The organism is Paraburkholderia bonniea, assembly GCF_009455625.1.
In the GTDB taxonomy this organism is placed as follows: Bacteria; Pseudomonadota; Gammaproteobacteria; order Burkholderiales; family Burkholderiaceae; genus Paraburkholderia; species Paraburkholderia bonniea.
In genome coordinates this window covers 1498375-1729060 of record NZ_QPEQ01000001.1, presented here as the reverse complement: position 1 = coordinate 1729060, position 230686 = coordinate 1498375, and the positions used below count along the sequence as shown (strand labels likewise).

Genomic DNA, 230686 nt, shown 5'->3' with positions numbered 1-230686 from the left:
CTGGGCACCGCGACGCTCGGTTACGAATGGGCCACACAAACGCCCGATCTCGATGCGGTGATCGTGCCAGTGGGTGGTGGTGGTCTGGCTGCGGGTATCGCCACAGCCTTGAAGCTTGCCAATCCGCGCGTGCAGATCTATGGCGTCGAGCCGGAAGAATCAAATGCAATGGGTAAAAGTTTTGCGGCTAATCACACGGTGAAAATGGGTGCGATGCATTCCATTGCTGATTCATTAATGGCACCGCACACCGAGGAATATAGCTACGAGTTATGCCGACGGCATATTGATGGTCTTGTCACCGTAACCGACGATCAATTGCGCGCCAGCATGCTGATGCTGTTCGATCAGCTCAAACTCGCGCTTGAACCAGCTTGCGCGGCTGCCACTGCCGCGCTACTTGGGCCTTTACGTGAAACGTTGCAAGGCAAACGAGTTGGCGTGCTGCTATGCGGCTCCCACACGGATCCGGCCAGCTTTGCCGCACAGACAGCCAATATAACGGGCTCTAATTAACAAAACCCTTTCATTAACAAAAAACTACCCGTTGCAACGTGTGTTGGCTATCATTGCGCCACTCACTTTAATAAGGAATCTCATATGAGCATGATTAAGGAATTCAAGGAGTTTGCCCTTAAAGGCAATGTGATGGATCTGGCCGTGGGTGTCATTATTGGCGGCGCATTTTCCACCATTGTTAATTCGATTGTGAAAGACCTGATTATGCCGGTGGTCGGCATTGCAACCGGCGGCCTCGATTTTTCCAACAAATTTATTTTGCTCGGCCATATTCCTGAGGGCTTCAAGGGCAATCCTGAGTCATACAAGGATTTACAGACAGCTGGTGTAGCCGTCTTTGGTTATGGCTCGTTCATTACTGTCGCCATCAATTTCGTCATTCTTGCCTTCATCATTTTCCTGATGGTGAAATTTATTAATAACCTGCGCAAACCGGCTGTGGCCGAAGTAGCGGAACCCGCTGAAGATGTTCTGCTGTTGCGTGAAATCCGTGATTCACTGAAAAACACGCCGAGGTAGGCCGCGAAGTAAACCGCAAAGCAACAAGTCATTCAATAAAAAATCCTGCCAGCAATATTGCTGGCAGGATTTTTTATTTCATCACGGCATTTATTCTTCAGGCCCTCGTGCTAGCTGCCCCGGTAATCAACCGCATTTGCGGGAGGCTGGATATTGCGTGCGGCAGGCTTGCTAGCGGCCGCATCGGGAACCGGTTTTAACGGTAGCGGCGCGCGGGATTTCTGCTTTTGTCCTGGCGGCGGCGCGCCAGGTTTAGTCCGCATCTCCGACATCAGCGCAGCACAAGGCAGCGGTTGGTTATTGCTCGGCGCGATCAATGGAATCAGCGCGGCAAACGGGTTGATTAACCCAAGACCAATCATCGCCCCGCCACGCAACATCAATGCCCCCGCATCGACACCGACATGTGGGTCTTTGAAGGTGCCCTTCACATAAAGCGGTGAGCGCAATGAGAACACCCGGAAACCCTTCGTATGCGGATGAATGCCCAGATCCATCGATTCATCGCGCAAATTGACATGGCCGTCGATATTGATTACCGCATCGGCCGTATCCAGAGCGAACACTCGTGAATCAAGCACACCATTCGTGGCAACAAAATCCGCTGCTGCACAGTTGATCTTGACGTCGCGGGCATCAAAGAGCTTTTCGTACACCACATTGGCGACGTTTAAACCCGCTGCTTCCATAATCAAGCGGCTAACCGTCCCATCTATCACTACCGCTTTGATTTCGCCGTTAGCGGTGGCCGCCAGCGCCGCAGGAGAATTGCCTGTCGCGGAGAGCGCCGCGTCTCCATTGATTTCCCCCAGCGCCGTTTGCATGGTCTTGACGTCAGGCAAAAGCTGCTTGAGCTTCAAATGACGGGCCGACGTCGAGAAACGTCCTTTCAGCGGCGTCGCGCTGCCATCCAGGTGAATCGTCGAAGTCAGCGTGCCGCCTGCCACGCCGAAACTGAGCGGCTCAAACGAAAGCACGCCGTTATTCATCACCACATGGGTGTAAAGATTGGTAATTGGCAAGCTGGGGTCTTTAATCAGACGACGTCCGGTAAATTTCACATCCGCATCAATCGCCTTCCAGCGCTCGGTGCGAAATGCTTCAACCGGCAGCACCCGGCCGGTGGGCTGGCGTGTGGTATCGCCACGCTTTGCCTTACTGGCGTTGCTATCAGCACCGATCAGCGGTGCCAGGTCGGAGAACTGCAAGACGTTCGATACCAGCTCACCCTGCAACGACGGACGCGGCTTACGAGCGGTATAGGTCAGCGTGCCATTCAGATCGCTGCCACCTACCCGGCCAGTAAAGTTTTCATAACGAAACACACTGCCACCGCGTTTGAACTGGCCGATCAAGCGGCCATCGGTTGCATAAGGTGGCGTGTCTGGCAAGGTCACGCCCGTCAACGCATACAGATGCGCCATGCTGACACCCTGCAGCCACAAACGCAGATCAATCGCCCCGAGATTGACGGGATCTGTCAGCGTGCCAACCAGAGCGACATGCAGATCCCCCGCTTTCACATCGGCCTGAAGTGGAAAAGGCCGTTTCGCATCCTGCAAGGCCAGTACGCCCCCCACCGCTCCCTTACCGGACACGGCCTGATGATTATAGGAACCCTTAACGGTCCAGCCGATTGCATAGGTTGGCACAGTTTTTTCTGGGCGGCCGGGTTTGGTCACAGCATGGGTGCCAGAAACGGATGCAGTCGATACTGCCAAAGCGGCTGAAGCATCTGCTGGCGCAGAAGCGGTGGATGCGGCTGACGCCGCAGCCACAGAAGCCGTCTCGACCTGAGCCGCGAGACGCTTGGCAGCCTGTTTGCCCACCACTTGGGCCGACTCTTTGCGCGACGCAGTCTCCTGCGCTTTCATCACCTCGCCCAATGGCACAGGCTGGCCCAGTGTATCGACCACGACCTCCACGTCAGTTTTACTCTTCTGGTCGGAATATTTGACATGGCCCTTGGCAAAAGCAATGTCGTGCAACTGAAGCGTCCAGCTTGATGGCTCTGATGAGGAAGCCAGCTTGAAAGTCCAGTTATTGCGCCCGTCAGCCAGCCGCTCAAGATCGACAGAAGGATTAACCAGATTGATGGCGGGAATGACGATATCGCGGGCCAACAAGGGCAATGCCTTCACATCGAAATAAATCTGTTCGAGGGTAGCGAAATGTTTGTCCCGAGCCCAGTCCGGGTTAGCCACCGTGATGGTCTCGGCTGAAAAACGAGGCCATGGCACCCAAGCCTGCCAACCACTCTCGCCCGCTGGATGATGCCAGCCTATTTTTAGATCGCCCTCAATCGCAAAGGGTCGGCCGATGGCCTGGCTCACCTTGTCGTTAATCCACGGACGCGCATGATTCCAGTTGAAGGTCAGAACAAAGACGGTCAATGTTGCAAGCAGAACGGCCAGCACCACCGCGAACCATCCGATTATTTTTCCAGCTTTCTTTACGCATGCGCGCGACACCGCCATGAGGGCTCCGCAGTTTGTTTCGTTATCGATAGACAAGCACAGGTCGTGCCCGGTTCAGGCAGATGTGTGTTCAAGCCAGTCGCTTAATCCGGGTTCAGGCAACGCCAATCGACGTCTGGAAAGGACCCGCTCGAACTGATGCCATCCCGTTTCAAGCGCCGCATTTTAATAGGCGGGTGGGCGCAGATACAACATGCCGCTTGCAATGCATCGTGGTGCGATGCATTGCAAGCGGCATATTTGCTGGCCAGATCGAAAGGTTTAACGCCGGGCGGTGAGCGTAATTTGAGTTCCGTCATTCAACGTAAGCGTTTTGCTACTGCCATCAGTCGGCATCGAAAAGCGGACTATCTGGCTTAGTTTCACGCTATCCGCGCATTTCAATTTTTTAGCTGATTTCGTCACAACTTTTGTGCCGCGCGGTGTTTGCGCCAGAAAGCTCAACTGAATAGTTGCCGTCCCATCAGCGCTGACCACCGGTGCGACACGCAACTGAACCTGACGAAGCATCGCGCCGTTGGCATCCAGCGCCATCGATTCATAACCGGGACACTGACTAGAGACTGGCACAGCACCACCTGGCGGCACGGTTTTCCAGGTGTAATCGTCAGACTGGCCCGAGCGGATTGAACGTGTTTCTTGAGTATTTCCGAACTGCGCCGATGTCACTTTGACGCTATAGCGAATCGGTCCATCAAGCGCGGCCTGCGATGTGATGGTGATAGGCGGTGCAGCCAGCGCTGCGGAACTTAACGCGACGCTCATGCCGATCAGGCAGGCAGACGCAGAAAAAACAGATACTGCTGATAAGGCAAAGCACGCTCTCATATCGTCACCTCGCTGTAGTGTGCCGCATGGCCGGGACCATTCACGGTCATACGACTATGCTGGCCTGATTCCATGGCAGTCTAACGCCTCACACGACAGCACGCGAATTTTCTAGAGGTGATTTCATCGCTGGTAATCAAGCCCCTCCGGAAGGATTGAATCACTTGAATGATTCAAATGTGAACCCCGAGGCCACCAGAGGCCCACACTAATCCCTCACCAACGGACCTGCCATATCGGCATACGCAGAAACCAGCGTTTTATATCTTCAGTGCCGTATTCACCCAGACTGCGCCACTAGCATGCCCACCTGCTGCAATACTTTTGATCGGACGGGCATAGCTGATACTGACATTCGCACGATTACCCGCGGTGTAATTCAGCCCTGCGCCATAGCCGCTGAGATTGACGCTGGGCGACACGCCACGTGCGCCAAATTTCTGCGGCTTACCGTGGGCCATTTCATAAAAAATCTGGGCACGCAAGCCCTTTACTTTCGGCACACCCGTGCTCAGCACCACCGACCCAATCCAGCCAGAATCAACACTCGCCGCATCGGTCGTGTAGGCACGTACAGCACCTGGGCCACCTAATGCCATTTTTTCCACAGAGTCGAGCGTTCGGCTAGCCTGCTGGCCATTCCAGGCCATTTCAAGCAGCACGTCTGAGACGAGCGACTGAGTGACGCGCACGTTTTGTGTAGCCTTGTAGAACCTTCCATCCGTGCTTACGCCCCAGAACGGATCGGGATTATCAATCCGGCCAGCACCGATACCGGCCTCATATTGAATTGCATTTGGCCGACCGGCTAACGTGCTGCCGTAGTTACCTGATACTTGAAGGCCAGCGACAAGATCGGAGCGTTTGTTGTCACTGCTGACAATCGTGTCGCGCATGGATTTGTAGTCGAGACTGGCGCTCAACGACAGATCATTGTTATGTTTGCGGATTAATGACTTATTGGCATAGAGCGTAACGATATTCGCATTGCCATCGCCGATGCCTTTATAAAGCCCGCCCAACGCGTAATTCACCCGGGCAAAAGCCAAGCCTGCGCGCATACCCGCTGCGCCGATCGGTAAATCGTAAGAAGCACGCCCAAGCAATGTGTAACCACTATTGCTGTTACTGGTGAACTGAAAAATATCGGGGGCGGCATACCCCATGAACTGGAAACGGTCTCCTATTTTTAACGGGCTATTTGCCGTGAACTGAAAACCGATGCGATTTCTTCCAGTGGTTTCCGAGCCATTATTGTCGGCCACTAGCACTGCTTCAACGGCGGGCTCCGCCGCAATACCCAGCGTCAAGATCGAGCCGCCAGGCTGTGTGCCAGCTGCCAGTACGGGAGAAATACCGCCAATGCCAGGCAAATCAGCCAGGCGCGAAATTTCAGCTTGAGCACGAACGATATTGGTCGACTCGTTCTGGATGCGTTGCATATACCGCTCAAGTACGGTATCGGAGACTCGTGACTTGTTTTTTCCTAATACAACGGATTCCAGATGGCCACTAATGACCGCCATACGAATCACACCACCCTCGACCTTCTGCGGAGGAATCATCGCGTAACTCAGCGCCTCTCCAGCCGAAACAAGGGCCTCAGAGATCTCTGCCGCAATGTCACGGAGCTCGCCAAAAGTCAGATTGCGATCCTGATAGGCAGCAACAATTGAATTGACGCGTGACTGTAATGCCGGCGGCACATCGTCCACCTCAATGCGCACGACGTGAATCACCTCACCTTTCGTACTCTCTGACGGTGCGGCTTTGTGTATTTCTACCGGTTCAACCGGAGTATTCGATCGAGGCGCATCGGGAACCAGCAAGTCAGGTGTGCTTTGAAGCAACGAGCCGGTTGATGGCAACATGCCAGGCACAAAACGGATTGCTGTACCCGGAGCACTTTGCGCGTGAGCCGCAGATAGTCCGGAGACCCCGGACACAATAATCCAGGAGGCAAGAAATTTAGATGAGATTTTCATGTACAAGACACGCCCTTCAGACACCAGGACCGCAGGGCGTGAGAGATCTAGCTAATTTGAACGCTCATGGTTCACAGAAAAAATACTACTGCGCACCATGAGCGACTTGGGAAGTCGTGCCTTACCAGCCTTGTAGGGCCGAAGGAGCCCTTTGACTGCCAGACGTTTCAGCACGATAACTATTTTGAGCGCGGGACAAATCGCTCCAGGCCTGATTACGGGCGCGGTTTGCAGCGTTGAGTGATTCGCGCGCTGCCTGCATGCTCATCCCATACCTGGATCTAGCCTGATAGGCAGCAAAACGATCAGCACCCGCATCCATCAAATCGGCTCGCAATTTTTTATGCAGCGTCAGGGTCATCTGATTGTAGGAAGCTTGAGACTTCTTAAAATCGCGATTCGCCATGATTGCCCTCTGGAATGCCGAATAAACCTCGGTCGCCAGTCGTGGTGCCGGTGTTGATTCCGGGCCAGAAACTGGTGCCGGTGCCGGTGCCGGTGCCGGTGATCCCGGTCCAGGTCCCGCTGCCGAATCTGGATTTGGCCTTGGAACCGGAGCTGGTGCCGGTGCCGGCGATCCAGGTCCAGCTATCGAATCTGGATTTGGCTTTGGAACCGGAGCTGGTGCCGGTGCCGGTGCTGGCGACCCCGGTCCAGGTCCCGCTGCCGAATCTGGATTTGGCGTTGGAGCCGGAGCTGGTGCCGGTGCAGGCGATCCCGTTGCCACTGACGGATCTTGGACCGGCGGCGGTGGCGGCGGCAATGGCGTCACCGGCGGCGGCGGCGGTGGCAATGGCGTCACCGGCGGCGGTGGCGGCGGCAATGGCGTCACCGGCGGCGGCGGCGGTGGCAAAGGCGTCACCGGCGGCGGTGGCGGTGGCAATGGCGTCACCGGCGGCGGCGGCGGTGGCAATGGCGTCACCGGCGGAGGCGGCGGCAATGGCGTCACCAGCGGCGGCGGCGGCGGCGGTGGCAATGGCGTCACCGGCGGCGGTGGCGGCGGCAATGGCGTCACCGGCGGCGGCGGCGGTGGCAATGGCGTCACCGGCGGCGGTGGCGGTGGCAATGGCGTCACCGGCGGCGGCGGCGGTGGCAATGGCGTCACCGGCGGAGGCGGCGGTGGCAATGGCGTCACCGGCGGCGGCGGCGGTGGCAATGGCGTCACCGGCGGCGGCGGTGGCGGCAATGGCGTCACCGGCGGAGGCGGCGGTGGCAATGGCGTCACTGGCGGCGGTGGTGCAAACGGATTAGCCGGCCCCCCCTCCGTACGGTTCTCGATGATCTTGCCAGCGGTAATTTGCACAGGCATCTCACCGGCGGGGCGGATCTTGCTCGAGTTTGCCAGGTTGTATGTCAGATCACCATCAACGGTAATGGCATCCCGCTCTAGCGCACGTGCTTGCGTCACATCACCTGATGTATTGAGCGTCAAGTTTTGCTTGACCCGCGCACCCGTCAGGCCAATACCTTCCTTGCCTGCCGAGATCGTCGCATTAGTGGCCTCAAGATTCTTCAGCCATGTGCCATTCGCACTGGTCACCGACGCAGTTCCTGCCTCCAGACTATCGGCAGATATCGCCCCATCCCGGGCTGCCAGCGTCACGTTATTCGCCTTGATGCTGCCAAGCGAAATACTTTTCGCCGCGTCAATTGCCAGCTTGCCGGACGCATTGATGACGCTGTATTGATCGGTACCCGGCTCTTTATCCAGGCTCCGCACATTAACGCCATTCAGCGTGATATCCCCACCAGCCTTCAGCACGCCCGCTGAAATAATGTCTTTATCCGACTTGATTGCAATGTTTCCGCCCGCTTCTACCTGGGCGATGCTCACGCTGCCAAGACTTTTTGCGTTCAGATTGCCCCTGGTTCCAATTCCTCCCAGCGTCGTATCGCCTGTCATCGTCATGTCGAGCGAATCAACACCACCACGAACAATCCCTGCTGTATTGCGTCCCTTGGTCAGATTGAAACCACCCCCTGCCAGATCGAGCGTTCCGGTTGTGATCGACGAATCAGCGCTTTGCGTCGCACCGTCCTTCGCTCGCAGCGAAACATTACCTACCGCATTGGTTTCACCGTTGAGCGTCAACTGGTCCGCGCCATAGTGCACACTTGCGGCCTTGGTCTGTGTGCCTTTTTGCTGGGTAAAAGCTGCTTTGGCAGTCAGCCCAATCGACTCGCCTGCGCTGATATTCGCTGTCTGCACCAGATCGGATAACGACGTCACGTTGAGTGAGCGCGTCATGTTGATATCCGCACCAGCGGCCTGCGTCAGCTTCCCGGCAACAACCGTGAGCGACGCCCCATTAATCTTCGAATTCAGTTCAACAGAACCTAAGCGGCTGGCGAGTGCCAGATCACCATAATTCAGCGCGCTGTTGTCCAGCTTGACTGTCCCGGTGCCCGTTGCGATATTCAGGCGCGACTTTTGATCCGCCGCCGCCTTGACGAAACTCGCATCAATCACACCATTACCTGCAGTTGGCTTCGCACTTCCGCCAACATTCAGGTTCTGCTCCTCCGTCTGCAGCTTGACCGAGATGTTCATGTTCTCGGAGCGAGTGGTAGAAGACAGCTTCGGCACCTGAAGCCCTTCTCCGGTGAGCACGTTATCGGCAGTGAGCAACAGTTGTTCTGCTGCCAGCGTGCTCCTGTCAAACTTCACAGCACGGTCCTTGCCTTGTGCTGCCAGTTCAATTTGCCCCCCGCGTACCTCGTATTGGCCGAAACGGCCTTCGCCAGCCTGTCCGGCGGTAAGTTGCGCGCCATCAAGAATGTTGACGGAGTCGCCGCTGACCTTGATCAGGCTTCGTTGCTGCCCCAGCGGTTTATCGTGCATCGCTTCCAGCTTGCCACCGATATCCACCGAGCCATTACCGAGGCTTTCCAGCACAATCGAATTGTCTGCGCCAATCGTGGCACCCTTCGCCTCGATCGAGCCGGAGTTGTTAATCACACTACGGGTCATCGCATCAATGGCTCTCGCCGTCAGCTTGATATTGCCGTCGTTCGTCGCAATCAGGCCGCCGTTATTGATCAGCGCCTTCATGCTGCCCTGATCCAGCGTGATGGCAAAGCTGTTGTCGGAGTCCCCGAAGCTCAGGGTGACGTCACCACCAGCAGCCATGGCAACGCCTTTTGAGCCGACAATCTGGCCTCCTGCGTCGTTACGGACCTCGCCGCTGCCGATCAATGCAACCAGTTCCTTCGCCGTGATATCGCCAGCATTACTGACCTTGCCGGTGCCGTTGCCAGTAAAGCGGAACTTGTCCGCCTTGAAATCTGCGTCACTCATGTCAAGCGACGAGGCAACGAAACTCCCCACGTTAATATTTGCGCCCTTGCCAATCAGCACGCCATTCGGATTAACGACAAACACCCGGCCATTAGCGGTGAGTGAGCCGAGAATCGACGTAGGATTGGCGGAGTTAATGCGGTTCAGTACCGCGGATGTCTCCAGTGGTTGTGCAAACTTCAATGACTCTTTGGCTGCAACATCCATGTTGTCCCAGTTGACGATCATCTTGTCGCTAGTTTGCGTCACCGTTGTCGTCGCGCCATTTTTTGCAATCCCGCCGGTGCCAAACGCAATCGTACCCGTGCCGACTGCGTGAGCTTCACTGGCCGCCGCTAACGCAATTGCGAAAGCAAGCGGCCTCAAGGTCAGTGCATTTTTCATACTTTTAGTTTTCCAAAAAACGATCCAAGATTGGACCGCCGAGGAGTATCCGAATCGCATCAAATAATTGAATATAGGACTAATCCGAAAGTATTCCGAAAGTATTCCGAAAGAAATTTGACTGACACAGCACGGGGGAATTCCTTCGTTTTAAGTGCAACTTACCGACAAAAACCATTGAAGATATTTGCGGAAATTTCTGCAAATAAAAGATTTAGCTTTTCCTATTTCTTCTCTTCCTGAATCTTGAAATTTGGTTGAGCCTGAAAACCGGCACTCTGCTAACAGCACTGCCCGACGCCGGATAGATCATCGGCAGCACCTCGCACATGACTGCCTGGCATGCGCCGCCTAACCGTTACAATGGCCCGCTCTTTTTCCTGCTTTTTCTCTTGCGCCGCCATGCATCTCATCATTCAAAGCCTCACGCCCATCGACGCGCCGCACTACGCCGCGCTAGCTACGCTCGCACGGAGCCAACATATCGTCGCGCTCGACTCACATGCACTGCGGATCGAAGACGCCGACCCCGCGCCTGGGCCATGGCAAACAGAACTCTCGGCGTACTGCGCTGCGCAGGCGCTGGATTACGCATGGATCGAGCCGGAGCGGAAACTGGCAGACTTCGGCCTCGTCGCCATGGATATGGATTCGACGTTGATTACGATCGAATGCATCGACGAAATCGCCGACTACGGCGGTTTCAAAGCCGAAGTGGCAGCGATCACCGAAGCGTCGATGCGTGGCGAGATCAAGGATTTCAACGAAAGCCTCACACGCCGCGTGGCGTTGCTCAAAGGGCTAGATGCCGGAGTGCTGGAACGCGTGTATGACGAGCGGCTGGCGCTGTCGCCGGGCGCAGAGCGCATGCTGGCTGGGGTGCGTGCTGCAGGCCTGAAAACGCTGCTCGTTTCAGGCGGTTTCACCTTTTTTACCGAAAAACTGCGCGAGCGCCTAGGTCTCGACTTTACCCGTGCCAATACGCTTGAGATCGTTGCAGGAAAGCTCACCGGCCGGGTCAGCGGCGAGATCGTCAACGCCGAAGTCAAAGCCCGGACACTGCGTGAAACCTGCGCGCAATTAGGTCTCGCACCCAGCCGCGCGATTGCGCTGGGCGACGGCTCGAATGATCTGCAGATGATGGCCGCAGCAGGCCTGTCAGTCGCGTTCCGCGCCAAGCCAGTCGTTCGTGCCGCCGCGAGTGTGGCGTTCAACTATGTAGGGCTGGACGGTTTGCTACGGCTTTTTTGAATGCAGATTTTTGCCTGGTGCGCCGCCCGAACCGTTGCTGCAAATCGCGTGTAGACAACTTGCAGCAAGCAGGTGCCGCGCTTATACCCGCTTACTCCCGGTTACCCCAGCGCGGCCAGACTCTGTTCAATATCGGCGCGCAAGTCGGCCTCATCTTCCAGGCCAATATAAAACCGCACCAAAGTGCCACGATGCGGCCACTGCCCCGCAGTCCGCATCCCGGCTATGTCATACGGCATGGCCAGACTGTCCGCGCCGCCCCAGCTCCAGCCCAGTGCGAAAAGCGCCAGCGACTCGCAGAATCTGTCAATTTGCGCCGCGCTGTAACGGCCCTCAAACACCACCGAGAACAACCCGCCCGCCCCCGTGAAGTCGCGCTTGAAAAACGCGTGCCCGGGACAGTCAGGTAATGCTGGATGCAGCACGGCGGCAATTTCCGGGCGCGTTTTGAGCCACTTGGCGATAGCCAGCGCGCTGCGGTCATGCTGCTCAAAACGCAGCTTCATACTCGGCAAGCTGCGCAGAACCAGCGAGCAATCGTCCGACGAGACGCCCAGCCCCATGTGCATACGTGCCATCTTGAGCTTGAGATGCAGTGCGTGATCGGCCGTGATGGTCGCACCCATCAACACGTCGCTGCCACCCGACTGATACTTCGTCAGCGCCTGCACCGAAATGTCCACACCGTGTTCGAACGGGCGAAAAGCAAGCCCAGCGGACCAGGTGTTGTCGATTGCCGTGATGATGTTATGCGCCCGTGCAACAGCCGTGATCGCCTCCACGTCGGGCACTTCCATCGTCACCGAACCCGGTGCTTCGAGCCAGATCAGACGTGTATTGGGCTGAATCAGTCCGGCGATATCCGCCCCAATCATTGGGTCGTAGTAGCGCACCGAAAGACCAAAGTCCTGCGCCAGCCAGTCGCCATGGTCGCGGTTCGGCGAATACACGTTATCGGGAATGAGCACGTCATCGCCCGCCTTGACCAGGCCGAAATACACATTCGAAATCGACGCCAGCCCGGACGGTTGCAGTAACGCATGCTGACCACCTTCGAGCGCGGCCAGACGCTGTGCCAGCAGCAGCGAAGTCGGCGTCGCATGCAAGCCATAGCGCCATTGCGCGTCATTGCGCCAATCGAGTGCGCGCATCGTGGCCAGATCAGGAAACACGACGGTGGATGCGCGCGTGACAGGAACAGAAAATGACTCGAAACCCGGCGTGAGCTGGTCCTCAGGGTGGACGATGCGAGTTTGCAGATGGCGTTTCGAAGGAGGCTGGGTCATGTGATCGGTCAGGTGTGAGGCGGCGCAATGCCGCTAAAGACTTGAAGGGAGGAAAACCAGGCACGGACCCTGCACGAAGCAGAAAGACCGGCCATCGCCAATGGTCTCAATGGTCTCAAACGGCTTATTCGCCGGTGCTCAGATTGCTCACGCCGCCAACCGCGCGCACATTCGAGCTTGGCCCGGCGCTGGAAGCTGGCGGCGGCGAAACTGCTTGAACCGTTTGTTGCCCTGTTGCAGGACGCAACGCAAACGGCTGTGGGTCGGAATCGTCGACATTCATCCGCGTGCCAGCCAGCGATCCATCTGCGGCAAATTTGCCAACCCAGTTGCCGGTGATCTGTGTCCCGTCGTCTGATTCCTCGACTTCCAGCGTATCGCCATCACGGTCACCCGCAATCAGGATCGTCGCGCCCGAATCCACGAACTGGTATTCGCCATGCACACCGGAGGGTTCGTCGGTTTTGGCACCGAGTCGCAGCACGATCGGGCGGTTGCCCAGCGTGCCGGTATAACGAGGCAGCTTGGCAAATGCTGGATCGGGCCGCAATGCCGGAGCAGCCGCCTGATTTGCCGAAGTTGCCGAAGTTGCCGAAGTTGCCGAAGCGCTGATCTGGGCGAAAGACTGCGGTGCGATCAGTGCAGCCGTAAGCGCCAGTAGCACAACCGTCGCAGGCCGCCATTGCGTGAATGCTGCGGATGCTGCTGATGAAAATGTGCGATGCATGGAGGTGTTCCTTTAAGCCACGCGCTGCCTGACGGCCAACCGTTGCCACGCCAGCACCGCGTTACATTGGGTCGAACGAAGACTGCAGCAGTAATGCTAAATGCCGCCACTAACAAGGCATTACTGGCGTAAAGCGGCCAGTTGACGATGCCGCTCATTCAAGGCGAAACGGACATGCTCGCCTATTGCACCGGTCAGATAACCAGACGAGAAGCCCAAACAGCCGGATTCATCTAGCCAGATCAAGCCCTCGCGCCCTGCATGCTTGTCTATCCGGGTGCGGCGAAATTCCTTCTGATGCGCGAGCACCATCCGTTGCACGCCACCCGCCTAGATAGTCACGGCGAGCAACCGCGCCCCTAGGCCCTACGCATGGGACGCCAGTACTTGCTCGACGTCCGCTTTACGAGGAATCGGTGCGACCGCGCCAAAGCCTTGCGTCGATAACGCCGCAGCCACATTGGCGTAACGCGCAGCCACAAAGGGGTCATCACCCGCCACCAGCCGCGCGACAAACGCGCCGCCAAAGCAATCGCCCGCGCCTGTTGCGTCAACTGCATTAACCGCATATCCCGCCACTATCCGGCGCTCGTCTGGCGTCGCCACATAAGCCCCTTGCGCGCCAAGTTTGAGTGCCACCACCCCGGGTCCGCACGAGAGCAGAAAATCGACAATCTCATCGCGCCCAGTCAAACCGGTTAATTCAGTTACATCGTCCCAACTAGGCAGGCAGATATCGGTTTGCCGCAACGCTTCCAGCATCACCGCTCGCGCCCGTGCCAGCGGCCATAGCTTGAGACGCAAGTTGGTATCGAAACTCACTCGCACGCCATTAGCCGTTGCATGCTCCATCGCGGCAAACATGGCATCGCAGGCACTGACGCTGATCGCCAGGCTCACGCCCGACAGGTGCACCACTTGCGCTGCGGCAATGGCTTCGAGCGGCACATCCCGCACCATGTAGCGGCTGGCGGCTGAGCCCGCGCGCAAATAGTCGAACTGATGCCCTTGTTCGTTATGCGAGACAAAGTACACCCCGGTCGGCGCAGTCTCGTCGGTGCGCACCCATGTGGTGTCGACTTGCTCACGCAACCACTGTTCGCGCAACAGGCGGCCGAAATGATCGTCGCCTACGGCTGAAACAAAACCCGTCGCCGCACCCTGGCGCGCGGCGGCAATGCAGAAATTCGAGGTATCCCCACCGAAGCCTTGCAGATAGTTCGGTGTGTTCGGTGCCGACTGGTTGAATTCGACCATGGCCTCGCCGAGCGCGAGGATCGCCGCAGGTAAGAGACACGTCATGCGTTACACCTCACCCCACAGATCATGGCCGTCGGCACCGGTGATTTTCACCGGGACAAAATCACCGACCTTGTAGCGTTTCGATGCTTTTGTTGCCGGAGCGATGTACACCACGCCGTCGATCTCGGGCGCATCCGCTGCAGTACGGCCAATACCGCCGTCTTTGCTGGTTTCGTCAACCAGCACCTTGAGCGTCTGGCCCACCTTGCGCGCGATGCGCGTGGCCGAGACCTCTTCAGCGACTTCCATGAAACGGGCGCGGCGTTCCTCACGCACGCTATCCGGCAACGCGCCATCGAGATCATTGGCCGTCGCGCCTTCAACCGGCGAATACGCAAAACAACCGACCCGATCGAGCTCCGCTTCGCGGATGAAATCGAGCAGTGTTTCGAACTGGGCTTCGGTTTCGCCAGGGAATCCGGCAATGAAGGTGCTGCGCACGGTGAGGTCTGGGCAGATTTCACGCCACGCGCGCACACGCTCCAGCACTTTTTCGGCGTTAGCGGGACGTTTCATCCGTTTAAGCACCTCGGGGTGAGCATGCTGGAACGGCACATCGAGATACGGCAGCACATGGCCTTTGAGCGGACCGTGCGCCATCATGGGAATCACCTCATCGACGCTCGGATACGGATAAACATAATGCAGACGCACCCATGCACCGTATTGCGCAGCCAGTTCGCCAAGCGCGCCGACTAATTCGGTCATCCGGGTTTTGAGCGGCTTGCCATTCCAGAAGCCCGTGCGGTATTTCACGTCGACGCCATAAGCGCTGGTATCCTGGGAAATGACGAGCAGCTCCTTGACGCCGGATTTGAACAGGTTTTCCGCTTCGAGCATTACTTGCGCGATAGGCCGTGACACCAGATCGCCGCGCATCGACGGAATAATGCAGAACGTACAACGATGGTTGCAGCCTTCCGAGATTTTCAGATAGGCATAGTGACGTGGCGTAAGTTTGATGCCCGCAGCGGGCACGAGATCAACAAAGGGATCGTGTGGCCTGGGCAGATGACTATGGACAGCCTGCATCACTTCGGCCAGTGCATGAGGGCCCGTGACCGCCAGCACCTTCGGATGAACTTCTTCGATCAAGCCTGACCCGCTCGCGCTTTTTTTCGCGCCAAGGCAGCCGGTGACAATCACCTTGCCGTTTTCAGCCAGGGCTTCACCGATTGCATCGAGGCTTTCCTGCACGGCTTCGTCGATGAAGCCGCAGGTGTTGACGACCACGAGATCAGCACCATCGTAGGTGCCAGAAATCGCATAGCCTTCGGCCCGCAACTGGGTAATGATCTGCTCGGAATCGACCAGGGCTTTGGGGCAGCCTAATGAAACGAAGCCAACAGTAGGCGCGGCAATCGGGGGGGTGACAGACATGGGGGCCGCTCGAAGACGTTAAACCTTGAATTGTAGCGGTTCGCCACAGCTACAGCGTGCCGGCCCCTGAATTTCAGCCCCTGAATTACACCTTCCCGTTCCCTTCATTTCTTTTTACTGCCCGTATTCCCCGTTACCCCTGCCAGACAGCCGCGACGTCTGTCTGGTCGAAGCGGCAAAAGGAGGGGGTAGTGGGCATCGAAGTAAGCATGGAACATGGCGGCGTCACGTCAAGATCAAATCCCGCAGCACGCTCAAACACCGCCAGAATGTCGTGCGAATCCTGCAGCCGGCGGATCGCGGCATGCAACCCGGCCGCCTGCGGCCAGGTCCGCTGCAGGTAGCTGAGCCACTTTTTGACGCGTCCGTGCTCATGGCGGGAGGCCGTCTGGGCTTGCAAGGTTCTTAGATAACCGGCGAGGTAACGGAGCACATCCTGCCATTCCCCGTCAGATGGCGAACGCTCCATCAGTCCGCGGATTCTTGATGCCAGGAAAGGGTCCGATACAGCACCCCGTCCAAGCATCACGTCAGCACTCCCGCTGACTGCCCGGCAACGCTCCCAGTCAGCCACGGTCCAGACCTCTCCATTGGCGATGACCGGCACGTCGACAGCATCGGCGATACGTGCGATCCACTCCCAGTGCGCGGGTGGACGATAGCCGTGATCGCGCGTTCTGGCATGCACCACCAGCGAGGCCGCGCCCCCCTCCGCCAGCGCGGTGGCGCAATCGACCGCCCGTGAGGTATCCGACACGCCAAGGCGCATTTTTGCGCTCACCGCGATACCGGCAGGCACTGCGGCGCGAACCGAGGACATGATCCGGTTCAGTTGTTCAGGATCAGCCAGCAGCATGGCACCGCCGCCGTGCTGATTGACAACCTTGGCGGGGCAACCAAAGTTCAGGTCGATGCCATGCGGCGACAAACGGGCGGCATGAGCAGCATTCAGCGCCATCCACACAGGATCGCTACCGAGCAGTTGAATCACCATCGGCGTGCCACTCCGCGTGTGACCCCCTTCAAGCACTTCGGGGGCTTCCCGCTCGTAGACCCGGTTGGGAAGCACTGAACCCGTCACGCGAATGAACTCCGACACACAGCCGTCGAATCCACCAATGCCCGTGAGCACGTCACGCAGCACGTAGTCCGCCAGCCCTTCCATCGGGGCGAGATACAGGCGGGTCATAGGTGGTTCATAGGTGACTCATGCGGAAACAAGCGCTGGCACGTAACGCATTGCGTCATGCCAGGCAGGAGATGGATGAAGCATGGATTAGGTCGATCTCTATCGGGTTGGCTCGGGGGGTGATACGGTTCGGCTCGTTCGGCTCAGGGCTCAGGGCTCAGCTCAGCCTGGCCACTGCCGTAGCGTGAATCAGGTTTTCGCAGCGCATATCCGCCGCAATCATCAGCGCCTCATCCGGCCGGCTCATCTCGTGCGAGCTTTTTGACTGTTTGAATTATTGGAACTGTTTGAGCTGCGGCCCAGTGCGGGCGGTTACTTCTTGCCTGGCTCGGAACTGGATGGCGTGCCCGGTGGAAACGGAAAGCCACCGAACATCGACTTGGTCTGGCTTTGCATTTGCTCTTGCATCTGTACGAACATATTTTTCGACTGTTCGATGTAGCTCGTCATCATGCCCTGCATCATCGGTGCCTGCATGTTCATGAATTGCGACCAGGCTTCAGGATTCATCGGCCGGCCTTCGTTCAACCCCTTGGACTGGTCCGCCAGCTTGCTCTGGATATCAATGAACGCCTGGATATTCTTCTCCAGGTAAGTGCCCATCATGCCCTGCATCGCATGACCATAAAAACGGATGATCTGCGCGAGCATGGGCGACGAGAACATCGGCAAGCCCCCGCTCTCTTCTTCGAGAATGATCTGGAGCAAGATGCTGCGCGTCAGATCCTCATTGCTTTTGGCGTCTATAACCTTGAATACTTCCTGGTCAAGCACGAGTTGTTTGACGTCCGAGAGCGTGATGTAGGTGCTGGTTTCCGTGTCGTACAAGCGCCGGTTGGGATATTTCTTGATGAGCCGTTCGGCTGTCTTTCTGGTCGCAGTCATGTCATACGCCTTGATGTGCCGGTAAGAGTGCAAAAGCGGCGCTCCAGCGCCTCAGGCATTTAAGGTACCTAAGAAGCGCTGGAGTGCCGCCAGAAATCAACTTGCAATACATGGGAAGCTGGGAAACAGGGAAAGCGCTGGCGTCCAGCCAGAATTAGCCAGGATCATCCAGGCCTGTATATGCCGCTAGACACAGCGGCATAGCAGGTTCAACCCATATGCAAGCCGCCGTTCAGCGAAAAGTCCGCACCCGTGGCAAAGCCTGATTCATCCGATGCCAGCCACGCGACAATCGAGCCGATCTCGTCGGGTTGCCCCAGACGGCGAACCGGAATGGTCGCCACGATTTTCTCCAGCACGTCAGGGCGAATCGACTTCACCATATCCGTGCCGATATAGCCAGGCGAAACCGTATTCACCGTGACGCCTTTAGTTGCAACCTCCTGCGCCAGCGACATCGTAAAGCCATGGATACCCGCCTTCGCGGTCGAATAATTGGTTTGTCCGAACTGGCCTTTTTGCCCATTCACCGACGAAATGCTGATTACCCGGCCCCAGCCCCGCTCAACCATGCCTTCGATCACCTGCTTCGTCACATTGAACAGACTGGTCAGATTGGTGTCGATCACCGAGGTCCAGTCTTCGTGCGTCATCTTGCGGAACACGATGTCGCGTGTGATGCCAGCGTTATTCACCAGCACGTCGATTTCACCGACTTCGGCCTTGACCTTGTCGAAAGCATCCCGGGTCGAATTCCAGTCGCCTACATTGCCTTCCGAGGCAATGAAATCAAAACCCAGTGCCTGTTGCTCTTCCAGCCATTTAACGCGGCGCGGCGAATTCGGCCCACATCCGGCAACAACCTTGAAACCATCCTTATAAAGCCGCTGGCAAATACTGGTGCCAATCCCGCCCATTCCACCTGTGACATACGCAATTCGCTGTGACATAAACCACTCCGTTATCGTTTATACGGGGCACCGACTGGCACCCGGTCTCTCATCTATATGGCTTTTATATCTGTCTCATGACTGGCGCGCTAAACGCCATGTCGGGTTTGAACGCTAAGTCTGGAGTGCGGCTGTTCAAGCCTGCTTCAGGCCCGCTCAACTCCGCTCCAGCGCCAGCGCCACCCCCATCCCGCCACCAATACACAGTGAGGCAAGGCCGCGCTTCGCATCGCGCTTTTGCATTTCATGCAGCAATGTCACCAGAATCCGGCAACCAGAAGCACCAATTGGGTGGCCAATCGCAATCGCCCCGCCGTTCACGTTGACTTTCGAGGTGTCCCAGCCCATTTGCTGATGCACCGCCAACGCCTGAGCGGCAAACGCTTCATTAATTTCCATCAGGTCGAGATCTGCCACGCTCCAGCCCGCGCGTTCAAGACAACGGCGTGACGCAGGCACCGGCCCCATGCCCATCACCTTTGGATCAACTCCTGCGCTGGCATAAGCCTTGATGCGGGCCATCGGTGTGAGGCCCAGCGCCTCAGCTTTCTTCGCCGACATCACAAGCACAGCCGCAGCGCCATCGTTCAGGCCTGAAGCATTGGCTGCGGTCACCGTGCCTTCTTTAGCGAAAGCGGGCTTCAAACCCGCGAGTGATTCAGCCGTGACGCCATGCCGGATGAACTCGTCTGTAGCGAAACGCAATGGCTCGCCTTTACGCTGGACGATTTCAACCGGCACGATTTCATCGGCAAAACGGTTCGCTTTTTGCGCGGCTTCCGCCTTGTTTTGCGACAACGCGGCAAATGCATCTTGCTGCGCACGCGTGATGCCGTATTCAACTGCCACGTTCTCTGCCGTGACGCCCATGTGGTACTGGTTGTACACGTCCCACAAGCCATCGACGATCATGCTGTCAACCAGCTTGGCGTCCCCCATGCGAAAGCCGTCACGCGAGCCTGGCAGCACATGAGGTGAAGCGCTCATGTTCTCCTGGCCACCGGCGATCACAACATCTGCGTCACCCGCAATGATCGCATTGGCGGCCAGCATCACGGCCTTCAGGCCCGAACCGCACACCTTGTTAATCGTCAGGCCCGGGACCGCCTGCGGCAAACCTGCCTTGATCAGCGCCTGACGCGCCGGGTTCTGGCCCGATCCCGCCGTCAGCACTTGCCCCATGATGACTTCGCTCACCTGCTCAGGCTTGAGCCCAGCGCGCTCAAGCACTGCACGAACCACAATGGCACCCAGATCCGGCGCCGCTACTTTGGCCAGTGAACCGCCAAACTTGCCGACTGCCGTGCGGGCAGCCGATACGATTACTACATCAGTCATTGCCATTTCCTTGGGGCCTCGCAGCCAGCCGCTCTGCCGCCCATTACGTTAAAAACCAGTGTGCGTCTCTGGCTCAGCGCCATGCTATAGCCAGGCTCTCACACCACACTTCAGTCACGCTGCTGAACATAGCGCCCAGGTGCAGGTTCGATGACCGGATACTGTGCCGATCCCGCCGCTTTGGGCTTCACTTTTTTCCCACCGTATTGCTCCAGCCAGTTGGTCCACTCAGGCCACCAGCTTCCGGGCACGGACACCGCCTGTTCAAGCCAGGCCTCGGCCGTATCAGGCAAGTGCCGTGGCGTACCTTCGAGCGTCCAGTAATTACGTTTATTCTTCGCGGGCGGATTAATCACCCCGGCGATATGCCCGGACGCACCCAGCACGAACTTGAGCGGCCCGCTCAGCAAAGGCGCTGAAGCATACGCGGTATGCCATGGAACGATATGGTCGTCACGTGACCCGTAGATGAAAGTCGGGACATCAATGCGCGACAAATCAACCTGTTCGCCGCATACAGTCAGTGCCCCCGGTTCACGCAAACGGTTTTCGAGGTAGGTATTGCGCAGGTACCAGACGAACATTGGCCCTGGCAGGCTGGTGGAATCGCTGTTCCAGTACAGCAGGTCAAACGGAGCGGGTGCCCGGCCCTTCAGATAGTTGTCGACAACGTAATTCCATACCAGGTCGTTGGGCCGCAAGAACGAAAACGTATTGGCAAACTCGATGCCTCGCATCAAGCCAGGCTGCCCCCCCTCTTTACCGCCAATGCTGCGCTCACGCATTTGCACGTGTGCTTCGTTGACGAATACATCGAGCACACCCGTATCGGAAAAATCGAGCATCGCGGTGAGCAAGGTCATGGATGCGGCCGGATGTTCACCACGTGCTGCGGCAACGGCGAGCGCAGTCGCCAGCAGCGTGCCGCCAACACAAAACCCCAGTGTATTGACCTGCTCGCGCCCGCTGATCTGCCGCACGGTATCTAGCGCTGTCAGTACGCCTTCGCCGACATAGTCATCCCAGTTTTTATGGGCAATCGAGGCGTCCGCGTTACGCCACGAGATCAGATACACCTGGTGTCCGGCATCAAGCGCATGCGCGACCAGCGAGTTTTCCGGCTGCAAATCAAGGATGTAGAACTTGTTGATACAGGGCGGCACAATCAGCAACGGCCGCTCACGCACGGTCGCGGTGCGCGGCGTGTACTGGATCAACTGGATCAGGTCGTTTTCAAACACTACTGAGCCGGACGTATTGGCAAGATTTTTCCCGACGACAAAACTGGTTTCGTCAGTTTGTGAAATCTTGCCGCGCTTCAAATCAGCTAGCAGATTCATCATGCCCTGACGCAGGCTTTCACCCTGGCTGTCGAGCAAGGCCTTCTGCGCCTCGGGATTAAACGCAAAGAAGTTGCTTGGAGCAGTCGCAGCATTCCATTGCTGTACCGCGAAACGAATACGCTCGCGCACTTTAGGCTCGAGCTCAAGCGCATCGGCCAGCTCCTGCATATAACGCGTGTTCAGCAAATACCATGCAGCGGAAAACGCATGTGCCGGAGCAGCGCTCCATGCTTGTGCGCTAAACCGCCGGTCTTTTAACTCGGGAATCACGGGGGTTTTTTCTGCGGCCTGCTGCAGCAGTTGCTGCACTTCGCGTGAATAGTCCGCCTGCAGTTGTTGCAAACGCGCGGCTGGAATAGCCGCGGTGCCCGGTTGCTGCGGCACAAATGCTTGTCCGGGCACTTGCGCCAGCAACGTGGCGAGCGGCCCCATCGCGGCGGCCATCTGGGCGAGACCGGGCATCAACGGCACGGTGGACTGTGCGCTGGATGCGCTCTCAGACACCGTCGGCGACGCCATGGCGCGCCAGCAAGCCTGGCATGCCTCAAGCCACAACTGCATTGGCGAGGCCGCTCCAGTTTGCTGCTGGGAGGAAGTCGTCGATGAATGATCAGTGCTGGAAGAAGCGGGAGAACGAGATGATGCGACCATGCCTGCTGGTGACCGGTGAGTCCTTGCGGACGATTTGAGGGCAGGTATTCTGCGCACGAGAATGAGAGCTTGCCGCCTCTTTTTCCGCCTCGTGACGCCCTGTTCGAAATCGAGGGAACGCTCATTTTTGCGCTCCGTCATAAGGCGTGTCAATGCTTGCTGCGGATTTTGCCGCAGTGCGATATTTTTTTAACTATCGTTTTCCCCCATGTCTTTCAAACGCAGATTGAACATGAGGCTAAAAATGAGCGCACGCAGGGTGCAAATGGTCTAAAACGCTTGATGCACAAGGCATCAGAAGTCGTCAGCGCAGCAGCAAACGGCTTGCGTCAGCTTTCAGATTTCTGCCGGTTTGCATCCGCCCTTAGCTTGACCGAATGCTTAATGTAATTACTTGCGCCGCTTAGGTATTACTTGAGTCGATGTCGCTCAAGTGCCGCTTAAACTCTGCTGAAGTGCTGTTTAGTCAGCAAGCCAGATTAGCGCAGCCATCCGGCCCGTCACCTGATCACGTCGATACGAGTAGAAACGCTCCTGCTCCGTTACCGTACAGTGCTCGCCGCCAGCGATCTGCGTCACACCCGCGCGCACCAGGCGCAGACGTGCTAGTGCAGGCAGGCTGGCGAAGTACTTGCCCGGTGTTTCCGGATGCGCGACAAAAGCCCGTGCAGTCGCCGCGCGCTGCGCCTCACCGGCACGGTCCAGGAACACCTCGCGCACCTCTGCCCCCACCTCAAATACGCTCGGGCCAATCGATGGCCCGAGATACGCATGCAGCGTCTCCATCGGCGTCCCCGCTAATGCCGCCACCCGCTGCGCGGTCTGCTCGACAATTCCTGCTGCCAAACCGCGCCAGCCAGCATGGGCAGCACCTACGGCGCGCCCAGCCGCATCGCACAGCAGCACTGGCATGCAGTCGGCCACCAGCACAGCGCACACGAGGCCTCGCTGAGCGGTCACACTCGCATCGGCTTGCAACAGCGCACCGCCCTGGTCAAGCGGCTCCAGTGCATCTTCAGCGCGCACGATCTGCGCGCCATGCACCTGATCCAGCCACGCCACCTTGTGCCCGCCGAGCGACGCCTGAAGCCGTGCGCGATTGGTTGCGACATGAGCTGGGTCATCACCTGAACGCAAACCCAGATTCAACCCGCCTGGCAACGCCATACCGTCCTGCCAGCGGCCATACGGCGGCAGACTGACGCCACCTGAGCGCGTCGTCACCAGCGCATGCACATGTGGTACGACCAGCCACGACGGCTCAAGCCAATCCGCTGACGTGAGCTCAAGTTCGTTCATACCTCGTCATCCTCAGCGTCGAACGCCTCATCAAAAGCAACTTCGTCGTTCTCGCCCGTATCGTCGAACGCCATGTCGAACTCGTCAGAATCATCCCGGCCCAACCCCAATGCAGCAGCAAGCGTGGCCATATCGTCTGGCACTTCGGCACGCCAGTGCAGCGCGCGTCCCGTGCGCGGATGAATCAGCCCAAGCCGCCATGCATGCAACGCCTGACGGGCAAAGCCGTCCGGCAGTGGCATCACGGAACGCCGGCCACGGGCATGGCCATATACCGGATCGCCCAGCAGCGGATGACCGATATGCGCACAATGCACCCGAATCTGATGCGTGCGCCCAGTGTCCAGATCGCAATGAATCGCCGACACCGGCTGGCGCTCCCAGATCGCTGAGTCAATCCGTTGAAAATGCGTACGGGCCGCTTTGCCAGCCGCACTCGTCACGACAGCCATGCGGGTACGCTCACGCGGATCACGGCCGATCGGGGCATCAACCGTGCCACTCAGCGGCATGTTGCCCCAGACCAGCGCAAGATAGCGACGCTTCACCGTGCGCGCCTGCAACTGACGCACGAGATCAGTCTGTGCGGCGAGCGTGCGCGCCACCACCATTAACCCCGAAGTCTCCTTGTCAAGCCGGTGCACAATGCCAGCGCGCGGCAAACCCGCAGCGGCAGCACCATAGCGATGCAGCAAGCCATTGAGCACCGTGCCGCTCCAGTTACCCGCCGCCGGATGCACGACCAGCCCGGCAGGCTTGTTGATCACCAGCAGCGTGTCGTCTTCGTAAATCACGGAAAGCTCAACGGGTTCCGGTGTGAAGGCAAGTTGTTCAGGCAGCAGATCAGCGTTGAGTTCGAGCGTGGCACCCAGCGGCACTGGCTGGCGAATCTTCGCCGGCACACCATCAAGCAGCACACGCTGAGCTTCAATCCAGCTTTGCAAGCGGTTGCGGGAAAATTCAGGAAAGACTTTGGCGAGCACCTTGTCGAGCCGCTCACCAGCGAGCTCTGGCGGGACCACGACAATCCGTGGTGGATCGTCACCAACTGGCTGGGACGTCGCGTTGAGCGATGTAGCCATCGCGGTGACGGAGGGATCAGTGGTTTGCGAGCTGGCGGAGCCAGCGCTTGGGCTATAATCTTTGGAGCTATTCCGGGTACCGGCAACGGTAACCGGATTTTTTGAGCGGGTCATTGAGTCTGGGTCACCTGGACATACAGCCGAACTGGAAAATGCGAGCCTTGAACATCATTACGAATACTGCCCGGACGACGGCTAAAAACGTGGCCAGATATATTGCATATGCCATCGCCGTTGCTGCTGTGGCCGCCTGTCACGGCCTGCCAGAAAAAACCGACGAAACGGCCACCTGGAACAACAACAAATTATATACGGAGGCGCAAGACGCGCTCTCCGGCAATGATTACGGCAAATGTGCGAAGTACTTCGAAATGCTCGAAGGACGCGACCCGTTCGGCCATTTCGCACAGCAGGCGCAAATCAACGTCGCGTACTGTAACTGGAAAGACAACGAACCAGCGGCCGCCGATCAAGCCGTCGACCGCTTCATCCAGTTGCACCCGGATCACCCAGATATCGCTTATGCGTATTACCTCAAAGGGATGATTCACTTCAACGACGATCTGGGTTTGTTCGGCCGCTTCTCGGGTCAGGACATGAGCGAACGTGATCCCAAGTCGCTGCGCGAGTCTTACGATGCGTTCAAGGTTGTCGTCGACCATTATCCGAACAGCAAATATGCCGCCGACGCTGCTCAGCGCATGCGTTATATCGTCAATGCACTGGCATCGCATGAAGTCCACGCTGCTGATTATTACTACCGGCGCGGTGCTTATGTCGCAGCGGTCAACCGCGCGCAACTGGCCATTAGCCAATACAAAAACACCCCAGCAATCGAAGATGCACTGCATATCATGATGCTGTCGTACCAGAAGCTGAATCAGCCAGAGCTGGCCAACGACACCCAGCGAGTGCTAGCCGGTACGTTCCCGGACAGCCCTTACGTGACAGGCAAGCCACGGCCCGGCAAAGCCAAGGCATGGTGGCAGTTCTAATTGAATTACCCGGGACGCTCCGGTAACGGAGCTTTCCATCCCCACAGAGCAAAAACGCCACGGCATCCCGTGGCATTTTTGTTTCTAGCAGCTAATCAAATTTACTCATCATCACCACTCGCTGGCTCTCGCTCATCCCGCTCAAACAGCGCAATGGATTCGACATGCGAAGTATGCGGAAACATGTTCACCATTCCAGCGCCTTTCAACCGATAGCCTGCCTCATGCACTAGCACCCCGGCATCGCGGGCAAGCGTTGCCGGATTGCACGAAACATAGACAATGCGTGCAGGCAATGTCCCCACACCACTGGATGCGATCTCTGACAACGCTTTGACTACGGCAAATGCCCCTTCGCGTGGCGGATCAATCAGGAATTTGTCGAACGCACCTAATGCACGCAGATCATCCGCGCTGATCTCAAAGAGATTGCGACAGGCAAATGTGGTGTGATCCGCGACATCGTTGAGCCGCGCATTTTCAAGCGCCCTCGCCGCTAATGCCTCACTCCCCTCGATTCCCATCACCTCGTGCGCCAAACGCGCCAGCGGCAACGTGAAGTTGCCAATCCCGCAAAAAAGATCGAGCACCCGATCGGTACGCTGCGGGGCAAGCAGACGCAACGCACGTCCGACCAGAACACGGTTGATCGCGTGATTTACCTGAGTGAAATCGGTCGGCTTGAACGGCATGCGGATATTAAATTCCGGCAGCGTGTAATCAAGCCGCGCAGCAACGGGATAAAACGGGGCAACGGATTCCGGTTCGCCCGGCTGAAGCCAGAACTGCACTGCATGCTGGTCGGCAAAAGCCCGCAAAATTTGTTCGTCGGCCGCCTTCAACGGCTTAAGAATGCGCAACACCAACGCCGTCACCGATGCGCCAACCGCCACTTCAATTTGCGGCACCTGGTCGTGAATCGACAACTGACCAACCAGCGCACGCAACGGCAGCAGCAGCGCTGAGACATGGGGCGGCAACACCGCGCAGCTTGTCATGTCCACGACGTAATTGCTTTTGCGCTCACGAAACCCCACCAGCACCCCACCCCGGCTAGCGACATGACGCACCGATAATCGCGCCCGGTAACGGTAGCCCCAGGAAGGGCCATGAATCGGCCGGAAGAGCGTATCAGCACGCAAATGTGAGAGGTGAGCCAGACTGTCTTCGAGCACGCGTTGCTTGACAGCGACTTGCGCGCGCACCTCCAGATGCTGCATCGAACACCCGCCACACTTGCCGAAAAACGGACAGCCCGGCTGAGTGCGCATCACACTTGCACGCATGACAGCGGCCACTTCGGCCTGCTCGAATGCAGCTTTCCGGCGATAGCTGGAATAACTCACGCGTTCGCCCGGCAACGCACCCTCAACGAAGATCACCTTGCCTGGCGTGCCATCCTCGTTGCGCGTCCGGCCGACACCACGCGCCTCCATATCAAGCGAATCAATTTGAATAATGGGTGCAATCTGGTCGACGGGAGGCGCTTGCCTGGTAGCGGCTTGTTTTTTTCTGGTTAAACGATAGCGGTACGGAGAAGAACGAGACACCTGCGGTTTCCTGGCAAACGGTTAAAACAAGAAGTAAAAACAAGAAAAATGATTGTTAAACGCGAAGACAAAAGGCTAACGCCAAGGCTAACCCCGCTGATCAATGGCTATGCAACGCCATCAGACTGCTCAAACGCCGCCAGATACTCCACCCAATGGGCCCCCGGCTCCTGCGCCAGCGCATTTTTGACAAGCATGATTTCATCAGCATATTCAGCGGCGGAAAAACCACCACGCATGAGTTGAAAACGGCAGTACAACAGATAGGTATTGACGACATCGGTCTCGCAATAATCTCGGATCTGCTCGATCTGCCCTTCCTGAAAGGCCTGCCACACTTGCCCACCATCCATTCCCAGCTTGCCGGGAAAACCACATAGACGGGCTAGCGCATCAAGCGGAGCATTCGCACGCGCCTGGTACATTGCCAGCACATCCATCAGATCGGTATGGCGCGAGTGATAGCGGCTGAGGTAATTGTTCCACTTGAATTCTCGATCATCTTCGCCAGCATCCCAATAACGGCTGGCGGCAATACCGTGGACTAGCGCACGATAGTTCAGCACGGGCAAATCGAACCCCCCGCCATTCCACGACACCAGTTGCGGCGTGTATTTTTCGATCACGCGATAAAACGACTGGACTAATGCCGCCTCACCATCAACGGCAGTCCCCAGTGAGCGGACACGAAACCCGCTGTTATCACGAAACACGCATGAAATAGCCGCGATTCGTTGCAGGTAATGAGGCAGAAAATCGCTGCCGGTTTTTTCGCGGCGCGCAGCAAATGCCTGCTCGGCAACCTCGGCATCCGATAGCGTAGTGGGAAGATCATGCAGGCGGCGAAGGCCAGCGACATCGGGAATGGTCTCGATATCGAAAACAAGAATCGGGGTCATGAGCTTATAAGACGGCGTCCTTGCGCACACCGTTAGAGGCGAAAAAGCGCTTCAGTCGCAGCAGCGCTTCTTGCTGGATTTGTCTCACCCGCTCGCGGGTGAGACCCATTTCATCGGCTAGCTCTTCAAGCGTAGCCGGCTCGATGTGATTCAGGCCGAAACGACGTTCGATCACGTGACGATGTTTGTCCGACAACCGCGCCAGCCAGGCTCTAGTCAGCACCTCGAGTTCGCGGTGCTGGACTTCGGCGTCGGGAGACTGGCTCTGGTCATCGGAAAGCAGATCGAGCAAGCTGCTGGCAGGATCAAGATCGAGTGGCGCATCCAGCGACGCGGTATGTTCGTTTAACGCGAGGATATCGGTGACTTCGTCATGGGTTTTGCCCGTCAGATATGCAATGTCATCAATACTGGCGTCACGCCGCTCGGCGGCTTCGCCCGAATTCATCGAGTTTTTTTCCAAGTGACGCTTGGCCCGCAACACCTGGTTTAACTCTCGAATCACATGAACCGGCAGACGAACCGTGCGCGCCTGATTCATGATGGCGCGCTCGATACTCTGGCGAATCCACCAGGTCGCATAAGTCGAAAAACGAAACCCCCGCGTGGGATCAAATTTTTCAATCGCATGCATCAGGCCAAGATTGCCTTCCTCGATCAGGTCAAGAAGCGGCACACCGCGATTTAAATAGCCCTTGGCGATACTCACGACCAGCCGCAGATTACGCTCGATCATGACTTGCCGGGCTTCGAATTCACCGGCCTTGGCCAGCCGTGAATAACGCTGTTCTTCCTCTACCGTCAGCAAAGGTTTGGCACTAATGCGATTGAGATAATGCTGAATCGTGTCAGCCGTTAATTCGGCTTGCAGCAGCGCACGGAAATCATCTGCATCGGGCGCTGGCACAGCACGCTCCCGAACTTCAGCTACGGCACCAGGACGGAGAGCGCGCTCATCAGCATCATGCGCATCATCATCGAAGTCGCCGCCTCTGGCATCGGCAGCTTCCGCCACGTCATCGTCATCCACCTTGCCTGACGTGGTTCGACGAATCGTATCGGTGTCGGCTTGCTGCGGGCGGCGCTTCGATTTCGGCATGGTCGTTTCGCTATTGCGGCGGCAGATACTTCATCGGATCGACAGGTTTGCCCTGCCGGCGGACTTCGAAGTGCAACATCACGCGGTCGGAATCGCTATTGCCCATCTCGGCAATTTTCTGCCCACGGGTCACCGCATCCCCCTCTTTTACCATCAAAGCACGGTTGTGTGCGTATGCGGTGAGATAAGTCGCATCGTGTTTGATGATAATCAGGTTGCCATAGCCACGTAGCCCGTTTCCGGCGTACACCACGCGTCCATCCGCCGACGCCTTGACGGGATCTCCCGCCGCCCCGCCAATATTCACACCCTTGTTTTTCGATTCGTCGAATGTGCCAAGAATGGGGCCACGGACTGGCCAGGAGAAAGCCGGCACGCCAGCCGCTGCGGCATCGCTCGTCACGCCGCTGGCCGGCACGCCAGATGTGGCCACGGCACCGGCACCATAAACTGGCGGCACCGTGGCAATGCCTGGCGTAGTGCTAGCAGCCGGGCTCGTGCCGCCTATCGGCGCGGTCACCACACCAGGCGTCATGGTTGCGACATTCGTGCCGCCTGGCGCAACACGCAATAATTGATCGACCTCGATCTGGTTCGGATTAACCAGATTGTTCCAGGTCGCAATGTCACGGTAGTTTTGTCCGTTTTCGAGGGCTATGCGGTAAAGCGTGTCACCTGGCTTCACCCGGTAATACCCTGGCGGCGGCGGGCCCAGTGGCACGGCCGGCTGGGCCATCTGCGTACCAAGGCTGCCAGAGCGATCAACCACGGGTGCCTGGCCATTGCGCGGTGTCGCACAAGCCGCCAGCAGCAAAGAAAGCGCGACCATGCATGCGCTCTGCCGCAAGGCATTCAAACGAACATTTGGGAGGGAATTTTGCATCGCGCTCAACATACTCATCAGTGTCAAATCACTCCGGATTTTAAGGGTACAAAGAAAACGCGATCAAGCCGCGATTCACGCCACTGCGCGGGGCCTGTACGCTCAACCAGCGTCAGCACCTGTGCCGCCCCTTCCTGTGCGCCCACTGGCGCAATGAGCCGCCCACCAATAGCGAGTTGCTCAAGCAAGGCTGATGGCACATCAAGACCCGCTGCGGCAATCACGATCGCATCAAACGGTGCCGCGGATGGCAGACCAATCCGGCCATCGCCATAATGCAGCCGCAGGTTTGGAATACGTAGCGGCCGCAAGTTAGTTTTGGCGCGCTCGTAAAGCGGTTTGATCCGTTCAATCGAATACACATCAGACGCCACCTGGCTCAGCACCGCTGCCTGGTAGCCACAGCCCGTGCCAATTTCCAGCACGGTTTTCAGATGCTGGCCCGCCAGCGCCAGTTCAATCATCCGCGCCACAACCGACGGCTTCGAAATGGTCTGGTGATGCCCGATCGGCAATGCCGCATCTTCATAAGCCTGGGCTGCCAGCCCTGGGTCGACGAACATATGGCGCGGCACGCTTGCCATCGCATTCAGCACCGACTGGTTCGTCACGCCATTGGCGCGCAACCGCTCCACCATACGCTCACGCACTCGCTCAGAGGTCAGCGCGAGACTGCTGCTCAACGCCACATTCGGTACGGCACCGCGTTCAGTATTTTTGGGCGGTTGACTCACGACAGCCGGACGACGCGCTGAAGCTCCTGCTGGCAGCGTGGCACGTTCACCCTTGCGCCCTTCAGCTTTGCGCGGCTCGCGGACCAGATCCTCCAGCCCCAATGGGAAGCGTCTGGCGCGCCCGCTGGTCATGAAGCGGCCCGCATGCCGAGCCAGTCGCCGGTCGCCGTCAACATCTGGGTATGCGTCAGATCAAGCTGAAGCGGCGTAATTGAAACATGCCCGTTGGCAACTGCGTGAAAATCTGTGCCTTCGCTGGCATCGCGGGCACTGCCTGCAGGACCAATCCAGTAAATTGGCTCGCCGCGCGGACTGGTCTGGCGAATCACAGGCTGGGATGGATGACGTTTGCCGAGGCGCGTAACACGCCATTCACCGAGCTGGTGATAAGGCAAATTGGGAATATTGACGTTCAGCAGTGGATGGCCAGGCAGCGGATGCTCAAGATAATGCGCAACGATTTGCGCCGCGACGCGAGTCGCATCTTCGAGATGCCCCCAGTTTGAATCGGCCAGCGAAAAGGCGATGGCGGGAATGCCAAACATGATGCCTTCGGTCGCGGCGGCCACCGTGCCCGAATACAGGGTGTCTTCGCCCATGTTCTGGCCATTGTTGATGCCCGAAACGACCAGATCGGGCCGGGTTTCGAGCATGCCTGTCAGCGCGATATGGACTGAATCGGTAGGCGTGCCATTCACGTAATAAAACCCGTTTGAAGCACGTAATACCGATAGCGGCCGCGACAGCGTCAGCGAGTTCGACGCGCCGCTGCAGTTTTGTTCGGGCGCCATGACGGTGATGTCGGCAAGCGGAGTCAATGCCTCATACAGCGCGGCAAGGCCCGGAGCCAGATAACCATCATCATTGCTGAGTAAGATTCGCATTCCGCGATTGTAACTGAGGAACGAAGACACGCGAATGACACACGGGGTGCCATTCACCTCACAATTTTGCCTGGTCGCTGGACTTCGGCTGCCACTTCATCAAATGCCGCTCAAGGGCTCCAACCATGCCATCGAGAATCAGCGCAAACACCGTCAACACCAGGATTCCTGCCAGCACCGTGTTGATATCAAAGCTGCCTTCCGCCTGCAGGATCAGGTAGCCCACGCCACGCGCCGAACCCAGGTACTCACCCACAACCGAACCGACAAAAGCCAGCCCCACCGCCGTATGCAGGCTGGAAAAAACCCAGCTCATCGCGCTCGGCAAATAGACATGGCGCAGCAATTGCTGGCGCCTGGCGCCCAGCATGCGGACGTTTGCCAATACCACCGGGCTGACCTCTTTCACGCCCTGGTAGACATTAAAAAACACGATAAAAAAGACCAGCGTCACGCCCAAGGCCACCTTCGAGCCAATCCCAAGCCCAAACCAGACGCCGAAAATCGGCGCGAGGATCACGCGCGGCATCGAGTTCGCAGCCTTGATGTACGGATCGAGCAAGGCGCTCGTCAATGGCGCGAGTGCCAGCCATAACCCGGCGAGCAGACCAAGCCCGGTGCCAATCGCAAAGGCCAGCAAGGTCTCGACCAGCGTGATCCACAAATGCAGATAGATTTCGCCAGACACAAACCAATCCCAGATGCGCAGTAAAACTTTTTGCGGTTCACCGAAAAAAAATGCGGCCTGATTAGGATCGTCAAAATAAAACGCTGGCAGCAAGGTTGGGCTCGTCAGCCCATACCAGAGCCCAAAGCCCAGCACGAGTAACAGCCCTTGCCATAGCACCAGATTGGCCCGGTTCGGGCGAATTGCTTTCCACATCGCGGATGCCTACCTTCTCGATGAAGTGCGGCCAGCCTGGCCGCTCGCGGTTAACAACAGCAACAACAGCGTACTGCCTGCCGCTGGTTGCTCATTTAGCACGTCCTGCGCCCTGATCCACCCCCGCTGTTAGCTGCCGCTGATAGCCCTTAAGCACCTCTTCGCGCAGCACGTTCCAGATTTGCGCGTGCAGCTCGATAAAACGGGGATGCGAGCGAATTTCCGCAACGTCACGTGGCCGCGGCAAGTCAATCGTGAATTCACCAAGCGGATGCGTCCCTGGACCAGCGGCCAGAACAATCACCCGGTCGGATAACGCGATCGCTTCATCCAGGTCGTGTGTGATGAACAGCACTGCCTTGCGTTTCGCGCTCCATAACGCCAGCAGTTCGTTTTCCATCAACTGCCGGGTTTGAATGTCGAGTGCCGAAAACGGTTCGTCCATCAAGATCAGGTCCGGATCGAGAATCAGCGTTTGCGCCATGGCCACACGCTTTCGCATGCCCCCCGACAACTGGTGCGGATAACGTTCGCCAAAGCCGCCAAGCCCCACTCGCCTCAGCCATTCCTCAGCCTGAAGGCGGGCCTCACTGCGTGACACCCCGCGAAACAGCAGTCCAGCCATCACGTTTTCCAGCGCACTGCGCCATGGCATCAGCGCGTCGCTCTGGAACATATAGCCAGCGTGACGGTTCAGCCCGTTGAGCGGCTCGCCCATCACACTCACGCTGCCCGAGGTCGGCGTGAGCAGCCCCGCGCCAAGATTCAGCAACGTGGATTTGCCACAGCCAGTCGGGCCAACCACCGCGACAAACTCACCCGCCCCCACCCGCAACGTCGTGTCCCGAACGGCCGTGTAGCCTGGCGTGCGGGTATCGGGGGCGGCAAAGGTGAGCGTAATGTGCTCCAGCGCCAATGCAGCGGCTAGCGTCATGCTTCATCTCGCTTCAATGAATGAATGCTTCAGGGCGTTTCAGTAAGCACAGCAGTGTTCATAGCACCGCTGCGCCAAAGCCCCAGGTATCAGGTATCAGGCGTGGACGTTTGCCAGCGCCTTTTTGACAAAATCGTTAGTCCAGCATTGCGCCAGATCAATGGTTTTACCTTGCATCACGGGATCAAAGGCCTGAAGCGTTTTAAGCGCGGTCGCGGGACCGTCTGCGGGCATCAGCCCATCAGGCGACATCGCTTCCTTGACATGCTGCCAGGCATCGAGATAAAGCGCCCGGTCACCCAGCAGATAAGCTGCCGGAACGGTATTCGCAAGTGCTTCGCCTGACGCGCTTTGCAGCCACTTCAGCGCCCGCACGATCGCGTTGGTGAGTGCCTGGGTGGTATTCGGGTAAGCCGTGATAAAGCGTTGCGACGCATAGAGGCATCCTGCTGGCATATCACCGCCGAACACCGTGCGTGTATCAGCCAGCGTGCGTGTATCCGACACGACCCGCACCACTCCTGCGCGCTCCAGCCGGGTTGCCACCGGATCAACGCAGGCCAGCGCGTCAATCTGGCCAGACTGCATCGCGGCAATCGCTCCGGCACCCGCTCCTACGCCGATAAACGCGACGTCTTTCGCGCTCAGGCCCGCCTTGGCCAGCACAAAGGTCGCCATGATGGCGGTCGACGAACCAGGCGCGGTAACACCAATCTTTTTACCCTTGAGGTCAGCAATCGTGCGGTAGCCTGGCAACGTTTTTTTGGAAACCGTCAGCACAATTTGCGGTGCACGCCCTTGCAGCACGAATTCACGAAAGGCCAGATGCTTTGCCTGAAGCAGCAGCGTATGTTCAAACGCGCCAGACACCACATCTGCACTACCCCCGACCGCAGCTTGCAACGCCCGGGAGCCACCCGCAAAATCCGAGATTTCAACGCTCAGACCTTCTTGCTTAAAGTAATTGCGTTGCTCCGCAATGGTGAGCGGCAAGTAATAAAACAGGTTTTTACCGCCCACCGCGATGGCGACCTTTTGTTTTTCGAGTTTGTTCGCACCCCATGCGGCCGGAAGACTGGCAAGTGTCGCGCCGCTTAGCGCCGCGGCGCCAGCAAGAAACGTTCTGCGTTGCATATGACGGATTCTCCTGTGGTGAGTAAACCGGTTGGGAGGTGGGCCGTTGAGCATAACGGTGCCAGCACCTTCACATGGGCTCAGCGCGTTCAGACAATCTGCTGTTCATGTAATCGGGCAATATCGGCGGGCTCATAACCCAGCGAGCGCAATACTTCATCCGTATGCTCCCCCAGCTCTGGGCCAAGCCAGCGCGTCTCGCCAGGCGTTTGTGAAAATTTTGGCGTGACGGCGGGCAAGCTGATTTCTCGCCCGTCTTGCCACTTGAAGCGCTCAATCATCTGCCGTGCCAGGTACTGCGGATCGGTGAACATATCGGCCGCACTAAAAATGCGTCCGGCAGGCACGTCGGCAGCATGCAGCGCGGCGAGCGCCTGATCGAGCGTGCGCGGCGCGAGCCAGGCCGCAATCGCCTCATCAATCTCCTGTGTGCGCGGCACGCGCCCATCGTTATGCGCCAGCGCTGGATCATCCGCCAAATCGGGACGTTCGATCACCAGCATCAGGCGTTTGAAAATCGGATCGCTATTGCCACCGATCACGATGCTACCGTCCGAGCAAGCATAGGTATTCGACGGCACGATGCCTGGCAGCGAAGCGCCAGTGCGCTCGCGCACCATGCCATAGACCCCGTACTCCGGCACGACGCTCTCCATCATGTTGAAGACGGCTTCATACAGTGCCACGTCGACCACCTGGCCAGAGCCGCCGTTCACCTGACGGTGATGCAGCGCCATCAGCGCACCGATCACCCCATGCAGTGCCGCAATCGAATCGCCAATCGAAATGCCAATCCGCGGCGGCGGCAAATCAGGGTAGCCCGTGATGTGGCGCAAGCCACCCATCGACTCCGCAATCGCGCCAAAGCCTGGGCGATCCCGATACGGCCCGGTTTGCCCGTAACCCGAGAGCCGCACCATCACCAGCCCGGGATTATTGGCCGACAGCACGTCATACCCTAGCCCGAGTTTCTCCAGCAGGCCTGGGCGAAAATTTTCGATCACGATATCGGCTTGCTGCGCGAGTTGCTGAACGATGCGTTTGCCTTCTTCGGATTTCAGATTGACAGTGACTGATTTTTTGTTGCGCGCCTGCACGGCCCACCACAACGACGTGCCGCCGCTCGGCGGATACAGCGCACGCCATTTACGCAGCGGATCTCCGCCCCGGGGGTCTTCAATCTTGATGACTTCGGCACCGAATTCGCCAAGAAGACGTGCCGCAAACGGGCCCGCGATCAGTGTGCCTAGTTCGAGCACCTTGACGCCCGCTAACGGGCCACCTGAAAAAGTCGTTTCACTCATGAGTGTCCTGTTCCTGTTCAGTTTGGGCGAGGTGGCAGCCAGCCACGGCGGGCACGTGTTACATCGAGCGCCGGTCGAGCATGGCGCGGGCAATCGTGCCTGCATCGACATATTCAAGCTCGCCGCCGACCGGGACACCACGTGCCAGACGCGTGACGCTCAGGCCGCGCGCCTTGAGCGTCTGTCCGAGGTAATGAGCGGTTGCCTCACCTTCATTGGTAAAGTTGGTGGCCAGTACAACCTCTCTGACAACACCATCCAATGCCCGTTTGAGCAGCCGGTCAAAATGAATTTCTTTGGGACCGATGCCGTCGAGCGGACTGAGCCGCCCCATTAGCACAAAGTACAGCCCGCGATACGTCATGGTCTGCTCCAGCATGATCTGGTCAGCGGGGGTTTCGACCACACACAGCAACGCAGGATCACGTTGCTCATCGCCACAGACATCGCAAATTTGCGCTTCGGTGAAGGTATTGCATTTCTCGCAATGCTGTAGATGTTCCGTAGCAAACAGCAGCGAGCGACCCAGTTTCCCAGCGCCCGCGCGGTCATGCTGCATCAGGTGATAGGCCATGCGCTGTGCAGACTTGGGGCCAACACCGGGCAGCACACGCAGCGCTTCGACAAGTGCCGATAAGGCGGAAGGTTGTTTCATGCAGCACCGGCGCGTCGAAAGGATAAAGTTCAACCGGGCTGAGCGCGCAAGCGGCCAGCCCGGAAAATCATGCACAGAGGTGACAGTGGCACGCCCCGAGAGGCGTCGCCACGAATTCAGAATGGCAGTTTGAAACCCGGTGGCATCGACACGCCTTCCGTCATACCGCTCATTTTTTGCTGGGTCGCTGTTTCAACTTTGCGCGTTGCATCGTTGAACGCTGCGGCGACGAGATCTTCCAGCATGTCTTTGTCATCAGCCAGCAGGCTCGGATCAACCGTAACCCGACGGACTTCGTGCTTACACGACATGACCACTTTGACCAGGCCCGCGCCGGACTGTCCTTCGACGTCGAGCAATGCAAGTTCTTCTTGCATTTTTTTCATGTTTTCCTGCATCTGCTGGGCTTGTTTCATCAAGCCGGCGAGTTGGTTTTTCATCATGGACATGCTCCTTTTTAATCTTAAATATGGGAAAAACGAAAACGGCGCGCAGGCACCTCGCGCTTGATTCAGCAATCTTGTTCGACGTGTTGTGAGCCGCTAGTGCTGCTCAGGTGCGGGTGCGGGAAATACCGCCACTCGTGTCACCACCAGCACCGCCGCTCAAAATCGCCCCGGCTGCCAGCGGGCGAATGGAGTCTTGGACCACGCTCGCGCCGAACTCGCGGATCAACGACTGGATAAACGGATCGTCGTGAATCTCGCGCTCGGCTTCCTGCTGGCGCTGCGCCTTCAAAGCGCCATCAATGACGGCCGCCGTGCGACGCGCTGGCCCGACTTCAACCTGAACCTCAACTGCCCGGCCAAGCTGGTCCGCGAGCGCAGCCTTGAGTTTGGCGACCTGAATCGTGTCTGCGTACTGCGGCACTGCCACATTCAGCTTGAGCGTTGTGCCGTCCAGCGCTGTCAGTTCACTATTGAAAGCAAGTTGATGAGCGATGCCTTTAAGCGGCAAACTCGCCGCGAGCGACGGCCAATCGCCCGAAAACCCGATGGCATCCAGCACAATGGCAACCGGCAAAGACTGAAGATCAACCGTGGGTGGCGCGGCGGAATCAGTGAGCGTTTTTTTAGTGTTACCAGCCGGGCCCAGACTCTGGCTGAACGACGCAGCGTAGTCGTCATCGGGTGGGGAAAGAAAAGCCTCGCTGGGTGATACCGGCTGATAGTCATCAAACGGCGCATCATCCCAAGGTGGCGTGGCGGCAGTGCCTTGTTCCAGCACATTCGGCGCACCAGCGGGTGCCGTGGGGCGCGCAGCACCCGGCACCGGAACATTGACTCGCGGTGGCGCAGCTTTGGGCTTCGTCATCGCGGGAGCGGAACTACTCTGGGCTGCCGCCCCTGGGCGCACGCCAGATGAAACTTTCATGCCCGCACTGCGCAATACATCCAGCGCAGCGCTCGCGCCACCGGCTCGTCGCGGCGGTGGCGGTGCCGCCGAAGCCACCGCTGTAGCATCGGCCATCGACGCTTCTATTGCGGGCATTACCGGCGTAGCAGCAGGCGGAGGCGCTGCGATGCCTGCGGTTAAATCTATTGCGCGCTCTGTGCTTGCGTCAGAAAACCGGATCATAGGTTTATCTGCGAAAGGCTCGACTGTCTGCGAGGCAAGGCTTGCATCACTGGCTGATTGTGCTGAGTCCGCTAATTGCGTTGCTGGAACAACTTCAGCTTCGGTCGCGGCACCAATGGATTCAGCAGACTGTCCGGCTGAATCAGCTAATGCAGCAGACGGCGCAGCTTCGGCATCATCATCCGGTTGATCGCTGACTGGCGTAACAAGTACACCGGTGAGCGCCTCTTTTTGCCTGGTCTGATGCTCCGTCGGCATAGCGGTAGCCGTAGCAGTGTCCGCCACCTCGCCTGTGATCTGGGATACAGGATGCGCAGCAAGCGCATCAATCTTGTCGTGACGAGGCACAGTCACAACGACCTCGGGCACTGTCATCCGGGGCATTGCAGGCGCCGGAGCTGGCTTTGCTGTAGCCAGTGACGGCATGCGCTCATGACTCGTACCGCTCAAGCGCCGTTCCAGCTTGAGCGGGCTGGTTCCATTTGCCGAAGCAGGTTCAAACGCCAGCATGCGCAACAGCGTCATCGTAAAACCTGCGTACTCGTCCGGTGCCAAACCCAGTTCGCTGCGGCCAATCGTGGCAATTTGGTAGAACAGTTGTACGTGCTCTGCAGTGAGCGCGTCAGCAAAGCGCCGCACATCACTCGCCTCAGGCCATTCATCCAGCACCGATGAAGGCGCAAATTGTGCCCACGCCACACGATGCAGCAAACTCGCCAAATCCTGTAGCGCAGTTGAAAAAGACAGGCTACGCAACGCCATTTCATCCGCGACCGCCAGCACAGCTGCGCCGTCGTTTGCCGTCAGCGCATCCAGCAAACGCACCAGATAACTTTGATCGAGCGCGCCCAGCATTCCACACACGGCTTCTTCAGTCACCTGGTTCGCGGAATAAGCAATGGCCTGGTCGGTCAAGGACAGCGCATCGCGCATCGAACCATCTGCGGCACGCGCGAGCAGACGCAAAGCCTGAACGTCAAATGACACTTGTTCTTGCGCGAGAATCTGTTCCAGATGCGTCACGATATGGCCGGCCGGCATCTGCTTCAAATTGAATTGCAGACAGCGCGACAGCACCGTGACGGGAATTTTCTGAGGATCGGTTGTGGCGAGGATGAACTTGACGTGCGCGGGGGGCTCTTCCAGCGTTTTCAACATGGCGTTAAACGCGTGATTGGTGAGCATATGCACCTCATCAATCATGTAGACCTTGAAGCGCGCATCGACTGGTGCATAAACCGCCCTTTCGAGCAATGCAGCCATTTCATCGACGCCACGATTGCTGGCCGCATCCATTTCGACGTAATCGACAAAACGGCCTTCGTCGATCTCCCGGCATGCACGACAGATGCCGCATGGCGTCGAGGTCACACCGGTTTCACAGTTCAGCGCTTTGGCGAAAATACGCGAAAGCGTGGTCTTGCCAACGCCACGCGTGCCAGTAAACAAATAAGCGTGATGCAAACGCCCACCGTCAAGCGCGTGCGTGAGCGCACGCACCACGTGCTCCTGTCCAACGAGCGAGGCAAAATCTTTTGGACGCCACTTGCGTGCGAGAACTTGATAGGTCATCCGGAAATTGTATCAGCAACGACGGTGCGCTTAACCGATTTGAATATGCCCGATTGCGCGCGACAACACACTCACGAGTGAATGAATTTCACTGGCGAAGCAGTACCGGTAAATAAGAGAGTCGCAGCAGAAAAAACAGCAGGGGGAAGCTGGAAAGAGAACAACAAGGAGCGAGGAGCAGCAAACGGCAGCGGGCAGTTACAAACTAAAAAAACCCGTGGACAGCAGAAGATCATGAAAAAACTGGGAAGGTGACGAGCCTGACCCTCGGCACTGGCGGAAAACAGCTGTGGCTGCTTCGTTCCCGACCTGACCAGATTCACCGCCCCTCCATGCGAGGAGGCCCGTCACGCAGCATTCTATCATCAGCAATCATTCAACGCGATGGCTTTGCACCGCCTGACCTGAAAAATTCATTCGAGGGGCGCGCTGAATACGAGAGTACAGGCGCGCAAACGGCTCAAGGTGCACCACTTAGCGGACTTGTATTTGCTGCGGCGACCGCCAGATATCGAGGGCAGCACTCGCCTTGATGGCCATAGCCCGTCGCCACCCAGGCAAGCACTATCGCTACAGGCAACGCATAGCAATTTAAGCTAAACTGGCACCCGGATGACCCACAGACCCGAACCTTCAGCACACTCGCGCAGCCTTTCTCACCGGGCTGAGCCGAGGTTCAATCCAGGCTCACCTTGCGGCAACGCGAACGGCAACTTTCCAGTCATATTCCGAGTATCGTGGCGAGCAGTTCAGGCGGGCCTCGAACCGACAGAGGTATTCATACTATGAGCGAACAAATCAAGCATATTAGCGACGCATCGTTCGAACAGGACGTCGTCAAATCAGACAAACCCGTGCTGCTCGATTTCTGGGCTGACTGGTGTGGCCCGTGCAAAATGATCGCGCCGATCCTCGATGAAGTGGCCAAGGATTACGCTGACCGCCTGCAGATCGCAAAGATCAACGTAGACGAGCATCAGTCGATACCCGCTAAATTCGGCGTGCGTGGCATTCCAACGTTAATTCTTTTCAAAAACGGCGCAGTTGCCGCGCAAAAGGTCGGCGCACTGTCGAAGTCGCAACTTACCGCGTTTCTCGACGGCAACCTTTAAACCGTCACCAGCCGTTACTACCTGATAACGCACTTAACGATTTTGCGCTTTCAGTGAGGTTCCGCTGCCTGTTGCCCAGTGGCAACAGGCAGCGTTTAAATATGTCCATTCGCCGCGCGTGCGAAAATGGCCCCGTGCTATGCTAGTATCCGCACGACGTTGAAAAACGTGTAAGTCCCTGAGCGGTTCCGCTCACTCTCCTCCCAGATTCCATTCCAGGTCGCATCCTCTCTCCTGCGGGTTCTCCGTATGCATTTATCTGAGCTTAAAACGCTACACGTATCCGAATTGATCGAAATGGCTAATGGCCTCGAGATCGAAAGTGCGAACCGCCTGCGCAAGCAGGAACTGATGTTCGCTATTTTAAAAAAGCGCGCCAAAACAGGCGACACGATCTTCGGCGACGGCACGCTCGAGGTATTGCCAGACGGATTTGGTTTTCTACGTTCACCAGAAACCTCTTATCTCGCCAGCACGGACGACATTTACATCAGCCCGTCGCAAATTCGACGCTTTAATCTGCATACGGGCGACACCATCGAAGGTGAGGTTCGCACCCCAAAGGATGGCGAACGCTATTTCGCACTGGTCAAGGTCGACAAGGTAAACGGGCAGCCGCCTGAAGCCTCGAAACACAAGATCATGTTCGAAAATCTCACGCCGCTGCACCCGAACAAGGTGATGCTGCTTGAGCGTGAGATGCGCGGTGAGGAAAATGTCACCGGCCGGATCATCGACATGATCGCGCCAATCGGCAAAGGCCAGCGCGGCTTGCTGGTGGCTTCGCCGAAGTCCGGCAAAACGGTGATGCTTCAGCATATTGCTCACGCAATCAAACAAAATCATCCCGACATCATGCTGTTCGTGCTGCTTATCGACGAACGGCCGGAAGAAGTTACTGAAATGCAGCGCTCGGTCGCAGGCGAAGTGATCGCCTCCACCTTCGATGAGCCAGCGGCACGCCACGTGCAAGTGGCTGAAATGGTGATCGAAAAAGCCAAGCGCCTCGTTGAAATGAAAAACGACGTCGTGATTCTGCTTGATTCAATCACCCGCTTGGCGCGTGCTTACAACACGGTAGTACCAGCCTCCGGCAAGGTGCTGACAGGTGGTGTCGATGCCAATGCACTGCAACGGCCAAAACGCTTTTTCGGCGCGGCACGCAACATCGAAGAAGGCGGCTCGCTCACCATTATCGGCACGGCCCTGATCGAAACTGGCAGCCGCATGGACGACGTGATTTACGAAGAATTCAAGGGCACCGGCAATATGGAAGTGCACCTTGAACGCCGTCTTGCAGAAAAACGCGTCTATCCGTCGCTTAACCTGAACAAATCGGGCACGCGTCGTGAAGAGTTGCTTATCAAGCCCGATATCCTGCAGAAAATCTGGGTCCTACGTAAATTCATCCACGATATGGACGAAGTCGAAGCAATGGAATTCCTGCTCGACAAGGTTCGGCAGACCAAAAACAATGCGGAATTCTTCGACATGATGCGCCGCAGCGGCTAATTCGCCGAGTCTGGGTTCAGCTTAAGCCCAGCACACGCAAGCACTTCACCGCCCGCCTTTCGCGGGCGTTTTTTTGCCTGATTACCTCCCCACAGCACCAGCACAACCTGTACGCAAACGTACAGGTTGTCCTATACTGCGCGCACTTCATACCCTGCTAAATGCTGTCATGCCTCAAGGCACTGCCCTGCTTACCGTGCGCGATGCTGCCAAAACCTTAGGTGTCACGCCCCGGACCCTGAAGTATTACGAAGAACGCGGTTTGATTTCCCCCTCTCGCAGCGAAGGCCGTTACCGCCTGTACGACGCGGATGATCTCGAACGTTTTGCCCGTATTTTGCGGCTTCGCTCGCTGGGCTTTTCGTTGTACGGCATCACTGAAATGCTCAAGCGTCCAATGGAGTCTGGCGAAAACGGCCGTAACCGCTTTTCGGCCGAATCGCTGCACGCGATCCATCAGGCGCTGACCCATCAGGTCAATACGCTTGATGCCCGCATTCATGCCGTGCAACGTGAGCTAAAAGATGCCCGAAAACTCAAGGCTGAACTCAGCCACGATCTCGATTACGTGAGTCGCCGTCTAGCGGGTGAAAACGCCGATGCGCTGCTTGAACAACGACAACAACGACAACGCCAGGCAAGCCCCCCCGCCACCGGCAAACGCAAAATCTCATGAGTTCCGCATCATCTCGCCTGCCGCTATTGAGCGGCACAAAACTGCGTGGCGATTTTTTCCCATGGGTGCTCGCAATCGTCACCGGCCTCGATTATTTCGATAACGCGATCTTCTCGTTTTTCGCCAGCTACATTGCAGGCGGCGTCAATGCCTCGCCCGATGAACTAGTCTGGTCCTCCAGCGCCTATGCACTAGCCGCGGTACTCGGCATCCTGCAGCAACAATGGTGGGTCGAAAGGGTCGGCTACCGGCGTTATATCGCGGGCTGCATGCTGCTTTATTCCATCGCTGCAGTCGCCACCGCGCTATGCGAAACCTCATTTCAATTAATGTTTGCACGCGGTCTGCAAGGCTATTTCATCGGCCCGATGATGGGCGTGTGCCGGATTCTGATCCAGAGCAGCTTCACGCCGCAAAAGCGTGCTGGCGCGCTGCGGTCATTTCTACTTTTGATTGTTACCTGTAGCGCGCTGGCTCCGTTAGTGGGTGGCGTGCTCGTAGCGCATTTCACATGGCGCGCGTTATTTGCCTGCACCGCCCCTCTCGGTTTTCTGTTCGCCCTCCTCGCATTACTGACTATTCCCGATTCGGGCAACCGTCCGCCCGCCGAACGGGGCGCAACGCATTTCTGGCCTTATCTGTTATTCGCATTCGCCCAGGGTGCGCTGCAAATCGTGATGCAACAGGTCCGTTTTCAGACATTTAGCACCTCGCCCAGCCTGATCCTGCTCACAATGATCGCTATCACTGCGCTGGCATGGTTCGTCTGGCATCAATGGCATCATCCAGCGCCGCTGATGCGGCTGCATGCGCTGCGCGAAAAAACCTTTCAAGTCGGGCTCGTGCTTTACATGTTTTATTACTTTGAATCGACCGTTTTCAGCTATCTAATTTCGCGTTTTCTCGAAGGCGGGCTGGGCTTTCCGGTGGAAAACACTGGACGGCTCGTCGGCCTCACCTCACTAGCCTCGGCCAGCGCTCTTTTTATTTACCTGCGTTACGCCAAGTTGCTTTCGCACAAAAAGCGGATCATCGTGCCGGGCTTCGCGCTCGCCGCCTTTGCCGCAGCGTGGATGACGCGCATGTCGCCAGCTGTGGGGCAAGAAGCGCTGCTCGTACCGCTTCTGTTACGCGGACTCTTGCTGTTGTTCATCGTGCTGCCCGTCGCCAATCTAACTTTCAGCATTTTCGCAATTGAAGAATTCAGCCACGGCTACCGGCTCAAAAACATCGTGCGGCAGCTAACCATTTCATTTGCAACAGCATCGGTGATTATTGTCGAGCAGCATCGCCTGGCGCTGCATCAGACCCGGCTCGTCGAATTTATCAATCCGTTTAACCCGGCATTCCAGAGTACCCTCGCCACGCTGACCAGCAGTCTTACGGCGGCGGGCCATGCTGGCAGTGAGGCGCATACCCTGGCGCTGATACAGATCAGCCGGATGGTGGCGCAGCAAGCCAGCTTTCTCGCGTCGCTGGACGGTTTTTATTTCCTGATTGGCATCGCTCTGTGCGGTGGCCTATTTGCCTGGTGGCAAAAACAGATCAACTGAGCCTTTGAGCCTATGCTTTCGACCCTCACTCGCTGGCTCAATGCCTACCGCCGTGCACACCCTTTGCACCGGCGGCCGCTTGACGAGGTGCTCTGGTGTACCGCGCTCGAACGCTTGCCGTTCATCGCCCACCTGAGCGCGGCTGATCTAGTCCGGCTGCGGGAGCTGACACAGCTATTTCTGGCGCAAAAACGCTTCTCCGTCGCTGAGGGACTGGATCTAACGCCAGAGATGGAAGTGGCCATTGCCGTCCAGGCTTGTTTGCCAATCCTGAATCTGGGCCTTGAGCTCTATCAAGGCTGGGTCGGCATCATCATTTATCCCGGCGAATTCATGGTACGCAAAACGCTCGAAGATGAAACGGGCGTGGTTCATGAAATCGAACACGATGCCAGCGGCGAAGCGTGGGAAGGTGGGCCGGTGGTGCTGTCGTGGGAGGACGTGCAGATGACGGACAGCGGCCGCGCCTATAACGTTGTGATTCACGAGTTCGCGCACAAGATCGACATGCTCAACGGTGAAGCTGACGGCCATCCGCCGCTCTTTCGCCGCTGGCATGCGCCGCTCGACACAACCGCGTGGGCTGAGGTTTTCGATCCGGCCTATGTCCAGTTCTGCGCTCAGGTCGATGCCGTTGCGCCGCATCGCTGGAATCAGTTCGAAGAAGCGTCGCTAATTGATCCCTATGCAGCCGATCATCCCGCTGAATTTTTCGCGGTGTGCAGCGAGGTGCTGTTTGTCCAGCCCGATGCGTTTCACGCGCAATATCCCGCGCTGTACCAGTTGCTGGCTGATTACTACCGCCAGGACCCGGCCCGGGCCCAGATATAAATGCCACGGCTATCTACGAAAAAACCTTGTTACGCAACGTCAATGGGCTAATTTTCTGGCATAATCGCCGTTTTTCGACTTTAGGCAAGTGGCTCGCGCCAAAATGCCGTTCGCACATCCCGTGCGGCGACACGCGGGTTGGCTACCGCCAGACCAAAGGACAGATCATGAAAGAAGGCATTCACCCGGATTACCGCGAAGTTTTGTTTGTCGATATGTCAATCGACTTCCGCTTTATTACACGCTCGACCATCCAGACGCGTGAAACCGGAGAATTCGAAGGCAAGACTTACCCGCTCGCCAAAATTGAAGTCTCGTCAGAATCGCATCCGTTCTACACCGGCCAGCAAAAGGTCATGGACACGGCAGGCCGTATCGAGAAGTTCAACAAGAAGTTCGGTGCCCGCGCATCAGGCAAGGCAACCAAGGCCAGCTAAGCAGTGGCCAGTAGTTTCTCCCAGCTCCCCCGTTACAGCCCAGGCTGAACCGGAGTCTTAAAGAGATCGTAAAAAAGGCAGCGCTAGCTGCCTTTTTTATCTTCTGTAGCTATCTTTCACGCCACCTGCCGGTTCACACGTAGCGTCGTGACCGCAATGCGACCACCAGCCGCCTGCCCTGCCTGCTCTCTGGCATCCGGCGTGATGTTTTTCACGGCTTTCCCGCTATACCTCAGCGCGCCACTGCACCACACTGGCTGCCGCTGGCTGCATTCCTTAGCTACATTCGTCTTTCCCGGCCGTGACGTACCCCGTATCGCCCGTCTACAATGCGAAGCCGCTTGCCCACTGGCTGCCATCCGCATCGCAGCCGCCCAAACCGCTTCTCCAATACCTGTCAATCTGCATGAGATCTGTCGTTCGCCTCACGGCTTCCGCGACCAGTGCGCTACCGCGCTGGCTGCTGCTGACCATCTGCATCGTCTACGCGTCATTTGGACTATTTGGCCGCGATCCCTGGAAAAACGAAGACGCAGCCGGCTTTGGCGTGATGTGGACCATGGCCAACGGCAACGCCCACGACTGGCTGCTACCCAATCTGGTCGGCAAATACATCACCAGCGATGGCCCGCTAGGCTACTGGCTTGGTGCCAGTGCGATCCGGATGCTGGCACCGTGGGTCGATCCCAGCAATGCGTCACGTGTCTTTACCGGTCTGCTGTTTTGCGTTGCCTGCGCATTTGTCTGGTACAGCGCCTATCTGCTCGGCCGGCGCGCCGAAGTTCAACCTTTCAAATATGCGTTCGGTGGCGAACCTGAGCCGCGCGACTACGGCCGCACGCTGGCCGATGGTGCGCTACTGATCTTGCTCGCGTGCTTTGGCCTCGCAGAACGGGGCCACGAAGCCACGCCACTTCTCGCCCAGTTTGCGTGCATCTCAATGCTGGCTTACGGGCTGGTGCGAATGATGGACCGCCCGCTGCAAGGCGCGCTGTTATGGGGTCTGGCGCTTGGGCTCATGATGCTGGCCAGCGCGCCAGTGCTGGTGGGTGCGCTACTCGCCGGAACGCTTGCCCTGCAGCTTTTCGTGCGCGAAATGCGTTCGCGCTGGCTCCTGCTGGCAGGCCTGCCTGTCGCGCTCGCGGTAGCGCTGGTCTGGCCACTGGCGGCGCTGGCGGCTTTCCCGGACGATGCCGTCTGGTTTCTCAACCAGTGGATGCACGATAGCGTGGATGCCTTTTCTGGCCCACCGGGTTCCGTACTCCGTTACGCGCTGAAAAATCTGCCGTTATTTACCTGGCCCGCCTGGCCGCTAGCCATTTGGGCCTGGTTTAGCTGGGCCGGACTGCGCCGCGCGCCGCATATCGCGGTGCCGCTCTCCGTGATCGCCCCGCTGCTGCTGCTGATTGCACTGCAAAGCCACCAGGCGAACCGGCTCTATATGCTGCTGCTGCCGCCGCTGGCCGTGCTCGCCACCTTCGCGTTGCCCACACTCAAGCGAGGCACGATCAACGCCATCGACTGGTTCGCGCTCTTGAGTTTCACCATTCTTGGCAGCTTTGTCTGGCTAGTCTGGCTGGCAGGCATGACGGGCTTTCCGCAACCACTGGCACGCAACCTTGCGCGCCTGGCACCGGGCTTCACGCCAGAATTCAAAATCCTGTCTTTTGTCTGCGCGGTGGCCGTCACCGTTTGCTGGTTCTTCCTCGTGCGGTGGCGTCTGGCGCGCCATCCGAAGGTGCTCTGGCGCAGTGTCGTTCTGTCCAGCGCGGGAACCACGTTGATGTGGGTGCTGCTAATGACGCTCTGGCTGCCCGTTGTCAACTACAGCCGAACTTACAAGGACGTTGCTGAACAGGTGGCCAGCCATCTGCCAGCGGACTACACCTGCATTTCGCCAGTGCGTCTGGGGAACGCGCAAATTGCCACGTTTGCCTATTTCGGCAAGATGCACTTCGCCTTCAATGAAGATTGCGATGTGATCTTGCGCCAGGATACGCAGGACTTTGGCGAACCGAGTTCGATGTCGGATTTTGTCTGGAAGCTGGTCTGGGAAGGCCGTCGCGTAGCAGACCGTGATGAGCGGTTTCGCCTCTATGTGCGGATCGACCGGCCTCAGCCACCACTCAAACGGCGTGCGTGGCGGGCGAAACATAACCAGGCAGCCGCAAGGCAGCAATCAGCTGGCAACCTGCCGTCAACTAGCTAAAAACCAGGCGCATCCAGACACAACGAGGCATAACCAGGCACACCCAGGCACACCCAGGCACACCCAGGCACACCCCCAGCATGTTCAGCGATATCCGCAAAATCATCGCCATGGCCTGGCCGGTCCTGATCGGCCAGTTAGCCATCATCGCCTTCACCGTGATCGACACCGCAATGGTGGGCCGGTTTTCCGCGCTGGATCTGGCGGCACTAGGCCTTGGCTCGTCGATTTACGTCTCGGTCTATATCGGCCTGACTGGCATCCTGACCGCGCTGCAGCCCATTACGGCCCAGCTGTACGGCGCGCGCCGCTATCAGGAAATCGGCGAGGAGGTCCGGCAGTCGTTCTGGCTGGTACTCGGACTGATGACGCTAGGCTGCGTCATTCTTTACTTTCCGGGCCCACTGCTGGATATCGCGCGTGCGCCTGACGCGCTGCGCGAGCGCACAGAAGCTTATCTGCGGATCTTGTCGTTTGGCTTGCCCGCGAGCCTCGTATTTCGGGTCTATAGCTCGATCACCAACGCGATCGGCAGACCGCGCCTGGTCATGATTTTGCAAATCGCCGCATTGCTCATCAAGTTTCCGCTCAACACTTTGCTGATCTTTGGCGGCCTCGGGATTCCCGCGCTTGGTGGGCCTGGCTGCGCGCTCGCCACGATTGCGATTAACTGGGTGCTGGCGCTGGTGGGCCTCACGCTGCTAACCCGGCTGACAGTATTTCAGCCTTTCGCCATTTTTTCGCACTTTTGCTGGCCGGTCTGGCAGCGCCAGGCTGCGCAATTGAAGCTTGGTATTCCGCTAGGCCTGTCGTATCTGATCGAGGTCACCTCCTACACTTTCATGGCGCTGTTTATTGCGCGCTTTGGCACCACGACGCTTGCCGGGCATCAAATCACGGGCAATATCGGCGCTGTGCTGTATATGACCCCGCTGTCGATCGGCGTGGCGGTTTCGACCCTCGTCGCTCAGGCGCTTGGCGCACAACGCTATGACACTGCCCACACGCTGGCACGCCACGGGATCATGCTGGCCTGCGGGTTGGCGAGCTTCTATGGCGTGATTGTGCTGGTGCTGCGGCCATGGATCATCGCTGCCTACACGCCTAATGCCCAGGTGGTCGCCGCCGCTATGCCGCTGGTCGCGCTGGTGGTGTTCTATCACGTGTTCGACGCGTTACAGGTCAGCACCGCTTTCGTGCTGCGAGCCTACAAGGTCGCCGTGGTCCCTACCGTGATCTATGCTGTCGCGCTATGGGGCGTTGGGCTGGGCGGTGGCTACGTGCTCGGCTTCAATCTCACGGGGCTGACGCCCGCATGGCTTGCCGGTGCGCCTGGCTTCTGGGTCGCTAACCTGCTTAGCCTGGCCATTGCAGGCATAGGCTTGCTGCTGTACTGGCGTTCGGTCAGCGCGCGGTATCAGCAGGATCAGCAAAGCATGTCCGCACCGGCCTGATCCCGTCTGAGCCCGCTTGAGCCCTTCAGGCATGGCTGAAAGTAGGCAAACCGCATAAACCTTACATATTAACTACCGTCAATTCGCTTATTAAACAGGCTAATTAGTTAAATTCTGGACACAATGATTTACTTGATGAGAATTGAGCGGTATAAATCGACCGTTTTCGTTAATCGAGTCCGGAATTTATCCTGTGTTTAAGCGCAATGCCTGATGGATAAGTCAAGCGGCTCGTTTTCAATGCTTTACCCTCAATGGAGTCTTTGCCATGCTGAAGAAGCTTTTGCTGTTATGCGCCGCGCTGGTTCTGTCAATGTCCGCCGGTTTAGCCACTGCCATCGAAGTCAACTCCGCCGATCAAGCCGCTCTCGAATCCATTAAAGGTATCGGTCCGGTTCACGCTAAAGCAATTATTGATGAGCGTAATCAGCATGGTCCATTTAAGGATGCTGATGATCTGGCCAATCGCGTCAAGGGTATTGGCTCGAAATCGGTGACCCATCTCGAAGCAGCCGGTTTGACGGTGAATGGTTCGTCAGCGCCCCCAAGTGGTGTTAAGGCAGCACCCGCACCAGCCAAAGCAGCACGCAAGCCAGCCGCGAGCGCCGCAGCCACAACCGCAGCAGAAAGCGCCGCACCAGCTGCCAGCACACCGGCTGAAACGGCCAAATCAAAGAAGAAAACTAAAAAGAGCTCAACAGCCGCCTCAGATGCTGCAACAACGGCAACAACCAGCGCCGCCGCATCAGACAGCAGCGCGAAAGAGCCTAAAAAAGCAAAAAAAGCCAAGAAGAGCAAAGCCGCATCGGCCGCCGCAGCATCAGGCGTCTGACCCGCGGGTTTGATCCGCTCAATTTTCAGAAACAACGGGTGGCGGTGTGACTGACATGTGTTTGAACCCCGGATTGAATCCCATAGCGCACCAGAAGCCGTTTGCCGTTGTCCATTCGCCGCCGTGCCAAGGCACGGCATTTTCACTTTGCTGGCGCTCTATCACGCGCCAGCGCTCCAGAGAGACCACCATGAGCCTACTCGACACCCTCGGTTCCCTGCTTGGCAAATCGCCTGAAAGCGGCAGCAAACAAGCCCTGATTGCTACCGCTCTTGAATTCGTAAATAACCAGCCGGGCGGCCTGAACGGCCTGATTCAGCAGTTTCAGGAAAAAGGCGCCGGCGACATCATCAAATCCTGGATCGGTAATGGTGCCAATTTGCCAATCGCCGCTAGCGTGCTGCAAAACGTACTCGGCCAGGACACCGTCAGTGGCCTCGCCGCCAAGGCAGGGATGCAGCCGGAACAAGTCACTGGCCTGCTCTCGCAAGTGCTGCCGCACGTGGTGAATGCGGCCACGCCGAATGGCGAAGTACCGAGTGAAGGCAAGCTCAATCCAAGCGCGATTCTCGGTGCGCTGGGCGGCCTGGGTGGTCTGGCTTCATTGTTCGGTGGCAAAAGCGACGCTGAGAAAAAAGCGTGAGCTCCGCGTTGCGCGAACGCTCATAGATTGATGACTGGATAATTGCCGCTCCGGCGGCAAAACGGGCCTGGGCACAATGTGCCAGGCCCGTTTTTTTTGCTGATATGGCGTGGAGGCAAGCTGGAAAGCCACTCCAGCATCGCCGTTCGCCAAGGTTTTTCAGAAGCACCCGACCTGAGCCTGGTAAGGCAAAAGATTCATGAGCGCCGTATCCCTGCCGTGGCCAGCAAGCTCATTGCAGCGCCATTGACGCTTTGCTCGAAGCGTTTCGCGCTCTCCAGCACCGCATCAAATCGAGGAACGTCGCCGAAAACCATCCCAGCCATTGCGTCATAGTCCCGTTCAAGGGCATCTCGCATCCCTTGACTGGGAGCCAGCGTGAACGTACCGGGCGCGGCAAGATCGAGCCTCAAATCCGCACTGCCGAAAAACATGCTCGCGTGATCGGCACAGTCGATTGCCAGCCTGTAATCGGTCAGCCATGTGGCCGCCGACGCTGCCTGCAACAATTGATGCACATCATAGTAATGACGTGAGACGCGTTGCCCGCCGTGCCTTAGCTCACCGCGACAGTCATGCCACTGGCGTAAGCCGTGCAAGATCATGATCTTGTCCCAGAAGGTGCGTTCGGGCTTCACCGTCATGACATTCGTCACGTTTAAATCCAGCTCGGGGAGGTCCTGTGTGACATACGGTGCGACGAAGGCCGCGGTATGCGGATCGAGCGCCGATTTGGCACCCGCCTCAATCTTGATAGCGGAGCGAATGTAATCGCCAGTGGTGGCCGTAACCGAGGGATACCAGAACAACAGGCTCTGAGCGTCCTTGTCGGAAGGATCGAGCTCCAGGCGAAAGCGATCCTCAGGAATCACCGAAGCAGCGAGGCGAGTGAACTGCGCGCTCAAAGGTCCGGCGATATAGGTCTGGCAAGCATCTCGAATTGCTTCGAGACGGGCGCGGCGTTTCTTTCCGCTCAGTGCACGCAACTCAGCAACCTCGACTTCCTGTCCCAAATCAGTACGAAACACCGTGATGTCAATATCTTCTGAAAAACGGGAAATCAAGCCAAAAGCTTTGGAAAGCGACGTCCCGCCTTTGAACAACAGGCGGGGTCCCCCCGCCGCCAGCCCGTTGAACAAGGCATCGAGCGTCCAGCAGACCCAGAAATCTTTTTCGACATTCTGTACTGCGGTACCAAGGCGAGTTGCGGCCCCGAGGAACAAGTCTCGCCGTTCGGCATCGGTGGCGGTAATGACAGCTTGAAATGCAGGATTCAACGGACCTCCTGCAGCGAAGTGACGGCAGCCACTGCTTGACCTGCCGTGCTCAACGCAGCTTGCAGATCGCATCCGGGGATCTCACGCAACAGGCTTTGCATCCACGCCGGCAGCATGTGGAAACCCTCACGCAAATCCTGGCAGAGCGCCACGCCGTGGACCGGATCAGCCAGCAAGCTGGCCAGTTTGCCCAGCGTAGAAAAACGCTCCGAAGCCAATGTGTCTTTGAGCCAGTGCAGCGCCTGGACGACGCGCATGGCTGGACGCCCCGCCCAGTAAAGGCGACTGGGGGCGGTCTGCTTGAACTCGATGGTGAGCTTGTCCAGTTGGACGGCACGACGGCGGGTGTCGGTATGAATAACAACACGAGCAGGGACGGCATCGCTCAAACCAAGATCATTCGCCGCAGTCATGCCATCGACTAGCAGGCGCAGGTGATCCCGGCGCGCGATGGCTTCCGTCACCGCACGATAATCCGGCGTCGTGAGGCGCTGGGTCAACGGGTTGAGCCGGGGCCTGTCATATAGCCCTCTGGCGATGCGCCGCAATGCTCCCGCCTGCACCATGCGCTGCAGGATTTTGTCGATGGCATCACGGTTGCCCAAGTGGGCAAAGTCAGTTGGCACCCAGACGTGGGCGGAGTCAGCCGCGCCCATCGCGTCAGTAATATGAGACTTGAGTTCAGACATGAGTCCTCCATGTCCGATATTTATATATTTTTTTCGGACATTATGCAATCTTGTCCGAAAAATGTAGTTTTATTTCAGACGAAAAAACCATAAAAAAAAGCAGCGGAAGATACAGTCCGCTGCCCTTTATTACCCAACCATGACCAAATCACTACCCAACCGCAACCGCACGACCTGCACCGCTGCGGCTGGGTGTCTGGTGGCCTTGGTTGACAAGCCCGATGAGCTTAGTGAACCACTCGCTCAAACACCAACTGACCATCTTTCAGATCGACCGGAATCACATCTTTCGGGCCAAACCTGCCAGACAAAATCAGCTTGGCGATCGGGTTTTCGATCTCTTGCTGAATCGCACGCTTCAGCGGCCGTGCGCCGAACAACGGGTCGTAACCCACCTTGCCGATATGTTCCAGGGCCTCATCGGACACGACAAACTGCATATCGAGCTTCGACAGACGCTCTTGCAACCGCTGTAGCTGGATCTTCGCAATCGACTGGATATTCGAGCGATCAAGCGCGTGAAATACCACCACGTCATCAATCCGGTTCAGGAACTCAGGCCGGAAATGGAGTTTCACTTCTTCCCAGACAGCATCCTTCACCGCTTCCTGTGATTCGCCCACCATCGACTGGATCACGTGCGAACCAAGGTTGGATGTCATCACGATTACCGTGTTCTTGAAGTCGACGGTCCGCCCCTGGCCATCAGTCATGCGTCCATCATCGAGCACCTGAAGCAATACGTTGAACACGTCCGGATGCGCCTTCTCGACCTCATCCAGCAAGATCACGCTATACGGCTTGCGGCGCACCGCTTCGGTCAGGTATCCCCCTTCCTCGTAGCCGACATAGCCCGGCGGCGCACCAATCAGGCGAGCGACGCTGTGCTTTTCCATGAACTCGCTCATGTCGATACGGATCAGATGATCTTCCGAATCAAACAGGAACGATGCCAAGGCTTTGCACAGTTCGGTTTTACCCACACCGGTTGGACCCAGGAAGAGAAACGAACCATACGGCCGGTTCGGATCAGCCAGCCCAGCGCGCGAGCGCCGGATCGCATCGGCCACGGCGGTAATCGCTTCGTCCTGGCCAATCACGCGCTCGTGCAGTTTCTCTTCGATTTGCAGCAGCTTTTCACGCTCGCCTTGCATCATCCGTGACACGGGGATGCCAGTCGAACGTGACACCACTTCCGCAATTTCTTCCGCGCCCACCTGGGTGCGCAGCAATCGCGGACGTGCCGGATTGTTCTGCTCGCTGGCTTCGGCCTGCGTGACGTGCTTAAGCTGTGCCTCAAGCTGTGGCAGCTTGCCATATTGCAGCTCGGCAACTTTCTCCAGCTTGCCTTCACGCTGCAGCCGGGTGATTTCAGCCCGCGTTTTCTCGATCTCTTCCTTCAGTTGGGCACTGCCCTGCACCGCTGCTTTTTCAGCGGTCCAGATTTCTTCGAGATCCGAATATTCGCGGTTCAGTCGTTCGATTTCTTCTTCGATCAGTTGCAAGCGCTTTTGCGATGCTTCGTCTTTTTCTTTCTTGACGGCTTCGCGCTCGATCTTCAACTGGATCAGGCGACGGTCCAGACGGTCCATCACTTCCGGCTTCGAATCAATTTCCATCTTGATCTTCGAAGCGGCTTCGTCGATCAGGTCAATCGCCTTGTCCGGCAAAAAGCGGTCCGTGATGTAGCGATGCGAAAGCTCAGCCGCCGCGACGATCGCCGGGTCGGTGATATCAACGCCATGGTGCAGCTCATAGCGCTCCTGCAAACCGCGCAGGATGGCAATCGTGGCCTCGACCGTGGGCTCGTCTACCAGCACTTTCTGGAAACGGCGCTCGAGCGCGGCGTCTTTTTCGATGTACTTGCGGTATTCATCGAGTGTGGTTGCGCCCACGCAATGCAGCTCGCCACGCGACAGCGCTGGCTTGAGCATATTGCCCGCATCCATCGCACCTTCAGCCTTGCCCGCGCCAACCATCGTATGAATTTCGTCGATGAACACGATGGTCTGGCCTTCGTCCTTGGCGATATCGCTTAGCACCGCCTTCAGGCGCTCTTCGAACTCACCACGATATTTCGCGCCTGCGAGCAGCGCGGCCATGTCAAGCGACAGCACTCGTTTGCCCTTCAGCGACTCTGGCACTTCGCCATTCACGATGCGTTGCGCGAGGCCTTCAACAATCGCCGTTTTACCCACGCCCGGTTCGCCGATCAGCACCGGATTGTTCTTGGTTCGGCGTTGCAGGATCTGGATTGAGCGGCGGATTTCATCGTCGCGGCCGATGACCGGGTCCAGCTTGCCCGACCGGGCGCGCTCGGTCAGATCGACGGTGTATTTTTTGAGCGCTTCACGCTGACTCTCTGCATCCTGACTGTGCACTTGCGAGCCGCCTCGCACCGCAGCGATCGCCGCTTCAAGCGACTTGCGGGTCAACCCATGCTGGCGTGCCAGCCGGGCGGCCTCGCCTTTGTCATCGGCGAGCGCGAGCAAAAACATCTCGCTAGCGATGTAGGTGTCGTTGAGTTTTTGTGCTTCCTTGTCTGCCTGATTAAGCAGCCCAGTGAGCTCGCGGCTCACTTGCACATTGCCATCGGTGCCCTGCACCTGAGGCACGCGGGTAATCGCGTCGTTCAACGCGCTTTGCAACGCGGCAACCTGAGTGCCCGCATGAGCCAGCAGCGAGCGCGCCGAGCCATCTTGCTGAGCCAGCAACGCGGCGAGCAGATGAACCGGTTCGATGTATTGATTATCGTGACCCACTGCGAGACTTTGAGCGTCTGCGAGGGCCTCCTGAAACTTGGTCGTGAGCTTGTCGATTCTCATATGGCGCAATCTCCCTTAACGAATGTCAACAAAATGAGGCGTATCGTGCACGTTTCAAGCAGTTTTTTTACGCTTTCCCCACAACGCATGGCAGCATTGTGCGCTCTCCCCTGGCCGTCTCTTCTTTTCATGAGCCCTTTCTTGCCTGCTACTGCTACTGCTACTACTCCCGCCACGCGGCATGCCATTCCGACCGAAGCGAATCTTCGTGCGCTGGTTTATGCGTTTTACGACAAGGTCCGCGCGGATTCGCTGCTCGGCCCAGTGTTCGAAGAAACGCTCCATGGCAACTGGGACGCGCATTTGCCGAAGATGTGCGCGTTCTGGTCCAGTCTTGTGCTCGGAACAAAGGAATATCGGGGCAACGTACAACAGGTGCACCAGCCGTTGCCAGGCCTCGAACCCAAGCATTTCAGCCACTGGCTATTTTTATTTCTGACTACTGTTGAAACGCACTATGAACCAGCCGCTGCGGTGCAGTTCATGGAGCCCGCGCTGCGCATTGCACACAGTCTGCAGTTGAGCCGCTTTGGCTGGGATTACGTGCTCCCGGCTGAACAAAAAGCACTGCTGGAGCGTATCGCGCCGCCGCGCCGGCGTGTGCGTGTTATAGGCGAACCCCGGGGCGAACCTCGGAATGAGCCGGGAAATGAACCCCGGGAGACCTCAGCATCAACTGCCGCGCCTTCCCCAGCCGGCACAAACGGAACCCGCGAGACATAAACCGCCCAGCCCGGCTCAGCCAGCCCGGTCCGGCCAGCAAGCGCATCAGTCTTTGGCCTGGCCCGGTCCCGTTGCCGAACCGCCTGCCAGCATCTCCCCCCAGCGCTCGCGTGCGGTGTCATCGCTAAGCCTGGCATCGACCCAGCGCTCCCCCTCATCAGTCGCTTCCTTTTTCCAGAATGGCGCTTGCGTCTTCAGAAAATCCATCACGAATTCGCATGAGGCAAACGCTTCGCCACGGTGCGCGGCAGTCGTCGCCACCAGCACGATCTGGTCGCATGGCAAAAGCTTGCCGACCCGGTGCACGATCAGCACGTCAATGCCTGGCCAGCGTGCTCGCGCAGCATCGGCAATGTTTGCCAGCGCCCGTTCAGTCATTCCCGGGTAATGCTCCAGTGCCATCGACTGCACCACGCTGCCGTCATTCAGGTCTCGCACCACGCCAACAAAACACGCCACTGCACCCGCCTGCGGATTAGCGGCCCGCAACGCGCTGACCTCAGCGCTGAGATCAAAGTCATCGGTCTGAATCCGGATTGTCATCGTGGCACCTCAACCGCCCGTGACCGGTGGAAAAAAAGCCACCTCACAGCCCTCGGTAATACGGCGGCTGGCATCGGTCATCACGTGGTTACAGGCCATCCGCAACGGCCGCCCTTCGGCCAGTGTGACGGCCCAGATGCCGCCGCGCAGACGCAGCCACGCCTGCACCTGGCCCACGGTAGCGATGCCGTCCGGCAGGCTCACGGCCTCATCAGAACAATTGAGCGCTTCACGCACGCTGGCGAAATATTTCAGATGAATGTTCATCGGCGGGTATCCGTGTCGGGTGCTGGGTGCGGGTATTAGTTCAGCAGTTCGGCAAAAGGAATAAAGCGCACCGTCTCTCCGGTGCTAATCAGGTGATTCGGCGGATTGTCGATCAGGCCATCGGCCCAGACCGCCGAAGTCAGTACGGCGGAACGCTGGTCAGGAAAGAGGTCAAGACCGCCTGAGCGGTTGATTCGGGCACGTAAAAATTCGTTGCGGCGGTCCGCCTTGTGCTGGGTGAAATCGGCCCTTAGTGACAGCGCCTGTGGCATCACGTTGTGCGCGCCCGCGAGGCGCAGTAAAAATGGCCGCACGAAAAGCAAAAAAGTCACGAGGCTCGATACCGGATTGCCCGGCAAGCCGATAAAGAACGCTTCATCTGGTGTTTCATCTGGCGTGGCGGTGATGCTCGTGCCGCTGGCTAGCGCGGCACCCCGCCGCACGGCACCAAATGCGAGCGGCTTGCCCGGCTTCATGGCGATTTGCCACAGCATCAGATGGCCCTGCGCTTCTACTGCGGGTTTCACGTGGTCTTCATCACCGACGGATACGCCCCCGCAGGTCAGGATCAGATCGTGCGCCTGGGCCGCTTCGTGCAACGTCGCGCGCGTGGCCTCGAACTGGTCCGGCACGATGCCGTAATCGGTCACGACACAGCCAAGGTTTTCCAGCAGCGCCCGCAGCGTAAAGCGGTTTGAGTTATAGATTGCCCCGGGCGCGAGAGGCTCACCGGGCATCGTCAATTCATCACCGGTAAAAAAAACCGCGACGCGCACCCGCCGCGACACATTGAGTGCCGCACAGCCTACCGATGCGGCAAGGCCTAGCGCTTGCGGTGTCAGACGCGTGCCAGCAGGCAGAATTACCGCGCCGCGCTGGATATCGGCTCCTTGGGCTGTGATCCATTCGCCCGTCTGGGGCGTGTGCAGAAAAGCCACTTCGTGAGTCACGGGATCGACTTCGGTTTGCTCCTGCATCACGATGGCGTCCGCTCCGGGCGGCACCGTAGCACCGGTAAAAATCCGTGCGGCGGTGCCTGGCGCAAGCGGCTGGGCGGGATGCCCAGCCGCGATGCGCTGCGACACGGCCAGGCGGCGCTCGCCGTGCAGCAAATCGGCTTGGCGCACCGCATAGCCATCCATCGCGCTAACGGCCATTGGCGGCACATCGAGCGGCGAAATCACGTCATCGGCTAACACCCGGTTACAGGCTTCAAGCGTAGGGGTGCATTCCGTGCCGCCAGGCGGCCGGGCCGCCGCGAGTAACAACGCCAGTGCATCAGCGGTGGAATGCAGTTGGGTTCGGGCGGGTTGAGCGGGTTGAGCGGGTTGAGCGGGTTGAGCGGGTTGAGCGGGTTGAGCGGGTTGAGCGGGTTGAGCCGGTTGAGCCGGTTGAGCCGAAGAAGCCGAGGTGGGAGAGGTTGGCATACGAAAAACAGGCTGGAGCAAAGCAGGCATTGTAGCGGCCAGCTTGCCAGCAAGCCGGGATGACGTGAACCCAGCTTGCTGGTCAAGCGCACTGGCGCAGCGGCTCCATACCAAGCGGCCATGCGGCCTATCAAACGAAACGGCCATGATGGCCGCGCCATCATGGCCGTTTGCAGGTTGTTTGCAGGTTTTATCCGCGGCGGGTTGCGCCCAGAAAGCGGAGCTGGCCAGTGTACGGGTGACTTCGGCTAGCCCAGGCGTGCGCTCTCAAACATCCGTATGAGCCGCGATGAACTGCTTGATTTGCTCCACATCGGCGGGCAAGACCTCGAAGCGCTGCGGCAACGCTTCCAGCCCGGCAAATGCCGGTGGCCGCTCAGGCTCACGCTGCAAGGCCTCACGGATGGTTTCGCCGAACTTAACCGGTTGCGCGGTCTCCAGCACGATCATCGGCACCCCTGGCTGCAGATGCTCACGCGCCACGGTCACGCCGTCAGCCGTGTGGGTATCAATCATCGTGTGATAACGCTCGAATACATCGCGGATCGCCGCAACACGGTCAGCATGGCTGCTGCGCCCAGAGACAAAACCAAACGCTTTCACACGGGCAAAATCGCCGCTGGCAGCGAGATCAAAACCGCCCTTTTCTTCGACATCGCGGAACAACTGAAGTACCCGGGCAGGATCACGGCCAAGCAGGTCAAAGACAAAACGCTCGAAATTCGACGCCTTCGAGATATCCATGCTCGGACTGCTGGTGTGATACGTCTCGGCCGCCTTGCGCACGCGGTAAATGCCGGTGCGGAAAAACTCATCGAGCACGTCGTTTTCGTTGGTGGCTACCACCAGCTTTTCGATCGGCAGCCCCATCATCCGCGCGATATGACCCGCGCAAACATTGCCGAAATTGCCAGAGGGCACCGTGAACGACACGCGCTCGTCATTCGACTGCGTAGCGGCGAAATAGCCCTTGAAGTAATAGATAACCTGCGCCACCACGCGGGCCCAGTTGATCGAGTTGACCGTGCCGATACGGTATTTCGCCTTGAATGCGTGATCGTTAGAAACCGCCTTGACGATATCCTGGCAATCGTCAAACACCCCTTGCACTGCCAGATTGAAGATGTTCGGGTCTTGCAGGCTATACATCTGCGCGGTCTGAAACGCGCTCATTTTCTGGTGCGGCGACAGCATGAACACGCGCACACCACGTTTGCCACGCATCGCATATTCAGCAGCGCTCCCCGTGTCGCCGGATGTAGCACCGAGAATATTCAGCGTCTCGTTGTGCTGGCCCAGCGCGTATTCGAACAGGTTGCCGATCAACTGCATCGCCATGTCCTTGAATGCGAGCGTCGGCCCGTTGGAGAGTTCAAGCAGCGACAGCGGCGCGCCGTTTTCAATACCGAGCGTTTTGAGCGGCGTGATCTGCGTGGCCTGCTCGTCGTGACGCACGTTGCAATAAATGTCCGGGGTATAGGTGCGGCGTGTCAGCGCCCGCAGATCGTCAGGCGGAATGTCGTCGCTGAACTTCGACAAAATCTCGAACGCCAGATCGGCATATGACAGCGTGCGCCAGCGCGTCAGTTCATCGGCCGACACCCGGGGATAGGACGCTGGCAAATACAGCCCGCCATCGCGTGCCAGGCCGCCCAGCAAAATATCGGAAAAAGTATGGCGCTCACCGGCACCAGCGCCGCGCGTGGAAAGATAGTTCATATGTGATGGGTGACCTAGTTCAGTGCTTCCATGCGCAAACGCGTCACTTTTGAGACCACCGTGGTCAGTGACTCAATCTCACGAATCGCCGCGTTGACGTACTTTTCGACGGTTTCATGCGTGAGCAGAATAATGTCGGTTTCGCCCTTGCCGTGATCGTCAACCTGCTCCGACTCTTTTTGCAGCAACGCATCAATCGAAATTCCGGCATCCGCAAGAATGCGGGTAATGCCCGCGAGCACGCCTGTCACATCCGCCACCCGCAAACGCAGGTAGTAGCTGCTGACGATTTCTTCGATAGGCAGGATGGGCGTGCTCGATAGACGGTCAGGCTGGAACGCAAGGTGTGGCACGCGGTGTTCCGGGTCAGCGGTATGCAGCCGGGTAACGTCGACCAGATCGGCTACCACCGCAGACGCCGTAGGCTCCGCGCCCGCGCCCTTGCCGTAATACAGCGTCGTGCCCACCGCATCGCCATGCACCACGACCGCATTCATCGCGCCTTCGACATTGGCTAGCAGGCGTTTTTCAGGGATCAGCGTGGGGTGGACCCGCAGTTCAATGCCTGCTTCCGTGCGACGGGCAATGCCCAGCAGCTTGATGCGATACCCCAGCTCTTCGGCATAACGAATGTCGATCGCAGCCAGTTGGCTGATCCCTTCGACATACGCGCGCTCGAATTGAACCGGCACCCCAAACGCAATCGCGCTCATGATGGTCGCCTTGTGCGCGGCATCCACCCCTTCGATATCGAAGGTCGGATCGGCTTCGGCGTAGCCCAGCTCCTGAGCGGCCTTGAGCGCGGTGGCGAAATCCAGCCCGCGGTCGCGCATCTCCGAGAGGATGTAATTGGTGGTGCCGTTGATAATGCCCGCGATGTACTGAATGCGGTTAGCTGTCAGGCCTTCGCGCAGCGCCTTGATGATCGGAATGCCACCCGCCACCGCCGCTTCAAATGCAACTATCACGCCATTGGCACGCGCTGCTTCGAAAATCTCCGTGCCATGCACGGCGAGCAATGCCTTGTTGGCGGTCACGACATGCTTGCGATTGGCCAGCGCACGCAACACCAGCTCGCGGGCAAGCCCGGTGCCGCCGATCATCTCTGCGACGATATCCAGCGAGGGATCGTCGACCACGGCGTTGAAATCGTCCGTTACCTCCACGCTGCTGGCCGCGTCACCCAGTGCGGCAAGCGCTTTGGCGGGCTGGCGCACGGCGATGCGGGCGATTTCGATGCCACGTCCCGCACGTCGTTTAATTTCTTCCTGATTGCGGCGCAGTACCGTGAAGGTGCCGCTGCCCACTGTGCCAAAGCCCAGCAATCCCACTTTGATTGGTTCCATGCCGCGTGTCGTGTTGAGTAAAAAGTTAAGGTAAGGGCAACAGCCTCAGGCCGCATGACGTTTGCGGTAGCCATCGAGAAAGCGTGCGATCCGGTTGATCGAATCGGTCAGATCATCGACATTCGGCAAAAACACGACGCGGAAATGATCCGGCGTTTTCCAGTTAAAGCCGCTGCCTTGCACCAGCAACACACGCTCGGCCAGCAGCAAATCAAGAATGAATTGCTGGTCGTTTTCAATCGGATACATCTTCGGATCAAGCCGCGGAAACATATACAGCGCGGCATCGGGTTTGACGCAGGTCACACCGGGAATCGAGGTCAGCAGATCGTAGGCGACCTGGCGCTGACGATACAGCCGGCCGCCAGGAAGAATCAGGTCCTGGATGCTCTGATAGCCGCCGAGCGCGGTTTGAATCGCGTACTGGCCGGGCACGTTGGGACACAAGCGCATCGACGCCAGAATGCCCAACCCTTCAAAGTAATCTTTAGCGCGCCGCCGGTTGGCTCCGGTCAGCCCGGAAATATACATCCAGCCGGCCCGATAGCCGCATGAGCGGTAGCTTTTGGAAAGACTGTTGAACGTGACGGTCAGCACGTCATCAGACAGCGCGCCGAGCGCCGTATGCTGCTTGCCGTCGTAGATGATCTTGTCGTAGACCTCATCGGCAAAAATAATCAGGCCGTGTTCGCGGGCAATGCCGATCAGTTCCAGCAGCAACGCATCCGAATACAGCGCGCCGGTTGGATTATTCGGATTAATTACGACCAGCGCGCGAGTGTTCGGTGTGATCTTGCGGCGGATATCGTCTGGGTCGGGCATCCACTGATTGGCTTCATCGCAGATGTAGTGCACCGGCGTGCCGCCCGACAAGCTGACTCCGGCGGTCCAGAGCGGATAATCCGGCGCTGGCAGCAAGACCTCATCACCATCGTTGAGCAACGCCTGAAGCGCCATCACGATCAGTTCGGACGCGCCGTTGCCAATATAGATATCGTCCAGTTCAACGCCTTGCACACCCTTTTGCTGGGCGTAATGCATGATCGCCTTGCGCGCCGCGAACACCCCTTTGGAATCGGAATACCCCGACGAGCCGGGCAAATTCAGGATCATGTCCTGGATGATTTCATCGGGAGCGTCGAAGCCAAACGCGGCCAGATTGCCAATGTTCAGCTTGATAATCCGGTGACCTTCTTCTTCCAGCCGTTTGGCGTGTTCGAGGACGGGCCCGCGGATGTCGTAGCAGACATTCAGTAGCTTGTTGGATTTGAGAATCGGTTTCACGGCAGGCACTTCATCCTGGAGTTAAGTCAACCTAAGTCAACCGGGCAAGCCCGAAAGGCGTGGAAATGAGGTGGGACAGACTGGAACCATGGCAACCGGAACCAGTTCTGCAACGTTGTCGAGGGCGCGGCAGTCCGGCACTGAGTGTCCTGCAAGCTCCTGCGGGCATTAACCAGGCACCTGAGCGAGTATCTGACCAGGTATCAGCTCAAGTACCCGCTCAAGTACCCGCCGAAACACCGCCAGACGTAAAAAAAGCCGCAGCGCACTATCACGCACTGTCAGGCTGGGCCGCGCAAAAAGCTATAATTTAGCGGATTTTAGCCGAGTTCCGCAATGCATCAGCCATCGCGGCAACGGTTTGTACACAAGGCGTGCGCCTCCTCCAGCGGGTCGCCCGGCAAGCCCGATCTCTCACGAACCCCCGGAAAACCAGTTTGAAACTACACCAGGACTCCAGCGGCGCGCTCAACACCGTTACCGGCTATGGCCCCGGCTACGTCGAAATCAACCTTGAGCGCCATACCGGCAGCATTGTGCTGTTGCCTGACACACCGGTCATCGCATGGCCGGTGTCATCTTTTGAGACCCTCAGCGCGGCCGACTTCGACCTCCTGCTTGCCCCTGCGCCCGAAGTCCTGATCTTCGGCAGTGGCGAGCGCCTGCGTTTCCCCCATCCCAGACTGACAGCCGCTCTTGCGGCCCATCGCATTGGTGTTGAAACCATGGACTTCAAAGCCGCCTGCCGCACCTACAACATCTTGATGGCGGAAGGCCGCAAAGTCGCTGCCGCCTTGCTGATCGAAGCCTAAGCCCACATGGTTTTATGCCAGCGGCCAGCGCGGTTCGCGTAAACTGCGCGGCGATACGTGGTACGTGGCCGGGCAAATAGGGGCACATAGCGGGCATCAACCCGCCACCAACGCCCTACTCAACCTGCTGCGCACACGGCCAACCAACACACTTGATTAATCGACAGGCTGAAACCCATGAACGATACGCCTTACCGGCTAACGCTCCAGCGCAGCACCATCGTGCTGCTGGTGCTGGCGCTCGCTGTTGTTTGGTTTGTCCCGCTCGGCTGGCGCTACCTGCTGCCTAGCGATGAAGGCCGTTACGCTGAAATGGCGCGTGAAATGTTCGTCACCGGCGACTGGATTACTCCGCGCTATAACGGCTACAAATATTTCGAAAAACCTCCCCTGCAAACCTGGGCCAATGCGCTGACCTTCGCCTGGTTCGGCATTGGCGACTGGCAGGCGCGGCTCTATACCGCACTCACCGGCTTTGCGGGTGTGCTGCTAGTCGGCTACACCGGAGCCCGGGTGTTTAACCCTGCCGCTGGACTCTTTGCCGCAGTCGTCCTCGCTACTTCGCCCTACTGGAACCTGATGGGCCACTTCAATGCCCTCGATATGGGGCTGTCGTTCTGGATGGCGTTGACGTTGTGCGCACTACTGCTGGCCCAGCGCCCGAACCTGCCCAGCAACCAGGTGCGCCTCTGGATGTGGGCGTGCTGGGCCTCGATGGCTCTGGCGGTGCTCTCCAAAGGACTGATCGGCGTAATCCTGCCAGGCGCGGTGCTTGTGCTTTACACCCTTGCCGCACGCGACTGGGCAATCTGGAAGCGTCTCTATCTGGTAAGCGGCCTGATGCTCTTTTTTGCGCTCTCGGTGCCGTGGTTTGTACTGGTGCAGCAGCGCAACCCCGAGTTCCTGAATTTCTTTTTCATCGTCCAGCAATTCCAGCGCTACCTCACGCCGGAACAAAACCGGCCCGGCCCGGTGTATTACTTCGTCGCCGTGATTCTGGTGGGGTTTTTGCCGTGGCTCTCGCTCAGCGTTCAGAGCATCCGTCACGCTCTACGCCTGCCACGCCAGCCCAACGGCTTTGCGCCCGTGATCCTGCTGCTGGTATGGGCCAGTTTCATCTTTGTCTTTTTCAGCGCCTCGCATTCAAAGCTCGTCTCCTACGTCTTGCCTATTGCCCCCGCGCTGGCACTGCTGATCGGCATGTACTTGCCGCTCGTGACACGTGACCAATGGCGTCGTCATCTGGTGGGCTACGCGGTTTTTCTGCTCGTAGCAGCTTTCGGTGCGATTTTCCTCGGCCATGCGGGTGATTCGCGCAATCCCAATGAGCTGTACGTGGCATATCGCACCTGGGTCTTCGCCGCACTCGGCGTGGCCTTTGTGCTGACGCTAGCGGCGTTATGGCTGAACCGCCGCTGCAAAACCGGCATCACGGCTGCCGTGATCGCCTTCGGTGCTGGCTGGCTGCTGCTCGGCACGATTGCGGGCACGGGCCACAACCTTTTCGGCCGCCTCAGTTCGGGGGCACCGCTCGCGCCCGCCATCAAGGCTGCGCTGGCGCAACTGCCACCCGATACGCCGTTTTATTCCGTTGGCGTGCTGGATCACACCCTGCCGTTCTATGTCGGGCACACCACCATCATGGTTCAGCACGCTGATGAGCTAGCGTTTGGCGTGTCAGTCGAGCCAGAAAAATGGGTGCCCACCATCGACGAATGGCGCGCGCGCTGGGAAGCTGAACGCTACGCGCTGGCGCTGCTGCCCACCAGCCGCTACGAAGAACTCAAGGCGCAGCAGGTGCCGATGCAGGTGATTGCCCGTGATTCACGCCGCGTCATCGTAGAAAAACCACAACCGTGATTCGACTCTCTAACAAGCACACGCCATGAATCCCGTTTCACTCATCTGCATTCTCAGCGGGGTCGCATTGAATGCCTGCGCCCAATTGCTGCTCAAAGCCGGGACAAATGCCGTTGGACACTTCGAATTCACCCGTGCGAACATCCTGCCCATCGGTTTCAGGCTGGCCACCCAATGGCCCGTGATCGGTGGCCTTGCATGCTATGTGATCAGCGTCGTCGTGTGGATTCTCGGGCTATCGCGGGTTGATGTTTCCATTGCGTATCCGATGCTGTCACTCGGCTACGTCGTGAATGCGTTCGCCGCCTGGTATCTGTTTGGCGAGGTGCTATCGCTACAACGCCTGATCGGCATCGGCATTATTTTGCTTGGCGTGGCCGTGCTGGCACGTAGCTAACCCAAGCCGCCGGGTTAGGTCGAGCCCAACCGTGCGCCGGCCAGATACGCTTCACACCAGCCCGCTGCTCATCCAGCGGACGGCTTTTCGTCTCTCTGTTCTGGCAGCGCCCTGTCTTTTTTCTGCCCTTTTTATCGAGCCGAGCTTTTCATGACCCAGTCATCCGTTCCGTTTTTGCCGTTTGTTCGTCCGGAAATCGATGAAGCAACCATCGCGGGCGTAGCCGAAGTGCTCCGTTCAGGCTGGATCACCACCGGCCCGCAGAACCAGCAGTTCGAAGCAGAACTCTCCGCCTGGTGCGGCGGGCGTCCAGTGCGCACCTTCAATTCCGGCACGGCCACCCTTGAAATCGGTTTGTTGATCGCTGGCGTGGGCCCGGGTGACGAAGTCATCACCACTCCGGCTTCGTGGGTCTCCACCAGCAACGTCATCATCGAAACCGGCGCTACGCCGGTATTTGTCGACATCGACCCGCGCACCCGCAATCTCGACCTGACACGGGTCGAACAAGCCATCACACCGCGCACCAAGGCGATTATTCCGGTGTATCTGTCGGGCTTGCCCGTTGATATGGACCATCTGTACCGGATCGCCCGCGAGCACAAGCTGCGCGTGATCGAAGATGCCGCGCAGGCCTTCGGCTCAAGCTGGAACGGCAAGCGTATCGGCCAGTCCGGCGACCTTGTCTCATTCAGCTTTCATGCCAACAAAAACCTGACCACCATCGAAGGCGGCGCGCTGGTACTCAATAACGAAGACGAAGCGCTGCTGGCACAAAAATACCGGCTGCAAGGCATCACCCGCACAGGCTTCGACGGCATGGACTGCGACGTGCTGGGCGGCAAGTACAACCTGACCGATGTTGCAGCCCGGGTAGGGCTCGGGCAATTGCCGCACATCGAACGTTTTACGGCGCAGCGCCGCAAGCTGGCGCAGGCTTATTTCGCCGGATTTGCGTCAGGCGCTGCGCTCAAGCTGGGAGTGGGCCTGCCGGTCGCGGATTTCACCAACAGCAACTGGCATATGTTCCAGATCACCCTGCCGCTTGCCAACCTGAACCTTGAGCGCGCGGGCTTCATGGACGCGCTCAAACAGCGCGGCATTGGCTCGGGCGTGCATTACCCGGCAATCCATCTGTTTTCGCTCTACCGCGCACGAGGCTTCCACGAAGGCATGTTCCCGCATGCGGAGCGCTTCGGTGCCAGCACCGTCACCCTGCCGCTGTTTACGCAGATGACCGAAGCCGACGTCGTGCGGGTGTGCCAGGCAGTCAACGAAATTTGCGAACAACACGGAAAGTAAGCGGACATGAGCCACCTGGAAACAGAAGCAGAAACCACAACCGAGCCGTCGCACGCCGCGCCGGAAATCTCAATCGTCGTTCCGGTCTACAACGAGGAAGCCGGGCTAGCGGCGCTTTACGCCCGGCTATATCCCGCGCTGGATGCACTCGGAACCAGCTATGAGGTGATCTTCGTCAACGATGGCAGCCGCGACCAGTCTGCCGCGCTACTGGCGCAACAGTTTCGCGCCCGGCCGGACACCACACGGGTCATTTTGCTCAACGGCAACTATGGCCAGCACATGGCGATCCTGGCGGGCTTCGAGCAATCACGCGGCGAAATCGTCATCACGCTCGACGCCGATCTGCAAAATCCACCCGAAGAAATCAGCCGGCTCGCGGCCAAGATGCGCGAAGGCTACGACTACGTCGGCACGATCCGTCTGCAACGCCAGGACAGCCTGTGGCGGCGCAAGGCCTCACAAATCATGAACCGCCTGCGCGAGCGCATCACGCGGATCAAGATGACCGACCAGGGCTGCATGCTGCGCGCCTACAGCCGCCATATCATCGATACGATCAACTGTTGCGGTGAAATCAACACGTTTATTCCCGCGCTCGCTTATACCTTTGCGCAAAATCCAGTCGAAATTGAAGTCGCACACGAAGAGCGTTTTGCGGGCGAATCCAAATATTCTCTCTACAGCCTGATCCGGCTCAACTTTGATCTGGTGACCGGGTTTTCGGTGGTGCCGCTGCAATGGCTGTCTTTCATCGGCGTGATCCTGTCGCTGGGCTCGGCTGCACTGTTCGTGCTGTTGCTGATCCGCCGCTTCATCCTTGGTGCCGAAGTGCAAGGCGTGTTCACCCTGTTTGCGATTACGTTCTTTCTGCTGGGGGTGATTATTTTCGCGCTCGGCCTGCTTGGCGAATACATCGGCCGGATTTATCAGCAAGTGCGGGCACGGCCGCGCTATCTGGTGCAAACCATCCTTGAACAGCGCAATGGCACAGCCGTCGCGCTCACACCGCGCCCGGCGCTCGCGCAAAGTGTGCAGGGCACACAACAAAGCACACAAGGCACCACTACCAGCAGCAAGGGCCCGCTGTGAAGCCGCGCGCGGTTGTTTTTGCCTATCACAACGTCGGCGTGCGCTGCCTGCAAGTACTGCTCGCGCGCGGCGTCGACGTCGCGCTGGTCGTCACGCACGATGACAACCCGAACGAGCGCATCTGGTTTGACAGCGTGGCCGCCGTGGCCGCCGAGCATGGCATCGCCACGCTCACCGAGGCTGACGCGCAAAGCGGCGCATTGCACGCCGCTGTCAGCGCAACACGGCCTGATTTTATTTTTTCGTTTTATTACCGGCAGATGCTGCCTGTCGCGCTGCTGGCGCTAGCCACACGGGGCGCATACAACATGCACGGCTCACTGCTGCCGAAGTATCGCGGCCGCGTGCCTACCAACTGGGCTGTGCTCAACGGCGAAAGCGAAACCGGCGCGACGCTGCACGAGATGGCCGCCAAGCCCGACGCAGGGGCCATCATCGACCAGACCTCCGTGCCCATCCTGCCTGACGATACCGCCGCCCAGGTCTTTGACAAAGTCACGGTAGCCGCCGAGCAAACGCTCTGGCGCGTGCTGCCCGCGCTGCTGGCCGGCACCGCACCGCGCCTGCCCAACGACCTGGCCCGCGGCAGCTACTTCGGCGGCCGCCAGCCCGAAGATGGCCGTATCGACTGGCAACAACCCGCGCAGCAGGTCTACAACCTGATCCGCGCCGTCGCTCCGCCCTATCCTGGAGCCTTCACCGAGATCAACGGCACACGCCTGATCGTCGCCCGGGCACGGCTGACGGCCCCAGGTACGCTGCCGCCAGATTTGCCCGCGGGGCTCCACGTAAGCGATAATGCGATCTTTGCCCAATGCGGCGATGGCCGCGCCATCAGGATCCACGCGCTACAGCGTCTATCTGCGCCGGGCAGCCAGCACCCATACGAAGACGGGGCCGAGAACAACGTCTCCCCCGCCGAACTCACCCAGCTTCTTCACTCTTCCCTCCATTCATGAAAAAAGTCCTGATTCTGGGCGTCAATGGCTTCATTGGCCATCACCTGTCCAAACGCATTCTCGAAACAACCGATTGGGAAGTGTTTGGCATGGACATGCAAACCGACCGGCTGGGCGATCTGCTCCAGCACGAACGGATGCATTTCTTTGAAGGCGACATCACGATCAATAAAGAATGGGTCGAATATCACGTGAAGAAATGCGACGTGATCTTGCCCCTGGTCGCTATCGCTACCCCAGCCACTTACGTGCAGCAGCCACTGCGCGTGTTCGAACTGGACTTCGAGGCCAACCTGCCCATCGTTCGTTCGGCCGTCAAATACGGCAAGCATCTGGTGTTTCCGTCGACCTCCGAGGTCTACGGCATGTGCCGCGACGAAGCCTTTGATCCCGACGCCTCCGAGCTGACCTACGGCCCAATCAACAAGCCCCGCTGGATCTATGCCTGTTCCAAGCAACTGATGGACCGGGTGATCTGGGGCTACGGCATGCAGGACGGTTTGAACTTCACCCTGTTCCGGCCATTTAACTGGATTGGCCCAGGGCTCGATTCGATCTACACCCCGAAAGAAGGCAGCTCGCGCGTGGTCACGCAGTTTCTCGGCCATATCGTGCGTGGTGAGAACATCAGCCTCGTCGACGGTGGCGCGCAAAAGCGGGCCTTTACCGATATCGATGACGGCATCAGCGCACTGATGAAGATCATCGACAACGCCAACGGCATCGCCTCGGGCAAGATCTACAACATCGGCAATCCGGCGAACAACTTCTCGGTGCGTGAGCTCGCGCACAAGATGCTCGCGCTCGCCGCCGAACTCCCTGAGTACGCCAGCGAAGCCAAAAAAGTCCAACTGGTTGAAACCTCATCGGGTGCGTACTACGGTTCGGGCTATCAAGACGTGCAAAACCGCGTGCCGAAAATCGACAACACGATGCAAGAACTCGACTGGGCACCAACGTCCACCTTCGATGAAGCGCTGCGCAAGATTTTCGAAGCGTATCGCAACCATGTCGGCGAAGCGCGCGCGCTCGTCGAACAACAATAAGAGCGCGCCCTTGCCCCGCATCGTTCTTAAGGTTGACGTCGATACACTGCGCGGCACGCGCGAAGGCGCACCCTGCCTGGCACGGCTTTTCGAGCGTTACCAGGCACAGGCCACCTTTCTGTTCAGCCTCGGGCCGGATCACACCGGCTGGGCCATGCGCCGGGTGTTCCGGCCGGGTTTTCTGCAAAAAGTGTCGCGTACCTCGGTGGTTGAGCATTACGGCATCCGGCAACTGATGTACGGCGTGCTGCTGCCGGGTCCGGACATTGGCCGGCGCGCGGCAGCCGACATGCAGGCCATCCAGCAGGCTGGATTCGAATGCGGCATTCATACATGGGACCACGTCTACTGGCAGGACAACGTGCGTACCCGGTCGCACGAGTGGACCCTGGCGCAGATGCAGCGCAGTCACGAGCGTTTTAGCGAAATTTTTGGTACAGCGCCGCTCACACACGGTGCCGCAGGCTGGCAGATGAACGAGCACGCGTTCAGGCAGATTGACGCATGGGGGATGCAGTACGCATCAGATGGCCGGGGGCATACGCCCTACTTTCCGGTTGTCGATGGCGTCACGCTGACACATGTGCAAATCCCCACCACACTGCCCACGCTCGACGAAGTGCTCGGCACCGATGGCCTTGACACCAGCAACGTCGCCGCATGGCTGCTCAAACGCACCGAGCATGCCACGCAAGACCAGGTCTTCACGCTGCACGCCGAACTGGAAGGACAAAAGCTCGCGCCAGTCTTCGAACAACTGCTGGCTGGCTGGCAGGCGCAAGGCCATACATTCGCCACAATGGGCCAGTACCATGCCGCGCTGGATCGTCATGCGCTGCCGTCGTATCCCATTACATGGGGTGAAATTCCTGGGCGATCCGGCGAACTGATCGTCCAGCCTGCCTGAACGTTTTGTCCGTCACGTCATTGCAGCACCGGGTCTAGCGCACGGCCGGGTGCTGCCGGCCAGTCCATTACTCTTGGAGCCTTCCGTGTCTATCGCAGTTGACCAGCCCGTTCCCGATTTCACCGCGTCAGCAACCGGCGCAGACATCACGCTGTCCAGCCTCCGGGGTAAAAAAGTCGTGCTGTATTTCTATCCCAAAGACAATACGCCCGGCTGCACCACCGAAAGCCTGCAGTTCCGCGACCTCTACCCCGAATTTCAGGCGGCTGGCGCAGAAATCATCGGCATTTCACGTGACAGCCTCCGTTCGCATGACAACTTCAAAGCCAAGCTCGAGCTGCCATTCCCGCTGATCTCCGATCCGCAGGAAACGCTCTGCACGCTGTTTGGTGTGATGAAGCTGAAAAAAATGTACGGCAAGGAAGTCCGCGGCATTGAGCGCTCAACCTTCGTGCTTGATGCGGCTGGCGTGCTGCGCCACGAGTGGCGCGGCGTCAAGGTTCCAGGACATGTCGACGAAACCCTGCAAGCTGTACAAGCGCTCTGAGCCGCGCTATATTCAGCCGCAATGAGTGCCCACCCCATACTGTTCATCGCTGCGCCAGATTGCACGCTTTCGCGTCTGAACGCGTGCAACGCCTTGCGATGATCTCAGCCAAGCCGCTTGCCCATTGTGTCTGGGCAGCGGCTTTTTTCATGGTGCCTGGACGTCCATTTGTCCGTTCTCGCACGTTTGTCAAGGAGCCGATCGAAAAACAGGCGAACTGGCATTTCTAGACCGAAGCGCGCCTCCGGGCGCAGCCTGCGTGCCAGCTTTCAGCACAGCAGGATGCGACAGGCGGCGCACGATATGTGACCCGATTATTTCGAGGGAAACCATGCCTTTGCCTACCCCCCCCAGCAAACTCGGCAACCTCTTGCCCGCCGACGAATACAAGACGAATGCCCAGCCTGCAAAACCGGGCAAAAAAACCGCCGCCACACGCGCGGCAACCGAGCCCGATAACGACCAAACCAGCGTTGCTGCACCCAGCACACCAGCGGCAAACGTGAGCTCAACGCGGTCAGCCGCGCCAATGGACAACACCGTCCCCACTCGCAGCCGCAAGTCGCGGCAAACCGCTGCGTTGTTGCAGGCGGCACCCGCATCCGCCACGCCCAGCCCGGCCCAGGAAGCGCGGCACGAGCAACACGAAGCAGTGGCACCCGTAGCTGTTCGCGCGAGCAAGGCACCGGTCAACGGCACTATCGCACCCATAGCCACCGCACCCGTGGCTTCCACCTCCAGCCGCAAGCGCAATAACAAGCGCGGTGAGACCGAAACCCGCAAGCTGTTCGTGCTCGACACCAACGTGCTGATGCACGATCCAAGCTGCTTGTTCCGTTTCGAAGAACACGACGTCTATCTGCCGATGATGACGCTCGAAGAACTCGACAATCACAAAAAGGGAATGTCGGAAGTCGCGCGCAACGCCCGCCAGGTTAGCCGCACGCTCGATGGTCTGGTCGCCAATACCGGTGAAATGTCAGAAGGCATTCCGCTATCGCGCCTCGGTAGCCGCGAAGCACTGGGATGCCTGTATTTCCAGACCCGGCTCACGCACATCGAGCCGGTGGAGGGCTTGCCTCAGGGCAAGGCTGATAACCAGATTCTGGGTGTCGTGCGAGCCTTGCAGCGCGACCGCGAAGACCGTCAGGTCGTGCTGGTGTCGAAAGACATCAATATGCGCATCAAGGCGCACGCGCTTGGCCTGCCTGCAGAAGATTATTTCAACGATCAGGTGCTGGAAGACAAGGACCTGCTGTATTCCGGCATCCGCGCGCTGCCCCAGGATTTCTGGATCAAGCACGCCAAGGGCATGGAAAGCTGGCAGGACACCAAAAACGGCACCACGTATTACCGCGTGACGGGGCCGTTATGCGCGTCGATGCTGGTGAACGAATTCGTCTATCTCGAGCCGCAAAATGGCGAGCCATCGTTCCACGCCCTGGTGCGCGAACTCAATGGCAAAACAGCGCTGCTGCAAACGCTGCGCGACTACGGCCACAACAAGAACAACGTGTGGGGCATCACGGCACGCAACCGCGAACAGAATTTCGCGCTGAACCTGCTGATGAATCCCGAGATTGATTTCGTCACGTTGCTGGGCCAGGCCGGAACCGGCAAGACCCTGATGGCGCTAGCGGCCGGGCTGGCACAAGTGCTCGATGACAAGCGCTACAACGAGATCATCGTGACTCGCGCCACCGTGCCGGTTGGTGAGGATATTGGTTTTCTTCCCGGTACCGAGGAAGAAAAAATGCAGCCGTGGATGGGGGCATTCGACGATAACCTCGAAGTCCTGCAGAAAACCGATGACTCCGCCGGTGAATGGGGCCGTGCCGCGACGCAGGAGCTGATCCGCTCACGCCTGAAGGTCAAGAGCATGAACTTCATGCGCGGGCGCACCTTCGTCGACAAATACCTGATTATTGACGAGGCGCAAAATCTGACGCCCAAGCAAATGAAAACCCTCGTCACTCGCGCAGGTCCTGGGACGAAGATCATCTGCCTCGGCAATATCGCGCAAATTGATACGCCGTATCTGACCGAAGGAAGTTCAGGCCTCACCTATGTCGTAGACCGGTTCAAAGGCTGGGCTCACAGCGGACATGTCACGCTGGCACGGGGTGAACGCTCGCGGCTGGCCGATTACGCTTCGGAAATCCTCTAGGTTTCAGCGCTTAACATCACGTTTCATGCTGCATTCCAGCCGTATCAGGGCACCACCCTGATACGGCTTTTTTACGCCACAAACGCCAAGCGAAGCGAAACAGGCCCCAACCCGCAAGTCGCGTTACAGCGCAACATCTCCTACATAAACTTAAGGTGAATTGTCAAGAGTTCTTGCCTGAGCCATGCTGGGCGGGCTAACATTCGCCCATCTGTTATCTATAGGCGGGCTCGCGGCCCGCTTCTGGTTTTCATGCGCCGACTCGGATTTTCGCTGCTGATTGCCTTGCTGCTCGCCGCCTGCGCGAGCCCTCCGCAAAAAACTGCACGCAGCTCAACCTCGACCAAAGCCACTGGCAGCACCTTCCGCACGCCACCAGGATTTCCCAATTTCGTCGATCGCAGTGTCGGGCGTGAAGAGATTTCGATCCAGGCAATGAGCCTGGTCGGTGTGCCATACCGCTGGGGCGGCAATACGCCAGAAAGCGGTTTCGATTGCAGTGGGCTGGTGGGCTATGTCGTATCGCGTGCCGCGTCCGTGACCCTGCCGCGCACCACGCTCGACATCAGCAGCCGTGGCCAATCAATTGAACCCGACGGCATCGCACCCGGCGACCTGATCTTCTTCAACACCACCGGCCGGGCCCATTCTCACGTCGGGATTTATGTCGGCAAGCTGCGCTTCGTCAATGCACCAGCCACCGGCGGCACCGTCCGGCTCGACTATTTGACCAATCCTTACTGGGCCAAGCGCTTCGACGGCATTCGCCGTGTCGCAGCACCCAAGGCCACCCCGGTTCCGGCTCCATTCGACGCACCCACCTGGATGGCATCGGCTCCACCCGCTCCAGCAGCCAGCCCTCGCTCAGCACCCGTCGACGCGACGCTAGCGGCACCGCTTCCCCATCACGCAACGACTAATCCGCCGCCTGAACTGGCGGCTGTCGTCACGCGCACGCCCCCGGCCGCAGTCGTATCTTCGCCGCGAGCAAGTAACGCAGATCTCATCGAACCACCCCCGTCCAGCCTGAGTGCCGCGCAAGCTCAAGCACGAGCGCTGGCTGGCAGCGCAGTGACCATAGTCAACCCCGCCACCCCGGCGTTACGCCCGGACAACGCCGTGCCAGTTAGCCCGCTGCTCACCACACAAGCACCGGCCAGCCCGGGGGCTGATGCATTTGAACCACCGCCGCCCGCAGCAGTGGCCACCCGCCAGGCCTTGCGAGCGCAAGCGGCTGAGCCATCAACGGCTAACGTCCAGGTCATACGCGCCTCATCCATCCCCCCTCGCGCCGTTTCGCCTCCTCCTGCGGCCTCAACCGATGACCCCATCGCCCGTTTCGCCAATGGCAATTTGTGAGATTGCCGCGAGGTTGCCACGTCTGGCACCTGACCCGGCCAGTCGTCGCCACACCTCAAGCGAGACCTGACCGACCTGCACCACCTGCGCCATACCCGCCCCAAAGCATGGCGGCTCTGCTATCGTTTCTCGTCTTTTCTCACAACAGCAGGTAGCAGTAATGAATCTTGAACTCGAGCAGAAGGTTGTCTTGATCACGGGTGGCAGCAAAGGCATCGGCCTTGCCTGCGCCCGTGCCTTTGCGCGCGAAGGTGCGCGCGTGGCGATTGTGTCGCGCAATGCGGCAAATCTTGCCCGTGCCCGGGAGCAACTCGCGGAGGAAGGCTTGCAGGTCCATCTGGCACGCGCGGACTTGCATGAGGCGCAAAGCGCCGCCGATGTCGTCGAAGAAGCCAGCGCTGCGCTTGGCCCGATTGACATCCTGATCAACAGCGCAGGAGCCGCGCGCCGCTACGACCCCGAGACACTCGACGCCGCCGCTTTTCGCGCGACGATGGAAGCCAAATATTTCCCCTATATCAATCCGCAGCAGGAAGTCCTGCGGCGCATGGCGCTCCGCTGCAAAACCAGCCCAGAGGCCGCGCCCGGCACCATCGTCAACATCATCGGGATGGGCGGAAAAGTAGCAAGCGACATCCATATCGCAGGCGGTGCTGCGAATGCCGCACTAATGCTGGCGACAGTGGGATTGGCACACTATTACGCCCGTTATGGCATTCGGATCAATGCGATCAATCCGGGCGCGACGTTAACTGAACGGGTTGAGGAAGCACTGGCACTGGAAGCGGGCCGGCAAGGCGTGGGGCGCGATGAAATACTCACACGCGATCAGGCTCAAGTGCCGTTGGGACGTTATGCAACGCCAGAAGAAGTGGCAAACGTCGCGCTGTTTCTGGCCAGCAAACGGGCCAGCTACGTGACAGGCGCGATTATTCCGATGGATGGAGCGAGCACACCGGTGATCTAGCTAGCGAATAACTAACTAGATAGAGCGGGCGAAAGGTTCAAACTCAGGATTCAGATCCAGGCAGCAGAAACCAGAAGCCAAAAACGATTCAGCCAGGCTATCCGCCTGGCTGAACCATTTGAAACAAACCACTCTTAAAACAAATGACGCCCGACCCACCAGCCTGCGGCCGAAAGCACTGCAGAAGCAGGAATCGTCAAGATCCAGGCCCAAACGATATTGCCCGCCACGCCCCAGCGCACAGCGCTTAGTTTGCGCGTCGCGCCCACGCCAACGATGGCACCCGTAATGGTGTGAGTCGTTGAAACCGGGATACCCAGCCACGAGGCAATAAACAACGTAATCGCACCACCCGATTCAGCACAAAACCCGCCTACCGGTTTGAGCTTGGTGATTTTCTGCCCCATCGTGCGCACGATGCGCCAGCCGCCGAACAACGTCCCCAGCCCCATTGACAGATAGCACCCAGCGATCACCCAGACCGGAGGAGCGTCAGCCGTCGCTGACGCATATCCGGCGGCAATCAGCAGCATCCAGATAATGCCGATGGTTTTCTGCGCATCGTTGCCGCCGTGTCCAAGACTGTAAAGCCCAGCCGATACCAGTTGCATATGCCGGAAACGCCGGTCCACCTTACTAGGTGGCGTGCGAAAGTAAATCCACGAAACCGCGAGCATGAAACACGAGCCCAGCACAAAGCCGAGTAGCGGCGAGATAAAAATAAAGGCAACGGTTTTGAGCAGGCCATCCATATTCAGCGAGCCCCACCCCGATTTGGCAAGCGCAGCACCCACCAGGCCGCCGATCAGCGCATGCGATGAACTCGATGGAATACCGTAATACCAGGTGACGATATTCCAGCCAATTGCACCAACCAGCGCACCGAAAATCACGTAGTGATCGACGATATCGGGGTCGATCGTGCCTTTGCCGACCGTTTGCGCCACCTTCAGATGGAACACAAAATAAGCGATGACGTTGAACGCAGCTGCGAACGCAACCGCTTGCTGCGGCTTGAGCACGCCCGTCGAAACGACCGTGGCAATGGAGTTCGCCGCGTCATGAAAACCATTCATGAAGTCGAAGATCAGCGCGACGGCAACAAGAGTGGCAACCACCCACACAGCTATTTGTATCGAATGCATCGTCCCGTCCGCTTAAGCGTTTTCCAGCACAATGCCTTCGATGATGTTCGCTACATCCTCGCATTTGTCAGTGATCGACTCCAGCAGCTCATAAATGGCCTTGAGCTTGATCAACGTTTTAACGTTGTCTTCTTCGCGGAACAGTTTGGAGATCGCTGAGCGCAGCACCCGGTCTGCTTCTGATTCGAGCCGGTCGATTTCTTCGCAGGCCTTCAGGATCTGGCTGGCCTGCTTCATGTCGGACAACATTCCGACTGCCGCCTGGACATGCTCTGCGGTTTCGGTGCAGATATGCGCAAGCTGACTCGCTTCTGAGGTCACCGCCTGAACGTCATACAACGAAATGGCTGTAGCGACATCCTCCATCAAGTCAAGGATGTCATCCATCGTCGTAATCAACTTGTGGATTTCATCCCGGTCGAGCGGCGTAATGAAGGTCTTGTGCAGCAAGTCGATCGTTTCGTGCGTGAGCTTGTCTGCAGCTTTTTCCGCTGCCTGCACGTTTTGTTTATGGACTTCCGCATCCGCCAGATTGTCGATCAGCAGTTCAAGCTCATGACTGGCTGAAACAATGCATTTAGCATGCGCGTTGAATATTTCAAAGAACTTGCCCTCGGTGGGCATGAATCGACCGAACATTGGGATCCCGGGAAATGGTCACGTAAAGACTGGCAAAAAAACCTGCGGTATTGTACCGGCGTTACCCGCCATGACAGCTAAAAAGGGGCATGACCGTGGCGTTCATGTCACTGCGGACGCGGCACGCTAGTCACTACGAAAACTTTGTGAGCCCGCAAAATTATCAAACTTGGTGTATTGCCCATGAAATGTCAGGCGAATCGGGCCAATTGGGCCATTCCGCTGCTTGCCGATAATAATTTCGGCAGTGCCCTTATCCGGGCTGTCCGGATTGTAGACTTCGTCACGATAGATGAACAGGATCACGTCAGCATCCTGCTCAATAGCGCCTGATTCACGCAAATCCGACATCACCGGCCGCTTGTTCGGGCGTTGCTCCAGCCCACGGTTAAGCTGCGACAGCGCAATGACTGGCACGTCGAGCTCCTTGGCCAGACTCTTTAACGAGCGCGAGATTTCCGAAATTTCAGTGGCCCGATTTTCGCCCGTGGATGAGCCGCTCATCAGTTGCAGATAGTCGATGATGATCAGCCCGAGCTTGCCGCATTGACGCGACAGACGCCGTGCTCGCGAGCGCAATTCCATCGGATTCAGGCCGCCTGTTTCATCAATGAAAATCTGCGCCTCACTCATTTTCTGCACTGCGTGCGTCAGCTTCGGCCAGTCTTCGTCGGTCAAGCGCCCCGTTCGCATCCGGTGCTGATCGAGCCGTCCGACCGAACCCAGCATCCGCATGGTCAGTTGGGTTCCTGGCATTTCCATCGAGAACACGGCAACCGGCAAGCCATATTCGACTGCAACGTACTCGCCCACATTCATCGAAAACGCCGTTTTACCCATCGACGGCCGCCCGGCAACGATGATCAGTTCGCCACCATGCATGCCGGACGTCATCCGGTCGAGGTCGATAAAACCAGTTGGCGTGCCCGTTACATCGGTTGGATTAGCCGTGTGATAAAGCGTGTCGATCCGCTCAACCACCTGGGTCAGCAGCGGACCGATCTCAAGAAAGCCCTGAGTGCCGCGCGCGCCATCCTCAGCAATCGAAAACACCTTCGATTCAGCCTCATCCAGAAGCTGGCGAACTTCTTTGCCCTGTGGATTAAATGCATCGGCAGAAATCTCGTCAGCCACCGTGACGAGGCGGCGCAACACAGCGCGGTCACGCACGATTTCAGCATAGCGACGGATATTGGCGGCACTTGGCGTGTTTTGCGCCAGGGCGTTCAGATACGCCAGACCACCTACTTCATCTGCTTTACCTGAGGTGCCCAGCGCCTCGTAAACCGTGACGACGTCGGCTGGGCGAGTGGCCGCGATCAGCTTGCCGATGTGCTGGAAAATTAACCGGTGGTCATAGCGGTAAAAATCGCTTTGCGACAAAAAATCGGCAATGCGGTCCCAGGCACCGTTATCGAGCAGCAAGCCACCCAAGACCGATTGCTCGGCTTCGATCGAATGCGGCGGGACCTTCAGCGATTCGAGTTGGGGATCTTTCGGCGGGGCGTTCATGGGGAGCAATTATCAGGCAAATAGGCGCGCCAGGAACACGCTATCAAATAAAAAAGGCAGGGACCCGTTACCCGGTCCCTGCCCCTTGCCAGGCGGACAATGCCTGGCAAATATCACGCGATGCTTAAACGTGTTCGCCCAATACTGAAACGACCACATCAACCAGCACGTCCGTGTGCAACGAAACCTGCACAGGATGATCGCCAACCATCTTCAGCGGGCCATCGGCCAGACGCACTTGCGCCTTTTCGACCGTGAAGCCTTGAGTGGCCAGTGCAGCTGCGATGTCAGCGTTGGTGACCGAACCGAACAAACGGCCATCAACACCGGCTTTCTGACCAATCTGAAGCGTCAGGCCACCCAGCTTTTCGCCTTGAGCCTGAGCTGCTTTCAGCTTTTCAGCTGCGATTTTTTCGAGTTCAGCGCGACGCACTTCGAATTCAGCGATCGCGTCTTTCGTGGCGCGGCGTGCAAACTTGTTGGGGATCAGGAAGTTACGTGCGTAACCGTCCTTCACTTTTACGATGTCGCCAAGATTGCCCAGGTTAACGACTTTTTCCAGAAGAATGATTTGCATTCGGATGCTCCTTTAGCGTCGTCGGGTTAGGCCTTGTGCTGGTCGGTGTACGGCACCAGCGCGAGAAAACGTGCGCGCTTGATAGCCGTATCCAGCTGGCGTTGATAGTGCGACTTCGTACCCGTCAGACGTGCTGGCGTGATCTTGCCGTTTTCGCCAATGAAGTCTTTTAGTGTTTCGATGTCTTTGTAGTCGATCTGGTCGACACCAGCAGCTGTGAAGCGGCAAAATTTCTTGCGCTTGAACAGTGGGTTTTGTTGCTGACGACGCTTGTCGAATTTCTTACCTGTCGGGCGGGGCATGTTCAGTCCTTTCCAAGATCCTGCAATTCTGTGATGTGAAACACCAGGGTTCTCGCATTGCGATGTTTTTTCGCCAGAAAGCCGGTAAAGAGCATCGGGATGCCCATCGCACAACCTTCCATCTTACCGCTCACCTCGCCTGCCGCAACCGCTGGCAGGGTCAGCTCGACTTGCCGGGGAATGCCGGCTTCGACAACTTCCGTGTGGTGCTGCAACGTGCAGCTTGCGACCGGAACGCCTGCGGGCGTATATCTCACCGCTTCGCGCTCAACGATACTGGCCGTTAGTTGCAACCTGTTCACGGGAGCGGCGCTTGCTTACTCGAACCTGGTGGCTTTAAAAAGTCTTAAGCCTGCGCTTCAGACGGTTGCGTAGCAGCCGCCTTCTTGGCTTCTTCGCGCTGTACGTCCTTCATCATCGGCGATGCGGCGGTTTCAGCCTTTTTCATCTTGACGGTCAGGTGGCGCAAAACAGCGTCGTTGAACTTGAATGCATGCTCGAGTTCTTCGAGCGTGGTCTGGTCGCATTCGATGTTCATGCAGACGTAATGAGCCTTGGCAAGTTTCTCGATCATGTAGGCCAGTTGACGGCGGCCCCAGTCTTCGATGCGGTGGATCTGGCCACCATGCGAGGTAATCGTGGCCTTGTAGCGCTCGATCATGGCAGGAACCTGCTCGCTCTGATCGGGATGCACGATGAAGACGATTTCGTAATGACGCATACACACTCCTTGTGCTGACTTATGGATAGAAGCCGCCCGGGCGTCGGAACCGGTGCGGCAAGTGAGAAGCCCGAGAGTGTATCCGGGAAATCTTGCCCGGACAAGTCATATAGACGATTTTCTTGCCGATTCCATCGTATTTTCAAAGGTTTACTGGTGTCGATGAGCCATATCAACGAGCGCTGCCCGCGAACGCCCAACGGCACAACCAGACTCATACGCGGAACTCATGCGCCCCATTCCAGTAGTCGTCTTGCGCATAGCAAGCCTTCAAATAATCAATGAAATAGCGCACTTTAGCCGGGACATAACGCTGCTGCGGGTAGACCGCCAGGATGTCGTAGTCCGGCAGCGCGAATTCATCCAGAACGGTCTCCAGCTCACCCCGCGCCAGTTGCGCCTGCACTTCCCAGGTGGAGCGCCAGCCGAGCCCCAGGCCTTCGGAGACCCAGCGGTGCAGCAACTCGCCATCGTTGCAGTCAAGCGTGCCGCCAACTCGCACGGTCACCAGCCGGCCATGGCGGTTGAAATACCAGCCACGATTCTGGCCACCCTGCAGGTTAAACGCGAGGCAGTTGTGCTGGCGCAAATCGTCCAGCGTCTGCGGCCGGCCATATTGCTCAAAATAGGCGGGTGTGCCGCACACCACCCGGCGGTTGGACGCCAGCTTCACGGCGACAAAATTAGGGTCCACGCTTCCGCCAATCCGGATCGACAAGTCGTAGCCCTCGCGCACCAGATCAGCCACCCGGTCGCTCAGGTTGAATGACACCTGCAACTCCGGCTTGTCTGCCAGAAATTGGCTGGCCAGCGGTGCCACGTGCTTGCGTCCGAAAGCAGCCGGTGCCGATACCACCAGATGTCCGCTCACCGCGCGACGCCCTTCGGTCAACTCGTTTTCTGCCTGATTCCATTCGCGCAGCAAGCCGCGGCAACGCTCCAGGAATGCGGCTCCCTCCTCGCTAATCACCAGCCGCCGGGTCGAGCGGTACATCAGCTTGACCCCTAAGCGCCGCTCAAGCGCGTCTATACGGCGCCCGAGAATCACGGGAGAGACGCCTTCCTCAAGCGCCGCGGCCGCCAGACTGCCTGCATCGGCCACGCGCACAAAGGTTTCGATCTGTCTGAAACGGTCCATTCCTGTCTCCTGCCCAGCGTTCTTGACTGCACTTTGGTCCACTGCATACGCAACACGGCATGCCCAACATGGAACAGATGCCGTGAATCAAGCCAGCCAATTCAATACTTTTTGTTTTGAAATAAGCGACCAAAGCGGATCTTATCAAACCTTAAATGCAGCATTAGAGTGCATCTCATTCGCCACGCAGTGGCACCCCCACTATATTCAGGAGACATCCATGGCCAAGATGAGAGCCGTTGACGCCGCAGTACTGGTGCTCGAAAAAGAAGGTATCGACACCGCTTTCGGTGTTCCCGGTGCCGCAATCAATCCGTTTTACTCCGCGATGCGCAAGGCTGGGAATATCAGCCATGTGCTGGCGCGCCACGTCGAAGGCGCTTCGCATATGGCCGAAGGCTATACCCGCGCAGCGCCTGGCAATATCGGGGTCTGCATCGGCACCTCAGGCCCAGCGGGCACTGACATGATTACCGGGCTGTATTCAGCTTCAGCCGATTCCATTCCCATTCTCGCCATTACCGGCCAGGCACCGCGCTCGCGGTTGTACAAGGAAGATTTCCAGGCAGTCGACATCGAATCCATCGCCAAGCCGGTCACCAAATGGGCCGTTACGGTCCGTGAACCGGCACTGGTGCCACGTGTGTTCCAGCAGGCATTCCATCTGATGCGCTCAGGCCGCCCCGGCCCGGTGCTGATCGACTTGCCGATCGACGTGCAACTGGCCGAGATCGAGTTCGATATCGATACCTACGAACGGCTCCCGGTCTACAAGCCCGCCGCCACACGCAAGCAGATCGAAGCCGCACTCAACCTGCTCAACAGCTCCGCCAAGCCGCTGATCGTCTCTGGTGGCGGGGTACTCAATGCCGTCGCTGAAGATCTGCTGGTGCAATTCGCAGAAACCATCGGCGTGCCCGTCATTCCGACGCTGATGTCCTGGGGCGCGATTCCCGACGATCATCCGCTCATGGCAGGCATGGTCGGCCTGCAAACTTCACATCGCTACGGCAATGCCACCCTGCTCGCCTCTGACTTCGTACTGGGCATCGGCAACCGCTGGGCCAACCGCCACACTGGCAGCGTCGAGGTCTACACCAAGGGACGCAAATTCGTCCACGTGGATATCGAGCCAACCCAGATCGGTCGTGTGTTCGGCCCAGATCTCGGCATCGTCTCGGACGCCAAAGCCGCGCTGGAACTGTTCGTCGAAGTTGCGCGCGAATGGAAAGCTGCGGGCAAGCTGAAAGACCGCAGCGCCTGGGTGGCCGAGTGCCAGCAGCGCAAACGCACGTTGCAGCGCAAGACGCACTTCGACAACGTGCCGATCAAGCCACAACGCGTCTACGAAGAAATGAACCAGGTGTTTGGCCGCGACACCTGCTACATCAGCACCATCGGCCTGTCGCAAATCGCGGGCGCGCAGTTTTTGCATGTCTACAAGGCGCGCAACTGGATCAACTGCGGTCAGGCGGGTCCGCTGGGCTGGACGATTCCGGCAGCGCTCGGTGTGCGGGCGGCTGATCCACAACGCCAGATCGTCGCGCTGTCAGGCGACTACGACTTCCAGTTCATGATCGAAGAGCTGGCGGCAGGGGCCCAGTTCAAGCTGCCTTACGTGCACGTGGTGGTGAACAACTCCTATCTCGGCCTGATCCGCCAGGCGCAGCGCGCCTTCGACATGGATTACTGCGTCCAGCTCGCGTTCGACAACATCAATTCGCCGGAGGTCAACGGCTACGGCGTGGACCACGTGGCGGTGGCTGAGGGCTTGGGCTGCAAGGCACTGCGCGTCTTCCGGCCAGAAGAAGTCAAGCCCGCGCTGCTGAAAGCCCAGGCGATGCTGTCCGAATTCAACGTCCCAGTCATCGTCGAAGTCATTCTTGAGCGCGTGACCAATATTTCAATGGGAGCGGAAATCGACGCCATCAACGAATTCGAAGATCTGGCCGACAAGGCCGAACATGCGCCGAGCGCCATTAGCCTGCTCGACTGAGTGCTCGACTAAGTCAGCACAACGACCTTTTGAGTAATCGTCAGAACGACCTGAGAGAGCAAAGCAACATGCCAAAATTTGCAGCCAATCTAACCATGCTATTCAACGAACTGCCGTTTCTTGAGCGTTTTGCGGCGGCGGCGCAGGCGGGGTTCGACGCAGTGGAGTTTCTGTTTCCCTATCCGTATGCCATCTCGGAGTTGCAGCAGCAACTGCAGCAAAACCAGTTGAAGCTGGTGCTGCACAACCTGCCCGCAGGCAACTGGGAAGCGGGTGAACGCGGTATCGCGTGTTTGCCCGACCGAATCGATGAGTTCCGCGAAGGTGTCAGCCGTGCGATCAATTACGCCAAGGCGCTGAAGGTGTCACAGCTCAATTGCCTCGCGGGCATCGTGCCCGTCAGCGTCGATGCGCAAACTGCCCGCACCACCCTCGTCGACAACCTGCGCTTCGCCGCCGAGGCCCTGAAGCAGGAAGGCATCCGGCTACTGGTCGAACCCTGCAATTCATACGACATCCCCGGCTTTGCGCTCAACCATTCCGCACAAGGGCTGGACGTGATCCGCGCGGTGGGGTCGGACAACCTGTTTTTGCAGTACGACATCTATCACATGCAACGCATGGAAGGCGAACTCGCCGCCACGATCCAGAAGAACCTGGCTTTGATTGGGCACATCCAGCTTGCGGACAACCCCGGGCGCAACGAACCAGGCACTGGCGAAATTCACTACCCATACTTGTTCTCGCTGCTCGATTCGCTCGGTTACAACGGCTATATCGGCTGCGAATACAAGCCGCGCACAACCACTCAGGCAGGGCTAGGCTGGTTGCAGAAAGTTGCCGGGCAAGCTCATGTGCCAGCCGCCGCGCTAGTCTGAGCCGCTCACTATGCTCACCATCGCTCACCCTGCGTTGAAAAAACATTGATTAAAACTGGGGGCTCGGCATGCGTCACGCTGCCGCGTCCCACAGCCGAATACTCTGAATGGAGAAGCAACATGGCAAAAATTGGCTTTATTGGCCTTGGCATCATGGGCGCGCATATGGCCCGCAATCTCATCAAAGGCGGCCATACGCTGTTCGTCAATGGCGCGTACCGCGTGCCAGATGATTTACGCACCGCCAGCACGGTAGTCGAGCATTCAAAAGCCGTGGCCGAAGCCGCCGACGTCATCATCATCATGGTGCCGGATACGCCAGATGTAGCTTCGGTGCTGTTCGATGAAAGCGGCGTAGCAAATGGCCTGTCGCGGGGCAAGCTGGTCATCGACATGAGTTCGATTGCACCACTCGAAACCCAGGAATTCGCCAAAAAAATCAACGGGCTGAACTGCGATTATCTGGATGCGCCAGTGTCTGGCGGCGAAATTGGCGCACGCGAAGCCACGTTGACCATCATGGTTGGCGGCCCGCAAAAAGCATTTGATCTGGCCAAGCCGCTGTTTGAACTGATGGGCAAAAATATCTCGCTGATCGGGGATAACGGCGCGGGGCAAACCTGCAAGGTCGCTAACCAGATCATCGTGGCGCTGAACATTGAGGCCGTGGCCGAAGCGCTGCTGTTTGCGGCACGCTCGGGCGCTGACCCGGAGCGGGTACGGCGCGCGCTGATGGGTGGATTCGCGGCATCGCGCATTCTCGAGGTGCACGGCGAGCGCATGACCAAACGCACGTTCGATCCAGGCTTTCGCATCGAGCTGCATCAGAAGGATCTGAATCTCGCACTCGATGGTGCCCGCAAGCTTGGGCTTGCCCTGCCCCACACGGCCAGCGCGCAGCAACTTTTCAGCGTCTGCGCGGCAAATGGTGGCAAGGCATGGGATCACTCCGCGATGATTCGGGCGCTTGAAATCATGGCGAATTTCGACATTGCACAAGCGCCGAATAAAGAAGCGAAAGCGGCATAAAACGCGCTTGCGGCCAAAATTGAAATCGGTCTGAACCAGTCAAATATCAGCCTGCAACAGTGAACTGGTTCAGAACCTTATTTGCCCGCTGCAATGTGTAATACCCGATGCGCTATTAATCATGTGCCATTCACTATGGCCAACGAGTTTCAAGCGTTATTGCAAGTTATTGCGGCATCAAGCCAGTAATCGTCTGATCCGTCAGGGGTGCTGTTTCTGTATCTGCACCGCATCCAACCGGATCAGACAAACCAGACTGCCCAGTTTCGTGGGTGGCAAGCAGGGGTCCGCAGCGACACCCGGCGGTGCCGGGGAAGCCTTGGTCGGTCAGACGTCATCGTCGGGTGTTCAGCTGTCGGATTTATCGCGCCAGATTATTCAATCAAACTAGTCAATGCCTTGTGGTATTTAGGTTTGAGCATTATTCCGTCACGTTTTTTTAATTTATTCCTACGTGTAAATGGAATTATCTGATTGAATTCAAGTCAGACTCGCTTAGACTTCAACGGCTTTTCCACCACGTAAGGAGTTTGACTGATGGGTATTCTCAGCTTCATCAAAGACGCCGGCGAAAAACTGTTCGGCGCAGCCTCCACCTCGGCGCAAGCCGCAGCCGCTCCAGTTGACGTCGCAGCACTCAATAAAACCGCTAGCGATGCCATTGCCACCTATATCCGCGCGCAAGGCCTCAATGCCACTAACCTGCAAGTGGCTTATGACGGCAGCAGCCATGTCGTGACGGTTTCTGGTGAAGCCGCCGATCAAGCCACCAAGGAAAAAATCCTGGTCGCGGCGGGCAATGTGCAAAACGTCGACAAAGTGGACGACAAACTGAGCGTCACCAACCCAGCCCCTGAGGCACAGTTCCATACCGTCGTCTCTGGCGACAATCTATGGAAAATCGCCGAAAAGTATTACGGCAATGGTTCAAAGAACGACCTGATTTTCAAGGCCAATACGCCAATGCTAAAAAGCCCGGACAAAATTTATCCGGGCCAGGTTCTAGTGATTCCTGCGGTTCAGTAACAAGGCAAAGCTGGCTGGTTCACTGATTGATTTGATGCATTTAATGCTTCTGGCCAGCCAGCAAAACCGCAGCGCTGGTTTGCGCTGGTTTGATATAAAGCGACCACGCGGGCAAAAGAAAACCCAGGGGCACCGTCCAGCCCAACACAACGCGGCGGTATTGGCTTCAAGCTGATACCGCCGCGTTGCTTTGTCATCGTCACTTCATCGTCACGATGCCGCAGCCTGGCTGCGCCCCTTCATCACCCAATCAGTCATCAATACTGGTCAAACACCCGCTGCAACATCACCGGGCCCGTTCCACCTGCCGCCAGCGCCAGCATCAACAGCACCCGCGCCTTGTACGGATTCAAGCTCCCGGCGCTAACAAAGCCCAATGCATCGTCTAGCGCTGCGCCGTTGCGCATCACGTGCCCTGAGCCAACCCGCGACGAGCGCACTACCGCCACGCCCTGCTTCAGCGCATCCACCAGCGCCTGTTGCAGCGACGCATGAATCGAGCCGTTGCCGGTGCCCGCCACGACGATTCCACGCACGCCCGCCGCGACCAGCCCGTCAACCAGCGCACGTGAAACCCCGGCATAACTCGTCACGATTTCGACATGCGGCCAGGCCGCGCCAATCACGAACTCCGTAGCCGTGGTGTGCGCTCGCACGACACTGCGGCCAAACTCGACCCGGCCGTCCTGCACCCAGCCCAGGATGCCGAACTCAGGCGACTGAAACGCATCGACCGCATAGGTGCTGGTTTTCGCCGCCTCGCGGGCGCTATGAATCTGGTTATTCAGCGCGACCAGCACGCCTTGTCCAACGGCTGCCGGGTTCGCGGCCAGCGTCACCGCGTTAAGCAGATTCAGCGGGCCATCGGCCGATAGCGCCGAGGCCGGCCGCATCGCCGCAGTCAGCACCACCGGCTTGCGGCTTTTAACCGTCAGATGCAGCAGATAAGCGGTTTCTTCGAGCGTGTCGGTGCCATGTGTAATCACCACGCCATCTATCGCGTCGTCGGCCAGCAACTCATTCACGCGTTGCGCAAGAATCGTCCAGAACGCGGGCGACATGTCCTTGCTATCCAGACTGGCCACTTGTTGCGCTTCGATCCGGGCCACCTCGTCCAGCGCGGGAACCGCCGTCAGCAACGTATCAATGCCCAGCGCGCCAGCCTGGTAAGCCGAGGTCTCAGTGGGAGTGGCAGCCGAACCGGCAATCGTGCCGCCGGTGGCCAGAACAACAATCCGTGCCCGTTCCGGCGCGGCCACTGCAGAAAAAGAGGTCAAGGTATTCATGGCCGCGATTGTAAGCGAAGCCCTGTTAATGAGATGGGTTAAATGGCGCGTCAGCCATGTGTTCAGGCGGTTTCACGCAACTGGCTGGCAATCGCCGCCTGGTCGAGATGCGGCGCGAACATTTCGATCAGACGGTACGCGTAGGCTCGCAAAAATGCGCCCTTGCGCAAGCCGATGCGCGTCGTGCTGGCTTCAAACAAATGCTGTGTGTCCAGCGCGACCAGCCCGGTGTCGCGTTTCGGGTCATGGGCCATCGCAGCCACAATGCCCACGCCCATGCCCAGTTCGACGTAGGTCTTGATTACATCGGCGTCAATCGCAGTCAGCACCACGTCGGGTACCGCACCCGCTTTAGCGAACGCCTGGTCGATATGCGAGCGCCCCGTGAAATCCTGGTCGTAGGTAATCACCGGATAGTCGGCGATCTCGTCGAGCGTCAGGTCCGGCCGCCCCACCAGCGGATGGTTTTGCGGCACCACCACCACATGACGCCATGAGTAGCACGGGAACGTGATGATGTCGGGATAACGGTCGAGCGCCTCCGTCGAGATTCCGATATCGGCCTCGCCGTTGATGATCATCTGCGCTATCTGCTGCGGGCTGCCCTGGCGCAGCGCCAGATGAACTTTCGGAAACACCTCGGTGAACTGGTGAATCACCTTGGGCAACGCATAACGTGCCTGGGTGTGGGTGGTCGCCACCACCAGGTGGCCGTTGTCCTGATCGGCGTACTGGCGCGCCACGCGCCGCAGGTTTTCCGCATCCAGCAGCATCCGCTCGATGATCTGGTGCACCGCCTTGCCCGGCTCCGTAAGCCCGGTCAGCCGCTTGCCCCGGCGAATGAAAATATCGACCCCAAGCTCATCTTCGAGATCCTTGATCTGTTTCGAGACGCCCGATTGCGACGTAAAGAGCACATTGGCCGCCTCGGTAAGGTTCATGTTCTGGCGCACAGCCTCGCGCACAAAACGCAACTGCTGGAAATTCATGGCCGGCTTCCGGTTGAAGTCATAGGAAAAAAACAGCGCGAGCGCGCATGGCGGGTCTTAGGGCTTAGCTCGCCGGAAACACCTGCAGCGCACGTGGCACGGCTGTCACCCCATCACCTGGCGCGAGCTGCAAAGCGCGCCAGGTCTCGCGGTCGAGTTCCGCTTCGAGCACGCTCCCCTCCTGCCCCGCAAGCTCAACCCTGACCAAACCGCCCAGCGTCACGACCCGCCGCACGCCCACCAGGATGCCATCACGCTGCCCCGCACTTTGCGGATACAGCACCAGATCGTGCGGCCGGACATAGGCCCAGGCAGGGCCGGCAAAGCTGGCCTCTACCGCAATTGGCCTCGCCGCCCCAGCGACCACGAAGCCATGACGATCAACATGACCTTGCAGCCGGTTCGCCGCCCCGAGGAACTCGTAGACGAACGAAGTGCGGGGATGGTCATACACCGCCTGCGGGCTGCCCACCTGTTCGACGTGGCCATGATTCATCACGACGATGCGGTCAGCCACTTCGAGCGCCTCTTCCTGGTCGTGCGTGACAAACAACGTCGAAATATGCAGATCGTCATGCAAGCGCCGCAACCAGCTACGCAACTCCTTGCGCACCTTCGCATCAAGCGCACCAAAAGGTTCGTCGAGCAGCAGCACTTTGGGCTCTACCGCCAGCGCGCGCGCCAGCGCGATGCGCTGGCGCTGGCCGCCAGAAAGCTCAGAGGGATAGCGCTGCGCGAGCCAGTCTAGTTGCACCAGCTTGAGCAGCTCGTGCACCTTCTCGCGGATCACCGCTTCACTCGGGCGCTCCCGGCGCGGCTTGACGCGCAGCCCGAAAGCCACGTTTTCAAACACGGTCATATGGCGAAACAGCGCGTAGTGCTGAAACACAAAGCCCACTTCGCGCTCGCGCGCGCCCACAGCCGCGACATCCTGGCCTTGCAGCACCACCTGGCCCGCATCGGCGTAATCCAGCCCCGCGATCACGCGCAGCAAGGTGGTCTTGCCACAGCCGGATGGCCCGAGCAGCGCGACCAGTTCGCCCGCAGGGAAATCGAGCGAGACGTTATCAAGCGCGACGAAATCGCCAAAGCGCTTGTGCAAGTTACGAACGGTGATACCCATTGCTCTGACTCCTTACTGAACCGGATGCTGGGACGTGGCCGTGGGTGCCCCCTTGGACGCCCCCAGCGACACCCCAGGCTGGCCCGCATAGGCGGGGACAAGGTGACCGGGTTGACCCGATTGACCCGATTGGCCCGGCTCCCGCCCAGTTGACAGATGACGCTCCGCCAGCAGCTTCAAACCGAGCGTGACGAGCGCCAGCAACGCCAGCACTGAGGCCACCGCGAACGCGGCGGAAAAGTTGTACTCGTTATAGAGAATTTCGACGTGCAGCGGCATCGTGTCGGTCTGCCCGCGAATGCGGCCTGACACCACCGACACCGCGCCAAACTCCCCCATCGCCCGCGCATTGCAGAGAATCACGCCATACAGCAATCCCCATTTGATGTTGGGCAAGGTCACCCGGCGAAAAATCTGCCAGCCGGAAGCGCCCAGCACATGGGCGGCTTCTTCCTCGTCGTTGCCTTGGGCCTGCATCAACGGAATCAGCTCGCGCGCGACAAACGGGAACGTGACGAAAATCGTCGCCAGCACGATGCCTGGCACCGCGAAAATAATCTGCACGTCATGCGCTTGCAGCCACGGGCCAAACCATCCCTGGGCACCAAACATCAGCACATAGATCAGCCCGGAAATCACAGGTGAAACCGAAAACGGCAAGTCGATCAGCGTCGTCAGCAGCGCCTTGCCGCGAAACTCGAATCTGGCGATACACCACGATGCCGCGAGACCAAACACGAGGTTCAGCGGCACGGCGATCGCCGCCACCAGCAGCGTGAGCTTGATGGCAGAGATCGCATCCGGATCAGCCAGAGCCGTGAAATAAAACCCCAAACCCTTGCTCAGCGCCTGATAAAACACGGCCACCAGCGGCACGACGAGAAACAGTCCGAGAAATACCAACGCCACGCCAGTCAGCACCCAGCGCACTAATGCGGGCTCTGTCACGGGATTGGAATGAGGCCCGCGCCCGGCGGCAGGCGCAACTGGTGCAATCATGGCGCGGCTCATGACGCATCTCCTGTCTTGCTCGCTACACCCGCAGCACCCGCAGACACCGCTGGTGCAGCGGTGCTGCGGCCGGTTCTGCCGGTTCTGCGCTGCAAATACCACTGCAACGTATTGATGAGCAGCAGCATCACGAACGACACGCTCAGCATCACCACCGCGAGCGCCGTCGCCCCGGCGTAGTCGTACTGCTCCAGCTTGGTGATGATGAGCAGCGAGGTGATTTCAGATTTCATCGGCACGTTGCCCGCGATGAAAATCACCGAGCCGTACTCCCCTAGCGCCCGGGCAAACGCCAGCGCGAAACCCGTCAGCAGCGCGGGAAAGACCGCGGGCAGCACGATCCGGCGAAACGTCAGCCAGCGTGACGCGCCAAGGCACGCGGCGGCCTCTTCCTGCTCGCGCTCGAATTCTTCCAGCACGGGCTGCACGGTGCGCACGACAAACGGCAAACCGATAAAAGTCAGCGCGACCAGCACGCCTAACGGAGTAAACGCAACTTTCACGCCCAGCGGGACCAGAAACTGTCCAATCCAGCCATTGCTGGCATACACCGCCGCCAGCGAAATCCCCGCGACCGACGTCGGCAGCGCGAACGGTAAATCGACAATCGCATCAACCAGACGGTGCAGCGGGAAGCGATAGCGCACCAGCACCCACGCGACGAGAAAGCCAAACACCGCGTTGATGAGCGCTCCCCCAAGCGCGGCGAAAAAAGTCAGGCGGTACGACGCCAGCACCCGGGGCGACGTCACCGCGCGGACAAACTGCGGCCAATCGAGCGTCGCGGTTTTCAGAAAAGTGGCGGCCAGCGGAATGAGCACGATAAGGCTCAGATAAGCCACCGTGATACCGAGAGTCAGGCCAAAACCCGGCAATGCGCCGGGTCTGCGAAAAGTCAGCGTTGTCATGCGTTGCCCGTGATGAACTGGAAGGCGCCCGTTCCTGATTGAGTACAACCGAAAAACGCGTCCCGAGGGACGCGTCTGGCGGCGGCTTAGTCCCGCTTATTGAGGTTGCTTATTGAGGTTGCTTATTGAGGTTGCTTATTGAGGTTGATAAATCGAATCAAACACGCCACCGTCAGCGAAATGCGTTTTTTGCGCCTGGGTCCAGCCTCCGAACGAATCATCCACCGTGTACAGCTTCAGCTTTGAAAACTTCGCGGTAAGGGCTGTGGGCACCGAGGCCGATCGTGGGCGGTAGAAATTGCGCGCCGCGATCTGCTGGCCTTCATCGCTATAGAGGAAGTTCAGATAAGCCTCTGCGAGCTTGCGTGTGCCGCGCTTGTCGACCACTTTGTCGACCACCGCGACAGGTGGTTCGGCCAGGATGCTGACCGACGGCACAACAATTTCAAACTTGTCCGGGCCGAATTCTTTCAACGAGAGGAAAGCCTCGTTTTCCCATGCGATCAGCACATCGCCAATATCACGCTGCACAAAGCTGGTCGTGGCCCCGCGTGCGCCTGAATCGAGCACGCCTGCGTTTTTGTAGAGCTGGGTCACGAATGCTTTGGCTTTTTGTGCATTGCCACCAGGCTGGTGCTCGGCATAAGCCCATGCCGCGAGATAGTTCCAGCGCGCACCGCCTGAGGTTTTCGGATTCGGTGTGACGATCGACACCCCTGGCTTCACCAGATCGTCCCAGTCACGGATATGTTTGGGATTGCCCTTGCGCACCAGGAACACGATGGTCGAGGTATAGGGCGAGGCGTTGTCTGGCAAACGCTTTTGCCAGTTTTTATCGAGCAGGCCCTTGCTGGCGAGCGCGTCGATGTCATAGGCCAGCGCCAGCGTCACGACGTCGGCCTGAAGGCCATCGAGCACCGAACGCGCCTGCGCCCCCGAGCCACCATGCGATTGCTTGAAAGTAATGGATTCGCCGGTTTTGGCCTTCCAGACCTTGCCAAACGCCTGGTTGAAATCCTGGTACAGCTCGCGGGTCGGGTCGTAAGAAACATTCAGAAAAGTCGTATCAGCCGCGTTCGCTGGCGCGCTGAGCACGACGCTCGCAGTCGTGGCCACGGTTGCCATCACGCCTAGCGTCAGCGCCCCAAAAAGCTGGCGCAGCCTGCCTGCCAAGCCTGTGTTTCGATAGACCATCGTGGTTCTCCGAGTCGTATGTCGTATGCCGTATTGGGGAGCGCCGGGAACCGCACGGTTTCGACGCCAGGCCAGTCTATCCATGCAATCTCATAATTAAAAAGAATGTTTTTTCATTCTTTAATACGCAAAAGTGGTTATGGGGGCGGGAGTGGGTGACGGGTTCTGGCATCCGTGCCAGTCTGGAACCGGCCCGGATGCGGCGCAGATAGTGCTCAGGCCATGCCCAGCGGGCTATTGGACGGTTGGACCTTGCGTTGCCGCACACGAACTTAAAGTAAAGCTTGAATTGCGCCGAATACTGTATAAAAATACAGCCACCTGTCTATCCATACAGTACTTCTATGATCAAACTCACCGCACGTCAGCAGCAGGTCTTTGAACTCGTTCGCCGGGCTATCGAGCGCACAGGTTTCCCTCCCACACGGGCCGAAATCGCAGCTGAACTGGGTTTCAGCTCAGCCAATTCGGCTGAAGAACACCTCCGGGCGCTGGCGCGCAAGGGCGTGATCGAACTGGCCGCTGGTGCCTCGCGCGGCATCCGGCTGCTGCAAGGTCCCAACCCGCACGACACGCCACACCAGTTCACGCTGCCCCATGCCAGCCTGATGCAGCTCTCACTGCCGCTTATCGGCCGGGTCGCGGCGGGCAGCCCGCTTCTTGCACAGGAACACATCTCGCAACACTACGCATGCGACCCAGCGCTCTTTTCCAGCCAGCCTGATTACCTGCTGAAAGTGCGCGGACTGTCGATGCGTGACGCCGGCATTCTGGATGGCGACTTGCTGGCGGTACAAAAAAAGAGTGAGGCCAAAGACGGCCAGATCATCGTCGCGCGGCTCGGCGACGACGTCACAGTCAAACGTCTCAAGCGCCGGCCCAATGGCATCGAGCTGATCGCTGAGAACCCCGATTACGACAATATTTTTGTTCAGGCTGATAGCGCGGAATTTGCGCTCGAAGGCATCGCCGTCGGGCTAATCCGGCCCACAGAATTCTGACCGCCGCTCTGGAGACCCTCATGGAACGTCTTGCCCGCTTGTTGCCTCGTGCGCTGTCTGAGTCGCTGTTTCGTTCACGGCCTTTTTCGCTGGTTTTTTCGCCGCTTCTTTCACAGTCTCGTTCACTGGCTGCCGAACGATTTGACCGGTTCCGTCGCTTTGCTCGCTTGAATCGTCCTGGCCATCGTCCTGGCCTCCGTTCTGGCCGCCGCCCTGGTCTCTTTAGTCATCTGCATGCATTGCGCAAGCTAGTGCCATGTCTGCCACCCAAGCTGACCCATGAAGCCACTGCCCGGCTGCCGCGGCTCGAACCAGCATTACCGGCTGACGCACGGCCGCTGCAATCAACGGCTCCCGCGTTCATGAGGGTGTCGCTCAATACCGGAATCAACCAGGAAGCGGCCAAACGCGCGCCGGTCCGGGTGTATCACAGCGCATCGAGACTCATCATGGTGGGCACATTCGATGCCGTCTGCCGGATGATCGACCATTGCATCGAAGAAGAACGGGTGGCCATGCAACATGCGGCAGCGCTCAAGTAATCAAGTCAATCTGGCGCGATATCACCGCGAAATAAACAACATCCAATGCAAAGCAGTCCGGCAATGCGGGCTGCGGCTGAAACCTGTACTTCCCTGTACTTCCCTGTACTTCCCTGTACTTCGCCTCTCTGATGGTTGATCTGCATCCGATATTCGAGGGCCATTCAGGTGTGGCTGTTTTCACGCCACGCCTGAATCCTCCCAACTAGCACTCAACCCGCGACTTGTTCCTCTACCGGCTCCTGGGTTGCGTCCAGTTCGGCCTTTGACGCACACGCGACCAGAATGCTGCACGACACACGGTCAAGTAACGGTGTATTGCCCGCTCCCATCCACCAGCGCGCCAGCCCTGTTCGGCAACGATGTCCGACCACCACCAGATCGACCTCCAGTTCATTGGCCAGGCGAGCAATTTCATCGACCGGATGACCAAAAGCGAAATGCCCTTGCACCTTCACGCCACGTTCACTCAGCCAGTCAACACCTTCCTGGAGGATCTCCCTCGCGCTTTTTTCAAAGCTGTTGCAGACCACATCGGTCAGCATTCCGGCGCTTTGCGCGATGCTTGAGCGCATATCGACCACTGACAGCAGATGCGCTTGTGCTTTCAAGTCCAGCACCAGATCAGCGCCACAACGCAGCGCCTTGCGACCTTCGCGTGTGCCGTCGTAACACAGCAATATTTTTTTATAACTTGTCATGCTTTCCTCCCATCCACGCCCATCGCGGACCTCGTCGCCATCATGGTGGAGCCCCATGTCATGTGCAAGCCATGAAAACACTGACTGAGTCAGGCCCCTGGACCCGTCGCGGCGGCCTGGTCTGACGCGAACCTGGGCCAAGTTTGAACCCAGCCTAGCCCGGACAGGATCTAGCGCAATTCAGCCAATGCGCCGTCTGGCCGATAGCCTAGAATAGACCGCCGCTCACCAGCCCCATTTGCCGGAAAACCGCACCACGCCATGTCTATGTCTAATGCCTCGATTGATTTCCAGCAGGTCCACAAGCATTTCGGCGAAAAAGCCGTCGTGAACAACCTGTCGTTCCATGTCCGGCCAGGAGAATGTTTTGGCCTGCTGGGCCCTAACGGGGCGGGCAAGACCACGACGCTCAAGATGCTGCTCGGGCTTACCGCGCCGGATGCCGGAACCATTCGTCTGTGCGGCGAGCCCATTCCGGAGCGCGCCCGCTTTGCCCGCATCCGGGTTGGCGTTGTGCCTCAATTTGACAATCTCGATCCTGATTTCACCGTACGGGAAAACCTCGTGGTTTTTGGCCGCTACTTTGACATTGGCACGAGTGCCATGCAGGCACTTGTGCCCACCCTGCTCGAATTTGCCCGGCTTGAAAGCAAGGCCGATGCACGTGTCGGTGAGCTTTCAGGGGGCATGAAGCGGCGGCTCACGCTCGCGCGGGCCCTGGTGAATGACCCCGACGTCCTGATCCTGGACGAGCCCACCACCGGGCTTGATCCACAAGCGCGCCACTTGATCTGGGAGCGGCTACGCTCATTGCTGACACGCGGCAAAACCATCTTGCTAACCACCCATTTCATGGAAGAAGCCGAACGGCTATGCCATCGCCTGTGCGTGATTGAAGAAGGCAAAAAAATTGCTGAAGGCGCACCGAACGAGCTCATCGCATCTGAAATCGGCTGTGATGTGATCGAAATCTATGGCCCTGATCCGGTTACGTTGCGCGCCGAACTCGCACCATTGGCGGAGCGCACCGAAGTCAGCGGCGAAACACTGTTTTGCTACGTGAAGGATGCCCAGCCAATCCAGAGCCGCCTCGCGCAACGAACCGACTTACGCTATCTGCATCGTCCGGCCAATCTGGAAGACGTTTTCCTGCGCCTCACCGGCCGTGAAATGCAGGACTAGTGCAGGACTAACACCTGGGATCAAAGCGCAGAATCAAAACCTGATTCCTGACTCCTGATCCCACCCGCGACACCGCCAGCCAGCCCTTCTGGCGTCAACCCACGGACCACCCGCACGATGAACACCTCTTCCGAAATGGCTCCCAGCAAAAACCCTTCGTTTAATCAGATTCTTGCAGCGCTACCGGTCAGTCCGACCCGATGGATCTCCGTCTGGCGGCGCAATTATCTGGTGTGGCGCAAGCTGGCTATCGCGTCGATGTTCGGCCACCTGGCGGACCCGATGATCTATCTATTCGGGCTAGGGCTGGGGCTCGGGCTAATGGTTGGCCAGGTAGACGGCGTGTCGTATATCGCCTTTCTCGCAGCAGGCACGGTCGCCTCAAGCGTCATGACATCGGCCAGTTTCGAGTCGATGTATTCGGGGTTTTCACGCATGCACGTGCAACGCACCTGGGAGGCGATCATGCATACGCCGCTCACGCTCGGTGACATCGTGCTGGGCGAAGTCGTCTGGGCTGCCAGCAAAGCGGGGCTGTCAGGGGCGGCGATTATGCTGGTGGCTGGCGTGCTCGGCTACGCGAGCTTCCCGTCCATGCTGCTGACGCTGCCAGTCATCATCTTGACCGGGCTGGCATTTGCCAGCGTGGCGATGATCGTGACCGCACTCGCGCGTTCTTACGATTTCTTCATGTTTTATCAAACGCTGGTGCTCACACCGATGCTGCTGCTCTCGGGGGTGTTTTTCCCAGCCGCCCAGTTGCCAGCGGCGTTGCAACAGATCATGCAGTTTTTCCCTCTGACTCACGCCATCGCGCTCATCCGGCCTGCCATGCTTGGCCGGCCGCTCGAACACGCAGCGCTGCATCTCGCCGTGCTCGCCGCCTATGCAATCGTTGCGTTTTGTATTGCAGCTGTGCTGTTTAGACGCCGCATGATGCGCTAAACGCCGCGCAAGGCGGCGTTTAGCGTTGGGTACTGAAGTGCTGCAAGTGCTGCGCTGATGATGAACACAACACGGCGTTCAGTCTTCGTCATCAGTCCACGGAATATCCACATCCGAAATAAACGCCACTGTCGCAAACGGGCCGCCTTCCTGGCGGCCAATTTTCCCGTCGGCACGCTGCCATTCCACCCGGAACACCGTACCCGGATCCGTCGCCAGCAAGCGGATCGTGCGGACTTCATCTGGATCAGATTCTTCCACCGGGCCATCGAGCGAGATCAGCAGCTTTTGCGGCCACAGGCCATCTGCCGGATCGTAAATGCGGTCGCCATCAGGCACCAGCGTGAACGCGTCGACGCCAATTGTCGCGGAGGCTTCCGTAATCATTTTGCCCAGCGCGCGGAGCAAAGCCGTCGCCCGTGCTGAGTTCGCCTGACGGATCGCCAGATCGCCACGCGTGAGCGCCTGTTCCAGCTTCGGATTGGTTTTTTGTTGCGCCATTCGATATCCCGAGTTCAATCGTTCGATGGTGAGCGGCCCGCCGTCTTCAGGGCACGCCAGCCTGTGTCAGTCTGAGGGCGGAATCGTACCACTGGTGTGTGTCATTGCCCCAGCGCTCATCCACCCCGCCCCTGCCGTGCCGCCATATAAATCGCAGCGTGATTTCCGTGACCGTGCCTTCCTGCTTCCTGCTTCCTGCTTCCTGCTTCCTGCTTCCTGCTTCCTGCTAATAGAAATAGATCCAGGCAACTACAAACAAATGCAGACGCCAGGACCGTGACGGCTTCACGCCTCGTCTCTGGCTGCACCACTTAAAATCCCAGCACGATTGCCAGCCCCGCCGCGATCAGCCCAAAGCCCACCACCGCACTTGCCACCAGCAGCAAAAGACCCGGCGCAAACGAGCGTGCAAGCATCACCAGCGAGGGCACGCTAACGGGCGGCAAGGTCAGCAGCAACGCAGCGGCAGGCCCTACGCTCATTCCAAGCGAAAGCATCGCCTGAACAATCGGCACCTCGCCCGCAGTCGGAATCACAAACAGCATGCCCGCCACCGCCAGACCGAGAATCCAGCCCAAGTGGTTAGTGACCTCTGGGCCGAAATGCGGAAAAAGCCAGGCGCGGGATGCGCCAAGCAACAAAATCAGCACGAGATACTCCGGCACCAGACGCCATGTCATCCGCGCGCAGAGGCCCATCCAGCGGACAAACACATGGCCAGCCAGACCAGCGGCATGCGCCTCGATCTGGGCTATCTGTCCGGCCAGAGGTGCGGCCAAAGGTGCGGCCAATGCGCCGTCCAGCACAGCTGGTCTGGACAAACGGCTCAGCCGGTTCGCCAGCGCACCAAGCCCAAACACCATCAACGCACCCAGCACCAGCCGCAGCACCGCCCAGTGCCAGCCCAGCACGAAAGCCATAAAAACCAGCGTCGCCGGATTCAGCATCGTGTTACCGAGCCAAAATGCGAGCGCGCCGCCAGGCGACGCTTTTTGCTCGCGCAAGCCAGCCACAACGGGGGCAGCGCAGCACGTGCACATCATGCCGGGAATGGCCAGCAAGCCGCCCGCCGCCACACTGCCAAAACCCGTGTGACCGAGCACCCGCACAATCCAGCGGGCAGGCAGCAACACCTGCACCGCCGAGCCGAGCAGCAAGCCCAGCACCATCGCTTGCCAGATCGCCCGGCCATAGCGCCACGCATAATCAAGCGCGGCAGCCAGCGATGGCTCAGGTGAGCGCGCCTCCGCCCCCAGCAAAATCGACTGGCCAATCGAGTGCGTCGCGGCCGCATTCAATGCCCGCTGGTAATACGGAAACCATTTCACATAAAAAAGCCCGCACACGGCCAGCAATAAAAAAATCATCCAGTTGCGAATAACAAAGGATTGCCGGATGGCATTCATGAAAAACTCTCGTCAAAGCGGAACGGACACTACGCCGAAGCCGCAAATTGTGAACGATTTTTCACTTTTGAAATTTAAATTAATTCGCTTAATCCATTCAGCCGAGGCGAAATGCATTTGCCACACCGATATAATGGCGCACGCTTTCTCCCCCTTATCTGGCGCATTGCACCAGCAGAACAGCAGCATGGTGCAGCGCATGCCTTTCGCACTATCCGATATGCAAAAAATCATCCTGCCACTCGTGTCTGGCTTCCTCGCCGCACTGTTTTTTCACGATGCCACGCTTGCGCTTTTACATACCGCCAGGCTGATTGATCCAGGTGGATTTTCAACCGAGCCTTTCGCGCCATTCGAATTACCCACCTTTATTGCCAATGCCATCTGGAGTGCGTTATGGGCCATTCCCATGACATGGCTGTTACGCATTGCACCCGAACGGCCCGCCCCCTGGATACCCGCATTTGTATTCGGCGGTGTGGTGCTCACCGCCGCCAGCGTGTTCATCATCGATCCATTACGCGGCATCTGGCCCAGTGGCAATATGCTCCCCAAGCTGTTCGTCGGCTTCGCCGCCAACGCGATGTGGGGCTGGGGCATGCTGGTTTTCATGCGCGCCTTCACCGCCGTTGAGCACGATGAGGACTGAAACTGAAACGGCTGCAACGGCTGAAGCAGCCCGGCTATTCACCGTCCCGCGACAGTTCAACCAGTTCAACCGGTTCGGCCGGTTCAGCCGGTTCAGCCGGTTCAGTCAGATAAATCACGCAGCGGATGATCGGCGGCCAGCCACGGGCTCTCGAACATCTGCGCCACCACCTGCTGCGGCACCGCCTCGATGCTGGCGAAACGCCAGTGCGGCCGCTGATCCTTGTCGATAATCCGCGCCCGGATGCCTTCGATCACGTCCCCTTGAGCGAACGTCGAACGGGTCAAATCAAGATCACGCCGCAGGCACTGCGCCATGGAACTGCTCCGGGCGCGTGTCACCGCCTCAAGCGACACCGCCATCGACAACGGCGAGCGTTCACGCATCGCGGCGGCCGTTTGCTGCGCCCATTCGGCCCAAGCGGCCCAGGCAGGTTCACCGGGCGCGGCGAGCGACGTGAAAATCTGCGCGACATCCGGCTGACCGAAATGATGCTCCAGAGCCGGCCGAATCACGGCCAGTGACGCTGTTGCAGCGGCTGAACCCGCAGCAGCCGCTGCCGTGCCAGCCACACGCCGCACATACCGCACCACATCCTGAGCCCGCTCGAACGGTTCACGTGTCAGGCCCTCAAGCAATCCAGGCAGACCAGCATCATCAAGCCAGAGATCTGCCAGCCCGGCAGTTATTGCGCTTGCACCATCAATGGTCTCGCCTGTCACCGCCAGATACCGGCCAATCGCACCCGGGGTGCGTGCCAGAAACCAGCTCGCGCCAACGTCAGGGAAAAGACCGATACGCGTCTCCGGCATCGCCATACGAGTCGAGGACGTCACCACGCGCACACCACCCGTCTGCGCCGCGCCCAGCGCAATCCCCATGCCGCCGCCCATCACGACACCCTGCATCAGCGCCAGATACGGCTTGGGATAGGTAAAAATCGCATGATTCAAACGATATTCGGCGATGAAAAACTGCTCGATCGCATCCACGTCGCCACGCTGATGCGCCTCGTACATCAAACGAATATCGCCCCCGGCGCAAAATGCCCGGGCGTGCTGGCTGCGCACCACTAGCGCCAGCACCTCAGGATCACTGCGCCACTGCTCAAGCGCCGCATGCATCGTGCGAATCATCGCGGGTGTGAGCGCATTCAGCGCGCCGGGACGATTCAGCTCGATAAAACCAATCCGGTTCGCCACATAAACCGAGACTTCGCCGCCCATTCCCGCGTGAACCGTATGTTCAGTAACAGACATGTTTCAGCCGTGAAAAAGAGAGAAAACGTACCAGCCAGGGTGGTGGTCTGGCGCTGACTGACTTCAGTTTCAGTATTCGTTCAATGCGCTTTCATCGTGGAATACAGGTTCAGCACGACCACGCCCGCAATAATCAGCCCGAGCCCAATCAGCGCAGGCAAGTCGGGGATCTGGCGATACAGCACGGCCGCAACCAGCGTAATCAGCACAATGCCTACCCCCGACCAGATCGCATAGACGATGCCGACCGGAAGGCTTTTGAGCGTCAGCGACAGGCAGTAAAACGAAATGCCATAACCCACGGTGACAACCAGCGTCGGTAACAGCCGTGAAAAACCGTCAGAGGCACGTAACGCAGAGGTGGCAATCACTTCGGCCACGATGGCGCAAGCCAGCAATAGATAAGGCGGCAGGTTCATCGCTCAGCGCCTAGACGTTGGCCAGCGCGAGCTGAGCGTAATCCAGGCCGAGATGGGTACACAGCCCTTCAACCACGAATTCATGATCGGCCCGCTGCGGCAGCCCAGAAACCGTCGCCGAGCCAATCACCCCAGCGCCTGCCACCGTCAATGGCAAGGCACCGCCATGCGCCGCGTATTCGTTGGAGCTCAGGCCATGCTTGCTGGCCAGCGTGGTGCCAGCCTGCTGCAAGCGCAGGCCCACCGCATACGAGCTACGGCGAAAATGCGCCACGACATTGCCCTTGCGGCGCGCCCAGTCAACGTTATCGGGCACCGCATCTAGCGCGCAAAAAAACAAGGGCAAACCGAACGTGCGAATGTCGATCACGATTGCATGACCCCGTGCCACGGCGAGCTCGCGTAACAGCGTCCCGAGCCGCCAGGCGACGCTGGCATCGAAATGAGGCAGCACCAGCGCTTGTTCCTGAACGTGAATTGACTGCAAATCCTGAACGATATCCATAGAAACTCAGCAAAAAACCCGCGATGAAAAGACCGTCCTCATAGACAGCGTCGTTTGAGGCGCGACGTGATGAGGCTGGGCGTGGAAGGTGTTATGGAGGTGTAGTTAAGGCAGCGAAGAGCTCGATTCTAACGCGACGCTTTTGGTGCCAGCGGGCCAGTTGCACGAGCGTTGGCATGCGGCCCGCGTGCTGCGCCACTTAGGCCATGCTGCTTGCCCGCGCAGCCGTCCCAAACGGCTTCCAAGCTATTCCAAGCGGCTTTATCTCACGCCACGGCAGCATTCCTTAAAAAGACATTGCGATGGTGGGCGTGATGTCCTATACTTCGCTCTTCGACGGACGCGGGGTGGAGCAGTCTGGCAGCTCGTCGGGCTCATAACCCGAAGGTCGTAGGTTCAAATCCTACCCCCGCAACCAAAGCTCAATAGCGCTTTACTCGATTCAGGTGTTTTTGCCCAAGCCAGTATTTTTTGGATTCTGGTTTATTTTGGCTTACCCAGTTAAGCAAAACGCAAAACCCTTCGAAATCCAGTGAGTTCGTCGCAAACCAAAGCCCGCTAATGCGGGCTTTTTGTTTTTCTGGCTTTCAGCACAGCCTCGCTGGTGCTCCAGAACAAACCTCACCGCTCTTCCCGTAAACGCCGGTCATAGCATCAGCCGCCGCACCAAACTCGGCAAGCGCGGAAAATCTTGTGCATTCCTGCGCACGCCCTTCACTCCTGCACCTTATAGCTGCGTCATCTCGAAGCGTTACTCTCTGCGCCCTGCTACTCACCGCAACAAAAAACCACCCTCTCAACCACCAGCAGCAGCCAGCGCCACCCCCGCCCTATTCACACCCCACCAACCCGCCAGGGTATTCCATTTCCCTCACCCAGCCTCAGAGAGCCAATCCCGATGCTAAACTCCCCGGCATCGCTTTTCACCCGCCCCCTCATCGCCTCCCCATGAACTTCTGCCCCGCCTGCGGCCACGCGGTTCGCCTGAGCATTCCGCCGGGCGACAACCGCGAGCGCTTTGTCTGCACCCATTGCAACACGGTGCATTACCAAAATCCACGCAATGTGGTCGGCACGATCCCAGTTTGGCAAGACACGGTGCTGCTCTGCCGTCGCGCCATCGAACCACGCCTTGGCTACTGGACGCTGCCTGCGGGTTTCATGGAAATGGGAGAAACCACTGCGCAAGCCGCAGCCCGCGAAACGCTTGAGGAAGCCGGGGCGCGGGTCGAAATCCAGTCCCTGTTCTCGCTGCTCAACGTGCCGCACGTGCATCAGGTGCATCTGTTCTATCTCGCGCGCCTGCTCGATAACGACGTTGCAGCGGGTGAAGAAAGCCTCGAAACCGGCTTCTTCAATGAACACAATCTGCCTTGGGACGAACTCGCCTTTCCCACCGTGAGCCAGACGCTGCGCCATTTCTTCAGCGACCGCGCGGCAGGCCACTACGCGTTGCACACGGGAGATATTTTCCGCACGTTGCGCGAAGGCTGAGTTCGCCCAGATGATTACCTGGCTCCGCCCCAACGATCCCTTTCCGCCAGTCAAGCGCGCGCTGGGTGCCTCAAGCGGTGCACCTGGCCTGCTTGCCGCCAGCACCGAGCTCTTGCCCGCGCGGCTGCTCGACGCTTATCGGCACGGCATTTTTCCGTGGTATTCAGATGGCCAGCCGGTGCTCTGGTGGAGCCCGGACCCGCGCATGATCCTGCGCCCCAGCGCATTCAAAGTATCGCCCTCGCTGCGCAAAACACTGCGCCGCGTGGCGCGCGACCCAGCATGGGAAATCCGCGTTGACCACGATTTCGCTGCCGTAATGCGCGCCTGCGCCCAAGCTCCACGTCAAGGCCAGGATGGCACATGGATCACCACGGCGGTCATTGATGCTTATTCCGCGTTGCATCGCGCAGGCTATGCGCATAGCGTCGAAACCTGGTACAACGGCGTGCCCGTCGGCGGTCTGTATGGCGTGTCGCTAGGCCGGATGTTCTTTGGCGAATCCATGTTCGCGGCCATGACCGATGCTTCGAAAATCGCCCTCGCCGCATTGGTTGGACACTTGCGCCAGCACAAAGTGGAGGTGATAGACTGCCAGCAAAATACGGCCCACCTGGCCTCATTAGGTGCCCATGAAATCACCCGCACCACCTTCATCGAACATGTGCAGGCCTCAGTAGAGGCGGAACCGATTCCCTGGCGCTTCGACCAGACCATCCTGCTAGATTTTTTGGCCAGCCAGGCGAGTCAAAGCTAGAACTAACACCAGCATCCAGCCCGGCTGAACACTCAAGAACCTGCACAAGAACCCTCACGTAACCTCCAGCCCATCGTCCTCCGGCCGGTGTTGCGTGAATCGAAAGAGACGCTTCAAGCGCTGCCAACGTGACTCATCTAAACGAGCTGCCGCTGTCCACGTTGCAGTTTTATGCAACGGCCCCCTATCCGTGCAGCTATCTGGAAGGGCGCATCGCTCGCTCGCAAGTCGCCACCCCAAGCCATCTCATCAATACCGAGGTCTACGCCGGTCTCGTCAAATCGGGCTTCCGGCGCTCCGGTGTGTTTACCTACCGGCCGTATTGCGATGGTTGCCGAGCCTGTGTGCCGGTCCGCGTGCCAGTCGCACAGTTCAGCCCAAACCGCACGCAAGGCCGTGTCTGGAAACACAGCAATCTGGTGGCCACCGTCTCGCCGTTGCTGTATGACGAAGTGCATTACATGCTGTACATGCGCTATCAGTCAGCACGGCATGCAGGTGGCGGCATGGACCGGGACAGTCGTGAACAGTACGAACAGTTTCTGCTGCAAAGCCGGATCAATTCCCGTTTAGTCGAGTTCCGCGAACCATGCGCAGATCAACCTGATGAACCGGGCCTGCTGCGGATGGTCAGCATGATCGACATCCTTGGAGATGGCCTCTCGTCGGTCTACACGTTCTTTGAGCCAAACGTGCCGCATACCAGTTTCGGCACGTACAACATCCTCTGGCAAATCGCCCTGGCGCGCAGCCTGAATCTGCCGTATGTCTATCTGGGTTACTGGATTCGTGACAGCGCCAAGATGGCCTACAAGGCGAATTTTCGGCCGCTCGAAGGCTTGATCGAAGGCGTCTGGGGCCCGCTCGACCTGGCATCCTCCGCCAGCCGGTAGCGCATCACCAGCAGCGATGGCTCATGTCACCGCCATCACCGCGGCGCTGACACCGCCGCGCGCCCCCCGTCAGTCCATCAGCCCCGTTAATCCCATTAATGCCGGTAGAATGCGGCGTCCTCATTACTAGCCTTTCGGCTTTATTCCGTGTTCAGCTCCCTCTACCCGTTGGTCCGCCGTCAACTTTTTCGCATGGATGCGGAAGAGGCCCATCACCTGACACTGCGTCTGCTTGGCGCGGCGGGCCGCACCGGGTTGGCACGGGCGCTTTGCGCGCGTGTGCCCGATGCGCCTCGCACCGTGATGGGCTTGACGTTTCGCAATCCGGTGGGCCTTGCGGCCGGGCTCGATAAAGATGGCGCGTGCATCGACGGGCTCGCCGCGCTTGGCTTTGGCTTTATCGAAGTCGGCACCGTTACACCACGGGCCCAGCCAGGCAACCCACGGCCGCGCATGTTTCGCCTGCCTGAGGCGAATGCGCTCATCAACCGGATGGGCTTTAACAATGCGGGCGTGGACCAGTTTGTCAAAAACGTCCAGGCCGCGCGGTACTCCGGCATCCTCGGGCTAAACATTGGCAAAAATGCCGATACGCCGCTGGAACGCGCGGCTGAAGATTATCTGTACTGCCTCGAACGGGTGTACCCGTTCGCCAGCTATGTCACGGTGAATATCTCTTCGCCCAACACGAAAAACCTGCGCCAGTTGCAAGGCACAGATGAACTCGATGCGTTGCTCGGCGCGCTCAAGGACAAACAGCAACGGCTCACCGACCTGCACGGCAAGCTCGTGCCACTGGCGCTGAAAATCGCCCCGGATCTCGATGACGAACAGATCAAGTCGATTGCCTCGATCCTGCTGCGGCATCAGTTCGAAGGCGTCATCGCCACCAACACCACACTGTCTCGCAGCGCTGTCGAGGGCCTGCCGCATGCCAACGAAGCAGGTGGCCTGTCGGGCATGCCGGTGCGTGATGCGTCGACTGAAGTCATTCGCAAGCTGCACGCCGAAGTCGGCAGTGCGGTGCCGATCATCGGCGTCGGGGGTATTTTCAGTGGTGCCGATGCCCACGCCAAAATCGCGGCAGGCGCGTCGCTAGTGCAGTTGTATACCGGCTTTATTTATCAGGGACCCGCACTAGTCGAGCAATGCGTGCGGGCACTCGCTTAACCTGTGCCCGGTGGCATATAGAAATAATCGAGGAGTATTTATATCTCAATAGCTTTTTCTTTATGATTCGCATGCTTTAGCTTCCTGGACCAGCCTAAAAAAGGAACACCATGACATTTCATTTATTGAAAAAACTGCTGACCACCGCACTGCTTGGTGTGGCTTTCATCGCCGCCACCGGTGCCCACGCCGAAGACCTGCTCGACCAGGTCAAGCAACGCGGCACATTGCGTGTGGGTCTCGAAGGAACCTATCCACCGTTCAATTCGAAAGCGCCTTCTGGCGAACTGGTTGGCTTCGAAGTCGATATGGCCAAGGCCATCGCCGCCAGGCTCGGCGTCAAGCCCGTCTTTATCACGACCGAATGGAGCGGCATCATCGCTGGCCTGCAGGCAGGAAAGTTCGACACGATTGCGAATCAGGTTGGTATCAACGAGGTCCGCAAACAGTCGTTCGATTTCTCACCGCCTTATACCTATTCCGCCGCGCAACTGGTGCAACGCAAGGACGACACGCGCGCGCTCACCTCGCTTGAGGCGCTAAAGGGCAAAAAGCTCGGCGTCGGGCTCGGCACCAATTACATGGATATGGCCAAGTCAGTGCCTGGCATTGACGTGAAAACCTATCCCGGCACGCCTGAATATCTGCGCGACCTGGCAGCGGGCCGTCTGGACGCGGCGCTCGCCGACCGCCTGATGCTGGCTTACATACTCAAAACTTCGCCAATGCCGCTGCGGACCGGAGCGCTGATTGGTCCAGGCATTCCGTCAGCGCTACCGTTCAAGAAGGGCAATCCGAAGTTCGCCAAGGCACTCGATGCCGCCATGGCCGAGCTCGAACAAGATGGCACCTTTAGCAAAATTTCCATGAAATGGTTTGGCATCGACGTGACCAAACCAACGCCTCAGTAAAGCAAGCCTCATTCTTCTCAAGGGCGGCCTCGTAGCAACGATGCCGCCCTTTATTTTTCATGCCCCGTTATGATGTGCGCTTCGCAGCGTGCGCTGTTTGTTGCCGTGTCGCCCCATGCCCATCACTTCTCTGCTGCTCCAGTCGTTCCCGCTGCTTATCCAGGGCGCATTGCTGAGCGTCAAGTTCGCGGTACTATCGATGTTTTTCGGCCTGCTCGCTGGCGCGGCACTCGCGCTGATGAGCATCAGCCCCATGCGCAGCCTGAACTGGCTGGCGCGAATCTACGTGAGCCTGATGCGCGGCACGCCACTGCTGGTGCAGATCTTCGTGATTTATTACGGCTTGCCCAGCCTCGGTATTTCACTAGAACCCACCCCAGCTGGAGTCATCGCACTCTCGGCCAACGTCGCGGCGTATCTGGCCGAAAGCATGCGCGGCGCGATTCTCGGCATTCATGACGGCCAGTGGCTGGCGGCGTATAGCCTCGGTTTGTCACGAAGTCAGACGCTGCGCTACGTGATTGCACCCCAGGCACTGCGCATCGCCGTGCCAAGTCTGTCGAACAGCCTGATTAGCCTGGTTAAGGACACTTCGCTGGTTTCAGTGATTACTGTCACCGAACTGCTGCGCAGTGCTCAGGAAGTGATCGCCGCAACCTACCAGCCGCTGCCGCTCTATCTCGCCGCGGCAGCCGTGTACTGGGTGCTGTGCCAGATACTCGAATGGGTTCAACGCTGGTACGAACGCCGCCTCGCGCTGCCGTCGCGGCATTAAAACCGCTAACGCTATAGCGCTCCAACTGAAGCGGGCTCCCAACTCAAGCCCAAGCGCCAATCAGTCAATCAACCTGCCAGCCAGCAGGCTAGCCGCCGATCAGCGCCAAGACAGCCGCCTGGGCTTCCTCGGGCTCATGCCGCTCAATCGCATCGGCCACGCGCCGCTGCGTCTGCGTTTGCTCGGCCCACTCCGCTTCAAGGGCACTTGCTGCCTCAGCGGAGACGACGAAAGGAGTGACCGTAAGCGCGGCGTAAATGATCTCGGCCATCTGCCTGAATAACTGGTTGCCACTGGCCGCGACAATCCGGCTATGAAATAGCGCGTGAGCCCGAGCGTGCGCTTCGTGAGCGGGCGATGTTTCGCCCAGTGCTTCGCATGCAGCGCGGATGCCGGCAATCTCAGCGGCCGTTGCCCGCTGCGCCGCCAGCGCCGCTGCGCCCGGCTCAATTAAGCGGCGCAGCTCGGTCACATCGCGCTCAAGCCGGACATCGGGTTTCATCCGGAAGCGCCAGCTCACCACCTCGCCGTCGATCATGCGCCATTCATCCACTGGCCGGATACGTGTGCCGGTTTTAGGCCGGACATCAAGCATGCCGCGTACCAGAAGCATCGTCAGCGCCTCGCGCATGACGGTCCGGCTCACGCCAAACGCTCTGGACAGAACATCTTGCGGCGGCAGTACGTCGCCGTAATGTCCTTCGACAATTCCCCTGACCAGACCTTCCATCACGGTACTGACCCGCGAGCGATCCTTGTTGTGCTGTTCCATCACATCCCCCTCAGTTGATGCGACATTGGTTTGCCAATATGACCTGCTGCCTGCCGCCTAGTTATAAACAGCCTTTTAACGCGAAAATTAATAGGTTAACTGGCTTCAAACACGCTGCGCTAGCCAGGAAACTACCTGGGAGGGTTAGCTTCAGCAATCTCCGGTGCACGGGGTAAAAAACCAAAACGGCGGGCTCACGCTACCGTGAGGCCCGCCGTTTTGGCGTTTGATGAATGGGGTCAGTGCGACATCATCCAGCGTAATCCACTCGCTTAACACCGGTATCGCTGCCCAGCAGACACAGGTTTGCGCCGCGCTGGGCAAACAAACCAACCGTCACAACACCGGGCCACGCATTGATTTGTGCTTCCAGCGCACGCGGGTCATAAATGCGCAGGCCTTTGACATCGATGATTTCATTGCCGTTATCCGTCAGAAACGGACTGCCATCCGGCTTCACCCGCACGACCGGCACCCCGCCCAGCGCCAGCACCTGACGCCCAATGGCCGTGCGTGCCATCGGCACGACTTCAAGCGGCAGCGGAAACTGGCCTAGCACCTCGACACGCTTGGAAATATCAGCGATGCAGACAAACACCGTGGCCACCGATGCGACAATTTTTTCGCGTGTCAGCGCCCCGCCACCGCCCTTGATCATCGCGCCGCGATAATCAATTTCATCGGCACCATCGACATACACTGGCAAGGTTTCGATCTCGTTCAGGTCCAACACGTTGAAACCATGAGCTTGCAAACGCGCCGTGGTCGCCAGCGAGCTGGACACCGCACCGCGGTAGCGCTGCTTCGTGGCAGCCAGCGCATCAATAAAACAGTTCGCGGTTGAGCCCGTGCCCACGCCGATCACTTCGCCTTGTGCCACGTTGGCGTTGACATAATCGGCCGCCGCTTGGCCCACCAGTTGCTTGAGTTCGTCTTGAGTCATAAAAAAGCCAGCAGGAAAAGCCGCCAGTCTACCGGAGCCCAGCGCACGTCTGACGGAATGCGTCTCACGCTGCACCATAAAAAATGGCGCAATCAATTGATTGCGCCATTTCGTCCAAGCCGGTGCTGCCAGATCAAAGCTGCCAGCGGAACATCAGCCGCGCGCTTTCGCCTTCACCGTTCGCTGCCGCACCGCCTCAAACAGGCACACGCCGCTCGCTACCGAGACGTTCAGGCTTTCGACACTGCCCGCCATCGGAATATGCATCACCTCGTCACAGGTATCACGCGTCAGGCGGCGCATGCCTTCGCCTTCGGCCCCCATCACCAGCGCCACTGGGCCATCGAACTTCGCGTCGTACAGGCTGGCCGTGGCCTCGCCCGCTGTACCCACCACCCACACGCCCGCATCTTTAAGCTCACGCAGTGCGCGTGCCAGATTGGTCACGGTGATATAGGGCACCGTATCTGCCGCCCCGCTCGCCACTTTCGCAGCGGTCGCATTCAGGCCAACGGCGCGGTCGCGCGGCGCAATCACCGCATGCGCGCCAGCCGCATCCGCAACCCGCAGGCACGCCCCCAGATTATGCGGGTCCGTCACGCCATCGAGCACCAGCAGCAACGGCGAGCCGCTAATGCCGTCGAGCAGTTCGGCCAGATTTTGTGCCAGCGGCATATCGCCAGCACGGGCCACCACACCCTGGTGGCGTTCGGTATGCGCCAGGCCCCACAAGCGGGTTTCGTCGGCCGCGATCAGGCGCACGCCCGCTTCTTTGGCCATATGCAAAAAATCCTGCATGCGGCGATCGCGCCGGGTAGCGTCGTAATAGACATCTTCAACCGACGCTGCATCGTGCCGGATACGTGCGGTAACCGCATGAAAACCGTAGAGAACCTTAAAACGTGCCATGACTAAAACAACCTTTGATTAAACGATTCATGAGGCGCTGCTGCTCGCAGCACCGGCTGCATACGGAGTAGCCGTATGCAGCTGGCGTGGTGTTCAGCGCTTTTTACGTGCTTGCGGGGCCGCAGCCTTGGTGGCCGGTTTGGCTGCGCCGTGCTTTTTGGCCGCGCCCCGTGCTTCCCGTGCTTTAGCCTCAGCCGGTGCTGCGGCAGCGGTTTTTTTGTTTCGCCCCTTGCCCGGCGAGGTGTCTGCCAGTGGCCTGACCCGGGCCCCGGCAGAACCATCGGCTTTCTCTGCCACACCAGCGCGCCCCGTTGGGGCCTTGACCGGTGTATCGCGCACCAGACGGAAATCAATCTTGCGCGCGTCGAGATCAACCCGGCCAACCTGCACCCGCACCCGGTCCGACAAACGATAGCGAATACCCGTGCGCTCGCCACGCAATTCGTTTTTGATTTCGTCGTACTGGAAGTAGTCCGCACCAAGCTCGGTCACGTGCACCAGTCCTTCGATAAATAGCGCATCCAGTTGCACAAAAATGCCAAACGAGGTGACGCTGCTGACCTTGCCGCCGTATTCCTCACCCAGCTTGTCGCGCATGAAATAGCACTTGAGCCAGGCTTCGACATCGCGCGATGCCTCATCGGCCCGCCGTTCGTTGGCAGAGCAATGCAGGCCCAGTTCTTCCCAGATCGCGGTATTCGAGCGGTTGCGGCTGCGTTTTTCATCGTCGGCCTGCTGCATCATGCGCGCGCGTGGCGACAGCGCGGTATTCAGCTCGACACCCTGCGGCGCTTCCGGCTGGTATTTGCGGCCTTGCAAAATCGCATAAATCGCGCGATGTGTCAGCAGATCGGGGTAACGCCGAATCGGGCTGGTGAAGTGTGCGTAGGCCTCGTAGGCCAGGCCAAAGTGACCGATGTTGTCCGGGCTGTAGACCGCTTGCTGCATTGAGCGCAGCAACATGGTTTGCAGCATCGGCGCGTCTGGCCGCTCGCGGATCTGCGCCATCAGTGCGGCGTAGTCGCTCGCGTGCGGCGTCTCGCCGCCACCCAGCGTCAGCGCCAGGCCGCGCAGAAAGGTGCGCAGGTTTTCGAGTTTTTCTGCCGTAGGCCCCGCATGCACGCGATACAGGCCAGGCTGCTTGTTGCGCTTCATGAAATCGGCCGCACAGACGTTCGCGGCCAGCATGCATTCTTCGATCAGCTTGTGCGCATCGTTGCGATGACGCGGCACGATCTGCTCGATCTTGCCCTGCGCATTGCAGACGATGTAGGTCTCCGTGGTATCGAAGTCAATCGCGCCGCGCTTTTGACGTGAGGCAAAGAGGGCCTTGTACACGCCATGCAGATTTTGCAGTTGCGGCAGGATCGCGGCACGCTTCGCCGCTTCAGGGCCCTTCGTATTGGTCAGCACCGCGGCGACCTCGGTGTAGGTCAGCCGCGCCACCGAGTGCATCACGCCGGGATAGAACTGGTACGCCTTGATTTCACCGCGAGCGCTAATCACCATGTCGCACACCAGCACACAGCGATCAACCTCTGGATTCAGCGAACACAGCCCATTCGACAGCTTCTCCGGCAACATCGGGATCACCCGGCGCGGGAAATATACCGATGTGCTGCGCTCAATCGCATCAACATCCAGCCCGCTGCCAGGCACCACGTAGTGCGACACATCGGCAATCGCCACGAGCAGGCGGAAACCTTCGCCGCGTCCAACCGCGATTGGCTCGCAATACACTGCATCGTCGAAATCGCGGGCATCTTCACCATCAATCGTGACCAGCGGCACATCCCGCAGATCAATCCGGTGACGGATATCAACTGGGCGGACTTCATCGGGCAGCCGGGCGGCGGCATCTAGCGCGGCCTGGCTGAACTCATGTGGCACACCGTACTTGCGCACGGCGATTTCGATTTCCATGCCGGGGTCGTCGATATCCCCGAGCACTTCGGCGACACGCCCCAGCGGCTGCGAGTGGCGGCTGGGGAAATCGGTCAGCTCGACCACCACCACCTGGCCAGCTTTAGCCTTGCGGGGGTTTTGCGTAATGAGGATGTCGTGGCCAATCCGTTTGTCTTCAGGCACCACGATCAGCGCGCCGTTCTCGTTAAGCAGGCGTCCGATCACGCGCGTATTGGCGCGGTCGGTAACCTCGACGATGTGTCCTTCCGGACGACCGCGCCGGTCATACCCTACGATGCGCGCCAGCACCCGGTCGTTATGCATGACTTTCTGCATTTCGCCGGTGGGCAAAAAGAGATCGTCCTGACCGTCATCACGAATCAGAAAACCAAAACCGTCACGGTGCCCTTGAACACGGCCCGCAACAAAGCTGGAGGGATGAGTCAATTGATAATGACCACGCGGATCAAGCCGGATCTGGCCATCGCGTTCCATCGCGGCCACACGGCGGAAGAACCCGTCGCGCTCCTGGCGTTTGATCGACAGGGCTTCAGCGATATCGTTAGCCGCCAGCGGCGTTTCAGTTGTGCGCAGCACGCCGAGGATTTCTTCGCGGCTCGGGATCGGGTACGGAAATTTGGTCAAGGGCTTGTCGATGATTTTTCTCGTTGCGTGGGACGTCAACCGGAGCGGTGACGTGGCGTTGCCGCACGTGGTGTCATGAAGGGCAGATCAGGCCTGGTTCGTACTAGGGAAATCCGATGGGCTTATGCCATCGTGCCAACGAACTGCTGCGGGGCATTCTAACACCCGCTTCCAGCGCCGCGCGGCCCGCCCACGAACGGTTTTCGGGGTTCTTGCAGCCTGCGCCAGCGCAATATCGAAATACTTGACACGGCTTTTTCCACCGCTATAATGGCGATCTTTGTAGCAAACGCACCCGGCCCAGGTGGCGGAATTGGTAGACGCACTAGCTTCAGGTGCTAGCGAAGGCAACTTCGTGGAGGTTCGAGTCCTCTCCTGGGCACCAGGATACAAAAACAAAAACCGCCTTCGGGCGGTTTTTGTTTTTGTGCCTGTTTTTTTCAGCTGATTCGGTCTGCCATGCGATTTTACTGAGGGCGTTGCCCCAAACTGCTGCAAACAATAGAAACCAATAGAAACCAATAGAAACCAGAAACCCCGAAGAGGCCCAGCAAGCAGCAACGCAAAAGTCATAAGCCTCGCCACCGCCGTAATCCAGATCCTCTGGTCTATACGCCAGCCAAGAAGCCGAATGAGCCGAATGCAGAAATTGCCCCGCTCGCCTCACTTTCTCATTGACATGTTGCGGCGCGCCGCTAGAATGTCGGTCTGCCTTGAGATGTGCCCAGGTGGCGGAATTGGTAGACGCACTAGCTTCAGGTGCTAGCGAAGGCAACTTCGTGGAGGTTCGAGTCCTCTCCTGGGCACCATCCACCGTTTTAAAGAATCAGCAAAATCAACAAAAAGCCCGCTTAAATAGCGGGCTTTTTGCTTTTGGCTGGCTGCACTCCCCCCGTACTAAACCGAGCCGAGCGATTCACTCGCCCGCAGCGCGTGGCCCACTAAAAACCCGGCCACGTCTGCTACAAACCGCCAACGTCACCGCATTCAGTCGCCACATTCAGCGCACACCCGCAACAAACAGCGCGATCACGCATCCCAGCCCCACGAACCAGACCAGCGAGCGCAGGCTTGCCCAGTCAAGCAAATACAACACACCATGCAATACCCGCATAACGACATACGTCACCGCTAGCGTATTGATCCACGTCGTAGCCTCGCCTGCCTGTCCAGCCACCAGCACCGCCGCCGTGAACAGCGCCAGCGCCTCCCAGGCGTTCTGATGCGCGGCGTGAGCCCGCGCTCTCCAGCCATCAAGCGCCGCCAGATACGCCCGCGGCGCGTGATTGTTGTAACGCCCGCCGAGTTTGGCAATCAGCGTCCACGGAAATGGCAGCAGCGCCACAATCAACAAACACAAGTGAAGAATCGTCATCAATCAGTCTCCTGGTTAAACCACGCGTGGACCCGATGCCACGCGCGCTCTTTATAACCGCAGTCACCTCCGCCTTCTCTGATTTCGCCTGAACGCCGCCTCTACCCTACGGCTCAAGCCCATGCGCAGCGGGCCAGGCAAGCCTCGTCCATACCAGCCGCCACCCAGCGCCACGCCCGATTTAGAGGCTCCTACCCACAACGCGCGCTTGCAGCTTCAGCCCGAACCTTTTTATCCTGAAAAACGCCTGTTTCAAATACATAAATTGCGGCCGGGTTACCGGCATTGGGAGACGCAACATGGCCACTCGCAGCAATCGCCGCTCATCCGGCGATACCCGGGCTCGTATCCTCGACGCCACAGAATCACTTTTTATCGAACACGGCTACGAGGCGATGTCGTTACGGCAAATCACCTCACAAGCTGAAGTCAATCTTGCGGCAGTCAACTATCACTTCGGCAGCAAGGAAGCGCTCATGCGCGAGATGCTGGCGTGCCGCCTGGATACGCTGAACCAGCAACGTCTGGCATTGCTCGAACGCTTCAACAGCCAGCTCGGCACCCACCTGACGTGCGAACACGTGCTGGGCGCAATGTTTATTCCGGCGCTGCGTCTGTCACGTGATCCACAGCGCGGTGGCAAAGCATTTTTACGCTTGCTCGGGCGCGTGTATTCCGATCCGTCAAGCTTTATCCGGCGTTTTCTGGCGGAGCATTACACGGCGGTGGCAGAACGTTTTTTCACCTCATTTCAGCGCACGCTGCCCCATTTGCCACGCGAAGAACTGGGCTGGCGTCTGCATTTTTCGATTGGCGCGCTCTCCGGCGTGCTGGCTGAGGCAAGCCCGGATGAGCTGATGTCAAAGTTCGCCCATGGCTTGCCCACGACCGACCTGCAACTGGTCGCCCGTCTGGCCTCGCTCATGGTGGCCTCACTCGAAGCGCCGTTACCTGATTCCAACCGCATCGCCTCACTCCTCGAATTGCTCAGCCATGCTGATGATGATCTGAGCGACACCCTGTGCGTGAAACCCACGAGCACGATCCGGCCCGCAACCCAGGTCATCGCACGCCACCGGGTAAAGCCTGTATGCAACTTCGCCGAACAACTCGCGGTGCGGGCAATGGATCCCGTGCGGCATTCGGCTCACCGTCACGCAACGGCGGCCAGTATCAGAGGCCGGTTTTGAAACCGGTGCGCTGAGCCCGTCTCGCTACGCGGCTGTGCGAGCAACACCCGCTCGTCCGCCAGAAAATCCTGCCCGGTAGCGCTTCGCTCCAGTCTGCCAGGCGTAAGCGCCTTGCCTGCGCTTGGTTGCGCTTTGAACAGGAGAACACGCCATGGTGTGGTTCATCGTCGGGCTGATCGCCGCTGTGCTAATACTCACCGGGCTTCAGGCCCGGGCTTTATGGTGGCTGGCGTTCATGGTGGCCTGGGTCGCTGCGCTGTATGGCAGCGGCAGCATCGGCCCCGTCACTGGCATCGTGCTTGCGCTAGTGCTGGTCTTGCCCGCGCTGATACTGAGCGTGCGGCCGTGGCGTCGTGCCTGGCTGGCGCGTCCAGCATTCCAGCTCTTACGCCGGATCCTGCCGCAGATGTCGCCCACTGAGCGCGATGCAATCGAAGCGGGCACCGTGTGGTGGGATGCCGAACTCTTCAGCGGCCGCCCGCATTGGGCCACACTCCTCGCGTATGGCCCCGCCAGACTCAGCCCCGAAGAGCAATCGTTTCTTGATCTGGAATGCGAACGTTTATGTGAGCTGGCCAACGACTGGGACACTACCGCGATCTGGCAAGACCTCTCGCCTCAGACATGGCAGTACCTCAAAGAACAGGGCTTTCTCGGCATGATTATTCCGCGCGAGTACGGCGGCAAAGGCTTTTCCGCTTACGCGCACTCGCAGGTCATCATGAAACTGGCAACGCGGTGTTCGGCCGCCGCAGTATCGGTCATGGTGCCGAACTCGCTGGGGCCTGCTGAGCTGTTGATGCATTACGGCACCGACGCACAGAAAAACCACTATCTGCCGCGCCTCGCCCGAGGCGATGATTTGCCCTGCTTTGCCTTGACTAGCCCCTACGCGGGCTCGGACGCCGCCGCCATCCCCGATACCGGCGTGGTCTGCCAGCAGATCTTCGAAGGCCGCACAACGCTGGGTTTCAGGCTCAACTGGGACAAGCGCTATATCACGCTCGGCCCGATTGCGACGGTGCTGGGGCTAGCCTTTCGCGCGCTCGACCCAGAGCATCTGCTCGGTGCCGATGACGTGCCGGGCATCACCTGCGCGCTGATTCCGGTGAGCCATCCTGGTGTCACGACGGGCCGCCGTCACTGGCCACTCAACGCGGTGTTTCAGAATGGACCGACGTCCGGCAAGGACGTCTTTATTCCGCTCGACTGGGTGATCGGCGGACGCGCCCAGATCGGCAATGGCTGGCGCATGCTGATGGAATGCCTCGCGGCGGGCCGCGCCATTTCATTGCCTTCGTCGAACGTCGGCATGGCCAAGCTGGCGGTGCGCAGCACGGGCGCTTATGCCGCCGTGCGCCGTCAGTTCCGCACGGCCATCGGCAAGTTCGAAGGCGTGCAAGAAGCGCTGGGACGCATGGGTGGCCATCTGTATGTGATGGATGCAGCTCGCAGGCTCGCTGCGCAGGCCGTCGATCTGGGCGAAAAACCCTCGGTCATTTCGGCCATCGTGAAGTACCACATCACCGAGCGCGCCCGCATGGTGATTAACGATGGCATGGATGTGGTCGCGGGCAAGGGCATCTGTATGGGGCCATCGAACTTTCTCGCACGCGCCTATCAGCAAGTGCCCGTAGCGATCACGGTTGAAGGCGCGAACATTCTCACGCGCTGCCTGATTATCTTTGGCCAGGGGGCGATCCGCTGCCATCCCTATGTGCTCAAGGAAATGGCCGCGACCCAGGACACCGACCCGAAGCGCGCGCTGCAAGCCTTTGACGCAGCCTTTTTTGGTCACATGAGCTTTGTGCTGGCCAACCTCGTGCGCAGCGCCGGGTTCGCGCTCACCGGTGCCGTCTTCGCCGCCTGGCCCAGAGCGGCAGCACCTGCGCTGCGGCGCTACTACCGCGCGGCGACACGCCTCGCTACGCTGTTCGCGCTGCTGGCCGATGTCTCGATGTTCGTTCTCGGTGCCGATCTGAAGCGCCGCGAGCGGATCTCAGCGCGGCTCGGCGATGTGCTGTCGCAGCTGTATCTGATCTCCGCGACGCTCAAGCGCTTTGAAGACGAGGGCCGTCAAGCGGAAGATTTGCCGCTGGTGCAATGGGGCGTCGAAGATGCATTGCAGCGTGCCGCTGAGGCCATCGACGGCGTGCTGCGCAACTATCCCAATCGTTTCATCGCCGCTTGCGTGCGATTGCTCGCGCTGCCGTTCGGCCTGCCGCACCACGCACCCGCTGACCATCTAAGCGCCGCGATTGCGCGCCTGATGCAAACACCTGGCAGCGCACGCGAGCGCCTCGTCGCTGATTCGTATGCCGCCACCGCCGCCACCGATCCGCTCAGTCATGGTGAGCGGCTGTTCGTGCTCAGCCCGCAGATCAGCGCGATCGAACACAAACTGCGCGAGCCGATAAAGCGCGGTCTGCTTGAGTCAATGCCACAGAGCCTGAACACCTTCAGTGACTGGGCCGACACCGCCCTTGGGCATGGCCTGATCGACGCGGCAGAACGCCAGGTGCTGGAGCAGTATCAGCATGCAGCGGAACAGGTAGTGAAAGTCGATGACTTCGGTGCCGACTTCGATATGCTCTCAGCGTTACAGCAACGCAAAGCACAGCTCCACCCGCATACCGAAGTGGCGCTTGATCCAACCGCAGACGCTTAACGCGCGGGCTTGTCTTCTCTTCGCACAGCATGGCGCGTACTGGCCTGCCCGCACGAAATGCCGTATGTCCCACCCTGAACGGAAGCTCGACGTGCAAACGGTTATCGTCAACACCGCCCCTGACACTCCTTCGCTCTATGCCCGCACGCTAGCAGGACTCTTCAAACGCTCACGCAACGCGCAGTTACCGGCGCTACGCCTGGTGCGCCCCGCCGCTGTGCTTGATCCGGCCATGCTGGCGCGCTATGCCAGCGTCTGCGGCTTTCACCCGGAGCATGGAGTGCCGCTCACCGCGCCTCATCTGCTGGCGTTTCCACTTCATATGCTGCTGCTCACCGACCCGTCATTTCCATGGCCCGCGCTCGGGCTGGTGCATCTGGCTAATCAGATACACCAGCATCAACCACTGGCAAGCGGCGATGCGCTGCGTCTCGAAGTGGAATGCGGAGCGCTGGTGCAGCACGCCAAAGGCCAGGCATTCGTCGTGCATGCACGGGCATATCGGCGTGGTGCAGCCGTCTGGGACAGCGAAAGTCTTTACCTGCGGCGCGGAGCCGAAGCGTCTGGCGCAGCGCCGCCAGCGCCCCTGCGGCTGGCACGCGAAACGCTCACACCCAGCGCGCACTGGTCCTTGCCCGCACGTCTCGGACGCGACTACGCCAAGGTCTCCGGCGACTACAACCCAATCCATTTAGGCGCACTCCCAGCCAGAGCCTTCGGCTTTCCCCGGGCCATCGCCCATGGCATGTGGACGCTGGCCTATGCACTCGCCGCGTTGCAACCACCAGGACCACTGGCTCAGGCCAGTCTCCGCGCCGAATTCAAACTACCGCTGATGCTGCCTGCGGAAGCCCTTTTGTGGAGCGCTGCAACCACTGATTTTGAGCGCGAGTTCGAAGTGCGCGACACCACAGACAAGCCTCATCTACGCGGCCACCTGCACGCGCTCCCCACCTGACGCACGACGCCGCTGCGCCAGATCAAACGGCAAACTGCGGACAAAATGCATAACGAATCGCCCGGCAGGTAAAAATTCATGCATGATTCCGACCCAGCACTACTGCTCTCACCACACAACGAACGACGCGCGCCAACACCAGCATTGGCCAAGCGCAAATCCGGCATCAGGAGACCGTCATGAACAGCCCATCCATCCAGCAGCCCTCTGGGCTCGCACCTGACACCGATGGTCTTTGGTATGCGTCCTACCCCGCCGATATTCCGCATGAAATCGACGTCACGCAGTACACCTCGCTCGCCCATTTTTTTGATGCCAGCACAGCCCAGTTCAGCGAACGCGTGGCGTATGTCAGCGTCGGCGCTGAGCTGACATACCGCGAGCTGGCACGCAAAGCCAACATTTTCGCCGCATACCTGCAAAGCATTGGCGTGAAACCCGGCGACCGGGTCGCGGTAATGCTGCCCAACTCGTTCCAATACCCGATCGCACTCTTTGGCGTGCTCAAGGCAGCGGGGGTGGTGGTCAATGTGAATCCGCTCTACACCGTGCGAGAACTCGCGCATCAGTTAAAAGACAGCGGCGCACAAACCCTGATCGTGTTCGAGAACTTCGCCAAAACAGTCGAAGACGCACTGCCCGGCACGCGCGTGCAAAACGTGATCGTCACCGCGCTTGGTGATCTGCTGGCAGATGGCCTGAACCTGAAAGGCCGCGCGCTGAACTTCGTGCTCAAGCACGTGAAGAAAATGGTGCCCGCGTACCACCTGCCACAGGCGGTACGCTTGCTGGATGCGCTCGCCACCGGTGCCAGGCTAACGCTCACACCGGTCAGTCTGAGCCATCAGGACATCGCCTTTTTGCAGTACACCGGCGGCACCACCGGCGTGGCCAAAGGCGCGATGCTCACGCACGGCAACATCATCGCCAACGTGCTGCAAGCCAAGGTCTGGTCCAGCCAGCGGTTAAGCGGCGAGATCGAAACGGTGCTCACACCGCTGCCGCTGTATCACATCTACTCGCTGACAGTGAATGCGCTGATCTTCATGGGGCTCGGCGGACGCAATATCCTGATCGCCAATCCGCGTGACACCAAACGTGTGATGAAGATCATTCGCCATGAAAAATTCACCTGCATTACCGCCGTCAACACGCTGTACAACGCCTTCCTGGATAACGAAGAATTTCGTCAGCGTGATTTTTCCGGACTGAAACTGGCGATGGCTGGCGGCATGGCCATGCAAAAAGCCGTCGCCGAGCGCTTCAAGGCCGTCACCGGGCAATCCATCGTCGAAGGCTATGGCCTGACCGAATGCTCACCCATCGTCACCATGAACCCAGTTGATGCCGGCACACAGCATGACTTCAATGGCTCAATTGGACTGCCCGCACCCTCCACCTCAGTGCGCTTCAAGAAAGACGACGGCACCTGGGGCGGCGTTGGCGAGCCAGGTGAGTTGTGCGTCAAGGGGCCACAAGTAATGAAGGGCTACTGGAACCGGCCGGAAGAAAGCGCCCGGGTCTTCGATGAAGAAGGCTGGATGGCTACGGGCGATATCGGCGTGATGGATGCACGCGGCTTCATCCGGCTGATCGACCGCAAGAAAGACATGATTCTGGTGTCGGGCTTTAACGTCTATCCGAACGAAATCGAAGATGTGATTGCCATGCACCCGGACGTGCGCGAAGTCGCGGCAATCGGCATTCCTGACGTAGCGCAAGGCGAGCGAGTGAAAGTGTTTATCGTTGCACGCAATCCAGCACTGAGCGCCGAGCAGATCATCCAGCATTGCCGCAAAAATCTGACGGGCTACAAGGTGCCCAAAGCGGTTGAATTCCGCGAGACGTTACCGCAAAGCAATGTAGGGAAAATTTTGCGCCGCGAGCTGCGCGACGAAGAACTGGCACGGCAAAAAAAGGAGGAGGCCTAGGCTGTTTAACTGCGCCTCCCCCCAGCAAAATCACGCCGCGTAGCCAGTGCGGCGTTGATGTAATGCAGGTGTGCGGGACTAAAACGCGACCCGGCAATGAGTTCACATGCGAATTCACGTGCCGGGTGCGTGTGTCACTGCTTCGGCCCAAACTTGCCCAGCCATGACTGAAATGCAATTAATCTCGCCATTTGAGAAATTTAAAAAAATAATCCGTACCAATACCAGGGACAGGTTCTTTCTGGCTATCACGTATTAATTCGCCATCGGCCATAAAAATTCCGCGCGAGCAATATAAGCTGCGCGCCAAAAATAAAATTAGCCATCGGCTGAAATATTGATTTTTATTACGAGATGGACATTTCCCGAAAATTAACCCGCTCCATAATTCACAATTGCCTCATGATGCCATCTAGATATTTGATAATAAGACGAAGCTGCGGGTCCTATGTCATAAATATATATATACGCTACCTGAATTAATCATGCCAGGCAGATGTATCCAAGCTAGTGCCCAGGTGAAATTTAGCGCTCACTTTTATTCTGATATGACTCAGGAGCTCATACACCTGACGTGGAATTTCATGCCAAACAAAACGATGAAAATAATTCGGCCAGAATGCCAAAGACATCTTGTTTTATGACAAGGCCTCATGAAAAGTCACCCTGGCGTTTTTATGACCCATTCAGCGCGGCACCTGTCATCCGAATTCTCTGCCATACCGGCGCATGGCAGCCTTAAATAGGCTATTTACCTGAATGAGAAATGACTATTTATCCGTCATATAGTGACCGGCACCAGGCCAGCGCCTTAAACTGGCCGCGCGATATTCACTTCCGGCCTCGCTGAAAACAAATCTCGCTCCAGATAGCATCTAGATCCTGCATCGCCCCCCCTGCAGCCTGTACACGCCGTCCGCCCGAAAGAATTCAAGCGCGTCAGCGTGCCTCTTTTCGTTCTGCCTTGCCTGGCAGCCGTTTATTCAAAAGCATCTTTATTTGAGAATTTTCTTAAACTCAAGATCCATACAAACGCAATTTAATAAAAAACAAAAAATTTAACATATTTACATCAAATTTCCCTTGGGCACGTAAAATTTTATTATTATTTTTTATTTACCATATAAATCTCGCAACATAAAATTAACCCCACAAAACAGACCACCCCACAATCACCACATCAACCCGCTAAAAATTCAAATGCCATCTTTTGAATTTATTTTTTAACCCACCCCATTGAGGCCCACCACCCTGATTATTAAATATGAAACTTGAATTTTATTCAAAATCCACTTAACCACTCACTTCAACAATAACGTTTCGCAACCTGAATTTCACCTTAACCGAGAATAGCATTATGCTAGCCATAAAATATTGCGACTTCCCTCCAGCATTAATGAAGCCCGTCTCCCGCTCAGTCAGGGTAAATGGCCTGAATACCTGTTTCAGACTGGAAAAAATATACTGGGATATTATCTATGAAATTGCCGAAACCGAGAAAGTTTCCATCGGCACGCTCATTTCAAAAATCGATATCACAATGCGATTAAAAGAAAATGACATCCCTAATTTCAGTGGCTTTCTGCGTGTCATGGCAACCCATTATTGCAGAGACATCAAACCCAGTGCATACAAGGTAATTTCGTAAAACTCCATCTCCGGACAAATTAATTTATTGACCCGCAACTTTTTACGAGTATCAACACACCTCCAACAATAATTTGACCTTCAATTTTTAACCTGAAATAAAGATGTGTTTGCGGCATGTTTAACAGGCCATTTTGATTTTTAATGGCCTCTTTAACCTGGCCAATCCATCCTTCAAACGCATGGCCTTCACGGGAAATTGTCCATGCATGAAAGTCCAGCCAGACCAGCGCCGGGCAACGCATCCGGTGGTTCTATTCACGAGAAGTGTCTGTTATACTTTCGTTCTTTCGGGGCGTAGCGCAGCCTGGTAGCGTACCTGCATGGGGTGCAGGTGGTCGGAGGTTCAAATCCTCTCGCCCCGACCAGATCAAAACCCGCACAGCTTATGGCTGTGCGGGTTTTTTCATGTGTGCATATTTTTTGTGCAAATTGGAAACCATATTGGAGACTTTCCAATATGCAGAGCGCTATTCCCTGCTTTTCGGAAGCAAGTCATCGCGCAACAGGCGCTCCCCCCGCACATGCCGTGAGCAGCGTCACCAACTCTCCCGCCCATTTCTGCTGCTGCCGGCTAGGACTAGGGTGCGGGGACTATAAGGAGGATGACATGCCGGCTAACGGCCGTAATTTTAGTCATCAGTCGGGCGAGATGACTTAGAAGCTGTTGCGAAATTATTTAAACCAAGGCTTGAGGCGCATCCGACGTCTCCCCCAACTTGAATAGTGTGTCGATTTGGCGCAGCTCACGGTACCTGATTGACGGCTGAATTCCTAGGCCAAAAGGAACGCAGACGATCGGCTATTCCGCTCGTCCCAGGCACTTCAGATGGCCTGGCTGATGGAACAGATTTATTCGTAGGCGTCTGTTGCTCCGCGGCCTGATCTGGACTGTCGTTCTTACCCGGCACGCGGACACCTAGCTTGCCTTTCTCGCGCGCCTGCGAATCTGATTTCCCGCCCCAAAGACGTTCTACCAAGTTTTTCGGCGAAAAGGCATCTCTTTTCTCCGTTAGCTCCGGCGCAACATACGGCTTAATTTCTAGTTGGTTATTTTTTAACTCTGGAGTAATGCCAAATTGCTGACCAAGTATCTCCTTCTCGTTCGGCGTCAAGCGGTTAAATGCCTGAACACCGTCATCACTGGATTTTTTAGTGACGTGAATGGATTGCACCATTTCATTACGCAATAGCTGATTAATTTCAGCAATTATTTTCATAGCGCATTTAATTTTAATTTTGCTTTTATCAGTACCAATTTCTTTCTCCACCGCCGTCTTGAACAGCAGATATTTCGGAGGGAGATTCTGCAGGACCTCGCCTCGCAAAATACCCTGAGCATTTAAAGCATCGAATGCAGTGTCATATTTACCATTTTTCTGGGCAAAAATATAATCGGCTTCCTTGTTATTTTTCTGGTATTTTTCTGCAACATAAGACTTCACGATCTCATCAAAACATTCGAGGAAATCCTTTCGATTTATCTCGTCCTTCACACTCGACGGATAGCTGGCAAACGCTCGCTCAATCGTATCCGAGAGGTCCATCAGCGCATCAGTGGGCTGCTGCACACTAGTGGGCAGCAAATCAATGGAAATCCGCGAATAAGACGCTGCCCCGGAATTTTTCTTTTGGCTTCCTGATAAGTCAGACGATAGCGCGTACTCGATATCAGGCTCTTGCATTTTGTATAAAAGACGCAGACCCAAAGCCTTTTTTTTCAGCTCCCCAGTGAACAAGTTCCCTCGGTCATCCGCTGCCTTCTCGGCCAGCTTCAAGGTCACCCGGTCAAGAATGTTTTTCTTGTTGGCAAGCTGATCCCTGCTCTGCTCCGTCCTGTTCTCCTGTCGTGCTTCGCTAATAACCTGTTGGTGTAAATTTTCAAGCTTGGGCACAACGACCTGCAATTTTTCTTTAATAGAACTCGAATGATTGCTCCAGAATTCGTCCTCGAATACTTCGTTAAGGCCATCGAATTCTGCATTGCGCTTAATCTCCTCCAGATTTTTTTTGAGCGCTTCCATAGCCCGACGCTCAACCGGGCTAGCAGCCGATTTTTTATTGCCGTCTTCCGACGATTCCATGCCCTCTAGTTTCGACGCAAGCGCTTCCAGGCTAGAACGATTGTTCTGGTTGAACGAGATCCTCGAATTGCCCTCTGATCGTGTCCATTGCGCCAGACGTTGCAGCAACACACTTCTGAATGAAGCGTGCTGCGGCAATATCAGTTTCCTCACATATTCGTCGAGCTGCTTAAGCGTTTTGGCGCAGCTCGCGGCTGTTGTGGTTTGCGTCATTGTCAAAGCCAGCCCATCGAGCTCAGACTTCAATTCAACGAGCTCCCATAACGGCGCGCCAGCCTGCTGGATTTTGCCCTGCGCGGATGTCGGATCGGTATCCGCGCCAGCATCAACGAATGCGTCAGCTTGAGTCAGGAACGTACTCAATGCATTGCGAATCACAGCGGTGATTTCCGGCTCAGCCAATACCGCCGTGCTTGATCCCGCAGCGTCAGACTGCACCTGGTGATTGCCCTGCAGCAGTGCTCTGGCCACTTGTTGTAACGCTGTCAGCTGTGTCAGCTCAGGCGCGCCGCCACCCGCACCCGGTGTCAGCACTTGCCCCATCGTCAGCAATCGCGCCAGCTTGATGCCGTCTGTTGATTTAGCTAGTGCTGCTTGCACTTCTGGTGGGATTCGTTTCGACTCGCTGCAAACCGCCGACTCGATCTGCTGCAAAAACATCTGTGCCGTTGGCTCACCCATGCGCTCAGCCAGACGGTAATACCTCACGCTCGCCACAGCCAGCGTCGCTAGCATCTCCTCGGGCTGGCAGTGCGCCAGATGCTTACCGGCCTGTGCCAGCGCCAACGCCGTCGCGCTCTCGCCCATCAACGCCAGGCCGCTGTGCAATGCTTTCCAGAACTTGGCGTCATCTGTGCCAGCACGCATTTGCTGCGCGCGCTCCAGCAATGCCCGGGTTTTTTTCTCGATTTTTTCCTGCAACTCTGGATTGATCGGCTTCGTGGGGCCAGAGGCCGGTGACAACTCATCGAGCCGTTGTTTGATCAGCGATGCCGTATATAACTGGGAAGCAATCTGTTCCATTTCATCCGCGTCTTGCTGAGCAGCAAAGTTGGTTTTGTCGCCCACATAGTGGTCGAGGCAACCCAGCAATCGGGCCTGGATCTGCGGACCTCGTTCACGATCGTTTCTGGCCAGGTACGCATCCCGAACCAGGCTCTGCAGAAACTGCTCCCGGGTGACAAGCCCGTCATTCGACCTTGCCGCCTCATCATCCTGGGTATCCAGACGTGCCCGCACCGTCGCGCGTGCGGCCACCGGCTTCTCCACCGTGCAGGTGCATCCCAGAAACTTCTTAAGAAACGGCAGCGCTTTAACCACACGCTCTTTCAGCGTCAACGGCTTCGCCTGCTGGCATTCGGCGTTGGGGCCAGAAATATAAAAATCGGGATATTTCTCGTGAACCGTGACATTAGAAAAATTCAGCATGGCGCACCCGGGAATAAAACTGGACCCAGGCTAAGTAACCCGGCTCTTTCACTTGGTTCCAATCTCGCACTCTTTTTATTAAAAATAATTCAGATAAATCGTATTGCGCGATTTATCACTGCGCTAATCAACCATAAATTGATTTTTTAATTAATTTAGCCAATTAAAACGGCGCTTTAATTCGCTGCTAATTGCACCATCTGGCGCGCCCAGGGCACCTGCCACCGCGGCGCGCGAAGCACGCATCAAGCGATGCCTAGCCTGGCTCGCAGCGCAGGCAGCATGTGTTCCACTGCAGCCCGCCCTTCTTCAATCGCCTGACTCGCGCGGTGAAAATCAAAGATGCCCATTCCGCCCAGGCGCGGCTGAATCAGGATATCGGCGGGCTCGCCAGCCAGGCGGCTGCGCGTAATCCGCACCTGCATGATGTCGATGCTCTGCGCGACCGAGCTCAGCATCGATGGCACCCGGGCGCTTGGCCCCGGGCTCACCCGTACATCCGCCGAGGTGCTGCCAGCCGTTGGCTGCAACCATTTAGGCCAGGGTTTGCCGTTGCGCCGCAGTGTGCCCGGTGGCGGCGCATCGGGGTCAAGCGGCAAGGGCTCCGGCAGGCCGCTAAAATCGCGGCCATTCAAGATGTCGCTATTCAGATCGACGGCAATCACGCAGTCCGCCCGCATGCCACGCGCCACCGAAACCGGCACCGGATTTGCCAGGCCGCCATCCACCAGCCACACGCCGTCGTGCCAGACCGGCGTGAAAATACCTGGAATCGCAATCGACGCGCGCACCGCATGCGCAACGCTGCCCTCTTGCAGCCAGATCTCCCGGCCCGAATTGAGTTCGGTCGCTACGGCAGCGAACGGTGTCTGCAACTGGCCAATCTCGTAGCCATTGAAACGGTTGGCAAATACCTGGATCACCTTGCGTCCTCCGAGCAGCCCACCGCTCAGACGTAAATCGAGCAGCCGCACCACGGTTTGCCAGGTCAGACGCGAGACCCATTCTTCGAGCCAGTCGAGATCCCCATTGGCATACACCGCGCCAACCAGCGCGCCAATCGAGGTGCCGCATACCACATCAGGCCGAATCCCAGCCTGTTCCAGCGCGCGGATCGCGCCGATATGCGCCCAGCCTCGGGCCGCACCACCGCCCAGCACCAGGCCAATCCGTTTGTCACGGCGACGGCGTATCACGTCGAACTCTCCTTCAGCTTAAAACGCATGATTGAACGGCCTAGCGGCCACGAAGCACATCCGAGCGCGAGGTGGTGACGACCTGGTGCGCGGTGTCGAAGTGCACGTTAAACATGCCTTCCTGATTCACCCCGCCTTCACGCCACTTCCAGCTCCAGACGGTTTCGCCTTTCAGCCGGTACTCCGCGACCTCGCCAGGTTTGCCGAGCAACAGCCGCACATCGTCTTCGCTCATGCCCGGACGAACCTGGGCGAAAGTCTCCGCGTTCAAGACCTGGGTGATTGAGCGCAGCACGCCATCACGATTGAGGTCGACCATATAGGTATTGAGCCCTTGCGGGCCACGCGGATATTCGAAGCGCCGTGAGCCATCGGCAAAAGTGCGCTCGGTTTCCGGGCGGCCCATTTGCTGGCGGATTTGCGCTTCGGTTGTCACGCCAGGCGTCAGGTCCTTGAGTAACAGTGCGTCTGGTTTGACGCTATCAAACACACCTTTGATTGCCTGCACGGCGTCACCTTGTTGAGCATCGCAGCCAGCGAGCGCGAAACACGCGCCAAGCGCTGCGGCAGAAATAAACCTGAAATAAATCGGCATCATCGACCCGGTTGGTGGAATGGCTCACCCTGAAAAACGTTGGCGCACAGCATAACTGTCGCGGGCTAAAACTGCGAGGCATGGTTATGCGGGGGACGCGTTGGGTTTGGGTTTGGGTTTGGGTTTGGGTTTGGGTTTGCATCTGCATCTGCATCTGCATCTGCATCTGCGTCATGCGCCTGGAGCCTGGAGCCTGGAGCCATCAGACCTGAGGCCAGGAAAAATACCTGTTTTGCATCGGTGGTACGTCACAGACGCTTGCATGACGGCTCGGCACAACAAGTGCTGTCCCGCCGCGCCTGAAAACTGCGGTATCTTTGCGCACGCTCATCCTGGGTCAACGCTCAAGGGGTGCAACGTACAGCGGCATTTGAGCGCCGCGCGGCATACGCCAACGAAGCCCTGGCCTGGTTCGGCACGCGGCCTGCAGCACGCGGACGGCGCACAGCAAACGCCGCAGCGCGATACAACCGGCCCGCCCCAATGCTTACGCTCACCTTCACTTTTTTACTTTTACCTATCTATCAGCAGCGCAGCCGCTGCCCTGCACCCGATCTCTTATGAAAAACGTCCTCAGCATTCAGTCGCATGTCGTGTTCGGCCATGCGGGCAACAGTGCGGCGGTGTTTCCGATGCAACGCCTCGGGGTCAACGTCTGGCCACTCAACACCGTGCAGTTTTCCAACCACACGCAATACGGGCACTGGAGCGGCAGCGTGCTCGAGACCTCGCAGATGCCAGAGCTGGTGGACGGCATCGGTGCTATCGGCATGCTGCCGCGCTGCGATGCCGTGCTCTCCGGTTATCTGGGCGCGACCGATCAGGCTCAGGCCGTGGTCGATATCGTCGCTGCTGTCAAAACCGCAAACCCGCGCGCCCGTTATTTCTGTGATCCGGTCATGGGCTCCGGCACGCGCGCTGGCTGCCAGGTCGAACCCGGGATTCAAACCTTTCTGGTGCAGACCATGCCTGCCGTGGCCGATGTGATGATGCCCAATCACAGCGAGCTGCAACTGCTCGCTGGGCGCGAGATCGAAACCATTGAAGAGGCTCTTGCCGCTTGCCGCGAACTGATTCAGCGCGGGCCGCAAGTGGTGCTGGTCAAACATCTGCTGGACCGCAACAGCCCCGCTGACTGTTTCAACATGCTGGTGGTCACCGCCCGCGAAGCGTGGCTGGGCCAGCGTCCGCTATACCCGTTCTCGCGCCAGCCAGTCGGCGTGGGCGACCTGACGAGTGCGGTGTTTGTTGCGCGCACGTTGCAAGGCGATTCAGTGCGCCGGGCGTTCGAACATGCGCTCGCGGCAGTCAATGCCGTGGTCAAACGTACTTGGGAGGCGAGCCGCTACGAACTGGAGCTCGTCGCCGCACAACAAGAAATCGCGCAACCGCTCGACTGGTTCGAAGCCACCGCCGTCGGCAAAACCTGACGCAGCCACACCCACCGTTTTTCAAATCCGTACTACACCGTACCCAGCAATCAGACGAGGCATTAGATGGACAGTTATAGCCGTAGCGAACAGGAAGAGCAGTTTGAGCAGTTATGCATCAGCGTCGATGGCGATGAAATGCATGAGCAGGAAGCCATCGAATACTTCGAAAGCCAGATTGGCGAGAGCGGCTTCGACGCAGCGCAATGGCTGGATATCGCCCTGTATTACTCGCTTGCAGTAGCAGGCGGAATCATCGAAATGGTGACGGCAGACGACCGGGCGCGCAGCCAGATCGCGGCAGTGATCGCCGACAACCTCGATATTTCGTATGGCGCAGACGAATGTCAGCAGTTCGCGGAAACCCTGCATTTCGCGCTGGCCAATGGCGTGCCGGTCGATTTAGATCTGGTGCTGGACGGCTGCCAGCGAGCCCTGGATGACCTCGAAACCTGGGCGGATGAAGAGACCCAGGCCCCCTTGTTGCAACTACGCGAAGAGCTGCTGCGGCTGCAAGGCGAGCAGTAAGCAACCTCAGCCATAGCAAAACGGAGTGCCGTCTGATGCGTCAGCATCGCACTCCGTCGTTGTTAATCTTCTGCTTTTCAAGCTCATGAGCTGGCACCGCCCACCGGCCACCGGCCACCCCCGCCATCCGCTTTCAGCCTGTAGCAATCCGCGCCATCGCGGTTTGCACCAGCGCCTCCAGCAGCGTGCTGACTTCTGCGGCACGCGTCTCGTCGTAGCGATAGGGCCGCGTTTCGTCCATGTATGTGGCCTGCGACAGCTCTAGCTGCACCGCATGCACGCCCTGCTCGGGCCGCCCGTACTGGCGCGTGATGTAGCCGCCCTTGAAACGCTGGTTCTCCACCGCTGAATAACCGCCATGCCAGTCGATCACGGCTTCCAGATCGGCCGCTAGACCCGGCAGCGCACTCGCGCCATCCGCCGTGCCGATGTTGAAGTCCGGCAGCGTGCCCTCGAACAGCCGTGGCACTTGCGAGCGAATCGAATGCGCTTCCCATAGCAGCACCTCGTGGTTCTGCATTTTCAGCACTGCCAGCTCACGCTCCAGCGCATCGTGATAAGGCCGCCAGTAGGCCGTGCGGCGCTTGGCATGATCCGCTTCGACTGGTTGCTGGCCCTCAAGGTAGAGCGGCACCCGGTCAAAGGTTTCAAGTGGAATCAGGCCGGTGATATCGAGCCCGGGATACAGGCTTGCATCGTCAGGCGGACGGTTCAGATCAATCACATAGCGTGCATGCGTGGCCGCCAGAACCGTCGCGCCAATGCGCTCGGCAAAGCCATACAGCTGTTCGAGATGCCAGTCGCAATCAGCGACAAACGCCGCCTCCGGCGTCATGGTGGCGGCAATCTCAGGGGGAATGTAGGTGCCGACATGCGGCATGGAGATCAGAAGCGGATTGTTGCCGCGCTTGACGGTGAACAGCGGAGGAGGACTCGAAGCAGTCATAACCATCTCTCAGTAAGAAATAAACTCGGGCGCTATTCTAGCGCTAGCCCCCTGGCAATCTGGCGAGCATCGCGCGGTACTCGGCATAAACCTGCCCCTCATCGCAGTGCTGACGGTTATCCACTACCTTGCGCCCGCCAGCATAAACATCGCGCACGGGTGTTGCGCCATGCTCGCCAAATACGATCCCTGAAAGCCAATGCCGTGGCGCTCGTTCAGCGACGCCAGGATGATCCGGATCCAGCACGATCCAGTCCGCGCGCAGCCCTGGCGCAAGCGCACCGACCGCTCGCCCAGTCGCTCTCGCCCCGCCTTCCAGCGCCGCGCGGTAAAGCCGCTCGGCCACCTCGGGCGTGTTGCTCGAAGCCAGCACATTGCGCTGTTGCCGCACCAGTCGTTGAGCGTATTCGAGCAGCCGCAGCTCAGAGCGCCAGTCGACACAAATGTGGCTATCCGAACCAATACCGAAACGCCCGCCCGCCTCCAGATATGCCAGCGCCGCAAACACGCCATCGCCCAGGTTCGCTTCGGTGCTCGGACACAGGCCGGCGCAAGCACCGCTGCGCGCGAGCGCGGTAACTTCGCTGGCCTCCAGATGCGTCGCATGGACCAGACACCAGCGTGCATCCACCGGAAAATGCTCCAGCAGCCACTGCACTGGACGTGCGCCATAAGTGGCAAGGCACGCCTTAACTTCTGCCTGTTGCTCAGCGATATGCAAATGCACGGGTGCGCCGGGCCAGTGCGCATCCAGTCCGGCAAGCAGCGCTTGCAATGACTCCGCCGACACGGCTCGCAACGAATGCGGCGCAACCCCATAACGCAAGCCGCCATGCGGCGGACGCGCGCGGCCAGCCTCGTCGAGCAGCCGCAGCAAACGTTCAGGGGAATTCAGAAAGCGTTGCTGCTCAGCGCGCGGCGCTTGCCTGCCAAAGCCGCTGTACTGGTACAGCACAGGCAGCAGCGTCAGGCCAATGCCACTGGCCTGCGCCGCATCGACGACGCATTCGGCCAACGCCGCGAGCTGCGGATACGGCTGCCCATCCGCCATGTGATGCACGTAATGAAATTCACACACCGAGGTATAGCCCGCCTTCAGCATTTCGATGTAAAGCCAGCGCGCGATCACGCTTAGCCCTTCCGGTGTGATCTGCGCGGCATGGCGATACATCAGGTCGCGCCAGCTCCAGAAGGTATCGCTGGCACTGGCGCGATATTCCGTCAGCCCAGCCAGTGCCCGCTGAAACGCGTGGGAGTGGAGGTTCGGCATGCCAGGCAATACCGGCCCGGCTGCCTGAGCGATGCCTGCGGGCGGGATGGCATGACCAGCGGTAACCGCACTGAGTGTGCCGTGTTCATCCCACTCCAGTAGCACGTTGCGCTGCCAGCCGTCAGGCAGCCAGGCATCGCGGGCGAAGAGCGCGTGGGTTGCTGGGGTTGCTGGGGTTGCTGGCACCGCCGCCATGGTGAGCTGAGTGATGGACTGAATGAGATTGACCGGGTTCATTGGCGCTCCTCGGCATAACCCCGGCGGCGGTAAACCGTCTGCCCTGCACGCACCACCTGGGTACACAGCGGCCGCCCCATCCAGTACGCCAGTTCCGCCAGCGACTCCACCTGCCACACCGCGAAATCCGCCGAACGCCCCACCGCCAGCGTGCCATGCCGCTCGCCCTGCCCCAACGCCTGGGCAGCATGGCAGGTCACGCCTTGCAGCACCTCGGGCACGGTCATGCGAAACAGCGTCGTGGCCAGATTGAGCATCAGCAGCAGTGAAGTCGCGGGAGAGGTGCCGGGGTTGCTGTCCGTCGCCAGCGCAATTGGCACTTCGTAGCGGCGCAACAGCTCAAGCGGTGGCAGTTGGGTTTCGCGGATGAAGTAGTACGCCCCCGGCAGCAGCACCGCTACCGTTCCTGCCGCTTTGAGCGCGGCGACGCCCGCTTCGTCGAGATATTCAAGGTGGTCAGCCGACAACGCGTGATAGCGCGCGGCGAGTTGCGCGCCACCGCTGTGCGACAACTGCTCGGCATGCAGCTTGACCCGCAGGCCGTGCCGCTGCGCGGCCTGCAACACGCGCTCGCTTTGCGCCAGCGAAAAACCAATGCGCTCGCAAAACACATCGACCGCATCAACCAGGCCTTCATCGGCCAGCGCAGGCAGCATGCGTTCGCAGACCTCGTCGAGGTATGCCTCAGCGCGTCCGGCAAATTCGGGGGGCAACGCGTGTGCGCCTAAAAACGTCGTATAGACCGAGACCGGATAACGCTCGCCCAACGCACGCGCCACCCGCAACAGCTTGCGCTCGCTCGCTAAATCCAGGCCATAGCCCGACTTGATCTCGATTGCGCTGACCCCTTCCGCGAGCAGTGCCTCCAGCCGCGATGCCGCGCTGGCGAAGAGTGTGGCTTCGTCGGCTGCACGCGTCGCGCGCACCGTTGCCAGGATCCCGCCGCCAGCCTGGGCCAGCGCTTCGTAGCTCACGCCCGCCAAACGCTGGGCGAATTCGTCTGCACGCTGGCCGCCATACACCAGATGCGTGTGGCAATCGACCAGCCCCGGTGTCACCCATGCGCCGCCAAGGTCTTCGCGCGGCCACGTGAGCGGATCGGCGTATGCCGCGGGCAAATCGCGCAACGCGCCCTGCCAGACGATCTGGCCATCACATACCGCGAGCGCGGCGTCATGCAGCGCGTCACGCGGGTCGCCTTGCGCGCAGAGGGTCAAGTGCTGCCAGAGCGTTTGCTGCATCGCTAGTCCTTGGTGTGTTTGGTCAAGGTTTGGTCAGGCTGTCTCATACGGTGCCTGCGTGGCGGTGACTTGGTGATGAAGCGAGATGACCAGGAGCGTGCCCGCTGTGGTTGCCGCTGTGGTTGCCGCTGTGGTTGCCGCTGTGGTTGCCGCTGTGGTTGCCGCTGTGGTTGCCGCTGTAGTTGCCGCTGTAGTTGCCGCTGTAGTTGCCGCTGTAGTTGCCGCTGTAGTTGCCGCTGTAGTTGCCTTTGCCGCTGCAAGCGTGCAGCGCATCTCATGCGCGTTGTCCACGCGTAGCGTGTCATCCGGCATCAGCCTGAACGACGCAGCGCCATTCAAAGTCACGACATTCAGTTCAACCGGCCCCACCGCACAGAAAAACAGCATGACGTCGGCGCTAAAAGCGCGTTCGCCCTCGCCATTTGCCTGATCCAAACGCCAGAGCGTCAGCTCGCCACTGGCCAGCGCCCGGCGCAGCATCAGATTGAAATCGCGCGTCGGACCCGCGTGCAGGCGCGCGGTGATCTGCGCCTCGCCAGCAAAACGCACGCAAGCCAAAGATTCAGTCAGTGTCTGACACCCGCCCGCGGCATCGTCTAGCTGCATCCCCGCGCCTTCCAGCAGCACCAGCGTGCGCTCGACGCCGCTAAAACACGAGAACGGCCCGCCTTGCGCCACCTCAGCGACACTCACGCGCCAGGCAAAACTATCGAGGTCAGAGCCAGGCGGATACGCCGCGATTTCACGCGTCACGCCCCCGCCGTTTTTCCAGCGCACTGGCACCAGGCTTGCGCCAGAGATCAGCGTCATCCAGCTCGTCTGGGCGCTGGACCTCACGCGCGTCTGCACGCTTAGCGCCCGAGCATGGGCAACTTCAGCCCGACCTCACGCGCGGTCTGCTGCGCCAGCGGATAACCGGCATCCGCGTGACGCATCACGCCGCTCGCCGGATCATTGAACAGCACTCGCGCCAGCCGCTGAGCGGCGGCATCAGTGCCATCAGCGACGATCACCACGCCCGCATGCTGTGAAAAACCCATCCCCACCCCGCCGCCGTGATGCAGCGAAACCCAGCTCGCCCCACCGGCGGTATTGAGCAGCGCATTCAGCAATGGCCAGTCGCTCACGGCATCCGAGCCATCCTGCATCGCTTCGGTTTCGCGGTTCGGGCTCGCCACCGAGCCCGTATCGAGATGATCGCGGCCAATCACCACCGGCGCTTTCAGCTCACCCGTGCGCACCATTTCGTTAAAGGCAAGGCCGAGCCGGTAGCGGTCTTTCACGCCAACCCAGCAAATCCGCGCGGGCAGCCCTTGAAACGCGATGCGCTCACGCGCCATGTCGAGCCAGTGATGCAGATGCGCATCATCGGCAATGAGCGCTTTGACTTTGGCATCGGTGCGATAGATATCTTCGGGGTCGCCCGACAGCGCGACCCAGCGAAATGGCCCCTTGCCTTCGCAAAACAGCGGACGGATATACGCCGGCACAAAGCCAGGGAAATCGAACGCATTTTTCACGCCCATCTCAAACGCCATCTGGCGAATGTTGTTGCCGTAGTCGAGCGTTGCCGCACCCCGCTGCTGCAGCGTCAGCATCGCTTCGACCTGACGTGCCATCGACTGTTTGGCGGGCTCGATAATGCTGTCGGGCGCGCTTTTCTGCCGCTCACGCCAGTCTTCCAGCAGCCAGTCTTGCGGCAAATAACCATGCACCGGGTCATGCGCACTGGTCTGGTCAGTCACGCAATCGGGCGTGATGCCACGCGCCACGCACTGCGTGAACACATCGGCAGCGTTACCCAGCAAACCCACCGACACCGGCTGGCCGCTACGCTTTGCCGCGTCGATCAACGCCAGCGCTTCATCCAGCGAATACGCCTTCTGGTCGAGATAACGAGTTTTCAGACGCATGTCGATACGGCTCTCGTCGCATTCGACAGCGATCATCGAAAACCCCGCCATCGTCGCCGCGAGCGGTTGCGCGCCGCCCATCCCGCCCAGGCCGCCAGTCAGAATCCAGCGCCCCTGGGGCGCACCATTGAAATGCTGGCGCGCCACCGAGAAAAACGTTTCATAGGTGCCCTGCACGATGCCCTGGCTGCCGATGTAGATCCAGCTCCCCGCCGTCATCTGGCCGTACATCATCAGGCCCTTGCGATCGAGTTCGTGAAAGTGCTGCCACGTTGCCCAGTGCGGCACCAGGTTCGAATTGGCCAGCAGCACACGCGGCGCATCCGCATGCGTGCGAAATACGCCCACCGGCTTGCCCGACTGGATCAGCAACGTCTCGTCATCGTTCAGTTCGCGCAGCGAGGCAAGAATCTGGTCGTAACAGGCCCAGTCGCGCGCGGCCCGGCCAATGCCGCCATACACCACCAGCGCTTGCGGATGCTCAGCTACTTCGGGATCCAGATTGTTCTGGATCATCCGGTAAGCCGCCTCAGTCAGCCAGCTCTTGCAGCTCATCTCGCTCCCGCGCGGCGCGCGGATGACGCGGGAAGGATCAAAACGGGGATCAGCAGGTTTCAGGGCATTCATCACAAGGCTCCCATACGTTTGGAAAATGACGCGGACCGTGAACTAGTGGACCGGTGAATCAGTGGACCAGTCGTGTCCGTTCAGAAATGACCGGTGAAGCGATAGCGGCTACCCGGATGCCACAAATGCACCACTGAAGCCACCTGCCCTTGCGACCAGGTGCGCCGCTGGAGCACGAGGCACGGCTCTTCGGCAGCCATCGCCAGCAGGGTGCGCACACGCGCGTCCGGCAAGCAGGCCTCAATGCGGTATTCGACCCGCTGCAACGGCGCGACCCGCACCAGATACTGGTTCGGCGTGATCTGGGTGAAATCCTGGGCGGTGTAATCGGGTGCCAGCGAAGGATTGACCCAACGTTCTTCGAGCTGCACCGGCTGATCGTTTTCGGCATGCAGCAAACGCGAATGAAACAACATGCTGCCAGGCGTCACCTGCATCTCGTCCGCCAGTGCGTCATCGGCGCGCGCGCTATCCAGCTCCAGCACGCTGGCGCGATGACGATGGCCGCGCGCGAGGATTTCGTCGGAAATGCTGCGGATCGCCACCAGCGTCGACTCGTATTTAGGCCGCGCCACGAAGGTGCCCGAGCCCTGCACACGGGTCAGCACCTGGTCCGCGCTCAGCTCGCGCAACGCACGGTTGACCGTCATGCGCGCCACACCAAAATCGCGTGCCAGCTCATGCTCGCTCGGCACCTGATCGCCCTCGGCCCACACCCCGCTCTGGATCTGCTCAAGGATGAAATCCTTGATCCCCTGATAAGCCGGCGCGCTCATGCGTGACGCGGCGAACCATTGACCGCTTCAGACTGCTCCGAAGCAAACGCCAGCGGGCTGTGCGCAGCAATCACGCCGCGCTGCACCAGTTGCGCCATCACCGCAATATCCGGCGCGAAGTAATGATCCAGCGCGTAATGCGCGACCTCCCCCCGTACAACCTGCAGCACCCGCTCAAGGCTCGGACTAGTGCGATGCGGCGCACGCAGGTCAACCCCTTGCGCGGCCGCCAGTAGTTCAATCGCCAGGATGTACGCCACGTTCTCCGCGATATCGCCCAGCTTGCGCGCGGCGAAAGTTGCCATCGACACGTGATCTTCCTGGTTAGCTGAGGTGGGAAGCGAATCGACCGATGCCGGATGCGCCAGAGTTTTGTTTTCTGACGCGAGCGCCGCAGCCGTGACGTGCGCGATCATGAAGCCCGAATTCACACCTCCGTCTTTCACCAGAAATGGCGGCAAACCGGACAAGGTGGCGTCGATCAACAAAGCAATGCGGCGCTCCGCGAGCGCGCCAATTTCGGCCGCAGCGAGCGCCAGGCTATCGGCGGCGAAGGCCACCGGTTCCGCATGAAAATTGCCGCCCGACAGCACTTCGCCGGTGTCCGGGAAGATCAGCGGGTTGTCAGACACCGCATTGGCTTCGAGCAGCAAAACCGCCGCCGCGTGCCGCATCTGGTCAAGGCAGGCACCCATCACCTGCGGCTGACAACGCAGGCTGTATGGGTCTTGCACCTTGTCGCAGCCGCGATGCGACAAATTGATCTGCGAGCCTTCGAGCAGCGCGCGATAAGCATCCGCCGCCGCGATCTGGCCCGCATGGCCGCGCAAAGCATGAATCCGGGCATCGAAAGGCGCGACCGAACCCGCGGCCGCATCGACCGATAGCGCGCCAGACACTAGCGCGGTGCGGTACAGGTCTTCGATGGCGAACAGGTTGTACAGCGCCAGCGCCGTGGAAGCCTGAGTGCCGTTAAGCAGCGCCAGCCCCTCCTTCGCCTGCAACGTGAGCGGCTCAAGACCCGCGGCGCGCAAGCCTTCAAGCGCCGGCACCCGCTCGCCGTGCAGCAGCACATCCCCCACCCCCAGCAACGCCGCCGACATATGCGCGAGCGGCGCGAGATCGCCCGATGCACCGACTGAGCCTTTAACCGGAATCACTGGCAGCACATCCGCGTTGAACAACGTGATGAGTGCCGCCATCACTTCGCGGCGAATCCCGGAATGGCCCCGGCCAAGGCTGGACAGTTTCAGCGCCAGCAGCAGGCGCACGACGGGCGGCGACATCGGCTCGCCCACGCCGACGGCGTGCGACAACACGAGGTTGCGCTGCAATAGTTCAAGCTGGTCGTGCGCAATATGAGTGCTGGCAAGACGGCCAAAACCGGTGTTGATGCCATAGGCTGGCGCGCCTTTAGCGGCGATATCGGCCACGGCCTGGGCACAGGCGTCGATAGCGCCGAAACTAGCCGGATCGAGCTCAAGCGTGACCCGTTCGCGGGCGATCTGGCGCAATTGCGGCAGGCTGAGATGGCCGGGGGTGAGCAACATGGCGGGGCGTCCTTTGCCGGGGGCATTTCGATAGGGTTCGAGGGTTCCCGGGGGCCATTGCAGCCAAATGACACGCCCGGAGAGTGAGCGAAAGTCTAGCCGCGCAAATTTGTATAGACAACTTCTTTCTTAAATAATGAAATCAGGGTTTTCCTTGATTGATCGGATATAGCCTGGTGTTTCGCGGCTTGTTTTTTGCATCTCATGCAAAGAGAAACAACATTTTGCCCAGGATAAATTCATGCCTGATTGAGTGGAGAGTTTTATTAGCTGGTTTTGGTTTTTATTTTCTAAAATACGTTGATTGTGGATTTTTATCTGACTAGCACTGCGTTTAAAATATTTCCTGACGGCAGCATTTATTGCTACAGCTACGACTCCGATAAAAGCGCCACTTCATCTCACAATGCAAAACGGCGCACCCTCAAGGCGTTATTTTTTGCATATGAGCGCTTGAATCCAGCACCAAATAAACAACCCGCGCCCAGCGTGTTTTATCGAGGGTGGCACCGCGAGATTCGTGCCGTCCGCCATCATCAGTCAGCGCCACCCTATATTCAGTGTTGATGTGTAACCGAAGCTTTCGAGCGCGGTGCTGAAGCTTTTGATTGCCATAGATTTTTAAGAAAGCTATTCTTCGCCTCCTTAAGTCTGGATAGCATACTCTTTGGGCGAATATATTTAAGACCGATTTTTACTCCAATTTCAAGAAGATGACCAGACGTCGTAATAAGCAGCGTTAACATACCGAGAGGATACTCAGCTTTGCTGCCGGGGTTTTCCTTACCTTCCCGGGGTGACTCTTTATTAGTGATGCTCTCATATGCAAATCTGATAGCTTCGATAGACATGCCTAATATACTAAAAATAATGGTAGACGGAACCGTGAATTTTCTTATTTTTTCATTTTTTTCAACATCTTTCCTGGGGAAATACAATTTAGCAAGTTTTAAAATAAATTTAATTTCTGCGAATATTTTTTTCTGGGTTTCAGGATCGCTCGATTTCAAAAATTCCGTGGTTTGCTGCTGCAAGTTATTATGAGCATTGATAAAATGTTCAATTGTCTGCGGATCGCCATCATGAAGAATTATTTCATTAAATAGCGCTATTATCTCCAGCTCAGCTTGCAGAACGCTGTTTTGTTCCGCTCTAACTTTTCTGAACTCTTCCGGATAATTATTGTATTTTTCAATTTCCTCGACGAGATCCGGCAGGACTTTTGATAAATGTTTATGGAGCTCTGAATCGTGCTGCTGGATCTTGGATAAATTGTCCGAAATCGAAATTTCAAATTCTTCCTCGGCCCCATTAAGCTCAATCACCTCGATAACATGGGCACTTTCAGTTGTGTTTATAGTATTATCTATCTGGCTTAATGGCGATGAAATAAACGATGAGCTAGAAGGAGCTGAAGAACTTGCCAGTTCCAGACTAGATATATTGCTCCACTGAGCGTTATCGCCATTACTATAAATTGGAGAGTTGATTGGTGTTTGTTCCAATTCTTCTGATATCGGGAGCAGCGGTGATTTCATCACCCGAGGACTCAGGGAGACACTATCCAAATCGACCTTGGTGGAATGAATATTTTTTGGCGTGTGCAGTTGCTGGATGTATTGGCCGCGCTGCGACTGGGACGGCGAATCTTGAATTGATGAAGATTTATCCTGATTATGTCCCAAGGTAACAGGGCTATTTTTTGGCGTAATGTTATTTACCCTGCGCAGCGTTAACGAGCTTTCTGAGTTACGACGGTTTTGTGATTCTTCACCATGATTCGCCCCTGAGAGCGAGTCTGACTTACTTCCATTTTTTTCAATTTTTGGCGGCATGACATCTCCACAATGTTAAATTACAAGGCGATTAAATTTATCGCCACCTTGCTTTCAATTTCATTCGAATTTTCCGCTCCATATTTCCGGTTCGGTAAAAATCAAACTTTGGTAACATGGCCCGCAAAGTTAGTTCCAGAAACTATTTGTAAAATCGCCTGCTTTTATCATGAAGTTTTATCGAATCGCAAACTGCCAACCCTGGTTATCTATAAAACAATGTAGAGAATTACCCACGCGTATATCGAGCAGCCCGGCGCAACCTCGCGCCACGGCGCCCCCCCTCTTAAAGCTCCACCCGTTCCGCGAGAAAATCCAGAAAGCACTGCACCCGTCCGGCCAGCGCGGCGCTCTGGTAATACACCGCGTTCACTGGCTGCCGCTCTTCGAGCAGCACCGAATCGAACAACGACACCAAACGGCCCGCCCTGATGTCGGCAGCGATCATGAAATCCGCCAGCCGGGCAATGCCCCAACCTGCCAGCGCGAGTTGCCGCAAGGTCTCACCGCTTGAGGCCGTAATCCCCGGTTTGATCTTCAGCGACGTCTGCGCGCCATCCCGCAACGGCCAGCGGTTCAGGTGCTCCGGGGCGGTAAAGCCAATCAACCGGTGCTGATGCAACGCCTCAGGTGTGCGCGGTTCGCCGTGCTGCGCCAGATAAGCCGGGCTGGCGATAATCCGCACCCGGCTCGTGCCCAGCAAGCGAGCGTGCAGCGTCGAGTCCTGCAACACACCAATCCGCAACGCCAGATCCACTTTTTGCTCCAGCAGATCGACCGTGCGCTCGTTGCTGCTCAGCGCTAGCTCAATCTCCGGATAACGCGCAGAAAACGCTGTCATATGGGGTGCCACGCAGTGCAGCATGAACGGCGACGCAGCATCGACCCGCAACCGCCCGGACGGGCGTTCCTGACGCTGCTTGACCGACGCCTCAGCATCTTCCATCGCCGCCAGAATCAGCCGCGCCCGCGCGAGAAACAGCTCGCCCTCGTCGGTCAGATCCAGCCGGCGAGTGGTGCGCCGCACCAGCGCAGTGTCCAGCTTGTGCTCCAGCCTGGACAACGCCCGGCTCACGCCTGAGACGGTCTGCTGCAGTTTCTCGGCGGCAGCTGTCATCGAGCCGCTATCAATCACGGTGACAAACACCAGCAATTCATCAGTGGAGGTTTTCATCAGTCCTCTATTGTTGATTTTTATTCAAGATTGATTTGAGGCTAACACGCTTTTTGCGAAGATCACTTCAGCCGATACTGACGCCCTGTCTCGTCATTTACGTCATTCAATTGCACAAGGGGAGCGTCATGAAAGTATTCATCACTGGAGCAAGCGGGTTTATCGGTGGTTCGATTGCGGCGGGCCTGGTGCGCGCCGGGCATCAGGTGACGGGCTTAATCCGTCAGCCAGGGCAAGCGGCTGAGCTTGAGCGCCTGGGCATCCGTCCGGTGCTGGGCACACTCGATGATCGCGCGTTGCTGATCGCCCAGGCCCAGGCAGCAGATGCCGTCATCAATGCCGCGAGCAGCGATCATCGCGGTGCGGTCGAAGCCTTGCTTGAAGGGCTGAAGGGCTCGAACAAAGCGTTTTTGCACACCAGCGGCTCAAGCATCGTTGGCGATGCCTCAGGCGGCGAAGCCGGAGCAGCCAAGGTGTATTACGAGGATGCGCTGCCCACGCCCACCGCAGAAAAAGCCGCCCGCGTCGCTCTTGACCAGCAGGTGCTGGCAGCAGCGCAGCAAGGCATTCGCTCAGTGGTGCTGTGCAATACGCTGATTTACGGCAACGGCACCGTGGCGGGCAGCGAAAGCGTGCAGGTGCCGCGTCTGGTGCATGAAGCACAGAAAAGCGGAGTGGTGCGGCATGTTGGCAGCGGCGCCAATATCTGGTCGAACGTACATATCGACGATGTGGTCGAGCTGTACCGTCTGGCGCTGGAAAAAAGCCCTGCGGGCACCTTTTATTTTGTCGAAAGCGGCGAAGCCTCGTTCCGTGACATCGCGCAAGCAGTAGCCGATGTGCTGGGCTTGGGCACACCGCAAAACTGGCCGCTGGCGGAAGCGCAAAAAGCCTGGGGCGATGAAATGGCCGCTTATGCGATGGGCTCGAACAGCCGGGTGCGGGGTGAACGGGCCCGTAAGTTGCTGGGCTGGACACCTGCGCGGACCTCGGTGACCGACTGGATTCGCCACGAGATGCAGCCTCGGGCAATGGTTTAAGCGCTGGGGCCTCTTTACCTCGCTCCGGACCCACCCAAGGCTCGTTTTTATTCAGGCAGCGGCACCACCGCATGGCGGGCCGCTTCCAGTGCGGCTTGTGGCAACGGTGGCGACGGTGGCCGCGTATTACTGCGAGCGGTTTGCCGCGTGCCCGCCGGAGCCTTCCCGCCCGGTTCTATAAAAATCCGCTGCGGCAGCACGAAGCCCCTTAGCGCCAGCAGTTCAAGCGGGCCCTGACCTGCCTCAGTACGCATCTGGTAACGGACCGGATACGTCAGCACTTCCGGTGCAGCCGCGCGCGGGCCATGCGCGCTCAGGCTCTGTGGATCAGGTTCATTCGCCTGCTCCGCCTGCTGTTGCGTTGCGCTGGTTTCAACGCCAGACGATGCCAATTTGGTATCCCAGGTATCAGGCCGAGCCTGCCAGGTCAGTTGCGTGAGCGCGCCGTCGAGCGGCTCCACCTCCGCCTGCTCCAGCATCCTTATCAACCCCCAGCGTCCGCTGAACTCGAAGTGTTTGTTCGTGCCCGCCTGCGTTGTCTGCCATTGCAGCCGGGTGCCGGTAGCCTGCGGGTCGTTTGACGGCCACGCCATCGTCTGCCAGGTCTCGCGCTGGTTGTAGTAATGCAGCTTCTGGCCATCAAGCGTCAGCACGGTATCGGTAATGCCCGGCGTCGGCACCGGCTTGAGTTCGAAACGGTAATGCGCCTCGCCACTGGCCAGCAGCGGGCCCGCGAGGCGTTGCAGCGTGTTCACTGCGCGCAGGAACGCCGGGTCGAACGCCAGCGCCTGGCTGTCGCGCGCGACTGGCACCCAGCGGTCGCCCTGTAGTTCCAGCACACCTGCGAGCTGCGTGCCGAGGAACGCTGGAATCAGCCCGCCATCACGCCGCAGAAAGCGCGTGAGTTCGGCCACTGACGCATCATTCCGGGTGCCAGCGAATGGATAGCGCCCGGCGAACGCGCGCTGCCACGTGATGCCGATGGTTTGCTGCCACGCATCGTTCAGGCTGGCCTGCGCTGGTTGCAGCACGGTGCGCGTAGGGTTGGCGATATTCGTGAGCGAGGCATCGTCAAATGCATGAGCAAGCGCGATATCGTCGCGGACATCAAAGCCACTGACCCACACGGTATGAATTTTTGCGGCAACGGCTTTGCCCCACAGCATGGCCATCCGCAGGTTGCCCCCCAGATTGTCCAGACTGCATGCGACTGGGCGATGTAACGTTCCGACTGCTGTTACTGGCCCGACAGCGGCTTGTGCCCCCAGCAGTACTGCAACACCACCTTCGGTGCTGCCCGAGGGTGGCGTTGCGTCATGCCATTCGAGCGCCATCACCAGCAGCGGACCTGGCTCACGGGCATCGAGCCAGGTATCGGCCAGCATCAGGTCTTCGGCCGCAGCGGCAACCTTGCATTCAAAAGGCGGAAGACCCAGACAAGCCAAAGCATGGCGAACCTGCTGAAGGCGCGGTTCGTTCTCCGCTGAACGGATAACGGTCAGCAGCCTGACCACCGGCAGATACTTCACGCCCGGTTGGCACAGCGCATGCAGCGTATCCGCCAGAGGTGCCAGCACCTGTTCGATGATGTGGTCAATACCGTCCAGACCCTTGGTACCGGCATCACCATTTGCTTCGATATCCTTATCGGCTGCATCGAACGCATCCTCTTCACCGGAGATTGCAATCGGCACGATATCCGGCAGGCGCAGATGTTCGATCAGTCCAATACCAGTCCGAGGGGGTTGCGCCCTGAGTAGCGGCTTCGCTTCCATTACTGCCTGAGCTAATCCTTTGCCATCCAGCGGCAGGTAGCTGCTACAGGCCAGCACATAGAGTGGTTGCCGGGCACGCTTTACCTGGCGGCGTAACCATTCCCGCCGGTGCTGGTTCCAGTGGAGCGCATGCAGATACTGTGTTTCGTAGCCAGCACGGGCAATGCCAATCAGCAGAAGGAAAACCAGATTGGGGACGCCAGCGATACAGAACCCGAACCATGCGCTCTGGGTGGACTTACCGGGCGGCCACAGCAGCAAAGTGATGACGATGCCTGCGCCACAACACGCAGCCCACACGACGAACCATGAAATCAGGTGCGGGAGACGACTGGGATAACGGCCGGGTGTACCTGCGGCGGATAAGTTAATGGGCATGGGTTTTCCAAGGTTCTACTAGAAAATTCTTATGCAATTTATTTATTTAACTTGAATAGCGTCAAACATTCGGCCTCTCCAGCTAATACGCGTTTATTTTTTGATATGTCCCATACACCAGGATATGCATCAATGTCACAGGCAATCTGTCCACTCGGCGCAATAAAATTTCCGTCTGGCGATATGATTGATGCCCCCGCCTCACCAGTACTTCCGAAGGCGTAATCTCTTAGTTTTGAGAGTTTGCGTCCAGATGTATAAGAATCATTTAGGTTTACGATGTTTTTTGTGCTACCAATATATGCTACCGCAGCCAAATAAAGAGGGGGGCGAGAACTTACAAAATCAAGCGCCACATAAATATTTTCCATCAAATTTATATCTGATAAAAATCCAACATTTTCCGGAATAAAAGAAACATGTATCGGTACGGTTTCACTACAATTTTCCGTTAACTTAATCGGCATATACCCTCTCTCTGAAACAATTAAAGCCGACTTATCAAAGCTCTCAACAGCATATTTTGAGTTATCATTTATTTTGCAGATGCGAAACTCTCCACTGGAATATATGGTGAGATATTTTCCATTGGCTCGGTATATTTTATTGGCATCTGCCGCACATATCCATCCCGCGTATAGACCTACCAAGATTTGCACACCGATTTTATATAGGTTACACCAGTATTTTTTTTGCGACACGAGTGTACTCCAGTCCATTATTTTCGTCTAAATATGCACCATTTATAGCGCGTGTAACTGCACGCGAAATAATTCTTTCTTTTTGTATTTCAGCAGCAGTTTCTGCAGCTATCCCGTTGTCTCTATCAATTTCCATGACAGCTTCCGGCCGCTTAAATCTCAAATAAAAACCGCCACTATCGACACAATTTTCCGGCAACGAAACTCTCTGAGGATCTGCAATTTCTGCGGGCTCTTTTTTCATTCCGGCTCTATTGCGCTTCAAAAATGATGGATCACCCCACCAAGAGCGAGAAAAACTAGATTGAGATAGCCAACCACGGTACACCCAGTAATCTGCATAATTGCTACGCCCCGTTAGCTGCTTGAATCCTCGACCACGAAATTTCTGCGCATCTTCACGGTCGCAATTGCCATTTTTCCAATTGTATGAGCCGGCAATTCGCATCCCGTGGCTATTGAATTTCGCCGAACGGAACCATGCATCGTCTTCTAAGGGAAATTACCCGTACCAGTGCCCAAGATCTACTTCTTTAGCTTTTGAGGCTGGATTGATGACTGTCCCATAAAATCCAACCGCATTTAAATTTCCAAGCATGCTGGTTTCTTGCATAAGACTCAGCCATGCACTCTCAGCAGCACCTTGCCCAAGAAAATGTGCCAATCTAGCTGGATCGGTCATTCCATATTTTCGTATCGCATAGTTCAATGGAATTAAATATGTTGTGCGTAGCTGATCTGGGGTTGGTTGTTGTTGGCGACCGTACCTTGCGTTTGAGTAAATTTGTTTAAACTCATTCAAACTCAACCACCCGCACCGCCTAAAATGCCGAATAAACTGAAGCGGATGAAAAAACCAGAGTTTGCTATCCGACAAGCCAGTCTTATCCCAAAAGCAAAACTGCGCGGCGAAAGCGATAAATTTGTTGTACGCCTCAACCCGCCCGTCATAAAACTCCCCTGGTGCAAGCAACTGCCGATAACGCGGCTCCAGCTTCGAGGCATCCCATTCTGTCGGGGCTTCGCAGATGAAACCGCGTAACTGCTCGCGCAAATCTTCATGATCCGGGTCATTCAGATAGCGGCTGAGTTCCTGGTCTCTGCTCCAGACTGCATCGGACTGCCCCCGCTCAGTAGGCGTTTCACTAGCCCGCGTATCGGCAACGATTTTCCTGAGCGAATCGACGTCGCATAGCCCGTCTGCATTGAAGGGGCTCTGGCCTTCGCTGATTTTTTTCCAGCCTTTGAAAAACGGAAAGTCAGCATCGGAGAGCTTCAGCACTGCGTCCTGGCTGATATCTATATAGCCTTGCCGCTCCTCGGCAAATGTCACCTGCACCCAGGTCGCGCAGGGATTGTGGCTGAGCGGCCGGTGGTGGCCCGGCAGCCCCGGCACAAACGCTGGCGGCGTGCTGATTGCGCTGGCACCTAGCGTAGCGGGCGTGGACAGAATCCGTCCGAAGCGCAACAGTTCGTAGCCATCGCTCGGGCAAGCCGGATACAGCGCCGTGGCCCGCTTATACAGGTCATATTCGTAGCCCGCTTCACTCTCCAGATGTGAAGAACTCCCGCTCAATGGCTTCAACTGGCCATCGCCTGTGTCCTGCCAAACCCGCGTGTATTTCGTACCACGATGAAAATACACCTCGACATACAGCGTGCCGGCATTCTGGCCTGCATCCAGCTCGCGGAATGGAATGCCGTTCAGCCTGTGATGTGCATCGGTGCCAGGCGGCAAGGCGAGAAAGGCCTGCTGCGGTGGAATCACGTAATAGGTGCTGCCCCAGCAATCGGTAGTCGTTGATGTAACGGACTGCGTCCGGCCCAGTTGAGTCTGGCCGAAATATGCTTCAAACCCGGGCTGTGTCATGAAGATCTCAAAGTGCAACTGGAACTGGTCATGACATTTGCCCGGATAGCCGAGGATGTCCTTCCGGTAGACCTTCCTGCTCTCGCCGCCAACTGCTGAGCCCGCCGGGGTGGTCGGGGTTCTGAGCCAGGCGGGCAGGACATGCGGCGCGCTGCCCACTGCCGGAAGATTGCCCATCAAGGCCGTCAGGTCATTCAGGTTCAGCAGGTGCATAGACAGCGAATAAAACGTTAGCGTGCGGCCATCGCCTGTCTCTGTCGTATGCCGGAGCAGTACAAAGCCGGTATCGCTATTGAGCTTTGGGGAGCCATCGTCATTCTTTTTGCCATCGCAGATCGCGTTCTGGCAAACCCGGTAAGCAACCACCTCTCCATCGGCAATGGCGCGTACTGGCAACGACTGCTCGCGAGGATCCAGATGCTGGCCGCAGTGCCAGCGCCGGTCGAATGCGATGGGGTAAATGCCATGGCGGGTCGCAAAGCTATCCACCTTGTCCATCATCGCGTCGAGTGTGTCAGCCGAAGCAGGTACGGCCGGCAGGAATGGCGGGCTGATAATCATTGGCTTCAATGGGAGAGGGAGTAATCGTCGCCCGGCTTGTGCAAATTGCTTTGGGGAAGCGTCGGCAACGGCGTACTGAGACTGGCGGGGCCTTCAAACCGGAAGGTTGCGGCCTTGACCCTGAAATCGCCCGGACAGCAGATTTCGATGCTGCCGTTTTCGAGCGTGACGCGGGCACCACCGCTGGCCAATATCACTCGTCTTTTGCCACTGACTAACACATCCTGCTCAGCGCTGGACACATGCAGCTGTTTTAAAGCGAACAGGTCTAGCTCATCGCTTTGGGCCTGAATCTCGACCTTGCCTTTGGCCGCGAACAGCTTGATGCCGAGCTTGTGCGCGCAGAACGAGATCAAATCGCCCGCAGCCAGCGTGAAACGTTTCGCCGCGCTGACGTCGACATGCCTGCCCGCGGTTAGCACCAGGTTGTCGCCAGCGGCATGCTGGACTGAACGTGGCGTGGTCAATGCGATGCCGTCTGGTGCGCTCATGAGCAGACCAGCGCCCTTGAGCTGGTCCAGTGCTTCCTTCAGGCTGGTCTGGGTAGACCTGTCAGCAGGCGTTGCCCTGGCTGCGGTGGTTGCCTGCACTAACTCCGTAACCTGGCTTAGCGCAGCCGTTAACTGTGCAAGCGCTTCCTGCATATCCAGTTGCGGCCCCTGCGCCCTCACCTGCTCATCGGCTGAAATAAACAACCCTTTCCCCGCCCGAATCGCGCCATGCGCATCGGTACGCAGTTCAAACCCCTCACCGCGTTTCTCGCACCGTCCTTCTACCCGCTTGCCACTGACGATATGTCCGAGCGTGAGTTGACTCTTGCCCGAATGCTCCGTCGACAGCTTGACGTGCTCCTCGTCCTTCCAGTCTTCGAGCTGGATTTTGTTATCGCTGCGCGTGCGGATCACGTTGCGTGAGAACCAGCGCTCCTGGCTGGTCACCAAATCACCCTGAATACTGTTGTGATGAAACTGCGCGATGTACGGCTTGTTTGGATCACCGTCACGAAATGCCAGCACGGCTTCCGTGCCATCAATTACCGGGAAATGCATACCCGTCTGCAACGCACCTGCAAACGGTTTGGCCAGCCGCAGCGGCACGCTTTCGCCACCTGGGTTCCATGCATCGAAGTCGCAATCGAAGCGCACCACATAGCGCCCCTGCTGTGTCAGGTGCGCGTATTTGTATTCGTTGGGTGAGGTCACACGGCCGCTGAGCGTGCCGCTGATTTTTGGCCAGACGTCGTCCCTGATCTGCAGACGGAAACGCCGGTTAGAAGGAATCGCACGCCAGGTGTTGCGATAAGCGCGGTCGCGCGCGCCGCTATGCGTGACTTCGATGATGAGTTGTCCAGGCGGCGCAGGCCGCACCGGTTCTGGCTTGTTGCCATACACGTCAAACGGAGCTTCTGGCGTCTCGTCGCGCAGCCACATCACCCGTCCAGGCCGCAGATCCAGCACGTTGCCTGCGCCCTCATGAAGCACCTGCCACGCTACCGCCGCTTCATGCCGCAGTTGCGCCTGCCACTTCGCACCAGGCTCGTCCAGGTGATGCGTGCCGTAGATATAGGGCTGGCCGTAAGTGGTGCTGTCGTCACGAGTCACGCTGGCTTCAGCGCTGAAACGTTCCCACGCGTTGTCAGGGTTGTAGTCCGCGACGCGAAACGATGACGGAACGGTTTGCGTGTGCGTCTGCAACGCATGCACCGCTTCGATGCCAGCTTCGAGCCCGGCTGTTTCGCGGTATGGCACTTCCAGCCGGGGCTGATACACGTAGTGGTCGATGTCATCGCCAAACACCACGACATCGCCAAACTCGCCAGGCAGGATGTAGCAATAGATGCCCTCCTGCTCCATCAGCAAATGGATATACGCCCAGTCAGCGGTTTGATACTGAAAGCGGAACAGATGCTGCGGATACTTGCGCCGCAGCCGGAACTGAAACTGATGTCCTTTAAAACCATGCCTGCGCAGGATCGCTTCGATGATCTGTGGCGCGCTTTGATGCTGATAGATGCGGCTAGTGCGGGTCAGCCGAAGCCGCGCGATATGTGCTTCGACGACGATGCGGTAGGTGTGAATATCAGCGCTGCTGCTGAGCGCGGAGAAGCGGGTAATGCAGCCGGAGAACACGCGCGGTGAGCTGCCATCCTGCGGCGTGATGGAGAAAATGGCATCACGTCCAAGGTAATCGCTAACCGTCAGTGCATCGGGATGCGTGACGTTAATGTCAATGCGATAAGGGTCACCGATACGCTCTATGGCGTCGAATGACACGATGGAAAGGCCAGTGCCATTTCGAGTATTGGCCGGCCCCTTCACCTCCAGAAAATACCGTTGCTGCCCCGTGCGCACACTGGCCAGTGGCACATCGCGGCTTTGCTGCCATCGTTCCATCGGGCATCTCCTCCCTGTCACACATGCAATATGCATGCATGACCGTCTCTGTCATAACATTCGGACAGCGAAGATAACCGATGAACATCAAAAAACGAAAGATTTTTTATTTAATCGTTAGCAAAACATAATTAAAACGAAAAACCCGATTTTTCTCATAGATTCTTATCTATACATGATGGTATTCAGCATAGCCAGGCAGATAAAAATTAAACAACCAACAAGGCAATTAACCAGTTTGCGTAAACAAAAAAATACCAAAACCCCAAATCAACATCAGGCTGAACTGATATGACATTCACCTTCAATCGCCACCCAACCAGCTACAGCCCCCCATACCCCACCATCCAATCCAGCACCATCACAAGCCACCTTAGCGCCGCTCACCACCCACGGCCAAACCTACCAAACCCACCACCACAGCCCCGCTAACACCAGCACGGCCGCATTCCAGAACCGCACGCGTCACGCAAGCGCTCGCCCGCCAGAAGCACGGCACAAAGCCAGCACCGCTGACACAACCCAACCCCTTCCATTTGTTTTTGCCCCGCAGCCACACGGGCAACATCGCTTACAATCGACCCCCCACGCAGCCAGCCAGAGTCGCTCACCGGTGCGCCGCCAGATCACGCTGAAAGGGCAAAGGCAAAGCCCGCAGCACAGACCAGGCAGCCCAGGCGCACGGTGCCGCCAGCCCTGGCTCAAGCCTCGCTCCCAACAGGCTCTGCGCCATGTGTTACCCCTGCTGTTTTTCTTCTCGCCCCCCCGGAGACTTCTAGATGAGTGGCGGTGTCTTGCTTCCCGTATTGCGTGTGCGCTCTAGCGTCGTGCTAATGCTTCTGCTTCTGTCAGGGTGCGGCGCGTTCGGTCCGCCGCAGCAAGCACCGGCCCCGGTCACCGAAGCCACTGTGCTGCCAGTCGAAACCGAAATCAGTCCGCCGCCGCCCGAGCCGGTTGAGCCTGATGAGCCTGCCGACCTCACACCCAAGCCCGCCAAACGGCCTGCGCCCAAGCCCCGCGCCCCCAAGCCGCCACCTCCAGCCCCCACCCCGCCCGCCATACCCGCTCCCGCCCCGGTCATCAGCATCCGCGAGTTCGAACACAGCGTCGCGCGCGGGCTGCTCGACAGTGAGGTGCAACGCACCAATGGCAAGGTGATTGGGCGGGCTGTCGATTTAATCGCTGATGCCAATGGCAAACCGCGTGAAATGGTGGTCAATCTGCAAGGCTTCATGGGCGTCGGTGACCGCAAAGTGACTTTCCCGTGGAGCGCGTTTAGCTTCAATCCCGCCGCCCGCCCCAAAAGCGCTCCGATCACCTTGCGCCAGCCAGGAGCGGCGAGCGTCAGCAAAGGCAGCAGCCCTGCCCGCAGCAATGCCCGAATGGCGGCCAGCGCCACGCAACTGCCGCTGCTGGATAGCACCGTCCAGCGCCCGGACCATGCGGCGGTTGGCCGCGTCATTGATGTGCTGATCGACGCCAATGCCCAGCCTCAGGCGGTGGTGCTGGACGTCAGCGGTATCGTCAATCCCGACCGGCGCACGATTGCTGCTGACTGGAACGCGTTGCATTTCGTCACCAGCAACAAAGTGCTGCAGCCACAAATCGACCTCGATGAAACGCAAATCAAGGCCGCGCCGCCTTACCTCCCGAACCAGCCCGTGCGCGCCATCTCGCCCGTCAAGGCCGCCACCGCCTCCGCGCCCGCTGCCGCCAGTTCTAGCCGGGGCGTCCGATGAGCAACCGGTATTTGCTTAACGCCCGCAGCCTGCGGGCACTCGACTGGCTGAACTTTTTCGTCGCCAATGTGCAAACTGGCTTCGGCCCGTTTATCGCGTCTTACCTTGCCTCACACAAATGGACTCAGGGCGAGATCGGCATGGCGCTCTCGGTGGGAACCATCAGCGCGATGGTGAGCCAGGTGCCTGCCGGGGCTGCGGTCGATGCCATGCGCAACAAAAAAGCCGCGGCTTCGTGGGCGATCATCGCCATCATCCTGAGCGCCGTGCTGCTGGCGGCCAGCCCAACCATGCTCTCGGTGATGGCCGCGGAGGTCTTTCACGGCTTCGCCAGTTGCATGCTGGTGCCGGCGATGGCGGCGCTGTCGTTTGCGCTGGTGGGCCGCCAGGATCTGGGTGACCGGCTGGGGCGTAACGCGCGCTGGGCCTCGATCGGCAGCGCGGTCGCCGCTGGGCTGATGGGCTTGTGTGGCGAATACATCTCGCCGCGTGCTGTGTTCTGGCTCACGGCTGTGCTGGCGCTACCGGCGCTGTTTGCGCTCAGCATGATCCGCCAGACTCAGGCTAGCCTCACGCCGCACGCTGCCACGCCCCTGCCGTCAGAAAAGGAAGACCGCGAAACCTTGCGTGAACTTCTGCGCGACAAGCGCATGCTGACGTTCGCCGGATGCATCGTGCTGTTCCATCTGTCAAACGCAGCGATGCTGAATCTCGCGGCGGGCGAAGTCACCGCCAGCATGGGCGACAACGTGCAGCTCGTCATTGCCGCATGCATCATCGTGCCGCAGGCCATCGTCGCCATGATGTCGCCGTGGGTGGGACGCTCCGCGCAACGCTGGGGACGGCGGCCGATCCTGCTGCTTGGCTTCACTGCGCTACCGGTGCGCGCGTTGTTGTTCGCGGGCATCAGCAGCCCGTATCTGCTGGTGCCGGTGCAGATGCTGGACGGCCTGAGCGCAGCGGTATTCGGCGTGATGCTGCCGCTGATCGCCGCCGATGTCGCCGGTGACAAGGGCCGCTACAACCTGTGTATCGGGCTGTTCGGACTAGCGGCAGGAATTGGCGCGACGCTCAGCACCGCAGCGGCCGGGTTTATCGCGGACCACTTCGGCAATACGGTCAGCTTTTTTGGTCTGGCAGGGGCGGGGGCACTAGCGGTGCTGCTGGTGTGGGCGGCAATGCCCGAAACCCGTGATGAGGTGCCCGCCAGCAACGGATCTCCGCAGCCGGAAACCTCGTAAGCAAGACACGCCAGCTATCAACTCTCAACCATTAGCGCTACCAACCATCAGCCGAAAGCGCCGCGCTCAAGCGAGATCAGTCGAGATACTCCTTGCAGCGCGTGCGCAGCATCACGCCGAAGTCGTCCAGCCAGCCAATCGACAGCCGCCAGCTTTGCCAGTACAGGTCGATATCCAGATGACGGCCTGGTACCAGTTCCACCAGTTCACCCTGCGCCAGATGCGGCGCGATCATGCGCTCGGGGCACATGCCCCAGCCCATGCCGGTCACGCACGCGCGTAAAAACCCGGCCACATGGGGCATCCAGTGCGATGGCGGGGCCAGCTCGGCGCGCGTGATGCGGCGGATAAAGCGCTGCTGCAGTTGGTCTTTGGGATTGAATTCGACGCAGGGCGCGTGACGCAAGGTTTCGCGCGTCACGCCAGCGGCAAAATGCTGCGCCAGAAAAGCCGGTGCCGCCACCGCGCGATAGCGCATCCGCCCCAGCCTGCTTGAGCGGCAACCCTGCACTGGCTCAGCCTGAGTTGTCACTGCGCCCTGCACGCTGCCATCGCGGATGCGTTGCGCGGTGTGGTCCTGATCGTCAATCACCAGATCCAGCAGCACGCCTCGTTCAACGCAAAACGGCGCGACGGCATCGACAAACCAGGTGGCCGCGCTGTCGTCATTCACCGCCACTCGCAGCGTGGGCCGCTGTCCAGCCAGCACACCCGGCAGCATCGGTAAATGCCCGCCCAGATCGGCCTCAAGCATTTGCACCCGCTCGGTATGACGGCACAACAGCGCGCCCGACGCCGTTGCCACACAGGGCTGGCCACGCTTGACCAGCACACTGCCCACCCGTTCTTCCAGCAGCTTGATCCGTTGTGACACCGCCGACGGCGTGAGATTCAGCACGCCCGCTGCGCGTTCAAACGAACCATGACGCACCACAGCGGCCAGCGCCCCCAGCAACGCATAGTCGAGCATTAGAAATCCTTAATCGACATTAAATAAATTAGCTTTTCTTATGGCGAACTCGTGCGCAGACTAGCGCCATTCAATCTCTTCGTCTACGGCAATCGCTATGCAAGGCACACAAGGACTGGCGTTTTCTCACGGCGTATTGCTCTGCGCCTCACTCATTGCGACGATTGGCGCGCAAAACGCATTCGTGCTGCGCCAGGGCATCCTGCGCTCGCATGTCGGCAAGATCGTCGCGCTCTGCGTGCTGTCTGATGCGCTGCTGATTAGCGCGGGGGTAGGTGGCGCGGCGGTGCTGGTCGAACGCTATCCGGTGTTCATCCATACCGTGCTGTATGCCGGGCTGGCGTATCTGGCGTGGTTTGGCCTGAATGCGCTACGCCGCGCGCTGCGTCCGGGCCATGCGGTGCTCGATGGCACAGCGGCAACGGGTGCCGCTCAACCGGTGCAGCGGGCCTTACCCGTGATCGGCATGACGCTGGCATTCACGTGGCTCAATCCGCACGTTTATCTGGATACGTTCCTGCTGATTGGCACGGCTGGCGCGCGTGAGCCGCAAGGCGCGCGCGCCGCGTTCGCGCTTGGCGCTATCGTGGTCAGTACCGTCTGGTTCGTGGCACTCGGTTATGGTGCGCGGGCGCTGGCCCCGCTCTTTAAACGCGCCACCGCATGGCGGCTGCTGGATGGCGCGATAGGCACGATGGTGCTGAGCATCGCTGTGCTGCAGTTGCGTTAGCTGCCAGCAGGCTGCGGCTGGTACGCCACGAGAAAGTGTTGCAGGATGCCGCTCGAATAGCTCGCCGCCAGGGTCGCAAGAAATGCTTCAAACGATGCGGGCGCAGCGTGATCCGCGGTGTCAGATACGGTGCGCACCACCGCGCACGGCAAGCCGTACTCATAGCAAATCTGGGCGATGGCCGCGCCTTCCATTTCGACCGCAAGCGCCTCCGGCACCGCCATCTTGAGCGCCGCATGAGCGCTGGCGCTAGCGACAAACTGGTCACCACTCACCACCAGCCCCTGATGCAGTTGCGGCAAGCGCGTGCTTGATGTCCCCGATACATCCGATACACCGAAGCGCGCTGCCAGCGCCGCGCCCTGCTGCGCCAGAAACTGCTCACAGGCGTTAGCCAGTTGCGCGGTCAGCCGGGCATCAGCCGCAAAATGCGTGCGGCCCAGAAGCGGCACCTCAAAGCGGGCAAAGAGTGGCGACGCATCCAGATCGTGCTGTAACAACGTCTGCGCCACCACCACATCTCCCACCCGCACAGCGTCGCCCACCCCGCCCGCGACACCGGTAAACACCACCGCTTCAACGTCGAAGACATGAATCAGCGCGCTCACCGTGGCCGCCGCCGCCACCTTGCCCACCCGCGCCAACGTCACCACGCACGGCACGCCATAAGCCAGACCGACGTGGTATTCACGCCGCCCAAGCGTGATGCTCTCAACCGCCGACTGCGCCCGCATCGCCGCCACCAGGTCGCCCAGTTCCTCAGGCAGCGCCGCCAGCACACCCAGCGGACGACGGCCATCCGCCACCTTCAGCGGTACCTGCCGTTTCAGCCCATGAAAACCCTGAGCGCTCATTCGACCGCCTGAAGTTTGGCCACGGCCAGCGCGAGCCATTTCTCGCCATGCCGCTTGAACTTGACCTGCGCCTTTGCATCGGTGCCACCGCCCTCAAGCGCGGTGACCGTACCTTCGCCGAACTTCGTATGAAACACCGCCTGGCCCACACGAAAACCAATTTCCGCTGCCCGCTGCGCATTGGCAAAAGCTGGCAGCGGCGCATTCACTTCAGCGCTGCCAGCGTAAGCTTCCTGGCGCTGGCCGGGACGCGCGAACCAGTCGCGGCCATAACCCGCGTTATCGGAGCGGCCACCCCAGCGGGCCCCGGCTTCGACTTTCGCGGTCAGCCATTTCAGAGTTTCAGGCGGCAATTCGTCGAAAAAGCGCGAACGGATGTTGTAGCGGGTCTGGCCATGCAACATCCGGCTTTGCGCAAACGATAGATACAGCCGCTCTTTGGCGCGGGTGATCGCCACGTACATCAGACGGCGCTCTTCCTCCAGACCATCGGCTTCGAGCGCGCTGTTTTCGTGCGGAAAGAGCCCCTCTTCAAGCCCGGTGATAAACACCGCCATGAATTCGAGCCCTTTGGCGGCGTGCACCGTCATCAATTGCACCGCATCCTGGCCCGCCTGGGCCTGGTTGTCGCCCGCCTCCAGCGAGGCGTGCGATAAAAAGCCCGCCAGCGGTGTCATCGTGTCCGGGTTTTGCGCAGGATCGGCCGGGCTCACCGCGTCGAACACCTCGGCGTCAGGTGCCGCGCTGAGCTGCGTCAGTTCGGGCGCAGCGCTGGCACCCGGGCGCAACGGAATCGAACGCGCGGGCGTCTCACGGCCATAGCCTTCTTCGCTGACAAATGCCACGGCGGCGTTCACCAGCTCCTGCAAGTTATCCAGCCGGTCCTGGCCTTCACGCTCGTTTTGATAAAAGGCTTCCAGGCCGCTGGCACGCACCACGTGTTCAACCGTGTCCGGCAAGCTCATCTGCTGGGTCTGCGCCCGCATCTGCTCGATCAACCCGGCAAAACCACCGAGGCTCGTGCCCGCCTTGCCCATCACATACGGAATCGCCGCTGCCAGCGCGCAGTTATGCAAGCGCGCGGCATCTGCCAGTTGCTCCAGCGAGCGCGCCCCGATCCCGCGTGTCGGGAAATTCACCACGCGCATAAACGCAGTGTCATCGTTCGGGTTATCAATCAGCCGCAGATACGCCAGCGCATGCTTGATTTCCTGGCGCTCGAAAAAGCGCAGCCCGCCATACACGCGATAAGCAATGCCCGCGTTCACCAGCGCATGTTCTAACGTGCGTGACTGCGCATTGCTGCGATACAGCACCGCGATTTCGCTGCGCGAACAGCCGGTGTGAATCAGCGCCTTGATTTCTTCGGCGAGCCAGCCCGCCTCCTGAGAATCTGACGCGGCCTCATAGACCCGCACCGGCTCGCCATGACCCGCGTCAGTCCGCAGATTTTTGCCAAGCCGCCGTGCGTTGTGCGCAATCAGGTGATTCGCGGTATCGAGGATATGGCCGTGCGAGCGGTAGTTCTGCTCCAGTTTGATCAAATGCCGGACGTTGAACTCCTGTTCGAAGTCGCGCATGTTGCCGACGTTCGCGCCACGGAACGCATAGATCGACTGGTCGTCGTCGCCCACCGCGAACACCGGGCTGTTTTGCCCCGCCAGCAGCTTGAGCCACGCGTATTGCAGCTTGTTGGTGTCCTGGAACTCATCAACCAGGATGTGAGTGAAGCGCGCCTGATAATGCGCGCGCAGCGGCGGGTTGTGCGCCAGCAGTTCGTAGCAACGCAGCAGCAGCTCCGGAAAATCCACCACGCCTTCGCGCTGGCATTGCTGGTCGTAGGCTTCGTATAGCTCAACGAACTTGCGGTTGAAGGTGTCGGTGGCATCGACATCCTTGGGCCGCAGCCCCTGCTCCTTGGCGTTGTTAATGAAGTACTGGAGATTTTTCGCCGGGTATTTCTCGTCGTCGATATTCAAGCCTTTCATCAAGCGCTTGAGCGCCGAAAGCTGGTCGGCGGTATCGAGAATCTGGAAGGTCGATGGCAGTCCGGCATCGCGGTGGTGCGCCCGCAGCATGCGGTTGCACAGGCCATGAAAAGTGCCGATCCACATCCCGCGCGGATCGAGCGGCAGCAACGCCGAAAGGCGCGCGAGCATTTCACGCGCCGCTTTATTCGTGAAGGTAACCGCCAGCACCGTGCTGGGCGAAGCCAGCCGCTGCTGGATCAGCCAGGCGATGCGGGTAATCAGGACACGGGTTTTACCGCTACCCGCGCCAGCCAGAATCAGGGCCGGCTCATTAGGCAAGGTGACGGCAGCATGTTGTTCGGGATTCAGATTGGCGAGCAGATCGGACATGGGGGCGGGGGAACACAGCAGAAGAACAGCGGGTGGCAGCGAAAATCGCCCGCCATTATATGTCCGGGGCCTGGCCGTCCGAGCGTCCGGCCGCCTGAAAACGGGGATGCGCGCCGCGCTTCGGTATAACCGGCACCGGGCGTCCCCCACACCAGGCCGCACAGCCTCCCCTGCCGTACCTACACCTCGCCCACTTCATCCACCTCACCCATTTCGCCTCTGTGCGTGCCAACAAATCCACAGCAGCCGGGCCGCAGCGCGCTGTTCCAGCCAGCGCGCCACTCGGACGCAGACGCAATCCCTTTATAATTCGCCGTTCAACGCCTTTTTCCACGCCTTTTTCAGCAGACTTCCTACCCATGAGCGACAGCACGCTTGCCAAGAGTTTCGAGCCCCATACGATTGAATCCCACTGGGGACCCGAATGGGAAAAACGCGGCTTTGCCGCTCCCGCGTTCGAGCCAGACCGCAAGAATTTTTCCGTTCAATTGCCGCCGCCGAATGTCACGGGCACGTTGCACATGGGCCACGCGTTCAACCAGACCATCATGGACAGCCTCACGCGCTATCACCGCATGCTCGGTGACAACACGCTGTGGGTGCCGGGCACCGATCACGCGGGCATCGCCACGCAGATCGTGGTTGAGCGGCAGCTTGATGCCCAGGGCGTGTCGCGTCATGACCTCGGCCGCGAAGCCTTCGTCGAGCGCGTCTGGCAATGGAAGCAGCAATCGGGCTCAACCATCACCGGCCAGGTACGACGCCTGGGCGCATCCATCGACTGGTCGCGCGAATACTTCACGATGGACGACAAAATGTCGGCCGCCGTGCGCGATGTGTTCGTGCGGCTGCACGAGCAAGGGCTGATCTATCGCGGCAAGCGCCTCGTGAACTGGGACCCAGTGCTGCTCACCGCCGTGTCCGATCTCGAAGTCGTCAGCGAAGAAGAAAACGGCCACCTGTGGCACATCCAATACCCGCTGAGCGACGGCTCCGGCTCTCTGACGGTGGCCACCACCCGCCCGGAAACCATGCTCGGCGACGTCGCGGTGATGGTGCATCCCGAAGACGAACGCTACATTCACCTGATCGGCAAAACCGTGCTGCTGCCGCTCAGCGGCCGCGAAATTCCCGTGATCGCCGACACCTACGTCGAACGCGAATTCGGCACTGGCGTGGTCAAAGTCACCCCTGCGCACGATTTCAACGACTACCAGGTCGGCCAGCGCCACGGCCTGCCCTCCATCGAAATCCTCACGCTCGACGCGAAGATCAACGACAACGCCCCTGAAGCCTATCGCGGGCTCGACCGCTTCGACGCGCGCAAGCGCGTGGTGGCCGATCTGGAAGCGCTGGGCCGGCTCGAATCCGTCAAACCGCACAAGCTGATGGTGCCGCGTGGCGACCGCACTGGCGTCGTGATCGAACCGATGCTGACCGACCAGTGGTTCGTGGCGATGAGCCAGCCTGCTCCGGAAGGCACCTTCCATCCGGGCAAGTCGATTGCGCAAACCGCACTAGATGTCGTGCGCGATGGTCAGATCAAGTTCGTGCCAGAAAACTGGAGCAACACGTATTACCAGTGGCTCGAAAATATTCAGGACTGGTGTATTTCACGCCAGCTGTGGTGGGGCCATCAGATTCCCGCCTGGTACGGCGAAAACGGTGAAATTTTCGTCGCTCGCAGCGAAGCCGAAGCCCACGCGCAAGCGGCCGCCAAAGGCTATAACGGTGCCCTGCGGCGTGACGAGGATGTGCTCGACACCTGGTTCTCGTCCGCGCTGGTGCCGTTTTCATCGCTCGGCTGGCCCAATGACACTCAAGAGCTACGTCATTTCCTGCCGTCGTCGGTGCTGGTCACGGGCTTCGACATCATCTTCTTCTGGGTCGCGCGGATGGTCATGATGACCACTCACTTCACCGGCCAGGTACCCTTCGATACGGTCTATGTGCACGGCCTCGTGCGCGATGCCGAAGGCCAGAAGATGTCCAAGAGCAAGGGCAATACGCTGGACCCGATTGATCTCGTCGATGGCATCGGCCTCGATGCGCTGATCGCCAAACGCACCACTGGCCTGATGAATCCCAAACAGGCCAGCACCATCGAGAAAAAAACCCGCAAAGAGTTTCCTGACGGCATCCCCGCCTTCGGCACCGACGCATTGCGCTTCACGATGGCCTCAATGGCTACGCTCGGGCGCAATGTCAATTTCGATCTGGCTCGCTGCGAGGGCTATCGCAACTTCTGCAACAAGCTCTGGAATGCCACGCGCTTCGTGCTGATGAACTGCGAAGGCCACGACTGCGGCCAGGCTCAGCCAGCCGCCTGCGAACCCGGCACAGCAAACCAGTGCGGCCCTGGCGGCTACCTCGATTTCTCCCAGGCCGACCGCTGGATCGTCTCGCAGTTGCAGCGCACTGAAGCCGAGATCGCCAAAGGCTTTGCCGATTACCGCCTCGACAACGTAGCGGGCGCGCTCTACAAGTTCGTCTGGGACGAATACTGCGACTGGTACCTCGAACTCGCCAAAGTGCAGTTGCAAAACAGCACCCCCGAGCAGCAGCGCGCCACACGCCGCACCTTGCTGCGCGTGCTTGAAACCGTGCTGCGCCTCGCCCATCCGGTAATCCCGTTTATTACCGAAGCCCTCTGGCAAAAAGTCGCGCCGCTCGCGGGCCGCTATCCAGCAGGCCAGGCGGAAGGCGAAGCCTCGCTGATGACCCAGGTTTACCCGCAAGCCAATCCAGCCAAAATTGACGAAGCCGCCGAGCAATGGGTCAGCGGCCTGAAAACCCTGATTGACGCCTGCCGTAACCTGCGCGGTGAAATGAACCTGTCACCCGCCACCCGCGTGCCGCTGCTGGCAACCGGCAACGCCACCCGCCTGAGCACATTCGCGCCATATGCCCAGGCCCTCGCGCGGCTGTCAGAAGTGCAGATCATCGCCGACGAAGCCACCCTCGACGCCCAGGCTGCAGGCGCACCGATCGCCATCGTGGGCGACGACAAGCTGGTGCTGAAAGTAGAAATCGACCTCGCCGCAGAACGCGAGCGTCTAAGCAAAGAAATCGAGCGGCTCACTATCGAGGTGGCGAAATGCAACACCAAACTGCAAAACGAAGCCTTTGTGGCACGCGCACCCGCCGCTGTCGTTGAACAGGAGCAAAAGCGCTTGGCTGAATATCAGGCCACCATCGGCAAACTGGGCGCGCAATTAGCCCGCCTGCCCGCCATTCAGTCCACTTAAGCCCACGCCACGACTCATGCACCTCCCGCGCTTGACACCGCGCCCTTCCAGCCACGCACGATGCACGCCGCGCCGATGCGCCGGAAACGGCCGGCGTCACCACGCGTTAGAACGAAGACCAGGATATCTCCATGCTTAAAGTGACAAAAGCCGTTTTTCCTGTAGCCGGTCTTGGCACCCGCTTCCTGCCAGCCACCAAGGCCAGTCCCAAAGAGATGCTGCCGATTGTCGACAAGCCGTTGATCCAGTACGCCGTCGAAGAAGCGATGGCCGCAGGCATCACCGAAATGATCTTCGTCACCGGACGCAGCAAGCGCGCGATTGAAGATCACTTCGACAAGTCCTACGAGATCGAAGCTGAACTTGAAGCGCGCGGCAAAACCGAATTGCTGGAACTGGTGCGCAGCATCAAACCAAGCCACGTCGACTGCTTTTATGTGCGTCAGCCCGAAGCACTGGGTTTGGGACATGCGGTGCTGTGCGCCGAAAAACTGGTCGGCGACAACCCGTTTGCGGTGATCCTTGCCGATGACCTGCTGTATGGCGAACCGCCTGTGATGAAGCAGATGATCGACGTGTTCGACCACTATCACAGCTCGCTGATTGGCGTCGAAGAGATCCCCCAGTCGGAGACCAAGTCTTACGGAATTATCGAGGGCAAGGAGTGGGAGGATTCGATCATCAAGCTCTCAGGGATTGTCGAAAAACCCGCGCCTGAAGTCGCGCCATCGAACCTCGGCGTGGTCGGCCGTTATGTGCTCAAGCCCCGCATTTTTCACCATATCCGCGCGCTCAAACCCGGCGCGGGCGGTGAATTTCAACTCACTGATGCAATCCAGTCGCTGCTGGCGGATGAGCAAGTGCTGGCCTACAAATATCACGGCACCCGTTTTGATTGCGGCAGCAAGCTGGGGTATCTGAAGGCGACAGTTGAATTCGCGCTGCGCCATCCTGAAGTTGCAGCTGATTTTGAACACTATCTGCGGACGCGCTCACCTGTGCTGGAGGGGTGAGAACGAGCGGTAGCGGGTTGCGGGTTGTCGCGCCGCGAGCCACGAACCACGAACCGCACGCTGCCCGCCTCAAACGGCAGCTGTATTAAACGCCTCCACAAGCATCACAGGCATGATGAAATCAAACGCCGCCGCTCACCAGATGGTGAGCGGCGGCGTTTTCACTTTCCAGCATCACGCGTTGTTCAGGCTTTATTCAGGCCTTGGTGTGGCATACCTCGTAAAGCATATCCAGCCGTCGCACTGGATCTTTAACGAACGGATTCGTTTCATCCCACGCATAACCCGCCAGCACCGAACTAATCATCCGGCGGATCTGCGGCGTCTGCTCGGGATAAAACAAGATCTCCTGCAACTCCCCCGTGTACCAGCGCTCAACAAAGGCACGGAACACGTTGATCCCGCGCCGCAATTGCGTGTCGTACTCCGCCAGCCAGTCCACCGGAACACCCGAAAACTGGCGCACCAGCGCATGCGCGGCAAGATGGGCGGAACGCAGTGCAATCGTCACGCCAGACGAAAACACCGGGTCCAGAAATTCACCGGCATTGCCCAGCAACGCATACCCCGGCCCGGACAATTCCGACGCATTCGCCGCATAACCGCCAATGGTCCGGACTGGCAGCAGAAACGGCGCGTCGCCAAACCACTTGCCCAGCGTCGGCTCCTCACGGATCAAGGCCCGCAAGCGGGCTTCGCGTTCCGCTTCGTCCACCTGAAGAAAATCGCCTTGTGCCACGCAGCCCATCGACGCACGGCCACCGGCAAGCGGAATCATCCAGTACCAGACGTTGTCATGCTCGGGATGCACGGCAACGCAGATCTTGTTGCGATCCAGCGCACCAACGGGTAACGCATCGCGCACGTGAGTAAACAACGCTCTGCGTGGCGGCATGCCGGTGGGGATATCGAGCTTCAACAAGCGTTGCAGCACGCGGCCAAAACCGCTGGCATCCAGCACGAAACGCGCATGCAGCCGATACTCCGCCCCGCTTTCATCGCTCACCTCCAGCACCGGCTGTGCCCCCGGGTGAAACGCCTGCACGGTATGACCAAAGCGCACCTCCGCGCCCTGCTCCGCTGCGCAGCGAATCAACAGATCATCGAAGACGGCCCGCTCCACTTGCCAGGTCGTGCCCCAGCCTGGCGAATATTTCTCACGAAAGTCGTAGACCGAGACCTCATCGCGCCGGACAAAATGCGCCCCGTTCTTGTACTGAAAGCCCGCTTCAATCAGCGCAGGCAGCATCCCAGCCTCCTCCAGATACGCCATGCTTTGCGGCAGCAGGCTTTCGCCAATGGAAAAACGCGGGAAGTGCTGACGCTCCAGCACACACACGGAATGACCGGCCTGACGCAACAAGGCTGCCGCAACGGCACCTGATGGACCCGCGCCGATGATGGCAACGTCCACGTCTACTGCAGGGGAATTCATGTTCAATCAAGCCTTCTATAAAACTTAGTTGAGCGGTACTTTTTGGCGTACCGGTCTGCCATTACAATGACGCGCGCTATTTAAGCTCACCTTCAAACGGAGTTTTAACGTGTCGTCATCCGAAATATCCGGCACAAAATTTGTGCCTGAAACTGCTTTTGGTCTCTGGTTTCTGCGCACGCACACCTGGAAACATCACGTGCTGCGAGTAGCGCTCAACGATCTGCGACAGCTCATGCGTCAGCCGCCACCCGCTGCTGCCGTCATCGTTGATGTGGGCTGTGGCCAGGGCAGCGCATTCCAGCTACTGGCCAACACGTTTCAACCGGCGCGCATCATCGGGATTGATGCTCACAAGCCCTCACTCGCGCTCGCAGCTCACGCGGCGGCGGCCTGCCAGTCAGGTGCCCGCCCCTGCGAGATCACACTGCTGCACGGTGGCTGCGCCGCGTTACCCCTGCCCAGTGGCAGCGCAGATATCGTGCTCTGCCATCAAACGTTTCATCATCTGGTCGAGCAAACCCAGGCACTGGCGGAATTTCACCGGGTGCTCAAGCCTGGTGGCGTGCTGCTATTCGCTGAATCGACCGAGGCCTATATCAAGTCGTGGGTGATCCGGCTGCTGTTCCGGCATCCGATGCAGGTGCAAAAAAGCGCTGAGCAATATCTTGCGATGCTGCGCAGCGCTGGTTTCAGTTTCGGGTCTGAAAATGTTTCGCTGCCCTATTTGTGGTGGAGCCGCGCAGCCGATTTCGGTCTCTTCGAGCGGCTCGGGCTGCATCGGCCGCAGCCCGGCAAACGCCGCGAGACCCTCGTCAACGTCGCGGCCACCCGTCCAGGCTAAACGTCATTGGCTTAAACGTCATCAGGTTTCACGCCCAGAGATCAGGGCTGATCCAGCAGCACCACCTCGCCACTCACCTTGAGCGCTGCCGCGCTTAGGCTCACGCCACAAGCAAAGTCCGTTGCCAGATCGCTGCTCCGGCGGTGGAAGCTGGTCTTGAGATTGATCACCGCATTGCCGGAACGCTCCTGTGCCGTAGCGCGCAGCTTCTGCAGCGCCTCGGCAAAGGCGCTCTGGCAAGACTGCTCCCGGCCATCAGTGCCGCGAGCAATCCGCACCGAATACTTCACCGGCCCCAGCACCTTGGCCACTGGCGGGTGGGTTTGCCCGAGGGTATAAAACCCGACCGGCCCCGCCGACGTCGCCACATCAAGCGCTGGCTGCGCCGGGAGTGACATGAAACGCGTGCCGCAGCCGCTCAGGGCGGCCACCGTTGCACAGGTAGTGATCCAGTACAGCGCTCTCATGGAGTTCCTTTTAAGTTAAACGATCGAACGGACTTCAATGCCCACGCCATGCCTCAAAGATCAGCGCGGCACAGCTTCCGCCAAAACCGTATGACAACGACAGCGCCCGCTCAAGCCGTACCGGGCGCGAGGCATGCACCACTGGCAGCCCTTCAATGCATGGGTCCGGCGCTTCGATCTCGCCCATTCCGGCGATAAAACCATCACGCATCATCAACAACGTATAGATCGCTTCATGCGCGCCGCAAGCCCCCAGCGAATGCCCCGAAAAACGCTTGGTTGACGAAAATGGTGCCAGCCGCGCGCCAAACACCTGCCGCAACGCGAGCATTTCGGCCCGGTCACCGAGCGGCGTCGATGGGGCATGCACGTTGATGTAGTCGAGATAGTGCGGCGTATCGGCCACTCCCGCCTGCAACACGCGGGCAATGCCCGACGCCTGCGGCGCAACCATCGCGGTGCTATCGGTACCGTGGCTAAAAGCCTTCAGTTCAGCGTAAATCCGTGCTCCACGTGCCCGCGCGTGCGCCAGCGATTCCAGCACCAGCACACCGCCGCCAGCCGCCAGCACAAAGCCATCCCGGCTCAGGTCATAAGGGCGCGACGCCTGCCCGGGCGTGTCGTTAAAACGCCGTGACAAGGCCCCCATCGCGTCAAACATCAACGCGGTGTTGTCATGCAACGCTTCACTCCCGCCGGCCAGCATGAGGTCTTGATGGCCACCCTGAATCAGTTGCATCGCCTGGCCGAGCGCCAGCGCGGACGTGGTGCAGGCCGCCGACGGCGAATAGCACGTGCCTTCCACGCCAAAGCATTGCGCGATACTCGCCGACGCCGTGCTCCCCATCACCTGGGGCACCGTGCATGGTGAGATCTTGTCGCTGCCGCGCGCCTGCGCAATGCCCAGCGCAAGGTCGTAAGCCGCCATCGCGCCGACGCCCGAGCCCACCACAGCACCCGCGCGGGGTGAACGCAGCCGTTGCGGCTCAAGTCCAGCATCGGCGATGGCCTTGCGCGCCGCATGGCAGGCAAAACGCGCGGTATCGCCCATGAAGCGCTCGAACTTGTGCTCGAACGGCGTCTCTGCCTGCACTGATGCAACGCCCGCCACCTGGCTCATCAGACCGCGCTCACGCCACGCAGCAATGCGCGTGATGCCTGAGCGGCCCACGCGCAAATTCGACGCGACCTCATCGAGCGTATTGCCAAGACACGAGACGATTCCCATCCCCGTGACCACCACGCGCGCTAGACCCCGCCTTGCCTCCGCCGTCATGACATTCGCCGGAAAATCAGCGAGGTATTGATGCCGCCAAAAGCAAAGTTGTTGCTCATTACGTATTCGGTATCAATCGCGCGCGCCGCGTGCATCAGATAGTCGAGTGAGGCACAGGCAGGGTCGGGCTGGGTCAGGTTCAGCGTGGGGGCAAAGCGGCCGCGCTTCATCATCTCGATCGTCCACCAGGCTTCGAGGGCACCGCATGCGCCCAGCGTGTGGCCGACATAACTCTTGAACGAACTCAGCGGTACGCGCTCGCCGAAGATCTGCGCGGTGGCATGGCTTTCAGCCAGATCGCCACGATCGGTCGAGGTGCCATGCGCATTCACATAGCCGATCGCTTGCGCCGCCAGAGCGGCATCGCCCAGCGCTAGCTGCATCGCGCGAGCCATGGTCGCGGCCGTCGGCTGGGTAATATGCACGCCATCGGAATTGCAGCCAAAGCCCACGATTTCCGCATGAATGTGCGCGCCACGCGCCCGGGCGTGTTCGTATTCCTCCAGCACCAGGGTCGCAGCGCCCTCACCCACCACCAGGCCATCGCGCGCCACATCGAACGGACGAGGGGTGAGATGCGGCTCGTCGTTACGCGTGCTGGTGGCATAAAGCGTATCGAACACCGCGACAGCAGGTGCCGACAGTTCTTCCGCACCACCCGCGAGCATCAGCACCTGCTTGCCCGTGACGATCGCTTCGTAGGCATAGCCCAGCGCCTGGCTGCCCGAAGCGCAGGCACATGAAGTGGGCACGATCCGGCCTTTGAGATCCCAGAACAGGCTCACATTGACCGCGCAGGTGTGCGGCATCATTTGCACGTAGCTGTTAGAGGTGATGTCACTCATCGAGCCCGTGGCCAGCATCTCACCGAATGCGCGAATCGGCTCGACCGAGCCCGACGACGAGCCATAAGCCACGCCCATGCAGCCATCGGCGATAAAGCCAGCCCCGGCGAGACCGGCATCGGTCAATGCCAGTTCACTCGCCCGCACCGCATACAGCGAGACCAAACCCATCGAGCGGGTTTTCTTGCGCGGGTAATGCGCGGGCGCGGCAAAACCCGGTAACGGACATGCCAGGCGCGTATGGAGTGCCGGGTAGGCATCCCATTGCGGCATGCGCCGCACGGCATTACTCCCCCGCGCGAGCGCCGCTTCAATCTCGTCCCAATGCTCACCCAGCGCTGTGACGCCCCCCATTCCAGTGATGACCACGCGCTTCATCAGATCATCCCGCCGTTCACGCCCAGCACCTGGCGTGTGATGTAAGACGCCGCATCCGACATCAGGAAACTCACGGCAGCCGCGACTTCGGCTGGCTGCCCCACGCGGCCGGCCGGCACCGTCTGCAACATCTTGTCGAGCGGCAAATCCGCCGCATCGTGCAGCATGCTGGTTTCGATCAGACCCGGCGCGACGCAGTTCACGGTGATGTTGCGGCTGGCCAGTTCCACCGCGAGCGCCTTGGTTGCGCCTATCAGCCCAGCCTTTGCCGCGCTGTAGTTCACCTGGCCGCGATTGCCGGTCACGCCGGAGACCGACGCGATGCTGACGATGCGCCCGCCCTGGCGCGCCCGGACCATCGGCATGGTCAGCGGATGCACCACGTTGTAAAACCCATCCAGTCCGGTTTCGAGCACGATGTCCCAGTCTTCACCGCTCAGCGCAGGGAACGCACCATCGCGCGTAACGCCGGCACAGCACACGATGCCGTAGTAAGCGCCCTGTTCCGCCACGTCACGTTCCAGCGCGATGCGGCATGCCGCACGCTCACGCACGTCGAACTGCAACACCTGCGCCGAACCACCTTGCGCAATGATCTCCACCACCACGGCATCCGCCTCCAGGCGTCCGCTGCGGCAATGCACGGTCAGCGCAAAACCGTCAGCGGCCAGTTGCAAGGCAATGGCGCGGCCAATCCCGCGGTTAGCGCCAGTCACAAGAACACGTCGGCTCATCACCTGATACTCCGTCCAATAAATGCATGAAAATCGTCCGGCTGAAACACCTTGACCACCGCTTGCGCCCCGCACACTCCCGCGCTGCTGATAGCGCACTCATACGCGCCATGCCCCGCTTCACTTCGCAGCAATTCGCTGACCTCGATCACCAGAGCACTGCCACAGGCGAATGCAGGCTGATGCGCGTGATACCGGCGCGAACCGAGCAGCACACCAGGGCGCACGGCCGCACCCGCACGCTGGGCGAGTAGCGCGACATGAGCGGCAATGGCCTGCGCCATCAGTTCAATGCCGATCCATACAGGCATCGCACCCGCCGCATCGGCATACCACGCACTGCCATCCACACTGGCGTGCGCCCGCAGCGTGGTCTCATCACAGGCACTGACGGAATCAAGCAGCAGCATCGTGCCGCGATGCGGCAGGATGGTTTCGATAGCATCAAACGCCGTCATTGGCGTGAATGACGCGGGAATCTCACAGTGCATGCTCATGCTCCTGCCCCCAGGATCAGGCTGGCATTGCTGCCGCCAAAGGCAAATGAATTGCTCATCACATAGCGTGGCCCCGCATCTGAGCGCAGATAACGCGGCGTCTCTATCAGATCAAGGCGAGGCAAGGCGCTGTCCGCTTCACCATCCCAGACATGCCGCGGCAACGCCATATCCGGGCGGCTCAGCGTCAGCCAGGCAAAGCCAAGCTCGGTGGCACCAGCCGCCCCGAGCAAATGGCCCGTCAGCGGTTTAGTCCCGCTCGCGGGCACACCCTTTGGAAAAACCCGCGCCATCAAATGCGCTTCCATCGCGTCGTTCTTGACGGTGGCCGTGGCATGCAGATTCACGTAGGAGATCGCCTGCGCGTCGATTCCGGCATCTGCCAGCGCGGCGCGCAGCGCCCGCTCAGCACCTGCGCCTTGCGGGTCCGGCGCGGAAATATGATGGGCGTCACTGGCTTCACCCACTCCAGCGAGAAACACCGGTGCCGCCTCACGGCTCATTAGAAACACCGCTGCGCCTTCACCCACGTTGATACCGCAGCGGTTACGGCTTAGCGGATTACTGCGCGTGCTGGAGGTGGATTCCAGCGCGGCAAAACCTTCCAGCGTGAGCGCGCACAGTGAATCCACCCCGCCCGCCACCACCGCATCGCACAGCTGCAGTTGCAACAGACGCCGTGCCGCCGCGCAAGCCTTAGCGCTCGACGTGCAAGCCGTTGCAACCGTATAAGCCGGTCCGCGCAACCCCAGCACCGCTGCAGCAAACGGCGCTGCCGTGCCGATTTCCATCTGTTGATACGCGAACGCGGCGGGCATCGCACCGCTACGCGCCTGCTCCGCGAGCGCAGCCTCAGCCGCGGCAATGCCCGAGGTGCTCGTGCCCAGCACGACGCCGATCCGGTCTGCGCCAAAACGTTCACGGGCCTCATGAATAGCGGGCTCGATCTGCGTCAGCGCCGCCAGCAGCAAGCGATTGTTACGGCAGTCGAAAGCACACAACGCGGCGGGCGGAGCCTGCTCAAGTGGCGTCAGCACCCGGCCAGCAAAGCGTTCCGCGCCACGTCCATCCAGCCCGGCCAGCCGCCCCATGCCCGGCGCATGGCCCGCCGCGAGCGCCGCCACGATGGCGTCAACCCCGCTGCCCAACGCATTGAGCATGCCGAGCGCATGCAGACCAACCCGAGGCAAGCTCATAAGCGGCTCCGTGAGGAACGGGCCAACACAGGCGTGAGCGGTATAGCAAGGCCTAACGGCGCAAACAGCACGGATACCGCGATACCCAGCGCGAGCGTCATGCCGAAACTGTGCAACGCAGGCATGGCGCTTAACGTCAGCAGGCCGAACGACAACAAGGTGGTTGCTGCCGACAGCAGCACCCCGGCCCAGACCGCGCCAAGCTCCGCAGGACTACGCGCAGCACCTTCGCGCAGAAACACCGCATAGTTCGCGCCCACGCCCAACACCAGCATCAACGCCAGGCTATTGAAGAGGCTCAGTGGCACACGCAGATAACCAAACACCGCGAGCGTGACCCCGATGGCCAGCACCACCGGCAAGGTGGTCAAGAGCCCGCCGCGCACGCCATAGCGCCACGACAGCAGAACCGCCACCAACACCACGGCCCCGGCCAGCCAGAGCGCACTCTCCTGGCGATACACGCGGAAAAGACTAGACACACTCGCGGCCTTGTCGACCAGGCTCACGCCCGGCACGTCGTGCGCCACCGCTAGTAAGGCAGCTTGGGTTGTCGCCTGAGTTGTCGCCTGGGCCGCGGTTTGATCCGCAGCCTGATTCCCCATCTGATCCGATACCGCCACGCCTTGCGGCAGCGCCACGGCAGCATAGGTATGGTTCACCGTATCAAGCTCCCCCAGCCAGAGATGGCGAAACGGCTGCGACCATGGCGTTTTGAGCCACGCATCCAGCGTCAGCACCCCCGGTGCCCGGTGCGCCGCCGCGAGCCATGCCTCAACCACCTCGTCGCGGAATCCAGTCTTGAGCAGCAGCGCGCGCAGCCCTGCAGAATCCTGCAGCAGACGCCGCTCCAGCAACGCGTGAGCCTCGCCTTGCCGCCGGGCCGATGGCACAAACGAAGCTGGCGACTGCCAGCGCGGCCACTGTGCCGCAGCAGGCAAGGCCGCGAGCCGCGCCTCAAGTGCTTCCAGCCGTTGCAGCACCTCTTCGGGCGCAGCGCCACGCACGACAAAAAACGATGAACTGTCCGCCATGCCAACCGCAGCGCGCACGATTTTTTCCTGGGCCACCAACGCCGGATCCCGCTGAATCAGCAAGCGCACATCATCATCACTCGACAGCTGCAGCCAGCCCGGCACCGCACCCAGCACCAGCAGCAACACGACGAACCCGCCCCGGCGCCCGCTGAGCACACGCTGCCACTGCGCCAGCAGCCACGCTGCGCGCTCAAACAACAACGGTGCGGGCTGTTGCGCCGGGCTTCGCAGCAGCGTAGGCAGCAACCAGATCACCGAGGCAAACGCCGTGAGAATGCCAACCATCGCAAAACACGCGATTTGCTTCAGCGCAGCAAACGGCACCCCCGCGAGCACCGCGTAGCCCAGCATGCTGGTCACTAGTGCCACCCCCAACGCGGGCCGCACCCGGCGAGCCGCACGCGCGGCATCCCAGTCACGCCCCGCCCCACGCCAGGCGACGAAATACTGAATCGAATAATCGACCGCTTCACCAATCAGGCTCGCCCCAAACACCAGCGTCAGAAGATGCAACTGGCCAAAGATCAGCAGCGTCATCGTCAGCGCAAACAAGATGCCCAGCGCAGTGGATACTAGGCCCAGCAGAATCAGACGCGGCGCACGGAACACCCACAGCAGCAGCAAGCCAATGCCGCACAGCGACACGAAGCCAATCAGATGCACTTCGCGCTCAGACGCCGAACGCGCCGCTTCGGCATAAAACACCGCACCCGCACGGTTCAGCGTGACCTCCGGATAGCGGCTGGCGAGACGGGTTTGCGCGCGCTCCAGCGCTGCGCGCACTGCACGCTGTACCGCAGCGTCATACGCCGAACCAGCCAGCGTGGCATTGACCAGCACGTCAGTCACCGCACCACGCCGGGAAATCAGCAAGCCATCTTCGAGCTCCAGCCGGGACGTTGCTAGCGGCAAACCCGCCAGATAACGTTGCAGCCAGCCGAAGGGGTCGTCGCCAGGCGGCGTCGTCAGCGCGCTGTCGACGGGACTGTAGAGCCGTTGCAACAACACCTGCTGTGGCACAAACGTGCCGTTTTGCAATGCCGCCCGGTCCTCCGCTGTTAGCAAGCCGAACCGGTACGGCAAATACAGCGCCGCGATGCTCGACAGATCAAACGGCGGCAACTGCGCGATGACCGAGCGAAACGCACCACTCGCACGCAGCTCCACACCCAGTTGTTGCGCAGCGGCTTTGGCCTGCTGCGCATCCCGGCTCGACAAGACGAAAACCGTGCGCTCGCCAAACGCCGCAGCCATTTTTTCCACCGCTTGTTCAGCCACCGGATCAGCTTCGGTCGCGGGCAGCAACGCCAGCAAATTGGTTTGCAACGGCGTAGGTCCGGCAAAACGCCACGCGCAATACCACGCGGCCAGCAACGCCAGCAACAGCCATCCCGCTTGCAAGCGGCGGCGCTGCCAGCGTAAATGTGACCCGGTGCCTGAATCTGGGCGCATCCGCATCCGCTCCGTCATGGCGCGCCAAGCTGCGTGCGTTCAGCGGCCGACAGCACACCTGCGGCGACGCTATCAGTGAAATCCATCTGGGTGAGGTCACCGTTTGCCAGGCTGATACGCACGCTGTGCAGATCGTTACCGCCGCTCAAATCAAGACGCTTGAGCGACTGCGCCAATTGCGGCTGGTTCGGCGTCAGCACGATGTGCCAGCGCGACGCTGTGCCTTGCACCGTGACATCGAATTGCGCATAAAGCGCAGACAGGTCGCCGCCCAGCATCGCCCGCAGCATGCGCGAGACTTGCGCCGCCCCGCGCATGCCCTGGCCGCCTTGCGACACCAGCGGCTGACCCTGCGGGCTGATTTCGCTCACCCCCGCATCGGTAATGACGTAAGTCGTGCGGTAAGGCGTAGCGAGTTGCCAGACCATGCCGTGCTCACGCACGAACAGAATCGAGCCAGTGCTCACCAGCGGCTGCTTCAGCGCTGCGAGCGTGCGAGTCTGGCGAAACTGCGCTCTCACATTGCCCCGCGCGGCCAGATGGCGTGTGATCTCCGTCAGCCGTGCAGCAGCGGCAGCCGCGGCATCGGTAACGTTAGCGTTAGCCGAGTCGGCAACACTCACACCGCTGGCACGGTTACCAGCGCCCGTCCCAGGCTCAGCGGCCCGCACATGGTTCGACAGTGCCGTCACCAACGAGATAACCAGCGGCAGCGCCAATCCCATCACCCGCAACCTCAACCTGCGCATGAATCCCTCCCTGTCCATACCCGCTCCAGCTTTTCGAACACCACGGCTGGTGCAACAAACTGCAACTCCTGAGTGGCCGCCTCAACCGCGACCTGAATCGTCTGCCCTTTTGTCAGCCGTTCGCCGGAGGCACAGTCGGCAATCTCGTAGCCGATCTTCAGCCGGTTCTCGAACTCCAGCAGCTCCGCTCGCACCTCGATCAACTGGCCATAGCGCGCGGGCTTCAGATACTTCAACTGCACATCAACCACCGGCCACAGATAACCCGATGCCTGCATCGCCTGATAGTCGTAGTCGAACGCACGCAACAGCGCCACCCGGCCGATTTCGAAGTACTTCAGATAATGTCCATGCCAGCAGACGTTCATCGCATCGACATCGTGAAACGGCACTTCGATGCGAGCGCGAGCCATTAAATTCTGCCGTGCCGGGTTCGAGCTTGATGTCATGCATGCTCTCCCGGTCCTGCGTGAGGACGATCGCCGTGGACACCTTCGCCGGCCGTGATACGTCCACTCAGTGCACGCCAGTCGCGCTTAATCCGGGCCTGCCCCAGCGTGCCAGGAGTGCGTCCAGCCGAGGTGCCGCCACGAGCGATCCGCGCGATGCCTGCGAGCGTCAGACGGCATCCGCCCATGGTGATGGAGCGCAGCGCCACGACGTCGTTCAAGGCAGCCTCAGCCATTCGCGCCTCCATCGGGACGCGCCCAGAAATCGAAAAAATTGAACCATTGGAAAGGTGCCTTGCGGCAATAGTGTTCAAGCCTTGACGCATAGCGCTGGGTCCAGACAGCAAGCTGCCCGGCCCGCTCGCGCCGGGGCAGCGCGATGCGTTCAGCGAACGGCTCGAAATACAGGTGGTAACCGCTACGTTCTTTCAGACAGAAAAACAGATACACAGGACAACCCAGCGCATGAGCCAGCACAAAAGGCCCCTGAGCGAAGCGCGCAGGCGCACCCAGAAACGGGACTTCCGTGGTCCGCCCCGCATCACAGGCAGGCACCCGGTCACCGACAATCACTAGTAGTTCGCCCGCCTCAATGCGCGCCTGCATCAGCATCGCGGTCTCCGGGCCAAAGTCACTGACCTCCAGCAGCCCATCCGGAAACGCCGGGTGCACCGACGCCAGCACGTCATTGAAGCGGCGCGCATGCGCGCTATACACAATCGCGCTCACCTTCGCCCGGGCACCATGTGTGGCGAGTGCCCGGCTCATTTCGAGGTTGCCCAGGTGCGCGCCGATCACCAGTGCGCCGCGCCCACTAGCTGTCAGTGCATCGAACGCAGCCGGATCATCAAAGCTGACCTCGGCGAGGTTCACCCTGCCCGACCACGCCCCCAACTTGTCGAATGCGGCCTGGGCAAACGCCAGCATGTGCCGGTAAGCCGAGACCCACCCTGGACGCGGCAAGCCGAGTTGCGGCGTGCTGGCGCGAAGCTGGGTGAAATAGCGCGTGGAGGCGTCACGGGCCGCACGCCCGGTCAGCAAAAAATAAAACACCACCGGATACAGCCAGAGCGCCGTGATGCGACGTCCCAGCACACGGCTGCTAAGCGCCAGCAACGCCATGCCAACCCGGCTACCGCGTTCAGCGATGCGCCACCAGCCTGCCGGGTGCCGCGCGGGATTCGCAGGATTCGCAGAGGTCCCAGGTTTCGGGCACACCTTGCGAGCGAGCAGCAGCGGCAGCCGCAACAGCATCCCCGCGACCAGGCGGGCATGGGCCGCGCTGATGCGCACGTTGTCCCACAGCACATCGAAATGCGACACGCCATCCGGCGCATAGGTCACACGCGTTGGAATGCCGTGAAAAGCCACGCCACGCCAATGCAGCCGCACCAGAACAGAAATATCGAAAGCCATCCGCTGCGGCAGCTTCACAGCATCAATCAGCGCGCAGGCGGCATCGAGTGGATACAGACGAAAACCACACATCGAATCTCGAATCGTAAACGACAAGGTTTCGATCCAGACCCACACATGCGTCATATAACGGCCATACAAGCGCGACTTCGGCACGCTGGCATCAAACACCGGCTGGCCGAGAATCACCGCATCGGGTTGCTCACGAGCCGCAGCAACGAAACGCGGCACATCGGCCGCGTCGTGCTGGCCATCCGCGTCGATCTGCAACGCGTGCGTGTAACCCATGCGGCGTGCCGCGCGCAAACCCGCGATGACCGCCGCGCCCTTGCCACCGTTACGCGGCAAACGCAGCAAGGTGAGTGCGCCCGCCTCGTGCCGCACCCGCTCCGCCAGTTTTGCCAGCACGTCCTGGGTCGCCGCATCGCTGCCGTCATCCACGATGATGAGCGGCAAGCCATGTGGCTGAAGTCGCGCCACGGTTTCAGTGATCGCTTCCTTGTGGTTGTAAATCGGAATCACGAGACACACCGAAAAACTCATACCCGGCTCCGGTAAAGCACCACGCCCGACGCACAATCCCGCGCCTGCGAGCCATGACCCGCCTGGTAGACAAAAGACACTTGCTGGCGCAGCGGATCGTGTTCGAGCTGAAGCGTGAGGCGCGCCCCCGGAAACACGGGCGCCATGAATTTCAGCCGCTCAATCGCGGCAAGCTGATGCACCTCATCGAAGTATTCGCTGGCCAGCCGCATCATCCAGTCAAGCTGGACCACGCCAGGCAAAATCGGCAGCTCAGGAAAATGTCCCGCGAAATGCACCAGATCAGCCGGCACCCGCAGCTCCAGACGCAGCGTGTGCGCCGAGCGGCACACCGAGAGCAGATCAATGCCATCCGCCCGCGTGACAAATGCCCCGGCGACCAAGCTCGCCGGGAGCTTGCCGCGCGCGTCCAGCGGCAGCGCCAGAAGAAAGCGCCAATGACGTGGCAACACCACGTGATCAAAATAGCCCGCCAAATGACGCCGCAAAATTCGGCTCAGCGCAACACGGCCGTCTGCCAGCAATGCGGCATTGCCCTCAGCGCTCAGCACAACAATGGCCCCCACGCGCTGCCGTGTGACGCTCTCCAACCGCTCAGATGAGGCCCGCGACGTCACTGGAGCAAGCGGTGCAATGGCCGCATGAGCCACATAAGGATGCAACGTCAGGCGGCCCTCCAGCTCGGGCAACGACACGCGCTTACCCTCCAGCTTGATGACCCGGTCCAGACGCCCCGTCAGATGAAAGCGGCCGTCGTCGTCGAACGTCACCGCGTCGTCGGTGCCATGCCAGCTCTCATGCGCCAGATGCGGCGAGCGGACCCGCAACGCGCCATGTTCGCCCTGCTCTGCGCTTACGCCCGGCAGCAATTGCCACGCCTGCGCCAGATCCTGCCGGCGCCAGGCGATTCCTCCGGTTTCAGTGCTGCCGAATATTTCAAACGGAGCCGCCTTAAAGCGTGCGTGATAAATCTGCGCGGTATCCGCCGCGAGCGGCCCACCCGACGAAAAGAACGCGCGCGGCGCGTGCGGCCATGCCGCAAAACCACTCGCCAATGGCCAGCGTGCCAGTTGAGCAGGCGTCGCAACGACCACGCCCGCGCCACAATCGGCAAGACGCGCGCCCACTTGTTGCGGCTCGACACACAGCGCGCGATCAAACGGCCGTCCTGCGGCCAGCGGCCACAACAGACGAAACAACAAGCCGTAAATATGGTGATGCGGCACACAGCCCAGCACGACGGCATCGCCCATCAACCCACCCCATTGCGCTTCGAGCATGCGCACCTCGGCATCGAGCTGGGCAAGCGTCTTGCTAACCGGCTTCGGTGTGCCACTACTGCCCGAGGTATAGAGCGTGAGCTGAGCCCTCGCATCAATCGCCCCGAACGACCTCACCTCAATAGGCAACGCATCGCGCCCAGCATTCGGGCAAAACAGCGGCAAGCTGGCATCCGTGATAACCGCCTCGAAGGCTCCAAGGCTCTCTTGCAACACGGCCAGATAAGCCGGCGATGCCGAAGCGGGCAACACCGGCTGCTTGCCGCATGCAAAGAGCGCAAATAGCGCGCAGGCAAAATCGAAAGGATCGTCAAGGCACAGCGCATAGCGCTGGGGCGTCGTGTCGCGCAACCCAGCCGCAAGCACCGCGACGCGTTCGAGAAAGGCGTTGCGATCAAACGTCAGCGCACCATCGCGGCACACAGGAAAGTTGCACTGCGAATGATTTAAAAGAACATCAGACAACGCAATCATAGGGACTCCACGCGCACCGCACGTGGCAGCACAACGAGATAGCGCCAGACAATTTCGCCCAACATCAGCAGGCCGATCAAGCCATAGACGATTGCGCCGTTATAGAGCGACCAGGCAGCACGGCTCCAGTGCAACGCGGTGTAAGCAGAAAACACCGCATTCAGCGCAAAGAACACACACCAGACCCGCGTGACCCACAACGTATGGCGCATGCCACGTGCATCCAGTTGCGGCCGGCCAAGCCGGGCGAATTTTTCGATCATCGGCGGGCCCCGGAACAAGGTCGCACCAAACGCCACCAGCAAGCCAAGATTGATGAACGCGGGATACAGCCGCAGCAATAGTTCGCTGCCGCTCAGCATGAGCGTGATCGAACACGCGCTGAGCGCCAGTGCCACGCATCCATCGAGCGCCGTAAGCTGGCGCAGCGAACGCGCGATAACGCCACGGCCCAGCCAGCGTTGCAACCACAACAGCACGAGCAGCAACGCACCGCTCAACCGTGGCGCGTCCCAGAACCATGCAGCCAGGATCGTGGCGGGATAAGCCAGCGCCAGCGCAAGTTGTCCAAGAGCCGATACCACCGCAGACGTCATCCCACCGATACGTGTTCGCTGCGCTGGCGCTGGCGCTGACTGCGGCTCAACAGCTGCGTTACCCGTTACTTGCCGATGCCTCCGGGAAGGCCTCGATGCCATTAATTCTGGGCCGAGAGCAATGATTCGACCGCAGCCATCACATCGCCCACCGTTCGCACAGTCTTGAACTCATCAGGCTTGATCCGGCGGCCGGTCAGCTCCTGCAACTTGATCGCCAAATCAACGGCATCAATGCTGTCAAGATCAAGATCCTCATAAAGGTTCGCCTGCGGCGTGACCCGGGCAGGCTCGATACCAAAGTTGTCCTCGAATAACACCCGGATGTGCTTGAGAATTTCGTCCTCAGTCAAGATTGGCTCCTTGTCTTTAGTCTGTTTTAGTCATTGCGGCGGCACTCACTGCCGTGCCTCGCTGAGTCTCAATCAACGCCGCCAGCGTATTGATTGAGCGGAAATGCTCACGCGTGCGTTCGCCGTTTGCTTCAACCGTCAACTGATAATGCTTGCGCAGCACAATGCCGATTTCGAGAGCATCAATCGAATCAAGACCCACGCCGTCAGTCGAAAATAACGGGGCGTCGTCATCAATCTCTGCTGGCGTTAGATCTTCCAGATCAAGCGCTTCGATTAGCAGCTTTTTGAGTTCAAGTTTTAAAGAATCCATGGGCAAGAAGGTGCTGGTTGATATGAGCTTCAACGCTGTGAGTCAAGGTACGGGCGGCCATCGCAGCAGGCGTAGCGGCGTCGGCCACACCAGTCAGATGAATAGGATTAAGTACTTTTAAGCGAAACCGGAAAGGACGGGACGGCACATCGTACCAACGCTGTTGTTTGGTAAAGGCCGGCGGCGTGCAATCGATTAGCACCGGCAAAATCGGCACCTCGGCCTTCAGTGCGATGTGGGCAAAACCGCGTGAAAACGCATGAAGCCGGTCAGGTGCAGGACTACGGGTTCCTTCCGGGAAAATAATCATCGTATAACCCGCTCGCAGCCGCTCCGACGCGGCGTCAACCAGATCGTTCGGCCCTGCATTGCTGACATACCGAGCCCCACGCACGATGCCCCAAAAGCACGGGTTGCGCCAATGCACATGCTTAACCACGCAACATGCAGCAGGCATCAGGGACAACAGCAGCATCACATCAAGATAGGTTGGATGATTAGCGATCACAATCATCGGCGTGCGACTCCGCAATGCGGCGGCATTTTCAAGCTCAAGCTGCATCACGCCGAGCTTTTTCAGCACGACCACCAAGGCACGGAAAAAATGATGAATGATTGTGGTGACTACGCGTTGACGTGATGCCGCATGCGGCCACATCCAGGAAAATAAAAACATCAGCACCGAAAACAGGACACCGCAAAAACCGAACACCACGAAGCTCGCCCCGGTGGCACATAAACGCCAGATGAAATCCACACGTCTACGCATGCCAGCTCCAAGACCATTGACCGCCGCCGTTCACAGCAGATTCGGCCTGCCAGCAAGTAGATGTATGAGCTTCGAGGCAATGCCTGAACGCTTCGATCTGCGTGGCGAAAGACGCATGGGGCACGCTGGATAGCGCTAGCTCACCCCGCGTGCATTCAAGCTGCTGAGTGGCCTTCTCATCTAGCAGCACAGCCAGCGCCCCGCTCTCGCCTGGCTGCTCGCCAGCACCATAGAGCGGATCGACCTGTTCATCTGCATAGACCACCAGCACCGGCGACGATGGTTCAGAAGCGAGTTGCGCATGGGCTTCGAGCAGCGCCAACCCGAGCGTTTCAGCGCCCGCAGACAATGCACACGCGGGTGCCCGTTCGTTAAGGGCGATCCCCAACACGCCGGTCATCGCGTTCAACACCGACAGACTGAATGCCGTAGGCGAAACGGGTTCATGCCGGCTGAGTGCGAGAAGAATCTCGGTTGTGCGTTTAAGTTCGCCATGGCGTGAGCCAAACACGATCCGCAGCCCCTCATCAACGACACTCTGACGCGCACTCAGGCAATCGTGAGCGACCTTGAGCGCAATGCCTGAAAGACTGCTGAGCCGGCGCCGCATCATCGGTTCGATAAAGCCGATCTCCGCCTTGCCAGTCTCGGTAACTGACCAGCAGGTGACAGGAAGCGTCCAGCGCAAAGCATGCATAGAGATAAGAAAGTGGGATATTCCAGGCTTTCAGCGAGGCAGAATCGCACGTTGCCCAAGCGACGAAACGATGCAAACGACACATCAACGCTCATCAACGCTCATCAACGAATAGGCAACACGTTCGTTTTTGTTTTTACGAGATTGCATGCCTTAATTAGCGATGCGTAGTGAATAAAATAATTAGACATATTAAAAGCACCACAAAACATCGTACGGCATGCAAACCGATACGCATCATACTGAAGAACATGAGGCAAGTCAGCCTAAAAAAGCGGCGAAACAATCTGCAAGGAGCGGCAAAACACTCGCTCGCACATGGCTCAAATGCTTGCCCGCAAAGCCATAAAACGCGCTTCCTTGTGCCTTGCCATAGCAACCAGAAGAGGCAAAGCCACCAGTAACACCGCCTGCCCAGCCTTTGTCGCCGCCGCGTCAACGTCGTGCAATCACCGAAGACCTGTTGCAGAAAGATTGCGGATCTCGTTTCCGGGTATCGAAACAGAAACCTCGCCGGGCCCACGCGAGCAACTGCAAATCAAGAAAATTCAGCACAAGATTAAGCAGCGTATTCCGCAGTCCGACAGGTTCTATGAGGAATACGGATAGCGCTCCGAATAACTGCATGAGTGCATGCTGCGCCCTTTCGACCTCACACGTCATCGCCCCCATGTTCATGAGCGAAAAGGTCTGCGTATGAGTGAGCGTGTGATTCTCCAGCGCGCGTCCCTGTTTGGCGATCTCACGTGCCAGAGAGGGGTATCGCAGCACACGGCCAGCAAGAGCGCAGAACGTTGCGCGAACCTCTAGCGCGTAGAGCAAATCGAAAGGCTGTGGTGTCACGAGTGGGGCTGAACCATCACCGATGATCAGCGAATGTGTCGGCATTGCACGCGGTATTGGGCAAGCGCATCCAGTTTTGCGCAGATAACGACGAGCGTGGCCATAAACCCGCCGCCGTCACGATCACCCGATCGAGCGCGATGACCACCCGCGCCAGTAGACGGGGGCCACTATCCAGGCGATGAAGAGCGCCAGATGCCACGCGAAGCTCACTGGCAACGCGAGCGGCAATCGACGAGAAACCAGCGACGAAAAACCAGCGACGACATGAAATAGGCATCGCCCTGCAAAAAAAGCGCAGCATCACCCCGGATAGGCTTACTCCTGCCCGGCACTGGGTGCTGTTAAAGGCAACCGCTCCGGTCTTGATCTGACGTAAAAAAACCCGCGTAGCTGAATGAACGCTACGCGGGTTTTGTTTCAAGATTCAAGATTTCAAATACGACTCACGGTGCACACCAAAGCATCTCGTCTCTCGTCCAGCACTGCCGCCACGACCACCACTCCCATGCCGGCAACCGTTATCAAGCTACTCACCCAGCATCTGCAGAATCTGTTGCAGCTCACTGCGTAGCGCCTCCACATCCACCACTGCACCGCCGGGCATCGCCACATCGCCCTCCTCGTCTGCCGCAGGCCCAGGTCCGCCACGCACCACACCATGCACATCCAGACGGTTACGTGCGCCGTTGATCGTAAAGCCCTGCTCGTACAACAACTCACGAATCCGCCGGATCAACAGTACCTCGTGATGCTGGTAATAGCGCCGGTTACCGCGTCGCTTAACCGGCCGCAACTGGGTGAACTCCTGCTCCCAGTAACGCAACACATGCGGCTTCACACCGCAAAGCTCACTGACCTCACCGATCGTGAAGTAGCGCTTGGCCGGAATCGGAGGCAAGACGACTGGATCAATCGCCACTGTCATCGTCAGGGAACCGTCGTAGAAGGTGGCGTAAAAGCACGCGAATCAGTCAGCTTGCTTCAGCGCCATTTTCAACCAGCGCTTTCAGCTTTTGACTTGCATGGAATGTCACAACACGGCGTGCAGCAATCGGAATCGCCTCGCCGGTTTTAGGATTTCTGCCAGGACGCTGAGGTTTGTCTCGCAGCTGAAAATTACCGAAACCTGACAGCTTGACGCTGTCCCCACTCTCAAGTGCATCCCGAATGACTTCAAAGAACGCTTCAACCATGTCTTTAGCTTCACGCTTGTTCAGCCCGACATTGTCGAACAACAACTCGGCTAGCTCGGCCTTCGTAAGCGTCGGCGTTTCCGCCAAAGCCGCCGCGGACAAAGCCGGTTCCCGGTTCATCGAACTGCGCTGCGCCGCAAGCAGGGCTTCGAAATCACTCGAATTCATTTCATTCATATCTATAAAATGGCACACCAATTAAAAGCGGAAAATATAAAACTGCAGCAAATGGGCATTTAACGATTATTTGCAGCATTAACCGCGCAACCGTGCGCCATACATTCGAGCCAAACGATTCACCAGGGCCTGAATGGCTAAATCAACTGTTTGATCCTGAAGGGTTCCGCCAGTATCTTGCAAGGTAATACGGAACGCAAGGCTTTTTTCGTGAGCGGCCAGGCCACCGGAAGTGCTTGATTTTGGACGAAATTCGTCAAAAATTGCGATGCGCTGAACGCTCTTGCAAGCGGGCTCGGAGAGCGCATTTTGCATCTCGTCAAGCAACGCCTGGGCTTCGATTTTTTGCTCGACGACCACGGCAATATCACGTCTTACAGGCGGAAACTTTGATACTTCCGACGGGCTCGGCAATACTCGCTGAATTAATGCTTCAGATTCAATTTCAAACAAAACAGGCGCGTGCGGTAAATCATATTTCTGCATCCAGCGCGGATGAAGTTCACCAATCCAGCCAACGTGACGGCCATCCAGTTCAATCCGCGCGCTACGCCCCGGATGCAGTGCAGGATGCTCAGCCTTGACATAACGGGCAACCGCTGGTGCCAGCAACGCCTCCAGATCCCCCTTCACATCGAAAAAATCAACAGCACGCGCAGCCGCGCCCCATTGCTCATCGAGTACCGGGCCATACGCCAGTGCTCCGAACCGCTTTGGCTGGGCAAAACCTTCAACCGTCATCTCGCTGCCCTTGAGCGCAGGATCCGGCAGAAACACGCGGCCAACTTCAAACAGACGAATACGCTCGGCACGCCGGTTCAGGTTGTGGCGCAGCACACTAATCAAGCTGCCAAACAACGTGGTACGCATCACCGCAAGCTGGCTCGCAATCGGGTTCAGCAGACGCACCGGATTGGCATTGCCCGCAAAATCCTGCTCCCACTCGGCATCCACAAAACTGAAGTTGACCGTTTCGGCGTAATCGCGTGCGGCGAATGCGTGACGAAGCGTGTGAATCGAACGCTGGGTTTCGTTAGTCGCACGCATCTCGCTGCTGGCCACCGGCGGACGTGCGGGAATTTTTTCGAAGCCGTAAATACGCGCGACCTCTTCGATCAGGTCTTCTTCGATTTCGATATCGAAACGATAAGACGGCGGCGTCACAGCAAACGTAGCGCCATCGCTTTCAAACGCGAGACCGAGGCGGGTGAAGATTTGCGCGATTTGCTGCGCCTCAACCGGAATGCCGAGAATCCGCTGTGCCCTCGCCACCCGCATCTTGACTGGCACACGCTGTGGCAGGTTGACGCTCTGATCATCCACCGGGCCTGCTGAGCCACCGCAAATTTCAAGAATGAGCTGGGTAATGCGTTCGAGATGCTCCACCGTGGTGGCATAGTCGACGCCTCGTTCAAAGCGATGCGCCGCATCCGTCGAAAAGTTGTATCGGCGGGCCCGTCCGCGAATACTGTCTGGCCACCAGAACGCCGCTTCCAGATAAATATTCGTGGTGTCGAGCGTAACCGCTGTGCTGTCACCGCCCATGATTCCGGCAAGGCTTTCGATGTGCTGCTCGTCGGCGATCACGCCAACCGTTTCATCCAGCTCAATCGTGTTGCCGTTGAGCAGCTTGAGGGTTTCACCCCGCTTTGCCCAGCGCACGTCCATGCCACCGTGAATCTTGTCGAGATCGAACACGTGGGATGGACGGCCCAGCTCCAGCATCACATAGTTCGAAATATCGACCAGCGCCGAAATACTCCGTTGTCCAGAACGCTCCAGACGTTGCACCATCCATTGCGGTGACTTTGCGCGAGCGTTGACGCCGCGAATCACGCGTCCGGAAAAACGGCCGCACAGATCAGGCGCAGAAATTTTGACTGGCAGGATTTCACTCAGCGTCACGGCAGCCGGTTTGATCGCGAGCGCATGCAACGGAGCGCCGGTGATCGCAGCGGTTTCGCGTGCCACCCCCCAGACCGACAGGCAGTCGGCCTTGTTCGGTGTCAGCTTGATTTCAAAGATGGTGTCATCGAGATTCAATGTCTCGCGGATATCCTGGCCAAGCGGCGTCGCCTCCGGCAAGATCAGCAAGCCGCTGTGATCTTCCGAGAGCTTGAGCTCGCGCGCCGAACACAGCATCCCCTGGCTTTCCACCCCGCGCAGCTTAGAGAGCTTGATAACGAACGGCGCGCCCCCCTCTTCGGCCGGCGGCAACTGCGCCCCGACGAGCGCAACGGGCACCTTGATCCCCGGTGCCACATTCGGCGCTCCGCACACGATGTTCAACAGCGTGCCGGTGCCGACATCCACCTGACACACGTTCAGCTTGTCTGCATCGGGATGCTTCACGACTTCAAGCACCTGGCCCACGACGATCATCGAGGTCGGCGGTGCCACAGGACGCAACGATTCGACCTCGAGGCCAGCCATCGTCAGCGCATGCGACAACGCGTCGGTAGTCAATTGCGGGGCGACGAAAGTTCTCAACCAGGATTCAGGGAATTGCATGGTTCGTTACATTCTCAACAGGTTAGATCAAGGACTGGCCAGCCTTTGGCCGCCACCTCGCACGCCAAACGCCGTTATGTGAGCCGCCACACGATAACGGTGACAGCCAGAAGACAGTGAATACAGCGGATACGTGATACGTCAGGCAAATTGCCGTAAAAAGCGCAGATCGTTCTCGAAGAACAGGCGCAGATCCTGCACGCCATAACGCAGCATTGCCAGCCGCTCAAGGCCGCTGCCAAACGCAAAGCCGATGTAACGTTCAGGGTCCAGCCCCATATTGCGAATGACCGTTGGATGAACCTGGCCCGAGCCTGAAATTTCAAGCCATTTACCCGCATTTTTGCCGTGCTCGAACATCATGTCGATTTCGGCGGATGGCTCGGTAAACGGAAAATACGATGGGCGAAAACGCACGAGAATATCGTCGCGTTCAAAGAATTTTTTAAGGAAATCGGTATACACGCCTTTCAGGTCAGCGAAGCTAATGTGTTCGTCGATCCACAGGCCTTCAACCTGATTAAACATCGGTGAATGCGTAGCATCGCTATCCACCCGATACGTGCGGCCAGGCACGATCACCTTCACAGGCGGCGTGCTGGTGCGGGCATAACGCACCTGCATGGGGCTGGTGTGCGTACGCAGCAATAGCTGGCGGCCATCGGCATCCTTGCCATCGATGTAAAACGTGTCCTGCATCGAGCGTGCAGGATGGTTTTCGGGGCTATTCAGTGACGTGAAGTTGTACCAGTCGGTTTCAATTTCAGGACCATCCGCGACATCGAACCCGATCGTGCGGAAAATCTGCTCAACGCGCTCCCATGTCCGCATCACAGGATGCAAACTACCGGCCCCTGCACCGCGGCCTGGCAGCGTCACATCAACCGCCTCGGCCGTCAGACGCTGATTGAGCAGCGCATCAGCCAGCGCCTGACGGCGCGCCGTCAACGCAGCTTCGACCTGCTGCTTGAGTGCATTGATACGCGCACCTTCGGTCTTGCGTGTTTCAGGGTCGAGCTTGCCTAGACCCTTCAGCAATTCGGTCAACGCGCCTGCCTTGCCAAGAAAGCGGGCCTTCTCGTTCTCAAGCGTAGTTACATCTGACGCCTGTTCGAATGCTTGCTGCGCGTCGGTGACAATCTGGTCCAGATTCATTGATCCCATCATTTCAACGTCAGTATTCAATTGGATTGGAGCAAAACGGATTCGACCAACAAAAACGGGGCTCGGTAAGGAGCCCCGTTTTTGTTGTAGCGTCACCGGGAACCGGATATCCGCTACAACGAACCACGCAGTTTAATCACCCATCAAGGTTGCCCTGTGAGCAATGCTCAACGAGCAATCAGCCTGCGACGGCGGCCTTCACCTGCTGAACGATTGCAGCAAAAGCAGCCTTGTCGAACACAGCCATGTCGGCCAGCACCTTACGGTCGAGTTCGATCGAAGCCTTCTTCAGGCCATTGATGAACACGCTGTAAGTCATGTCGTGCTGACGCACCGCCGCGTTGATACGCGTGATCCACAATGCACGGAACACACGCTTTTTGTTGCGGCGATCGCGGTAGGCGTACTGCCCTGCGCGCATGACCGCCTGCTTGGCGATGCGATAGACATTATTGCGACGGCCGCGGTAACCCTTGGCCAGTTTGATGATTTTCTTGTGACGGGCCCGTGCGGTAACCCCACGTTTGACTCTAGGCATATTTCGCTCCTGTGAGTTATCAGTTAAGGGTTAGGCGAACGGCAGCATTGCGCGCACAGAGTTCATATCCGACTCATGAACTGCTGTTGAACCGCGCAAATGGCGTTTGTTCTTGGTGGTTTTCTTGGTCAGAATGTGACGCTTGAAGGCTTGACCGCGCTTGACGGTACCGCCCGGACGCACCACGAAGCGCTTTGCAGCACTCTTCTTGGTTTTCATCTTCGGCATGACAACAACTCCATTATTTGGTGAATATGGGTGTGCGGTTGGCCCTGACAGCCCTTCATCCGCCCTTCGAAACCCACTCCACTTGGTATACACAGCTGATCTGAACTACGGACCGCTGTTTTTAGTTGCGATGCGCATGAATACGCACCGCAGCTAAATCTGGCCACACTCCGTCCGCACACAGCGGCAGGCGTTTAGCCTGGCACAGCAACGGCGCTGTGCCTGAACTTACTTTTTCTTCTTCGGCGACAGCACCATCACCATCTGCCGGCCTTCCATCTTGGGCATCTGCTCAACCTGACCGACTTCATCCAGATCGGCGCGCAAGCGTTCCAGCACACGCATGCCGATTTCCTGGTGAGCCATTTCCCGGCCACGGAAACGCAACGTGATTTTCGTCTTGTCGCCATCATCAAGGAAGCGAATGAGGTTGCGCAGCTTGACGTTGTAATCACCGTCATCCGTGCCCGGGCGAAACTTCACCTCCTTCACCTGGACAACCTTTTGCTTGAGCTTGGCCTCGTGCTGTTTTTTCGCTTCCTGGTATTTGAATTTGCCGTAATCCATCAAGCGGCAAACCGGAGGTTCCGCCTGAGGAGCAATTTCGACCAGATCCACATCCTGCTGCTCCGACATGCGGAACGCATCAGCAAGTTTCACAATGCCAAGGGGTTCATTTTCAACCCCGACCAGGCGCACCTCGGGTGCCGTAATTTCCCCGTTGATGCGATGCGACGACTTATCAGTAGCGATGTTACGTTTCCTCTAAAAATGAAAAAAACGAGCCGCGCTGCCAGGTGGCTTACCTGAACGCCTGCACATCCTGGCGCAGACGCTCGGTGAATGCGTCGACCGGCATAACGCCAAGATCGACACCGCCACGGGCACGCACGGCTACTGTTTGTGCTTCACGCTCTTTGTCGCCGACCACAAGAAGGTACGGCACCTTTTCTAGCGTGTGCTCGCGTATTTTATAGCTAATTTTCTCATTGCGCAAATCAGCCTCGGCCCTAACCCCTTGTTTTTGCAATGATTGAACTAGCGCATGCGCGTATTCCGCCTGATTTTGCGCGATATTCATCACTACCACCTGCATTGGGGCCAGCCAGGCTGGCATTGCGCCTGCATGGTGCTCGAGCAAAATGCCGAGAAAACGCTCCATGGAGCCAACAATAGCCCGGTGCAGCATCACTGGCCTGCGCCGGCTATTGTCTTCAGCGACATATTCAGCACCCAGACGCTCAGGCAGGACCATATCCAACTGGAGCGTGCCACATTGCCACGAGCGGCCGAGCGCATCCTTGATGTGGTACTCAATCTTCGGACCATAAAATGCGCCCTCGCCCGGCAGTTCTTCCCAGCTCAGACCACAGGCAGTCAGCGCGTCGCGCAACCCCTGCTCCGAGCGATCCCATGTCTCATCCGTCCCCGCGCGCGACTCCGGCCGCAACGACAGCTTGATATCGATTTGCTCAAAGCCAAAATCTTTGTATACGTCCATCGCCAGCGAATTAAACGCAATCGACTCACTAATGAACTGCTCTTCCGTGCAAAAAATATGGGCATCATCCTGCACAAAACCACGCACACGCATCAACCCATGCAATGCGCCCGAAGCCTCATTCCGGTGGCATGAGCCAAATTCAGCGTAACGCAGCGGCAAATCACGATATGAACGCAAACCATGATTAAACACTTGTACATGGCCTGGACAGTTCATCGGCTTGATCGCGTAATCACGCTTTTCCGATTCTGTCGTGAACATGCCCTCGCGGTAATTCTGCCAATGGCCAGAAGCCTCCCACAGTGAGCGGTCCATAATCATCGGCGTCTTGATCTCAAGATAGCCGGACTGATTCAGACGTCGCCGGATGTATTGCTCGACTTGCTGCCACAAAGTCCAGCCACGCGGGTGCCAGAACACCATGCCGGGAGACTCGTCTTGCATATGAAACAGATCGAGTTGCTTGCCCAGCTTGCGGTGATCGCGCTTTTCAGCTTCCTCCAGCATGTGCAGATACGCTTCCTGATCTTCTTTTTTTGTCCAGGCTGTGCCGTAGATGCGCTGCAATTGTTCGTTTTTCGAGTCGCCGCGCCAGTACGCGCCAGCGACCTTCATCAGCTTGAAAACCTTCAGCTTGCCCGTTGAGGGCACATGTGGCCCGCGGCAGAGATCCGTAAAGCTGCCGTGCGAATACAGCTTGATTTCGTCCGTGGCCGGAATGGATTCGATAATCTGCGCCTTGTACGTTTCACCAATGCTTTTAAAGTAAGCCACGGCCTCGTCGCGCGACACGACACGGCGCGATACCGGCTCGTCTTTTTTGGCCAGATCCTGCATGCGCTTTTCGATTTTTTCCAGATCTTCTGGCGTGAAGGGACGGCTATACGCAAAGTCGTAATAAAAGCCGTTTTCGATCACCGGGCCAATCGTCACCTGGGCCTCCGGGTAGAGATCCTTGACGGCATACGCCAGCAAATGCGCGGCAGAGTGCCGGATGATCTCAAGGCCATCGGCATCTTTATCCGTCACGATGGCCAGCGATGCATCGCGCTCAAGCAGCGTGGAAGTATCCACCAGTTCACCATCAAGCTTGCCGCCAAGCGCTGCTTTAGCCAGACCGGGACCAATCGACGCCGCCACTTCGGCAACCGTCACTGGGTGATCGTACTGTCGAACTGAACCGTCTGGCAGACGTACCGAAACCATGGTGCTCTCCGAAATGCCGACTGACGGCGGCGCTAACAACCGACTAGCCAGGCTAATGTTAATGGGCAAAAGGGCAAAAAAAATGCGGCCCCGCTTTCGAGGGGCCGCATTCACATTTGAAACAAACTGCAGTGGTGAACCAGGTCCTCGACTAGCGTCGTTCCGAAGTGGTTTCGGTCAACGTTCGAAGTACCATTACTCTCTTTGCCCCTTCTGCTTTACGCCGAAGCGCGCTGATGTTCGCCTGCTGCCTGCGAAACCCTGATACACCCAGAGTTTCAATTTCGTTGGTAGGCTCGATTGGACTCGAACCAACGACCCCCACCATGTCAAGGTGGTGCTCTAACCAGCTGAGCTACGAGCCTGAAGAAAGCGAGATTATATGGAGTGCCTTATCACTTGGCAAGTGTTTTATGCGCCCACCTGCAAATCCTGTCGCACGCAAAAAGTGTCTTCCGCTCTTCACTCCTGCTAAGCCTTGCGTGACGCGCGCACCACGCCCGTGACTTCACCCAGCAGCGAACACGCTCGCTGAATCTGCGCCGCGTTCGACACCTCAACGGTAAATTGCATCAGCGCAGCATGCCGCCGGGTTTGCGTTTTCACTCCGATCACGTTCATCTTTTCGCGCGCGAAGACTTCTGAAATGTCTCGCAGCAAGCCCTGACGGTCGTTGGCTTCAAGCAAAAAATCCACCGGATACACCGACTGTCCCCGGCCATTCAACACATCAGCCGACCAGGTGGTTTGCAATACGCGCTCAGGTGCGCGCGTGGCCATGCGCAAAAACGTCGGGCAATCGCTACGATGCACCGACATCCCTTTGCCGCGCGTGACAAAACCACGAATCTCATCAGGAGGAGCCGGGCGGCAACAACGGGCAAGCTGGGTCAGCAACGCATCAACCCCAACCACCAGCACGCCCGTTGATGCACCGTGCGCCACGCTCACGCCACTGCTGCGCTTTTCGAACTGCGCAGGTGTATCGGTATGAACAGCCGGTGGAGGTGCGTCATGCAGCGCCTGTTCAACCTGACGCAAGCTGAACTCCTCCTTGCCCACCACTAAAAATAAATCGTCAGGGGTCTTGAAGCCAAGTTTCGCCGCAAGCTGGTCGAGATTCACCGAGGTCCGGCCTTCACGCTGCAACGTCTTCTCTACCATCGCACGGCCAGTCGCAATGTTTTCCTGTAGATCAATGGCGTTAAACCATGCTCTGACTTTTTGCCGGGCCCGGCCGCTGCGCAGGTATCCCAGTTGCGGATTCAGCCAGTCGCGCGATGGGCCACCTGTTTTGACGGCGACGATTTCAACGGTCTGACCGTTTTGCAACGCCGTGTTGAGTGGCACCATCGCGCCATCAACCCGTGCGCCACGGCAGCGGTGTCCGAGATCGCTGTGCAGGTGATACGCGAAATCAATCGGCGTTGCGCCTTGTGGCAGCGCAATCACTCGCGCTTGCGGCGTCAGCACATAGATGTGGTCGTCGTCGAGCGTCGCCTGACGCAATTGCTGCCATGGTCCAGCCGTTTGCGCGGCGCTGGGCTCGCCCTCCGACACATCATCCTTCCATGCCAGCAACTGTCGCAGCCAGGCGATCTTCTCATCGTATTTTTCGCCCGCACTGAACTGGCCGCCGTAGCCGCGTGTGCCCGCCTCCTTGTAGCGCCAGTGCGCCGCGACGCCGTATTCGGCAAAACGGTGCATCTCCTGAGTGCGAATCTGCACCTCGAAGGCCCTGCCGTCATCGCCAATCACCACGGTATGCAACGACCGGTAGCCATTGGGCTTCGGCCGGGAGATATAGTCGTCAAATTCTTTCGGCACCGGCTGCCACAGGTTATGCACGATCCCCAGCACCGTGTAGCAATCCTTGATCTCCGGCACGATCACGCGAAATGCCCGCACGTCGTAGAGCTCAGAGAAATCCAGTTCTTTGCCGCGCATCTTGCGCCAGATGCTGTAGATGTGTTTTGGCCGGCCGCTGACTTCGGCGGACACCTGTGCTTCAGCCAGCTCCTGCTGCAAGCGGCTGATGGCCTGCGCCACATACGCTTCCCGTTCGGTGCGCTTTTCATCAAGCAGCCGGGCAATGCGCCGATATGTTTCGGGCTCCTCAAAGCGTAGTGCCAGATCTTCAAGCTCCCACTTCAGTTGCCAGATACCCAGCCGGTTGGCCAGCGGCGCGTAAATATCCAGCGTCTCACGGGCCACTGCGGGCGCGGGTGTGACCTTCGCCGCCGCGTAATAGCGCAGCGACTGCAACCGCGACGCCAGCCGGATCAGCACCACGCGAATATCCTGGGCAAACGCCAGCAGCATCTTGCGCAGCGCCTCAACCTGCGCGCGCCGGGCCGCCAGTGCATCGCGTCCAGCTTCGGGCAGCGGGGCCTGGGTCGCGCGCAAGCTCACGCTGCCAAGACGCAGCAGCTTGCGCACGTCGCCAACAAGCTGCCCCACTTCGTCACCAAAATGACGCGCAATCATGTGCTCCGGGTCTGGCAGATACGGTGCCAGCGCAAAGAGCGCTGCTGCTGCCACGGCGGGCGCATCCACATTCAGCGCCCGGACGATGGCGGCCGTGCCAGCGGCATGGTCCGCCAGTAATTCGCCCGAAGCAAACCGGACCTCGCCCGCATGCTCACGCACAAAGGCCATGGCGTCATCAAGGGAGGGAGCGAGGATCGGCTCAGGCGCAGCGCTATTTGTAGTCATGACACGGCATTTCGCCCAAGCGGGCAGATCAGCAGGAGTTCAGGAGTTAAGTTCAGTCGCGCTGGGCAGCGACGGCCACCACTTCAACGAGGCACTTAGGATTGGCCAGCCGGGCTTCGACGGTCGCACGTGGCGGCGTCGCACCCTGCGCGACCCACTTGTCCCACACTTCATTCATACCGGGGAAATGCAGCATGTCCGAGATGAAAATCTGGACTGAGAGCAGATGGGATTTGTCGCTATTCACTTCTGCCAGCAGACGGTCAATATGACCAAGCACTTCGCGGGTCTGGCCTGCAATGTCCTGCTCGGTATCTTCAGCAATTTGCCCGGCCAGATAGATCGTGCCGTTATGCACCGCAATTTCAGAAAGCCGTTTGCCAACGTGATGACGAATGACGCGCATAAGGTTTCCCCTTAAGTAGGAATGAAGTGAAAGTTATTTGCTTCGGCACGGGCCTCAGCACTAGTTTGATAACTGGCTTTATCAACACGCAGTTGAAATAGCCTGTGCCGCAAAGTCTTATCTCATATTATGACGCCGCTGCCTGGGTCATCAAAGACCGTCAAAGAAACGCCGTGCCAGATTGATCTGTGCGGGGTCAAGAAAGGCCGGGGCATGTCCCGCATCTGCGATTTCCGCGCTGGAGACTGCACGCCCTTGCTCAACCATGCGGGCGACCGTCGCTGGCGAAAGCAAATCCGACTGCGCGCCACGCACCACCAGCACCTCACCGGCAAACGTCGCCAGCGCATGCCATAGCATCGCTTCGCCAAATGCCGCCTGCTCGGGCGTGATTGCAGCAAACGGCTGGGCGATACGCGGGTCATAGCGAAACCGCCAGGTACCCTCGCGCTCGACCAGCAGCGGCGTATTGATTTCGCGCCAGTCATCCGCGCTCAATGCGCCGAAGCTGGACGCCAGTTGCGCGGCGGTGTCGATGCCTTGTTGCAGGCTGCTAAAGCGAGGGTCTCGGCCCAGGTATTCGCCGATACGTGTCAGCGCGACTGGTTCGATATGCGGCCCAACATCGTTGAGCAATAGCTTGCGCACTGGCGTATCCGGCAAGCCCGCAAGCGCAAGGCCAATCAAGCCACCCATCGAGGTGCCAAACCAGTCCACCGTGTCAACGCCAAGCCGGGCAATCAAGGTCATCATGTCCGCGACGTATTGCGGCACCTGATAACCGTTCGGATCAGCCAGCCAGGCTGACAGGCCACGGCCAGCGATGTCGGGGCACACCACGCGATAGTCACTGGCGAACGCCGCTGCCAGACGGTCGAAATCGCGCCCGGAGCGGGCCAGCCCATGCACGCAAAGCAACACTCTTGAATTGTCTGGATCACCCCATTCGGTATAGGCCAGGCGATGCAACCCGGAGGGGCTGATGCATTGAACAAAATTCTGACGAGGCGCAGCAAGGTCAGGGGTCACAGACGAAACGCTCATCGCAATGTCCTTGGTGAAAGCAGAAGAAATGAAGCGCGGGCGCTAGCCGCAGGATGCCAATGATGCCGACAGTGCAATGCGCGGCCGATTGTAGCTGGACTGTCACTCGCCACCTGTCACCGCGCAGTATCAGCGGGCCGCAGCGCTCAATCTGATCTACCCGGCACGCAGTACAACGGAATCATTCGAACATTCACGGGATAGCAACCTGGACCTTGCGGCCCGCGCAATAAAAAAACGGGCGACGCTGACGCCTCGCCCGTCTCATCCATCAGACACGTAGCAGGCAGGCACTCGCTCGCACCTGCTTGCTACACGCCACCAAAAACACCTTAGCTTACCGAACTCACATCCAGCGGGGCACCCGTGCGGGCAACGATTTCGTCGACGCTGACACCCGAGGCCAGTTCGACCACTTTCAGCCCCGCGTCCGTCACGTCGATCACGCCCAGATCCGTGATGATCCGGTCGACGACGGCAACCCCCGTCAATGGCAGCGTGCAGGTGTCGACAATCTTGTGCTGATCGCCCTTGGCCACGTGTTCCATCAACACCACCACACGTTTGACGCCCGCCACCAAATCCATTGCGCCGCCCATGCCTTTAATCATCTTGCCGGGAATCATCCAGTTCGCCAGATCGCCCGTCTTGCTGATCTGCATCGCCCCCAGAATGGCCAGATTGATGTGGCCGCCGCGAATCATTGCAAATGAATCCGCCGACGAGAAAATCGACGAGCCCGGCAACGTCGTCACCGTCTGTTTGCCTGCGTTAATCAGATCAGCATCGACTTCGTCTTCGGTCGGTGAGGGGCCAATGCCCAGCAAACCGTTCTCGGATTGCAGCCAGACTTCAATCCCTGCCGGGACGTGGTTCGCCACCAGCGTCGGCAGTCCGATGCCGAGGTTCACGTAAAAACCATCCTGCAGTTCCTGGGCAGCGCGCGCGGCCATTTCGTCACGATTCCATGCCATCTCAGTCTCCTTTCGCGCGAACGATGCGTTGCTCGATACGTTTTTCCGGGTGTGCGTTCAGCACGATACGCTGCACGAAAATGCCAGGCGTGTGAATCGCATCAGGGTCAAGCGAGCCGGTTTCAACGATTTCTTCGACCTCCGCCACCGTGATCTTGCCCGCCATCGCGCACATCGGATTGAAGTTGCGTGCCGTGCGCCGATAAATCAGGTTGCCGGCCTTGTCGGCTTTCCATGCCTTGACGAGCGCAACGTCAGCCGTCAGCGAATGTTCCAGCACATACTGGTTGTCGCCGAACTGGCGCGTCTCCTTGCCTTGCGCGATCAACGTGCCGTAACCCGTATTGGTGAAAAACGCGGGGATGCCTGAGCCGCCTGCCCGCAGCTTTTCAGCCAGCGTGCCTTGCGGCGTAAATTCGAGTTCGAGTTCGCCCGCCAGATACTGGCGTTCGAACTCCTTGTTCTCGCCGACATACGACGAAATCATTTTCTTGATTTGCCGCGTTTCGAGCAGCAAGCCGAGGCCAAAGCCGTCAACCCCAGCGTTATTGCTAATGCAGGTCAGCTCTTTCACGCCTGAATCGCGCAGTGCGCCAATCAGAGCTTCCGGAATGCCGCATAAACCAAAACCGCCGACCGCGAATGTCTGGCCGTCGTGGACGATGCCTTCGAGCGCGGCGGCCGCACTTTGATAGACCTTGTTCATCAATAGGTTCCTTGCCTGGTCAATGGAGAACTGACAACCCGCGCGAAGCGCAGGCTTTGCCCCGCGCGCTTGTGACGTGCCGTCAAGAGTATGCTGTGGCGACCCTGCGGCACAATACGCACAATTACATAAGTACTCGCCACAGTAGGCACACGCCTGCTCCTCGCCATGCCCGCCCTCGATTATCAAACCGCTTTTCACCTTGCGCCGGTCGGCCTCGTGCTGTCACGCGAACGCATCATCGAAGACTGCAATGAGCCGTTGGCTGCAATCTTCGGCTACGCGCGCACGGCACTGCTCAGACAGTCGTTTCAGATTCTCTATCCGTCGGCAGACGAGTTCGAACGGATTGGCACCCGTATTCCACCAATCATGACCGCCCAGGGCAGTTATGCCGATGACCGCATCATGAAGCGCGCGAACGGCGAACTGTTCTGGTGCCACGTCACGGGACGCTCGCTCGAACTGGCCAAACCGCATGCAGCAGGCGTGTGGACCTTCGAAGATTTGAGCGCGACTCGGCGTGTCGCTGTTGAACTCACGCCGCGTGAGCGCGAAATTGCGGCCCAGTTGGCGACCGGAAAAACCAGCAAGCAAATTGGCCGGATACTCGATATCAGCTCACGCACGGTCGATGTTTACCGCGCCCGGCTAATGCGCAAATACGGCACAGCCAACGCTACCGAATTGCTGCAACGGCTGCTCGGACACTAAACGTCAGCACAGGTGCTACGGCAATGCCACCGGGTGGCTCGGGCTGGCTAACGCCGCCTGCTCAATCGCGGCCCGCAGGACCTCCGGAACCGGCACCGACTTGCCCGCCGCGTAATCAATCCAGACGCAGCGCGCCGCCCCTCGGGCATATAGCGTCTGCGGATCATCCGCACGCACCAGCTCAAACCGGGTATCAAAGCTGCTGCGTCCACGTTTGGCTACGCTCATCCGGCCAATCACATCACCCGGGTAATGCAGTTGACGCAAAAACTCCATCGAGGCATTGACCATCACCGGGCCTTGCCCTGCCTCCCGGCTGAGCACCAGATCAAGCTGTTCAAGCCAGCTAATCCGCACCTGTTCCATATAGCGGAAATACACCGTGTTGTTGACGTGACCAAAGGCGTCCATATCGCCCCAGCGAATCGGCAGCGACATCTGAAACACAGCGTGGTGATCGGTCGTTGCGGCCGTTGCGGTCGTTGCAGTCATCGAATTTTTCGGCAATGAGAAAGCGGCCCCAGGGGCCGCATGATGGAAAGCGCGCGACGCGTTGCACAGCAGGCCACGCCATCGGTTGCGAAAGCCGCTTTAGACGAGGCCAAAGCCGTCGTCGGCGGTAATGATCGCGCCATTGATAAATTGGGATTCGTCAGCGGCCAGCAATAGCAGCAGCCCATCCAGATCTTCCGGCTGGCCGACGCGTTGCCGTGGCAACTGCGACACGAGTTTTTGCCCCTGCTCGGTGCCCCAACGGTGGTGATTCATTTCGGTGTCGATATAGCCCGGGCAGATCGCATTCACGTTGATGCCGTGACGCCCCCACTCTTGCGCCATGGCCTTGGTCATATGAATCACGGCGGCCTTGCTCATCGAGTACAGGCCGATTTGCGGCAGCAGCCGCAAGCCCGCTACCGACGCAATATTGATGATCCGGTAACACGGCTTATGCGCGCCTTGATTGCGCCGGATCATGCGCTTGGCTACTTCCTGGGCGACAAAAAATGCGCCGCGTGTGTTGGTGTCAAACACGAATTCAAAATCGGCGGGGGTGACTTCAGTGAGTTTCTGGCTGGTCGATACGCCCGAATTGTTCACCAGGATATCAATGGTTCCAGCTTCGGTTTCAGCATGGGCAACCGCCGACTTGATGCTCTGATAATCGGTGACGTCCAGCGCCACGACATGGGCAGCGCCACCCGAGGCTTCGATCTCGGCGCGTAATTCTTTCAGCCGCTCGGTACGGCGGCTGGCTAGCACGACCTTTGCGCCCGCTTGCGACAGCACCTGGGCAAAGCGCTTGCCCAATCCGCTCGACGCGCCAGTAATCAACGCGACTTTGCCTTCCAGATTAATCGAACGGCCCATTGTCTTTCCTTCGTTTTGGTAATGGTGGCAATAAAAGATAAAAACGATAACAGCGGGGCGCGGCCCCAAGCCGCGCAAGAAAGGATCTCGACGAGATCCAGAAAAGCGTCCTCTGAAACGGGCGTCACCCTATCACACCAATAGAACGATCGTGCTAATTTATGCGCCCCCGGTTGCGGCGCTCGAATCGTTCGCTGACAATACGCGGTCCCCAGCGGATCTTAAAAAAGCATTTTAACGGTAAGAGGAGCATCAATGACCCCCGCAAGCCTGATTGAGCAGTACGGACCACGCGAATCCATGGAGTACGACGTGGTGATCGTCGGTGGTGGCCCGGCTGGCTTGTCTGCCGCGATCCGGCTCAAGCAGCTGGCGCAGGAAAAAGGCGTCGAAACCAGCGTCTGCGTGCTCGAAAAAGGCTCGGAAATTGGTGCACACATTTTGTCCGGCGCTGTCATGGACCCTCGTGCTCTCACCGAACTGATCCCTGACTGGAAAGAAAAAGGCGCGCCGCTAGACGTTGCGGTCAGCGAAGACCGCTTTCTGTTTCTCAGTGAAAACGGTGCCAAACAAGTGCCGCACTGGGCCCTCCCCGGCATTTTTCGTAATGAAGGCAACTTTGTCGTCAGCCTGGCGAATGTCACACGCTGGCTTGGCCAGCAAGCGGAAGCATTAGGGGTCGAAATTTTCCCCGGCTTTCCGGCTGCCGAAGTGCTGTACCACGCAGATGGCTCGGTCAAGGGTGTGGTCACCGGCAATATGGGCCTCGGCCGCGATGGCGTGCCCAGCGAAAATTTTCAGCTTGGCATGGAGCTGCATGCGAAATACACGCTCTTTTGCGAAGGGGCGCGAGGCCATCTTGGCCGGCAGTTGCATGAGCGCTTCAAACTGCGTGACGGCGTTGATCCGCAGGTCTATGGCCTCGGCATCAAGGAGCTATGGGAAATTGATCCCGCCATGCATCAGCCTGGCCTCGTCATCCATACCGCTGGCTGGCCACTGGACAACGACACTTACGGCGGCTCGTTCCTGTATCACATGGATCACAACCAGGTGATGGTGGGTTTCGTCGTTGGGCTCGGATATTCGAACCCGTATCTGTCGCCCTTCGAAGAATTCCAGCGCTACAAGACGCACCCCGCCATCCGCGCGTTTTTGCAGGGTGGCAAGCGCGTGTCGTATGGCGCGCGGGCGATTACGGCGGGCGGGCTGATGTCGCTGCCAAAACTGGTGTTTCCGGGTGGCGCGCTGGTGGGCGACGAGGCGGGCTTTCTCAATGCCTCGCGCATCAAAGGCAGCCACGCGGCGATCAAAACCGGCATGCTGGCCGCTCAAGCTGCATTCGACGCGCTTCAGGCCGGGCGTCAGTCAGATGAGCTAAGCGCCTATCCGGAAGACTTCAAAAACTCCTGGCTGCATGCAGAGCTGCATCGCGCACGCAATTTCAAGCAATGGATGAGCAAGGGCCTGTATCTCGGCACGCTGATGGTGGGTCTTGAGCAAAAGCTGCTGGGTGGCAATGTGCCGTGGACGCTGCATCACAAGCATGCCGACCATGAAAAACTTCGGCCTGCTGTGCAGTGCCAGCCAATTGCATACCCAAAACCCGATGGCAAGCTGACGTTTGACCGTTTGTCGTCGGTCTTTATCTCCAATACCAATCACGAAGAAAACCAGCCAGTACACCTGACGCTCAAGGACGCAACGGTTCCGGTGAGCCTTAACCTGCAGATTTATGCTGGACCCGAAAGCCGGTACTGCCCGGCCGCGGTGTATGAGTTCGTCAAGAACGAGGATGGCAACGAACGGCTGGTCATCAATGCGCAAAATTGCGTGCACTGCAAAACCTGCGATATCAAAGACCCGTCACAAAACATCGTGTGGGTGACGCCAGAAGGCGGTGGCGGGCCGAACTATCCAAATATGTAAGCGGCCGGCACAGGTCACGGCAGCCTGGCTGGCGCATACGCCATGTTGCCCGCGGCCTGTTGCACGTTACCGGTTAGCCGCCAGAAAAAGGGCAAAAGTGTCGATGACAACCCAACCTGATCTTGATGTCCTCGCCCACAATCAGGCGGCGTGGGATCGGCAAGCTAGCGAGCAGCGCGAGTGGTCGCGCCCAGTAAGTAGCGAGTTGATCGCCGCCGCCAGGAACGGGCAATGGGATGTGCATCTCACGCCCCGTCCGTTGCCGAAGGCATGGCTGGGGGAAATTCGCGACAAAGCGATTCTCTGCCTGGCTTCAGCTGGGGGCAGCAAGCACCTGTTCTGGCGGCAGCCGGAGCGCGCGTCACCGTCTTCGATATTTCGGCGCGCCAGCTTCAGCAGGATCAGTGGGTAGCGCAACGCGACGGCCTCGAACTGGCGACCGTGCAGGGTGACATGTGCGATCTCGGAGTCTTTGGCGACGCGCATTTCGATCTCGTCTTCCAGCCGATCTCCAGTCTCTATGTGCCGGACGTGCGCCCAGTATGGCGCGAATGTCATCGGGTACTGAAACCCGGAGGCGTGCTGCTGGCCAGTTTCTACAATCCCGTGGTGTTCATCGGAGACCGTGATCCAGCCTATGCCGGGCAAGGATTGCTGCGACCGCGTTACAAGCTGCCTTATTCGGATCTGACTGATCTGGAGCCTGAGGTGCTTGAGAGAAAACGCAGTAATGGTGAGGCTGTCGTGTTCGGCCACTCGCTAACGGATCTAATTGGCGCTCAACTGACAGCAGGATTCGTGCTGGATGACTTCTATGAAGATGAACAGCCTGCTCCGCGCTTTCTGGTAGATCGTTTCATGCCGACTTTTCTCGCCACGCGCGCGCTCAAACCAGTTGCGCCGCTTGAACCGCTTGAACCGCTTGGGCCGCTCAAGCAATAAGCGCCGCGGTGTTCCAGGTGAAGCACATCACAGCTCCAGCAGCCTGTGCCTGAGCGCCTCCAGCACGGGCTCCCAGTTGTCCCGCTCGGTCTGGCGAAACAGCTCAAGCGTGTCGTACCAGGGTGTGCGCTGAGTTTGCTGCTCCCAAAACCACGCCGAAATGTAATCAATCATCAGGCAGGTCGGCACCCCGAGTGCACCCGCCAGATGAGCCGGACCGCTATCAACCGTCACCACCAGGTCAAGATTGACTAGCAACGCTGCCACATCGTCAAAACCGGTTTCAAACTGCGCCGTCAGATCAACGATCTCAATACCAGCCGCGTGCCACTGCGCGACAGTCTCCGAGCGCCCCGGCGAAAGCGCAAAAAACGTGATGCCGGGCACCTGCAATAACCGCTCAAGTTGCGCCGCAGGCACCGAGCGAGACGCGTCGCGGATATGCGCTGGATTGCCGTTCCAGACCAGCCCGACTTTGCGCTTCCCGCCAGGAGCGGCTTCCGCGGCCCGGAGGTGCCAGAGCGCGATGCGTGCCGGGTCAGCGCTCAGATAAGGTCGGCCCCAGCCAGCAGGCTCGGTAATGCCGAGCCGAAGCGGTAAGCTCATCAGCCCGCAATGAAAATCCGGCCGCGTTTCAAGCGTGGTTTCAAGTCGCACATCGGCCGGCAGCATGCGCTCCAGCAGATGCCGCAGCGGCCCATCGTGGCCGAAAATCACCCGCCCGCCCTGTTGCCCCACCCGTTGCGCCAGCAACGGCAAAAACCGCGCGGCCCACAGGCAATCGCCCATGCCCTGTTCACCATAAACGATGAGCACCTTGCCCGTTAGCGATTCCCCCTGCCAGTACGGGCACAGCGCAGCGAGTGTCGCCTGCGCGCTATGCAGATCATCTGCGGCAAACGCGATGCGCGCTTCGTAACGAGCCCAACCTTCGGCATACCGGCCAGTGCGTAGCTCCATCTCTGCCAGGTCGAATGCGGCATACGCATTGTCCGGCCGCAGTGACAGCGCGTAGCGCAGCGTCGCTTCCGCCTCGCTAAAACGGCCCTGCTCCTTGAAACACAGCCCGAGCTTGTGATGCGTGAGCGGATCGTCCGGTGCCAGGCGCACGGCTTCGCGCAAAAGCCGTTCGGTGTCTGTGAAAAGATTGGCCTGCTGCAGCGCGCCCGCACGCCAGAACAACGCTTTGACGTTTGCGCTATCGAGCGCCAGCAAACGTGCGGTGGCCACATCAACCAGCCGCCATTCGCGGGCGCTGAACGCGGTTTGAGCAATGCTGGACAACAGATCCGGCGCGCAGGATGGATCCAGTTCCCAGGCACGCACCAGTGCTTCAAGCGCTGCCCGGTGCCGCTGCGGATCGGCCAATGGTGCTGGTTGCAGCGCCTGCCCCAGCCTGAGCCAGTCGTGTGCGCTTGCATCTGCGGCAGCGGCGCGGGCCCGCAGGCGCTCCAGGCGATCCTGAGCCTGCGGCGCGTCCGTTAATGAGTGACTTGGCGTCACCATGGTGAGGGCTCCCCTGCGGTTAAGACGCGCGGGCAGCGATGACCGGTGTCGCCACACTGACGTCGCCGCATTGCGCTCGATGACGCAAGACGTGATCGATCAGCACCAGCGCGAGCATCGCTTCGGCAATCGGCGTGGCACGGATGCCAACGCAGGGATCATGACGTCCAAAGGTTTCGACCAGCGCGGGCTGCCCGCTTTTATCAATCGAGCGGCGCGGCGTGCGAATGCTTGAAGTGGGTTTGATCGCAATGGATACCGTAATGTCCTGGCCGGTCGAAATGCCGCCCAGGATACCTCCGGCATGGTTGCCGACAAAACCTTCCGGCGTCAGTTCGTCGCCATGGACCGAGCCGCGTTGCGCGATGCTGGCAAAGCCCGCGCCGATCTCAACGCCCTTCACCGCGTTGATGCCCATCATCGCGTGCGCGATATCGGCATCCAGCCGGTCGAACAGCGGCTCGCCCAGCCCCACCGGCACGCCCGACGCGACCACATTGATGCGCGCGCCGATTGAATCGCCATCCTTGCGCAAGCCGTCGACATACGCTTCGAGCTGCGGTACGACCTCAGCATTAGGCGCAAAAAACGGATTCTCCCGCACGTGCGACCAGTCCACGAACGGCACCTCGATCTCGCCTAACGCCGCCATGTATCCCCGCACCTCGATGCCGGTATGCTCGCGCAGCCATTTTTTTGCCACCGCTCCGGCAGCCACCGTCGCCGCCGTCAGGCGCGCCGACGAGCGGCCACCGCCGCGATAGTCGCGGATACCGTATTTCTGCCAGTAGGTGTAATCGGCGTGACCCGGGCGGAAGGTTTCCGTGAGATTGCCGTAATCGCTGCTGCGCTGGTCAGTGTTGCGAATCAGAAGAGCAATCGGCGCACCGGTCGTGCGCCCTTCAAAAATGCCGGAGAGGATCTCGACCCGGTCGGCTTCCTGACGCTGCGTCACGTGACGTGAGGTGCCGGGCTTGCGCCGGTCTAGTTCGCTCTGGATATCGTCTTCTGTCAGTGCTACACCCGGCGGGCAACCATCAATCACACAGCCAAGCGCCGGACCATGTGATTCGCCAAAGGTTGTAACGGTGAAAAGCTTACCGAGCGTATTGCCGGACATGGTGGGGTCCAAAGAAAACGGGGGGAAGCCAGCATTATGCCAGCCCGTTATGTCTGGCCGCTGTCCATCCGTTGCCAGCCAATGGCTTCCCAGACGCCCGCCTGGGATCGCTGCAGGGCCTGCTGCATGGGACTCCTGGGGATGCCAGGGAGTGCCCGCTCGCCGCATGCGGTTGGAAAGTGAATTGCTGCGGTGCCGGGGCTGGGTTGGTTTGCGGGGTTCGCCTTGCGGGGTTCGCCTTGCGGGGTTCGCCTTGCGGGGTTCGCCTTGCGGGGTTCGCCTTGCGGGGTTCGCCTTGCGGGGTTCGCCTTGCGGGGTTCGCCTTGCGGGGTTCGCCTTGCGGGGTTCGCCTTGCGGGGTTGATGCCCGCTCCATCAAGCCGCTTCAATGGACTTATTTACGTGCCCCGCGTAATTCAGTCACGCACTGCTGCAATGCCTCTGGAGTCGCCTCCTCCGGGCTGAACGGCTCGCCAACGGCCAGCGTCAGGCGCGACATCATGCCCCGGCGCAACGGCCTCGGCCAGTGTGTGTTCGCCGCGCGTGAAAACACGCTGCCCCAGAGCCCGCGCAAGGCCATCGGCACGACCGGCACCGGCGTGCGCTGGATGATCCCGCTCACGCCCTGGCGAAACGGACTCAAATCACCGCTTGAGGTCAGACGGCCTTCGGGGAAGATGCAAACCAGTTCGCCCTCCGCCAGTGCTTGCGCGCAGGCGTCGTATGCCTTTTGCAACAGTTCAGCATCTTCGCGCGCAGGGGCAATCGGAATCGCTTTCGCGTGCCGGAACACCCAGCCCGCAAACGGTGTGCGGAAAATCCGGTGATCCATCACAAAGCGAATGGGCCTAGGGCTCTCGGCCATGATGACAATCGCATCGACGTAGCTAACGTGGTTACAGACCAGCACCGCAGGCCCTTCTTCAGGAATGCGCTCCGGATGAACCAGACGAATCCGGTAAAACGTATGCACCAGCAGCCACGCCAGAAAACGGAGTAAAAATTCGGGCACTAATGAATAGATGTACGACGCGACGACGATATTGAGCAGCGCGATCGTCAGGAAAATTCCAGGAATGCCAACGCCCAACGCAGTCAGCCCCATCGCCATCAGCGCAGACGCGATCATGAACAGCGCATTCAGAATATTGTTGGCCGCGATGATCCGCGCCCGGTGGCTTGGCGGGCTGCGGCTTTGCACCAGCGCGTACAGCGGCACGCTATATAACCCGCCCGACAGCGCCAGCAGGAATAGATCGGCCAGCACGCGCCAGTGCGCTGGCAACGCAAGGAACTCGCCGACACTCAGCAGATGCCCAGCCTGAGGCAGCGCATGACTAGCCAAGTACAGATCAATTGCAAACACACTCATGCCGATCGACCCCAGCGGCACAAGCCCTAGCTCGATACGCCGCCGCGACAGCCGCTCACACAGCAGCGAGCCGATGCCGATACCCACCGAGAACGTAGCCAGCAGCACCGTGACCACGTCCGGGCTGGCCGACAGCACATCTTTGGCGAAGCGGAAGAAAGACGATAGAAACGTCGCACCGACAAACCACAGCCAGGAAATACCTAACAGACTCAGAAAAACCGCGCGATCGGCACGCGCGAGCCGCACATTGCGCCAGGTTTCACTAAAGGGGTTCCAGTTGATCGCCAGATCCGGTTGCGGTGCCGGCGTAAGCGGAACGAAGCTCGATACGGCACGGCCCATAAGTGCCAGCGCCACGCACAGCCCCGCCAGCAAAAGCGCGCCATGCTCGTTCATCCCGGCTGCCGCACCGCCAGCGATCGTGCCAAACAGGATCGCCACAAAGGTGCCCATTTCAACCAGGCCATTGCCGCCCACTAGCTCGGCTTTCGATAACTGCTGTGGCAAATAAGAATATTTAACCGGGCCAAACACCGCTGAATGCGCGCCCATCAGGAACGTGCAGGCATAAAGCAGCGGCGCGCTATGCAGCCAGAAGCCCATTGCGCCCACCAGCATCACGGCGATTTCGAAGGTTTTCACCCAGCGGGTCAGTGCGGCCTTGTCGTACTTGTCCGCGATTTGGCCCGACGTCGCAGAGAACAGCACAAACGGCAGGATAAAAATCGCTGAAATCAGAAACGCGGCGGTTTTGGCATCGACCCCGGAAAAACGCGCTGCCTGAAACGTGACCAGCGAAGTAAAACCAATCTTGAATACGTTGTCATTCATCGCCCCAAAAAACTGCGTCCAGAAAAATGGCGCAAAGCGCCGTTCACGCAGCAAGCCAAACTGGGAATGCGTGGGAGGGGGCTGGCCGCGATCGGCACGGGCAGCAGGGCGAACAGATGAGGACGGACGATCGTTCATGCGGGCCGAGGAAGGAGAAAAACAAAGGAGGGAACCAGACGCTAACCCGGGCGAAGCCAGATTCAAGCGCCGGGGTGAACGGAGGAGTGACGGGACAGACTAGAAGAGACGCCGCCGTGCGCGCATCAGGCGGCTGCCGTGCGAAGCGCGCCGAGGCAAAAAACCCCGCGCAAGACGCACGTGAAAAATAGCCTGGCATGCGTCGGCTAGCGAGTTGGCTGAGGCTCCTGCTCTTCCGGCCAGTCGCGGATATAGGCCTTGAGCATGCGGTTTTCGAAGCCCTGCTCATCAACCACCGCCTTCGCCACGTCATAAAACGAAATCACGCCCATCAACGTGCGGCTGTCCATCACTGGCAGATAGCGCACATGATGTTCGAGCATCATGCGCCGGACTTCGTTGACGTCGGTTTCGGGGGTGCAAGTGAGCGGATGGTCATCCATTACCTTGCGGATGGTCGATGTGCCGACGCTGCCGCCATTGCGGCTCACCAGCAGGATAACTTCACGAAAAGTTAGCATTCCGACCAGATCGCCGTACTCCATGACAACCAGTGAACCGATATCGTGTGCTGCCATCGTATTCACTGCGTCAAACAGCGGGGTGTCGGGAGTGACGGTATAGAGCGTGTTGCCCTTGACCTTGAGGATGTCGGTGACGCGCATGGATGTCTCCTGATGTTGCAGGTAAAGCAAGATTGGTTTTCGATCCTAGCCGAAAGACCTTCAAAAGAAAAGCAGCCTGCGGCCCCCAAGCTGGGCCCCCCTCCTGTGACCACACCTGATGGTGCCAGGCCACAGTGGCCACAGTGCTAGGATGCCCCACGCCTAACTCTTCGCAGAGCGCCTCGCGCGACTTTGCCGCCCACGATGTCCGCCAACCGTTTCGACACGCTTGCGCTGCATGCTGGTGCCACACCCGACCCCGCTACCGGTGCCCGCGCGACTCCGATCTACCAGACCACGTCATTTGCCTTCCGCGATACCGCACACGCCGCATCGCTATTCAACATGGAACGCGCTGGGCATGTGTATTCACGCATTTCCAACCCTACGGTTGCGGTGTTCGAAGAACGCGTCGCGGCGCTCGAAAACGGCGTTGGCGCAATCGGCACCGCCAGCGGCCAGGCGGCACTGCATCTGGCCATCGCCACCCTGATGGGCGCAGGCGCGCATATCGTAGCCTCGTCAGCGCTGTACGGTGGCTCGCATAATTTGCTGCACTACACGTTGCGGCGTTTCGGCATCGACACCACCTTTGTTCAACCCGGAGACCTCGACGCCTGGCGCGCCGCGCTACAACCCAACACACGCCTGCTCTTCGGTGAAACGCTCGGCAATCCGGGCCTGAACGTACTGGATCTGGCCGCCGTGGCGCAGATCGCGCATACGCATGGCGTGCCGCTGCTAGTCGACTCAACCTTCACCACCCCCTATCTGCTGAAACCCTTCGAACACGGTGCGGACTTCGTCTATCACTCCGCCACCAAATTTCTGGGTGGTCACGGCACCACCATTGGCGGCGTGCTGATCGACGGCGGCACCTTCGATTTCACCCGTTCGGGGCGCTTTCCCGAATTCACCGAGCCCTACGCCGGCTTTCACGACATGGTGTTTGCCGAGGAAAGCACCGTGGCACCGTTCCTGCTGCGCGCCCGCCGCGAAGGGCTGCGCGATTTCGGTGCTTGTCTGCATCCGCAGGCGGCGTGGCAATTGCTGCAGGGCATCGAAACCTTGCCGCTGAGAATGGCGCGGCACGTAGCGAATACCCGCCGGGTGGTCGAATTTCTGGCAAGCCACCCTGCGGTTGAAAGCGTGAAATATCCCGAGCTCACGTCGCATCCTGACTACGCCTTGGCCCAGCGTCTGCTGCCACGAGGCTGTGGCGCGGTATTCAGCTTCAACCTGCACGGCGACCGGGCAACAGGCCAGCGCTTTATCGAAACGCTCACGCTGTTTTCACATCTGGCCAATGTCGGCGATGCCCGTTCGCTGGTGATCCACCCAGCGTCCACCACGCATTTCCGCATGGATGCCGCGGCGCTCGCGGCAGCTGGCATCAGCGAAACCACGATCCGCTTGTCTATTGGTCTCGAAGATCCTGACGACCTGATCGACGACCTGCGGCAAGCGCTAAAACAGGCGCTGAAAACCCCACGCAACCAGACCAATCCCCCCTCGCCCTCTCACTCCACGGGGGCCAAATGATCGTCGAGGTTCATGGCGTCAACGCTTATGCCTATACCGGTGGCAAGCCGTTCGAGCGTCAGCGCCCAACCGTGGTGTTCCTTCATGGTGCGGCGCACGACCATAGCGTCTGGACGCCCCAGGCCCGTTATTTCGCCCAGCATGGCTTTAGCGTGCTGGCGCTCGATCTTCCCGGGCACCTGCGCAGCGCGGGCCCGGCACTATGCAGCATCGCCGTGATGGCCGGTTGGCTCGCCGCGCTACTCGACGCCGTGGGTGTGCAGCGCGCATGCGTGGTGGGCCACAGCATGGGCTCGCTGCTTGGACTTGAGTTTGCGGGCCGCTACCCCGAGCGGACCAGCCATCTGGCATTGATCGGCAGCGCCGTGCCGATGGCCGTGTCGGAGGCATTGCTCGATACTGCACTCAACGCCGAAGCGCAAGCCATTGCCATGGTCAACCAGTGGTCGCATTCAACGCTGGCGGCCAGACCATCCGGCCCGGGCCCGGGCGTCTGGCTGCATGGCATGAACCAGCGCTTAATGGAGCGCGTCATCGCTAACGGTGAGCCCCATTTGTTTCACACCGACCTCAACGCCTGCCATACCTATGCGGATGGTTTGACCCGGGCCGCCCAGGTGCGCTGCCCCGTGCGCTTGATTACTGGACGGCACGACCTGATGACACCGCCACGCCTCACGCTCAGGCTTGCGGAGGCCTTCAGCCAGGCGAATGTGAGCGTGGATACGGTGATGCTCGAGGCAGGTCATGCCGTCATGGCCGAACAGCCCGATGCCACGCTGGATGCCCTTTTTAGTCTGGCTAGCCGCCCCACACCGCCAGCCCAAGCCTGAGTCGATCTGTGCTGACCACTACAGACGATACCCACGTCCGGTTCTTTACGCTATCGGCCAAATGGCTAGTTGCCCAAAGCAGTCCGAGCGCCGCACAATGGTTTTCGTGCGCGCCAGGTTAGCGGCGCATCGTCCAGTATCGCTAACCTGTTACTTCACAGGTAAGCGCATCAACCGGCTGACCACGGAGGCCACGATGACTCACTCCACCCACGCACAGCATTTCGCCAGTTTTGCCGAGTTTTATCCGTTTTATCTCAGCGAACACCGCAACCGGACCTCACGGCGGCTGCATTTCATAGGCTCTCTCGGTGTGATCGGCTGCGTGGCAATGGCGCTCGCCACCGGAATCTGGCTATGGCTGCTCGCCGCCGTAATCTGCGGCTATGGCTTTGCCTGGAGCGGGCATTTTTTCTTTGAAAAAAACCGGCCCGCAACGTTTCGCCATCCGCTCTATAGCCTGATGGGCGACTGGGTGATGTTCAAGGATATTTGCCGCGGCAAGCTGCCGCTTTAGAGGGCTGTGCTGGATTGGCTGGGTTGGCGCGTCTCGCCGGGTTGCTAAAGCTCAGGCGAGCCAGCGCTCAAGACCACATGGCAAACCGGAGCCACGCCCTGCATGCCGGCACACACTGGCACATACCAGCACGCATACCGCCCAGCACCAACCCACACAGGTTTAAACACGCCTCAACACACATCCACATGTCATCACGCAAACCACCCGCACAAACTCAAACCACCTGATGCGGCATCGCGGACGGCCCATCGTTGACATTCGCCCTGGCACCCGTGGCGTTCACCTCCCCCTCAACCCGCTGCGGCAGCAACTCCGCCAGCGATAGCTTCAGCTTGTCGTTGTCCAGCGCCGCCAGCAGCGCTGCGCAATCCACCTGGGTCGAATCGAGATTCAGCTGATATGCCAGTTCAGCCCGGTTAATCACAAAGAGATCAACCAGCCGTGCGACCGTTATCTGTGCCGGATTGGCCAGCAGCAAAAAGCGTGGCCGCTCGCCATCTTCCTGCAAGCGGGCCACCCACTCGATGCTTTCCAGCACCCTCAGCAAACGGTTGCTGGTTTCCATGTCGCGGCGCAGCAAAAGCGCCAGTTCCCGCATGGTGTAACCACGCGCGCCCGCCTCGCGCGCTTCAGTCAGCCATGCCAGCAGCTCCAGCGCATCCAGCAAGTCACTGCCGGGAAACCTGGGCCGATGGAACTGGCCGATGCGGATCGCGGGCAACGCCGACGCCACCATCGCGCCAATCAGCGTAATAAACCAGCTCATATACATCCACAGCAGAAACATCGGCACCACGGCAAACGCTCCATACACCGCGGTATAGCTCGGAATCCGGCGAATGTAATAACCAAAACCGCGTCTGGCGAGCTCGAACGCCAGCGCGGCGCACACGCCCCCCACCACCGCGTCGCGCCACTCAACCCGGCAATTGGGCAAATACACATACAGCATGGTGAACGCCAGCGCGGTGAGCGGCAAAGACGCGCCCGCCAGGGCCCAGCCAATCACCGGCGAAATATGCTTCACCGCTGTAAACGCCATCGACTGGGTAAACAAATAAGAGGAAATCGACAGGCTGGCACCAATCAAAATCGGGCCCAGCGTAAGGATCGCCCAGTACACCAGCACCCGCTGCGCCAGCGGCCGGGGCTTGCGCACGCGCCAGATCACGTTGAAGGCGGACTCGATAGTCATCATCGTCATCACGGACGTGACGAACAGCACGATCATTCCGAGCGTGGTCAGCCCTTTGGCCTTCGCGGCAAATTCGTTCAGGTAACGAAAAATCTGGTTATTGAATTGCGCGGGCATCAGATGGTCGGCCAGAAATCCTTGTAGCGCGGCCTGAAACGACGAAAAAATCGGGAATGCGGTGAACAGCGCAAAGGCCACGGTAGCAAGCGGCACCAGCGACAGCATCGTAGTGAATGTCAGACTGCCAGCCACCTGGGGAATGCGGTCTTCGCCGCTGCGCTTCGCGGCAAACCGTGCGAGACGTTTGAGCGTGTCGAGATCGACTCGCATCCTGGACAGCACTGGCAACACGCTTGACCTCCGTCATTTGCGGCAATCTAAAACCCCCGCGCAGACTCACGTGTGACCGGTCAGGCGGGCTCGGGCGCCTATAATACGCGCTCACTTGGTGAGGCTTATGAAAGACATTCTCGTGCTTTATTACAGCCGCTACGGCGCCACCCGTGAGCTTGCGCTAGCGCTCGCTCATGGCATCGACAGCGTCCCTGGCATGCAGTCCCGCGTACGCACAGTCGCTCCTGTTTCAACGGTCTGCGAAAGCACCCAGCCCGACATTCCCGCCGAAGGTCCGCCATACGTCGAGTTGCGCGACCTCGAAGAGTGCGCCGGACTGGCACTGGGTTCTCCCACGCGCTTTGGCAATATGGCCGCTGCACTCAAATACTTTCTCGATGGCACCACTCCGCAGTGGCTTTCCGGCGCGCTGGCGGGCAAGCCAGCCTGCGTCTTCACCTCAACCGGCAGCCTGCATGGCGGCCAGGAATCCACCTTGCTGTCGATGATGTTGCCGCTGCTGCATCACGGCATGCTGATCGTGGGCATTCCCTACACAGAAAGCACGCTCAGCACGACCCAAAGCGGTGGCACACCTTACGGGGCTTCGCATTTCGCCCGCAGCGGCAGCGCCCAGCAAGGCCTGTCCGCCGACGAAAAAACCCTTGCCATTGCGCTCGGCATGCGTCTGGCACGCACCGCGGCGCAACTCGATGAGCGTCCTTGATGCGCACCCCGGCACATTCCAGCCACATGACGCCTGCTAGCGGACCGCGCTCTGCCGCATGGGCTGCCGTCGCTGCGCTGCTGGCGCTGATCGTGTTGTCGCTGGCGTGGGAATGGTGGCTCGCACCGCTGCATCCAGGCGGCTCCGCGCTGGTGCTCATCAAGGTGCTGCCGTTGCTGTGTGCGCTGCCTGGCGTGCTGCGCCGCCGTCTGTATACGCTGCAATGGTCTGCGATGCTGGTCTTGCTGTATCTCGCGGAAGGTGTCGTGCGCGGGATGTCTGACCGGGGCCCGGGAGCCACGCTGGGCTGGATCGAAGCTACGCTGGCGCTGGTGTTTTTCGTCTGCGCGCTCGCTTATGTGGCTCCGTTCAAGCGCGCGGCACGCGCCCAGCGTAACGCGTGAGTGTTCGGGCTGGGGCGTACCACATACCGCGCACCACACACCGTATATCGCGCAATAAAATCCGTCTGCCTGAGAATCTGAAGCCACCTGAAACCGCCAGCCTCTGCTTGCCCCTCGCTGGATAGATAGCCTGATGAGCTACAAAGCAGCGCCTATCCCTGACACTCATATGCTCAAGGTAACGGGCTCAGAGAACCCGCTCATTCAGATAACTCACTCAGGTAGCCCGCTCAGGTAACCCACTCACGTAACAGCCCCACCGAACCGGCCCATGTCCCATCCGTCCTAACCGGCCACCGAACCCAACCGCCTGGGCGCTCCCATGTCCACTTCCACCGCACCCGCCATCCCCACCGCACAAGCCGCATTCCTCACCGCTTGCCGCGAAGCCATCGGCTCCGCGCATGTCCTTACCAACCCGTCCGACACCGCGCCCTATCTCACCGACCAGCGCCGCCGCTACACCGGCGCGGCATGTGCCGTGCTATGTCCCGCCACCTCAGATGAAGTCGCCCGCATCGTGCAACAGGCCGTGCAGCATCGCATCGCGCTAGTCCCACAAGGCGGCAACACGGGCCTCGCGGGCGGTGCCACCCCCGATACCAGCGGCCAGCAAGCGCTCGTCAGCCTGCGCCGCCTAAACCGGGTGCGCTCGATTGATCCTCATAACAACACCATCACGCTCGAAGCCGGGGTGCTCCTCGCCCAAGTCCAGGCCCAGGCGCATGCCGCTGGCCGCCTGTTTCCGCTAAGCCTTGCCGCTGAAGGCAGTTGCACCATCGGCGGCAATCTGGCCACCAATGCCGGTGGCACGGGTGTGCTGCGTTATGGCAACACCCGTGAGCTCTGTCTCGGACTTGAGGTCATCACGCCCCAGGGCGAATGCTGGGACGGCTTGCGCGGACTGCGTAAGGACAACACGGGTTACGACCTGCGTGACCTGTTTATTGGTGCTGAAGGCACGCTCGGCATCATCACCGCCGCCGTGATGAAGCTCCATCCACAACCCGCCGCGCGGATCACCGCGCTCGCCGCGCTCGCTTCGCCCCACGCCGCACTCGAATTTCTGGCGCTGGCGCAACGGCATGCCGGCCCACTCCTCACCGGCTTCGAATTGATGTCTGATTTTTGCGTGCGGCTGGTGGGTCAGCATTTTTCGCAGATGCGTTACCCGTTCGCCCAGCCGCATGCGCAAACCGTGCTGCTGGAACTCTCCGACAACGAAAGCGAAGCGCATGGGCGAGCGCTGCTCGAACGGCTGATGCATGCCGCGTTCGACCAAGCGCTGGTAGAAGATGCCGTCGTGGCCAGCAACCTCAGGCAAACCGCTGAATTCTGGGCTCTGCGCGAACATATCCCGCTTGCTCAGGCGCAAGAAGGGCTGAATATCAAGCACGATATCGCGCTGCCCATCTCAAGCATCGGCCACTTCATTGATGCAACCGACGCTGCGATTGCCCGGGCGGTTCCGGGAGCGCGCATGGTCACCTTCGGCCATCTGGGCGATGGCAACCTGCACTACAACGTCCAGGCTCCGGTGGGCGTCGACGCCAGGCAGTTTCTAGCGCAGCACCAGGCTGGGGTGAACCGGCTGGTGCACGACAGCGTGCATCAACATCACGGCAGCATTAGCGCTGAACACGGCCTGGGCCAGTTGAAGGTCGCCGAAGCCGCGCGCTATAAATCAGCCACTGAGTTGCATCTGATGCGCACGCTCAAGCACGCACTTGATCCGCTCAACCTGATGAACCCTGGCAAAGTCATAGGTTAGCCAGGCCGCCGTTGCGTCTTGCGTCTTCTCGCCGTCCGTCATCTAGCCTTTCGCCCAGTGGAGCCTGGCAACCATGAAAATCCGTGTTCTGTCAGACCTTCATCTCGAACATCAAATGCCCGACGCCATTCCCTACGCGCAAGCGGATCTGGTGGTGCTCGCGGGCGATATTCACAATCACGCCGAAGGCCTGCGCTGGGCCGCTGCGACCTTTGGCGACGCCGCGCCGGTGGTCTATGTTCCGGGCAATCATGAGTACTACGAGGGTGAACTGGGCGCGCTCGAAGGCGCGATGCAAGATGCGGCCCGCTCAATCGGGCATGTGCATTTTTTAAATAACGCCGTATTGCTCGATCCAGCGGGACGCTGGCGTGTACTGGGCACCACGCTGTGGACCGATTTCGCGCTCTATGGCGCAGATGACGCAAGCCGCGACGCCGCCATGGCAGCCGCCCAGCGCGTGATGCTGGATTATCGCGGGCTGATCCAGCTCACCTGGCCCACAGGCGGCGAGGCCACTGGCAAAGCCCATGCCCTCGCCGGTGCCAGCAGCCCACGCGATCTCACCCCCGCCGACACCCTCGCCCTGCATCAGCACGCCCGCGCATGGCTGGAGCACCAACTGGCGCAGCCATTTGCGGGGCACACCATTGTGGTTACGCACCATGCCCCGCACCGTCAAAGCCTCGCGCCACGCTTTGCCGATGATCTGGCCTCAGCCGGATTCGTCAATGATCTGCCAACGCTGGTGCGCAGCCCGGTCGCGCTGTGGGTTCACGGCCATACGCATACGGCGTTCGATTATTGGGTGGAAGGCACGCGCGTGGTGTGCAACCCGCGGGGTTATCGCCACCGGCGCACTGGCGAAATGGAAAACCCTGAGTTTGCGTGGGATAAAACCGTCGAGATCTAACACCTAAGGCGAATGCCTCAGGTGCTTCAAATGCTTCAAATACCTCAGGTCCGTGCGAACTGGCGCAATTCCGCCTGATCGGCGGCCAGGGTGGCGGGCAGTTCATCGCGTAAAAACTCCACCCAGGTGCGGATCTTCGCGTCGAGATACTGACGCGACGGATAGAGCGCATACAGATTCATTTCCTGCAAGGTGTACTCCGGCAGAATCCACACCAGCTCACCATTGCGCAAACGGCTGATCGCCGAAAAAATCGGCAGCACGCTAATCCCCATCCCCTCGCACGCTGCCACCGCCATGGCTTCAGCCACGTTCACCTTGAATGTCGCCGCGCCCAGCGTGAAGGTTTCCTGGCCGTTCGGCCCCGAGAAAACCCATTCATTCGACGGATAAATCGGCGTCACCATCTGCAGGCATGCATGTGCCGCCAGCTCGGACGGCACTTGCGGCACGCCATGACGCTCAAGATAGGCCGGAGACGCGCACGCAATACTGAACACCGTGCCCAGCCGTTGCGACACCAGCCCTGAATCCGGCAGGTTTTGCGCCAGCACCAGCGCCACGTCATACCCCTCGTCCAGCAGATCAGGCGCGCGCTGCGCCAGCGTCAGCTCGATTTGCACGTCGGGATAACGCTGCTGATAGCGGCCCACGGCCGGCACGATGTAATGCTGGCCGCAACTGGTCATCGAGTGGACTTTCAGCCGCCCGGATGGCCGCGCATGTGCGTCACCCGCCTCGGCCTCCGCTTGATCGACATACGCCAGGATCTGCTCGCAACGCTGCAGATAATGCTCGCCCGCCTCGGTCAACGCGATGCGCCGGGTGGTGCGATTGAGCAAACGAGTGCGCAAATGCGCTTCGAGATCAGACACCGCGCGCGAAGCGTAAGCGGTGGTGGTATTGAGATGCTGCGCCGCGCCCGTGAAGCTGCCAGCCTCCACGACGCGCATGAAAACCCGCATGTTTTGAAGTGTATCCATCCCTGCCGCCCTCTCTTTGCCGTCTTTGAGACCGGCGAATTTTTGCATGAATTGAAACAGTTATTGTTTCAATTTTCGTAAAAATACATTTCATCTTTACGGGTTATTCGACAATCTCTCGAAAAATATAATGGCGCACCAGTTTCTATCACTCATTTAAGGGGGAAAACGTGCAGTTTCCGGTACCCAAAAGGGTCGCCACGCTGGCGTTTCTTGCAATCTCATTAATAATCACCGGTTGCGCAAGCACCCGGGGCATCGCACCACAAGCCACTGGACTCGACCTGGCAGCACTTGATGCCGGGGCGGCCGTGCGCGCGGCGAATGCCGATGCGCAATGGCCTGCCGCTGACTGGTGGCGCGTCTACCGCGATCCGCAGCTTGACGCGTGGCTCGCCGACGCCCAGGCGGGCAACCCCAGCCTGGCCGCAGCGCAGGCGCGGGTGCGCGAAGCGCTGTCGCTGGCGGGCGTCGCGCATGCCGCGCTTGCGCCGCAAATCGACGGGCATCTCTCACTTCAGGGCGAACACTGGCCCGACAACGTGTTTTACGGCCCCGGCCCGCTCGCCAGTCAAAACACCTGGAATAACACTGGCTCAATCGGCCTCGCGTATCACCTCGACCTGTGGGGCAAAGATAAAAACGCCGCCGAACGCGCGCTCGATCTCGCCCATGCCCGCGCCGCCGATGCCCGCGCCGCTCAGCTCGAACTTCAGGCCAATATCGTGCGCACCTATATCGGCATGTCGCTGCACTACGCGCTGCTCGATATCGCCAAAGCCGCGCTGACGCAGCAGCAGCAAATCGCCGCTTTCGCCACGCGCCGCCTGAAAGGCGGCTTGGGCACGCAACTCGAAGTCAGCCAGGCGCAAACTCCGTTGCCTGAATACGAGCGCCAGATTGACGTGCTCGAAGAAGCCATCGCGCTCGATCGCAACCAACTGGCGGCACTGGCGGGCAAAGGCCCCGGCGCTGGCGAGGCCTTGCAACGTCCGGCGCTGGCAGAAGGCGCGCCAGTGAGCTTGCCATCGGTGCTGCCCGCCGCGCTGATCGGCCACCGCCCGGATGTCGTCGCGGCACGCTGGAGCGTCGCCGCGCAAGCCCGGGGCATCGACGTCGCCCACGCCAATTTTTATCCCGATATCAACCTGCTGGCCTCGGTGGGGGGCTATGCCGCGATGGGGCCGTTGTTCCAGTTTCTGCACGCCGCCAATGCCAGTTGGAGCGCAGGGCCCGCGCTGTCGCTGCCGATCTTCGACGGCGGCCGGCTGCGCTCGCAACTGGGCGCGGCCGCCGCTGGCTACGATCAGGCGGTTGAGCACTACAACCAGACTCTCGTCACAGCGCTCAAGGAGATTGCCGACCAGGTCGTGCGGATGCGTTCGCTGGCCACTCAGGAAAACGACGCTCAACGCTCGGTGGCCGCCGCACGCAAGACCTACACGCTGTCACGCATGGGCTATCAGCGCGGCCTGACTGATTACCTCAACGTGCTGGTCGCGCAAAGCCAGTTGCTGCGAGCCCAGGAAGGCGTCGCACGGGTTCAGGCGCAGCGCCTGAGCGCACATGCCTCGCTCGTCACAGCGCTGGGCGGTGGCCTGATGGAACCAGGCGATGGCCCAAGCGCCGCCGAAGTCCTGCCAGCCCAGCACGCGTCCACCAACCCGCCAGCATCTGAATCTAAATCTGAAGCTGAAGCTGGGCCCGCATCAGCAGATGCCTCCGCACCGGTTCAGGCAGCCCCCGCTGCCGCGACGCACTAGCCCGAGCCGCTCATGTCCGCTTCCTCGTCTTCCCCACCCCGTCAGCGCCTGCCGCTCGCCGCGCTGTATGCCGCAGCGGCCGACTGGGCCCACACCGATGGGCGCACCTGGTTGTATCTGTTCAAGGCGCTCGCCGCCGCGTTTCTCGCGCTGGGCATCGCCATGAAGCTCGACTTGCCGCAGCCGCGCAGCGCGATGACCACCGTGTTCATCGTGATGCAGCCGCAAAGCGGGATGGTCTTCGCCAAGAGCTTCTACCGTATCTGCGGCACGCTAGTCGGGCTGGTCGTAATGCTCGCGCTGCTCGGGCTGTTCGCCCAGCAACCTGAAATGTTCATCGTTTCAACCGCGATCTGGATTGGCATCTGCACGGCAGGTGCCGCACGCAACCGCAATTTCCGCTCATATGGCTTCGTGCTGGCGGGCTATACGGCCGCGCTGATCGGCATCCCCGCATCGCAGCATCCCGATGGTGCTTTTTTGTCGTCACTGGCGCGGGTGGTCGAAGTGATTCTCGGCATCATCTGCGCGGGCGCGGTAAGCGGGCTGGTGTTTCCGCAGCAGTCGGGGCATCAGATGCGCTCCACCGTGCGGGCCCGCTTTAGTGCATTTGTCGCCTACGTCTCGGCCTCGCTGTCCGGCAAGGCGGATCGCGCGCAGATCGACAGCACCAACGCCCGCTTTGTCAGCGACATCGTCGGCTTTGAAGCCACGCGCAGCGCTGCTGTGTTCGACAGCCCCGATGCGCGTATGCGCAGCGGCCGGCTCTCGCGGCTCAATAGCGAGTTCATGACCGCTTCGACGCGCTTTCATGCCTTGCATCAACTGATGAACCGGCTGCGCGAAGCCCATACGCCCGCCGCCATCGAAGCGCTTGAGCCGTATTTCAGGGAAATCGCGCCGCTGCTGCACAAATCCGGCAAACCGGTGCTGAGCGCAGCGGACGCCGCCCAGGCGGCAGATCAGCTCGAAGCCTACAAAGCCGCGCTGCCCAAACGCATGCGGGCCACGCGTCTCGAACTGGAAGCCCGCCCGGATGTTCCCCTGCTCGACTTCGATACCGCCGCTGAGTTGCTGTACCGCTTCGTCGACGACCTCCATGCGTACGCGCAAACCTACGCCTCGCTCGCTGTCGATAGCCACACGCGCGAGCGCTGGGTCGAGCGCTATCAGCCGAAAACCAACCTGCTCGCCGCCGGTGTGGCGGGTTTGCGGGCGACGCTGGTGATGATTGCGCTAGGCGCGTTCTGGCTGGCCACCGCCTGGCCCAGCGGTGCCACGCTGGTGCTCAACGCAGCCGCCACCTGTGCGCTGGCCTCGTCATCGCCTTATCCCACCCGCACCGCCTGGCAAATGGCTGCGGGCACGCTCCTCGCCACGCTGATGGGGCTGATCGTGACCTTCGGCATCTATCCGCGCATCGACGGATTTGCGTTGCTGTGCGTGGCGCTGACCCCGTTCCTGCTAATCGGGGTGTACATGACAACACGCCCCAAGCTGCTGGGTTACGGCCTCGGGTACTGCATCTTTTTCTGTTTTCTGGCAGGCCCCGACAACCTGATCAGCTACAACCCCACCAGCTTCCTGAACGATGCGCTTGCGCTGATTCTGTCGATGTCGGTGTCGTCCATCGCGTTCGCGGTGCTGCTGCCGCCTTCCACGCCGTGGCTACGCAACCGTCTGCTGGTCGATCTGCGGCGTCAGGTGGTGCTGGCCTGCCATGGCAAGCTGGCACGGCTGCGCAGCCGCTTCGAAAGCGGTGCCCGGGATCTGATGTTTCAGATCAACGCTCTCGCCGAAGACCAACCCAAACTCCAGCTCGACACCTTGCGCTGGCTCTTTGCGGTACTTGAAACCGGCAACGCGATGATCGACCTGCGCCGCGAACTCGCCGCCCTGCCTGACGAACCCCGCTATCGCGCGACGATGCCATGGCGCGCAGCGGTGCAGGCGATGAGTCAGACGCTCGCCGCACTGTTTGGCCAGCCGCGCGCAGACCGGCTCGAAGCCGCGCAAAGCGCGACCGCGCATGCGATTGCCCAGGTCCAGCAGTTGCTGGCCTCATTCACGCCAGCACGCGAAGAACGCCATCAGTTGCAGCGCATCCTGAGCCACCTGCATTTCATCCGTACCGCGCTGCTTGACCCGCAATCCCCGCTGGCAACGCTGGCGGACCATCCGCACGGGCCTCGTGAAGGAGTTCCTCATGCCACGTGAAATTGCTGTGCTAGACGCCTACGTGCCAGCCATCGTGCTGCTCTTCATCCTGGGCGCATTTCTAACCTGGCTGCTTGACCGCGTACTGGCCCAAACCGGGCTATATCGCATCGTCTGGCATCCCTCCCTGTTCCGGGCCAGTGTGCTCGTCTGTGTGTGCAGCCTGCTTGGGCTCGCCGTTTACCGTTGATTAAAGTCGAATCATGACCATCCGAAATATCCTGGGTTTTGTCGCCACGGCCATCGTTTTCATCGTTGCGATCCTGATTGGCCGGGCCTTGTGGGTCCATTACATGAACGAGCCATGGACGCGGGACGGGCGCGTGCGCGCCGAAGTGATCTCGGTAGCACCGGACGTATCGGGCGAGATTGTCGAGCTGCCGGTGCGCGACAACCAGTTCGTGAAAAAAGGCGACCTGCTGATGCAGATCGACCCAGCGCATTACCAGATCGCCGTGGCCCAGGCAGAGGCGGCCGTGGCAGCACGCAGCGCTGAGTTGCAGATGCGCCGCGACGACGCCCGCCGCCGCGCCGATATCGACAGCCTGGTGGTGTCAAAGGAAGCGCGTGAGAACGCCAGCCATTCGGCGTCCAGCGCCCAGGCGCAATATCAGCAGGCGCTGGCAGCACTGGAAGGCGCAAAGTTGAATCTGGCCCGCACCCGGGTGGTGTCGCCAGTTGATGGCTATGTGACCAACCTGAGTGTGTATCGCGGCAACTATGCGACGGCCGGAGTGGCGAAGCTGGCGATTGTCGATAGCCATTCGTTCTGGGTCTATGGCTACTTCGAAGAAACCAAGCTGCCCCACGTGAAAATCGGTGCCAAGGCGGAAATCCGTCTGATGAGCGGCGGCGTGCTGCAAGGGCATGTCGAAAGCATCTCGCGCGGCATTTACGACCGCGACAACCCGCAAAGCCGCGAACTGCTCGCTGATGTGAACCCGACCTTCAACTGGGTGCGGCTGGCGCAACGTGTACCGGTACGGATCAAGATCGACAAGGTGCCGGATGGATTGGTGCTGTCGGCGGGCACGACCTGCACGGTGGTGGTGTCGCCCAGTTAGGGCCAAGCTCCACGCCACAGGTTCTGCTGCTCCAAGGCCAGGAACGGCGGCCCAGCGGGAGCACAGCGGCGGCCCAACCTGATTCAGCCTTGATTCACGCTGGCTCACGCTGGGCCGCCAGCACAACCGGCCAGCCTGCGCAGCTGGGCTTCCGCACAATCCTCGGCCATCGTCCCGGCAGTGCCCAATCCGCTCAAGCCCGTTTAAAACAGGCGTAAGCGGATTGGGCACTAGCGCACGGGATGTGACAAAATGCCCCACGCTGTCGCTGCAAAAAAGCCACGCACTACAACCTTCCCCCTCTTGCTACGGCCCCTGGCTGCCACGCTCCCTCTCTTTGCTACTCACCCCGCCCCATGGAACCCAGCCTCGATACAAGCGCCGCCATGCCAACGGCACCGGCACCGGCGTTGCCGCGCACGGTTTATCCGATCCTCGGCGCTATCAGCTTTTCGCACCTGCTCAACGACATGATCCAGTCGCTGATCCTGGCGATCTACCCGATGCTAAAGAGCAATTTCGCCCTTTCGTTTGGACAGATTGGCCTGATTACGCTGACCTACCAGATCACCGCATCACTGCTCCAACCGCTGATCGGGATGTACACCGACAAACATCCCAAGCCGTATTCGCTGCCAGTCGGGATGGGCTTCACGCTAAGCGGGCTGCTGCTGATGTCGGTGGCACCAAGCTTTCCTTTCCTGCTGATAGCCGCCGCGCTGGTGGGCTGCGGCTCGTCGGTGTTTCATCCCGAATCATCACGCGTGGCGCGGATGGCCTCGGGTGGGCGTCACGGCCTTGCGCAATCGCTGTTTCAGGTAGGCGGCAACGCGGGTTCTGCACTCGGGCCGCTGCTGGCCGCGCTGGTCGTGATTCCGCATGGCCAGCGCAGCATTGCCTGGTTTTCGCTCGCGGCACTGGTAGCCATCGTTGTGCTGACACAGGTTGGCCGCTGGTATCAGCGTCACCCTTTGGCTAAAAAGCGGGGGGCTCAAGCCGCTCACGCTGCGCTGCCACGCAACAAGGTGGTGCTGGCCATCGGCATTCTGGTGCTGCTGGTGTTTTCGAAATATTTCTACCTGACCAGCATCAGCAGCTATTTCACCTTCTATCTGATTGAGCGCTTTCATTTGCCAGTTCAGGCAGCGCAGATCCAGCTCTTTGTGTTTCTTGCTGCCGTCGCGGCGGGCACCATCATTGGTGGCCCGATTGGCGACCGGATCGGGCGCAAATATGTGATCTGGGTCTCGATTCTGGGAGTCGCGCCCTTCACCCTGCTGCTGCCCTACGCCAACCTGTTCTGGACCGGCGTGCTGAGCGTGGTGATTGGCGTGGTGCTGGCCTCGGCATTTTCAGCCATCCTGGTGTACGCCCAGGAGCTGATTCCGGGCAAAGTCGGGATGGTGGCAGGGTTATTTTTTGGCCTGTCGTTTGGCTTGGGCGGGATCGGTGCAGCGGTGCTAGGCCAGTTGGCAGACGCAACCAGCATCAGCTATGTCTACAAGGTGTGCTCGTTCTTACCGCTGATCGGCATGCTGACGGTGTTCTTGCCTGACATCGAAGGCAAACGCGCGAAAGCATAAAAACAAAGCAACACGCAACTGGGCGCGGCCAGCGCTACGCTCACAAGCCGGGCTGCTCTCGCCCGGTTCAGGAGCGATCAGAGGCGAAAAATGGGGGTTGGAGCGCCCCCCGCCCGGCTTCATTCCCGTGCGGATTCATCTATCCCGCACGGCTAGCCACATAGAAGATGCTTATCTGGCCACAAGCCGTTATAGTAGGCGCAGTTTTTCCCCGCGCAGCCGCCCCTCACGGGCTGACAGGCGAGCGCGGCCAGCATCCGTTTTCCTAACCTGACTTGTCCATGCCTTCCGCAGAACCGCATCCGCAAAACGACTTCATGAACGCTGCGCGCAAAGAACGAAAGCGCGTTGAAATCTACCTCGTCAACGGCATCCGGCTGACAGGTTGCATCGAGTCCTTCGATCAGTATCTGGTGATGTTGCGCACACCTGTTGGCCTGCAAGGCATTTACAAGCGCGCTATTTCCACCATCCAGCTCGACACTGGCACCCGGCCTGCGCCACGCACGCCGCGGCCCGCCCACGGCGAGCACGGCCACACCAGCCACACAACGCGCGGCCCGCTTGGTTCCCGTGAACATCATCGTGAACCACGCGAACCACGTGAGCCGCGTGAGCCGCGTGAATCTTTCGGCACCAGCCACACACCCGTCGAGCGCCCGCCAGCAGAACGCACACCAGCGGAGCGCACACCCGCCGATGGCCCGGTCATCGTGACCCGCCGCCGCAGGCTCTTTGGCACGCCCGGCAGCAACAACAACAACGAGTAAGCCTTAAGCCTCGTTACCGTGCGAGCCAGCGCAAACCACTGGACACCACGCTCACGGTAGCTGGCAAAAGTCACAACAAGCATCACAAAAGCCTTCGAAGAAATGCAAAAACCCCCGTGCATGAACTGCACGGGGGTTTTTGCGCTTTATCCTGGCTTAGGCCTGAATTGCCTCGCAGCCTGGCCGCGTGTACCACAACAAACGGGACAAACGAAACAAAGCGAGCAGAACAAAAACAATGGCTATCAGGGGGTTTTAGGCAAGCCACTTTCCAGTTGCTGCTGCAGCTCGCGCACCTGGCGCTGCATATCCAGCAACTGCGCCTGAGCCTGGCTTTTTTGCTGCTGCAGCAACAGCGCTTGCGCACGTGTTTGCTGCTGCTGGTTCGCCACAATCGACTGCTGCTCACGGGCGACGCTCAAATCTGCCTGCAAGCGATCGGCCCGGCCTTGCGACAACGCGATCATCCGCTCGGTCGATGCCTTTTGCGCTTCGAGCTTCATGCGCCGGATTTCCACGTCGGACAATTGCAGGGTCTGGCGCACGAAATCCTTGTAAATCAAATCCGCCCGGGTTTCGTCCTGAGTTTTAATCACGCGCCAAAAACTCTTTTGCTGAAATAACGCAACGTAATACGTCATTTCTTGCGCATGAAACAGCAGGCTCGCGCCATAACTGCCGTTGTATGTCGTCCGCAATTCAACCAGCGCCGAGCTGTGGATCATTTGCTGCAGTTCCGCGACATTGCCCGCCGCTGATTGCCCTGCCTCATCATCTGTCAGCGCACTGGATGACGGGCTCCCAGGCAGTGCCGGCAACGCTGTGCTTTGTGGCGAAGTGGCAATCACCGCACCACGGTTAGCCTTCGCACCCACTGGTAAATTTTGCCCCACCGCAACCTGCATTCCTCCGCTTGCAACCAGCGCCGACAACACAATTCGCCGGCATTTCAATTTGTAATTCATATGATTCCTGCTCGAACAGTATTTGTTTTAGCCAATTTATCTCATTATTGCTCACTTTCCCGGGTTTCTGGTTCTTCGTCAAAAATTTGATACTTGCGCATTTTTTCCCATAACACCTTGCGGCTGATGCCGAGATGTTGCGCCGTATCCTGACGACGCCAGCCATTTGCCTCAAGCGCGGCAAGCACGCGGCGGCGCTCAGGCATGTCCCATTTGCTGCGGTCAACCAACCCATCTGCCGCGCTGTCCTGTGCCACGCGCGGCGTGCTGCGCGCCAGCGTCAGCAGCCGCTGCAGCCGGACGGCATCCCACGCGCCGATCTGGCGCACCGTCACGCCAATGCGTTCAGCCAGGTTGCGCAGTTCGCGGACATTGCCAGGGAAATACGTATCGGCCACCGCATCCGCCAGCCAGTAAGGGATATCCGGCAGCGCCGCCAGGCGCTCCGCGCCTACCACCGTGGCCAGAAACACTTTGAAGAGCGCGATCTTGTCAATCGCGCCGCGCTCTTCAAGCGACGGCAGATGCAGCTCAATCACCGCCAGCCGGTAATACAGATCCGCGCGAAACACGCCATCCTTGACCAGTTGCGCCAGCGATTTATGCGTCGCCGCCACCAGCCGGAACTCAAGCTTCACCGGCGTGGCAGATCCAAGGCGCGTCACGGCACTCTCTTCCAGCACACGTAGCAGCTTGACTTGCTGATACAGCGGCAAATCGCCGATTTCATCCAGAAACAGCGTGCCACCGTCGGCCTGCTCGAAATAGCCTTTGTGCGCCAGCACCGCGCCGGTGAACGAGCCCTTGGCGTGACCGAAAAACAGCGACTCGAACAAACCATCGGGAATCGCGCCGCAATTCACCGCAACAAACGGGCCCGAGCCGAAACGCGAGTGTTTTTCATGCAGCAACTGCGCGATGCGCTCTTTGCCCACGCCGGTCTCGCCATGCACCAGCACGGTGCTATCGCAATCAGCGAAAGTCTCGACTTCGTGCAACAGCGCCTGCATCGGCTCCGAATGCGCGACCAGCGCGCTGGCTTCGGACGGGCGCGCCGTATGCGCCCGCAGTTGCTGCGCCAGCCGGGCAATCATGCCGCGCAGCTCAGCGCAGGTGAAATCGAGCGGCAAGATATGTGAGTACTCCGGTGGATAGCTCGCCGGATCATGTTCACGCGGGGCCGCACCCACCCAGATCACCGGCATGCCATGGGTCGCGCGCCAGTCGTGCAGCACCAGCGTGCCGCTATCCATCACCGAAACGCTGACCAGCGCCAGCGACGGCCGGGCCGCGATCCACCCGGGTGCCAATACAAGGTCGTCAGCCCGGATCACATCCACTTCGAAGCTCGCCATGCAACGAGCCACCCGCTCAAGAATGTCAGCCTTGCCCTCCCAGACATAGAGGTCGAGTTCGTCGATTTTGGCGGGGGTTCTCATAAGCCTGGGGCGCGAGGTGCTAGTAGACAAGTTGGGCCTGGCCGCACGACAAGCCGCTGTCGTGGACCGTGCTGATGCCGATCTGCACACCGAGCAGTTGCAGCAGCGGCACAAGAAGTGCATCAAGCGAAATCAGAATCGGGCTGAGCAAGCTCACGACGGCGCTGAGCACGGGTGCCACCAGCGCCGTCACATCAAGGCCGCCCAGTAGCGTCGCGTGCAGCGAGCCAGGCAACGCACTCACCAGTTGTGTCAGCAAGCCCGCCGTGGCCGAGCCTGCGCCGTTGGTGTTGGTCGACTGGTAGTCATCGCTGTCTCCCGCGATGCCGTTGAACACCAGCGTCGTGGGTGCCGCCGCCTGCAAGCTGAGGTTCAGGCCAGAGGGTGGCGAAGTGCTGCCAACCGAGATATTCACTAGGCCCAGCAAGCTAAACAGCAAGCTCGCGGAAGTAAGCGTGACGGGCTTTTGGCAAGTTGTGGACCCGGTCGTATTGGCAAAGTTGCTGGCGGCATCCGCGCCCACGCATAGCGCGGCAATACCCGGTTGCGCGACGATCACGCTCTGGCTGGTGGCTGGATGGGTGGTGCATCGCAGGCTTTGCAAATACGCGGTGCCCTGGCCTGCCTCGATGTAAATCGGCAAGTTCAGCGCGGTCAGATTGGCCAGGCCCAGCAGGCTGACGCCCTTTAGCAGTGCCACATTCAGAAAAACCCGGACCTGCGCCGAATGAGCACTGGTGCGCCAGGTGTCATCCGGCGCGCGCCCGGCTTCGCCGACGGCTAGCACGGGCGGCTCCAGCACTTTCGCCTGGGCCGTCAATGTCACCAGCGGCCCGAGATTAATGCCAAGGCCCAGATTGACCGCCGAGCTGCCGTGTGCGATTTCGGCGGCAACCAACAGGGCATCGAGCGCGCTGATGGTGGCGTTAGCCGCAGCCTGCTGGTCGGCAAGACTAATCGCCAGCAGGCCGTTGGCCGAGGATGAATCGCCCAGGCTGATTTTCGGGCCACCCGGCACAGCTGCGGCAATCGTGCCGAGATCCGTCGCCACACTCGCGCTCGCCACGCTGCTCTGACTCACCGCAGTCACCATCGCGTTGGCCAATTGCGCGATGCTCACCTGAGTGTTGAGCAGTTGGCTCATTGAACCCACTCCGAGGGCGGCCGCCAGATCCAGCAATTTCACCTGGGTTTGCGCCAGCCCCTGGTAGGACGCGAGGCTGAGGTTCAGGCTGGTATTGAGCAAGCCATTGAGCAGGCCGTTGAGCAAGGCGGGCGATGCGCTCGCCAGCGTGGTGGTCAGCGAAAATGCGCCGATATTGCTTGCTTTGGCGCTCGCCTGGGCCTGCACCAGCCGGGCGGGTCCGAGATAGAGATACGGCAGGTTCTGGCTCACCTTGACCTGCACGGCATTCTGCGGTGCCCCCGTGGTCGAGAAATAGGAAGCGCCCGCATTGACCGTGGGGTCCCAGCGACCGCAGCTCACACTCAGGCTGGCGCGTGGAGCGGCGGGCAGGCCATTCGCGCGGGCACTGCCCTGCGCGGCGGCGGTGGCAGCGGCGCACCCGGCTGCCACCCCGATGCTTTGGGCTCCGGCGAGCGCCGCCATATCGGCCGTGCGCTGCAACTGACGCCGCATCAGAAACGCATTACCCACATCCAGCGCGGCCAGCGCAACGACGGCGAGCCCGATCCAGACGGCGGCCAGCACGGCAATCGCGCCACGCTGGCGCGCGGGCCTGCAGCGTGTGGCACCACGCACGTGCAGCGCAGCTGCGGCTGCACTCAGGTGGCTAGAGTCGTCAGTGGAGAGAGGCATATCAGTTCGACGATGATCCGCCGCCGCTGTATTGAACCTGGAGTGGGCTCCCTCCGCCCTGGCTTTGCATAGGCGAGAATAACGGGGGGATTTTTGCCTTAAACGAATCGAGATAGCGCTGGTAGGCGAGCCCGGCTTCGGCTCCCAGCATGGGCTGGACAGGAGCTGCCGCCGTATTGCTGCGCTGGAGCGCCAGCCAGGCGCTGGTTGCATGGCCAACCTCGCTGGCACGCGGCGGCCTGCGTGTGGCCACGCTAGCGGCAGAAGCTTGCTGGGTTTGCTGGGTTTGCTGGGTTTGCTGGGTTTGCTGGGTTTGCTGGGCTTGCTGAGCTTGCTGAGCTTGCTGAGCTTGCTGAGCTTGCTGAGCTTGCTGAGCTTGCTGAGCTTGCTGAGCTTGCTGAGCTTGCTGAGCTTGCTGAGCTTGCTGAGCTTGCTGAGCAAACTGCGCCTGCGGAACAAACTGCGCTTGCTGCATTAACTGCGCCTGTTGAGCCTGAGCGGAGGCGCTAAAACCTGGCAGCAGCGCGCTCGCCAGCAGCAGCACAGCCAGCCGTCCCAGCTTCCCCGGCAGACGCATGGGTGCCGCCGTTATTTCATCTCTGCGTGCCATGACCATCCCCTGTCTGATGCGACCTTGCGTGCAGGTCATTGTGAAAACCGCTGCAGCATGCGCAACGCCTGACTCACCGCCTGATCCTGAGCCCCCCCATCGCCCCCCGTAGTCGCAGGCGCTGCGCGCGGATGCTCTGAGGCCAGTGTTTGCACCGGTGCAGCAGGCCGCTCCGGTGCAGCGGCTGCCAACGTCAAAGCAGAAACTGGACTAGAAACCAAAGGCGAAACCGAAGCCGCACTAGCCACCGTCCCAGCCATCACCGCAGCCCCCGCAGCAGGTACGCTCGCCCGCGCCACCGGTGCTGTCCGCACCGCCGCGGCACCTGCTGCGCCCGCAACCCCCGCTACAGCCACCCCACCAGCCAGCGCGGCCCGTTCCAGCGCGCGGTGGGCCGCGGCCACCGTCTGCGCCTCGCTCTCAATCGCGGCGCGCACCTCATCTGCGATCTTCTGCTCGTTCATCAGCGCCTGAGCCTGCGCACGCTGCCCTTCAGCCAGCAGATACAACGCCAGGTTACTGATGATCTTCGGATTGCTCTGATCGAGCTCCGCCGCCTGCATCAACGGCACGCGCGCGCCGTTGATGTCGCCGCTGCGCAAGCGCGCATAGCCCAGGTCAGAAAGCGTCGTGGCATCAATTGGCGCGAGCAGCACGGCCTGTTGCAGTGCTTGTGCCGCACGGGGGAAATCGCCCGCAGAACCCGCCAGCAAACCCAGCCCACGGTAGCCACGCGCGGCCAACGGAGTGTTCAGCAAAGCGCTATAAGCCGCCGCGCTCGCATCTGGCTGATCCGTGGCGCGCAGTGCATCCGCGCGTAACAGGCGGGTTTCAGGCGAGACGCCATATTGCTTCTCATAAGCGTCGATATGCGCCAGCGACGCGTAGTACAACCCTTGCGCCTGCATCCGTTCGATCAGTCCCAGATACATCCCCGGGGTATCCGGCGTGAGATCACGGCTGGCCTGCTGCAGCTTCGCCTCACGTTCAACCTGGGCACCGACGCCATAACCCTGTGGCCGGGAAGCACACGCGCTCACCAGCGCGCACAGCAATACCGCGCCCGCCACGCGCAACACATGCCCGCGCGCCACCTTCAACCGTTGAACCATCATGGCCATTTCCCTAATCCTTAGCGATGCAGCGAAGAGAGTGTCTTCGTCACAGCCAGCACCCCGGGCCCGGCTGTCACGATCAGCAGCGCGGGTAACAAGGTGACGATCATCACGCCCGTCATCTTCACCGTGAGCCGTCCAATGCGCTCGCGCAGCAACGCCCGGCGGGTTTCGCGCAAACGCTCGCCAAACTGTTTGAGCGGCTCCTGAACCGCGCCACCGTGGCGGTCAACCTGAATCAACAGGCGCACAATCGCGCGCAAATCCTCATTGCCGAAACTACTGACCAGCCGCTGTAACGACTGCTCGCGCGTGCGTCCAGCCGCGAACTGGCGCTGTGCGATCTCAAGCTCGCTCGACAGCACCGGTTGCACCCCGCGAAAGTCATTCACCATCACTTGCAGGCTCTGATCGAGTGAGAGCCCCACGCCTTGCAGCAAACGCAGCAAATCAACCAGCATTGGCAACTCGTCGACCACGGCATCGCGCCGTGCCGCCGCGCGCCGGCGAATATAGAGCTTGGGCAGCATGAAGCCGCCCAGCGTGCTTAGCAGCACGAGTAGCGAGTAATGCGGCTCCGCCAGATGATGGTTAGCGAGCAAGCCCACCAGCAACGGCAGCAGCACCGCGCACAGCAGCCGGGCAACCAGAAAGAGCCCGCGCGAGCGGGTCTCGACAAAGCCGCTTTGCTCCAGCAGACGGCGATCTTCATCGGCCACG

General features: G+C 59.2%; 204 protein-coding genes, 5 tRNA genes, 1 other RNA gene and 3 pseudogenes (2 of these 213 running past the window's edge). 79 read left to right on the top strand and 134 right to left on the bottom strand.

The window, feature by feature from the left end; all coding sequences use genetic code 11:
- Positions 1-516 carry the 3' portion of a pyridoxal-phosphate dependent enzyme gene (locus GH656_RS07600; RefSeq protein WP_153075319.1) on the top strand. 504 nt of this gene lie to the left of the window's left edge, so the window shows 516 of its 1020 coding nt (coding positions 505-1020); its start codon lies off the left edge, out of view; its stop codon occupies positions 514-516.
- 84 nt (positions 517-600) lie between these two features.
- Positions 601-1038 carry a large conductance mechanosensitive channel protein MscL gene (gene mscL / locus GH656_RS07595; RefSeq protein WP_153075318.1) on the top strand — a complete coding sequence of 146 codons (438 nt, stop codon included), beginning with the start codon at positions 601-603 and terminating at the stop codon, positions 1036-1038.
- 110 nt (positions 1039-1148) lie between these two features.
- On the opposite strand, the gene GH656_RS07590 is transcribed toward mscL, so the two are convergent.
- From GH656_RS07590 to GH656_RS17765, 4 genes are all read right to left on the bottom strand, one after another.
- On the bottom strand, positions 1149-3515 hold the full coding sequence (locus GH656_RS07590; protein WP_153075317.1) for an AsmA family protein: 2367 nt from the start codon (positions 3513-3515) through the stop codon (positions 1149-1151).
- A gap of 261 nt (positions 3516-3776) precedes the next feature.
- The gene (locus GH656_RS07585; RefSeq protein ID WP_153075316.1) at positions 3777-4343 is read right to left on the bottom strand and encodes a DUF6013 family protein; all 567 of its coding nucleotides are present in this window, start codon (positions 4341-4343) and stop codon (positions 3777-3779) included.
- 260 nt (positions 4344-4603) lie between these two features.
- Positions 4604-6328, bottom strand: a complete 1725-nt coding sequence (locus GH656_RS07580; protein ID WP_153075315.1) for a ShlB/FhaC/HecB family hemolysin secretion/activation protein — start codon at positions 6326-6328, stop codon at positions 4604-4606.
- Between the two features lie 121 nt (positions 6329-6449).
- Positions 6450-10010, bottom strand: coding sequence for a two-partner secretion domain-containing protein (locus GH656_RS17765; RefSeq protein WP_174769710.1), 3561 nt, complete (start codon positions 10008-10010; stop codon positions 6450-6452).
- 402 nt (positions 10011-10412) lie between these two features.
- Here GH656_RS17765 and serB point away from each other — a divergent pair, with 402 nt between their 5' ends.
- On the top strand, positions 10413-11261 hold the full coding sequence (gene serB / locus GH656_RS07555) for a phosphoserine phosphatase SerB (RefSeq protein WP_153075314.1): 849 nt from the start codon (positions 10413-10415) through the stop codon (positions 11259-11261).
- 101 nt (positions 11262-11362) lie between these two features.
- Here the strand turns inward: serB and GH656_RS07550 are convergent, their stop codons facing one another.
- The 10 genes from GH656_RS07550 to phaC form a co-directional block, all read right to left on the bottom strand.
- Entirely contained in the window at positions 11363-12547 is a 1185-nt protein-coding gene (locus GH656_RS07550; RefSeq protein WP_153075313.1) for a cystathionine beta-lyase, read from the bottom strand.
- A gap of 124 nt (positions 12548-12671) precedes the next feature.
- Positions 12672-13274, bottom strand: coding sequence for a hypothetical protein (locus GH656_RS07545; protein ID WP_153075312.1), 603 nt, complete (start codon positions 13272-13274; stop codon positions 12672-12674).
- A 120-nt stretch (positions 13275-13394) separates the two neighbouring features.
- On the bottom strand, positions 13395-13595 hold the full coding sequence (locus GH656_RS07540) for a hypothetical protein (RefSeq protein WP_153075311.1): 201 nt from the start codon (positions 13593-13595) through the stop codon (positions 13395-13397).
- A gap of 45 nt (positions 13596-13640) precedes the next feature.
- Positions 13641-14576, bottom strand: coding sequence for a sugar kinase (locus tag GH656_RS07535; protein ID WP_153075310.1), 936 nt, complete (start codon positions 14574-14576; stop codon positions 13641-13643).
- Positions 14577-14579: 3 nt separating this feature from the next.
- The gene (rimO, locus tag GH656_RS07530; protein ID WP_153075309.1) at positions 14580-15956 is read right to left on the bottom strand and encodes a 30S ribosomal protein S12 methylthiotransferase RimO; all 1377 of its coding nucleotides are present in this window, start codon (positions 15954-15956) and stop codon (positions 14580-14582) included.
- A 133-nt stretch (positions 15957-16089) separates the two neighbouring features.
- Positions 16090-17145: a tRNA dihydrouridine synthase gene (locus GH656_RS07525; RefSeq protein ID WP_153075308.1), complete on the bottom strand. Its 1056-nt coding sequence runs from the start codon at positions 17143-17145 to the stop codon at positions 16090-16092.
- Between the two features lie 312 nt (positions 17146-17457).
- On the bottom strand, positions 17458-18030 hold the full coding sequence (gene phaR / locus GH656_RS07520; RefSeq protein WP_153075307.1) for a polyhydroxyalkanoate synthesis repressor PhaR: 573 nt from the start codon (positions 18028-18030) through the stop codon (positions 17458-17460).
- 209 nt (positions 18031-18239) lie between these two features.
- A complete protein-coding gene (locus GH656_RS07515; protein WP_153075306.1) occupies positions 18240-18980 on the bottom strand; it encodes a 3-ketoacyl-ACP reductase in 741 nt (246 codons plus the stop codon).
- Positions 18981-19136: 156 nt separating this feature from the next.
- Positions 19137-20318: an acetyl-CoA C-acetyltransferase gene (locus tag GH656_RS07510; RefSeq protein ID WP_153075305.1), complete on the bottom strand. Its 1182-nt coding sequence runs from the start codon at positions 20316-20318 to the stop codon at positions 19137-19139.
- Positions 20319-20428: 110 nt separating this feature from the next.
- The gene (gene phaC, locus GH656_RS07505) at positions 20429-22312 is read right to left on the bottom strand and encodes a class I poly(R)-hydroxyalkanoic acid synthase (RefSeq protein WP_153075304.1); all 1884 of its coding nucleotides are present in this window, start codon (positions 22310-22312) and stop codon (positions 20429-20431) included.
- A 156-nt stretch (positions 22313-22468) separates the two neighbouring features.
- Between phaC and GH656_RS07500 the strand changes: the two genes are divergently transcribed.
- Complete coding sequence (locus GH656_RS07500; protein ID WP_153075303.1) at positions 22469-22702, top strand: hypothetical protein; 234 nt, start codon at positions 22469-22471, stop codon at positions 22700-22702.
- 72 nt (positions 22703-22774) lie between these two features.
- Here the strand turns inward: GH656_RS07500 and pgeF are convergent, their stop codons facing one another.
- Together pgeF and GH656_RS07490 are read right to left on the bottom strand one after the other, a co-directional pair.
- Entirely contained in the window at positions 22775-23611 is an 837-nt protein-coding gene (gene pgeF / locus GH656_RS07495; protein WP_153075302.1) for a peptidoglycan editing factor PgeF, read from the bottom strand.
- Positions 23608-24807 (bottom strand): RluA family pseudouridine synthase, encoded by a 1200-nt coding sequence (locus GH656_RS07490; RefSeq protein WP_153075301.1) that lies wholly within the window; start codon positions 24805-24807, stop codon positions 23608-23610. Before GH656_RS07490 ends, pgeF begins: the two co-directional genes overlap by 4 nt.
- 38 nt (positions 24808-24845) lie before the next feature.
- On the opposite strand from GH656_RS07490, the gene GH656_RS07485 reads away from it, so the two are divergent.
- Positions 24846-25688 (top strand): outer membrane protein assembly factor BamD, encoded by an 843-nt coding sequence (locus GH656_RS07485; protein WP_153075300.1) that lies wholly within the window; start codon positions 24846-24848, stop codon positions 25686-25688.
- A 101-nt stretch (positions 25689-25789) separates the two neighbouring features.
- On the opposite strand, the gene rlmD is transcribed toward GH656_RS07485, so the two are convergent.
- From rlmD to dnaX, 13 genes and pseudogenes are all read right to left on the bottom strand, one after another.
- On the bottom strand, positions 25790-27157 hold the full coding sequence (gene rlmD, locus GH656_RS07480) for a 23S rRNA (uracil(1939)-C(5))-methyltransferase RlmD (protein WP_281349660.1): 1368 nt from the start codon (positions 27155-27157) through the stop codon (positions 25790-25792).
- Positions 27158-27345: 188 nt separating this feature from the next.
- The gene (locus tag GH656_RS07475) at positions 27346-28137 is read right to left on the bottom strand and encodes a 3'-5' exonuclease (RefSeq protein ID WP_153075298.1); all 792 of its coding nucleotides are present in this window, start codon (positions 28135-28137) and stop codon (positions 27346-27348) included.
- Positions 28138-28141: 4 nt separating this feature from the next.
- Positions 28142-29062: pseudogene (rpoS, locus tag GH656_RS07470) on the bottom strand (RNA polymerase sigma factor RpoS); the annotation flags it as partial.
- A gap of 184 nt (positions 29063-29246) precedes the next feature.
- Positions 29247-30137, bottom strand: coding sequence for a peptidoglycan DD-metalloendopeptidase family protein (locus GH656_RS07465; protein ID WP_153075296.1), 891 nt, complete (start codon positions 30135-30137; stop codon positions 29247-29249).
- Between the two features lie 5 nt (positions 30138-30142).
- A complete protein-coding gene (locus GH656_RS07460) occupies positions 30143-30985 on the bottom strand; it encodes a protein-L-isoaspartate(D-aspartate) O-methyltransferase (RefSeq protein ID WP_153075295.1) in 843 nt (280 codons plus the stop codon).
- Positions 30982-31737: a 5'/3'-nucleotidase SurE gene (gene surE, locus GH656_RS07455; protein ID WP_153075294.1), complete on the bottom strand. Its 756-nt coding sequence runs from the start codon at positions 31735-31737 to the stop codon at positions 30982-30984. The genes GH656_RS07460 and surE overlap by 4 nt, the downstream gene beginning before the upstream one ends.
- 58 nt (positions 31738-31795) lie before the next feature.
- Positions 31796-32620 carry an ABC transporter permease gene (locus tag GH656_RS07450; protein WP_153075293.1) on the bottom strand — a complete coding sequence of 275 codons (825 nt, stop codon included), beginning with the start codon at positions 32618-32620 and terminating at the stop codon, positions 31796-31798.
- 91 nt (positions 32621-32711) lie between these two features.
- On the bottom strand, positions 32712-33554 hold the full coding sequence (locus GH656_RS07445; RefSeq protein ID WP_153075292.1) for an ABC transporter ATP-binding protein: 843 nt from the start codon (positions 33552-33554) through the stop codon (positions 32712-32714).
- A gap of 96 nt (positions 33555-33650) precedes the next feature.
- Positions 33651-34688 (bottom strand): ABC transporter substrate-binding protein, encoded by a 1038-nt coding sequence (locus tag GH656_RS07440; RefSeq protein WP_153075291.1) that lies wholly within the window; start codon positions 34686-34688, stop codon positions 33651-33653.
- Between the two features lie 89 nt (positions 34689-34777).
- Positions 34778-35992: a CaiB/BaiF CoA transferase family protein gene (locus GH656_RS07435; protein WP_153075290.1), complete on the bottom strand. Its 1215-nt coding sequence runs from the start codon at positions 35990-35992 to the stop codon at positions 34778-34780.
- A 58-nt stretch (positions 35993-36050) separates the two neighbouring features.
- The gene (recR, locus tag GH656_RS07430; protein ID WP_153075289.1) at positions 36051-36647 is read right to left on the bottom strand and encodes a recombination mediator RecR; all 597 of its coding nucleotides are present in this window, start codon (positions 36645-36647) and stop codon (positions 36051-36053) included.
- A gap of 116 nt (positions 36648-36763) precedes the next feature.
- Entirely contained in the window at positions 36764-37090 is a 327-nt protein-coding gene (locus GH656_RS07425) for a YbaB/EbfC family nucleoid-associated protein (RefSeq protein ID WP_153075288.1), read from the bottom strand.
- A 109-nt stretch (positions 37091-37199) separates the two neighbouring features.
- The gene (gene dnaX / locus GH656_RS07420) at positions 37200-39797 is read right to left on the bottom strand and encodes a DNA polymerase III subunit gamma/tau (protein WP_153075287.1); all 2598 of its coding nucleotides are present in this window, start codon (positions 39795-39797) and stop codon (positions 37200-37202) included.
- A gap of 81 nt (positions 39798-39878) precedes the next feature.
- On the opposite strand from dnaX, the gene GH656_RS07415 reads away from it, so the two are divergent.
- The gene (locus GH656_RS07415) at positions 39879-40052 is read left to right on the top strand and encodes a hypothetical protein (protein WP_153075286.1); all 174 of its coding nucleotides are present in this window, start codon (positions 39879-39881) and stop codon (positions 40050-40052) included.
- Here the strand turns inward: GH656_RS07415 and ffs are convergent.
- Positions 40048-40146, bottom strand: an RNA gene (ffs, locus tag GH656_RS07410) — signal recognition particle sRNA small type. The genes GH656_RS07415 and ffs overlap by 5 nt on opposite strands.
- Before the next feature lie 436 nt (positions 40147-40582).
- Between ffs and trxA the strand changes: the two genes are divergently transcribed.
- The 9 genes from trxA to GH656_RS07365 all read left to right on the top strand — a co-directional run bounded on the left by trxA (position 40583) and on the right by GH656_RS07365 (position 50413).
- Positions 40583-40909: a thioredoxin TrxA gene (gene trxA, locus GH656_RS07405; protein ID WP_153075285.1), complete on the top strand. Its 327-nt coding sequence runs from the start codon at positions 40583-40585 to the stop codon at positions 40907-40909.
- Positions 40910-41158: 249 nt separating this feature from the next.
- Positions 41159-42421 (top strand): transcription termination factor Rho, encoded by a 1263-nt coding sequence (gene rho / locus GH656_RS07400; protein WP_153075284.1) that lies wholly within the window; start codon positions 41159-41161, stop codon positions 42419-42421.
- A gap of 169 nt (positions 42422-42590) precedes the next feature.
- Entirely contained in the window at positions 42591-43097 is a 507-nt protein-coding gene (locus tag GH656_RS07395) for a MerR family transcriptional regulator (protein WP_153075283.1), read from the top strand.
- Entirely contained in the window at positions 43094-44650 is a 1557-nt protein-coding gene (locus GH656_RS07390) for an MFS transporter (protein WP_153075282.1), read from the top strand. Before GH656_RS07395 ends, GH656_RS07390 begins: the two co-directional genes overlap by 4 nt.
- Before the next feature lie 12 nt (positions 44651-44662).
- Positions 44663-45481, top strand: coding sequence for a M90 family metallopeptidase (locus tag GH656_RS07385; protein ID WP_153075281.1), 819 nt, complete (start codon positions 44663-44665; stop codon positions 45479-45481).
- A 167-nt stretch (positions 45482-45648) separates the two neighbouring features.
- Positions 45649-45918: a type B 50S ribosomal protein L31 gene (locus GH656_RS07380; RefSeq protein WP_153075280.1), complete on the top strand. Its 270-nt coding sequence runs from the start codon at positions 45649-45651 to the stop codon at positions 45916-45918.
- Between the two features lie 406 nt (positions 45919-46324).
- Positions 46325-48127, top strand: a complete 1803-nt coding sequence (locus GH656_RS07375; RefSeq protein WP_153075279.1) for an ArnT family glycosyltransferase — start codon at positions 46325-46327, stop codon at positions 48125-48127.
- 80 nt (positions 48128-48207) lie between these two features.
- On the top strand, positions 48208-49581 hold the full coding sequence (locus tag GH656_RS07370) for an MATE family efflux transporter (protein ID WP_153075278.1): 1374 nt from the start codon (positions 48208-48210) through the stop codon (positions 49579-49581).
- A 268-nt stretch (positions 49582-49849) separates the two neighbouring features.
- Positions 49850-50413, top strand: coding sequence for a ComEA family DNA-binding protein (locus GH656_RS07365; protein ID WP_153075277.1), 564 nt, complete (start codon positions 49850-49852; stop codon positions 50411-50413).
- Between the two features lie 18 nt (positions 50414-50431).
- On the opposite strand, the gene GH656_RS07360 is transcribed toward GH656_RS07365, so the two are convergent.
- On the bottom strand, positions 50432-50605 hold the full coding sequence (locus GH656_RS07360; protein WP_153075276.1) for a hypothetical protein: 174 nt from the start codon (positions 50603-50605) through the stop codon (positions 50432-50434).
- Between GH656_RS07360 and GH656_RS07355 the strand changes: the two genes are divergently transcribed.
- Positions 50604-51056 (top strand): YidB family protein, encoded by a 453-nt coding sequence (locus GH656_RS07355; RefSeq protein WP_153075275.1) that lies wholly within the window; start codon positions 50604-50606, stop codon positions 51054-51056. The genes GH656_RS07360 and GH656_RS07355 overlap by 2 nt on opposite strands.
- Positions 51057-51253: 197 nt before the next feature.
- On the opposite strand, the gene GH656_RS07350 is transcribed toward GH656_RS07355, so the two are convergent.
- The 3 genes from GH656_RS07350 to clpB form a co-directional block, all read right to left on the bottom strand.
- Positions 51254-52333 carry a nucleotidyl transferase AbiEii/AbiGii toxin family protein gene (locus GH656_RS07350; RefSeq protein ID WP_174769709.1) on the bottom strand — a complete coding sequence of 360 codons (1080 nt, stop codon included), beginning with the start codon at positions 52331-52333 and terminating at the stop codon, positions 51254-51256.
- The gene (locus GH656_RS07345) at positions 52330-53022 is read right to left on the bottom strand and encodes a DUF6088 family protein (protein ID WP_153075273.1); all 693 of its coding nucleotides are present in this window, start codon (positions 53020-53022) and stop codon (positions 52330-52332) included. Before GH656_RS07345 ends, GH656_RS07350 begins: the two co-directional genes overlap by 4 nt.
- A 227-nt stretch (positions 53023-53249) precedes the next feature.
- Complete coding sequence (clpB, locus tag GH656_RS07340; RefSeq protein ID WP_153075272.1) at positions 53250-55847, bottom strand: ATP-dependent chaperone ClpB; 2598 nt, start codon at positions 55845-55847, stop codon at positions 53250-53252.
- Positions 55848-55976: 129 nt separating this feature from the next.
- Between clpB and GH656_RS07335 the strand changes: the two genes are divergently transcribed.
- Positions 55977-56570 (top strand): group III truncated hemoglobin, encoded by a 594-nt coding sequence (locus GH656_RS07335; RefSeq protein ID WP_246184227.1) that lies wholly within the window; start codon positions 55977-55979, stop codon positions 56568-56570.
- Positions 56571-56615: 45 nt separating this feature from the next.
- On the opposite strand, the gene moaE is transcribed toward GH656_RS07335, so the two are convergent.
- The 6 genes from moaE to GH656_RS07305 form a co-directional block, all read right to left on the bottom strand.
- Positions 56616-57113 (bottom strand): molybdopterin synthase catalytic subunit MoaE, encoded by a 498-nt coding sequence (gene moaE / locus GH656_RS07330; protein WP_153075271.1) that lies wholly within the window; start codon positions 57111-57113, stop codon positions 56616-56618.
- Positions 57114-57122: 9 nt separating this feature from the next.
- Positions 57123-57380, bottom strand: coding sequence for a molybdopterin converting factor subunit 1 (gene moaD / locus GH656_RS07325; protein WP_153075270.1), 258 nt, complete (start codon positions 57378-57380; stop codon positions 57123-57125).
- Between the two features lie 35 nt (positions 57381-57415).
- A complete protein-coding gene (locus tag GH656_RS07320) occupies positions 57416-58675 on the bottom strand; it encodes a molybdopterin molybdotransferase MoeA (RefSeq protein WP_246184293.1) in 1260 nt (419 codons plus the stop codon).
- Between the two features lie 399 nt (positions 58676-59074).
- Positions 59075-60526 carry a threonine synthase gene (gene thrC, locus GH656_RS07315; protein ID WP_153075268.1) on the bottom strand — a complete coding sequence of 484 codons (1452 nt, stop codon included), beginning with the start codon at positions 60524-60526 and terminating at the stop codon, positions 59075-59077.
- A gap of 14 nt (positions 60527-60540) precedes the next feature.
- Complete coding sequence (locus GH656_RS07310) at positions 60541-61872, bottom strand: homoserine dehydrogenase (protein WP_153075267.1); 1332 nt, start codon at positions 61870-61872, stop codon at positions 60541-60543.
- A gap of 45 nt (positions 61873-61917) precedes the next feature.
- Positions 61918-63165, bottom strand: coding sequence for a pyridoxal phosphate-dependent aminotransferase (locus tag GH656_RS07305; protein ID WP_153075266.1), 1248 nt, complete (start codon positions 63163-63165; stop codon positions 61918-61920).
- A 428-nt stretch (positions 63166-63593) separates the two neighbouring features.
- Here GH656_RS07305 and GH656_RS07300 point away from each other — a divergent pair, with 428 nt between their 5' ends.
- From GH656_RS07300 to GH656_RS07245, 12 genes are all read left to right on the top strand, one after another.
- A complete protein-coding gene (locus GH656_RS07300) occupies positions 63594-63968 on the top strand; it encodes an Mth938-like domain-containing protein (protein ID WP_153075265.1) in 375 nt (124 codons plus the stop codon).
- Between the two features lie 177 nt (positions 63969-64145).
- A complete protein-coding gene (locus GH656_RS07295; RefSeq protein ID WP_153075264.1) occupies positions 64146-65828 on the top strand; it encodes a glycosyltransferase family 39 protein in 1683 nt (560 codons plus the stop codon).
- Positions 65829-65853: 25 nt separating this feature from the next.
- Positions 65854-66225 carry an SMR family transporter gene (locus GH656_RS07290; RefSeq protein WP_153075263.1) on the top strand — a complete coding sequence of 124 codons (372 nt, stop codon included), beginning with the start codon at positions 65854-65856 and terminating at the stop codon, positions 66223-66225.
- Positions 66226-66375: 150 nt separating this feature from the next.
- Positions 66376-67527, top strand: a complete 1152-nt coding sequence (locus GH656_RS07285; RefSeq protein ID WP_153075262.1) for a DegT/DnrJ/EryC1/StrS family aminotransferase — start codon at positions 66376-66378, stop codon at positions 67525-67527.
- A gap of 6 nt (positions 67528-67533) precedes the next feature.
- Positions 67534-68619 carry a glycosyltransferase gene (locus GH656_RS07280; protein ID WP_153075261.1) on the top strand — a complete coding sequence of 362 codons (1086 nt, stop codon included), beginning with the start codon at positions 67534-67536 and terminating at the stop codon, positions 68617-68619.
- The gene (locus tag GH656_RS07275) at positions 68616-69578 is read left to right on the top strand and encodes a formyltransferase (protein WP_153075260.1); all 963 of its coding nucleotides are present in this window, start codon (positions 68616-68618) and stop codon (positions 69576-69578) included. The genes GH656_RS07280 and GH656_RS07275 overlap by 4 nt, the downstream gene beginning before the upstream one ends.
- Positions 69575-70624 (top strand): bifunctional UDP-4-keto-pentose/UDP-xylose synthase, encoded by a 1050-nt coding sequence (locus GH656_RS07270; RefSeq protein WP_153075259.1) that lies wholly within the window; start codon positions 69575-69577, stop codon positions 70622-70624. The genes GH656_RS07275 and GH656_RS07270 overlap by 4 nt, the downstream gene beginning before the upstream one ends.
- A gap of 10 nt (positions 70625-70634) precedes the next feature.
- Positions 70635-71531 carry a polysaccharide deacetylase family protein gene (locus GH656_RS07265; protein WP_153075258.1) on the top strand — a complete coding sequence of 299 codons (897 nt, stop codon included), beginning with the start codon at positions 70635-70637 and terminating at the stop codon, positions 71529-71531.
- 85 nt (positions 71532-71616) lie between these two features.
- Complete coding sequence (locus GH656_RS07260; protein WP_153075257.1) at positions 71617-72078, top strand: peroxiredoxin; 462 nt, start codon at positions 71617-71619, stop codon at positions 72076-72078.
- 331 nt (positions 72079-72409) lie between these two features.
- Positions 72410-74245: a PhoH family protein gene (locus GH656_RS07255; RefSeq protein ID WP_153075256.1), complete on the top strand. Its 1836-nt coding sequence runs from the start codon at positions 72410-72412 to the stop codon at positions 74243-74245.
- 252 nt (positions 74246-74497) lie between these two features.
- Positions 74498-75604, top strand: coding sequence for a C40 family peptidase (locus GH656_RS07250; RefSeq protein ID WP_153075255.1), 1107 nt, complete (start codon positions 74498-74500; stop codon positions 75602-75604).
- Positions 75605-75764: 160 nt separating this feature from the next.
- Positions 75765-76571 (top strand): SDR family NAD(P)-dependent oxidoreductase, encoded by an 807-nt coding sequence (locus GH656_RS07245; protein WP_153075254.1) that lies wholly within the window; start codon positions 75765-75767, stop codon positions 76569-76571.
- A gap of 134 nt (positions 76572-76705) precedes the next feature.
- On the opposite strand, the gene GH656_RS07240 is transcribed toward GH656_RS07245, so the two are convergent.
- The 8 genes from GH656_RS07240 to GH656_RS07205 form a co-directional block, all read right to left on the bottom strand.
- On the bottom strand, positions 76706-77716 hold the full coding sequence (locus GH656_RS07240) for an inorganic phosphate transporter (RefSeq protein WP_153075253.1): 1011 nt from the start codon (positions 77714-77716) through the stop codon (positions 76706-76708).
- A gap of 12 nt (positions 77717-77728) precedes the next feature.
- A complete protein-coding gene (locus GH656_RS07235; RefSeq protein WP_153075252.1) occupies positions 77729-78355 on the bottom strand; it encodes a DUF47 domain-containing protein in 627 nt (208 codons plus the stop codon).
- Positions 78356-78481: 126 nt separating this feature from the next.
- Positions 78482-79867, bottom strand: a complete 1386-nt coding sequence (locus GH656_RS07230; protein ID WP_153075251.1) for a replicative DNA helicase — start codon at positions 79865-79867, stop codon at positions 78482-78484.
- Positions 79868-79991: 124 nt separating this feature from the next.
- Positions 79992-80444: a 50S ribosomal protein L9 gene (rplI, locus tag GH656_RS07225; RefSeq protein ID WP_153075250.1), complete on the bottom strand. Its 453-nt coding sequence runs from the start codon at positions 80442-80444 to the stop codon at positions 79992-79994.
- Positions 80445-80470: 26 nt separating this feature from the next.
- Positions 80471-80746: a 30S ribosomal protein S18 gene (rpsR, locus tag GH656_RS07220; protein WP_074264854.1), complete on the bottom strand. Its 276-nt coding sequence runs from the start codon at positions 80744-80746 to the stop codon at positions 80471-80473.
- A gap of 2 nt (positions 80747-80748) precedes the next feature.
- Positions 80749-81048, bottom strand: coding sequence for a primosomal replication protein N (gene priB, locus GH656_RS07215; RefSeq protein ID WP_153075249.1), 300 nt, complete (start codon positions 81046-81048; stop codon positions 80749-80751).
- Between the two features lie 44 nt (positions 81049-81092).
- Entirely contained in the window at positions 81093-81467 is a 375-nt protein-coding gene (gene rpsF / locus GH656_RS07210) for a 30S ribosomal protein S6 (RefSeq protein ID WP_153075248.1), read from the bottom strand.
- Between the two features lie 214 nt (positions 81468-81681).
- Positions 81682-82605: a LysR family transcriptional regulator gene (locus GH656_RS07205; RefSeq protein WP_153075247.1), complete on the bottom strand. Its 924-nt coding sequence runs from the start codon at positions 82603-82605 to the stop codon at positions 81682-81684.
- Positions 82606-82825: 220 nt separating this feature from the next.
- Here GH656_RS07205 and gcl point away from each other — a divergent pair, with 220 nt between their 5' ends.
- The 4 genes from gcl to lysM all read left to right on the top strand — a co-directional run bounded on the left by gcl (position 82826) and on the right by lysM (position 87534).
- Positions 82826-84601: a glyoxylate carboligase gene (gene gcl, locus GH656_RS07200; RefSeq protein WP_153075246.1), complete on the top strand. Its 1776-nt coding sequence runs from the start codon at positions 82826-82828 to the stop codon at positions 84599-84601.
- 68 nt (positions 84602-84669) lie between these two features.
- Positions 84670-85479, top strand: coding sequence for a hydroxypyruvate isomerase (gene hyi, locus GH656_RS07195; RefSeq protein WP_153075245.1), 810 nt, complete (start codon positions 84670-84672; stop codon positions 85477-85479).
- A gap of 120 nt (positions 85480-85599) precedes the next feature.
- Complete coding sequence (locus GH656_RS07190; protein WP_153075244.1) at positions 85600-86508, top strand: 2-hydroxy-3-oxopropionate reductase; 909 nt, start codon at positions 85600-85602, stop codon at positions 86506-86508.
- Between the two features lie 537 nt (positions 86509-87045).
- Entirely contained in the window at positions 87046-87534 is a 489-nt protein-coding gene (lysM, locus tag GH656_RS07185) for a peptidoglycan-binding protein LysM (protein WP_153075243.1), read from the top strand.
- Here the strand turns inward: lysM and GH656_RS07180 are convergent.
- The 7 genes from GH656_RS07180 to GH656_RS07150 all read right to left on the bottom strand — a co-directional run bounded on the left by GH656_RS07180 (position 87528) and on the right by GH656_RS07150 (position 94045).
- On the bottom strand, positions 87528-87731 hold the full coding sequence (locus GH656_RS07180) for a hypothetical protein (protein WP_153075242.1): 204 nt from the start codon (positions 87729-87731) through the stop codon (positions 87528-87530). The two genes, lysM and GH656_RS07180, sit on opposite strands and share 7 nt — an antisense overlap.
- A gap of 60 nt (positions 87732-87791) precedes the next feature.
- Positions 87792-88820: an asparaginase gene (locus tag GH656_RS07175; RefSeq protein WP_153075241.1), complete on the bottom strand. Its 1029-nt coding sequence runs from the start codon at positions 88818-88820 to the stop codon at positions 87792-87794.
- Positions 88821-88882: 62 nt separating this feature from the next.
- The gene (locus GH656_RS07170; protein WP_153075240.1) at positions 88883-89809 is read right to left on the bottom strand and encodes a CysB family HTH-type transcriptional regulator; all 927 of its coding nucleotides are present in this window, start codon (positions 89807-89809) and stop codon (positions 88883-88885) included.
- Positions 89810-89873: 64 nt separating this feature from the next.
- Complete coding sequence (locus tag GH656_RS07165; RefSeq protein WP_153075239.1) at positions 89874-90932, bottom strand: sulfate/molybdate ABC transporter ATP-binding protein; 1059 nt, start codon at positions 90930-90932, stop codon at positions 89874-89876.
- 12 nt (positions 90933-90944) lie between these two features.
- Positions 90945-91943 (bottom strand): sulfate ABC transporter permease subunit CysW, encoded by a 999-nt coding sequence (gene cysW, locus GH656_RS07160; protein WP_153075238.1) that lies wholly within the window; start codon positions 91941-91943, stop codon positions 90945-90947.
- Positions 91940-92851 (bottom strand): sulfate ABC transporter permease subunit CysT, encoded by a 912-nt coding sequence (cysT, locus tag GH656_RS07155; RefSeq protein ID WP_153075237.1) that lies wholly within the window; start codon positions 92849-92851, stop codon positions 91940-91942. The genes cysW and cysT overlap by 4 nt, the downstream gene beginning before the upstream one ends.
- Before the next feature lie 135 nt (positions 92852-92986).
- On the bottom strand, positions 92987-94045 hold the full coding sequence (locus GH656_RS07150; protein ID WP_153075236.1) for a sulfate ABC transporter substrate-binding protein: 1059 nt from the start codon (positions 94043-94045) through the stop codon (positions 92987-92989).
- 344 nt (positions 94046-94389) lie between these two features.
- Here GH656_RS07150 and lexA point away from each other — a divergent pair, with 344 nt between their 5' ends.
- On the top strand, positions 94390-95046 hold the full coding sequence (gene lexA / locus GH656_RS07145) for a transcriptional repressor LexA (protein ID WP_153075235.1): 657 nt from the start codon (positions 94390-94392) through the stop codon (positions 95044-95046).
- Between the two features lie 167 nt (positions 95047-95213).
- A complete protein-coding gene (locus GH656_RS18280) occupies positions 95214-95588 on the top strand; it encodes a hypothetical protein (protein ID WP_425495875.1) in 375 nt (124 codons plus the stop codon).
- Positions 95589-95800: 212 nt separating this feature from the next.
- On the opposite strand, the gene GH656_RS07135 is transcribed toward GH656_RS18280, so the two are convergent.
- Complete coding sequence (locus GH656_RS07135) at positions 95801-96289, bottom strand: universal stress protein (RefSeq protein WP_153075234.1); 489 nt, start codon at positions 96287-96289, stop codon at positions 95801-95803.
- Positions 96290-96550: 261 nt separating this feature from the next.
- On the opposite strand from GH656_RS07135, the gene nodI reads away from it, so the two are divergent.
- Positions 96551-97471, top strand: a complete 921-nt coding sequence (nodI, locus tag GH656_RS07130; protein WP_153075233.1) for a nodulation factor ABC transporter ATP-binding protein NodI — start codon at positions 96551-96553, stop codon at positions 97469-97471.
- Positions 97472-97606: 135 nt separating this feature from the next.
- On the top strand, positions 97607-98416 hold the full coding sequence (locus GH656_RS07125) for an ABC transporter permease (RefSeq protein WP_153076594.1): 810 nt from the start codon (positions 97607-97609) through the stop codon (positions 98414-98416).
- A 78-nt stretch (positions 98417-98494) separates the two neighbouring features.
- On the opposite strand, the gene GH656_RS07120 is transcribed toward GH656_RS07125, so the two are convergent.
- Both GH656_RS07120 and GH656_RS07115 read right to left on the bottom strand, forming a co-directional pair.
- Positions 98495-98917: a hypothetical protein gene (locus GH656_RS07120; protein WP_153075232.1), complete on the bottom strand. Its 423-nt coding sequence runs from the start codon at positions 98915-98917 to the stop codon at positions 98495-98497.
- A gap of 311 nt (positions 98918-99228) precedes the next feature.
- Positions 99229-100323, bottom strand: a complete 1095-nt coding sequence (locus GH656_RS07115) for a permease (protein ID WP_246184225.1) — start codon at positions 100321-100323, stop codon at positions 99229-99231.
- A 220-nt stretch (positions 100324-100543) separates the two neighbouring features.
- On the opposite strand from GH656_RS07115, the gene GH656_RS07110 reads away from it, so the two are divergent.
- Complete coding sequence (locus GH656_RS07110; protein WP_153076592.1) at positions 100544-100972, top strand: hypothetical protein; 429 nt, start codon at positions 100544-100546, stop codon at positions 100970-100972.
- A gap of 101 nt (positions 100973-101073) precedes the next feature.
- Here GH656_RS07110 and GH656_RS07105 read toward each other — a convergent pair whose 3' ends face one another.
- From GH656_RS07105 to GH656_RS07095, 3 genes are all read right to left on the bottom strand, one after another.
- On the bottom strand, positions 101074-102231 hold the full coding sequence (locus GH656_RS07105; protein ID WP_246184224.1) for an enoyl-CoA hydratase/isomerase family protein: 1158 nt from the start codon (positions 102229-102231) through the stop codon (positions 101074-101076).
- A gap of 80 nt (positions 102232-102311) precedes the next feature.
- Entirely contained in the window at positions 102312-102650 is a 339-nt protein-coding gene (locus tag GH656_RS07100) for a DMT family transporter (RefSeq protein ID WP_153075231.1), read from the bottom strand.
- Positions 102651-102660: 10 nt separating this feature from the next.
- A complete protein-coding gene (locus GH656_RS07095) occupies positions 102661-103155 on the bottom strand; it encodes a heme-degrading domain-containing protein (protein ID WP_153075230.1) in 495 nt (164 codons plus the stop codon).
- A gap of 341 nt (positions 103156-103496) precedes the next feature.
- Between GH656_RS07095 and GH656_RS07090 the strand changes: the two genes are divergently transcribed.
- The 7 genes from GH656_RS07090 (at position 103497) to GH656_RS07060 (ending at position 109155) form a co-directional block, all read left to right on the top strand.
- Positions 103497-103573 (top strand) — tRNA-Met (locus GH656_RS07090).
- A gap of 530 nt (positions 103574-104103) precedes the next feature.
- Positions 104104-104649, top strand: a complete 546-nt coding sequence (locus tag GH656_RS07085) for an NUDIX hydrolase (protein ID WP_153075229.1) — start codon at positions 104104-104106, stop codon at positions 104647-104649.
- A 10-nt stretch (positions 104650-104659) separates the two neighbouring features.
- Positions 104660-105406 carry a leucyl/phenylalanyl-tRNA--protein transferase gene (gene aat / locus GH656_RS07080; protein WP_153075228.1) on the top strand — a complete coding sequence of 249 codons (747 nt, stop codon included), beginning with the start codon at positions 104660-104662 and terminating at the stop codon, positions 105404-105406.
- 128 nt (positions 105407-105534) lie between these two features.
- A complete protein-coding gene (locus tag GH656_RS07075; protein ID WP_153075227.1) occupies positions 105535-106299 on the top strand; it encodes an arginyltransferase in 765 nt (254 codons plus the stop codon).
- 147 nt (positions 106300-106446) lie between these two features.
- The gene (locus GH656_RS07070) at positions 106447-107469 is read left to right on the top strand and encodes a quinone-dependent dihydroorotate dehydrogenase (protein WP_153075226.1); all 1023 of its coding nucleotides are present in this window, start codon (positions 106447-106449) and stop codon (positions 107467-107469) included.
- A 110-nt stretch (positions 107470-107579) separates the two neighbouring features.
- Complete coding sequence (locus tag GH656_RS07065; protein ID WP_153075225.1) at positions 107580-108380, top strand: transporter substrate-binding domain-containing protein; 801 nt, start codon at positions 107580-107582, stop codon at positions 108378-108380.
- 115 nt (positions 108381-108495) lie between these two features.
- Positions 108496-109155, top strand: coding sequence for an amino acid ABC transporter permease (locus GH656_RS07060; RefSeq protein ID WP_153075224.1), 660 nt, complete (start codon positions 108496-108498; stop codon positions 109153-109155).
- A gap of 88 nt (positions 109156-109243) precedes the next feature.
- Here the strand turns inward: GH656_RS07060 and GH656_RS07055 are convergent, their stop codons facing one another.
- The 4 genes from GH656_RS07055 to rnr form a co-directional block, all read right to left on the bottom strand.
- Positions 109244-109927, bottom strand: coding sequence for a FadR/GntR family transcriptional regulator (locus GH656_RS07055; RefSeq protein WP_153075223.1), 684 nt, complete (start codon positions 109925-109927; stop codon positions 109244-109246).
- Between the two features lie 250 nt (positions 109928-110177).
- Positions 110178-110870 (bottom strand): ribose-5-phosphate isomerase RpiA, encoded by a 693-nt coding sequence (gene rpiA, locus GH656_RS07050; RefSeq protein WP_153075222.1) that lies wholly within the window; start codon positions 110868-110870, stop codon positions 110178-110180.
- A 153-nt stretch (positions 110871-111023) separates the two neighbouring features.
- Complete coding sequence (rlmB, locus tag GH656_RS07045; protein WP_153075221.1) at positions 111024-111779, bottom strand: 23S rRNA (guanosine(2251)-2'-O)-methyltransferase RlmB; 756 nt, start codon at positions 111777-111779, stop codon at positions 111024-111026.
- Between the two features lie 93 nt (positions 111780-111872).
- The gene (gene rnr, locus GH656_RS07040; protein WP_153075220.1) at positions 111873-114329 is read right to left on the bottom strand and encodes a ribonuclease R; all 2457 of its coding nucleotides are present in this window, start codon (positions 114327-114329) and stop codon (positions 111873-111875) included.
- A 298-nt stretch (positions 114330-114627) separates the two neighbouring features.
- Between rnr and GH656_RS07035 the strand changes: the two genes are divergently transcribed.
- Positions 114628-114714, top strand: a tRNA-Leu gene (locus GH656_RS07035).
- 337 nt (positions 114715-115051) lie between these two features.
- A tRNA-Leu gene (locus GH656_RS07030) sits at positions 115052-115138 on the top strand.
- 191 nt (positions 115139-115329) lie between these two features.
- On the opposite strand, the gene GH656_RS07025 is transcribed toward GH656_RS07030, so the two are convergent.
- On the bottom strand, positions 115330-115704 hold the full coding sequence (locus tag GH656_RS07025; protein WP_153075219.1) for an MAPEG family protein: 375 nt from the start codon (positions 115702-115704) through the stop codon (positions 115330-115332).
- 299 nt (positions 115705-116003) lie between these two features.
- Here GH656_RS07025 and GH656_RS07020 point away from each other — a divergent pair, with 299 nt between their 5' ends.
- The 6 genes from GH656_RS07020 (at position 116004) to GH656_RS06995 (ending at position 124466) form a co-directional block, all read left to right on the top strand.
- Positions 116004-116894 carry a TetR/AcrR family transcriptional regulator gene (locus tag GH656_RS07020; protein ID WP_153075218.1) on the top strand — a complete coding sequence of 297 codons (891 nt, stop codon included), beginning with the start codon at positions 116004-116006 and terminating at the stop codon, positions 116892-116894.
- 151 nt (positions 116895-117045) lie between these two features.
- Positions 117046-119562 carry an acyl-CoA dehydrogenase gene (locus tag GH656_RS07015; protein ID WP_153075217.1) on the top strand — a complete coding sequence of 839 codons (2517 nt, stop codon included), beginning with the start codon at positions 117046-117048 and terminating at the stop codon, positions 119560-119562.
- A 64-nt stretch (positions 119563-119626) separates the two neighbouring features.
- Complete coding sequence (locus GH656_RS07010; RefSeq protein WP_153075216.1) at positions 119627-120520, top strand: MaoC/PaaZ C-terminal domain-containing protein; 894 nt, start codon at positions 119627-119629, stop codon at positions 120518-120520.
- Between the two features lie 179 nt (positions 120521-120699).
- Positions 120700-122451 carry an AMP-binding protein gene (locus GH656_RS07005; protein WP_174769707.1) on the top strand — a complete coding sequence of 584 codons (1752 nt, stop codon included), beginning with the start codon at positions 120700-120702 and terminating at the stop codon, positions 122449-122451.
- A gap of 1396 nt (positions 122452-123847) precedes the next feature.
- Positions 123848-124099: a ribbon-helix-helix domain-containing protein gene (locus tag GH656_RS07000; protein ID WP_174769706.1), complete on the top strand. Its 252-nt coding sequence runs from the start codon at positions 123848-123850 to the stop codon at positions 124097-124099.
- A gap of 290 nt (positions 124100-124389) precedes the next feature.
- Positions 124390-124466 (top strand) — tRNA-Pro (locus GH656_RS06995).
- A gap of 378 nt (positions 124467-124844) precedes the next feature.
- Here the strand turns inward: GH656_RS06995 and GH656_RS06990 are convergent.
- The 3 genes from GH656_RS06990 to bamE all read right to left on the bottom strand — a co-directional run bounded on the left by GH656_RS06990 (position 124845) and on the right by bamE (position 129404).
- Complete coding sequence (locus tag GH656_RS06990; RefSeq protein ID WP_153075213.1) at positions 124845-127610, bottom strand: hypothetical protein; 2766 nt, start codon at positions 127608-127610, stop codon at positions 124845-124847.
- A gap of 245 nt (positions 127611-127855) precedes the next feature.
- The gene (locus GH656_RS06985; protein ID WP_153075212.1) at positions 127856-128806 is read right to left on the bottom strand and encodes a patatin-like phospholipase family protein; all 951 of its coding nucleotides are present in this window, start codon (positions 128804-128806) and stop codon (positions 127856-127858) included.
- Between the two features lie 40 nt (positions 128807-128846).
- The gene (bamE, locus tag GH656_RS06980; protein WP_246184222.1) at positions 128847-129404 is read right to left on the bottom strand and encodes an outer membrane protein assembly factor BamE domain-containing protein; all 558 of its coding nucleotides are present in this window, start codon (positions 129402-129404) and stop codon (positions 128847-128849) included.
- Positions 129405-129961: 557 nt separating this feature from the next.
- Between bamE and pdxY the strand changes: the two genes are divergently transcribed.
- Together pdxY and GH656_RS06970 are read left to right on the top strand one after the other, a co-directional pair.
- Positions 129962-130831: a pyridoxal kinase PdxY gene (gene pdxY, locus GH656_RS06975; protein ID WP_153075211.1), complete on the top strand. Its 870-nt coding sequence runs from the start codon at positions 129962-129964 to the stop codon at positions 130829-130831.
- Positions 130832-130897: 66 nt separating this feature from the next.
- Positions 130898-131359, top strand: coding sequence for a hypothetical protein (locus tag GH656_RS06970; protein WP_153075210.1), 462 nt, complete (start codon positions 130898-130900; stop codon positions 131357-131359).
- Between the two features lie 133 nt (positions 131360-131492).
- On the opposite strand, the gene hutG is transcribed toward GH656_RS06970, so the two are convergent.
- From hutG to GH656_RS06925, 9 genes are all read right to left on the bottom strand, one after another.
- A complete protein-coding gene (hutG, locus tag GH656_RS06965; protein ID WP_153075209.1) occupies positions 131493-132305 on the bottom strand; it encodes an N-formylglutamate deformylase in 813 nt (270 codons plus the stop codon).
- 43 nt (positions 132306-132348) lie between these two features.
- Positions 132349-133770 carry a formimidoylglutamate deiminase gene (locus GH656_RS06960; RefSeq protein ID WP_153076589.1) on the bottom strand — a complete coding sequence of 474 codons (1422 nt, stop codon included), beginning with the start codon at positions 133768-133770 and terminating at the stop codon, positions 132349-132351.
- A gap of 38 nt (positions 133771-133808) precedes the next feature.
- Complete coding sequence (hutI, locus tag GH656_RS06955; RefSeq protein WP_153075208.1) at positions 133809-135053, bottom strand: imidazolonepropionase; 1245 nt, start codon at positions 135051-135053, stop codon at positions 133809-133811.
- Between the two features lie 33 nt (positions 135054-135086).
- Positions 135087-135863, bottom strand: coding sequence for a HutD/Ves family protein (locus tag GH656_RS06950; protein WP_153075207.1), 777 nt, complete (start codon positions 135861-135863; stop codon positions 135087-135089).
- A gap of 41 nt (positions 135864-135904) precedes the next feature.
- Positions 135905-137593 (bottom strand): urocanate hydratase, encoded by a 1689-nt coding sequence (gene hutU / locus GH656_RS06945; protein WP_153075206.1) that lies wholly within the window; start codon positions 137591-137593, stop codon positions 135905-135907.
- Positions 137594-137673: 80 nt separating this feature from the next.
- Positions 137674-138369, bottom strand: a complete 696-nt coding sequence (gene hutC, locus GH656_RS06940; RefSeq protein ID WP_153075205.1) for a histidine utilization transcriptional repressor HutC — start codon at positions 138367-138369, stop codon at positions 137674-137676.
- Positions 138366-139919: a histidine ammonia-lyase gene (gene hutH, locus GH656_RS06935; RefSeq protein WP_153075204.1), complete on the bottom strand. Its 1554-nt coding sequence runs from the start codon at positions 139917-139919 to the stop codon at positions 138366-138368. Before hutH ends, hutC begins: the two co-directional genes overlap by 4 nt.
- Before the next feature lie 557 nt (positions 139920-140476).
- Positions 140477-141754: a hypothetical protein gene (locus GH656_RS06930; RefSeq protein WP_153075203.1), complete on the bottom strand. Its 1278-nt coding sequence runs from the start codon at positions 141752-141754 to the stop codon at positions 140477-140479.
- A 286-nt stretch (positions 141755-142040) separates the two neighbouring features.
- Positions 142041-142928, bottom strand: a complete 888-nt coding sequence (locus GH656_RS06925; RefSeq protein ID WP_153075202.1) for a LysR family transcriptional regulator — start codon at positions 142926-142928, stop codon at positions 142041-142043.
- Between the two features lie 128 nt (positions 142929-143056).
- Between GH656_RS06925 and GH656_RS06920 the strand changes: the two genes are divergently transcribed.
- On the top strand, positions 143057-143968 hold the full coding sequence (locus tag GH656_RS06920) for an NAD-dependent epimerase/dehydratase family protein (RefSeq protein WP_153075201.1): 912 nt from the start codon (positions 143057-143059) through the stop codon (positions 143966-143968).
- A gap of 47 nt (positions 143969-144015) precedes the next feature.
- On the opposite strand, the gene GH656_RS18215 is transcribed toward GH656_RS06920, so the two are convergent.
- Genes GH656_RS18215 through GH656_RS06900 form a run of 4 tightly spaced genes read right to left on the bottom strand, consistent with a single transcriptional unit; the run spans position 144016 to position 148905 of the window.
- Complete coding sequence (locus GH656_RS18215) at positions 144016-146121, bottom strand: type VI secretion IcmF C-terminal domain-containing protein (protein ID WP_153075200.1); 2106 nt, start codon at positions 146119-146121, stop codon at positions 144016-144018.
- A gap of 38 nt (positions 146122-146159) precedes the next feature.
- A complete protein-coding gene (locus GH656_RS06910) occupies positions 146160-146822 on the bottom strand; it encodes a hypothetical protein (protein ID WP_153075199.1) in 663 nt (220 codons plus the stop codon).
- On the bottom strand, positions 146797-147270 hold the full coding sequence (locus GH656_RS06905) for a hypothetical protein (RefSeq protein ID WP_153075198.1): 474 nt from the start codon (positions 147268-147270) through the stop codon (positions 146797-146799). The genes GH656_RS06910 and GH656_RS06905 overlap by 26 nt, the downstream gene beginning before the upstream one ends.
- 54 nt (positions 147271-147324) lie before the next feature.
- On the bottom strand, positions 147325-148905 hold the full coding sequence (locus tag GH656_RS06900; protein WP_153075197.1) for a hypothetical protein: 1581 nt from the start codon (positions 148903-148905) through the stop codon (positions 147325-147327).
- 48 nt (positions 148906-148953) lie between these two features.
- On the opposite strand from GH656_RS06900, the gene GH656_RS06895 reads away from it, so the two are divergent.
- Positions 148954-149277: a hypothetical protein gene (locus tag GH656_RS06895; protein WP_153075196.1), complete on the top strand. Its 324-nt coding sequence runs from the start codon at positions 148954-148956 to the stop codon at positions 149275-149277.
- Here GH656_RS06895 and GH656_RS06890 read toward each other — a convergent pair.
- The gene (locus tag GH656_RS06890; protein ID WP_153075195.1) at positions 149259-151646 is read right to left on the bottom strand and encodes a type VI secretion system Vgr family protein; all 2388 of its coding nucleotides are present in this window, start codon (positions 151644-151646) and stop codon (positions 149259-149261) included. The genes GH656_RS06895 and GH656_RS06890 overlap by 19 nt on opposite strands.
- 779 nt (positions 151647-152425) lie before the next feature.
- On the opposite strand from GH656_RS06890, the gene GH656_RS06885 reads away from it, so the two are divergent.
- Both GH656_RS06885 and GH656_RS06880 read left to right on the top strand, forming a co-directional pair.
- Positions 152426-153385, top strand: a complete 960-nt coding sequence (locus tag GH656_RS06885) for a PRC-barrel domain-containing protein (protein WP_153075194.1) — start codon at positions 152426-152428, stop codon at positions 153383-153385.
- Positions 153382-154626 carry an MFS transporter gene (locus GH656_RS06880; RefSeq protein ID WP_153075193.1) on the top strand — a complete coding sequence of 415 codons (1245 nt, stop codon included), beginning with the start codon at positions 153382-153384 and terminating at the stop codon, positions 154624-154626. Before GH656_RS06885 ends, GH656_RS06880 begins: the two co-directional genes overlap by 4 nt.
- A 76-nt stretch (positions 154627-154702) precedes the next feature.
- Here the strand turns inward: GH656_RS06880 and GH656_RS06875 are convergent, their stop codons facing one another.
- A complete protein-coding gene (locus GH656_RS06875; RefSeq protein ID WP_153075192.1) occupies positions 154703-155596 on the bottom strand; it encodes a LysR family transcriptional regulator ArgP in 894 nt (297 codons plus the stop codon).
- Between the two features lie 97 nt (positions 155597-155693).
- On the opposite strand from GH656_RS06875, the gene GH656_RS06870 reads away from it, so the two are divergent.
- Positions 155694-156326, top strand: coding sequence for a LysE/ArgO family amino acid transporter (locus GH656_RS06870; protein ID WP_153075191.1), 633 nt, complete (start codon positions 155694-155696; stop codon positions 156324-156326).
- Here GH656_RS06870 and GH656_RS06865 read toward each other — a convergent pair.
- Both GH656_RS06865 and GH656_RS06860 read right to left on the bottom strand, forming a co-directional pair.
- The gene (locus GH656_RS06865) at positions 156323-157180 is read right to left on the bottom strand and encodes a 5'-methylthioadenosine/adenosylhomocysteine nucleosidase (protein ID WP_246184221.1); all 858 of its coding nucleotides are present in this window, start codon (positions 157178-157180) and stop codon (positions 156323-156325) included. The two genes, GH656_RS06870 and GH656_RS06865, sit on opposite strands and share 4 nt — an antisense overlap.
- Entirely contained in the window at positions 157177-159540 is a 2364-nt protein-coding gene (locus GH656_RS06860) for a UvrD-helicase domain-containing protein (RefSeq protein ID WP_153075189.1), read from the bottom strand. The genes GH656_RS06865 and GH656_RS06860 overlap by 4 nt, the downstream gene beginning before the upstream one ends.
- A gap of 359 nt (positions 159541-159899) precedes the next feature.
- Here GH656_RS06860 and GH656_RS06855 point away from each other — a divergent pair, with 359 nt between their 5' ends.
- Together GH656_RS06855 and galU are read left to right on the top strand one after the other, a co-directional pair.
- Positions 159900-162788, top strand: coding sequence for a valine--tRNA ligase (locus GH656_RS06855; protein ID WP_153075188.1), 2889 nt, complete (start codon positions 159900-159902; stop codon positions 162786-162788).
- A gap of 131 nt (positions 162789-162919) precedes the next feature.
- On the top strand, positions 162920-163801 hold the full coding sequence (gene galU, locus GH656_RS06850; RefSeq protein ID WP_153075187.1) for a UTP--glucose-1-phosphate uridylyltransferase GalU: 882 nt from the start codon (positions 162920-162922) through the stop codon (positions 163799-163801).
- A gap of 196 nt (positions 163802-163997) precedes the next feature.
- On the opposite strand, the gene GH656_RS06845 is transcribed toward galU, so the two are convergent.
- Positions 163998-165236 carry an NAD(P)/FAD-dependent oxidoreductase gene (locus GH656_RS06845; protein ID WP_153075186.1) on the bottom strand — a complete coding sequence of 413 codons (1239 nt, stop codon included), beginning with the start codon at positions 165234-165236 and terminating at the stop codon, positions 163998-164000.
- A gap of 109 nt (positions 165237-165345) precedes the next feature.
- Between GH656_RS06845 and GH656_RS06840 the strand changes: the two genes are divergently transcribed.
- A complete protein-coding gene (locus GH656_RS06840; RefSeq protein WP_153075185.1) occupies positions 165346-166080 on the top strand; it encodes a class I SAM-dependent methyltransferase in 735 nt (244 codons plus the stop codon).
- Positions 166081-166121: 41 nt separating this feature from the next.
- Here GH656_RS06840 and GH656_RS06835 read toward each other — a convergent pair whose 3' ends face one another.
- The 33 genes from GH656_RS06835 to GH656_RS06675 all read right to left on the bottom strand — a co-directional run bounded on the left by GH656_RS06835 (position 166122) and on the right by GH656_RS06675 (position 196813).
- Positions 166122-166547 (bottom strand): signal peptidase, encoded by a 426-nt coding sequence (locus GH656_RS06835; RefSeq protein WP_153075184.1) that lies wholly within the window; start codon positions 166545-166547, stop codon positions 166122-166124.
- 34 nt (positions 166548-166581) lie between these two features.
- Positions 166582-167823, bottom strand: coding sequence for a beta-ketoacyl-[acyl-carrier-protein] synthase family protein (locus GH656_RS06830; protein WP_153075183.1), 1242 nt, complete (start codon positions 167821-167823; stop codon positions 166582-166584).
- Positions 167820-169046, bottom strand: coding sequence for a beta-ketoacyl-ACP synthase (locus GH656_RS06825; RefSeq protein WP_153075182.1), 1227 nt, complete (start codon positions 169044-169046; stop codon positions 167820-167822). Before GH656_RS06825 ends, GH656_RS06830 begins: the two co-directional genes overlap by 4 nt.
- Positions 169046-169780 (bottom strand): 3-ketoacyl-ACP reductase FabG2, encoded by a 735-nt coding sequence (locus GH656_RS06820; RefSeq protein ID WP_153075181.1) that lies wholly within the window; start codon positions 169778-169780, stop codon positions 169046-169048. The genes GH656_RS06825 and GH656_RS06820 overlap by 1 nt, the downstream gene beginning before the upstream one ends.
- Positions 169780-170271 carry a hotdog family protein gene (locus GH656_RS06815; RefSeq protein ID WP_153075180.1) on the bottom strand — a complete coding sequence of 164 codons (492 nt, stop codon included), beginning with the start codon at positions 170269-170271 and terminating at the stop codon, positions 169780-169782. Before GH656_RS06815 ends, GH656_RS06820 begins: the two co-directional genes overlap by 1 nt.
- 2 nt (positions 170272-170273) lie before the next feature.
- Positions 170274-171473, bottom strand: a complete 1200-nt coding sequence (locus GH656_RS06810) for a beta-ketoacyl-ACP synthase (RefSeq protein WP_153075179.1) — start codon at positions 171471-171473, stop codon at positions 170274-170276.
- The gene (locus GH656_RS06805) at positions 171470-173962 is read right to left on the bottom strand and encodes an MMPL family transporter (protein ID WP_246184220.1); all 2493 of its coding nucleotides are present in this window, start codon (positions 173960-173962) and stop codon (positions 171470-171472) included. The genes GH656_RS06810 and GH656_RS06805 overlap by 4 nt, the downstream gene beginning before the upstream one ends.
- 14 nt (positions 173963-173976) lie before the next feature.
- A complete protein-coding gene (locus GH656_RS06800) occupies positions 173977-174711 on the bottom strand; it encodes an outer membrane lipoprotein carrier protein LolA (protein WP_246184219.1) in 735 nt (244 codons plus the stop codon).
- Positions 174699-175124, bottom strand: coding sequence for an acyl-CoA thioesterase (locus GH656_RS06795; protein WP_425495854.1), 426 nt, complete (start codon positions 175122-175124; stop codon positions 174699-174701). The genes GH656_RS06800 and GH656_RS06795 overlap by 13 nt, the downstream gene beginning before the upstream one ends.
- A 32-nt stretch (positions 175125-175156) precedes the next feature.
- Positions 175157-175396 (bottom strand): hypothetical protein, encoded by a 240-nt coding sequence (locus GH656_RS06790; RefSeq protein ID WP_153075176.1) that lies wholly within the window; start codon positions 175394-175396, stop codon positions 175157-175159.
- Positions 175389-177119, bottom strand: a complete 1731-nt coding sequence (locus tag GH656_RS06785) for a glycosyltransferase family 2 protein (RefSeq protein WP_153075175.1) — start codon at positions 177117-177119, stop codon at positions 175389-175391. Before GH656_RS06785 ends, GH656_RS06790 begins: the two co-directional genes overlap by 8 nt.
- Positions 177116-178873 carry an ApeI family dehydratase gene (locus GH656_RS06780; RefSeq protein ID WP_153075174.1) on the bottom strand — a complete coding sequence of 586 codons (1758 nt, stop codon included), beginning with the start codon at positions 178871-178873 and terminating at the stop codon, positions 177116-177118. Before GH656_RS06780 ends, GH656_RS06785 begins: the two co-directional genes overlap by 4 nt.
- Positions 178870-179469: a COG4648 family protein gene (locus tag GH656_RS06775; RefSeq protein ID WP_153075173.1), complete on the bottom strand. Its 600-nt coding sequence runs from the start codon at positions 179467-179469 to the stop codon at positions 178870-178872. Before GH656_RS06775 ends, GH656_RS06780 begins: the two co-directional genes overlap by 4 nt.
- Positions 179470-179570: 101 nt before the next feature.
- On the bottom strand, positions 179571-179822 hold the full coding sequence (locus GH656_RS06770; protein WP_153075172.1) for an acyl carrier protein: 252 nt from the start codon (positions 179820-179822) through the stop codon (positions 179571-179573).
- 16 nt (positions 179823-179838) lie between these two features.
- Positions 179839-180135: a phosphopantetheine-binding protein gene (locus GH656_RS06765; protein ID WP_153075171.1), complete on the bottom strand. Its 297-nt coding sequence runs from the start codon at positions 180133-180135 to the stop codon at positions 179839-179841.
- Positions 180116-180904 carry a lysophospholipid acyltransferase family protein gene (locus GH656_RS06760; protein ID WP_153075170.1) on the bottom strand — a complete coding sequence of 263 codons (789 nt, stop codon included), beginning with the start codon at positions 180902-180904 and terminating at the stop codon, positions 180116-180118. Before GH656_RS06760 ends, GH656_RS06765 begins: the two co-directional genes overlap by 20 nt.
- Complete coding sequence (locus GH656_RS06755) at positions 180897-181601, bottom strand: beta-ketoacyl synthase chain length factor (protein ID WP_153075169.1); 705 nt, start codon at positions 181599-181601, stop codon at positions 180897-180899. Before GH656_RS06755 ends, GH656_RS06760 begins: the two co-directional genes overlap by 8 nt.
- Positions 181602-182036: 435 nt before the next feature.
- The gene (locus GH656_RS18275) at positions 182037-182489 is read right to left on the bottom strand and encodes a polysaccharide deacetylase family protein (protein WP_153075168.1); all 453 of its coding nucleotides are present in this window, start codon (positions 182487-182489) and stop codon (positions 182037-182039) included.
- Positions 182461-182724, bottom strand: a complete 264-nt coding sequence (locus tag GH656_RS06745; RefSeq protein WP_153075167.1) for a hypothetical protein — start codon at positions 182722-182724, stop codon at positions 182461-182463. Before GH656_RS06745 ends, GH656_RS18275 begins: the two co-directional genes overlap by 29 nt.
- A 249-nt stretch (positions 182725-182973) precedes the next feature.
- Positions 182974-183372, bottom strand: coding sequence for a MerR family transcriptional regulator (locus GH656_RS06740; RefSeq protein WP_153075166.1), 399 nt, complete (start codon positions 183370-183372; stop codon positions 182974-182976).
- Positions 183373-183418: 46 nt separating this feature from the next.
- Positions 183419-183817 carry an integration host factor subunit alpha gene (locus tag GH656_RS06735; protein WP_153075165.1) on the bottom strand — a complete coding sequence of 133 codons (399 nt, stop codon included), beginning with the start codon at positions 183815-183817 and terminating at the stop codon, positions 183419-183421.
- Between the two features lie 78 nt (positions 183818-183895).
- On the bottom strand, positions 183896-186328 hold the full coding sequence (pheT, locus tag GH656_RS06730) for a phenylalanine--tRNA ligase subunit beta (protein WP_153075164.1): 2433 nt from the start codon (positions 186326-186328) through the stop codon (positions 183896-183898).
- Between the two features lie 141 nt (positions 186329-186469).
- Positions 186470-187483, bottom strand: coding sequence for a phenylalanine--tRNA ligase subunit alpha (gene pheS / locus GH656_RS06725; RefSeq protein ID WP_174769704.1), 1014 nt, complete (start codon positions 187481-187483; stop codon positions 186470-186472).
- Between the two features lie 187 nt (positions 187484-187670).
- Complete coding sequence (gene rplT, locus GH656_RS06720; RefSeq protein ID WP_153075163.1) at positions 187671-188030, bottom strand: 50S ribosomal protein L20; 360 nt, start codon at positions 188028-188030, stop codon at positions 187671-187673.
- Positions 188031-188060: 30 nt separating this feature from the next.
- A complete protein-coding gene (rpmI, locus tag GH656_RS06715) occupies positions 188061-188258 on the bottom strand; it encodes a 50S ribosomal protein L35 (protein WP_153075162.1) in 198 nt (65 codons plus the stop codon).
- 228 nt (positions 188259-188486) lie between these two features.
- Positions 188487-189011, bottom strand: coding sequence for a translation initiation factor IF-3 (gene infC / locus GH656_RS06710; RefSeq protein ID WP_153075161.1), 525 nt, complete (start codon positions 189009-189011; stop codon positions 188487-188489).
- 49 nt (positions 189012-189060) lie between these two features.
- Positions 189061-190968 carry a threonine--tRNA ligase gene (gene thrS, locus GH656_RS06705; protein ID WP_153075160.1) on the bottom strand — a complete coding sequence of 636 codons (1908 nt, stop codon included), beginning with the start codon at positions 190966-190968 and terminating at the stop codon, positions 189061-189063.
- Positions 190969-191256: 288 nt separating this feature from the next.
- A tRNA-Val gene (locus GH656_RS06700) sits at positions 191257-191333 on the bottom strand.
- A 106-nt stretch (positions 191334-191439) separates the two neighbouring features.
- Positions 191440-193683: a RelA/SpoT family protein gene (locus tag GH656_RS06695; RefSeq protein ID WP_153075159.1), complete on the bottom strand. Its 2244-nt coding sequence runs from the start codon at positions 193681-193683 to the stop codon at positions 191440-191442.
- A 52-nt stretch (positions 193684-193735) separates the two neighbouring features.
- On the bottom strand, positions 193736-194089 hold the full coding sequence (locus GH656_RS06690; protein ID WP_153075158.1) for a RidA family protein: 354 nt from the start codon (positions 194087-194089) through the stop codon (positions 193736-193738).
- Between the two features lie 150 nt (positions 194090-194239).
- Entirely contained in the window at positions 194240-195133 is an 894-nt protein-coding gene (locus GH656_RS06685) for an alpha/beta fold hydrolase (protein ID WP_153075157.1), read from the bottom strand.
- Positions 195134-195465: 332 nt separating this feature from the next.
- The gene (locus GH656_RS06680; RefSeq protein ID WP_153075156.1) at positions 195466-196107 is read right to left on the bottom strand and encodes a CoA transferase subunit B; all 642 of its coding nucleotides are present in this window, start codon (positions 196105-196107) and stop codon (positions 195466-195468) included.
- A 1-nt stretch (position 196108) separates the two neighbouring features.
- On the bottom strand, positions 196109-196813 hold the full coding sequence (locus GH656_RS06675; protein ID WP_153075155.1) for a CoA transferase subunit A: 705 nt from the start codon (positions 196811-196813) through the stop codon (positions 196109-196111).
- Between the two features lie 168 nt (positions 196814-196981).
- Between GH656_RS06675 and GH656_RS06670 the strand changes: the two genes are divergently transcribed.
- Positions 196982-197527, top strand: a complete 546-nt coding sequence (locus tag GH656_RS06670) for a PAS and helix-turn-helix domain-containing protein (RefSeq protein ID WP_153075154.1) — start codon at positions 196982-196984, stop codon at positions 197525-197527.
- 15 nt (positions 197528-197542) lie between these two features.
- Here the strand turns inward: GH656_RS06670 and GH656_RS06665 are convergent, their stop codons facing one another.
- Together GH656_RS06665 and GH656_RS06660 are read right to left on the bottom strand one after the other, a co-directional pair.
- On the bottom strand, positions 197543-198019 hold the full coding sequence (locus GH656_RS06665) for an acyl-CoA thioesterase (RefSeq protein WP_153075153.1): 477 nt from the start codon (positions 198017-198019) through the stop codon (positions 197543-197545).
- A 99-nt stretch (positions 198020-198118) separates the two neighbouring features.
- Positions 198119-198895 carry an SDR family oxidoreductase gene (locus GH656_RS06660; protein ID WP_153075152.1) on the bottom strand — a complete coding sequence of 259 codons (777 nt, stop codon included), beginning with the start codon at positions 198893-198895 and terminating at the stop codon, positions 198119-198121.
- Between the two features lie 255 nt (positions 198896-199150).
- On the opposite strand from GH656_RS06660, the gene GH656_RS06655 reads away from it, so the two are divergent.
- Positions 199151-200824, top strand: coding sequence for an electron transfer flavoprotein-ubiquinone oxidoreductase (locus tag GH656_RS06655; protein ID WP_153075151.1), 1674 nt, complete (start codon positions 199151-199153; stop codon positions 200822-200824).
- Between the two features lie 103 nt (positions 200825-200927).
- Positions 200928-201766 (top strand): annotated as a pseudogene (locus GH656_RS06650) (class I SAM-dependent methyltransferase).
- Positions 201767-201793: 27 nt separating this feature from the next.
- On the opposite strand, the gene GH656_RS06645 reads toward GH656_RS06650, so the two are convergent.
- The 4 genes from GH656_RS06645 to GH656_RS06630 form a co-directional block, all read right to left on the bottom strand.
- Positions 201794-203272: a glycosyltransferase family 9 protein gene (locus GH656_RS06645; RefSeq protein WP_153075150.1), complete on the bottom strand. Its 1479-nt coding sequence runs from the start codon at positions 203270-203272 to the stop codon at positions 201794-201796.
- Positions 203273-203291: 19 nt separating this feature from the next.
- Positions 203292-204392 (bottom strand): chorismate synthase, encoded by a 1101-nt coding sequence (gene aroC, locus GH656_RS06640; protein WP_153075149.1) that lies wholly within the window; start codon positions 204390-204392, stop codon positions 203292-203294.
- A gap of 393 nt (positions 204393-204785) precedes the next feature.
- Positions 204786-206735 carry an MFS transporter gene (locus tag GH656_RS06635; protein WP_153075148.1) on the bottom strand — a complete coding sequence of 650 codons (1950 nt, stop codon included), beginning with the start codon at positions 206733-206735 and terminating at the stop codon, positions 204786-204788.
- Between the two features lie 206 nt (positions 206736-206941).
- Positions 206942-207400 carry a CBS domain-containing protein gene (locus tag GH656_RS06630; protein WP_153075147.1) on the bottom strand — a complete coding sequence of 153 codons (459 nt, stop codon included), beginning with the start codon at positions 207398-207400 and terminating at the stop codon, positions 206942-206944.
- Between the two features lie 204 nt (positions 207401-207604).
- Here GH656_RS06630 and GH656_RS06625 point away from each other — a divergent pair, with 204 nt between their 5' ends.
- The 3 genes from GH656_RS06625 (at position 207605) to GH656_RS06615 (ending at position 210292) form a co-directional block, all read left to right on the top strand.
- The gene (locus GH656_RS06625; protein WP_153075146.1) at positions 207605-208942 is read left to right on the top strand and encodes an O-acetylhomoserine aminocarboxypropyltransferase; all 1338 of its coding nucleotides are present in this window, start codon (positions 207605-207607) and stop codon (positions 208940-208942) included.
- Positions 208939-209775, top strand: coding sequence for an alpha/beta fold hydrolase (locus GH656_RS06620; RefSeq protein WP_153075145.1), 837 nt, complete (start codon positions 208939-208941; stop codon positions 209773-209775). The genes GH656_RS06625 and GH656_RS06620 overlap by 4 nt, the downstream gene beginning before the upstream one ends.
- 196 nt (positions 209776-209971) lie before the next feature.
- A complete protein-coding gene (locus GH656_RS06615) occupies positions 209972-210292 on the top strand; it encodes an Mpo1-like protein (RefSeq protein ID WP_153075144.1) in 321 nt (106 codons plus the stop codon).
- A gap of 217 nt (positions 210293-210509) precedes the next feature.
- On the opposite strand, the gene GH656_RS06610 is transcribed toward GH656_RS06615, so the two are convergent.
- The gene (locus GH656_RS06610) at positions 210510-211832 is read right to left on the bottom strand and encodes a YihY family inner membrane protein (RefSeq protein WP_246184292.1); all 1323 of its coding nucleotides are present in this window, start codon (positions 211830-211832) and stop codon (positions 210510-210512) included.
- A 115-nt stretch (positions 211833-211947) separates the two neighbouring features.
- On the opposite strand from GH656_RS06610, the gene wrbA reads away from it, so the two are divergent.
- The 4 genes from wrbA (at position 211948) to GH656_RS06590 (ending at position 215638) form a co-directional block, all read left to right on the top strand.
- Complete coding sequence (gene wrbA, locus GH656_RS06605; RefSeq protein ID WP_153075143.1) at positions 211948-212550, top strand: NAD(P)H:quinone oxidoreductase; 603 nt, start codon at positions 211948-211950, stop codon at positions 212548-212550.
- On the top strand, positions 212550-212954 hold the full coding sequence (locus tag GH656_RS06600) for a DUF2069 domain-containing protein (protein WP_153075142.1): 405 nt from the start codon (positions 212550-212552) through the stop codon (positions 212952-212954). The genes wrbA and GH656_RS06600 overlap by 1 nt, the downstream gene beginning before the upstream one ends.
- Positions 212955-213276: 322 nt before the next feature.
- Complete coding sequence (locus tag GH656_RS06595) at positions 213277-214725, top strand: FAD-binding oxidoreductase (protein WP_153075141.1); 1449 nt, start codon at positions 213277-213279, stop codon at positions 214723-214725.
- 73 nt (positions 214726-214798) lie between these two features.
- Complete coding sequence (locus tag GH656_RS06590) at positions 214799-215638, top strand: metallophosphoesterase (protein ID WP_153075140.1); 840 nt, start codon at positions 214799-214801, stop codon at positions 215636-215638.
- 44 nt (positions 215639-215682) lie between these two features.
- Here GH656_RS06590 and GH656_RS06585 read toward each other — a convergent pair whose 3' ends face one another.
- Positions 215683-216621 (bottom strand): LysR family transcriptional regulator, encoded by a 939-nt coding sequence (locus GH656_RS06585; protein ID WP_153075139.1) that lies wholly within the window; start codon positions 216619-216621, stop codon positions 215683-215685.
- 170 nt (positions 216622-216791) lie between these two features.
- Between GH656_RS06585 and GH656_RS06580 the strand changes: the two genes are divergently transcribed.
- The 6 genes from GH656_RS06580 to hfq all read left to right on the top strand — a co-directional run bounded on the left by GH656_RS06580 (position 216792) and on the right by hfq (position 224018).
- Positions 216792-218384, top strand: coding sequence for an efflux transporter outer membrane subunit (locus GH656_RS06580; RefSeq protein ID WP_153075138.1), 1593 nt, complete (start codon positions 216792-216794; stop codon positions 218382-218384).
- A 12-nt stretch (positions 218385-218396) separates the two neighbouring features.
- The gene (locus tag GH656_RS06575; protein WP_153075137.1) at positions 218397-220601 is read left to right on the top strand and encodes an FUSC family protein; all 2205 of its coding nucleotides are present in this window, start codon (positions 218397-218399) and stop codon (positions 220599-220601) included.
- Complete coding sequence (locus GH656_RS06570; RefSeq protein ID WP_153075136.1) at positions 220591-220791, top strand: DUF1656 domain-containing protein; 201 nt, start codon at positions 220591-220593, stop codon at positions 220789-220791. Before GH656_RS06575 ends, GH656_RS06570 begins: the two co-directional genes overlap by 11 nt.
- A gap of 13 nt (positions 220792-220804) precedes the next feature.
- Positions 220805-221665 carry an efflux RND transporter periplasmic adaptor subunit gene (locus GH656_RS06565; protein WP_153075135.1) on the top strand — a complete coding sequence of 287 codons (861 nt, stop codon included), beginning with the start codon at positions 220805-220807 and terminating at the stop codon, positions 221663-221665.
- 356 nt (positions 221666-222021) lie between these two features.
- Positions 222022-223248: an MFS transporter gene (locus GH656_RS06560; protein WP_153075134.1), complete on the top strand. Its 1227-nt coding sequence runs from the start codon at positions 222022-222024 to the stop codon at positions 223246-223248.
- A gap of 281 nt (positions 223249-223529) precedes the next feature.
- Positions 223530-224018 (top strand): RNA chaperone Hfq, encoded by a 489-nt coding sequence (gene hfq / locus GH656_RS06555; RefSeq protein WP_153075133.1) that lies wholly within the window; start codon positions 223530-223532, stop codon positions 224016-224018.
- 245 nt (positions 224019-224263) lie between these two features.
- Here the strand turns inward: hfq and GH656_RS06550 are convergent, their stop codons facing one another.
- The 6 genes and pseudogenes from GH656_RS06550 to GH656_RS06525 form a co-directional block, all read right to left on the bottom strand.
- A complete protein-coding gene (locus GH656_RS06550; protein WP_153075132.1) occupies positions 224264-224983 on the bottom strand; it encodes a DUF2968 domain-containing protein in 720 nt (239 codons plus the stop codon).
- Between the two features lie 44 nt (positions 224984-225027).
- Positions 225028-226422: a sigma 54-interacting transcriptional regulator gene (locus tag GH656_RS06545; RefSeq protein ID WP_153075131.1), complete on the bottom strand. Its 1395-nt coding sequence runs from the start codon at positions 226420-226422 to the stop codon at positions 225028-225030.
- A 19-nt stretch (positions 226423-226441) separates the two neighbouring features.
- Positions 226442-228241 carry a TadG family pilus assembly protein gene (locus GH656_RS06540; RefSeq protein ID WP_153075130.1) on the bottom strand — a complete coding sequence of 600 codons (1800 nt, stop codon included), beginning with the start codon at positions 228239-228241 and terminating at the stop codon, positions 226442-226444.
- A gap of 1 nt (position 228242) precedes the next feature.
- Positions 228243-228851: a DUF3613 domain-containing protein gene (locus GH656_RS18160; RefSeq protein WP_425495853.1), complete on the bottom strand. Its 609-nt coding sequence runs from the start codon at positions 228849-228851 to the stop codon at positions 228243-228245.
- Between the two features lie 215 nt (positions 228852-229066).
- Positions 229067-229963: pseudogene (locus GH656_RS06530) on the bottom strand (pilus assembly protein); the annotation flags it as partial.
- A gap of 20 nt (positions 229964-229983) precedes the next feature.
- Positions 229984-230686: the 3' portion of a type II secretion system F family protein gene (locus tag GH656_RS06525; RefSeq protein ID WP_153075129.1), read on the bottom strand. The gene runs 344 nt beyond the window's last position; 703 of the gene's 1047 nt are visible here — the last part of the coding sequence; its start codon lies beyond the right edge, outside the window; its stop codon occupies positions 229984-229986.

Bases quoted from the DNA above. Each gene is read 5' to 3' on its own strand.
- mscL (WP_153075318.1), top strand. From the start codon at position 601: ATGAGCATGATTAAGGAATTCAAGGAGTTTGCCCTTAAAGGCAATGTG.
- GH656_RS07590 (WP_153075317.1), bottom strand. From the start codon at position 3,515: ATGGCGGTGTCGCGCGCATGCGTAAAGAAAGCTGGAAAAATAATCGGA.
- GH656_RS07585 (WP_153075316.1), bottom strand. From the start codon at position 4,343: ATGAGAGCGTGCTTTGCCTTATCAGCAGTATCTGTTTTTTCTGCGTCT.
- GH656_RS07580 (WP_153075315.1), bottom strand. From the start codon at position 6,328: ATGAAAATCTCATCTAAATTTCTTGCCTCCTGGATTATTGTGTCCGGG.
- GH656_RS17765 (WP_174769710.1), bottom strand. From the start codon at position 10,010: ATGAAAAATGCACTGACCTTGAGGCCGCTTGCTTTCGCAATTGCGTTA.
- serB (WP_153075314.1), top strand. From the start codon at position 10,413: ATGCATCTCATCATTCAAAGCCTCACGCCCATCGACGCGCCGCACTAC.
- GH656_RS07550 (WP_153075313.1), bottom strand. From the start codon at position 12,547: ATGACCCAGCCTCCTTCGAAACGCCATCTGCAAACTCGCATCGTCCAC.
- GH656_RS07545 (WP_153075312.1), bottom strand. From the start codon at position 13,274: ATGCATCGCACATTTTCATCAGCAGCATCCGCAGCATTCACGCAATGG.
- GH656_RS07535 (WP_153075310.1), bottom strand. From the start codon at position 14,576: ATGACGTGTCTCTTACCTGCGGCGATCCTCGCGCTCGGCGAGGCCATG.
- rimO (WP_153075309.1), bottom strand. From the start codon at position 15,956: ATGTCTGTCACCCCCCCGATTGCCGCGCCTACTGTTGGCTTCGTTTCA.
- GH656_RS07525 (WP_153075308.1), bottom strand. From the start codon at position 17,145: ATGACCCGCCTGTATCTCGCCCCGATGGAAGGGCTGGCGGACTACGTG.
- phaR (WP_153075307.1), bottom strand. From the start codon at position 18,030: ATGACTGCGACCAGAAAGACAGCCGAACGGCTCATCAAGAAATATCCC.
- GH656_RS07515 (WP_153075306.1), bottom strand. From the start codon at position 18,980: ATGTCACAGCGAATTGCGTATGTCACAGGTGGAATGGGCGGGATTGGC.
- GH656_RS07510 (WP_153075305.1), bottom strand. From the start codon at position 20,318: ATGACTGATGTAGTAATCGTATCGGCTGCCCGCACGGCAGTCGGCAAG.
- phaC (WP_153075304.1), bottom strand. From the start codon at position 22,312: ATGGTCGCATCATCTCGTTCTCCCGCTTCTTCCAGCACTGATCATTCA.
- pgeF (WP_153075302.1), bottom strand. From the start codon at position 23,611: ATGAACGAACTTGAGCTCACGTCAGCGGATTGGCTTGAGCCGTCGTGG.
- GH656_RS07490 (WP_153075301.1), bottom strand. From the start codon at position 24,807: ATGACCCGCTCAAAAAATCCGGTTACCGTTGCCGGTACCCGGAATAGC.
- GH656_RS07485 (WP_153075300.1), top strand. From the start codon at position 24,846: ATGCGAGCCTTGAACATCATTACGAATACTGCCCGGACGACGGCTAAA.
- GH656_RS07475 (WP_153075298.1), bottom strand. From the start codon at position 28,137: ATGACCCCGATTCTTGTTTTCGATATCGAGACCATTCCCGATGTCGCT.
- GH656_RS07465 (WP_153075296.1), bottom strand. From the start codon at position 30,137: ATGAGTATGTTGAGCGCGATGCAAAATTCCCTCCCAAATGTTCGTTTG.
- GH656_RS07460 (WP_153075295.1), bottom strand. From the start codon at position 30,985: ATGACCAGCGGGCGCGCCAGACGCTTCCCATTGGGGCTGGAGGATCTG.
- surE (WP_153075294.1), bottom strand. From the start codon at position 31,737: ATGCGAATCTTACTCAGCAATGATGATGGTTATCTGGCTCCGGGCCTT.
- GH656_RS07450 (WP_153075293.1), bottom strand. From the start codon at position 32,620: ATGTGGAAAGCAATTCGCCCGAACCGGGCCAATCTGGTGCTATGGCAA.
- GH656_RS07445 (WP_153075292.1), bottom strand. From the start codon at position 33,554: ATGACGCTAGCCGCTGCATTGGCGCTGGAGCACATTACGCTCACCTTT.
- GH656_RS07440 (WP_153075291.1), bottom strand. From the start codon at position 34,688: ATGCAACGCAGAACGTTTCTTGCTGGCGCCGCGGCGCTAAGCGGCGCG.
- GH656_RS07435 (WP_153075290.1), bottom strand. From the start codon at position 35,992: ATGAGTGAAACGACTTTTTCAGGTGGCCCGTTAGCGGGCGTCAAGGTG.
- recR (WP_153075289.1), bottom strand. From the start codon at position 36,647: ATGAAACAACCTTCCGCCTTATCGGCACTTGTCGAAGCGCTGCGTGTG.
- GH656_RS07425 (WP_153075288.1), bottom strand. From the start codon at position 37,090: ATGATGAAAAACCAACTCGCCGGCTTGATGAAACAAGCCCAGCAGATG.
- dnaX (WP_153075287.1), bottom strand. From the start codon at position 39,797: ATGACCTATCAAGTTCTCGCACGCAAGTGGCGTCCAAAAGATTTTGCC.
- GH656_RS07415 (WP_153075286.1), top strand. From the start codon at position 39,879: ATGAATTTCACTGGCGAAGCAGTACCGGTAAATAAGAGAGTCGCAGCA.
- trxA (WP_153075285.1), top strand. From the start codon at position 40,583: ATGAGCGAACAAATCAAGCATATTAGCGACGCATCGTTCGAACAGGAC.
- rho (WP_153075284.1), top strand. From the start codon at position 41,159: ATGCATTTATCTGAGCTTAAAACGCTACACGTATCCGAATTGATCGAA.
- GH656_RS07395 (WP_153075283.1), top strand. From the start codon at position 42,591: ATGCCTCAAGGCACTGCCCTGCTTACCGTGCGCGATGCTGCCAAAACC.
- GH656_RS07390 (WP_153075282.1), top strand. From the start codon at position 43,094: ATGAGTTCCGCATCATCTCGCCTGCCGCTATTGAGCGGCACAAAACTG.
- GH656_RS07385 (WP_153075281.1), top strand. From the start codon at position 44,663: ATGCTTTCGACCCTCACTCGCTGGCTCAATGCCTACCGCCGTGCACAC.
- GH656_RS07380 (WP_153075280.1), top strand. From the start codon at position 45,649: ATGAAAGAAGGCATTCACCCGGATTACCGCGAAGTTTTGTTTGTCGAT.
- GH656_RS07375 (WP_153075279.1), top strand. From the start codon at position 46,325: ATGAGATCTGTCGTTCGCCTCACGGCTTCCGCGACCAGTGCGCTACCG.
- GH656_RS07370 (WP_153075278.1), top strand. From the start codon at position 48,208: ATGTTCAGCGATATCCGCAAAATCATCGCCATGGCCTGGCCGGTCCTG.
- GH656_RS07365 (WP_153075277.1), top strand. From the start codon at position 49,850: ATGCTGAAGAAGCTTTTGCTGTTATGCGCCGCGCTGGTTCTGTCAATG.
- GH656_RS07355 (WP_153075275.1), top strand. From the start codon at position 50,604: ATGAGCCTACTCGACACCCTCGGTTCCCTGCTTGGCAAATCGCCTGAA.
- GH656_RS07360 (WP_153075276.1), bottom strand. From the start codon at position 50,605: ATGGTGGTCTCTCTGGAGCGCTGGCGCGTGATAGAGCGCCAGCAAAGT.
- GH656_RS07345 (WP_153075273.1), bottom strand. From the start codon at position 53,022: ATGTCTGAACTCAAGTCTCATATTACTGACGCGATGGGCGCGGCTGAC.
- clpB (WP_153075272.1), bottom strand. From the start codon at position 55,847: ATGAGAATCGACAAGCTCACGACCAAGTTTCAGGAGGCCCTCGCAGAC.
- GH656_RS07335 (WP_246184227.1), top strand. From the start codon at position 55,977: ATGAGCCCTTTCTTGCCTGCTACTGCTACTGCTACTACTCCCGCCACG.
- moaE (WP_153075271.1), bottom strand. From the start codon at position 57,113: ATGACAATCCGGATTCAGACCGATGACTTTGATCTCAGCGCTGAGGTC.
- moaD (WP_153075270.1), bottom strand. From the start codon at position 57,380: ATGAACATTCATCTGAAATATTTCGCCAGCGTGCGTGAAGCGCTCAAT.
- thrC (WP_153075268.1), bottom strand. From the start codon at position 60,526: ATGAACTATCTTTCCACGCGCGGCGCTGGTGCCGGTGAGCGCCATACT.
- GH656_RS07310 (WP_153075267.1), bottom strand. From the start codon at position 61,872: ATGGAACCAATCAAAGTGGGATTGCTGGGCTTTGGCACAGTGGGCAGC.
- GH656_RS07295 (WP_153075264.1), top strand. From the start codon at position 64,146: ATGAACGATACGCCTTACCGGCTAACGCTCCAGCGCAGCACCATCGTG.
- GH656_RS07290 (WP_153075263.1), top strand. From the start codon at position 65,854: ATGAATCCCGTTTCACTCATCTGCATTCTCAGCGGGGTCGCATTGAAT.
- GH656_RS07285 (WP_153075262.1), top strand. From the start codon at position 66,376: ATGACCCAGTCATCCGTTCCGTTTTTGCCGTTTGTTCGTCCGGAAATC.
- GH656_RS07280 (WP_153075261.1), top strand. From the start codon at position 67,534: ATGAGCCACCTGGAAACAGAAGCAGAAACCACAACCGAGCCGTCGCAC.
- GH656_RS07270 (WP_153075259.1), top strand. From the start codon at position 69,575: ATGAAAAAAGTCCTGATTCTGGGCGTCAATGGCTTCATTGGCCATCAC.
- GH656_RS07255 (WP_153075256.1), top strand. From the start codon at position 72,410: ATGCCTTTGCCTACCCCCCCCAGCAAACTCGGCAACCTCTTGCCCGCC.
- GH656_RS07250 (WP_153075255.1), top strand. From the start codon at position 74,498: ATGCGCCGACTCGGATTTTCGCTGCTGATTGCCTTGCTGCTCGCCGCC.
- GH656_RS07245 (WP_153075254.1), top strand. From the start codon at position 75,765: ATGAATCTTGAACTCGAGCAGAAGGTTGTCTTGATCACGGGTGGCAGC.
- GH656_RS07240 (WP_153075253.1), bottom strand. From the start codon at position 77,716: ATGCATTCGATACAAATAGCTGTGTGGGTGGTTGCCACTCTTGTTGCC.
- GH656_RS07235 (WP_153075252.1), bottom strand. From the start codon at position 78,355: ATGTTCGGTCGATTCATGCCCACCGAGGGCAAGTTCTTTGAAATATTC.
- GH656_RS07230 (WP_153075251.1), bottom strand. From the start codon at position 79,867: ATGAACGCCCCGCCGAAAGATCCCCAACTCGAATCGCTGAAGGTCCCG.
- rplI (WP_153075250.1), bottom strand. From the start codon at position 80,444: ATGCAAATCATTCTTCTGGAAAAAGTCGTTAACCTGGGCAATCTTGGC.
- rpsR (WP_074264854.1), bottom strand. From the start codon at position 80,746: ATGCCCCGCCCGACAGGTAAGAAATTCGACAAGCGTCGTCAGCAACAA.
- rpsF (WP_153075248.1), bottom strand. From the start codon at position 81,467: ATGCGTCATTACGAAATCGTCTTCATCGTGCATCCCGATCAGAGCGAG.
- GH656_RS07205 (WP_153075247.1), bottom strand. From the start codon at position 82,605: ATGGACCGTTTCAGACAGATCGAAACCTTTGTGCGCGTGGCCGATGCA.
- gcl (WP_153075246.1), top strand. From the start codon at position 82,826: ATGGCCAAGATGAGAGCCGTTGACGCCGCAGTACTGGTGCTCGAAAAA.
- hyi (WP_153075245.1), top strand. From the start codon at position 84,670: ATGCCAAAATTTGCAGCCAATCTAACCATGCTATTCAACGAACTGCCG.
- GH656_RS07190 (WP_153075244.1), top strand. From the start codon at position 85,600: ATGGCAAAAATTGGCTTTATTGGCCTTGGCATCATGGGCGCGCATATG.
- lysM (WP_153075243.1), top strand. From the start codon at position 87,046: ATGGGTATTCTCAGCTTCATCAAAGACGCCGGCGAAAAACTGTTCGGC.
- GH656_RS07180 (WP_153075242.1), bottom strand. From the start codon at position 87,731: ATGACAAAGCAACGCGGCGGTATCAGCTTGAAGCCAATACCGCCGCGT.
- GH656_RS07175 (WP_153075241.1), bottom strand. From the start codon at position 88,820: ATGAATACCTTGACCTCTTTTTCTGCAGTGGCCGCGCCGGAACGGGCA.
- GH656_RS07170 (WP_153075240.1), bottom strand. From the start codon at position 89,809: ATGAATTTCCAGCAGTTGCGTTTTGTGCGCGAGGCTGTGCGCCAGAAC.
- GH656_RS07165 (WP_153075239.1), bottom strand. From the start codon at position 90,932: ATGGGTATCACCGTTCGTAACTTGCACAAGCGCTTTGGCGATTTCGTC.
- cysW (WP_153075238.1), bottom strand. From the start codon at position 91,943: ATGAGCCGCGCCATGATTGCACCAGTTGCGCCTGCCGCCGGGCGCGGG.
- cysT (WP_153075237.1), bottom strand. From the start codon at position 92,851: ATGACAACGCTGACTTTTCGCAGACCCGGCGCATTGCCGGGTTTTGGC.
- GH656_RS07150 (WP_153075236.1), bottom strand. From the start codon at position 94,045: ATGGTCTATCGAAACACAGGCTTGGCAGGCAGGCTGCGCCAGCTTTTT.
- lexA (WP_153075235.1), top strand. From the start codon at position 94,390: ATGATCAAACTCACCGCACGTCAGCAGCAGGTCTTTGAACTCGTTCGC.
- GH656_RS07135 (WP_153075234.1), bottom strand. From the start codon at position 96,289: ATGACAAGTTATAAAAAAATATTGCTGTGTTACGACGGCACACGCGAA.
- nodI (WP_153075233.1), top strand. From the start codon at position 96,551: ATGTCTATGTCTAATGCCTCGATTGATTTCCAGCAGGTCCACAAGCAT.
- GH656_RS07125 (WP_153076594.1), top strand. From the start codon at position 97,607: ATGGCTCCCAGCAAAAACCCTTCGTTTAATCAGATTCTTGCAGCGCTA.
- GH656_RS07120 (WP_153075232.1), bottom strand. From the start codon at position 98,917: ATGGCGCAACAAAAAACCAATCCGAAGCTGGAACAGGCGCTCACGCGT.
- GH656_RS07115 (WP_246184225.1), bottom strand. From the start codon at position 100,323: ATGAATGCCATCCGGCAATCCTTTGTTATTCGCAACTGGATGATTTTT.
- GH656_RS07110 (WP_153076592.1), top strand. From the start codon at position 100,544: ATGCAAAAAATCATCCTGCCACTCGTGTCTGGCTTCCTCGCCGCACTG.
- GH656_RS07105 (WP_246184224.1), bottom strand. From the start codon at position 102,231: ATGTCTGTTACTGAACATACGGTTCACGCGGGAATGGGCGGCGAAGTC.
- GH656_RS07100 (WP_153075231.1), bottom strand. From the start codon at position 102,650: ATGAACCTGCCGCCTTATCTATTGCTGGCTTGCGCCATCGTGGCCGAA.
- GH656_RS07095 (WP_153075230.1), bottom strand. From the start codon at position 103,155: ATGGATATCGTTCAGGATTTGCAGTCAATTCACGTTCAGGAACAAGCG.
- GH656_RS07085 (WP_153075229.1), top strand. From the start codon at position 104,104: ATGAACTTCTGCCCCGCCTGCGGCCACGCGGTTCGCCTGAGCATTCCG.
- aat (WP_153075228.1), top strand. From the start codon at position 104,660: ATGATTACCTGGCTCCGCCCCAACGATCCCTTTCCGCCAGTCAAGCGC.
- GH656_RS07065 (WP_153075225.1), top strand. From the start codon at position 107,580: ATGACATTTCATTTATTGAAAAAACTGCTGACCACCGCACTGCTTGGT.
- GH656_RS07060 (WP_153075224.1), top strand. From the start codon at position 108,496: ATGCCCATCACTTCTCTGCTGCTCCAGTCGTTCCCGCTGCTTATCCAG.
- GH656_RS07055 (WP_153075223.1), bottom strand. From the start codon at position 109,927: ATGGAACAGCACAACAAGGATCGCTCGCGGGTCAGTACCGTGATGGAA.
- rpiA (WP_153075222.1), bottom strand. From the start codon at position 110,870: ATGACTCAAGACGAACTCAAGCAACTGGTGGGCCAAGCGGCGGCCGAT.
- rlmB (WP_153075221.1), bottom strand. From the start codon at position 111,779: ATGGCACGTTTTAAGGTTCTCTACGGTTTTCATGCGGTTACCGCACGT.
- GH656_RS07025 (WP_153075219.1), bottom strand. From the start codon at position 115,704: ATGACGATTCTTCACTTGTGTTTGTTGATTGTGGCGCTGCTGCCATTT.
- GH656_RS07020 (WP_153075218.1), top strand. From the start codon at position 116,004: ATGGCCACTCGCAGCAATCGCCGCTCATCCGGCGATACCCGGGCTCGT.
- GH656_RS07015 (WP_153075217.1), top strand. From the start codon at position 117,046: ATGGTGTGGTTCATCGTCGGGCTGATCGCCGCTGTGCTAATACTCACC.
- GH656_RS07010 (WP_153075216.1), top strand. From the start codon at position 119,627: ATGTCCCACCCTGAACGGAAGCTCGACGTGCAAACGGTTATCGTCAAC.
- GH656_RS07005 (WP_174769707.1), top strand. From the start codon at position 120,700: ATGAACAGCCCATCCATCCAGCAGCCCTCTGGGCTCGCACCTGACACC.
- GH656_RS07000 (WP_174769706.1), top strand. From the start codon at position 123,848: ATGAAGCCCGTCTCCCGCTCAGTCAGGGTAAATGGCCTGAATACCTGT.
- GH656_RS06990 (WP_153075213.1), bottom strand. From the start codon at position 127,610: ATGCTGAATTTTTCTAATGTCACGGTTCACGAGAAATATCCCGATTTT.
- bamE (WP_246184222.1), bottom strand. From the start codon at position 129,404: ATGATGCCGATTTATTTCAGGTTTATTTCTGCCGCAGCGCTTGGCGCG.
- pdxY (WP_153075211.1), top strand. From the start codon at position 129,962: ATGAAAAACGTCCTCAGCATTCAGTCGCATGTCGTGTTCGGCCATGCG.
- GH656_RS06970 (WP_153075210.1), top strand. From the start codon at position 130,898: ATGGACAGTTATAGCCGTAGCGAACAGGAAGAGCAGTTTGAGCAGTTA.
- hutG (WP_153075209.1), bottom strand. From the start codon at position 132,305: ATGACTGCTTCGAGTCCTCCTCCGCTGTTCACCGTCAAGCGCGGCAAC.
- GH656_RS06960 (WP_153076589.1), bottom strand. From the start codon at position 133,770: ATGGCGGCGGTGCCAGCAACCCCAGCAACCCCAGCAACCCACGCGCTC.
- hutI (WP_153075208.1), bottom strand. From the start codon at position 135,053: ATGCAGCAAACGCTCTGGCAGCACTTGACCCTCTGCGCGCAAGGCGAC.
- GH656_RS06950 (WP_153075207.1), bottom strand. From the start codon at position 135,863: ATGACGCTGATCTCTGGCGCAAGCCTGGTGCCAGTGCGCTGGAAAAAC.
- hutU (WP_153075206.1), bottom strand. From the start codon at position 137,593: ATGAATGCCCTGAAACCTGCTGATCCCCGTTTTGATCCTTCCCGCGTC.
- hutC (WP_153075205.1), bottom strand. From the start codon at position 138,369: ATGAGCGCGCCGGCTTATCAGGGGATCAAGGATTTCATCCTTGAGCAG.
- hutH (WP_153075204.1), bottom strand. From the start codon at position 139,919: ATGTTGCTCACCCCCGGCCATCTCAGCCTGCCGCAATTGCGCCAGATC.
- GH656_RS06930 (WP_153075203.1), bottom strand. From the start codon at position 141,754: ATGCCGCCAAAAATTGAAAAAAATGGAAGTAAGTCAGACTCGCTCTCA.
- GH656_RS06925 (WP_153075202.1), bottom strand. From the start codon at position 142,928: ATGAAAACCTCCACTGATGAATTGCTGGTGTTTGTCACCGTGATTGAT.
- GH656_RS06920 (WP_153075201.1), top strand. From the start codon at position 143,057: ATGAAAGTATTCATCACTGGAGCAAGCGGGTTTATCGGTGGTTCGATT.
- GH656_RS18215 (WP_153075200.1), bottom strand. From the start codon at position 146,121: ATGCCCATTAACTTATCCGCCGCAGGTACACCCGGCCGTTATCCCAGT.
- GH656_RS06905 (WP_153075198.1), bottom strand. From the start codon at position 147,270: ATGCGAATTGCCGGCTCATACAATTGGAAAAATGGCAATTGCGACCGT.
- GH656_RS06900 (WP_153075197.1), bottom strand. From the start codon at position 148,905: ATGCACCTGCTGAACCTGAATGACCTGACGGCCTTGATGGGCAATCTT.
- GH656_RS06895 (WP_153075196.1), top strand. From the start codon at position 148,954: ATGCCGGAGCAGTACAAAGCCGGTATCGCTATTGAGCTTTGGGGAGCC.
- GH656_RS06890 (WP_153075195.1), bottom strand. From the start codon at position 151,646: ATGGAACGATGGCAGCAAAGCCGCGATGTGCCACTGGCCAGTGTGCGC.
- GH656_RS06885 (WP_153075194.1), top strand. From the start codon at position 152,426: ATGAGTGGCGGTGTCTTGCTTCCCGTATTGCGTGTGCGCTCTAGCGTC.
- GH656_RS06880 (WP_153075193.1), top strand. From the start codon at position 153,382: ATGAGCAACCGGTATTTGCTTAACGCCCGCAGCCTGCGGGCACTCGAC.
- GH656_RS06875 (WP_153075192.1), bottom strand. From the start codon at position 155,596: ATGCTCGACTATGCGTTGCTGGGGGCGCTGGCCGCTGTGGTGCGTCAT.
- GH656_RS06870 (WP_153075191.1), top strand. From the start codon at position 155,694: ATGCAAGGCACACAAGGACTGGCGTTTTCTCACGGCGTATTGCTCTGC.
- GH656_RS06865 (WP_246184221.1), bottom strand. From the start codon at position 157,180: ATGAGCGCTCAGGGTTTTCATGGGCTGAAACGGCAGGTACCGCTGAAG.
- GH656_RS06860 (WP_153075189.1), bottom strand. From the start codon at position 159,540: ATGTCCGATCTGCTCGCCAATCTGAATCCCGAACAACATGCTGCCGTC.
- GH656_RS06855 (WP_153075188.1), top strand. From the start codon at position 159,900: ATGAGCGACAGCACGCTTGCCAAGAGTTTCGAGCCCCATACGATTGAA.
- galU (WP_153075187.1), top strand. From the start codon at position 162,920: ATGCTTAAAGTGACAAAAGCCGTTTTTCCTGTAGCCGGTCTTGGCACC.
- GH656_RS06845 (WP_153075186.1), bottom strand. From the start codon at position 165,236: ATGAATTCCCCTGCAGTAGACGTGGACGTTGCCATCATCGGCGCGGGT.
- GH656_RS06835 (WP_153075184.1), bottom strand. From the start codon at position 166,547: ATGAGAGCGCTGTACTGGATCACTACCTGTGCAACGGTGGCCGCCCTG.
- GH656_RS06830 (WP_153075183.1), bottom strand. From the start codon at position 167,823: ATGACGGCGGAGGCAAGGCGGGGTCTAGCGCGCGTGGTGGTCACGGGG.
- GH656_RS06825 (WP_153075182.1), bottom strand. From the start codon at position 169,046: ATGAAGCGCGTGGTCATCACTGGAATGGGGGGCGTCACAGCGCTGGGT.
- GH656_RS06820 (WP_153075181.1), bottom strand. From the start codon at position 169,780: ATGAGCCGACGTGTTCTTGTGACTGGCGCTAACCGCGGGATTGGCCGC.
- GH656_RS06815 (WP_153075180.1), bottom strand. From the start codon at position 170,271: ATGCACTGTGAGATTCCCGCGTCATTCACGCCAATGACGGCGTTTGAT.
- GH656_RS06810 (WP_153075179.1), bottom strand. From the start codon at position 171,473: ATGAGCTTGCCTCGGGTTGGTCTGCATGCGCTCGGCATGCTCAATGCG.
- GH656_RS06805 (WP_246184220.1), bottom strand. From the start codon at position 173,962: ATGCGCCCAGATTCAGGCACCGGGTCACATTTACGCTGGCAGCGCCGC.
- GH656_RS06800 (WP_246184219.1), bottom strand. From the start codon at position 174,711: ATGCGCAGGTTGAGGTTGCGGGTGATGGGATTGGCGCTGCCGCTGGTT.
- GH656_RS06795 (WP_425495854.1), bottom strand. From the start codon at position 175,124: ATGGCTCGCGCTCGCATCGAAGTGCCGTTTCACGATGTCGATGCGATG.
- GH656_RS06790 (WP_153075176.1), bottom strand. From the start codon at position 175,396: ATGGCTGAGGCTGCCTTGAACGACGTCGTGGCGCTGCGCTCCATCACC.
- GH656_RS06785 (WP_153075175.1), bottom strand. From the start codon at position 177,119: ATGAGTTTTTCGGTGTGTCTCGTGATTCCGATTTACAACCACAAGGAA.
- GH656_RS06780 (WP_153075174.1), bottom strand. From the start codon at position 178,873: ATGATTGCGTTGTCTGATGTTCTTTTAAATCATTCGCAGTGCAACTTT.
- GH656_RS06775 (WP_153075173.1), bottom strand. From the start codon at position 179,469: ATGACGTCTGCGGTGGTATCGGCTCTTGGACAACTTGCGCTGGCGCTG.
- GH656_RS06765 (WP_153075171.1), bottom strand. From the start codon at position 180,135: ATGGATTCTTTAAAACTTGAACTCAAAAAGCTGCTAATCGAAGCGCTT.
- GH656_RS06760 (WP_153075170.1), bottom strand. From the start codon at position 180,904: ATGCGTAGACGTGTGGATTTCATCTGGCGTTTATGTGCCACCGGGGCG.
- GH656_RS06755 (WP_153075169.1), bottom strand. From the start codon at position 181,601: ATGCATGCTTTGCGCTGGACGCTTCCTGTCACCTGCTGGTCAGTTACC.
- GH656_RS18275 (WP_153075168.1), bottom strand. From the start codon at position 182,489: ATGCCGACACATTCGCTGATCATCGGTGATGGTTCAGCCCCACTCGTG.
- GH656_RS06745 (WP_153075167.1), bottom strand. From the start codon at position 182,724: ATGCCTATTTCATGTCGTCGCTGGTTTTTCGTCGCTGGTTTCTCGTCG.
- GH656_RS06740 (WP_153075166.1), bottom strand. From the start codon at position 183,372: ATGACAGTGGCGATTGATCCAGTCGTCTTGCCTCCGATTCCGGCCAAG.
- GH656_RS06735 (WP_153075165.1), bottom strand. From the start codon at position 183,817: ATGAATGAAATGAATTCGAGTGATTTCGAAGCCCTGCTTGCGGCGCAG.
- pheT (WP_153075164.1), bottom strand. From the start codon at position 186,328: ATGCAATTCCCTGAATCCTGGTTGAGAACTTTCGTCGCCCCGCAATTG.
- pheS (WP_174769704.1), bottom strand. From the start codon at position 187,483: ATGAATCTGGACCAGATTGTCACCGACGCGCAGCAAGCATTCGAACAG.
- rplT (WP_153075163.1), bottom strand. From the start codon at position 188,030: ATGCCTAGAGTCAAACGTGGGGTTACCGCACGGGCCCGTCACAAGAAA.
- rpmI (WP_153075162.1), bottom strand. From the start codon at position 188,258: ATGCCGAAGATGAAAACCAAGAAGAGTGCTGCAAAGCGCTTCGTGGTG.
- thrS (WP_153075160.1), bottom strand. From the start codon at position 190,968: ATGGTTTCGGTACGTCTGCCAGACGGTTCAGTTCGACAGTACGATCAC.
- GH656_RS06695 (WP_153075159.1), bottom strand. From the start codon at position 193,683: ATGACTACAAATAGCGCTGCGCCTGAGCCGATCCTCGCTCCCTCCCTT.
- GH656_RS06690 (WP_153075158.1), bottom strand. From the start codon at position 194,089: ATGCGCGTCATTCGTCATCACGTTGGCAAACGGCTTTCTGAAATTGCG.
- GH656_RS06685 (WP_153075157.1), bottom strand. From the start codon at position 195,133: ATGAGCGTTTCGTCTGTGACCCCTGACCTTGCTGCGCCTCGTCAGAAT.
- GH656_RS06680 (WP_153075156.1), bottom strand. From the start codon at position 196,107: ATGGCATGGAATCGTGACGAAATGGCCGCGCGCGCTGCCCAGGAACTG.
- GH656_RS06675 (WP_153075155.1), bottom strand. From the start codon at position 196,813: ATGAACAAGGTCTATCAAAGTGCGGCCGCCGCGCTCGAAGGCATCGTC.
- GH656_RS06670 (WP_153075154.1), top strand. From the start codon at position 196,982: ATGCCCGCCCTCGATTATCAAACCGCTTTTCACCTTGCGCCGGTCGGC.
- GH656_RS06665 (WP_153075153.1), bottom strand. From the start codon at position 198,019: ATGACTGCAACGACCGCAACGGCCGCAACGACCGATCACCACGCTGTG.
- GH656_RS06660 (WP_153075152.1), bottom strand. From the start codon at position 198,895: ATGGGCCGTTCGATTAATCTGGAAGGCAAAGTCGCGTTGATTACTGGC.
- GH656_RS06655 (WP_153075151.1), top strand. From the start codon at position 199,151: ATGACCCCCGCAAGCCTGATTGAGCAGTACGGACCACGCGAATCCATG.
- GH656_RS06645 (WP_153075150.1), bottom strand. From the start codon at position 203,272: ATGGTGACGCCAAGTCACTCATTAACGGACGCGCCGCAGGCTCAGGAT.
- aroC (WP_153075149.1), bottom strand. From the start codon at position 204,392: ATGTCCGGCAATACGCTCGGTAAGCTTTTCACCGTTACAACCTTTGGC.
- GH656_RS06635 (WP_153075148.1), bottom strand. From the start codon at position 206,735: ATGAACGATCGTCCGTCCTCATCTGTTCGCCCTGCTGCCCGTGCCGAT.
- GH656_RS06630 (WP_153075147.1), bottom strand. From the start codon at position 207,400: ATGCGCGTCACCGACATCCTCAAGGTCAAGGGCAACACGCTCTATACC.
- GH656_RS06625 (WP_153075146.1), top strand. From the start codon at position 207,605: ATGTCCGCCAACCGTTTCGACACGCTTGCGCTGCATGCTGGTGCCACA.
- GH656_RS06620 (WP_153075145.1), top strand. From the start codon at position 208,939: ATGATCGTCGAGGTTCATGGCGTCAACGCTTATGCCTATACCGGTGGC.
- GH656_RS06615 (WP_153075144.1), top strand. From the start codon at position 209,972: ATGACTCACTCCACCCACGCACAGCATTTCGCCAGTTTTGCCGAGTTT.
- wrbA (WP_153075143.1), top strand. From the start codon at position 211,948: ATGAAAGACATTCTCGTGCTTTATTACAGCCGCTACGGCGCCACCCGT.
- GH656_RS06600 (WP_153075142.1), top strand. From the start codon at position 212,550: ATGCGCACCCCGGCACATTCCAGCCACATGACGCCTGCTAGCGGACCG.
- GH656_RS06595 (WP_153075141.1), top strand. From the start codon at position 213,277: ATGTCCACTTCCACCGCACCCGCCATCCCCACCGCACAAGCCGCATTC.
- GH656_RS06590 (WP_153075140.1), top strand. From the start codon at position 214,799: ATGAAAATCCGTGTTCTGTCAGACCTTCATCTCGAACATCAAATGCCC.
- GH656_RS06585 (WP_153075139.1), bottom strand. From the start codon at position 216,621: ATGGATACACTTCAAAACATGCGGGTTTTCATGCGCGTCGTGGAGGCT.
- GH656_RS06575 (WP_153075137.1), top strand. From the start codon at position 218,397: ATGTCCGCTTCCTCGTCTTCCCCACCCCGTCAGCGCCTGCCGCTCGCC.
- GH656_RS06570 (WP_153075136.1), top strand. From the start codon at position 220,591: ATGCCACGTGAAATTGCTGTGCTAGACGCCTACGTGCCAGCCATCGTG.
- GH656_RS06565 (WP_153075135.1), top strand. From the start codon at position 220,805: ATGACCATCCGAAATATCCTGGGTTTTGTCGCCACGGCCATCGTTTTC.
- GH656_RS06560 (WP_153075134.1), top strand. From the start codon at position 222,022: ATGGAACCCAGCCTCGATACAAGCGCCGCCATGCCAACGGCACCGGCA.
- hfq (WP_153075133.1), top strand. From the start codon at position 223,530: ATGCCTTCCGCAGAACCGCATCCGCAAAACGACTTCATGAACGCTGCG.
- GH656_RS06550 (WP_153075132.1), bottom strand. From the start codon at position 224,983: ATGAATTACAAATTGAAATGCCGGCGAATTGTGTTGTCGGCGCTGGTT.
- GH656_RS06545 (WP_153075131.1), bottom strand. From the start codon at position 226,422: ATGAGAACCCCCGCCAAAATCGACGAACTCGACCTCTATGTCTGGGAG.
- GH656_RS06540 (WP_153075130.1), bottom strand. From the start codon at position 228,241: ATGCCTCTCTCCACTGACGACTCTAGCCACCTGAGTGCAGCCGCAGCT.
- GH656_RS18160 (WP_425495853.1), bottom strand. From the start codon at position 228,851: ATGGCACGCAGAGATGAAATAACGGCGGCACCCATGCGTCTGCCGGGG.